Raw genomic sequence first — 230,686 nt, forward strand, 5'->3', positions numbered from 1 at the left:
GCCGAACGGAACCACGACGAATAATCGATGCCGATGCGCGCAAGGCCGTACGGTTCGCCTCCGGCGTCGCGCATATACGCGTACAGCGACAGCAGATAGGGAACGGACGAGATCTCGCGCAGGATATTGTTCTCGTCGCGCGGGTCCCAGCGGTAATAGAGGCCGTCCGGCGCGGAAGGATCGGCGGACAGCGCCGAATCGCCCGCTTCTTCGTCCAACTGCGCCGCGAACAGTTCGCGATACGGTTCGTATTCGAGCTGCTTTCTCGGCGCGTACGAAGTGTAAACGCTATCATGAAAATCCAGCAGCGTGAAATAAACATACGGATTATAGAGGAAAAAGCTGTTGCCCAGCGATTTGAACTTCTCTTCGATCAAAGCCTGATTCTCCAGCGACGTGCGGTTCTCCGGATGTTGAAGCGCGCCGCGTACGGACGAATCCTGCTCCAGAAAAATCAGCGTTTTGTACGCGATGCTCATCTGGTCTTCGAGCGTGCGGTTAAGCTGAACCAATTGGTCGCGGCTCTGGCGGCTGATCTTCTCTTCCACCACCCGCTCGATCTGACGGTAGTTGTACACGTTAAGCAGCGCGAACGGCACCAGAATCAGCAGCACGAACGCGGCGAACAAGCGATGTTTGAGTTTCTGCGGAACCAGCGCCTGCCAAGGCGGCCGGAGGAACCCGCGCATGTCGAATCTTGGACGCATCGGCTTCTCGCTCCTTCGTGACGGGATGTGTGGCTTCATTATACCTCGGGGCGGCGGCGGAGAAAGGCGCGGAGACGGAAATGATTCAAATTGCGTGGATATGTGCCATTCGGTACGGGCAGGCGGCGGAGTGTAGGCAGCGGAGTGCGTAGATTTGTTCTATCGGGAAAAGAAGCCGCCTTGACGAACAAGAGACTCGTCAGTTCCGGCGGCGATACTCGGATAGCGGGAAGGCGGGCCGTACGGCCAATCAACGAAAAGACCGCATGAAGCGATGCGCGGTGACCGGCGGCCTTCCGAAAAAGCGGCGCGACGATTGGTGTTCGCGGCGAACACGCGGGGCGAGCGACCGGCTCGCCGCCTCATACCCGGCGGCGGCGGCGGTACTCCGAAGGCGGAAGCCCCGTCTCCGCCGTGAAGACGCGGCTGAGATAAAAGCCGTTCTCGTAGCCGCAGCGCTCGGCGATCTCGGCCAGCGTCAGCTCCGTATCGCCGAGCAGGCGGCGCGCGCGGGCAAGCCGCAGCGACTTCAGGAAGCGCGAAGGCGTCTCGCCGAACGCCGCCCGGAAGCGGCGGGTGAACTGCACGGGGCTGAGGCCGAGTTCCGCGGCCAGCGCTTCCAGCGGCAGCGGGGCGCCGAAGCGCGCCTCGATCTCGGCGGCGGCGAGGGCCATCAGCGCGTCTTCCGTGAAGCGCGCTTCCGGCCGAAGCTCGCGCCGGCGCTCGGTCTCGTGCAGGCGCAGCAGATCCAGCGCCAGATGCAGCGTCCAAGCCCTGCCCTCCGGGGAGGCGTCGCCTTCCGCCCGGCGGAGATGGGCGTAGTTCGAGCGCAGGCGTCTGACGTCTTCGAACGTCAGCAGGCCCGGCATCCACGGGCAGACGCCGCTTTGCTCTTCGGAACCTTCGAATTGGACGTAATGGAACGTAAGCGGCGTGACGGTCTCCCGGCGCAGCACCCCGCCGGGCGGGCAGAGCACGGCGCCGCCGAAGCCGGCTTCGCCGGCGAGCGGGAGCATAGGCGGCGGCTCAAGCAGCGGCGGCGCAGAATCGGGCAGCACGATCTCGAAGCGAAAACTTCCTTCCTCGACGGCGAACAGCGTCCATGTCTCGTAACGGTCTTCTTTCAGATCGAACCGCGCTTTATTTTGCCAGTAGATATGTTCGTTCAGCTTCATTGTTCGACCCCCTTCGCTTTTCGTTTCTTTGTCTATTTTCCTCGTTTCATCGTTGCGCGCTGCTTTCGACCGTTTTTCTTTTCAAACGGAACCTGCGCACACCCGATGTCGGAAAATGTGTACCGAAAGTCATCATTTCCCCCTCAAACTCCCGATATGCAGGCAAGTGTGTACGAAAGGTCAACATTTTATCCGATTTAGCTCGAAAAAGGCGGAAAACTGCTCGAAATTCGCACGTTTCGTCAACATTCAGCCTGTTCGGCTGCTTATAGCAGGCAAAATGTGAACAAAACGTCAACATTTGTTGCGTGCGAAATAGTCTTGTAGGCGAAAACGCACCGAATTTGGCAGAGTAACGCGTACGCTTGTACACTTCGGCCCATAGAAATCCGCGGACGTCCGCTTTTTGATCCCACGCAGTCACGTTTGCGACGGCCTAACTCCCATGAAATAAAGTATATCCTATTTGCCGTAATTGTGTATTCGAAAGCTTCACTTCTCGTTCTATGCTGAAATCAAAGACAAGCCGGGAACAAGAAGAGGAATCGCGGATCAGCAATCGTTTTCCGAGAGCAGCAGGCGCAAGACGAAGAAGAACAAACGGAACACCGCCCGGCAGAGCGAAAAAGGAGCGTGCGAATATGCGAAACGAAACGGTAAACAGCGATATCACGGTAATCGGGGGCGGACTTGCGGGAGTATGCGCGGCGATCGCGGCGGCAAGGATCGGGCGGACGGTCTCGCTCGTGCAGAACCGTCCCGTGCTCGGCGGCAACTCGAGCAGCGAAGTGCGCGTATGGGTCTGCGGAGCGACGGCTCACGGCCTGAACCGCTATGCACGGGAAACGGGCATCATGGGCGAATTGTTCGTCGAGAACCAATACCGCAATCCGGAAGGCAATCCGTATCTGTGGGATCTGACGGTGCTCGAAGCGGTCAAAGCCGAGCCGAATATCACGCTGTTCCTGAACACGGACGTGCACGAAGTCGAAGCCGACGGTCCCGAAGAAGAACGCCGGATTCGCTCGGTCACGGGCTGGATGATGGGTTCGGAGCGGCGAATCGCGTTCGACAGCGACGTGTATCTGGACTGCACCGGCGACGGGCTGGTCGGTTTTCTGGCGGGGGCGAAATACATGCTGGGGCGCGAAGCGCGGGAGACGTACAACGAAGAATGGGCGCCGGAGGTCGCGGATAACATCACCCTCGGCAGCACGATGCTGTTCTACACGCAGGACGCGGGACGGCCGGTGAAGTTCGTTCCGCCGTCTTTTGCCAAAGACATCTCGCAGACGTCCATTCCGCTCAAGCGCGTGATCAAAAGCGGCGATTCCGGCTGCCATTACTGGTGGATCGAATGGGGCGGCGAGCATGACACCGTGCACGACAACGAGATGATCCGCGACGAGCTGGCTTCGGTCATCTACGGCATCTGGGACTATATCAAAAACTCCGGCAAATTCGACGCGGAAAATTTGACGTTGGAATGGGTAGGATCGCTGCCGGGCAAACGGGAATACCGGCGGTTCGTGGGCGATTACGTGCTCAATCAGAACGACATCGTCGCGCAGCGCGAATTCGACGACGCGGTCGCGTTCGGCGGCTGGTCGATCGACCTGCATCCGCCGCAAGGCATGTACGCCGAAGAAAGCGGCTCCAAGCATTACCACACGGACGGCGTCTACCACGTCCCGTTCCGTTCGCTGTATTCCGCGAACGTGACCAACATGCTGATGGCGGGCCGCAACATCAGCGCTTCGCACGTCGCTTTCGGCACGACGCGCGTCATGGCGACCTGCGCGGCCATCGGCGAAGCCGCGGGCACGGGCGCCGCGCTGTGCTCGGCGCTCGGGGTGACGCCGCGCGAGCTGCGCGCGCGGCATACCGATCTGCTGCGCCGGACGCTGATCCGGCGCGGGGCTTCCGTCGTCGGGCGGCATGCCGACGACCCGGCGGACCTGGCCCGCTCCGTGGCCTTGAGCGCGTCGGGCGCGCTGCGCCGCCTCGCGCTGGAGCAGCCGGGCGAAGCGTACCCGCTGCGTCGGGACGCGGCCCTGCTCTTCCCGGCGGACCCGGAAGTGTCCGGCGTGTCCCTGCTTCTGTCGGCGGACGAAGACGCCGAAGTGACGGCCGAGCTGTGGGACACCGGCCGCGGCGAGAACTACGTTCCGCATACGCTGCGGGCGACGGCGACCGCCCGCGTCGAAGGCGGAGGCGAAGCCCACTGGACGCGCTTCGATCTGCATTGGCGGCCGGAGACGCCGCGCAACGCTTTTCTGATCGTGCGGGGCAGCGAAACCGTGCGGCTCTATCGCTCGGAGCAAGCGCTGAGCGGAGTGCTGGCTTTCGAACGCGGCGGCGAAGCCCGCGTCTCGCAGGATCTGGAAGACCGGCTCGATAACCAGCCGGTCGTCGAATGGCAGATGCGCGGCCTCGCGCGCCGGCCGTTCTGCTTCCGTCTGGAATCGGCGACGGAAGCCTACGCGCCGGAGCGCGCCGTCAACGGCTATCACCGGCCGTTCGCCGGGCCGCAGATGTGGCTGTCGGAACGGATCGACGGCGGCGAAAGCGCGTCGTTCGACGGCTCCGCGCCGGAGAACGCTGCGGCAGCGGACACCGTTCAAGACATTTTCGTGAATCGCGCCGATTCAGGTTCCGCGTCGGCTGTACCAGCGGTTTCCGCCTCTGCGCAGCCAGTCCAACCGTGGCTCCGCCTCGATTGGGACGAGCCGCAAACCGTCGCCGAGATTCATCTGACGTTCAACGACGACGTGAACGAAGATCTCGTGAACCTGCATCATCACCGGACGGACTTCGACGTCATTCCCGAACTGATCCGCGACTATCGGCTGGAAGCCGCCGGAGCGGACGGGGTCCCGGACGCGGACTGGACCGTGATCGCGTCCGGCCGGAACAACCGCCGCCGCCGAATCGTGCACAAGCTGGCGCAGCCGGTCTCGCTAAGCAGCCTGCGTTTGGTCGTCGAAGCGACCAACGGCAGTCCCTATGCGGAACTGATCGAGATTCGCGTGTACGACCGCGATCCGGAAGCGACGGACGAGCTGCGCCTCGCAGCCGATTGACGATCAGCCGAACATTCGCTTAGATTCGTTTCCGTACCGTCGAAACTTGCGCATTCGGTCTCCGGTCGGAATCCGCTCGTTACAAAGCGCGCCTGTTTGCTCTTAAGCAAACAGGCGCGCTTCTACGTATGTTCTCCGAAACCGTACGCCAGCCAATCTTAATCGCGCGTTCCGTTTCCGCCCCTATTCACCGTTCGGCCCTTCCGCGCCTTGCCGTGCGCGCGACCGCTTCCGCCACGGTCGCTTCCAGTCGAGCCGGAAGATCATGCCCCATGCCTTCAAGCAGCAGCCACTCCGCTCCCGGTATCGCGCGGGCCGTGTCTTCGCCGCAGATCGGCGGGAACATCGGATCGTCGCTTCCGTGTACGACCAGCGCCGGAACGCGGATCGTCGCCAGCTTCGGCCGACGGTCTCCCGACAACGCGATCGCGGCGATCTGCCGGCCGGTGCTGCCCGGATCGTAAGCCCTCCGCGCTTCTTCGCGAATCATGGCCCGATAAGTTTCTTCGTCGAACGGATATCCCGTGCCCGCGATTCGTTTGGCGAACGCCGCGCCGTTCGCCAGAAAACCGGCTTCGTCCTCGAACGGATTCGGCGCGGGCCGAGTCATCATCGCCATGACGTCGGGAGCCGCCGGCGGAAGTTCCGGATTGCCGGAGCTGGACATGATCGACACCAGCGAGAGCACCCGATCCGGATAGGATGCCGCCGCGAGCTGCGCGATCATCCCGCCCATCGAACGGCCGACCAGATGCGCCCGCTTAATACCCAATCCGTCCAGCAAACCGATCGCGTCTTCCGCCATATCGCCCAGCGTATACGGAAGGTTCGGCAGTTTGCCCGCGGACAGGGCCGCCGCCAATTCGGCGAAATCCAGCGGCGGGTACTGTTTGAACGAAGTCGAACCGCCGGTATCCCGGTTGTCGAACCGAATGACCCGAAAGCCTTGATCCGCCAGCAGTTCGCAGAACGAATCGGTCCAACGGATTCTCTGCGTTCCCAATCCCGCGATCAGCAAAACGGCCTCGCCGGCCGGACTGCCGAACTCGTCGTAAGCCAGCTCGATCCCGTTAGCGGCGATCCGCTTCATGGGTCTTCTCTCCTCTCTGATCGGATTCGGCGAAAGCTTCCGCGGCCAAGAGGCTCGCGTAACGCGCGACGTCCGTCCCCCAATTTGCGATGCAGCGTTCGAAACGCTCCCGATTCCCGGCGTACAGCTCGCGCAGCGCTTCTTCGTATCCGTCGAAATCTCCGGCGATCGCCGTCATGAACCGATAGGCGGCTTCCTTCGCTTCGCGTTTCTTCGCTTGTTCTTCGCCGGCGCGACGCGCTTCTTCCACCAACTTGCGCAGCGTGACCGAAGCGCCGCCCGGCTGGCTTTTGAGCCATTCCCAATGCCGCGGCAGCAGCGTGACTTCGCCCGATACCACGCCGAGCTTGGGACGTCCGACTTTGGCCGTCGGCTTTGCGTCCTGCTCTTCGCTCGCAGCGTTTTCCGACGGTTCCGCCGATTCGTAAACGGGTTCTTCCGGTTCGTCGCGCGGATCGAGATCGACTTGGCTTCCCGTGCGGTCGTCGAAGATCAGCAGACGGGCAAGACGCCGTTCGTCCAAAGTTTGCCGAATCCGAGCGGATACCTCGCCCAGCGAACCTGCCGCCACGATATGCCGATCCACAAAAGCCGTATATTTCGACTGCGTACTTTTTGTCAGTTCCATTTTTATACTTCTCCTTTCTTACGTTCCTATTTTATCCGGGTAAAAATAAAAAGTCAATATTACCCGGGTAATATTACGGAATAGGCTCGGATATGCGCAAGAACGGTTCATTTCTTCTTTCTTTAATGAAGCATACTGGGAAGCAGACGGGCTGCCCGTCGGAAAGGAGGATTCACCCTTTATGCAATCCCATTCCACGAATTCCGATATTCCCGAGGAGGACTTGATTTCCATGCAACCTACGACTGCTGCTTATTCAATCCGACATTTCCGCGAAAGCGACTTCCCGGCACTCGGTGCCTTTTACAATCAAACGGCCGAAGGACGGCGCGTGACCTTCTGGTGGGTAGGCGAACAAGAGAATTGGCCGAACGTCTACTGCGCGTTCGAAGGCGACAAGATGATCGCCAAAGGCCAAGTCGACGTGTTCAGCGTCATGCCGGCGGCGGCCGATCCGTCGAATAAACACCGGATCTTTTTCAACTTAAAAACGCTGCCCGAACGCGAAAACGACCCCGAACTGATGAACGCGATGTACGAAACGCTGAAAGCTCGCGCTCTGGAGATCCGCTCGAATCTGCCGGATACGCACGGCACGCTGCTCTGTTTCGGCAATTACGTCGAAGAAGCGACCAACACCGAATTCTTCGCTTCGCGTCCCGAATTCTCGCCGCTGAAACGGCAGTACCGGATGTGCCGCGAGTTCGCGGACGCAAGCTCGCCGAACGCTTCCGCGGAAACGTTCCCTCTGCCCGAAGGCTATGCATGGCGCGAGTTCGACTCGTTGAACAACGAGCAGGCGGACGAATATCTGGCGCTCGATATGGAGATCTGGCCGGTAACGCCGATCGGCGCGGAGCGTCTGGCCGAGATCGTCTCGCGTCCCGCTTGGCGGATGCTTCAGGTCTGCGACGCGGACGGCAACCCGGCGGCGAGCCTGATGTACTGGGTCTCCGACGGAGAGACGGGCGAGATCGAAGAAGTGCTGACCCGCGCGAATCATCGCAGACGCGGCTTGGCTTCGGCGCTGCTGAACCGGGCGCTGCACGAGATTCGGAATCTGGGCTGCGACGACGCGGAACTGGACGTCGAAGTCCGCAACGAAGACGCGTTGAAGGTCTATCGCGCCGTCGGTTTCGAAGTCGTGACCGAAGAGCATCGTTACGCGGAGGAATTGTAGTCTTGATTCAAGGTTCTTGGCCGCATGAATCTTCGCCCTTCCTGCTGGAAGGTCCCGAGATCCGGCTGCGCGAATTCGCGCCGGGAGATCTGGACGACTTCTGCGCGATCACCGCCGAGCCGCATATCCGCGAATTTCTGCCCGATTGGCATGTCGACCCGGAAACGCGGCGGATCTGGCTGCGCGATTACGAAATTCCCGGCAGTCGGGAATTTCTCGAAGCGGCGGCGCGGGACGGTCGAGTCGAAGACCGGATGCTGCGGCTTGCGGTGATCGAACGTTCGAGCGGGCGTTTCGTCGGCTGGTGCTGTACCGGCATCAAGGACGAGCTGCCTTCTCCGAACCGCGAGATCGTTTACGGCGTATCATCCGTCTGCCGCGGCCGAGGGTATATGACGCAGGCCGCCTCGCTGCTTGCCGATTGGCTGTTCGCGCATACCGATATTGAAGCGATCAACGGGCTCGCCCGTCCGGCCAATGTCGCTTCGAACCGCGTGCTGCAAAAATGCGGGTTCGAAACGATCGGCGAAATCCGATTGGAAGACGGACTTTTCCTGCACTACGTACTGAAACGTGCGGCATACGAAAACCCTGATCGCTAACGAATGTCGGACACGATCCGGCAGACTCGAATCGAAAACAAAAATAAGTCCGAGCTCCTCCTTCTGGAGGAGCTTTACTTGCAAACGGCGATCGAAGAAGACTCGAAAAATCTTCGCTCGCCGATATCGAGGTCCTATCCATGACAAATTTCGAATCCGGCGCGGCCCGTACTTCTTGGCTGTTAACGGCTTCTATAGACGAACTGCAAAACAAACTCTCCAACAAAGAGTTGACTTCCAGGCAACTCGTTCTGCTCTATCTGGAGCGGATCGCCGAGCTTGACCGAGGGGAACACGGCATCCGTTCGATCATCGAGATCAATCCCGATGCGATCGGGATAGCGGACGCGATGGACGCTTTGCGGCGTCGCGGCGACATTCTCGGACCGCTGCACGGCATCCCCGTTCTGGTCAAAGACATTATCGATACCGGCGACGCCATGCATACCAGCGCGGGATCGCTGGCTCTCGCCGATCATTACGCGAGCGAAGACGCTTTTGCGATTCGCAGGCTGCGCAAAGCGGGCGCTATTCTGCTCGGCAAAACCAATATGACCGAGTGGGCCAATCTGATCTCGTCCGATATGCCGGCCGGATACAGCGGGCGCGGCGGGCAAACCTTGAATCCTTACGGCCGCGAACATTTCGTGGGCGGTTCGAGCTCCGGTTCCGCCGCGGCGATCGCGAGCGGATTCGCGGCCGGATCTCTGGGAACGGAGACCAGCGCCTCGGTGCTCAGTCCCGCCTGCCAGAATTCGCTCGTCGGAATCAAACCGACCGTAGGCTTGATCTCGAGAAGCGGCGTCATTCCGGTATCTTTTACTCAAGACACGATCGGGACCTTAGGCAAAACGGTAACAGACGCCGCTCTGCTGCTCGGCGTTCTGCGCGGCGTAGACCCCCAAGACCCGATTACGATTACCGGCGGCAGTATCGCGCATTGCGAAGAAGATTACTCCGCTTCTCTTCGGAAAACCGGATTGAACGGCCTGCGAATCGGTATCCCTCGCGACGTTTATTTCGACGGATTGGACGAAGAAGAAGCCCGGTTGACCGAAGACGCGATCGCCGTGCTCGCCCGCTGCGGCGCGACGATCGTGGACGACGTCGTTATTCCTTCGGCTCGCGAATCTTGGGATTACGGCGTGGCTTGGCTCGAGCTTAAAGCATCGCTCAACCGTTATCTCGGCAAGCTGCCCGCTCATTCGCCGATTCGTTCGCTCGACGACGTCATCGCTTTCAATACCGAACATGCCGAGCAGTCGCTGCGCTACGGGCAGGATCTGTTCGTGCATGCCAACGCGTTCAGCGGAACGTTGACCGAGCCGCAGTATCTGAACAGCCTGCTGGAGAATTTCGATCGATCGCGTACTCGCGGCATCGACGCCGCCCTGCAAAATCATGAATTGGACGCCCTGTTCTTCCCGGGATACCGGGGAGCCGATATCGCGGCCCGTGCCGGCTACCCTTCGATCGTCGTGCCTGCCGGTTATCGGCGGAACGGACAACCGGTCGGCGTTCAATTCACCGGTTCCGCTTACTCGGAAGCCCTGCTGATCCAAATCGCGCACGTGTTCGAACAAGCGACGAAGCATCGCGTATCGCCCGTTTTCCCCTTTTAATCCCTTAGCCCGAAAGAATCTGAAATGGATATCGAAGTCCGGCCTTGCGAAGCTTCGCATTCTTGGAGCATAGGCTGAACAAATTCAACGCTTACGTGCTGGAAGGCAATACCGCGTCGGCGACGATGATGGAGAAATTGGGCTGCGTCCGCGAAGGCGTGCGTCGGCAGGTCGCTTATATCGACGGGGAATTTATGGACTTTATCTTGTACGGCATGACCAAAGACGAATTCGTCGCCGCGCAAAAAGAACAATGAAAGGGATAGAAGAGCCTATGAATATCGAAATCCGCATTATGCGGCCGGAAGACGCGGATCGGCTCGCCGAGATCGACCGCTCCGAAGTGATCGACGCGATCTGCACGATCGAAAACGGGCAAGAACTCTGGACGGAAGCCGGCCACGAATGCCCGACATGGAACGAACAAGAGCTGACGCGGCTTCAAGACCGTTTCCGCCATGAATTACAGGCAGGCGGAGCCGCGTTCGGCGCTTACGACGGCGAGCGGCTCGCGGGCTTCGGCGTGCTGGGTCATCGGCGTCTCGGAGAGAAACAGGACATGCTGGCGGTAGATCTAATGTACGTCAGCCGTTCTTATCGCAGGCAGGGCATCGGCACGCGGCTGATGAACGCGCTAAGCGAACAAGCCGCCTCGCTCGGCGCGAATTCGATGTATATCTCGTCGACCGAAACGGCTTCCGCCGTCCGTTTCTATCGCAGCCTCGGCAGCATGAACGCGGACGAACCGGACCCCGAATCTCTGGCGGCGGAACCGCTGGACATTCATATGATCCGGCCGCTGAACGACCTGTAACAGGCAATGGATAGTGAAGGAGCACGACATTATGAACGAACACGCTTTGGATTTGGATGCGATTCGTTCGCTTTTTCGACGACATGGAATCGAAGACAAGATTACGAATCTTCGCAGGCTCTCCGGCACGACCGCAGGACAGGTATTGAAGCTGGACACGGAGCGCGGCGAATCATACATCCTCAAATTCGAAACGCAAGGCGAGATCCGAACCGTCGAACGGCTGCTGCGGACATACGATCGCTCTCCCCTGCTGCCCGAAGTATTGTTTACGGCGGAAGACCATTCTTATCTCGCTTATGAATTTATCGAAGGCACGACCCATTTCAATCGCGGAACCAAAAAAGACTGGATGGCGCTGCTGACGAGAGAGCTGCTGAACCGGTACAAGGAATCCGAACAGGACGTTCCGTGGGGACGGATCGGTTACGGTCCGCGGCTTACATGGAAAGACTTCAACGACGCTGGCATTCAAGAAGCCCGGATCAATCTGGGCGAGACGCTGACGGAAGCAGATTACGTCTATGTCCGGTCCGTCGCGGATCGATTGTTCGCGGACGATGACAAACAAGGACGCAAATATCTGCTGCACGGAGACACCGGCGTCCATAACTTCGTGTACCGCGATTCGACGCTGATCGGCGTGATCGACCCGTCGCCGATGATCGGCCCGATTCTGTACGATTTCCTGTACGCGTTCTGCTCTTCGCCGGACGATCTGACGATCGAGACGCTGCTAGACGCTTACGACACGCTGGAAAACGAAACGTTAGATAAGACGCGGCTGATCCAAGAAACGCTCGTTCAGCTGTACTGCCGGACCGGCCTGAGCGTCAAGCATCATCCGCACGACCTGCCGGGTTATCTGGAAGCTTGGGGATATTGGAAAAAGCTTTGCGAAACGCATGCGGAAATAACGCACCAAAGGAGCCGATAGTATGGAACTGAAAGGAGGCAATTCCGATGCATATTGCCGATAACGTGCTGCGCCATGCGCTGCGCGACGTCTATTGGGTGCTCGGCGGCGCATGCGGCGGCAAAACGACGGCCGCCGCGCGATTGAGCGCCAAATACGGCATCCCCCACTACAACGCCGATGAACGAACCTGGCCGCACAAACAGATCGCAAACGAACAGGAGCAGCCTGCTTTGTGCCGCAAGTTCGACGATTGGGAACAATACTTCGCCCGTCCGGTCCCCGAATACGCACGTTGGCTGCACGATACGCAGCGCGAAGCGATCGACATGTGCATCATGGAACTGATCGCGGCGGCGGAAAAAGGACCCGTGATCTTCGAAGGCCATGCGCCGATCGAGGTCGCGAGGCGGCTGGCTCCGCGAGAACGCATCGTCTATCTGCATGCGGACGAAGCCATCGTGCGGCGCGATTATTTCGGCCGTGCGGACAAAGACGACATGCTGAACTTGATCCGAAGTTTGTCCGATCCGGAAGCGATTCTGGAAAATATCTATGCCACCGTCGCTTTCGGCAATCTCGCGGTACTGCGGCAGGCGGAAGAAGCAGGATTGAAGATCTGGCGGCGCGAAACGGACGGATCGGCCGAACAAACGATCGAAGAGATCGAACGGCATTTCGGATGGGATAAAGTGCGAGGAATAAACGATGCATGGTCCGAATAAACGAACGTCGCTTTCGGAGGCCTATCCAGCGCCGAGCCTCGTTTCGCAGTCGCCGCCGGATCAAGCACGCGCTCCTTTTCATACGCAGACCGATCTGCTGAACGATCTGCGGCGGCTCGGCGTAAAGCCGGGCATGACCGTGATCGTGCACGCTTCGCTGCGGGCGATCGGTCGCGTCGTCGGCGGTCCGGTAGCCGTCATTCTCGCGCTGGAAGAAGCGGTCGGTCTTGAAGGAAACGTGGTCATGCCGACGCAGACGGAACAGCTCTGCGCGCCCGAAGAATACGGCGGCGATCTGTCAGCCGACGAGATGCGGATCATCAAAAAGCATATGCCGCTGTACCTCCCCGATCTGACGCCGACTTCTCATATGGGCTTTATCGCCGAGACGTTCCGCAAACAAGACGGCGTGCTTCGCAGCGCCCATCCGCATATGTCGTTCGCCGCGTGGGGAGCCGACGCCGAAACGCTGACTTCCGGCCATGCGCTGGATGATGCGTTAAGCGACACTTCGCCGCTCGGACGCATCTATGACAAAGACGGCCGGATTCTGCTGCTCGGCGCGCCGACCGATTCCAATACTTCGCTGCATCTGGCCGAATACCGGCAGCAAAATGCGTTCGTGCAGCCTAAAATCTGGGACGTGAAGCTGGAGATCGACGGCGAAGCACGCTGGACGACGTACCGGGACATCAACAACGATTCCGACGATTTCGGACAGTTGTTCGACGATTTTCGCCGCGATACGGGATCGATTCGGGAAAGCAAAGTCGGCTCGGCCGTCAGTTTCCTGATCCCGCAGCGCGAGATGGTCGACTATGCCGAACAGTGGATGAACCGAAAGAGGAGGAATTCAGATGACTTCAACGAATCATTCAGATAACCAAGCCGGACCCGAACCTATCGGAAAAACACCGGCATTCCCAAAGATCGTCACCGATTATTGGCTAGCCCAAGCCGGCGGAGATCCGAACGGTCCGTCGGTGCCTGCGGAACCGGGACGTCTGCGGATCGTGCTCGATCCCGATCTGCCGCGTTCGCGCCGCATCATGCGGCTGGACCTGCCGGGGCGCGGCGGCCTGCTCACGCTGACGCCGGAGACAGCGAAACGTGCCGGGTTGGACGCGGGCGGCGAGATCGGACAAGCCGAACTGGACGACGCGCTGCGGCGCGCGGGCGAAGCCTTGAACGGCGCGGACCATCTGTTCTATTACGCGTCGGATGCGCGCGAGACGCTGCGCGAAGAAACGCCGCCGGTACAGGTGCGACGACTGACGGCCGACGATGCCGAAGCGTTTGCCGCGTTCGCGGAAGCAGCTCCGGAAGACGACATGGACGACGCGTTCGTCGAGCTGGACCATTGGCTAGTATTCGGCTGCTTCGCGGACGGCCGCCTCGTCGCGGCGGCCAGCATGTACCCGTGGAGCGGAACGACGTTCGCGGATCTCGGCGTGATCACGCTGCCCGAGTACCGGGGCCGGGGTTACGCCCGGCAGACCGTGCGCGCGATCTGCGCGCATGCGCTCTCGCTCGGTTACGAGCCGCAGTACCGCTGCCAGCTCGATCATGACGCTTCGGCCGCTCTGGCCCGCGCGGCGGGCTTGTCCCGCTTCGCGGCTTGGGACGTCGTCCGAGACGACGACTGACCGACAAACTGAACCATTCACGTATTCGCCGACGAACAGAGCGGCTTCGGGCCGCTCTGTTCGTCCGCCTCATATCTGCTTATACGATCCGAGCGGCCAGATCGTCCGGGTCGCATCACCGACAACAAGGAGAATTCGACTTATGAACCCTACTGATCCTACTCTGCAACCCGAGATTCCGGCTGCTGCAATCGGCGAAGAATCGATCGCCGTCCGGTCCGTTTTGAATCCGGCTTATCTGAAACGCCGGCTGGAAAGCTTGTACGCTCTCGGTCAATGGACCGAATGCCGCTATTGGCTGCGCGGCCTGAACGATACGTACCGCGTCCGTACCTCGGACGGCGGCTCATACATGCTGCGCGTCTACCGCGTCGAAGCGCGCGAAGACGAGATCGCGTTCGAGCTGAATCTGCTCGAACGGCTGCAAAGCGAGCTGGCCGGAACGGCTGCCTGCGCTTCGCCTGCCGTCCGGCTGCCTTCCGGCCGCCTGTACGCGGCGCTGCAAGCGCCGGAAGGCACCCGCTTCGCGGCGCTGTTCCTCGAAGCCGAAGGCGAGGAAGACCCGCTGCAGGACGCCGCGGCGTGCCGCGCTTTCGGCCGATCGGCCGCCGAGCTGCACGCGGCGTTCGACCGGCTGACGCCGGGAATCGCGGCGGCGGATGATGCCGCGATTCCCGGCGCGGACGGGACCTCGGCGGCTGCGCCTGCGCCGCAGGAACGCGCTGCGCGCGAAAATCGCAGCGCGGCCGATGCCGCCGCGCCTCTGCCTTACCGCGCGCCCGTCGGCGCGGAAACGCTGCTGCGCCGGCCGCTGCAAGGCATCCTCGCCTTGATCGGCGAGGATCACGCGGAAGCGGCGTTCCTGCGCCGCTACGCGCGGGAACTGGAAACGGCGATGGAAGCCGCCGCTTCGACCGGGCTTGATTTCGGCATCTGCCACGGCGATATGCACGGCAACAATAACGCGCTGCGGACAGGCGAACGCTTCACGCATTTCGATTTCGAATTCGCGGCTCCCGGCTGGCGGGCTTGGGATCTGGCCCAAGTCAAGAATCGCAAACGGCAGCAGCGCGAACAGATCGAGCCGTTATGGCAGGCTTTTCTGGAAGGCTATCGCTCGGCAAGGCCGTTCGGCCCGGCCGACGAAGCGGCGGTCGAACTGTTCATGCGCGTTCGCCGCTTCTGGACGATGGGCTTGGATGCGCAGTTTGCGCCGCTGCTTGAAGGCGTGCTCGATTTCAGCGACGACTGGGCCGCCGGTTTCGCGGAAGAATTCCGCGGCAACCCGATCGGCGCGGCCGCGCAGCGGGCGCTTGGACGTTAGAAGCGTTTCGCGGTCAGCCGCGGCGCGGCCCGGAGGGGCGCGTCAGGGCGGCGGCTGCGCTCGGAAAAAAGGGACGGAAAACGCGGTTTGCGCCGCGTTCCGTCCCTTTTTTTATCCGATAAGCCCAAAAGTCCGAACTTCTTCATAACCCTCTCGTCTCGTACAGTTCGAGCGCCGTCTGCACCACCGCTTCGTCGATCCCCGAACGCCGCGAAATGCGCTGCGCCCAGGTCTCGTCCGCCAACGGCTCGCTCTCGCTGAACAGCCCGCGATCGCTGCTGATCTGCGAATGGCCGCTTTCGTATTCCCAGTGTACGATCTGTCCGGTGCACATGCGAACCCGGCATTCGACCAGCGGCTTCTTCAAGAGGTTCTGCGCATAAGCGGCCGCGTCTTGAAACTCGGTCTCGTCAGCCGGTTCCAAATCGAATTCCGCCCGGCTTTCCTTCCCGTTGTGACGGATATACCGAATCTGCGCCCGCTTGCCGTCGGACGAGACCGCGATTCGCGCCCCGGGGAAAAAGCCGGCCAGCGGCTCTTCCGTATAATCGTCCGAGCCCGGCTCGATCAGGATCGGCTGAAGCCATTGATCGCCGAGATCGCAGAAATACCGCCTGCCGTCCGAGCCGATCGCCACCACCGCCGCATGCGCGCCGCTCGTGCCCAGTTTCTTGCCTACCGGATAACAATCGATCCCCGCGTTTCGAAATTCGTCCATCAACCAGAACGCCAGATCGAAGCAGTTCCCCGATGTTCCGTACTGTCGACGATGCTCCCGCATCCGTTCCACGCTGCGCGGCGCGCCGGCTTCGCCCGTTGCATGCAGCCACGCTTTGGTGAGCGTCTCCATCGGAAATCCGTCAAATGTTCTCCATACCCGCAGTATTTCTTCGGTCGTCCTCATTCGCGTATCGACTCACCTTTCGTATTCGGGGGCGCTCGGAAGGGACGCTTGCTCCGAAAGTATGACGTAGAATGCCTGTAATCTTCGATTACCCTAAATTCTACGGGATATCCCGTTTCGCGCCAATGAATCGCTGGTCGCAAAAGTGCCGGGCGAACGAACACCCGAAACTCGTCCGACGCGGAAGACCGTCCTTCACTCGCGATGTCCGGTTTGCCGTTCGCGGACGCTTCCCGTATCATAAAAGGAAAGCCGGTGAGTTGACCATCGGTCAGCATGCCGGATTGCAGCCGTACATAAAGAGGAGGCATTAAATCATGAATCAAAAACGCGGATTGACCGCGGAAGACCTGTACCGCTTCGTCTGGGTAGGCGCGCCCGACGTATCCCCGGCCGACGGACGCATCGTCTATACGCAGCGCACCGTTAACGAAGCGCGCGACGGATACGTTACGCGGATTCGCGCGATTTCGGCGGACGGTCGAACCGATAAGTTCTTCACTTCCGGTGAGGAAGACGGTTCGCCGGCTTGGTCGCCGGACGGAAAGACGCTGGCGTTCACCCGCAAACACGAAGGCAAAAGACAGATCTGGCTCCTCCCCGCTTCCGGCGGCGAAGCCGAAGTGCTGACCGATCTGCCCGACGGCGCGGGTTCTTACCGCTGGTCGCCGGACGGTTCCAAGTTGTTGGTCTCTTCGCAGACCGATGCGGAATCCGAGGAATCGGACGCAAAAGACCGCAACGACGACGATCGCAGCGAAAACGATTCCGACAAAGACAAGCCGCTTACAGAAACGGTAATCGACCGCATTCGCTACAAAGGCGACGGTTCCGGCCTGTGGAACGGCAAACGCAGCCATCTGTACGTCGTGGATGCCGCAAGCGGCGAAGCGCAGCCGATCACGTCGGGTGGTTTCGACGTCGGCAGCTTCGCTTGGTCGCCGGACGGTTCGCGAATCGCGTTTACGGCTTATATTCCGGAAGACGGCGACGAGACCGATCCGGATCTGCTGCTGATCAGCGACCTCTACGTCGCGGACGCGGACGGCGGCAATCGCCGCAAGCTGACGGGCTCCGATTGGAGCGTCGGGCAGATGAGCTGGTCGCCGGACGGCAATCGAATCGCGTTCTTCGCCAGCGATCGCTCGTACCATAACGCGACGCTCACCCGCCTGTACCTGATTTCGGCCGAAGGCGGAGAGATCGCCTGCTTGACGGGCGACCGCGATCTCTTGGTCGGTAATCTGGTCGTAGGCGACATGCGCGCGGGGCTCGGTTCGCCCGATCCGATCTTCGCCGAAGACGGCAGCTCGGTGTACGCGCTGTTCACCGGACAGGGAAGCGCCGGAGTCGCCCGCTTCGCGGCGGACGGTTCGGGGCACGAAGTGCTGCTCGGCGGCGACCGCGACGTGTATCAACTGACGCCGGATCATAAAGGCGGCTTCGTGGTCGCGATCTCCGATCCGCTGAATCCCGGCGATCTGTACCGTTTCTCTCCAGGCAGCCGCGAAGAATTCCGTCTGACGGACGCCAACGGCGATTGGCTCGGCGAACATGAATTGAGCGCGCCCGAATCGTTCCGGGTCGAGACCCGGGACGGCTGGAAGGTGCAGGCGTGGATCATGAAACCGGTAGGCTTCGACGCGGAAAAGGCGGGTAAAGTGCCGACGATTCTCGAAATCCACGGCGGACCGCATATGATGTACGGTCATACCTTCATGCACGAATTCCAACTGCTCGCTTCCAAAGGTTATGCGGTCGTCTTCGCCAATCCGCGCGGCGGTCACGGCTACGGCCAAGAATTCGTCAACGCCTGCCGGGGCGACTACGGCGGCGGCGATTACCGCGATCTGATGGATACGGTCGACCATGCGCTGGCGCATTACGACTTTATCGACGAGTCGCGCCTCGGCGTGACCGGCGGCAGCTACGGCGGCTTCATGACCAACTGGATCGTCGGCCATACCGATCGGTTCAAAGCCGCGGTCACGCAGCGGTCGATCTCGAACTGGCTGTCGTTCTACGGCGTCAGCGATATCGGGTTCTTCTTCACCGAAGACCAGATCGGCGGCGATGCTTGGCAGGACACCGAACTGCTGTGGAAACATTCGCCGATCGCTTACGTGCAGCAGGTGCGCACGCCGCTGCTGATTCTGCACGGCGAACAGGATCTGCGCTGTCCGATCGAACAGGCCGAGCAGTTGTTCACGGCGCTCAAGCGTCTCGGCCGCAAAACGCGGTTGGTCCGTTTCCCGGGCGCGAGCCACGACCTGTCGCGCGGCGGCCATCCGTCGCTGCGCGTCGCGCGGCTGTCGCATATCGCGGGCTGGATGGACGATTATCTGTAAGGCCGAACACGCGCGGCGAGTTTGAATCCGACATGCCGACGCCATGACGATGATCGAAGACCTGCCGAATCGGCAGGTCTTTTGCTGTTCGCGCCCTCGCCTGCCTTTGCGCGCTATAGCTTGTCTGTTCGCGCTGTCGCCTTTTGCGTCCTCACCCCCACTCCTCGACCAAATGTTGCAAATATCCATCATATTTACGTGCAGAAGCCTTTTTTCGAGAGAAATGTTGCATATATCCATCATTTTCGATCTCTTGGCATGCAATAAGGACTTTCTGAACCGAAATGATGGATTTCCGCAACACTTCGCTTCATCTGTCACTTTTACCGCGATAAATGATGGATTTTTGCAACATTACTTTTCAATAGCGTTGCATCGTACTCTAATCTAGGACACCCGATTGCTTACCGCTCCAAACGACTTCCCCCGATCGGGTCTGCTGCGAGTGGCCGCGCGCCGTGTCGGCAGCCGCAGCCGATTGCTAGACTCGTTACCCTATCTTTATCCTTCTCTCGCCGACAAGTGTGATAAATGTAACAGTGCGCAAATACTTAAAATTGATAAGATTAAGGATTTCAAATAACACACTTTTACCCAATCGACAATGGCTCGAACGGGTCATTGTGCTCTTTTTCACGAAATTGCCGCAAAGGTTTGATCTTTTCTTGAAAAGGCCTGCTTGCGCCCCGAAATTCGGTTTCCCGCCGCTATACTGAATTCATTCTAATGTGATTGAAGTCATATACAAACACCGGAAAGGGGATTTAAAGCATGGTCATCGATACCGTGTTATGGAGTCGTCTCGTAACGGCCCTGACGTTATCGTTTCACGTGATTTTCGCCACGATCGGCGTCGCGATTCCGCTGATGATCTCGATCGCGGAGTTTGTCGGGATTCGCCGCAAAGATCCGCATTATACGCTGATGGCCCGCAGATGGAGCCGCGGCTTCGTGATCTCCGTCGCCGTCGGCGTCGTGACCGGCACGGCGATCGCGCTGCAATTGTCGCTCGTCTGGCCGAACTTTATGCAGCTCGCGGGCAACGTGATCGCGCTGCCGCTGTTTATGGAAGTCTTCGCCTTTTTCTTCGAAGCGATCTTCCTCGGCATCTACCTCTATACGTGGGAACGATTCCGCAATCCGTATCTGCATTGGCTGCTGACGATTCCCGTCGTGCTCGGCGCTTCGATGTCGGCGTTCTTCATTACGACGGTGAACGGTTTTATGAACCAGCCGGACGGATTCGTCATGGAAGCGGGACATTTCTCGGCCGTCCATCCGCTTCAGGCGATGTTCAACGACGCCACGCCGTCCAAGGTATTCCACGTGCTGACGTCCGCCTACATGACGGGAGCCGCTCTGCTCGCCGCCGTCGCCGCGTTCTCCATGCTGCGTAAAGGCATCACCGATTACAAGAAAAAAGCGCTCAAACTGATGATGGCCGTCCTGCTGCTGTTCAGCTTCCTGACCGCGCTCGCGGGCGATACCTCGGCCAAGTTCCTCGCGGAACATCAGCCGGAGAAACTGGCCGCCGCCGAATGGCATTTCGAGACGGAAAAAGGCGCGGATCTGATCTTCCTCGGTTGGCTGAACGCGGAACGCGATATTATCGGCGCGATCCATATTCCGAAAGCGCTCAGTTTCCTCGCGTTCAGCGATTTCAATGCCGAAGTGACGGGCTTGAACGAATTCCCCGCCGACGAACAGCCGCCGCTGATCGTGCATTACATGTTCGATTTCATGGTCGGGATCGGGTTCGCGCTGCTGGCGGTATCGGCGCTCTACTTCCTGTTCTTGTTCTGGAAAAAACGCAACGAACTCAACAAATGGATGCTGCGCGTGATCGCGCTGGGCGCTCCGCTCGCTTTTCTCGGGGTCGAGATGGGTTGGTTCTATGCGGAGATCGGACGCCAGCCGTGGATGATTCGCGGATATCTGCGGGTCGAAGACGCGGCGACCACGTCGCCGAGCATCATGCCGCTGTTCTTCGTGTTCCTGCTGCTGTACATCCTGCTCGGCACCATGTGCGTGATCGTGCTGCGGCGTCTGTTCCGGGACAATCCGGCGGAAGTCGAGTTCGAGAAGATCGCCAAGACCAAACAAGCCGCGTTGGCCGCTCAAACGTCCTCATCGCCCGACGGGTCTAAGGAAGAAGGTGAACCGAACGCATGAGTTACGAAATCTTAGGCATCTCCGTCTTATGGATCTTCTTGTACGGCTATCTAATCGTGGCTTCCATCGATTTCGGCGCGGGATTCTTCGCTTTCTACGCCCGTTTGACCGGCAAAGACCATCTGATCAACCGCCTGATCTCGCGTTATCTGTCGCCGGTCTGGGAGATCACCAACGTGTTCTTCGTGTTCTTCTTCGTCGGATTGATCGGATTTTTCCCGGATGCCGCGCACTATTACGGATCTTCCCTGCTGGTACCGGGCAGCATCGCGATCGTTCTGCTGGCGATCCGAGGTTCGTTCTATGCATTCGAGAACTACGGTTCCAAAAAAAATATCGTGTTCCTGTTCCTCTACGGCGCGACCGGGCTGCTGATTCCCGCTTCGCTGTCCGTGGCGCTGGTGCTGTCGGAAGGCGGGTTTATCCGCGAAACGAACGGCGTGGTTACGTTGGATTATCTCGAATTGTTCACCAGTCCGCTGGCATGGAGCATCGTGGGCCTCGCGCTGACGTCGGTATTGTTTATCAGCGCGTCGTTCCTCGCTTTCTACGCGTCTCGCGCGGAAGACCGGCCGGCGCTCGAGCTGATGCGCGGCTACGCGCTGTTCTGGAGCACGCCGACGATCATCGCCGCGTTCACCGCGTTTTTGTATCTCAGCCAGCATAACGAACGCCATTTCCAGAACATGATGAACCTCTGGTGGCTGCTGGGGCTGTCGGTCGTCTTTTTCCTGATCGTGCTCTGGCTGCTGTACAAAGGACGCCGTTACGGCTGGATGTTCATCGCCGTCATGCTGCAGTTCCTGTGCGCGTTCTTCGCTTACGGCATCGGGCATTATCCGTATATTCTCGATCCTTACATCACCGTGCAGGGCGGGGCGACGCAGGAAGCGATGGGGATCGCGCTGGTCGTCGTCTTTATTGCCGGACTGCTGCTGCTGATCCCGTCGCTGGCGCTGGTCTTCCGGCTGTTCTTGTTCGATGCGGATTACGTCAAAGGGAAAAAATAAGGAGGAACCCGGCTATGGCCAAGCGGAAAAAGAAAACCACGGAGCGGCGCTCGGGTCGCAAGATCGCTTTGTTGACCGAGCTGATGGCCGTTCATAAACGCCGCACGGGTCTGATGCGCCTAATCGCGCTCGGACTCGGCGCGGCCACCATCGGTCAGGCGGTGCTGATGGCCGAAGCCGTACAGCGCATCTTCGTCGAACGGGCCGCGCTCGCTTCGATGATTGCCGTTTTCGCCGTGCTGCTGTCGGTGATGGCCGTCCGCACGCTGCTCTCTTACGCCAACGGGCGGATCGGGCTGCGGATCGCCGCCGACGCCAAACGCGATCTGCGTTCGAGACTGCTGCGTTCGCTGGCCGCCAATCCGTTGCTGACCGCGCGTCAAGGCCAAACGGGCGGCAAAGTGAGCGTCGCGTTGGACGCGGTCGACGAAGCGGACGGTTATTTCAGCCAATACACGCCGAAAATGATCGAAGCTTCGGTCGTGCCGCTGCTGATCCTCGCCGTCGTCTTTTACCTGCATGCGCCTTCGGGATTGATCCTGCTGTTCACCGCGCCGTTCATTCCGCTGTTCATGGCGCTGGTCGGCATTCAGACTCGCGACAAATCGGAAGAAAAATTCGACGAACTGGCCCGCTTCTCCGGCACGTTCCTCGATTCGCTGCAAGGCTTGGTCACGCTGAAACTGTTCGGCCGCGCCAAGCAGCAGGAGCAGAAGATCGAACGCGGCAGCTTGTCTTACCGCGACGCGACGATGGCAATCTTGAAAGTGGCGTTCGTCAATACGTTCGCGCTGGAGACGATCGTTATGCTGGGGATCGGCATCGTGGCGCTGGAGCTGGCGCTTCAATTGGTCGTGTTCAAAACGATGGCGTTCCATACCGCTTTCTTGATCCTGCTGCTGGTACCCGAATTCTATAATCTGCTCAAAAATGCCGGAACCGCCTTCCACGGCGGTCGCACCAGCATGGGCGCGATCCGCAATATCGAGACGGCGTTGGCGGAGAATGCGGGAAGCGGCGTCGCAGCGTCGGCAGAAGCAGCCGAACCTCGCACGGACGCCGCATCTCCAGCCGCAGCGAAGCCCAAGCTCGGCAGCGTGATTCCTTTCTCCGTCAAAGCGGCTCAGCTCGGTTCGCAGCATCAACCGACGCTCGCTTCCCGCTCGGAAGCTCCGCCCAAGATCGAACTGCTCGACCCGGTCTTCCGCTACGGCCCGGATCGGTTCGAACTGCGCGTCGGTTCGCTGTCGATCGCGCCGGGCGAGCAGATCGCGCTCGTCGGCCGCAGCGGTTCGGGCAAGACCACGCTGCTGCACCTGATCGCCGGACTGCTGCCGCCTTCGTCGGGCGAAGTGCGCGTAGACGGCGAAAGTCTGACGCCGGAACGCGAAGCGGACTGGTTCCGTCAGGTCAGCTATATCACGCAGCATCCGCATATCTTCTCCGGCACGATCGCGGAGAATATCGCGATCGGCATGGTCGGCGTGGTCGACGCAGAGCGCGAAGTGTCGCGCGAAGAGATCGCGCAGGCCGCGCAATCGGCGGGACTCGCCGGATTGATCGGCGAGCTGCCCCGCGGCTACGACACGATCGTCGGCGAAGGCGGACGCGGATTGTCCGGCGGAGAGAAACAGCGGTTGGCCTTGGCCCGCGCTTTTCTCAAACGGCCCAAAGTCCTGCTGTTCGACGAACCGACGACCGGACTCGACCTGCATACCGAGCGGGTGCTGATGCGTTCGATCGACGAACTGTCGCGTACCGCGACCGTGATCACGATCGCGCACCGTCTGCATACGATCCGCCACGCGGACCGCATTTGGTTTATGGAACAAGGCCGGCTGATCGGCAGCGGCAGCCACGAAGAACTGCTTAACAATCTTCCGCAATATGCGGAAATGATCGATATCGGACGTCAGGGGGTCGTATCATGAGCGAATTGTCCATCTTCACCAAAGCCATGCTCCGAGAACGCAAAGACATTCTGCTCTCGATTCTGGGCGGCTTCTTCGCCGGAATCGCCGGCGTCGTCTTGTTCTCGACCAGCGGATATCTGATCGCCAAAACGGTGTTCGCCCCGCCGCTCTACACCTTGATCATCTTGACCTCGCTGGTCAAGATTCTGGGACTTGCGCGCGCGGGCAGCCGCTACGGAGAACGGCTGTTTTCGCACCGGGCGACCTTCTCGCTGCTCAGTCGGCTGCGGACCTCCTTTTTCGCGAAGTTGGTTCCGATGCCGCCTGGCGCGCTGAACCGTCAGCGCAGCGGCGATCTGCTGGCGCGGATCGTCGGCGATATCGAAGGGCTGCAGTTTTATTTTCTGCGCGTCGCGTATCCGCCGATCATCGTCGTGTCCGTTTTTCTGGCTACGGTGCTGTTCGCTTCGTTCTTCTCGGTCTGGATCGCGCTGCTGCTGGTCGTAGGCATGCTGATCACGGCTTTCGTCGTGCCGGCGATCGCCATGATCGGGCAGCGCAAAACGGACGGACTCGTTCGGCGGCAGCGCGCGGCGTTCTCCGCCGACGCGACCGAGATGCTGCAAGGATTTATCGATCTCAAAGTCTACGGCAAGCTCGACGGCCACCGGGAAAATCTCCTGACGCTGTCGGACGAGCTGACCGCCGCGCAGCAGCAGGACGCGAAACGGCTGCTGCGCGGACAATCGCTGCATGCTTTCGTGACGTTCTTCGTCTCGTGGGGCGTGCTGGTGCTCGGCGCTTATCTGATCGTCAGCGGTTCGCTGGCCGGCGTATTCCTCGCGATGCTGATCATGGCTTCGATGACCGTATTCGACGAATCCGCCGCGATGGCGACGCTGCCGACGTACAAAAAAGACAGTCGGTTCGCCGCCCGGCGGCTCGCGGAGACGTTCGAAGACGAACAACCGACGGACGAACCGGACGGAATGCTGGACGTGTCCGCTCCGGTCTCCGTCGAACTGAAGAACGTGTCGCTGCGCTACGAAGAAGCTTGGCGTCCGGTGCTGAGCGACGTCTCGCTGCGGATTCCAGCAGGCGCCAAGACCGCGATCGTGGGCGCGAGCGGTTCGGGCAAGACGAGCATCCTGGAACTGCTGCTCAAGCTGCAAACGCCGACGCTCGGACAGCTTCGCCTGAACGGCATTCCGGTCGACGAATTGAATGCGGAAGACCTTTGGCGGAAAAGCCGGGTCGTGCTTCAGCAAGGACATTTTTTCAAAGGAACCCTTCGCGACAATCTGCTGCTCGAAGACGATTCGCGCAGCGACGAGGAACTGCTGAACGTGCTGCATCAAGTCGATCTGCCGGGGCGTAAGCTCGAAGATCCCGTGCTGGAAAAAGGCGAAAACTTGTCGGACGGCGAAAAACAGCGGCTCGCGATCGCGCGAACGCTGCTGAAAAGCGGCCGGCTGTGGCTGCTTGACGAACCGACTTCCTCGCTCGATTACGTGACCGAACGCCGGGTGATGCAGCTGCTGCTGGAACGCGCCGAAGGCGATACGCTGATCTGGGTCAGCCACCGTCTGGCGGGCTTGGAACAAATGGATCTGATCGTCGTCATGGACCACGGCGAGATCGTCGAAGCCGGCAGCTACGACCACCTGATGGCGCGCAAAGGCTACTTCTACGAGATGAAAGAGCTGGAGCGGCAGACGGTCGGGGAAGAAGATCGGGGAGAAGCGAAGCGGCGGTTGGGGTGAAAGATTGTGTTGAAGGTTCGTTACCTGTGAGAGGTGGCGAGCCTTTTTTGTGCGTAGAGTGATGGGTTGAACCTTAAAAGTTTTCCTTTTAAATATAGGAAATTGACCAAATAAATAGTATAATGATGCTTGCTAGGTAGGCGGAAATTCGAGGGTATTAGTATTAAAATAATATCCTAATAACTATGAATTATTTGGAGGTTTTTTTGTGGAGAGTTTAACCGAGAATTTCCTTTTTAACACAATTATGAATCATTCCAAAGATAGCTTCTTGACTACATTTGATGAAAACTGGAAAAGAACATTAAGTCAATTCGATCAGAAGTTTGCTTCATCACACCAAATGAGAGCAGGTCATCGTTTGCGACCTATACTAGTTGCTTGGGGTCATAGCATTAATTTTAAAAGTGGACAATTAGATTTTTCGAAAGTTTTACCGGTAGCAATTAGTGTTGAACTTTTGCATAAAGCTTCAATTCTTATTGATGATTTAATTGACGGCGATATAGCAAGACACTCTCTGCCAACTTTTCATATTGAACATACAGATAACGAAGCTATACTCTTGGCTCTGCAAATGATTAGTGCGTCATTTAAGAATCTTGGGAACAATTTAGAGCAAAATGAAAATGTTAACCTTATAAAATGTTTATCAGACACTTTATTTAATATGGCGGAAGGCGTATTAAAAGAATTAGATTCCTCTAGTAAAAATCTCTTTAACTTAGGTGATGTAAATGAAATTATTAATTTACAAACTGTTGGATTAATTAGAAATAGCTTTTTTTTAGGCTACTCTAAAGGAGATGTTTTTGATATCAAAACAAGCGAAAATGTTGAAAGCATAGGAAATTATTTAGGCTATGTTTTTCAATTATTAAACGATCTAGAACCTTTTTCTCATACTTCAAAAAGTTTGGAATATAAAGGCAATCTCAACTTTGATTTTAATAAATCCAGAAAAAACTTAGCAATTAGCTACTTGCTTAGTTTATCCAGCGGTAGAGAACAAAAAAAAATTATTAATGAACGAAACTATCAATTCATTTTGGAACTTTACCAGAAATATCAGGTGCAAGAAATTTGCCTACAAGAAGTTTCAAGAATTAAAAAAGAGATATGCATAAAAATTGAGAATATAAATGCAGGCAACACTAAATGGAGTAGTCAATTTCATAAATTTATTGACTATATATTTGACTTTTGTATTCAGAGACTTTGATTTTAAATCCCAATATTCTTCCAATCGAAATTAGAAATAATTTTTGAAAGATGAACTGAAATCGTAAGCAGCGGAATTAAACTTGAGATACGAAAATTTGAAGCCGACCATGGATATGAAGGAGAAGAATTTACTCTATTAATCAAATTAACATAGGATAACACGTCAGTTCCTGAATTGTTCTTCTCAGCAATGATCAATAATTTATCCAACTCTAAAATTGTTTTTTGTTTAAAGCTTGCGATAATTTCTTTAATATACTTTTTCGAAAGAAAAGAGATTATCGGGAAGGCTAGAACAATAAATAAAAGAATGCCTGTCCAAGTCATGATGAATGCTGCATTATTTTTTGTGTTTATTTGGAAATTCGGAGAAAATTCTATTGCATTTTGAGGAATCAGAATAGCATATTCTAAGGTAAACAAAAATCCTAGAATAAAAAAGTTTCGTTTAAGGTAATTGAAAAATTCGCTTGTCTTAATAAGCCAATCTGTATTAGCAGGAGAAAAACGCTCATATTCAACTAGTTCGAGCGCATCTTTGCGAATAGTACGTAGGTAGCGAATAAGTATAACAAGAAGGCAATAACCTATTATAGAAACATATAAAGCACACGCACCGAGCATAAGAGCATATATTCCAACTAGATTGATTTTAATGTATTCGAGACAAAATATACTTATGAAATATATCAATGTTACTGAAGTTGAAATGATTAAAATTATACAAGAATACATTTTTGAATTAAAATTTTTATTAAAACCATCAAGTCTTGCATCTTTCAAAGGCGAAGGGAATGACTGGTCAAAAAAAACGAATATTTTTTTTACTACAGTCATAGATAAAAATAAAATAAGAAGGAGGATTATTTGATGAACATAAAACAAAGGGTAGGGATTTAAAAAATTAACGACTGCCCCAATCAAGAAAATTCCTAAACAAACAAAAAGCAAATTTTTCTTCTCTAAGTTGATAATATTTTTCATTATTTTCATAAAAACCTCCAAATAATTCATAGTTATTAGGAGGTTTTTTGCTACATTTTCAGCTTATTTCTCGGGTTGAATTTCGACAATACGTTCTTCTTTCGTTGGATAGAAACTTCGGTATAGATCTCTGTCGTACTCACGCTTGAGTGGCCTAAGATCTCCTGAACCGAACGCAAATCCGCTCCGTTATCCAGCAGGTTCGTAGCAAATGTATGCCTTAAAGCATGAGGTGTAGCGCCCGGAGTAATCCTCGCGGCATCGCGGTATTTATAGAAAATATCTTCGATCGAATAGATCGTCAGTCGGTGCCCGTACTTGTTGATGAACAAAGCCTGATCTTGGGGAGCGAGGCGCTCTCTAAGCTTGATCCAATTCTTCAAAGAAGCTACGACTTCTTTGCTGGATAAATATAAGATTCGTTCTTTGCGACCTTTGCCGAAGATCAGCAGCGTACGTTCTCCGATATTCAAATCCTGCAAATCAATACGAACCAACTCTCCGATCCGAATGCCTGTAGAGAATAGCAGTTCAATAATCGCCAGATTCCGGGCCGCAATCAATCTCCGATAGTCCGACTTAAGATGTTCCAGATCGTGCTCGATGCTAGCTAACAATTTTTGTACTTCGTCAATGGGTAATGTTTTCGGAATCCTCTTCGCTTTCTTGAACTTTGCTCCTAAAGTGAACCCTGAACGGTCGTCGATCAGCTGCTTCTCGATCAGAAATTTGTAAAAGTTTTTGACCGAGATATATTTTCTTTTTACCGTGGTATCTTTTGCATGTCCTTGAGCGATCAATTCCATAAAGTACATTTGCAGCACAGCCTGATTAATATGCGATTGCGAATTGCGTACGCACCATTCGATGATCAGATTCAGATCGTAACGGTAAGCACGTACAGTAGGTTGAGACAGATTTCGCCCGACAATCAAACTCTCCAGATAGCTCCCCATGTACCTTTTGAAGACCTCTAATTCCAACGCTTCTGACGTATGTATCATGCTCTCCCCCATGCTTCTTCCATCGATTTTTGCTTATATCCAAGTTACTCTCTTACTTTAAAGGAAAGCGGCCTGCTCACTCAATAACGAATGAACAGGCCGCTGGTTATACTTTTCTCCTTAAAATCAATGCCCGAAATTCTCTTCCTCCGGCACGTCGTTCTCCAAGTAGCGGATAAACTGCCGCAGGCGGCTGGCGAGTTCGCGGGAGATCTCGCCTTTCTCGAACAGGCGCTGTACATGGTCGCGCTGCTCTTGAATAGCGGCGAGGCGCTCTTGCATGCGGTGCTCGCGCTCTTCGCGTTCTTCCGGCGTTTCTTCGCCGAGCAGACCGTAGCTCACTTGGGCGAGGCGGCTGATCATCTGGTTGTAGCCGTCGATCAGACGCTTCGCTTCGACGCGGTTCTCGTCGGTAGTCCGCTTCTCGATCGCTTCGATCGCGGCCTGCGCCATGCGGGTCTTCGCCGTCTGCATGGTGCAGAGCGCTTTCTTATCGGCCAGATCGCCGCGCCGACCGCGGGCGAACAAAGCGGCGGCGAAGCGGCCGATATCGGCGGCCGGCGTCACGACCCGCGCTTCCAGACGGCCCGGGATGCTTTCTTCGATCCGCGTCAGATGCTCGAAGATCGGGGTCGCTTTCTCTTGATCCAGCTCTCCGTCCTGCACCAAGCGGCCCAATTCGCGGCGCTGCGCCCGAATGCCCGCGTACATCAGATCCGCTTCGCGGCTGGCCGCTTCCGGATCGGCCGCGTAAGAGTTCGTGGCTTCTTCCACGCGCTGCAAATACTTGGTGAAATCTTGAATATCGGCGGCAGCCACGCCGGAGCGCCCCTCGGCCAGATCGTCTTGGCCGATCCGCTGCGCGATCGCGCTCAATATGCGGCGCTTAAGCGGCTGTTCGGCCTGCGGCGCTTCGGCCGGTTCTTTCTCGGTAAGCAGAGGCAGCACGATGCTTGCCATAAGCAGCGTGAACAAGATGACCCCGGCTGCCAAGAACAGGATCAGGTTCCGCTCGGGGAACGCCGTTCCGCCTTCCAAGACGAGCGGAATCGAGAAAGCGCCGGCAAGCGTAACGGCTCCGCGTACGCCGGACAACGCTGTCTGCACGGAAGCTTTGAACAGCGGACGGCCGGTCCGTCCGCTGCCGCTTTTGCGGCTGGCGAAGAACCAATAGACATAGATCCAAGCGAAACGCAGCAGGATCAGGCCCAGCGAGATCCAAGTTACGTGCCAGAGCGCCATCCAACTGCTGACGGCCGGATCTTCGAAGATCGCCCCCAATACTTCCGGCAGCTGCAGGCCGAGCAGCACGAATACCAGACCGTTCAAAACGTACAAGAAGACGGCCCAAGTGCTGCTGGAGACGACCTGCAGTTTGACGCGGGTCGATTCGGCCCGGTCGCGTTCGATCGCATGCACGACGCCGCCGGATACGGCGGCCAAGATGCCCGACAATCCCAGATGCTCGGCGACCAGATAGACGATGAACGGCGTGACCAATTGAATCAAGACGTGCAGCGTCTCGTCTTCCATTCCGAAGCGGCGCAGGAACACGCGAATCCGGATAATGACGAACGCGAGCACGGCTCCGATCATCAGACCGCCGATCGCGATCAGCAGGAAACTGAACGAGGCTTGGTAGATCGAGAACGCGCCGGTGACGGCCGCGGCGATCGCGAATTTGAACGCGACCAGACCGGAAGCGTCGTTCATCAGCGCTTCGCCTTCAAGCAGGCGCATGATGTCTTTCGGCAGCTTGATCCGTCCGGCCAGCGAGCCGACCGCGACGGCATCCGTCGGCGACAGAATCGCGGCCAACGCGAACGCGGCGGCCAGCGGAATCGTCGGAATGACCCAGTGGATCAGGTAGCCGAAGATGACGACGGTCACGAAGACCAATCCCAGCGCCAGCAGCAGAATCGGCGCTCTCAGATTCCACAGCTCGTTGCGCGGCGTGATCCGTCCGTCGTTGAACAGAAGCGGAGCGATGAACAGCACGAGGAACAGTTCAGGTTCCAGCGGCACATGGATATGCGGCGGAAGCAGTTCGGCGGCGACGCCGAGGCCGATCTGAATAAGCGGCACGGGGACAAACGGGAGAAAGCGATTGATCACGTTCGAGATGCCGATGATCCCGAGCATGACCAAGATGCTGATAAAAAGCTCCATAGGCTGTTCGCTCCTTTGATCGGATTGATGGAATTGAAACGTCGCTTGATCCGGCAGCCGGTGCGAGCGACGTCGGAAAATATTTCGTCGAGGCGTGCAAAAAAAGCATACGCGGGTCGTCTCCGTTAGCGGCAAACGATCTATAGTCCGAAGCTCGGCCGTCATCGTCCATCGCGTCGAGCTCCTTCCTGCTCTAACGGAACGAGATGACGCTTAGACGAGAAAAAGCCGATTTCTCCGGCTTTCGGCTCTCTTTTGTACGGCTAACGGATCTGTATTCCGTTAGCCGCAAAAAAGGAGGCGAAACCGGTCGCTAACGGAATGACATTCCGTTAGCGACCCGACAAGACGCAAAACGAAGCCGAAACGCCTTTTTGCTGTGTTAGATTGCGTCAGGCGAGCGACTCTACGGCTGCGCTCGGCTTCCTTTGCGTTTCATTCAGTCGGGCTCGGACAGGATCACGCTTCCCGTTCAGGTTAGATCCGCACAGGCTGGTTCCGTCGGAAGCGACTGCTTTCTGATCAGATCCGTTCAGATCGGTTGCCCTTCAAGTTCCCTATTTCGGCAGCCTCCCCGCCGCTCTCGCCAATTCTTCGGCCACGGCCGCGACGCCGACCGGAATCTCGTCTTCGCGCGCGCCCGACACGTTCAGCTTGAGCATCGGTTCGACGCGGAAACCGTTCAGATAATGGCTTTTGGCATTCTCCACGTGGACGCCTCGGCGGCGCAGCCGTTCGATTACCGAAGGCAGCGCGGAAGCGGCAGCCGGCAGCAGATGGGTATGGATGCCCCCGGCCGCCGGCGGCGGACCGTCGAAAGCGCCCGGATACGCATCGCGAGCCGCGCGAAGCGATTCGACCAGCAGTTCCGAACGTCTCAGATAGCACCCGCGGATCTTCTCGCGATGCCGATCGAACATGCCGCTTTTCAGATACAGTTCGAGAGCGGCCTGCGACAGCATCGAACTGTCTATGTCCAGCAGTTTCTTGTAGCGACCGAACGATTCGGACAGCTCCCGAGGCAGCACCGCTACGCCGACCCGAAGACCGGGGAACAGAATTTTCGAGTAGCTCTTCAAATAGATCGTGCGGCCTTCGCGATCGTACGCATGCAGAGGATCGGACTTGGAGTCGCGTTCCAGATCGGCCATATAGTCGTCTTCGACCAAGTAGACGCCGTAACGGGAAGCCAGCTTCACGATGTCTTCTTTCTGCCGTCTCGTATACGATCCGCCCAGCGGATTATGGAAACGCGGCGTCGTATAGAACAACTTGATCCCGCCGCCGCGAAAAATCCGTTCCAGCTCGTCCAGATCGATGCCGTCCGCGCCCCGCCGGATGCCGACCGTCGGAATCTGGTGCGCTTCCAGATAGGCCAGAAACAGAGGATAAGTCGGCTGCTCGACGAGCACCGTGCGGCTGCCGCTCGGAAAAGGCATCCCCGCCAGCAGCGTCAACGCCTGCTGAACGCCGGAAGTGATAAAAATATTCTCCGGCTCGGCAAACACCTGATAACCCGCCAGATGGCGCTGCATCTCCCGGATCAGCGAAGGCAGGCCCTGCGGCGTGCCGTAGATGAACAGATCGTTGCGGTACGTGTCGATCGCTTTATTGAGGCACTGCTGAAAATCGCGGTACGGAAAAATATCCGGGTCCGGCGCGGAATGCACGAAATCGATCATCCGGCGCGGTTTCGGTTCTTCTTCGGCGCGGCCGAGCACGTAATAGCCGCTTTTGGCCGAAGCGTAAATCAGATGCGACCGTTCCAGTTCGGCCAGCGCGCGGATGACGGTGCTTTTGCTGCACGTATACTGCTCGGACAACGTGCGGATGGAAGGAATCTTGTCCCCTTCCTTGAACGAGTCCGAGATCTGCTGTTCCAGCTCGTTCAGCAGCTCCATATATTTGTACATCCGCGTTCTCTCCTCTCCAATCTGTACCGGTACAGATCATCATTATGTCTATTGTAACATGAGGTTCCCGACTTTAGAATAAAAAATGCAGATGCGGCCGCATCCCTTATCAAGACTCGGTTGTCGAGTTCTTAATCATTCCGTTCGACCGGAGGTCATACCCTATGATGAACACCCGCCATTCGGGCCGGGCTTATACGGCCGCGCTTACCAATGCGCTAATTATCGGTTTCTCGTTCTTATTCGTCAAAATCGCGCTGAATACGGCCGATCCGCTCGATATTCTCGCTTACCGTTTCCTGTTCGCTTTCGTCGCCGCGACGCTGTTTGCTTTTCCGGGTCGCGAAGGTCTGCGAAATATTCGCGCCGGCGCAGCTCGAATGCTGCCGGTGACCGCTTTGTATCCGATCTCGTTCTTCGTGTTCCAGACGTTCGGCCTGCTCTACGCGTCTTCGGCCGAAGCCGGCATGATTCAAGGCGCGGTGCCGGTATTCACGCTGATTCTGGCGATTCTGCTGCTCGGCGAACGGGCTGGCCGGGCGCAGAAAGCTTTTACGCTGCTGTCGGTCGCCGGAGTCGTCTGCCTGTTCGCGGGACGCCAAGGAGCGGTGTTCTCCGCCAGCTTCGTCGGCATTCTGCTCGTGCTGTGCTCGGCGTTCTCGCAAGCGGGTTATAACGTGCTGGCCCGCAAGTTAAGCCGCAGCTACTCGCCGAAAGAATTGACTTATTATATGAATCTGCTCGGTTTTCTCTGCTTCGGGCTGATCGCCGTGATTCGCCATGCCGCAGCAGGAACGTTGGCGCAGCTTGCCGCTCCGCTGTCTTCGCCGTCGTTCTTGATCGCCGTTCTCTATCTGGGCGTGCTGTCTTCGCTGGTCACGTCGTATCTGTCCAACTACGCGCTGTCGCGGCTCGAAGCTTCGCGCGTCAGCATCTTCGGCAGTCTGTCCGCCGTCGTCGCCCTGTTCGCGGGCGCGCTGCTGCTCGGCGAACAGATTCCCGCCGCCGCGCTGCTGGGAGCCGCCGCGATTCTGGCCGGCGTGATCGGCGTCGCGTTGTCCGGACGCCGACGGCCGAATCCGGAAAAAACGGATCGAAGCGCTTCGGAGGAAGACGCCCTCCCTGTGCCCGCCGAACGCTCCGCTCCTGCTCTTTCTTCTTCGCCGCGCGGCGATTGAAGAACTCCGGCAGACCGTCCGAGCGATGCGCGGATTCGAAATCGACAAAAAACCGTACGCGCGCCGCAAAACGGCGTCGTACGGTTTTCTTTTTTTGTCCGTAAATCAGGCCGGATCCCCGACAAGCCTTCCGTTCTTCCGGATCGGCTTGCCTGCTGAGGACTCGGCGCGTGAAGCTCCTTACTCCGGCAGATCGGTTCCGCCCGAGCCGCCGATGCTGACGGCAGCTTCGTTCTTGTCCGCTTCCGGCGCGCCCGGATACCACGGGTTCAAATGGATCATGACTTCGCTGACGTTCGGATGCAGCGCCAGAATCGCTTTCTTGATCTTGCGGATGACGTCATGCCCCTGCTGGATCGTCATCTGCGCGTCCACGCCGACCCGCAGGTCGATGATGATGTATTGACCGTGCTCGCGCGCCCGAATCCGGTCGATCCGTTTGACTTCGCCGACGCCGCGCACGATATTTTCGAGCGCCGCCAGTTCTTCCGTGCCGATCGCTTTTTCCATCAGGATATCGATCGATTCGCGCGCCATATCGGCCGCCAGCTTCAAGACCAATACCGCGACGATAATGCCGGCGACCGGATCGGCGTAACCGAGAATCGGCAGACCGGCCCAATCGCCGAACAAGCCCAATCCGATCCCGATGACCGCCGCGCCCGACGCGTACACGTCCGCCAGATGATCCTGCGCCGTGGCGATCAGCCCCTTGCTGTTCGCCAGTCTTCCGATCCGGATCGTGTAGAGATAGAGCAGCAGTTTCCAGATCAGCGAGACGGCCGCCGCCACCCAAGCGATGATATGCGCGGCCGGGATCGGCTCGAACAACGCCACGACGGAATGATAACCGACATACAGCGCGGCCAACAGCAGAATCGTCGCCACCACGCTCGCGCCGATAACCTCCGCTTTGCCGTGCCCGTACGGATGGTCTTCGTCCGGCGGCCGGCTGGAGATGCGCATCGAACCGAGCGCCGCCGCGGACGCGATAACGTCCCCCGCGTTATGGACGCCGTCGGCGATCAGGACCGGACTTTTAAACAGCAGCCCTACGACGACCTTCAGAATAGTGAGCAGCACGTTGCTGATCAGACTGATCCAAGCCGCGACGATCGATTGGCTTTTCGCTTGTTCCATCATTTCTTCCCTCCGTCATTTTTCTTGCCCCCAGGAAACAAAAAAAGCCCGATCGGCCCTCACCGCTCGAACTTCCGCAAAAAAACGCGATATTCGGTTGTTCCGTTTACGCTGGTCATAAGCCCGCTCCGAACCGAATGGATTTTTACGGCCCGCTTTCCCGCGAACCGCCAAGATTGTTCATTATACCCGACCTCGAGCGATTTGGGAACTCTTTTCTTGCTCTTTTCGATCCTTTACAAGATCGGGCGAAGCTTTTATACTGGGACAAGCGAAAGAACCAATCATCCTACCTTTAGAAAGGAGCGCCCATGTTCGAAAAGTTGGAAAAACAAACGCTGTCCGGCCGCGTCTACACGCAGCTTCAACGTCTGATCACCGGCGGCGAATGGAAGATCGGCAGCCGGATTCCGCGCGAAGCCGATCTGATGGAACAGCTCGGCGTCAGCCGCAATACGCTGCGCGAAGCGATCCGCGGGCTGGTTCAAGTCGGTCTGCTGGAGACGCGGCAGGGCGACGGCACGTTCGTGACCGCCAGCAGCGAACTCAGCGCCATCTTGAATAAACGCATGAGCCGCTCTTCCGTCATCGAAGCGCTCGAACTTCAGCACGCGCTCGATCGGGAAGCCGCCGCTCTGGCCTGCCTTAGGCGCACGGACGAAGAGTTGGAGCGGATGGAACATTATTCGAAGCTCTGCCGGGAAACGCTGGACGGTCCCGATCACGACGCCTACAAAGACGCGGACTGGAATCTGCACGTGACCATCATGAAAGCTTCGCGCAATCGACTGCTGCTCGATCTGTACGAGAGCCTGTTCGAGAAATTGCAGATCTCGATCTTGTTCAACCGCTTTATCCCGGGCACCCGTTACGATGTCGGGCATCCCGCGCTGATCTCGGCGATCCGCGACCGGGACCCCGAACGCGCCATGCAGGCGGTCGACGATTACATCATGCATTTCAAAGCGCCGCATTTAGAAGCGGACGATCCCGCGAATTCACCCAGAAACGGAGAGTAACCCGATCATGAAAAGAACCGAAATCCCGCGTACGGAAGAAGCTTCGAACGCGGTCTACTATACGCTGCTCGCCGGCATCCTGCTGGTTGCGGCCAATCTGCGTACCCATATCACCTCGCTCAGTCCGATCATCGACGCCATTCGGGATGCGCTGTCGCTGTCGAATACGACGGCTGGCTTCCTGACCACGCTGCCGCTGCTCGCCTTCGCCCTGCTGTCGCCGTTCATCTCGAAATGGGCCCGGCAGTACGGCGCGGAACGCCTGATCTTCGTCTCGCTTCTCTTGATCGTTATCGGCAGCTTGTTCCGCCCGTTCGGCGGCATCGCCTCGCTGATGGCCGGAACGTTCTTGATCGGCTTGGCCGTCGCCGTATTCAACGTGCTGCTGCCGAGCATCATCAAGAAGGAATTCCCGCATCGCATCGGCGTCATGACCGGCCTGTATTCGATCATGATGGGGATCTTCGCTTCGATCGCCGCCGCGATCAGCGTCCCGGTCTCGAATACGGGGCTCGGCTGGCGCGGCGCGCTGCTGATCTGGACGATCCTGTCGGCGATCGGCCTGCTCGTCTGGCTGCCGCAGCTTCGCCGCAACACGCGCGCCGCCGCTTCGAACGCGCCGGACGTGCCGAAGCGCAGCATCTGGCGCTCGCCGCTGGCTTGGCTGATCACGGTCAATATGGGCATGCAATCTTCGCTGTATTACATCATGGTCGCTTGGCTGCCGAACATGATGCAGGCGCAGCATCTCGATCCCGCGGTCGCCGGTTACATGCTGTCGCTGTTCCAGATGTTGATGATCCCGATCAACTTCATCGCGCCGATCGTCGCGGCCAAGATGAAAGACCAACGTTCGCTCATTATCATGACCACGGTCAGCTACGTGCTCGGCATCTTCGGCTTCCTGCTGGCGAACGGCTCGCTGCCGATCATCATTCTGGCGATCGTGTTCTTCAGCCTCTCCGGCGGATTCTCGTTCAGCTTGATCATGATGTTCTTCTCGCTGCGCACGCAGAGCGCGGCCGAAGCCGCGGACATCTCGGGCATGGCCCAATCGGTCGGTTATCTGCTCGCCGGCTGCGGCCCGCTCGCGTACGGCGCGCTGCATGACGCGACCGGCGGTTGGAACGTGCCGTATTACGTCATGTTGGGCATCGTCGCCGTCTATCTCCTGACCGGTCTCGGCGCGGGACGCGGCGGACGGTTCGTGCACGACTAAACGGCGATAGCCGGGAATCTCCCGATACGCACGGAAAAGGCTCTCCGCGAAGGAGAGCCTTTTTGCCGTGTTATAAGTTCGGATCAGCCACGGCGCCGACGCTCCGATCCCGGCCGTTATTCGAACGGGCGGGCGTACAGCTTCGCATAAACGCCGACGCGGGCCGGCGGCTCGGCTGCAACGATCATAGCATGCCGGACTGATTCCGATAATTCCTAAGAATCATTCCGCCGGCCGGACGCATGCCGATCTTGTTGTAGAATCCTTCCAGCTCCGCGTCGCACAGCAGATCGACCATATAATGACCGTCCAAAATTTCCAACATGCGGCGGATCAATTCCTGTCCGACGCCGTTGCCTTGATACATCGAGACGACTTCCAGCAGCGGAATATAAGCGCTCAAGACGCCGTCGGACAGCGCGTTGATGAAGCCGACGACTTCGCCGCTGTCTTCGTCGACGGCCAGAACCACATGCGCGGAACCGCGCAGCATGCGCAGGAAAGTCGCGTAGCTCGGAGGATTCGGCCAGCCTTCGAAAAATCCTTCGGCAAAATCGGACTCTTGAATTCCGTTCAGGTCGGTGCGATAGCTGATATTCATCATAAAAAGCCTCCGTATTCAATCTTGCCGGACATGGAATTCGCCATACCGACCGAATCGCGTTCTTGCGGCAGATTCTGCCGAAACTGCGCGAGATGAACATTGACGCCGCCCTCAAGCCTTGCGACAATGAAAGGAATCTACAACACCGGCCGAAGCGAATCGTCGTTCGCGGCTCGGCGGGCGATATTTTTCGATAAGGATGGTTAGCGATGAATTATTCCAAAGGCACGAATTACGCGCTGCACACGATGCTCGATCTGGCGATGCGCCCTGCGGGACTTAAAGTAGGCGTGCAGGATCTGGCGGCCCGGCAGCATGTCTCTCCGACTTACCTGTCCAAGATCCTGACCAAACTCGCCAAAGCCGGTTTGATCGATTCTTACTCCGGCGCGCAGGGCGGCTATTGTCTGCGTCTCGATAAGTACGACATCTCGTTTCTCGACATCATTCAGGCGATCGAAGGCACCACCCCGCTGTTCAAAGGCTGCGAGTCCAACGGTCCCGGCTGCCTGATCGACGCGGTCATGCGCGAATCGGAGCGCAAGATGGACGAGCATCTGCGTTCGACCACGATCGGACAGGTCGCCGACGATATGGCTGCCGCCGGACATTCGGTCGGGCACGCGTAACATGCGGCCTATCGCTCTCGTTTAAAAGGATACCCGAAAAACAAGCGCCGGAATCGATCCGCCATGCCCGGCGGCTCTACAAACTCCCCGGGCAATCGGAGACGCCGCATCTTCTGATGCGGCGTCTTTTTGCGTGCTCCGTATATCCGGCAAAACCGCCCGCGAACCTATCTGGCGGACCGCCAAGCTTCGAGCATGGCGTCGACCGACTCCCAACGCTGCGCGCGTTCGGGCGAGACGGCGCGCAGCGCGATCTCGTACCGTTCGTTGCCGGCTTCCCATAAGTCGCGCGAACGATCCCGTTCGCCGCCGAGCAGATGGAACGCCATCGCGCCCATCGCGTACACGTTCGTGCGCGAATCGATCGTCGCGCCGAATTCGTGTTCTTCCGGCGACATGAACCGCGAAGACCCCCACATCCGTCCCATATCGTTCGCGTACGGCTTCGGACGATAGAAGTCGATATCGCAGATCGTCATCCGTTTGGCTTCGAAGTCGTAGATCAGGCTGCCGTCGTAAAAGTCGATCGCCACGTAATTCAACGCTTCGACGTAGGCGTGGAAATCGAGGATCGTGTCCATCGCTTCCAGGCGCTCCTCGACCGGCAGCCGCCGGAAACGCGAGATGACCGCGTCGGCCGCGCCCGACTCCGCGCCGGGACGCAGCAGCTTGCCTTCGGCCCATTCGTACAAGACCGCGTAGCCGTCCGTCGTCTCGAAATGATCGAGCACCCGCACAAGCGCGGGATGGCGCAGCACTTCGTAGACGCCAGCGGCTTCGCGCAGCCTGCGAACGGCGTCGACCGGATGGCCGTCGTAGTCGGCCGTGAACGCTCCCGCATATTTGATGAAGACCTTCTGGTCTTCGATCGTCAGACCGAAAGCCAGATTGCCGGAATCCTGCCGGTCCCATACGCGGAAGACCTGTCCGAACGGCGCCAGCCAGTTGAAATCGTGCGGACGGCGCAGCACGAACGGCACGCCGTCGATGCGCTGCTCGATCAGATCGCCCGGCAGCTCCGGTTCGGCCGAAGCCGAAATCTCTTCGCTTCGCGGCGCGGACGGCGAGAGCGACAGCGGCAGGATCGGCGCGAACGGCCGTCCTCCGCCCGCTTCGCCCAGCGCGAGCGTGACCTGCGGAATATCCGGGTCCGCCGGCAGCACGACCGGAGCGGCGATGTCCGCTTCCGGAAGATCCGCCGGTTCGACGGCTTCGACGAACGGCGGCAGGTCGGCACCGGCCGTTTCGCCGATCTCGGCATTCGCGAACGCTTCGGCGGCTTCTTCGGTTTCGGCGAACGCGGCGGCGGCTTCGGCCGCTCGAATCTCTTCGGTCTCTTCGCTTGTTTCGGCTTCTCGGACTTCTTCAAGCTCTTCGATCTCTTCGGACTTTTCGGCCGACGTGTCGATCTGATCCTCGTCTTGCCTTTCCGAAGCGGCTTGCTCCGCAAGATCGTTCGGCATTCCGAAGTCCGGCGTCGTTACGCCTGCCGAAGCTGTCGTCTCGGCGGTGTCCGCAAGCGCCGCTCCCGCGATCGCCAGAGCCGCGATATCGTCGAGCGCGTCCCGATCCGTCCCCTCGGCCGCTTCTTCGGCCTGCGTCACTTCTTCGGACTGCGCGGTTTCCGCGCGTCCGCCGTCCGCGTATCCCGGCGCTTGCGATTCGTCCGCGGGTTCCGGTTCCGCAGTATCCGGGAATTCGCTTGCGACGAAGCCTTCTTCTTCCGGCTCGGCATGCGCAGACCCGGCAAGCCGATCGGGAAGGTCTTCGCCCGAATCGGCGGTCGATCCTTGAAGCGCGGCCTCTTCGGCGATAACGTCTTCGTCCGGCGCGGCTTGATCCGCCTCGCCGGAACCGATCGCCGCTTCGATCCCCGAAACGTTTGCAGCGCTCGATTCGCGCAGTTCCAACAGGCTCTCCTGCACGCGCCATTCGTCCGCCAACAGCGCATAGACGCATTCGTCGCGCCATTCGCCGTCGATCGTGAGCACGCTGCGGCGGAAGAACGCTTCCATCCTCATGCCCAACTTTTCCAGCAGCGCGCGCAGCGCCAAGTTCTCCGGCGGGCAGGAGACCGTCACCCGATGGAGCATAAGTCCGGCGAAAGCATGGCGCAGCAGCGCGCGAGCCGCTTCTTCGCCGTAACCGAGCCGTCGGCCGGAAGAAACGACGCCCAACGAGAACGCCGCGCCGGCCGGATGCGCGCCTGGATTCAGAGCGGCATGTCCGATCAGCCGGCCGTCTTCCGCGGCAATCAAAGCGTAGAGATCGCGGTCGGCCGCCATCTCGCGCAGACGCTGCTCCGTATAGATCCCTTCGGGAAACGCATCCGCTACGCCGTCGTCCTGCAAATAAGCCAACAACAAGGGCCATTCGTCCTGTTCGAAATGCCGGATCGTCAGACGCTCCGTCGAGATCTCCGGCGTTGTTTCCCGCATCGCGGTCTTTTGCTCTCTCTCCATCGTTGTCCCTCCCCTTGTCAACCCTTGTCTTCGCGCGGCGCGTTCGGCCGCTTATCCGGTAAGGCTCGTACCTTGAAAGTAAGCTTCGCCGCTTCGAGCGGCATTTCCTGCCGCCGCGCGGCGTTCCGCCGTCCGGACGTTAGGAGTCCGGCGACGTTCGCCGGGTTCAGGAACGTTCGCCGGCGTCGGTCGGCGAGAGCCGTCCGAACGTTTCCGGAGACTTCCGCGCGCGATGCGCCCGCTCGAAACGGTAAGCGATCTCGATCAGCAGCGCGTCGGACATGGCCGCGCCGGACAGCAGCAGACCGACCGGACGGCCGGATTCCGTATAGCCGGCCGGCACCGAGAGCAGCGGATAACCGACGCGCGCGGCCAGATCCGCGCCGGAAGATCCCGGGAAGACCAGCGCATGCACGTCGTACTCGGTCAATGCCCGATCGGTGCCTTCCGCGCCCATTCGCCGGACGCCGCGCTCGCGGCTCGTCAAATATTCTTCGTCTTCCAGACTTCCGCCGCTCTGCTCCGCTTCTTCGAGCAGCTGTTGGCCGTAACGCAGATTGGACGCTTCATTCTCGCGATTGACCGCGATCAGTTCGCCGAGGTCGGCGGGTGCCGTTCCTTCGGGCTGCGCGGCGAAAAAAGCGTCGATCGCCGTCTTGAACTCGCGCCGCAGCACCGTGCCGTCCCATTCGTCCGCATAAGGCGGCAGTTCAAGGCCTCGCCGCACTCGGATGCCTGCGGCTTCCAGCCCGCCCAGCGCTTGCTCGAACACGGCGGACGTCTCGGCGTCCAATTCTTCCGCCGCGGCCTTGACGACGCCGACCTTCAGCGGAACCGGCAGATCGTCGCGGCCCGGCAGGAACGAGACGGGCCGCTGCGGCTGCGAACAGTCGGCCGCCTCGTCGCCGAACGCCATCGCTTCCAAGATCAGCGCGGCGTCGAGCACCGTGCGCGCGATCGGACCCAGCGTGTCCTGCGTCAGCGACAGCGGGATGACGCCGCTGCGGCTGATCAGGCCGACCGTCGGCTTGATGCCGACGACGGAACAGGCCGCGGCCGGATCGACGATCGAACCCGACGTCTCCGAGCCGATCGCGCCGAGCGCGAAGTTCGCCGCCACGGCGGCGGCGCTCCCGCTGCTGGACCCGCCGACCGGATAATCGCCGTACGGATTCAAGGTCTGCCCGCCGCGCGAACTGTAGCCCGACGGCATGTCCCAAGACATGTAATTGGCCCATTCCGTCATATTGACCTTGCCGAGCAGAATGGCGCCGGCCTCGCGCAGCTTCGCGACCGCGAAAGCGTCTTCCGAGGCCCGGCGTTCCCGAAGCGCCAGCGAACCGGCCGCCGTAACCATCCGGTCGCCCGTATCGATATTGTCTTTGAGCAGAATCGGCACGCCGTAGAGCGGCAGTCCGCCCAATTCATCGAAGTTGTCGTCGAGCTGCTTCGCCAGCGCTTCCGCGTCCGGATTAAGCTCCAACACGGCGTTTACCCGGCCGTCCAACTGCTTGATGCGGCGGATATAAGCTTGCGTCAACTGCAAGCACGTCCAGCGCCCGCTTTGCAGCTTCTCTTTGAACCGCGCGATCGTCAATTCCGACAGATCTTCTTCGCGGATCTCTTCCCGGTCATGCGCCGCGTTGCGGCTGATGATCTTCCGGTCGGGATGCTCCGACGCTTCGGGCACTTCGGCTGCCGCCTCCGGTACGGGAGCCCCGCGCTCTTCCGCCGGCTGCGACTTCTTCGTTGGCTTCGTCCGATCTTTCTCCGAAGCCGCATCGGCAGTCTCCGTTTCCTGCCCGCGAACGCCCGAGCGGCTTGCGCCTGTTCGCGCGCCGTCCGCCTCTTCGCTCCGCTCGGTTCGCCGGGATTCGGGAACCGGATCGTTCCACCCCGAAGCCGAAGCCAGAATTTCCGCCAACGCTTGTCCTTTCGAAAGCTCGGGATTCGGCGGCGGGCTGACGATCTCGTTTTCTACCGGAACGCCTCTCGGATCGGGCCGCGCGGCCGATATCGGGAGCTGCTGCCGTTCCGGCGCGGATTGCTCGGTCTTATGCGGTTTTTTTCGCGTAGCCATCGGCCTCACCTCATCCTTTTCCGCTTGTCCTGTCATTTCCAGACTTCGTCCAGCCGATCCGCGTAGAAACGAATCGCCCTTTGATAACTCTGTACCCCTTCATGGGCGGAATGATCCGCGATTTCTTCGAGCAGCAGTTTCATCGCTTCCGCATGCCGCCCCCGGTTGTGAAGCGCCATCGCCAGAAAGACCCGCAGTTCCGCGTGTTCCGGGTATTCGGCGACCGCTTCGCGAAGCACGCGCTCCGCCTGTTCGTATTCGCCGAGCACGCGGTACGTGCTGCCGAGTCCGAGCAGCGCTTCCGGACGATCCGGCTCGCTCAGTCCGAGTTCCAGGCTCCGCTCGTAATAAGGCACCGCTTCGCGCTCCAAGCCGAGCCGATCATGGGCCGAAGCCAATTCGTACATCAGTTTCGCCGACTCGCCCGATTCCGCCAGCAGTTCTACCAGAGCGGCTCGGGCTTCTTCGCCGCGTCCTTCTTGCCCTAAGCGGATCGCCGCTTCCAGCCGTTCTTCCCGAAGCTCGTTCATCGTATCCTCTCCGTCCTCCGTATTCTTCGAGCCGCCCCGATTGAACTTGCGTTCGCTTCTTGGCGGCTTCTCTTTACCATGTTAACACGGGCGGACGACCGATAGTTTGAATTTGAACGACAAAAACCCCCGTCAGCGCGAGAGCCCTTTTTCGAATCGGGCATCCCGCGCTGACGAGGGTTCATTTTCGGCAGCTTTTTCGCGCAAACCTGAACGTTTTGCCGCAGCGGCTCAGTTTGCTTCGTTGATCTTGCGAATGATCTCCAGCGGAATCTTCGGCACGCGGTCGTACGTGAGCAGGCCGTTGATCTCTTGTTCGACGTCGGTCAACTGCGTATAGCAGTAACCTTGTACCAGATCGGCTCGCAGCAGCGGATCGATCACGTCCCGCAATCGGCGCTCGAAATCGTCGTCGTCGGACGCGCCGGAGTAACCCCAGCCTTCCCAGTCGCTTTTTTTGTAGGCGATGCCGCCGAACTCGGTCACCAGAATCGGCTCGCCGTGATACGAATAGCCGTAAGCGAGGATCGGATGGCCGCCGGGGATCAGGCTGAGCGCTTTGTCCGGATCGTCGTACCGTTCTTCGAGCACTTCTCGCTGCCATTCGTAGTCGTGGATCGTGATCAGGTCGCTTACCGTGTGCTCCCAACCGTCGTTCGAGATCACCGGGCGCATGGGATCCAGCGATTTGGTGAGATGGACCAGCGCTTCGGCGTGATGCTGCTGAGTCCGGTCCCGAGCCAGATCCGGCACGCCCCAACTTTCGTTCAGCGGCACCCACACGACGATCGACGGGTGGTTATAATCGCGGTCGATCGATTCGATCCATTCCCGGTTGAAACGTTCGACGTATTCGTCCGAGTACATATAAGCGTTGGCGGCTTCGCTCCATACGAGCAGTCCCAATCGGTCGCACCAATAGAGATAGCGCGGATCTTCGAGCTTCTGGTGTTTGCGCGCGCCGTTGAAGCCCATTTCCTTCGTCAGCTCGACGTCTCGGCGGATATCTTCGTCGCTCGGCGGAGTCAGGTTGCCGTCCGGAAAATAGCCTTGGTCCAGCACCAGTTTCATCTTGTACGGGGCGTTGTTGAGACACAGTTTGCCGCCGTCGATCGAGATCTTGCGCATGCCGAAATAGCTGTCCGCGCGATCGGTCTCTTCGCCGTCTTGGATCAGGGCGAACGAAATCTCGTACAAACTCGGATTCTCCGGCGACCACCAAGTCTCGCGTTCGTGGAAATTGAAATTATGCAGCCCGATCGTATGGCGCGTCGCGCGGCTCGCCACCGTATAGGTCTGCTCCGTCACCGGCTCTCCCCGGAACGAGACGGACACGCGCAGCTTAAGATCGGTACCGCTTCGCAGATTCGCGACGTACGGCACGATCTCCACGCATTTGTTGTCCATGTCCGGCGTGATCTTGACCTTCTCCAGATAAGTCGGCGCTACGGCTTCCATCCAGACCGTCTGCCAGATGCCCGTGGTGCGCGTATAGAAAATGCTGGCCGAATCCTTTTTCCAATACTGTTTGCCGCGCGGAAGTTCCAGATTGCGGCTCTCGTCGATCGCCTGCACGACCAGCGCGTTCGGCGTGCCGTCCGTGTTCAGCGCATGCGTAACGTCCGCTTTGAACGGGGTATGTCCGCCTTCGTGGCGCGCGACGAACACGCCGTTTACCCAGACTTTGGCTTCGTAATCGACCGCGCCGAAATGCAGCAGCACTCTTTTGCCCGCGAACGATTCCGGCACTTCGAACATCCGGCGGTACCAGACGTTATCGTGGAAATCCGGGTCTCCGATGCCGCTGAGTTTGCTCTGGTAAGCGAACGGAACCTGAATCTTCTGCGCGAAAGACCGTTTCCCCTGCGACCAGCTTTCTGCCTCCCCGGCGTGCTCGTCGTCGAACGCAAACTCCCATTCTCCGTTCAGATTGACCCAAGCCTCGCGGTAAAATTGCGGTCTCGGATGTTCGACTCTGTACATGTCCGCGCTGCCCATCGTTTCCTGCGCGCTGCTCTTTCGGTTTTCCGTTTGCTGCGTTTCCTGCGTTGTGCCCATGCTCATCGCTCCCTTTTCGTTAACTTTTCAGTTACAAAAATAACGCTTACAACCTTCGAGCCCAGTATGCCGGATGATCTTATTCAAGTCAACTATAAGTTGATTAATTAACTTATGGGTTATATAATTGAATTAACTTGATCACGGGGAGAAAACGATGAATATACCGGTTACGCTGAAAAACATGCCGCTGCTCGAATGTTTCGCTTCCGAAACGAGGGTGCGGATCGTCGAGCTGCTCGGCGAAAAACCAATGAGCGTGGGCGAGCTGGCCGAAGAGCTGGCGCTGTCGTCCGCGATCGTCACCAAACACGTGCAGAAAATGGAAAGCGCGGGACTGCTGGAATCCGAAAGCGTCACGGGCACGCGCGGACGCCGCAAAGTCTGCCGCCTCGCCGTGGACAATCTCGTGCTGAATTTCCGTCCGAGTCCGTCCGAAGAAGAACGCAGCGCCTACTCCGTCTCGCTTCCGGTCGGGCAGTACGCCGCCCATGACGTCAAGCCGACCTGCGGTCTGACGTCGGAAAAACGGCTGATCGGCATGATGGACGATCCGCGGTATTTCGCCGATCCCGACCATGTGGGAGCGCGTCATCTGTGGTTCGGCTCCGGTTACGTCGAGTACCGGATTCCGAATTATCTGGTCGGCGCGCAGACCGCGCGCGAGATCTCGGTCACGCTGGAGCTGGGCTCGGAAGCGCCCGGCTACAACCCGAATTGGCCGTCGGACATCTCGTTCCGGATCGGCGGGATTAGCGTGGGCACTTGGACGTGCCCGGGCAATTTCGGCGGCACGCGCGGGCTGCATACGCCCGAATGGTGGAGCGAACAGAGCAGCCAATACGGGCTGCTGAAGACGCTGTCGGTGCGCGAGGACGGCACGTTCATGGACGGCCTCAAGCTGTCGGACGTGACGGCGTCGGATCTTGCGATCTCGGCGGGACGCGAGATCCCGCTGCGGATCGAAAGCCTGCCGGACGCGGACCATCCGGGCGGCGTCAGCCTGTTCGGCCGGGGCTTCGGCAATTACGACCGGGATATCGAAGTGTCGGTGAAGTTCGGGGAGAAGCGGGAGTAGGCGGCGAGGCAGCGAAAGAGCCGCGGAAGCGGATCAGTATCGGCGCGGCTGTTGCGGAAGAAGCGCGAAGCGATCGCGTCGACTGCTGGCGATTCACTTAAGAGAGCGGCGCGAGACCTCCGCGCCAATTATTGGAAACTGCGAGAACGGTTCGAGATCGCCGGGCTGATTTTCGGCTGCCGAAAGAGCGGATCGAGAACGCTAATTCGACTGGCCGTGGCCGAAAAAACAGATTGTGATCCCAGCGCTGACCGGCGATGGCGTCGCCGGATCGAGAACGCTGCATCCATCGGCAGCAGAACCGGCGGTCCGAGAACGCCGCACCCGATCGGACTGCCCAGGGCCGATCGAAATAAAGCCGAAAATCCGCTTAATCTTCTGCTTCTGACGTGATTTTTCCGGATAAGAGCAAAAATCCGCTTAATTCTCCTGCGTCTGCGCAAAAGTCGCGTTTTCGGAGAAATTAAGCGGATTTTTGTATTTAACTCGATTAATCGCGTTTGTTACGGCGAAATAAAGGGATAATTGCTCTTATTCAGCATGCGGCATGCCGCATCGGAACAAGACGGCGTCTTTTCGGCCTTTACCGAAGCGCGTTCATCACGTCGCGCACTTTGCGTCCGTGCGCCAGTACCCCATAATTCATCCAAGCGAAAAAATCGGTCTCGTACACCCGTCCGGCCCGAACGGCGGGCAGAGCCAGCCACCCGGGATGCTCCAGCAGGCGGCGTTCTTCGCCGGGAAGCCGATTCTCGCATTTGTCGAACACGACAAACAGATGGTCCGCTTCCAGCATCGGCAGGTCTTCGGGCCGCAGCAGCCGCTGCCGCTGCCCTTCGGGGATGCGCCGCAGCAGCGGCGGCGCCTGCAAGCCGAGCTCGCCGTACAGCACCGGACCTGTGTAGCCGGACCGCTCCGCGTAGAGCATGATCCGGCGGGCCGTGATCCGCAGGCACGCCACGCGGCCGCGCGCAGCAGAGCCGCCGGGAACCGCGGCCAGAGACGCGCGGGCTTCGCGCGTCTCTTCGCCGTAGCGGCGAAGCGCTTCTTCGGCTGCCGCTTCGCGGCCGAACAGCGCGGCCGTGCCGCGCAGCTTGTCCGCCCAGGCTTCGCCCGGCTGCTCCAGCAGCAGGCGGGGCGCGATGCCGGACAGGCGGTCAAGGCTCCAGCGTTCGAAGCCGTCGTCGAACAGCATCAGTTCGGGCTTAAGGCGCGAGAGATCTTCGCGCGAACCGTCCGCGATATCGAACGCGGGCACCTCGCCGAGCGGCAGGTACCCCTGCACGCCCCAGGCGCGGTGGCTGTATTGGGCGATCGGCACGATGCCGATCGCGAGCAGGGCGTCTTCGAGGTACGGCGCGAAGACGCGCACTTCCGGGCGGCGCAGCCGCCGGTATTGACCGGGCGACAGCCCGGTCTCGCGCTTGAAGCGGCGGCCGAAGTAATATTCGCTGCTGAAGCCGGCGCGCTGGGCGATCTCGCCCAGCCGGTCTTCGGTATTCAGCAGCAGGGCTTTGGCCTGCCCGATCCGCACTTCGTTCAGGAAGTCCAGAGGCAGACGGCCCGTCAATTCTTTGAACAAGCGGGTATAGGCCCAGCGGCCGATCCCCGCCGAAGCGGCCAACGCCTCCACGGTCAGCGGCTCGCGGTACTCGCGCCGGATGCGCTCGATCGAGCGCCGTACGGCGTCGCGTCCGTTCTCCCGCAGGTTCGCGGCGCTTCGCGCCTGCTCTTCCCGCCGGCGCAGAGCCGCCAGCAGCAGTTCCTGGAACGCGATCTGCCGTTCCAGCGAAGCCGCCGCGCCCGTCTCCGCGCGGCTCTCGTACAGCTTCTGCGCCCGCTCCGCGCAGAAAGAGAAGGGCGCGCAGTCCGCCACGCCGACGAACGGCAGCGCCGCTTCCCCGCCGAGCGGCGCGCCCAGAGCGTCCGCCGCGCGGAAGCCGAGCCGATAGAGCGCCAGCGGCTCGGCGGCTTCCGGCGGCCCCGCCTCGCCGCCGACACAGGGCCGCTTCCCGCCGAGCGGCCCTACGAGCAGGCGGCCGCGTTCCAGCCGCCAAGAATCTCCGGCGAACTCGATCGTGCCGCTTCCGCCGGTCACGATCCAAAGTTCCGGCGCGCCTTGCTCCGGCCTATCCGCTCGGCTCTGTTCTTGAATCGACGGCGCCGTACCGGCTTCGTCTTCGACATCCGCTAAAGCAGGAATCCGCTGTTCGGCCTTCCGTGCTTCAATCGATGACGTCGCGCCAGCTTCGTCTTCGGCATCCGCTATAGCAGAAACCTGCCGTCCCTCCTTCTGCCCTTCAACCTCGATCGGCGTTTCTTTTTCCTGCCTTGTCTCGCCGCTGTCAGCATTCGCTTCGGACCGAATCTCTTCATAACGGATATCGGTCAATATATAAGTATGAGGCTTGAATTCCACTGATCGGACCGCCTTTCTATTGATAACCATTCTCAATATAATCTGGCGTTAGTATACGCTCTTGCTTCGGTTTAGGCAATCGAGACTTGCTGCGGTTTGATTCGAATCCCTGAACTAAGGATAGGACCTCGACCGCTTTTCATCGACCTCTCCGCTCTAACGGAACGAGGCGACGCTTAGAATGGATAATCCGCCTTATCAAGATTCTAACGGAACGAGCGGACGCTTAGACGGATAAAAAGCTGTTTTTTGCAAGCTTTCAGCCTTGTTTGGTGCGGCTAAAGAGTCTGTGTTCCGTTAGCGGCACGACAGCGAACAAAAGGAGCTTTTAACAGAATGACGTTCCGTTAGCGATCGAACCAAAGAAAAAGCAGGCAAAAACACGCCTCCTCGAAAACCCGCTTAACCCGTTGATGTTTACGATGAACGTAAAAAAGACCTCGCCTTCCGCTTCCCGCGGAGGTCGAGGTCGTTCGCGAATCGTTCTTTTCAAGACGCGTCCGCTTGCGGAGCAAGCCGGATCATTTCCCGGTTCCGTCTTTTCCTGCTCGAGCCGAATCGAGCCTGACCGGAGTCGTACCCGAACCGGCTCCGAACCCAGCCGGCCCGAATCGCGTGCGGTCGCGTTCGGCGCTGCGGCGGATTCGCGTCCGGTCATAGTCTGATCCTATTCTTCGTCATCGCGGCGGATTCGCCTTACGGAGCCAAGTGCTTCATGATGTCCGCGAATTTCAGCAGATTGGCTTGAATCCCGCCCGACTGCCAATACGAACGCTCGACTACGTAGACATGACCGCTTTTGACCGCTTTGAGCGATTTCCAGATCGGACGATCCAGCAGTTTCTCGGCTTCTTTGTTTTCGGCCGAATCCCAATCGCCTCGGGCAGGGAAGATGAAGATATGGTCCGCATCCAGATCGGCCAATCCTTCTTCGGAGATGATCTCTTGATAATCGTTCATCCCGCTCACCAACGGATGAGGCGTCAACCCGAGTTGGCTGTAGATCATGCCGGTATAATTGTTTTTTTCGCCGAACAGCGCCATCGTTTTGTCTCCGCCGTTCAACCGCAGCACGGCAACCGTCTCGCCTCCGACGGCTTTTTCGAGTTTGGCTTTATCTTCGGCAATGGTCCGATCGTAATTCGCCAGCACTTCTTGGCCTTTGTCCGGAATGCCCAGCGCGTCGGCGACCGCAAGCAGAACTTTTCTCGGATCTTCCAGCACGGACTGCGGCAAACGGTAAGTCGGCGCGATCTTCGAATACGTCTCGTACGCCGCTTGATCCATGCCGCCGTCCAGCATGATCAGATCCGGCTGCTGCGCCAGCATCGCTTCCGGACTGCCGGAAATATCGAACTGCGGCACGTCCAACTTGAGATAATCCTGAATGCCCCAATTCGGATGGTACCACTGCACGATCGGCGTGACGCCGAGCGCGACCATATAATCTTCCAGATAAATACCGGCCGGACGCTCGGGATGAGCCGGAATCGTCACGTCGCCGAATTCGCCTTTGACCACCCGAGTCTCGCCGCCGTTGTCCGGTCCCTGCTTGCCGGTATCTGCCGCAGATTGCGCACTCGAAGCGGAGGCTTCTTGCTGTCCTGTCGAAGCCGTCGCGGAATCCGCGGTCGCGCTCGGGTTATCGCCGTTTGCTCCGCAGCCTGCCAAAGCCGTTCCGGCAGCCAAGACGAGCGCCATCGCGCCGAATTTGAACTTGATCGCATTTCCGTGATTCATTTCGTGTTCCCCCAATTGATTATCATTCTCATTGTATGTTTCTCATTCTAGCTTTCCTCGGGAAGAGAAACAATGCACATTTGGGGGACCTTTCTTGCACAAACGCGTGAAGCCGGTAGGTCGTACGCGGATTCGCGCACGAACGTACCGGCTTCAAAGCAGCGATCGAACGAGACGGACAAACGCCGACATGTTGTGCTGCCCGATCGATAGATTTATGGCTTTCGATCGTTCGATCGCGTCGTTTCATTCAGTCATTTCATCGTTTCATTCGCCGCTTTATTCCGCTTCCGCCAACTCGCTCAGCGTCGTCCGATACAGCTTGCCGCCTTCGAACAGCAGCAGCGTATCGCCTCGGGCATCGCGCAGTCCTGCGCCGAACTCGCCTTCTTCGCGGATCGGCATGATCATCCGGTCTTGCGCCAGACCTCCCCGATCGTCGGTCCGCAGCAGCACGTATCGACCGCGATCCTGATAACCGTTGTCCATCAAGAAGCGGCGGCCGTCGGTGGCGAAGATCGACGAACCGGCGATCTTCGGATCGAGAAACGAGACGGAAGGCAGAGCGGCGGGACCGGACAAACGGCACAGCTTAAAGTCCGTGTAATAATAGAACCAGACTTCCTCGTCCGAAACGACGTTCAAAGCGTAACAGTCGGCAATGTTCGCTTCGCTGTTGGTGAATACGCGGATGCCTTCGGCGTCCCAAGCGATCAGACCGCTCTCGCCGACCGGCCTGCCCCAACCGTTGTTGCCGAATACGCCTTCGTCGAAAAAGCTGGTCCAGATCAGGCCGCCGGCCGTCGTCTGCACGTTCTGAATCCCGTCGCCGACCAGAAAACGCCGCCGAACCGAACCGTCGCGGCCGAATACGGCGGCGTTGAGGTCATAATGATCGCGACCGTAATAACGGCTGCGGCTTCCGACCAGCAGCAGCTCGTCGCCGAGCGGCTGAAGGAAATGGTAATGGAAACTCTCGCCTTCGATCGCGATCTCTTCGATCCGAACCTTTTCGCCCAAAACTTGATCGGACGGATTTTCCGGCTGGTCGTACGGCGTCGGAACGACCGGATCGACGATCAGCGCTTTATAGGCGATGCGGTTCTTAAGTTCGGTCTGCGGGAACATCCCTTGTTCGCGTTCGGGCACCGATTCGATCAGCAGGACATAGGCTTTGCCGTCGTAACCGAGCGCGGCCGATACGGTCTGCCAGCCTGCGAGCGTTTCGGTCAGATCGGCGATCGGCGGCAGCACGATCCTGCTTTCGCCTGCTCCGTTTCGGCTTGTTCCGGTTGTCGCTTTCTTTTTCATGCTTGTTCCTCCGTTCGCGCCTTGCGGTTGATGTTTCTTTATTTTGTACCCGCAAACGCGGAACGAACAGGGCTGAAGTATGGCGAAGCGTCTAAGGTTTCAAACGCGTCGGCGCGGACACCTCGTCGGCGAAGATCAGCCCGTCGTACTGCTCGCGAGGCACGAAACGAATATTCATCGGCGAGACGAACGTCGAAGTCAGTCCGTCTTCGCCCGCGGAGATCGGCTTGTCGATCCACGCTCCGTAAGGCGAAGACGCAGGCGCCGCGTCGAGATCGATAAACGCCCGGCCGTATCCGCCCAAGCTCAGCAAGTTCTCCAAGCTGTCTTCGGGCATCGGTCCGAACGAGAACGGCCGGTCCGAGCCGATCTCCAAGCCGGACCCCCGATTCGCGTACAACCCGACGACGTAGAGATCGTCGCCCAGACGTTCGTGCAGAAGCTCGCCCATGTCTTTAAAGCCGGCGATCCATTTTCCGTTCTCCAGCAGGGACATGGCCGAGCCTTTTTTCGCCAGATGATCGTTGTGCGCCCACAAGATCATCTTTTTGCCGGGATAGACGTCGTTCATCAGCCATTCGGCGTTCTCCGCCATCAGGCGGTCCCGGTACTCGTAACTTTCTTGGACGCCCATCCGCATCATGCGCATAAAAGCGATCCGGTCGCTCAGCGTCCGCTGCGCGATATCGTACAGCTCGGGTTGTCCCGGCACCGACGCCCGAACGGCCGCCTCTTTGCGTTTCAACAACGCCGAAGCCGCTTCGTACAGCGGCGCGTACTTTTTCTCGACGTCAGCCAGAGCCGCTTGGGTCTTGTCGTTCGGCTCGCCTTCTCCGCTGCCCGCCGCCGCATACAGTTCAGTCATGGCTTCCAAGTCGCTTTGCATGAACGTTTGGGCTTTCTCCCGGTCCGCGGCTTGCAGCAGACCCGCGACGAGCTGCGAAGACAAAGCCGAACCGAACTGCATATCGTAACCCGTCAGAATCAGCGGATGATCGGTCTTCGCCTGTTCCCGGATATATTCGAACAGCTCTAACGTCTCTTCCGAATGCCAGACGCCGAAGATCGATCCCTGCATCATCGTTTTCGCGTCCAGATCGTCCCGGAACGCCCAAGCCGCCGCGGCTTCGCCCATCCCGCTCTCGAACGCGATCACGTCGTAGCCGAGCTTTTCGTGCATGAACTTGATCAGCTCGATCTTGATACGGCTGTAATCGCCGATCTGATGAAAGTTTTCGCCCAACGCGACAACGCGCTTATCGCCGAGAATCGGTTTCAAAAATCCGAAGTCCGCCTTTTTCTCTCCGTCTTGATCCAGCGCATGCATGTTGGCCCGCATCCACTCCGCCTGCTGCGGCTTCGCCGCCTTGCGGATCTCCTGCGCCTGCGCGGCGTCTTTCAACATCTTCGCCGCCGCGGCCGCATCGATTCCGGACGTTCCTGCCGATTCCGCGTACGTCGGCGAAACGGCGGCACCCGACAGCAGCGCCGCGGCCAGCGGCAGAACCGCGATGCGGGCGAAGCCGAAAGATTTACGTTCTCCGCCCCGCTTCTCCGTGCTTATTCTTCCGCTGCGCTTTTGGATCGTTACCGTTCTTTTTCCCATTGTCCATACTCTCCCGTCGGCTTGAAATTCTTGCTCGCCTTTCAAGCTTAGAAGAAGAATCTAAAGAAAGCATAAAGCCGCCGCGATCGGGTCGGGACGGCTTCGGCGCTTCACACCGTCATCACACCATCACTCTTTTAAGCCGGCTCACGTACCGTCCGCGCACGAGGAAGAAATAACAGAGCTGCGCGATCAGGAACGCCGCCGTCGTCAGCAGTACCGGCTCGGTGATATCCACGATATGCAGCACCGCCAAGATCGGGCCGAGCACGACGAATGTCTGTATGGCGGATACGGCGATCGGCAGGAAGAACAGCAGCGCGATCTGAAGCGTGGCCGATTTCTTCATCTCGCCGATGCTCAAGCCCGTTTTGGACAAAGACCGGTACATCTGCGAATCGCGGGACAGCTCGGCATGCAGTTTGAAGTACAGGAAACTGGCCGAAGACAGGGAGAACATCAAGCCGACGAACGAACCGATAAAGATCAGCATCGACATGAATTGTTTGTAAGACGCGTAATCGTTCGCTCGGATGCTCAGGTAACCGTACAAGCGTTCTTCGCCTTCGGCTTTTGGATTCAGCTTTGCCAGTTCCGCCCCGACTCTGGCTTCTTCGCTGTCGTATCTCGGCGCGATGCCGTTCCAAGCAGGGACCTGATAGAAAAGGTTCTCTCTCTGCATCCCTCCCGCAGCGCCGCGGCGTACCTGTTCGGCCGCCTCCTCGTAAACGCGATCCGGCACCACCAGCATCGAACCCAACTGCAAAGACGCGAACACGCGGCTTTGCGCAACTTCGCGCACGGTCAGCTTCGCTCCGGTTCCCGCGACGGTCAGCGTTTCTCCGGTCTTCGCAAGCGGACGATCCATTCTTTTGTCATCGTACACAAGCAAAGTCTGTTCCTGTCCGCCCGGTTCCGGACCGGGCGCCGGAAGTTCCCATGCGGCAAAGATGCGGGCGTAGTCGGAAGCCGGCAGCAGATAGGCGCTGGAGCCCTCCTGCTGCGTGCCGACTCCGATCGAGACCATTCGAAGCCGTTCGGATTCGTAACTCACGTCTTCGCGTTTCAATATGGCTTCGACCCGGGCTTGATCGGCCGACAGTCCGGCTTCTTTGTTCGCGGACAGCGTCAGCGCATACGGATTGTCGGTGTACAGCGACCTCGTCTCCCGATCGATCGACAGCACGAAGCCCGCGCTCATCGAAGCGACCGAAGTGACCACGGTAATCAAGAACAGCACGCGCGCGTTGTCTTTGATCTTGTACGCCAACTCCGAGATCCACAGCAGATTGGTTTTTTTCCAGACGAACGAACGGTTCCGCTTGAGCAGCCGCATGAACAATACCGAGAGCTGCGAGTAGAAAAAATACGTGCCCGCGATGCCCGTACCGGCCGCCAAAAACAGCATCGGAGCGTCCAGCGCGCCGACCCGCAAAGCGATATATCCGGTCGCGAGCAGAGCGATGCCGAGCAGGACGAACCCGATCGAAGCTTTGGGTTCCGTCTTCGGCTTGGCGCTGCCTTGCAGCAGTTCCAGCACGTTGCGTTTGCGCACGAACAGCAGCGTCATCGCCGAGATGACCAAGAACAACGCGACGAAAGCGCAGGCGGTCAGCAGCATCGCTTTCCACGGCCAATAGAACGGCAGCTCGGGCGTTTCCGTGATCCGCGCAGCGAGCAGCAGGAACAGCTTGGAGAGCAGCATGCCCAGCCCGATTCCGCTCGCGATCGCTCCGGTGCCGATCAGGATATTTTCCAGAAAGACCAGACGGTTGAGCTGCGAAGGCTTGGCGCCCAGCATCAGCAGCAGGCCGAACTCTTTGTTCCGCGACTTCAGAAAGACGCTGATCGAATAGAGCACGAAGAAGAAGGCGAACACGAAAATCACGTATTCCGCCGCGATCATGCCCGCTTTGGTCATCTGGTGCATCTCCGAAGCGACGATCATCGGATGATAGATGAAGACCGCGAACGAGAAGAAGATCATGACCATGAACGCGCTGCTCAGAAAATAAGCGAAATAAGCCCGCGCGTTGCGTTTGACGTTGTTATACGCGAATCGAGGAAAGTTCATGCGCGTTGCCTCCCCAGAAAGATAGCGTATCGATGATCTTCTGGAAAAAGGCCTGACGGCTTTCTCCCCGATGGATCTCGGCGGCCAAACGGCCGTCTTTGATAAACACGATGCGGTGGCAGTAGCTGGCCGCCTGCGGATCGTGCGTGACCAGCATGATCGTGGTCTTCTCCTGCTCGTTCAGGCTCTCCATCGACTCCATCACGATCCGCGACGCGTTGGAATCGAGCGCGCCCGTCGGTTCGTCGGCCAGCAGGATCGACGGCTCCGCGATGACCGCCCGGGCGATCGCCGTGCGCTGCCGCTGTCCGCCGGAGATCTCGTAGGTACGGCTGCCGAGAATCTCCGAGATGCCGAGCCGGTTCGCGATCCGGTGCAGCCGCTCGTCCATCTCTTTGAGTTTCACGCCGTCCAGCGTCAGCGGCAGCACGATATTTTCCGCCACCGTCAGCGTATCGAGCAGGTTGAAATCTTGAAAGACGAAGCCCAGCTCTTTGCGCCGGAATTTCGCCAATTCGTTGCGGCTCATGGCGTACGGGTCCTGCCCGCCGATCTTCACCGTGCCGGAACTCGGCGTATCGATCGTGGAGACCATGTTGAGCAGCGTCGTTTTGCCGCTGCCGGACGGTCCCATCACGCCGACGAATTCGCCTTCCGCGATCGTCAGATGAATGTCGGTCAGCGCCTGGGTCGACACTTTGCCCGGATAGACCTTGTTGAGGTTGCGAGCTTCCAGAATGTTCATCGTTTTCTCTCCTTCCTTTACGATTCCCAGTCTAACGAACGTCCGGCAGAGCGACCATCGATTCTTCTTAACGCCATCTTACATCTTCGTTAAGGCGGCGTTCGGTTCGCGGCGATCGGTCTCCGTCCCCGATGGTCCCGCTTCGCGGAATACGATGCGGATCGTCGTGCCGACGCCCGGTTCGGATTCCAATTCGACGCCGTGGCCGAGATGCCGGCAGACCTCGCTTACCAGATACAGTCCCATGCCGGTCGATTCTTTGTACTGCCGGCCTCTTTGCCCCGTGAAATACGGATTGAACACGCGGTTCAAATCTTCGCGGGCGATCCCGATGCCTTCGTCGCGGATCTCGAGCGCCAGATGCGGTCCCCGGCGAAACGCGCGAATCAAGACCTGTTTGCCTTCGCCTTCCGTATAATTGACGGAATTGGTCAGAATCTGTCCCAGAATAAAACGCAGCCATTTGGCGTCGGTATACACTTCGTCGTTCTCGCCGATCTCGATACGGGGCGAGACGCGGCGCTTGATGAACAATCGGCGATGTTCGGCCAGCGCTTCGCGCACCGGCAGAACCAATCTCGCGCGTTCGACGGCGAAATCCTGCTCGAACCGTTCCAGCCTCGACGTGTAGATCACCATCTCCAACCCCTGCCGGAGCCGATCCAATTCTTCGTGCAGGCTGTCCGCCAGATCTTCGTCTTCGATCTCGCGCGCGGACAATTGCAGCACCGACAGCGGCGTCTTCATCTGATGCACCCAGCGTCCGATAAAAGTCGACTGCCGCTCCGCCCTGCTGCGGCGCTCCGCCAGTTCTTCTTCGTATTCGCGGTCGTAGACGGCGATCAGCCCCGCGACGGCTTCGGCCAGCGGCGCTTCGCCGAGCGTCTCCAGACGTTCGCTGCGCGGCACGCTCGGACGGGTCAGACGCCGATACATCCGGCGCAGCGAGACGTACCGATAGAGCAGGTAAGCGCCGAGCACCGCCGAGCTCAGCAGAACGCCGTACAGCATGATCGCCGGCGGACGGCCTTCGCCGCTCATCCAATACAGCAGCGGGATCAAGAGCGCCTGCAGGGCGAAGAACAGCAGCAGCGGCAGTTGGTCCCGCCAGAACAGCTTCACGGCCGATCTCCGGCGTCCGCTTCTTCCGCTCCGATCAGCACGTATCCCGCTCCCCGCACGACTTCGATTCCCGCGTCCGCTTCGAGTTCCTTGAGCTTTTTGCGCATCCGGGTCACGTACACGTTCAGCGTATTGTCGTCGATAAAATGATGGTCTTCCCACATGATCCCGAGCAGCCGGTCGCGGCTGACGACCCGGCCTTGCCGGCGCATCAGCGCTTCGATCAGCAGCGCTTCTTTGCGGCTCAATTCGGCGTAACGCTCGCCGCAGACCAGCGCGTAACGCTCCGGATACAGCGTCAAGCCCGCCGCTTCGATCCGTTTCTCTTCCGGTCCCGCGGCATATTCGCCGTAGGCCCGCCGCAGATGGCTGCGGACTTTGGCCAAGACGACTTCGTAATGAAAAGGCTTGGTGATATAATCGTCGGCTCCGTTCTCCAGCGCCATGATCTGATCCATCTGCCCGTCGCGCGCCGAGATGAACAAGATCGGGCATACCGATTCGGCGCGAATCTGCCTGCACCAATAGAATCCGTCGTATTTCGGCAGATTGACGTCCAGCAGAACCATCTGCGCGCCGGATTCCCGGAACTCTTCCGTCACGCGCTCGAAATCCCGGGCCACCCGGGCCCGGTACCCGTATTTCTCGATATCGCCGCGGAGCAGCTCCGCGATCTTGGGATCGTCTTCCACGATCAGAATGGTGTACATGTTCGATTCCCCTCTTGCTTGAATTTGGCCGACATTCGAAAGACACGCGTCCCGCCCGTTCTTCGTCATAGACGACGCTCGGACGTTTTTCCACGCGAAAAGCGGCGAATCCTCCGTTCCTGCCGGAAATTCGCCGCTTGCGCCGCCGATCGCTCGGAGTTCCCGTTCGCGGCCGCGAGCGGAAACGGCGGTTCAGCCTCGCAGCCCGGCCGCGCGGCAAATTTCCGCGAACGCGCCGTAATCGCCGTACCGCTTTTCTCCGGCCCATGCCAGCTCGGCCATCGCGCGCAGCGGCTCGCGAATGCCGGCGGCGACTTCTTCGACGGTCTGCGCTTCCGGCTTGTCGCTCCATACGGAGAACGAACAGCCGATCAGAGCGGGCGGGTAAGGCTGCGTCCATTCCTGCGGCTCGCCTTCCGCGATGCGCGGCAGCAGACCCGGATGCCAACTCTCGTAAATTTTCTCCCCGGTCGGATAGACGTATCCCGCATGTTCGCCGAGCACGTAATAGAAATACGCGTCGTTGAAGTTCACGAGCTTATGCCCTTTGTCCGCGAAAGTCTGCGCCGCCGCCATTTTCCGGTCCCACTTCGTCCAGTAAGCAATCTGCATGGACGTCTTCAGCTCGACTTTCTGTTCCGCTCCGTCGCGGTACAATCCGTCGTTCCAGACTCTCGCGACGAATCCTCGGGCTTCGAGACGCCGCGCGACCTCGTTCAGATAAGCGACGTAAGCGTCGACTTCCGTACCGCCTTCGATGCCCAGTTCTTCGCGCGCGTAACGTCCGAGCTGCGGATAATCGGCAAAACGCGAGAAATCGATAAACTCGTCGCCGCCGATATGGAAGTATTCGCTGTCTTCGAACAGCTCCGCGTATTCGTCGATCAGATCCATCACGAACGCTGCCGCTTCCGGGTTCGTGATATCCAGCGCGCCTCGGGCCGGTTCGCCGTTCGCGTCGGTCAGCAGCCATTCCGGACGATGTCTCAGCGCATAAGCCAGATGTCCCGGCGAATCGAGCGAAGGAATCAGCGCGATATGCAGCCTGTTCGCTTCCGCGACGATCTCGCGAATCTCCGCCTTGGTCAGATAATGCTCGGACATCACTTCGGGATGGCGTTCGCTCTCGAACGTGAAGCCTTCGTTTTCGGAAAAATGCAGCTGCAGCGTATTGAGCTTCAGCTCCGACATCTCGCGCAGCCGATCCAGTATCCACGTTTTCGGATAAAATTTGCGGCCGATATCGAGATGCAGCGCGCGTTCGAAAGTCGCCGGTTCGTCTTCGATCAGGCCGTAAGGCAGTCCTTCGCCCGCAGCGAGCAGTTGGCGCACCGTACGCAGCCCGTGCCGGACCCCCTGCTCGGTATTCGCCGTCAAACGCACGACGGACCCGATCTCCAGCCGATAAGCTTCGGGATGCGTACTTCCGGGAACGGAAGCCAGCCCGACCGCCAGATCGCCTTCGTCCGCTTCGTCGATGCCGCCGACGCGCAGCGGGTTGGGCAGCAGGCCGGCATCTTCGAATTCTTCGCGCATGGCGTCGACGGTCTCGCGCAGCGAAGCAGCCGGCTCGCCGTTTTCGCCAGGCAGCAAGATCAGCGCGGACGCCGGATTCGGGTACCAGACGCCGGCAGAACGTTCGGCATGCCGCACGCTCGGAACGGATCGGCCCCGGTAAGAGGTCTGTTCGATATTCGGATTCATGGAATCACCTCGGAATCGCCTCGAAGGCTGTATAGGTCTTGCATTCCCCGTAAGTATAGCCCCTGCCTGCGCAAATGCCAAAAAAAGCGCGATCCCGAAATGCGGGACGCGCTTTTGCGATGCGGAGCGTAAGATGCGGAGCGTTCGAACGCCGCTCCCGTCATTGGCCGGATAAACGGAACGCGTAATACGCATAGGCATCGAGCTTTGCCGCACCTTCCGTCAATTTCGCCGCGCCGTCTTCGTCCGAGCAGATCGCGCACTCCGCGCCCGGCAGCAGCTTGCGCAGATCGTCCGGCAGTTCGGCTTCGGTCGGCGTCTTGGAGAAGTTCAGCACGATCAGCCAGCGTTCGCTTTCGTATTCGCGCAGATAAGCATAGATATGCTCGTGTTCTTCCAATACGGGCTCGTACGTGCCGAGCGACAAGGCGGGATGTTCGCGGCGCAGCCGGATCATCCGGCGGTACAGATTCAGCACGGAGTCCGGATCGTTCTCCTGCTCCCGCGCGTTGATCTCCGACTTGTTCGGATTGATCCGCTGCCACGGGCTGCCTGTCGTGAATCCGGCTCCCGGTTCGTCCGTCCACTGCATCGGGGTTCGGCTGTGGTCGCGGTTTTTCTCGAGCACGCGGCGCAGAATGACTTCGGGATCTTCGCCTCTCTCCTCGACCTGCTGCTTGTAATAAGCCAGCGCCTGCTGTTCTTTGATATCTTCGATGCTGTTGAAAAAATGCGCGTTCGTCATGCCCAGTTCTTCGCCCTGCAGCAGATTCGGCGTGCCGCGCAGCGTCATCAGAAACACCGCCAGCATCTTGGCCGATTCTTCGCGATGTTCCAGATCGTCGCCGAGGTAAGACACCATCCGCACATGGTCGTGATTGCTCAGATACATGCCGATCCAAGCGTCCGGATGCAGGTCTTTGAGCCATTTGCGCATGATGTCTTTGAGATGGCGCAGTTCCCACGGCTTGGACTGCCACATGTCTTCCGATCGGTCGCAGATCTTGGACGCTTCGATCATCAGGACCAGATCCAGTTCGTGGCGCTCGGGCAGCGTGTATTTCTCCACGTCCTCCGGCTCGACCTGCGACGATTCGCCCAGCGTGAACACGGGATAGCGGCCGAACGTCCGTTCATGCAGCTCGCGCAGATATTCGTGGATATGCGGGCCGTTCTTGTAATATTGTTCGCCGCTGCCTTGAATGCGCCGCGTGTCTTCGGTATCGGGAAACGACGTATCTTTCGAGAGCACGTTCGCGGTATCGACCCGGAAGCCGTCCACCCGGCGCTTGAGCCAGAAATCGATCGCGTCGGCCATCTCCCGGCGCACCTGCGGATTGTCCCAGTTCAGGTCGGGTTGATGAGACGCGTACGTATGAAAATAATATTCGCCGCTGCCCTCGTCCGGCGTCCACACGGAATCGCCGAGGAACGACGACCAATTGTTCGGCGGGCTGCCGTCTTCGCTGCCGGAACGCCAGATATAATAATCGCGGTACGGATTGTCTCGGCCTTCGAGCGCTTCTTTGAACCAAGGATGGTCGCTCGACGTATGGTTCGGCACGATCTCCATGATCAGGCGGATGCCGCGTTCGTGCAGAGCCGCGAGCAGCTCGTCGAAATCGTCCATCGTTCCGTATTCGGGATGGATCGCCCGATAATCGCGGACGTCGTAGCCGTAATCGCGGTTGGGCGAATCGAAGATCGGAGACAGCCAGACGGCGGTGATGCCGAGGGATTCGATATAATCGAGCTTCTCGAGGATGCCTCGCAGATCGCCGATCCCGTCCCCGTTGCTGTCGTTGAAGCTTCGCACGTAGATTTCGTAAACGATATTTTCTTTCCAGTTCATGTTCGATTGCAGCTGTTTCGGCATACGGGCCGCGTCCAATTGTTTCGACATGTTGCGCCTCCTTCTCGAAAACCGCTTCGTGCCGGGAATCGATTGCTGCCCGGACGGTTGTGTACGATCTATTACCCAAAAATCGTAAGCGGCTATAAATAAAGCGGAAACTTGACGAAAAATAACGGCCTCGGACATGACGAAAAAGCCTTTTTCCCGAAAGAAAAAGGCTTGGGATATAGGTTGGCGGATTGGAAGCCGGACGTGCGATTTCGGGCGGCACGGCGGGCGCGCGGCGAAGGTTAACCGAGGTAAGCCGCAGCGCGGCGGGCGCGAAGCGAACGTTAAGGCGGCAAGTCGACGCGCAGCAGGCGCGAAGCGAACGTTAACCGAGGTAAGCCGCAGCGCGGCGCGCGACTTGTTCGGCGTAATCGGCCGCGAACGCCAGTTGTCCGCTTGCCGGCTCTGCGGCGATTTTCCTTTCGCGCAGCCGTTCGTCCAGCCAGTCCGCGACGAATCCCGGCGCATAACCGCCGGTCTTCAACGTACCGGCAGGCCCGAAGACCAGCATGCTTTCGTAAGCTTTCAGATAAGCTTCCCGGTCGACCGGCCCTTCGGCATGGACGTACAGCAGGAATTGCAGATCGTACGCAAGATGCGATTTAGGGTCGGCATGCAGCGCGAAAAAGCCTTTTTCTTCGACGATCTCTCCGATCAGTCGGCGAAAAATCCGTTCGGCGTCCGGCAGAGCCGTTCCCGCTTCGTCGCACAGCTCGCGAAGCCGCGGCGTAAGCGGAGCGCTTCGAGCCTGCTCCAGCGCGTACTGCTTGTCTTCTTCCGACGTGTCGTAGACGTCCCGATGCACCAGCGCGCGTACGAATTCGCCGAAGCTGTCCGCGAGCGGCGTGATCATCGGTTCTTCGTCCGTCTCGACCTCGACATGGACGACCGCCGGTTCGCCTTGCGGGCCGCATTCGCGGTAATCGAGCATCATCGCGTCATGCCCGCCGGAAGGGGATTCCCCGAAAACGATCCCGATCTCGGGATAGCCCCATTCTTCGATCATGAAGCGGCTGCCCAGCTCGTCAGAGTCCAATCCCCATTTTCCGCCGAGACCGCAGATGCCGTCGATCACGTAATATCCTTCTTCCGGATCATCCGGCGTTCCTACAGGGAAGCAGGTATTGATCGGGCTGCCGCCGTTGCGGACTCGCAGCAGCTCGACATACAGCGCGGGCAGCTTATAGCCGAGCAAGGTCTCGACTTCCGCGACCCGTTCGTCGGTCGCTTCTCCGGGGCTGGTGAAATAATCTTCGTCGGACCAGAAGCGGTGCGGGTCGAAAGATTGCGTTCGGCGTTCATTCGGCAAAAGGATTTCCTCCATTCGGTCGGCTCTTCGAAGCCGGAAGTTTCGATCCGAATCCCGAAGATCCGCATCGCAAAAAAGCCCGGTCGGGCACTGTTTCCAGTGTACACCCGACCGGACTCGCTTCGCAAAATCGTCTTGCCGGCGAATATCGCTTCGCCGCCGCAATCTGCCAAGGCGCATCTTCAAACCTCGGATTCGTTTCAGACCCCGTCTCGAATCCAGCCTAAACCCGTCCGAATTCGTATCGGTTCGTAGACTCGTAGGAAATGTTGACGTTTGGTCAGAAAATTCTCTCCTTTTTGGGCGATCTGAACCGAAATGCTGACGTTACGTCAACAATTTAGGTGATTTGAGGTCAAAATAAGAGTAAAGCGCTGAAAATGCTGACTTTTCGTCAACATTTGCGATTTGATCCGTTTTTCAGGCTCGAAATGTTGACGTTTGGTCAGAATTTGACACATCTATCGGTTTTATTCGAAGTTTGCGTATGCGCCCCAGTACGCTGACCGCAAATAAGGTAAGGTTGCATCCAATGCGGTCAACTCATTACGAAGCGTTCTCCGCGCCGCTGCCCGCGCCTCCGCACAGGCCCGCGCATTCGCGGAACGCCGCCATCTTGCAGCCGGCGCAGCCCGCCGCGTCGACATGCCGCGACAGCGCGGCGTCGATCGCTTCGCCGGTATGGGCGAAGCAGGTTCCCTCGCCCATTTCGGCGAGCAGCCCCGTCTTCTCCAGCATCCGCCGGGGCTGCGGCTGAAGGCCGCTCAGCAGCAGCGTGCCGCCCGAAGCGCGCAGCCGCTTCAGCAGTCCGCGCAGGAACGCCTCCCCCGAGGCGTCGACGAGCGGCACGCCGCCCATGCGCAGCAGCAGCGTGCGCGACGGATCATGAGACGCCATGAATTCCGGCGTCTCGAACGGATCGCGCGCGCCGAAGAACAGCGCGCCGCGCACGCTGAAGATGCCCAGTTGAGGACAATCGCGGTCCTCCGTGACGCGGCTCGCCGCGACTTTGCCGTGACGGGCTTCGCGGTCCGGCAGCACTTTGTCGAGCCGCTGATCGCTGGCCATGCGCTTGACGAACAGCAGCACGGCTAGCGCCAGGCCGGCTTCCACCGCGGTGGTCAGCGTCGTGAACACGGTCAGCCCGAAGGTCACGACGAGGACCAGCGAATCGCCGCTGCGCAGCTTGAGCAGCTTGGCGAACGCGCGGCGTTCGCTCATGTTCCAAGCCACGAGCATGAGGATCGGGGACATCGCCGCGAGCGGAATCGCCGAAGCGTACGGCGCGAGCAGCACCAGAATCAGCAGCACGACCACGCCGTGCACGATGCCGGACAGCGGCGAAGCCGCGCCGTTCTTGATATTGGTCGCGGTGCGGGCGATCGCGCCCGTCGCCGGGATGCCGCCGAATAGCGGCGCGGCCATATTGGCGATGCCCTGCCCGATCAATTCGCGGTTGCTGTGATGCCGCGAACCGCTCATGCCGTCGGCCACGACGGCGGACAGCAGCGATTCGATGCCGCCGAGCAGCGCGATAATGATCGCGGGGCGGATCATCAAAGTCATATTCGCCCAAGACAAGTCGGGCATGCGGAACGAAGGCAGCGAAGCCGGAATCTCGCCGTACGCGGAGCCGATCGTGGCGACTTTGCCGTCGAAGAACAGCACGGCGATCAACGTGGACAAGAGCAGGCCGATCAGGGAAGGCGGAACTTTGGGCAGCAGGCGCGGCACCAGCAGCAGCGATGCCAGACAAACGCCCGCGACCGCAATCGCGTAGAGATTGATCGTGCCCATATGCACGATCAATTCCCGCATGTTCAGCACGAAGCTCTCGTGCCGCTTCAGTCCGCTCAGGCCGAGGAAACTGCCGATCTGACCGGCGAAGATCGTCACCGCGATCCCCGCGGTGAATCCGACCGTTACCGGTTTCGGAATGTACTTGATCAGCGCCCCCAACTTCAATACGCCCATCAAGACGAGCAGAATCCCCGCAAGGAATCCCGCGACCAGCAGCTTGTCGTAGCCGTACTGGAGCACGATCGCCAGCAGGATCGGGATAAACGCGCCCGTCGGCCCTCCGATCTGGAACTTCGATCCGCCCAGCAGCGAGATCAAGATGCCCGCGATGATCGTCGTATAGATCCCCGTTTCCGGCTTGACCCCCGACGCGATCGCGAACGCCATGCCGAGCGGAATCGCGATGATCCCGACGATGCAGCCCGCGATCAAATCGCGTTTCAGATCGCCTTTCCCGTATCCTTCGAACCTTCCCCAACCTTTGATCATTCCGCAAACCTTCTTTTCTTTTTTCTGAAAACTGACGTACTATAACGTAACATAGCGCCAGCGGACAGAATGTGAAAAAGATCAATTTTTATGAGGTTTGTGTGAACGATCCGGTTATTCCGGCTCTCGGGCTTCGCGATCGGGTTCGTTGAAGTGCGCGAAAGCGATCTCGGGCGTTGGAACCTGCGAAAAAACTGCGCGGTCGCCCGGCGTATCGGCATCCCGAATCGCCGCTTTCGTATCCGCGAAAACGTCCGCTTCGATCGCGAACAGGTCGATCGCGACCGTTCGCGACTCTCCCGGGAACAGCGAAAAATAAGCGTCGCTCGACAGCAGGCGGTAACCGCCCGTTCGCTCGTACGGATGCACGTGCAGAGCCGCGCTCGTCCCGCGGTTCGTTACGCGGAAGATCCGGCGCAGCGCAGGCAGCGTAAGGCATTCTTCGGCCTCCGCAAACGACGTTTCCCGATCGCTCCATTCTCCTTCCGCTTCCCAGACCAACTCGGCTCCCGCAAAGTCCCGCGCCGGGCGATAAAAGCGATCCGGCCGAGTCGAGAAGACATAGAGATTATCGCTTGCCGCAGCCCGTTCGGGACTGTCTTCTTCCGCGCGCAGCCGCACGAAAAACAATCCGTCGTCGGTACGCGGCGCGGCGAACCGCAGCGGTCCCAATTCGGCGACGTTCCCTTCGCCCGCTCGCGCTTCGTATGTCCAAGAAGCCAATACGACGCCCGCGGCGTTCAGCAGTTCGGCCCGAACGGACGCCGCCGAACGCTTCGGTCCGCGGAAGAAAAACAGTTCGCCCGCGAAAGTTTCGCCTTCCTCGTAATTCAGCTTCCGGTAATCCAAAGCGGCATGCGCTGATGCAAACGCTTTTTGCGTCCAATAATAAGCCATCTTCGGTTCGAGCTCATAATCGATCAGATTGGTGCAGCTCGCGTTCGGCCACGGCTCGTTGAGCTGCCAGACCAGACTGCCGCTGTTCTGGAACTGTCTTCTTCGGTTCGCTTCGAGAATGAACCGCAGTCCTTCCGCCTGCATCCATTGGCTGGCGCGCGAAAATTCGGTCAGATCGCGGAATTCCCCGAACAGCTCGACGTCGCGATCGTACGTGTCCCACCATTCCCCGTGGTGGCGCCAGACCGGATCGTCGCGCATGGAGACCGGCTTCAGATGCGCTTCGCTCAGAAACTTGCGCAGCGTGCGCGGCGAACTGACGCCGTCGACGCCGAACTCGCTGTGGAACAGATGATCCGCTTCCCCGTACAGCGAATAATGCGCCGGATTGCCTTCGTATTTCCAATGCCCGTGCACGTCGTGGCTGACGCCTTTTTCGCGGGTGATGTACTGCACGGGACCGGAAGCGGACGTCGGCAGGAACAGGCGGCCGGGATCGTGTTTCTTCACCAATTCGCGCAGCATCGCCAGATTGGGGTCCGCACAAGTAGACGGACGGTCCGGCTCGCTCATCAGCTCGTTGCCTCCGCTCCATACGGTCAACGAGACGTGGTTCCGCTTCGTGCGCAGTGCATGCTCCGCCGTCTCGGTCAACCGCTTCAGGAACTCCGGCTTCCGGGAAGGTTCGTTGTCGAGGCCCGAACTGGATTGGATAAACTCCTGCCAGATCAGCAGACCCAGACGGTCGCACAGCTCGTACAAGATTTCTTTTTCGATCAAGCCTCCGCCCCAGATCCGCAGCATATTCATGTTGGCGCGCGCGGCGGCTTCCGCCATCCAAGCATACTTATCGTTCTCCACGTTTCCGTACAGATGATCGAGCGGCGTCAGGTTCGCGCCGCGGATGTAGATCGGGACACCGTTCACGACGAACGTGTACAGCAGCGAATCGTCCGGCGCGCCTTCGTTGCGGCGGTATTCCAGACGCCGGATGCCGGTGCGGTGCGTCCGCTCGTCCAGCACCCGTTCTCCTTGCAGCAGACGAAGGCGAACTTTATAAAGCGGCTGTTCGCCGTATCCGTTCGGAAACCACAGCCTCGGCTGCGGGATATCTGCGACAAGCGAGCAGCGCTCTTGTTCGAAAGGCTGCCGCAGCGTTCGGACGACTTCTCCCGACGGCGACAAGATTCGCGCTTCCAGCTCGCATGCTCCGTATTCGTCGTCCGGCACGCTTGCGCCGCCGCATGCCGGATTCCCGGCTTCGCGCGCATCGTCGAGGCGTTTGCGGCGGACGGACGCTCGGATCTCGATACGTCCGCCTTTTTCGTCCGCGTCGGTAAACAGCCCGATCTCGTCGAACGAACAACACTCGTGAACGCGCAGACATACGTCGTCCCAGATCCCGATATTCACGAGCCGCGTCGAGAAATCCCATTTGTAATTGAACCGGCTTTTCTGCGTGAACGTCTCGGACGTCTTGCCGATCTGTCCCATCTCGTCCGGACTATGCTTCAGCACGATCCGCAGTTCCGCCGTCCGCTGCCCGCGCAGCGCTTCCGTGACGTCGAATACGGCGGGCACGAACATATTGGCATGTTCGCCGAGCGTCTGTCCGTTCAGCATGACGATCGCTTCGTAATCCAGTCCTTTGCAGACCAACTCGATTCGGTCGCCCGGCTCTTCCGGCACTTCGAACGTGGTCTTGTACACCCACCAGCGGTTCTCGACCCATTCGCAGTTCAGGCTGTTCAGATCCCGGTACGGATGCTCGATCCAGCCTGCCGCATGCAGGTCCCGATGCACGCCGCCGGGCACGGAAGCGGGCAGCCATTCGGTAACGCCCATCAGCTCGCTGCCGATTTCCATGCTTGTTCCTTTGAGCGGGACCCAAGGCCAGAAGCCTTTGACCTCCCACTCGCCGTTCAGTCTGATTTCATGCATGCAAGATTTCCCTCCGCTTTTTTCTTGTTCGCTTTTACCCTTTGACCGCTCCGCTCGTGACGCCGGCGAAGATGTATTTCTGCAGGAACAGGTACAGCACGACGGTCGGAATCATGATGATCAGAATGGTCGCGCAAATATAGCCCCACTGCGCCTGATTGTTGCCCGCGAAACGCATGATCGCCGTCGAGACCACGACCAGCTTCTGCTTGGGCATGTACAGATACGGGATATACAACTCGTTGTAGATATTGATCGTTTTCAAGATCACGAGCGTCACCGTGGCCGGAGCCAGCAGCGGGAACACGATCGAACGGTAGATGCGGAACAGGCTCGCCCCGTCGATCATCGCGCTTTCGTCCAGCTCGTACGGAATGTTGCGGATGAATTGCAGGTAGATATAGATCTGAAGCACGTCCGCCCCCACGAACAGCACGATCGGCGCATACAGCGAGTTGAACAAGCCGAGCGACTGGATCATGGAGAACAGCACGACCTGCGTCGTGATCGTCGGAATGATCGAAGCGAACAAGAACAGCGCCAACACGATTCCTTTTCCTTTAAAATCCAACCGGCCGAGCGCGTACGACACCATCGTGCCGAACACGATGTTGCCGAGCAGCGAAGCGGCGACGATAATCAGCGTGTTGAGAAACGCATGCCCGATATCCGCCCGTTCGTACACGATCCGGAAATTATCGAAGTTGAAGAAACTTTCCGGCAGCGCGAACGGGCTGGAATTTTCGTTTTCCCGTTTGAACGCGTTGACGACGACCACGTACGGCGGAAACAGCACCACGAGCGACGCGGCGATCAGCAGCAGATATTTGACCGCTTGAATCGGATCTTTTTTCTTGGACGTAACGGCAGTCATCGCTCAATCCCTCCCTTTCCGGCCGAGCGCGGCATTCTGCGCCAGCAGGATCAATACGGTCAACAGCAGCAGTACGACGCTCATCGCGGAAGCCAATCCGTAATTGTTGAATTGGAACGCGGTCTCGGTCGTCTTGAGCAGGAAGGTCTCGCTCGCGCCCGCCGGGCCGCCTTTGGTCAGCACGAACGGCAGGTCGAAGACCGCCAGCGCGCCGCTGAGCGTCAGGAACATATTGAGCTGAATGATGCGCGACAGGCTCGGCAGCGTGAGATGCCAGAGCGATTGGAAACGGTTCGCGCCGTCGATCCGCGCCGCTTCGTACATATCCGACGGCAGCGACTGAAGCGCGCCCAGATAGATGATCATCGTATAGCCGAGATACCGCCATACGCTGACTCCGGCGAGCGCCCAGTTGACGATCGCCGCATTGCCGAGCCAGCTCTGCTGAAGACTGCCCAGACCGATCGCCCCGAGCAGCGCGTTCAGCGATCCGCCCGTCGTGTCGAACACGTACTGGAACATGAAAGCCACGGCGACGCCGTTCATGATATACGGGATAAAAAGCAGCACGCGGAACGCGTTGCGGCCTCTGAGTGTCGAGTTCAAAACGACGGCGAACAGGATCGCGACGATGTTTTGCAAAATGCCGCCGATCGCGTAAGGAATCTGATGCAGAAACACGCCGAACAAATCCGGGTTGGTGAATACTTCTTTGTAATTGCCGAACCCGAGAAAAGACATTCCGGAACCGAGACCGTCCCAATCGGTGAAACTCAAGTACACCAGCCTGGCGGCGGGATAATACGTGAACATGCCCAGCAGCGCCAGCGGAACGAACAGGAAAAACGCCAGCACGATTTTTTTCTGAGCCGGATAAGACAGGCCGCCCATCTTTTTCACTCCTTATCTTTCGCATGCGTCATGCGGCTCGACCGTGTTCGGCCAAGCCGCGTTCCGCTTCTTATTTCGCGACTTCCGCTTTGGCTTTGGCCCACAGCTTGTTGTACTTGTCGAACGTATCCTGCGGATTGTCCGCCAGCACGAAGTCCTGCACGATCGCTTCTTTGACGATCTGCGCTTTGTTTACGATCGCGAGCGCTTCGGCCGTATCGACTTTGCCTTCCAGATACGTCGGTTTGTAGCTGTCGAACTCTTCCATCTGGGCGATCTGCGCTTTGCCGTCTTTGAGGATCGGCAGCATGTCGGAATCCGCGCCGGATTCTTCGATCATCCATTTGACGAACGCTTTGGCGGTCGCGAGATGCTCGCTGTTTTTGTTGACCCCGTAAGCGGCCGAAGCCGGACTGAGCACGACGTTGCGGCTGCCCGCTTCGTTGTCGTACGGGAACGGGAAAAAGCCGATATCGTCCGAAGCCATCCCGCCGCTGATCAGCTGAGGAATGATCCATTCGCCCAGATAGAACATGGCGAATTTGCCCGAAGCGACGTCTTTTTTGGATTGTTCCCAGTTGGTCGAGTTAATGTCCGCTTCCAGATAACCTTTCTGATGCATCGTCCGCAAAATGTTCATCGACTGCCCGTAAGGGCCGTCCAGCGTATACGGCGTGTCGGTCTTCACGCGATCGTTGGCCAGATCGACGTTCCCCGACAACGCGACGGGCGTCTCGGCCGCGAACGGGTAGACCGGCCATTGATCTTTGAAATTGGAAGCGAGCGGCACGATGCCGGCCGCTTTGAGCTTCTCGCTCGCCGCATAGAACTCGTCCAACGTGGTCGGCACTTTGTCGATGCCCGCTTTCTTGAAGGCCTGCTTGTTATAAACGACGCCCACCACGTCGACGCCGGCAGGCATGCCGTACAAGACGCCGCCGTCCGATTTGTAATCGGGGAAGCGGATTTTGTCGGTCAAGCCGAGGTCGTCCAGCGGCGCGTAGTAATTCGGCAGTTCGGTGTTGGCGATCGTCGGAATGTTCATCACGTCGGGAAAATCGCCCGAAGAGAGCCGCATTTTCGCCGTTTTGTCGTAGTCGATCGTCGCTTCGAATTCCACGTGGGCATCCGGGTATTTTTCGTTGAACCGTTTGGCGTAATCGTCGTATACGTTGCCGATCAGGTCCGTGCGGTTGGTCAAATAGGTGATCGTGCCGCTGATCTTCTCTTCGCCGCCGCCCGAAGCCGCCGGCTGATCTTTTTTAGGCTCGCCGCCGCCGCATCCGGCCAAAGAAACGGCCAGCACCCCCGCTATCGCTCCGAGCATCCACTTTCTGTTCATTTCTGTTCCTCCCAAATGTATGAGATCGCTTTCAACAAAACATTAACACACCCTTAAACTTATTTCAACTATTTTAAATAAGTTTAAGAAACGAGATAAGGAAGAAGCGTTCTGCGCAGGAGAGCTTACGGCGGGCGGAATCGAAAAAACATCGCAGCTCCAGCGATCGAGAATATTTCGCCCGGATCGGGTCGGATCGAAGTCCGGTACGGCGGTTCGGTTTCTAACGGAACGAGATGACGCTTAGCGGGTATTTGCGGCGGTTTGGGAATTCTAACGGAACGAGGCGGCGCTTAGAATGAAAAAAGGCGGATTTTCGGCTTAAAAAGAAGCGAATCGGACGGCTAAGGAACCTACGATCCGTTAAAATTTCGAAGGGGGTTATTTTGCGGTTCTAACGGATTCACGATCCGTTAGCGGAGCAAGTTAGCGGAGCGGGGTCGGGCGTGAACTTGCTTGCGAGGCGGGTTTATTCGAACGTCTCGACGTGTCGAGAAAGTTCGGACGCCGCTCGCAGACGGTTTGTCCCTCCCGCGTATACGAATTTCCCGACGCGCCGAAGAAGCTCTCTTAGTCAGAGAGCTTCTTCGGGTCAAGCTATAGAGAAAAGCGAATATCGGCCGAAATCAAATCGGTTTGACCGAAGCCCGTTCGATCAGCGTCGTGGCGAGAAGGACCTGTTCGGCCGCTCCGGAAGGTTGGCGTAGGCGGCGGATCAGCAGTTCGGCCGCCCGGGTGCCGATCCGTTCTTTCGGCACGCGCACGGTCGTCAGAGCGGGCTGCACGTAACCGGACAACGACAGATCGTCGAAGCCGATCACGGACAGATCGTCCGGGCATTCCAGTCCGTATTCCCGAAGCTGGCGAATCGATTCCAGCGCCAGCATATCGTTGGCGCAGAACAGCGCGCCGATTTCGTCGCGTTCGATCGCCTGCTTCAACCGGTCGGTAAATTCCGGCGAAATATAGTTGCCTTTGCCGCTGACGCCGATGCCTCGAATCTTGGCTACCGAAGCATTCTCGCCGGTCCGCGCATTGAAATCGCGCACGCCTTCTTCGAACCCGCGCGCCCGTTCGCGGAAGCTCCATGCCGTTTCCGGATCGCCCACGAACGCCAATTTCCGATGCCCGGCGGCCACCAGCGCTTCCGCCGCGGAATACGCGCCGGCGTAATTGTTCGCCAGCACATGATCGAACGGCGGATTCGGCAGGCTCGAATCGACGAGCACCGTCGGAAACGACCTCGCGGACAGCGCGTCGACGTAGGCTTGAGGCATATGACCCATCAGCAGCGCGCCGTCGGCCTTGGCGTCGAGGATGCTGGAAGGAAGCGAATCTTCGGGCGCAAGTTCGATATCGATGCCCGACAAGATCATGCTGTACCCGTGATCCGCCAACGCTTTGTCGATGCCCCGAATGACTTTGCCCCAATACTCGATATCGCTCAAATAAGCTTGAGGCATCAGAACGGCAATGTTGCCCGTTTTGGAGAACGCCGTCGCCTTTTTCAATTTTTCGATACGGTATCCCATCTCGCCCGCCGTACGCCAGATCGTCTCGCGAGTCTGATCGTTGACGGCCGGATCGTTAGACAATGCTTTAGAGACCAGAGCTTTGGATACGCCGACTTGATCCGCGATCATTTGAAGCGTGATTTTTTTCAAGGTTTCTAACTCCTCGTCACTAGTTATACTTTTATCATACCGAGGATTTCAACTTATTTCAACAAAACAAAAAAACGCTTTCGATCACCGACTTACATGCGAATGCCCAAATGCGCCAGATCTTCCGGTTTCTCGTGCTCCGTGCCGCTGCTGAAATCGTAATGCACGCCGGTCAATTCTTCCGATACGCGCCACAGTTTGTCCATCGTCTCCGTGTTCATCTTGTAATCGACGGAACGATCGAAGCTCGGATAGCCTTTGCGTCCGCCTTTGCCGTCCGGTCCGATATATTCGCCGCCGCGAAGCTTCGGTTCGGTCGCCGCGTACAACGTAGGCAGCGCGCCCATCGCCGCCGGCTGGCTCACCAAGCCCCAGAGCGCCGCCACGACGCGCCCCGCCTGCTTGCCGGAACCGCGCGAGATCAGATTGGTGTTCGAGACGCCCGGATGGCAGGCGATGCTCAACGTATCGGCGCCGACGGCGGACAAGCGTTCTTGAAGTTCGCGCGCGAACAGCAGATTGGCGAGTTTGCTCTGGCCGTAGAACTTCATCGCGCTGTATCCGATCCGGCCGTCCAGATTGTTGAAATAGATATAGCCGCTTCTGGCCGCGATGCTGCTCAACGTCACGACCCGCGAACCCGGCGTTTTCAGCAGCAGCGGCAGCAGGCGGCCCGTCAGAGCGAAGTGTCCCAGATGATTGCTGCCGAACTGAAGCTCGAAACCGTCTTTGGTCCGACTGAACGGCGGGATCATGACGCCCGCGTTATTGACCAAAACATGCAGCGACGCGTATTTGCCCAGCACGCCCGCCGCGAACGCTTCGACGCTTGACAGATCCGCCAGATCCAGACGCATGACTTCCACGTTCGCCTGCGGGAATTTTTTCAGCAGGCCGTCGGCGGCTTTCTGGCCTCTTTCCATATTGCGGACGGCCAGAATCACTTCCGCGCCTTTCGCGGCGAAGCCGTAAGCCGTCTCCAGCCCCAATCCGCCGCTGCCGCCCGTGATGATGACCCGTTTTCCTTTCATGTTCGGCATCGATTCGATCGTCCATTGTCCGCTCATCTTTGTATCCTCCTCGATAGGTTCGCCGGTTCTGTTGATTCGGCTTCCGATAGTTCCAGTTTGCCTCAAACTCGCCTCGTTTTCAAACCGATGTCAACTCTGCGCCGGCCCCATGCCAAAAAGGCTTTTCCCTGCGAGAAAAGCCCCGGAATTCGCTCGCGACAGCACGCGGTCGATAACGTTCAGCCGCCGTACAAAATCAGCATGATTCCGATCGACAGCGACGTAAGCAGCATAAAAAATCCGATTGCCCGATAACCTTCGGACAAGAAGTTCCTCGGTTCGGCCGCGCCCCGTTCGTGCGGGTCGACCGGCGGATGAACCAGACGGTCCGGACGCATCAAAGCCAGCGGGCTCAGCAGCAGAAACACTCCGATCAGCAGCAGCATGCGCATACCTCCCGAATACCGGATACGGACCCGAGGCCGCCTTAAGCCCGGTTAGGCTTAACCAAGCTCGGCTTAAATCGACTCGGCGGGGTCCGTGTGTTTCTTATGTACCCGTTTTTGCGGCGTACGCACCCGCGTTTTTTCGGCTTTTGCGCCGTCGTCTCGCTTGATTCAAAAACGTTCGAGGTCGGCTTTGACCGCCCGTCGGATCGACGAGTCTTCCGAAAAGAGGATGCGGCTTCCGCTTCGCGCATCGAATAATCCGCCGCAAGTTCCGCATGACGTGACCAACGTTTCCGTGCCGCGATCGGACAGCACGTAATAATATAAAGTCCCTTGACAGACTTCGCAGCCCTCCGACCAAGAAAGACTGTATACGAGCAAGTCGTCGAACGCTCGGGCAAGGCCGGAGTAGAAAGCTCCGACTCCTTTTTTATCGTGAAGCCGACTTTTGGCGTACTCCCAAGACCGTCGCGCGCCGTGGTAGGCATCTTCGGAAATCAGGATCTCTTCGTCGCTCTCGATATACGGTTGCAGACGGTCCCAATCCTCGGGATTCATGTTTTTTCCGTATCGCCGAATCTCCGGCATCACGCGGCGCATCGACTGTACCGTGCGGAACGGATCGGGCGGTTCGGCGGACGCGAAGAGCGACGTATCGAGTTCTTCGATCAACAGGCGAATCGAGGTATATACGCTCACCCGGCAAGGCTCCCTTCTTCGTCTTGTTCTGACCTACAACTTCCGCTCGTACCGAAACCCCGCGTTGCCGTTCGTGTCGACCACTTCGCATACCGGGACGAACCCGGCTCCGGTGTACAATCGGCGCGAGCGCTCGTTGTAGGCGTAGATCATGCCGATTTTCAACACTTTCCGATCCTGCTCGCGCGCACGTTCGATCAACCGGTCCAGCACGCAGCGGCCGATGCCGCGCGAGCGGTATTCCGCGTCGCCGACCGTGATCGGCAGATTGTCTTCCAGCAGCGCCGCGTCGCCGATCGGCCGCCAACCGTCTTTTTCGAGCGTTTCGATCATGTACAGCTCGCCCGCGCCGCTCAGGTAACCGTACATCCGCAGAATCGCCGCCGTATCGTAAATGCCCGTTTCCATGCCTTCCGACATCCGCAGCACCTCGCGATCGCTGTACCACGGCCGGGCCGCCAGAATATCGTTCATGCCGCCATACGGGCGCAGCCGCAGTTCTTCGTCGATCTCCAATATGTCGATGTCCGTTTGCTCCGTATCGTTCATTCGCTCCGCTCCGATCTTTTGGCGTTCGTTCCGTAGTCGTCGGAAAAAGCTTCTTCGAGCAGCATCCGGCTGTAAACGTAATAAGCGGCGAAGCTGGCCGGATCATAGCCGCGCATCTCTTCTGCCAACCATTCGCTCTCGTCTTCTTCGTCCGAATCTTCTGCCCAGAGCAGCTCTTCGCGCAGCAGCTCCAGCGGATCGGCCGGATATTCCGGGATCTCCTGTCCGCTTTCTTCCACGTCCCGGATCGCTTCCCATACCGCTTTATAGACCCAACGCTCGTTTTCCGGAAGTTCGTCCAGCCTTTTGCCCGCGGACTCTCTCAACATAAAGAGCAGCGTCCACGGCGTCACCTGCCATAACGTGCCTTGATGTTCGACCAACTGTCCGATCTCGCCGAAGCGGCGTTCGCGGATCAGATCCGGTATTTCCGTCCCTTTGCCGTAAGGGGTGGTCAGGCGGCTCCACGGAATGTCCTCCGTCTTCAGATGGTTCAACGACTGTATCAAGCTCGGCATAAGTCTCCTCCTGCGCATGGAATCAGGACGGTTCGACGCGACCGCTCGGCAGCCGTTTCCGTCCTGCTTAGTGAGCCGGCCGAATTAAATCTGACATTAAGGTCGGCCAACGTATTTCTAAAAAAAGATTCGTGACCCGAGTCTTATTCCCTGCTTGTCTCGTCATTCTCTTCCGCGGAGCAGCGATATCCGGAAAGGCTCGGCCTAATCCTGATTGCTCGCGCGTTCCAGACGGATCAGCAGTTCGTTCTGTTCGCGCGTCAGCTTGTTTTGTTCTTGAAAATAAGCCTCGAGCGCGTTGAAACGTTCGGACTGGCGGCGTTCCAGCTCGTTCAAGTCGCGGCGCAGCCAATAGATCTCGGTCGTCATGTTCGAGTCGTTGACCGCTTTGCGGATAAGGAAGTAGTAGATAACGTACGTGACGATCGCCACGATGATCGGCATTAATAGGCCGAAGGCCCCCCACATATAGAAAAAACTGTTCATCATCGGTTCGGCTCCTCTCGCTTTGGATTTAGCTTTCGGAATCCTTCCTTGTCGATACAAACATCCGTCTGAACCTGCTTCCTTCGAAGGTCGCGTACTCAATCAACGTTCGAAACGACCGATTCGTTGGTCTTTTCGCCGAAAAACGCGGAGCGCATAAGAAAAAGGAACGGTCGGAAGATCCGTTCCTTCGTGCAATAAAGCGTTCGCGCGCAGCCGCGCGGCGAAAAAGCAGGCGGTCCGCAAAGCCGGTCCGCCGCGACGTTCGGGCGGCATGAATGCCGCCGCCCGCAGCTTCGCGATCGGGCTTCGCCGCGCATGAAGCCTGCGGCGAAGCTCAATCGCTTCCGGCGGTCTCCGCCGTCGCAGCCGCCATCGCGGCGGCTGCCGCCGCGTGCCGCGAAGCGGCACGCTCCGCGCCGGACGGAGCTTCCGGCGCGAGAACGCTCGCGGCCGGCCCCGCAGGGCCGCTCGGGCCGCCCGAACCGGAGGAAGCCTCAAGCTCGGCTTCCTCGCGCTTGCGCAGCGTCCGCAGCGCGGTGGACAGCATCAGCTTGATGCGGTTAAGCTGATTGACTTCGGTCGCGCTGGGATCGTAATCCACCGCCGCCAGATTGGCGGAAGGATGCAATTTCTTCACGGCTTTGAACACGCCGCGGCCCGTAATATGGTTCGGCAGGCAGGCGAACGGCTGCAAGCAGATCACGTTGTCCACGCCGCTCTCCAGCAGTTCGATCATCTCGGCGGCCAGCAGCCAGCCTTCGCCGCATTGGCTGCCGAGCGAGACGATCCCGCTCGCTTTCTGCGCCAGTTCGTCGATATGCAGAGGCTGCGCGAAGCGGCGGCTCGCCGCCAGCGCTTCGCGCATCGGACGGCGGTACCATTCGATCACGGCCGTAAAGGCCATGCCCGAAAACCGTTTGCCGAGCGGCGCGCCGAGATGGCGCAGATTGAATCCGCCGTCGTTGAAGCAGTACAAGAAGAAGTCCATCAGGTCCGGCATGACCGCTTCGGCGCCTTCGCTCTCCAGCAGCTTGACCAGATCCCCGTTCGCTCCCGGATGGAACTTCAAAAGAATCTCGCCGACCACGCCGACTCTCGGCTTGTTCAGATTTAGCAGCGGTAGTTCGTCGAAGTCCCGCACGATCGCGGCCGCGTTGGCACGGAACGTCTTCGGCGAACCGCTGCGGATCGACGCTTTGCACGGCGCGATCCAAGCTTCGTACAGACGGTCCGCCGAACCGGTCTCGGCTTCGTAAGGCCGCGTCCGGTAGAGCACGCGCATCAGCAGATCGCCGTAGAGGATCGCCATCAGCGCTTTGTTCAGCAGTCCCGGCGTCAGCTTGAAGCCCGGCTGCTCCGCCGTCGGCGACGTGCCGAGCGCCACGACGGGCACGTTTGGGAAACCCGCGTCGCGCAGCGCTTTGCGGATAAAGCCGATATAATTGGTCGCCCGGCAGCCCCCGCCGGTCTGCGTGATCAGCACCGAAGTATGTTCCGGATCGTATCGGCCCGATTTCATGGCGGCCACCAATTGGCCGGTCACGATGATCGACGGGAAGCAGGCGTCGTTGTTGACGTGGCGCAGTCCCGTGCCGATCTCTTCGCTGCCCGCTTCGCGCAGCACTTCGAGCCGGTAGCCCGAAGCGTTGAATGCTTCTTCCAGCAGATCGAAATGCATCGGCGACATCTGCGGCGCCAGAATCGTATGCGTCTCCCGCATCGCTTTAGTGAAAGCGGGCGGCAGCGAAGCTCGGCGGCTGTCGGAAGCCGACCGGCTTTTTTCTTTCTTCGCGCCCTGCCGAATATTCGCTTCGAATTCCGTTTCCGCTTCTCTCTCTCTGTCTCCGCCCTCGAATTCCCCGCACGCTCCCGAGCAGCCTGCGCCGCTTCCGAACGGCCGTGCCGCGGCCGCGCCGAACGCGCCGCCGACCGTCTCCGTCGCCCACGAGTCCTGCCGTTTGCCGTCCCGTTCGCGCTGCTCCGAAGCGGCGGCTTGAAGCGAACGCAGACGGATTCGCGCCGCGCCGAGGTTCGAGCCTTCGTCGATCTTCAGCTGCGTATACAGTTTGCCGGCCGATTGCAGCAGTTCGGCGACCTGATCGCCGGTGACGGAATCCAGCCCGCAGCCGAACGAATTAAGCTGCACCAATTCCAGACAAGGTTCCTTGGCGACCGCGTCCGCAGCCCGGTACAGACGGGAATGGTACATCCACTGATCGACGAAAGTCAGCGGACGCTCCGGTTCGCCCAGATGCGCGACCGAATCTTCGGTCAGCACGGCCATGCCGAGGCCGGCGATCAGCTCGGGAATGCCGTGATGGATCTCGGGATCGAGATGGTAAGGCCGGCCGGCCAGAACGATGCCGATCCCGCCTTCCGCGCGAAGCCGGGCGATCGCGCGCTCGCCGGCAGCCCGGATATCCGCTTGGGCGCGGCGTTCTTCGAGTCTGGCTTCCGCGACCGCTTCTCGGACCTCTTCGGGCGTTACGCCGAATTCGCGCAGTTCTTCGTAGAGCCGGCGAGCCAACTTTCTCGTATCGCCGAAAGGCAGATACGGAGCCAGATAACGGACGCCGGACAGCGAATCGACGTTGCTTCCGAGCACTTGCGGATAACCCGAAACGACCGGGCAGTTGAAGCAGTCGTCGGCTTTTTCGGTCTCGCCGCGCTCGCGCGGGATCGACGGATAGAAGATCAGGTCCACGCCGCGCCGGATCAGGCTCTCGATATGTCCGTGCGCCAACTTCGCCGGGTAGCAGGCCGTATCGGAAGGAATGGTCTCCAAGCCGCGTTCGTAAATCTTTTTGGACGAACGCGGAGACAGCTCGACCCGGAACTTGAGCCGGGTGAAGAACGTGAACCAGAACGGATAATTCTCGTACATGTTCAGCACGCGCGGAAGACCGACCCGGCCGCGCTCGGCCCGGTCGAGCGGCAGCGGCTTATAGCCGAACAACCGCTCCAGCTTGTATTCGAACAGATTGACCGCGCCGTCCGGATTCTTCTCTCCGCCCACGCCGCGTTCGCAGCGGTTCCCGGTAATGTATTCCCGTCCGTCGCCGAACCGGTTGACGGTCAGCATGCAGTTGTTGCCGCACAATCCGCAGCGGCGCATCGACGAATCCGCCCGGAATCCGTCCAGCTCTTCCGCGCCCGCCAGACCGCCGCGCACGAAAGCCGCTCCGCGTTCGCGGGCGATCAACGCCGCGCCGAACGCGCCCATCAGCCCGGCGATATCCGGCCGGGTCACGTCCTGACCGACTTCGCGTTCGAACGCGCGCAGCACCGCGTCGTTGTGGAACGTGCCGCCCTGCACGACGATCCGGCGTCCCAGATCCTGCGGGCCGCGAACTTTGATCACTTTGTACAACGCGTTCTTGACCACGGAACCGGACAATCCGGCCGAGATCTCGCCGAGCGTCGCGCCTTCTTTCTGCGCCTGCTTCACCCGCGAATTCATGAACACCGTGCAGCGCGAGCCCAGATCGAGCGGCCGGGGCGCGAGCAGCGCCGCTTCGGCGAAATCGCGCACGTTCATCTTGAGCGATTCGGCGAAAGTCTCGATAAACGACCCGCAGCCCGACGAGCAGGCTTCGTTCAGCAGGATGCTGTCGATCGCCCCGTCTTTGACCCGCAGGCATTTCATGTCCTGCCCGCCGATATCGAGGATAAAGTCCGCCCCCGGCAGAAAATGATCCGCCGCTTTATAATGCGCGACCGTCTCGATCTCGCCGAAGTCCGCGCCGAGCGTCGACTTGATCAGCCCTTCGCCGTAACCGGTCGCCGTCGAAGCCGCGACGAACGCGCCGGACGGCATCTTGCCGTACAGCGTGCGCAGCGCTTCGACGACCGAATGCAGCGGACGCCCGCCGTTCGCGCCGTAATGCTGATGCAGCAGCCGGCCTTGCTCGTCGATCAGCGCCAGCTTGGTCGTCGTCGAACCGGCGTCGATGCCGAGATAGCAGCGGCCTCTCGCTTCGGACAATTCGGCGCGCCGAACGCGGTCGAGCGCATGCCGGGCGCGAAACGCCTCCAGCTCCGCCGCATTCGCGAACAGCGGTTCCAGACGATCCGCGTTCGCTTCCGCCGCCGTCGACAGCAAGGGCAGCCGCTCCGCCAGCGCCGTGAACGTCAAAGAAGCCTCGCGCCGTGCGGCTACCGCCGCGCCTTTGGCCACGAACAGTTCGGGCCGTTCGGGCAGCACGATATGCTCCGGCGTCACGCCGAGCGTTTTCACGAAGCGGCTGCGCAGTTCGTCCAGATAATGCAGCGGCCCGCCGAGAAACGCGATATTGCCCGTGATTTTCTTGCCGCAGGCCAGTCCGCCGATCGTCTGGTTGACGACCGCTTGCAGCACCGAAGCCGAGATGTCTTCGAGCGCCGCGCCTTCGTTCAGCAGCGGCTGCACGTCCGTTTTGGCGAATACGCCGCAGCGCGACGCGATCTCGTACATCGTCCGGCTTCCTTTGGCCAATCGGTTGAGTCCCGCCGCGTCGGTCTGCATCAGCGCGGCCATCTGATCGATGAACGCTCCCGTACCGCCCGCGCAGGAACCGTTCATCCGCTGATCGACAGCGCTTTCGAAGAACGTGATCTTGGAATCTTCGCCGCCCAGTTCGATCGCGACGTCCGTATGCGGAATAAACCGTTCGACCGCTTCCGCTCCGGCCGCCACTTCCTGCACGAACGGCAGACCCAGCCATTTCGAGACGGAGATCCCGCCCGATCCGGTCACGCTGATCCGCATTTCTCCGTTGTCTGTTTCCGTTCGTCCGCCGTACTTTTCGCACACCTCTTCGAGAACCCGGCGCACCGTTCCCCGAATATCCGCGTAATGCCGTTCGTAGCAGCCGTGCACCAGTTCGTAACGTTCGTCCAGCACCGCCAATTTTACCGTGGTCGAACCGACATCGAGTCCGATTAACATTGACATGGCTTATCCGCCTTTCCCCTCTGTCCGTATGTGTTGTCCTTATCGCCGTTTCTTTTTCGGTTATACAGCCAATCCGTGAAACAAAATGTCGAGCATGAGTTCCACTTCCTGCGCGTCGTCCCACCGGCCTTCCGGAGCCAGCAGCGAACGGATCATCGCGTAAGCGCTGAGTACGGGCACGACCACCCGCATGACGGTCGCGATCGGCAGGTCCCGGATCTCGCCGGATTGCATGCCCGCTTTGATCGACGTCGAGATGATCGGCGCGAGCTGATCCATCCAGAGTCCGGTCACGGCTTCCCGGTAATCGTCGCGGAGCAGCAGTTCTTGAAGCGTGATCTTGAGCATGTAAGGATTTTCACAAGCGAAGTTAAGCCGTTCCAACGCCACGACGCGCATCCGTTCTTTGAGCGTTCCGGGCAGCTCGGCATCGCTGTCTGCCGCGGCAGGCTCGGCTCTTTCTTCCGCCGTTCTCGCATGCTCGGTCTCGGCAGACGCCGGTTTCTCGATGCTCTGCACGCCTTCGACGCAGCGTTTGACGAGCGGTTCCACGATATCCAGCAGCGTAGGATGCACGGCGAGGGCAAAAAGCTGCTCCTTGCTTTTGAAATGCTGGAACAGCGTTTTCTCGGAGACTCCGGCCGTTCTCGCGATCTCGAGCGTCTTCGCCCCTTGATAACCGTGACGGGCGAACACCTCGAGCGCGGCTTCCAGAATCCGCCGGTCCGTTCCGGTCTGCGGCTTCCGGGTCTCCTGCTGTTCTTCGAGCGGCGCGTTCAACAGTTCTTTCAGCGGATACGTCATGCCGATTCCCCTTTCCTTTCGGTTTGCCTGTAAGCGGTCTGCATGCCCCTATTGTAGTCTTCTTTTTCCAGCCCGGGTAAGTAAGTGATCACTTTACTTTTCGACAATTCGGTGTCCGCGAAGCCGTTTCGACCTATCCTCAGGTCTAGGCGGGCGGGCGGCTCGGGGCGGAGAAACATTTCGGGCGGCTGCCCGATTTGGCCGGCGCGGCGATTGATTACAATAGGAACAGAGCCACGCCACGTGAACAGAGAGGGAGTTATAGAGATGAAATGGAGCCAAAAAACCAAAATCGCGTTGACCGGACTGCTGCTCGGCGCGTCGATCGCCGCCCCCGGCTCGTCGGTCGCTTCGGCCGCGCCGGCCGCTTCCCTGTCCGTGGAGCCGCAAGGAATCGTCAACCCGTCTGCCGGCGCGGCGGCCCCTTACGACGAATCCGCCGAAGAAACGGTGATCGAATCGACGCCGGTCGTCTCCGCCGCTTGGAAGCCGGAACAAATCGACGCTTACGCCGAAGCCGCGATGAAGCGGCTGCATATTCCGGGCCTGGCCGTCGGCATCGTGCAAAACGGAGAGATCGCCTACATGCAGGGCTACGGAACAGCCGGCCCGGGCGCGGGTCCGATGACGCCGCAGACGCCGCTCGCGATCGGTTCCACCAGCAAATCGTTGACCGCGCTCGCCGTCATGCAGTTGGTCGAAGAAGGCAAGATCAAGCTCGACGCCCCGGTAACCGATTATCTGCCGGATTTCCGGTTGGCCGACGCCGCGCAGTCCGCGCGCATCACCGTGAAGCAGCTGCTCAATCAGACCAGCGGGCTGTCCACCTACGACGGCGTCGCGTTTCTGTCCCGAGGAGACGGCACGCTGATGCAGCATATTCGGGATCTTCGCAGCGTCGCGCAGACTGAGCCTGCGGGCGCGGGCTACCAATATTCGAACCTGAATTACAATATTCTCGGCGCGATCGTGCAGCAGGCATCGGGGCAGACGTACGGCGAATATATGGAAGAACAGATCTTCCGGTCGCTCGGCATGAACGGCAGCTTCTCTTCGCCGGAACGGGCGCAAGCGGCGATGGCCGAAACTTCGGATCTGCGTCCCCCTTCCGGTTACCAGTCGCTGTTCGGACTGCCCGTTCCGACGAGACAAGGCGAACATTCCGGCACGGTTCCGTCCGGTTATCTGGTCTCGACGGCGGAAGATATGTCCAAGTATCTGCTGATGCAGATGGACAACGGTTCGTTGAACGGCACGCGTTTGCTGGGCGGCGACGGCATCGCCAAGATGCGCGAGCCGGCTGCCGCGATCGGCGACGGTTCGTTCTACGGCATGGGCTGGCAGACGACCGGCGATTATATCTGGCATAACGGCATGACGGAAAACACGTATTCGGAAATGCGGATTCGCGGCGATCACGGCATCTTTATCTTGGCCAACTCGGCCGATCCGCTGATCATCAGCTACGGAGGCATCCTGCCGGGCATCGACGATATCCTGACGGGTCGCAGTCCTTCGCTGGAAAGCCTGCCGAATTACAACAAGCTGTACGGCATCGCGGACGGCGCGGCGATTATAGCGATCCTCTTATTCCTCGCTTCCGTTCGCAGCTTGTTCCGTTGGAAAAAAGCGTTCCGGCCCGCTCCGTGGAAAACGGTCATGAATCTCGTGCTGCTGGCGGCCTGCAACGTCGCGCTCCCGCTCGCGATCCTGCATTTCGTCTCGGGCATCGCGCCGTGGGAAGTCGTCGCCACTTGGGCGCCCGGCATCGGGTGGGGATTGATCGCCCTGCCGTGGCTGTTATTCTTCACCGGAGCGCTGAAGGCGCTGCTGATGATCGCGGCCGCGATCTCGCATCGATCGGACAAACGGCGCGCGGCCCGAGCGGAGAAACTATCGCCTGCCGCCGACGAGGCTTCGGGTTCTGGCGAGCGGCCGTCGCTTGACGGAATGGAATTCGGCGCCTGATCCTGCATTCTCGGACCGTGTATTTCCGTCGCCTTTCCTCGCCGGCTGCCGATTTTTCGGTAAAAAAGCCGCGGGGAAAGGTTTTTTTGCTGCTTTTTTCGGAATTTAAATTTTTTTGTAAGCGTACGCTTTTGCCTCTTGCCAACCTGTGAAAACGGTGTTATCGTTGTAATTGGGATTGTTACTGCAAAGGCAAAACCCAAAACATGTGCTCAACGTGTTTTGGGTTTTGCCTTTTGTTTTCCATTCTGCAGAATGGCTCGATCCCGTACGAAGCAGCTTCGACGAACAAGAGGTGAACGCAATGCAAATCCTGAGGGTGCTCAACAACAACGTCATCACGTCGCTGGACGACAACGAGACCGAGATCGTCGTGATGGGCCGCGGTTTAGCCTTTCAAAAAAAGCCCGGAGACGAAATCGATACGGACAAGATCGAGAAGGTCTTTCGTCCGGAAAGCAACGATTCGTCCCGCAAATTCAAGGAACTGCTCGAACAGATTCCGATGGAATACGTTCAGCTCACGGAGGAGATCCGCAAGCTGGCCGCCCTCATGCTGGACAAAGAATTCGGCGATTCGATCTATCTGTCGCTGACCGACCATATTCATTTTGCCGTCGAACGCCATAACCGCGGACTCGATATCAAGAACGGTCTGCTGCTCGAGGTCAAGAGTTTGTACAAAGCCGAATATCAGGTCGGACGCTCCGCGCTCGAACTGATCAAAGACCGCCTCGGCGTGCAGCTGCCGGACGACGAAGCCGGATTTATCGCGCTTCACCTCGTCAATGCGCAGCTCGGCGAAGAAATGCCCGTCCTGATGGACATTACGAAGATTATCCAAGATATTCTCGATATCGTGCGCAAGCACTTCGGTCTGGAATACAACGAAGATTCGATCAGCTATTACCGTTTCGTGACGCATCTGAAGTTCTTCGCGCAGCGGTTGATCAGCGGCGACCATTCCGGCAACAACTACGACAGTCTCTACGAGATCGTCAAAGCGAACTGCCCGGAAGCGTACCCGTGCACCGAATCGATCGAGGCGTATATCGCCGAGCATTACGATTACCGCCTCAACAAAGAAGAGATGCTGTACCTGACGATCCATATCGACCGGATCGCCAAATCTTGATCGACAACTGTATAGCGCGTCGGCGGCTTGAACGTTCATTCCGTCGACGCCGACACTCGGGATTGTTACTGCAAAGGCAAAACCCGGGCCGCTACCGAACGACACCCGGCTTCGCCGTACGTGTCTTCGAGCGCCCGGGTTTTTCGTTTTTTTCGAAAACTTGAATATCTCGCGGGAAGCGCTGTCAGCGTCTATCCCGCCCAACTCGCATAGCAGAAAGGAAGGCTGAACATGAGCAAGCAAGCACAAACAGCCCAATCCGTCCTCGACAAAATCGGCGGAGAATCCAATGTCAAAACGATGACCCACTGCATGACGCGGCTGCGTTTCGAACTGCGCGACAACGACAAAGCGGATCGCGCCGCGCTCGAAAATACGCCGGGCGTTATGGGCACCAATATCGCCGGAACCCAGTTCCAAGTCATCATCGGCAACGACGTTCCGAAAGTCTACGAAGAAATCAATAAGATCGCGGCGTTCGGCGGCGGTTCCGCTCAAGCGGACGAAGGTCCGAAAAAGAAAAAGAATCCGTTCTCCGCGCTGCTCGACATCATCTCCGGCATCTTCACGCCGCTGCTTCCGGCGCTTGCCGGCGCGGGTATGATCAAAGCGCTGCTGTCGGTCTCCGACGCGTTCGGATGGATGGCCGCCGACAGCAGTACTTATCAAATTCTGAAAGTCATCGGCGACGGCACCTTCTTCTTCCTGCCGATCCTGATCGCGTTCAGCGCGGCGAAGAAATTCGGCAGCAGCATGTTTCTCGCCGCGGCGATCGCCGGGGCCGTTCTTCACCCCGAGCTGACCGCATTGTTCGGCAAAGGCGGCGCGATCACGTTCCTCGGTCTGCCCGTTACCGTCGTGACGTATTCGTCGTCCGTCATTCCGATCCTGCTCGCGATCTGGGCTTCTTCTTACGTCGAGAAGTTCTTGAACAAATTCATTCCGAGCGCGCTTAAACTGTTGTTCGTTCCGATGCTCACCCTGCTGATCATCGTGCCTGCGACTCTGGTCGCTTTCGGTCCTGTAGGCAGCCTCGTCGGTCAAGGCTTGGCCGGCGGCATCACTTGGCTGATCGATAACACCGGCATCTTCGGCGGTCTGGTACTCGGCGGCACCATGTCGCTGATCATCATGACCGGCATGCACTGGGCGCTCGTTCCGATCGCGATCTTGTCGCTCGCGGAACAGAACTACGACTATATTCTGCCGATCATGTTCGCGGCTAACTTGGGTCAAGCAGGCGCGACCTTCGGCGTGTTCCTGCGCTCGCGCAATCCGCAGTTCAAAGCATTGTCCCTGTCCACCAGCTTCTCGGCCATGATGGGCATCACCGAACCGGCGATGTACGGCGTCAACATGCGTCTCAAAAAGCCGTTCGTCGCCGGCCTGATCGGCGGCGCCGTAGGCGGCGCGATCTACGGACTGTTCCATGTCAAGATCTACGTGATGGCCGGCGGCGCGGGCCTGCCGGGCATTCCGGCCATGATCGGTCCGACCTTCGCGTACGGCATGATCGGGATGGCCGTAGCCTTCGCTGTCAGCGCCGTAGTCACGTTCGTCATGGGCTTCAAAGACATTCCGGTACCGGCTGCGGAAACGAACGCTCCGGCCGATGCGGTCGCTCCGGCAGCGGCCGAGACAGAAACGGTCGCGGCCGCTGCACCGGTTATCGTCGAAATCCGCAATACCGCGCTGAACAGCCCGGCTACCGGCACGGTCAAAGCGCTCGCCGACGTCGACGACGTTACTTTTGCCGGCGAATACATGGGCAAAGGCATCGCGGTCGTGCCGACGGCCGGCATCATCGCCGCTCCGGCGGACGGCATCGTCAACTCGCTGGCCGTCACCAAACACGCGGTCGGCATGCAGACGGCCGACGGCGCGGAACTGCTGATCCATGTCGGACTCAACACGGTACGCCTCAAAGGCAAACACTTCAACGTGCTGGTCGAAGAAGGCCAAGCCGTTACGGCCGGTCAGCCTCTGCTGGCGTTCGATATTCAAGCGATCCGCGCGGCCGGTTATGATCTGACCACGCCGATGATCGTGACCAACACGCCGGAATTCGAGCGTTTCGACGCCCTCGGCAGCGGCTCGATCGAAGCCGGTCAGCCTCTGCTGAAGCTCGAAGTCGCCAAGGCTCCTTTGGCCGCTCTGGGCGACTGATTAAGCGATCCGCCCTTTGTCCGGCTCCCGCCGCCGCGCAAAGGATATGCACTCCCGTTCCGCCTTTTTCCGAGGCGGGGCGGGAGTTTTTTATTAGGATGGGTACGCGAAGAGAATCCGCAAAAAAACAGGCAGCCCCTATCGAAGGAGCTGCCTGTTCGCTATACATGGAATCCTATAGCGGCAAAACCGATTTAATTGATCGAATCGCCGACCCACAGCGTTTTGGTCGTGTTATCCCATTTTACCGTTTCGCCCAAGCCTTTGAGGATCACGGTGACCGGAACGCGCATCACGCCGCGTTTGAACGTCGGCGAACCTTCCAGTTTCATGGCTTTGCCGTTTACCCAAGCCATGTTGCTGTCCGCGGTTACTTTGACCATCTTGTCTCCGAGCATGTACGTATAGCTCTTGGTCTTGGAATCCCAAGTGATCTTCAGCCCGTCGATACCCAGCTGCTTCATCACGTCGGATGTCGCGTACAGCGTGTTCTTGATAAAGAACGGATAAGCGCTCGGCTTAACCAGACCGTCATTGCCGTAGATGGTCGCGGCCGGTGCGGATGCAGGCGTCGTCGCGGCAGGCATAGCGGCCGGAGCAGCCGGAGTCGTAACGGCTGGAGCTGCCTGAGCGGCAGAAGCACCAAGAACAGCGGAACCGAGCAGCGAAGCGATCAAGATTTTTTTCATGGGGAAATGTCCTCCTTCAAGGATACAAGTTGAGATGAGTTTAAAAAACACCCTACTACTCTATATATATAAACCTTCCGATGACCAATTTAGTTGCAGTTCTGATACACTTCGGGAAAAGTTTCGTGATGATTTTTACAAAGCCGCGCCGGGCCTGGCTCGACCGGAGCAAAGTTGGGAAAAAGGCGATCAGCCAAAAAGCGCGACCCACGTTGCCTTTTCTGCAATGTAGACCGCACTATCGGCTGACATTTCGAGGTTACGTTGACGAAAAAGCAACGTAGACGCCGAAATCGAGGATATTTCGAGGAGTTAAGTTTTCTACGCTGCTTTTTAAGCAACGTAAGGCAGATGATCGGCAGAAAAGCGCGCTCTACGTTGCTTAAAAGGCAATGCAGGGTGCAATATCGATTGTAGCGAAGACGTTAGCCTGCCGATCCTTCCTCGGCAGCCAGAGGATCGCTCATCCGAGCGATCCTTTCGGCGTCTGCTCAAACGATCCCGCCGCCGCCCAGCGCACCGCTTCGCGCCGGCTCCCGTATCCGCCGAGCAGCAGCTCGACCGCCGCTTCGCCCATTCCGCGTTTGTCGACGCGGACGGTGGCGGATACGCCGGAACCGGCTTCTGACGCCTGCTCCAAGCCGTCGAAACCGACGACCTCCGCTTGTTCCGCCGCGGAGCCGCCCAGCGCGCGAAGGCGGCGGATCAGCAGCAACGCCAAACGGTCGTTGCCGCAGAAGAACGCGGTCGGCAGCAGTTCCGCCGCCTCGGCCTTCCGCTCTATCGCTTCTGCTTCGCCTTCTGCCGCTCCAGCCTTCCGCTCCGCCGTCTTGGCTTCGTTTGCCGCCGCGTCCTCATCCCGCTCTATCTCTTCCGCTTCGCTTCCCGCCATGCGGCCGCGGCCTTTCCGCTTCACCGCCTCTGCGCCGCTGTCCGCCTTCGCTCCGCTGCTCGCCCCGAAGCCCATCCGCGCCAGAAACTCGCCGATCTCCCGCTCGTTTTCGTCCATATCGAAATCGCTCGCTTCCAGCAGCGTATGCCGCTGGTCGATCGGCAGCCCAGCTTCGCGCATCGCGCGCCAATAGCCGAACCAGCGCTCTTCGTGGCTCGTCGTCAGATTGGCCGGCCCGATAAAGCCGATCTGCCGATGCCCCCGCCCGATCAGCCAACGCACCGCCGCTTCCGCGCCTTCGGTATTCGCCGACACCGCCGCCGCGCAGGGCAGATCGCGATAATACGAATCGAGCATGACGAGCGGCACGCCGCTCTCCCAGACTTTGCGCGCATACGGCTTGGCGACGATGCCGAACAGGATCACGCCGATATGCTCCACGTCTTCGAATACGCCCGGCAGGATCAATCCTTCTTCCATCTCCCGGTCGATCCGCGCGATGACGGCGTTGCAGCCTTTGGCCCGGATGCTTTCTTCCAAGCTCCACAGCATATCGTGGAAAAAGCGGAAGTGTTCGTCGTCCGCGTAGCTGACGACCCGTTCGGGCACCAGCACCAATACGTTCCGGCTTGCGCGGCCCGCCCGGCCGTCGGCGCCGGAAGGGTCGTAGCCCACCTCTTTCGCCGCCGCCAGCACCGATCGCCGCACCTCCTCGCTCACGCCTTTTTTGCCCGACAAAGCCAGAGATACCGCATTCTTCGAGATGCCCAGCCGGTCCGCGACCGTCTGCATCGAGATTTTCTTGGGTCTTGCCATCGCCAACGCCTCCTTGATCTGAAACAAAAACGCTATTCGTCCGCATCGGGATATGATATGCTGATCCCATGTTACTTTACAGAAAAACATTTAGTCAAGTTTTGTAAAGTCAAGGAGGAGCAATCATGATCGCTATCGGAATCGATATCGGAGGCACCAAAATCGCGGTAGGGCTTGTCGACGAGCACGGAAACGTAATCTCGCAGCAGTCGCTCAAGACCGATCCGTCCAAAACGCCCACGGCTTTGATCGCGGAGACGGCGGCTGCCGTTAACGCGCTGCTGGATACGAGCGGCATCGCGCCGGAAGACGTCAAAGGCATCGGAGTCGGGGCGCCGGGACCGCTGGACGCCAAACACGGCCGACTCGATAGCCCGCCCAATCTGCCGGCTTGGCACGGATTCGGCGTCGTCGAAGAGTTGAAGAAACATTTCGGGGCTTGGCCGGTGCATTTCCAGAACGACGCGACGGCGGCGGCATTGGCGGAAAAATGGCTGGGCGCGGCGAAGGAAGCGGACAACTTCGTGTTTATCACGGTGAGCACGGGCATCGGAGCGGGCATCTATATGCACGGACGGCTGATCACGGGCGCTTCCGGCAACGCGGGCGACGTGGGCTTTATCATGGTCGAACCGGGCGCGGCGGGAACCGAAGGGTATTGGGAACAGGTCGCTTCGGGTACGGCCATCGCGCGTCAGGCTTCGGAACTGCTGGGCCGTGCGGTCGGCACGAAGGAAGCGTTCGATCTGGCGGCAGGCGGCGACGCGAAGATGCGCGAGCTGATCGAAGTCACTTATCGGCGTCTCGGCATGGGCTGCGTCTCGCTGATCAACACGCTCGATCCCGAGATGCTGGTGATCGGCGGCGGCGTATCGCAGATCGGCGAACCGCTGTTCGACGCGATCCGCGCTTACGTCTCGCGGCATGCGCTGAGTCCGGCAGGACGCCGCACGGCGATCGTTCCGGCGGCGCTCAGCCAGAATGCCGGGCTGATCGGCGCGGCTTCGCTGGTGCATCAAGCGTACTGATCCAGCGAACGGCGGCGGGCGACGAGCGCATGAAGGAACGTATAAAATCCGGCGTCTGACCGCCCGCTCGCCGGGTAATAAGGAAGCAGGGCTCGGACCTTCCGGCCGGCTTGCAGACAAGAGAATCGAATACCCAAAGGAGCGCGAGAACATGAACCAACCTCTTTTCCTCACCCCCGTTTTCCAAGAACGGATCTGGGGCGGCACCAAACTGAATACGCTGTTCGGCTACGAAATTCCCAACGACAAGACCGGCGAATGCTGGGCGGTGTCGGGACATAAGAACGGGCAAAGCGTCGTACATAACGGCCCTTACGCGGGCACCAAACTGGGCGATCTGTGGAACGAGCATCCCGAGTTGTTCGGCGATTCGGAGTCGGACGTTTTCCCGCTGCTGACCAAGATTCTCGACGCTTCGGACGATCTGTCGGTGCAGGTGCATCCGGACGACGCTTACGCGCGCGAATTCGAGAACGGCGAACTGGGCAAAACGGAATGCTGGTACATCGTCGCCGCCGAGCCTGGCGCTTCCATCGTCTACGGCCATAACGCGCAGTCCCACGAAGAACTGCGTTCGATGATCGAAGCCGGCCAATGGGACGAGCTGCTGACGAAGATCGAAGTGAAAGCGGGCGATTTCTTCTACGTGCCGAGCGGGACCATTCATGCTTTGGGCGCGGGCATCGTCGTGCTGGAGACGCAGCAGAGTTCCGACACCACGTACCGCGTCTACGATTACGATCGCAAAGACGCGAACGGCCAAGGCCGCGAGCTGCATCTGGAAAAAGCGATCGAAGTAACCACCGTTCCTCAGTCTTACAGCGGCGGCGCTTACGAGACGGATCGGCTGGACGGCATTACGATCACCAAATTCGTCTCGAACGAGTTCTTCACCGTGCAGAAATGGGAAGTCGACGGCGAAGCCCGTTTCGACGCGCGCGAACGGTATACGATCGTCAGCATCTTGGACGGCGAAGGCACGCTTCAAGGCGGCGACGGCGAATACCCGCTGCGCAAAGGCGACCATTTCATCCTCCCTGCCGGCTTCGGTCCTTATACGATCGACGGAAAATTGACCACGATCACGTCGTGGGAATAACGAATCGGACGGCTCGCTTCTAAAATGAACGTTTTTTTCTGATAACCGCTTTTCGGCGCCGATGCCGGGAAGCGGTTTTTGCGTTCGAATTTCGGTTATGTGCCTTTTTCGGCGAAACCTTTTATTTCCTGTTTGCGTATTAGCAAGGCAGCGGGCTTATTGCGCTCTGACGATCTCGGTTTCGGTCGATGCCCGATTTATTTTATTTTTCGAGGAGGATCTCCAAGTGAAAAAAGCGACAAAACTGCTTCTTGCTTCATCCCTGCTCCTGTCGGCGCTTCCGGCAGGCTTGACGCAGGCCGAAGAAGCCACGCTCACCCGCGCTCAGGTCGTCGATTATCTGCTGAGCATTACCGACGATTACGCGCCGAACGTGGCCAAGACCGATATTCTCAAAGGCGACGCCAAAGGCAACACCGCCGAAAGCCGTCCGGTCTCTCTCATCGAAGCGCTGATCATGCTCGGCCGCGCGTTCCCGAACCTGCCGACGCCGGTCGGCAACGATCTGCGCCAGGTCGGCACGCCGGCGACGTTCAGCGACGTTCCGAACTGGGCGCAGACGGAACTGGCCAGACTCGCCAAAGCAGGCATCGTCAACGGCACGACCGAAGGCAAACTGGGTTCTTCCGATCCGGTCACGCTGGAGCAGCTTCAGACGTTCGCTCACCGTGCGATGGCGCTGGAAGGCACCAACCCGCGCGACGACTACTACGAATACATAAACAAAGATTGGTTGAACAAGTCCACGATCGACGCGGGCGAAATGAGCAACGGCGTGTTCAACGAGCTGACCGTCGGCAACGACAAACGGATCAGCGCCATGATCGACCAGATCGCTGCCGCTCCGCAAACGAGCGGTTCCGTCGAGCAGAAGATCGCGGACTTCTACGGCAACGCGCTCGATATCGAACACCGCAACAAGCAGGGCATCGAACCGATCAAACCTTACCTCAAAGCGATCGACGAAGCGACCACCGTTCAGCAGTTGTTCGACGCGACGATGAAGACCGAAGACAAGTTGGCCGTCGGTTCGCTGATGTCGTTCGGCATTATGAGCGACGCCAAGAACAGCAGCGTTAATGCGCTGTATTTCGGCGCGCTCGCGACGACGCTGGACAAAAACAGCTACATGTCGGGAGACGCCAAGACCGAAGAAGCCTACAAAGCCTATCTGGCGGGACTGCTCAAACTGGCCGGCAGCGACGAGAAAAGCGCGCAGCAGCAAGCCGACGCGATGTTCGCGTTCGAGAAACAGCTTGCGGAGGCATCGATGGACCCGCAGGATCAAGGCGACGTCGCCAAATATTATAATCCGTATACGCGCGCGCAGTTCAAAGCTTTGTTCCCTACCGTCGACGTGGACAAGATGCTGCAAGAAGTCGGACTCGGCAAAGCGGACAAAGTCATCGTGACGGATGTCGGCTTGGCCAAAAAATCCGCAGAACTGCTGACCGACAAAAATCTCGATACGCTGAAAACGTATGCCAAAGTGATGCTGCTGAACAGCACCGGCGGCGTATTGTCCGAAGACTTCGAGAAATTGTCGCAGGACTTCCAAGCAAAGATGTACGGCATTCAAGGCGAGAAGACCCGTCAGCAAAAAGCGGTCGCTCTGACGCAGAGCGTGATGAGCGATGACCTCGGCCGGATGTTCACGGAACGTTACTTCAGCCCGGAAGCGAAGCAGGACGTCGAGAAAATGGTGCAGCAGTTTATAGGCGTATACAAACAGCGGATTCAGAACTTGGATTGGATGTCCGAGACGACCAAAGCCAAAGCGATCAAAAAGCTGGATACCATGAAGGTCAAAGTCGGTTATCCGGACAAATGGGACGACAGCCTGAAAGACGTGCAGATCGTTTCGGTCAAAAACGGCGGCTCGCTTCTCGACAACTTCGTCGCGATCAACAAAGCGGCCAGAGACAAAATGATCGCTTCGCTCGGACAACCGGTCGACAAAGAAGCTTGGGGGCTCAGCGTCTATACCGTAAACGCTTATTACAGCCCTTTGAATAACGAGATCGTATTCCCGGCCGGGATTCTGCAAGCGCCGTTCTACGATATCGAAGCGAAACACGAAACGAACATGGGCGCGATCGGCATGGTTATCGCCCACGAGATCAGTCACGCTTTCGACAATATGGGCGCGTCTTACGACGAGAACGGCAACGCCGCGGATTGGTGGACGGCAGAAGACTACAAGAAGTTCCAAGAGAAACTTCAGCGCGTGGTCGAATATTACGACGGCGTGGAGATCATGCCGGGCGTGCAGAATAACGGCAAGCTGACCGTCAGCGAGAACGTCGCCGACCTCGGAGGCATGGCCGCGTCGCTTCAAGTGCTGTCGCAGACGCCGAACGCGGACTACAAAGCTTATTTCGAAGGCTATGCCACGATCTGGCGCATGACCATGAACCGCGAAGTCGCCGCTTACTACTCGACGATCGACACCCACTCGGCGAACAAAGTCCGCGTCAACCGTACGATCGGCAACTTCCCGCAGTTCTACGAAGCGTACGGCGTCACCGACAAAGACGCGATGTTCGTCGCGCCGGAAGATCGGGTAAGCATCTGGTAAGACCGAACTTTTTAGCTGTCGTTATTCGGTTATCGATCAAATAAATACCGCCGGACCTTTCCTGTAACCTAATCAGGGGGGCCGGCGGTATTTTTCGGTTTTATTCGGGTTTGGCGAATAGATGCGCGATGACGAGCAGCAGGCCGATCGTCCCCATGAACAAAGTGACGCCTTCCATGCCTAAGGAACAAAAGTGAAAAATGATCGCGAACAGCATCACGCCGATTCCGAGTCGGTAGTATTTCATGAAATGCTCTCCTTTTCCGATCGAGAAATAGATGACGATGCGATGACGGACAAAAAGATCTGGATTCATCTTCGATCGTATTTTTCGTTAGCCAACTTGTACGATAACATAAGATATACATATCCAAAATAGAGATAAGGTTCCAATTTTTCCGATTCAAAAAAGCCCCAAAGTCTCAGTAACGAAATTCGTTTCGAAGCGTTTATGTCTATCTAAATAAACAACATGAATCCATACGAAAGCAACCGGGCTCCATAGAAGAACGGCGGCTATTCATGGTTTAATCTCGGTGGAAAGATATTCGAAACAACCGGAGAGGATGACCGATATGAGCTTTAACGCGCCGCTCGGCCTGAAGCCCGCGATGGGCTGGAATTCGTGGAATACGTTTACGTGGGACATCAACGAACAATTGATTCGGGACGCGGCCGACCGCTTCGTTTCCGACGGTTATCGGGACGCGGGGTACGAATACATCGTCATCGACGACTGTTGGAGCCTTCGGGATCGCGACGAACAAGGAAATCTGGTCGTCGATCCGGAGAAATTCCCGAGCGGAATGAGAGCGCTTGCGGATTATATCCACGGGAAAGGTCTGAAGTTCGGCATGTATTCCTGCGTCGGCACCCACACCTGCGCCGGACATCCGGGCAGCTTCGAACACGAGTTTCAGGATGCGGCGCTGTTTGCGGAATGGGGCGTCGATTTCCTCAAATACGATTACTGCTTCAAGCCGCGCCATATGTCGGGAGAGCTGCTGTACAAACGCATGAGTTTGGCGCTCAAGAACTGCGGCCGCGAGATTCTGTTCTCGGCATGCAACTGGGGCGAAGACGGAGTGTACGAATGGATTCGCGAATCGGGCGCGCATATGTACCGCTCGACCGAAGACATTCGCGACAACTGGGAATCGATCAAGAAGTTGGCCCTTTCCCAGCTCGGCAAACAAAGCTATACCGGCTCTTTTTGCCACAACGATATGGATATGCTCGTCGTCGGCATGTACGGCGGCAGCAACAGCGACTTTATCGGTAGCATCGGAGGATGCAGCGATATCGAATACAAAACGCATTTCTCGCTGTGGAGCCTGATGGGTTCGCCGCTGATGATCGGCTGCGATATTCGCAAAGACCAGCCGGCCGCGCGGGAAATCCTACTGAACCCGGATCTGATCGCGATCAATCAGGATCTCGAAAGCCGGGGCGCTTACCGGATCAAACCGGAACCGCAGTGGTTCCATGACGACGACGTGTTCATGCTGGTCAAAGTGCTGACGGACGGCGATCTCGCGATCGGATTCTTCAACCTGAGCGATAGCGCTCGCGAGATCTCGCTGCAGTTCTGGGATACGGGTCTGCCTTACGCTTCGGGCTTCTCTTTGTCGATGTACGACTGCTGGGAGCATCGGGAGCTGGGCGTGTTCCGCGAGCGTTACGCGCCGACCGTCGGCGCGCACGACTGCCATATAGTTCGGGCCAAGCTGGTGCGCTGACGTGGCTAGCGACCGTTTCTGCTTGACCTGCGGCGTCCCGCTGGAATCCGACGATATCGCGCTCTATATGAAGCTGATCTCCCGGATGGACCGCCGCTTCGTCTGCCTCGACTGTCTCGGCCGCAGACTGAACTGCGAAAGGGATACGCTGGAGAAACTGATCGCGTACTACCGGCAGTCGGGCCGCTGCGTGCTGTTCCGTTAATGCGGACTCGCGTGCAGCGCCCGGTAAGCGGTCGGCGATACGGAAACGGCTTTTTTGAACGTTTTGGAAAAATGCAGCGGATCGCCGTAACCGACCGAATACGCGACCGACTGGACCGACAAATCGCCGCCGCGCAGCAGTTCGCAGGCGCGTTCGATCCGAACGCCGGCGATATAAGCGGACACCGAGCGGCCGGTCGCTTCTTTAAACAGCCGAAACAAATAGCTGCGTTCGATCTTGGCGGCTCCCGCGATCTCCTGAACCGTCAGCGAAGAGTTCCAATAATTCCGCTCCACGTACGTCTTGGCGACCCGAACATAATCGGTCGCCTCTTCTTCGTGCCGAGCGTACCGCTCCGCGTAATGCGACAGCAGCAGCCGGAGTCCCGCATCCGTACGCAGACGCTCGAACGGCTTGACGCCGGGACTCCACGAAGTATGGAACAAACTGCCCAGATCCGGAGCCGCCAGTGTCGCGACGGCCACGGGATGCTCCGGTTCGAACGCCGCCAGCGCAAGCAGCCGCCTCGCCTCCTCGCCCGCGAACTCGTTCCAGACGTATTCCCACGGATCGAGCAGATCCGGATAGTAATACACTTCGCATCCGGGAAAAATCACAAAGCTGTCGCCCGGACCGAGCCGGTACGCCGCTCCGCCCGTCTCGAACGTGCCGAAGCCTTCGACGATGTAATGCAGGGCGTACACGTCGCGCACGCCGGGTCCCCATTGATGCAGATTCGCCGGTTTGTGACCGCCGGCTAAGCAGCTCAGGCCGCCGGATACGTATTCGCCTCGGCCGGGTAACCGATCCATGTGATGGCTCCTTTCTCGTATTCGGGAATTTATGAAAGTACGCGGAGCGCGTCAGATCATGTTTCGAACTCGAACTCATCTTCGCCCGCTAAAAATTCGCACCGGCTGGCAGACTCGCAGGAAATGTTGACGTTACGTCAACATTTTCTCTCTTTTTAAAGGATATGAGAAGGAATGTTGACGTTTCGCCAGCAATTTATGCGTTATAGGCCGGAATTATAGGAAAAACGTTGAAAATGCTGACGTTTCGTCAACAATTGCGCGAATATGCGTTTTTCAGGCTCGAAATGTTGACGTTTCGTCAGTATTTGATAACTGCCGTTATCTCCAGCGCCTGCTCCCCTCCGCCACACGTCATTCTCCTCTCAAGCTCTATGCTTCCATACTATCAGATTCCGGGTTAAAAGCGCGCAGCGCAAAGAAAGCGGGCTTAACGCCGGAAAAGCGCGTTCATGTCTGAACGTCTTTTCCGGCGCAAGCACGCTTTCGGTTCGTCGGTCGTCGGAAAGTCGGTCTATCGAGAGAGGATACGTGCGCTACCAAGGCCATTCCCGGCCTTGGTAGTCGCGCATAACCAGCCGGTCTTCGTCGATCGCATGAGGTTTGTCGTCCCACGGCAGCGCGCTGCCGAGAAAATACTCCAGCGCGGACGCCGCCGATTCCGCCGGTTCCAGTTCGGCTTCCTCGTTGCGGGTGCCGGACATGTACGTCCGCAGCCAACCCGGATGATACAGCCGGAACGTATAGCCTTCCGGCCGCAGGCGGTCGAACAGCATGCGGACGCCGCGGTTCAAAGCCGCTTTGGACATGCAGTAGCCGAACCACGCGGTGCGTTCCGCTTTGCCGATGCTGCCCGCTTCGGAAGAGACGTAGCACAGCCGTTTGAGTTCGCCGCGTTCCAGCAGCGGCAGAAACGCTTCGCTCATGCGAATCGGACCGAGCGCGTTGACCTGATACAGGCGCATCATCTCGTCGTAATCCTGCGGGATGCGGATCGAATCTTCGCTGCGCTCCGTGATCACGCCCGCGTTATTGATCAGCAGATCGAGGCTGCGAGTGCGTTCTTCCACGGCAGCCGCGGCCGCCAGCACGGAAGAGTCGCTCGACACGTCGAGCGGCAGGATCACCAGCAGATCCGGATAGCGGGCTTGCAGTTCTTGAAGCTGCGGCCAGTCCGGCAGATAGCTGCCGGCGAACACGCGCCAGCCGCGCGCCACCAGCCCTTCGGCAAGCGCTAGGCCCAGCCCGCGATCCGCGCCGGTCACGACGGCATTGCCGCCGGTATGAGTAGAAGATTCGTTCATCGGGAATCGACCTCCTTATATCCTTTCGACTCTTAATCAGAGGCTTGCGTTCAGAACGGCCATTCTTCGCCTCGGCTTCCGGTCAGCACCAGCCGTCCTTCGTCGGCATGCGGATTCGCGAAGAATCCGGCGGCAAAACGCGCCGATTCCGCCGTCAAGCTCGGCAGCGAAGCCATCGCGTCGCCGGCGGCCGCCGCGCTTCCGCCCGCTTCGCGGCCGATCGGAGCCGCCGAACGCAGCGGCGAAAGGCCCGGGTCGTACAGCCGGAACGTGTAGCCTTCCCGGCGCAGGTCGTTGAATAGCAGCTTCGCCTGCATATGCAGCGCCGTCCGCGCCATCGCGCGCCCGATCGGCGCGGACGCGTCGCCCGCGGAGACGCTGCCTTCGTGCGACGACACGAAGCAGATGCGTTTGAGCCCGCCTGCCGCTTCCATGAGCGGCAGCAGACGTTCCGCCGCTTGCAGCGGCGTCAGCGCGTACGTCGCGTAATCGCGCAGACGTCCTTCGGTCGTATCCGCCCCGTCGAAAGGCGAAGACCACGGCTCCGCCGGGTTCGCGCCGGCGGAACCGCTCGCCGGAGCGCCTTCAAGCGCGGCGGACTGGGTCCCGCCGAGCCGCCCCGGCGCATGATCGCGCGGCGCGGATTCGGCCGCAGCCGCCGGCAAAGCTTCTCCCCGAGCGGGCCCGGGCTCGCCCGCATTCAACACCAGCAGATCGATGCGGCCCGCCAGCTCGGCCGTCAGACGCGCCGCTTGCTCCAGCGCGCCCGGCCGCGAAGCGTCCAGCGGCACCGCGCGCAGCCGGCCGTGACCCGGCAGCGGAGCGGCGGCAGATGCCGGGCCGCCGCTTGCTCCATCGCTACGCGGTCCGTCAGATCCCGGACCGCCAGCTTCCTCCGCGAAAGCTCCCGCGCCGAGAGGCGCGCCCGCTTCTGCGGCGGCCGTATCCGCCGCGCGTTCGTTCCCCGCGCGGCCTTGTCCGGCTTCGCCCGCGAAGATATCGGCGGCTGCCGAATCCTCGTCCGTCCGCCGTTCGTTCGTCTCCGGTCCGAAAGCGACCGAACCTTCGAAATCGTTCAAACCCGAAGTTCCCGTGCCTGTCGGAACTTGAGAATTTTCTCCGATCTTCGGTCCGTCCGTTTCTCCGCCGCTTCCTTCGATTTCGCCGTAAGCGGCCGGACGATTGTCGCAGGCCGCCCCGGCTTCGTTCGAGGCTTGATCTTGGCGCAGCCAATCCGACAGCGAACGTTTGCCGCCGTCTTCCGCCCGACCGCGATCCGGGGCGTCCGTCGTATCTTCGGTTCGAGCGCTCGCGCCGGGGTCCGATGCCTCCGGATCGCCTCCGATCACGTTCCAGCCCCGGGAGACCAATTCGCGTCCCAACGCCGCGCCGAACGGTTCGCGCAGATTCAGAATCCATGCCACTCTATCCACGGTATGTTCCTCCTTCGCTTCGGGTTCGTTCCGCGAATGTCGACCGTTTCGCTTATGCATTTATACCTTCCGCCGAACCGTTCGACTCGGTTCGGACGGATTCTTCTCTTTTTTGTTTGTCGCCGCTTGCCTGCCTCCGGTAATCGGTCGGCGTGGATCCCGCGTGTTTTTTGAACTGTTTGGAGAAATAGAACGTATCGTTAAAGCCCAACTGCTGCGCCACTTCCGCAACGGAAGACGTCGTCGTGGCCAGCAATCTTTTGGCTTTTTCGATTTTTTTGTGCGTCGCGTATTGGATCGGCGGCATCCCCGCATACTGCTTGAACATGCGGATAAACGAGTTCGGATGCATATACGCGATATCGGCCAATTCTTCGACCGTGACGTTGCGCGCGAGATGCTCGTCGATATAACCCAGCACCTCGGTCAGCTTGTCGATCGGGGAAGCGTTTTTGAACAAAACTTTCTCGGCTTCCACGTTCAGGCTATCGATATAGCAGGCGATCAATTCCATGAGTTTGCTTTTGGCGAGCAGCTTGGCGCAGACCGCGTCGGAATTGGCGTACTCCGCGAGTTCCGCGAAGATCTTCGCCAGCCGATCGGGCTGAGCCGGCATGCAGCGGGGATTCAGATCCAGCAGTTTGAACAGATTGATGCCGCCGACATGCGCCGTGAAATGGCACCAATATTTCTCGAACGGCCGATCGCTGATTACGGAATACGATTGATTGACGCCTTCCGGCATCAGGAACAGTTCCCCCGGCAGCGGATAATATTCGCGGTCCCCGATCTTCAGCCAGCCTTCGCCTTCGCAGATGAAATAAAATTTGCTGTAATCGGGCGTATAATCGATATCGCTCCAATCCGGCGCGCATACGTTATGATGGGCCGTGATCAGCTCGACTTCGAGGTTGGACAGATAATTCGATAACAATGCGCGACGGTCCATCTCACGCCCTCCTTGCTCCTTGCTATTTTTGTACAGGATGCCGCTATTAATCTACATTCTAACGCGCGTCGGCTCCCCGTATACTGATAATCAATCATCCAACATTCCTCGACGGAAAAACAAGGAGGCTGCATTCGAACGATGGACCGACACGCCTATTTGCAACAGATCAAAGACACGATCGCCGCAGGCCGTTTCAAAGAAAGCTGGGATTCGCTCAGTCAATTCGAAGTCCCGCAATGGTATAAACAAGCCAAGTTCGGCATCTTCATTCACTGGGGCCTCTATTCCGTGCCCGCTTACGATAGCGAATGGTATTCGCGCAACATGTACATCCAAGGCGAGAAAGCGTACGAACACCATCTGCAAACGTACGGCAAACATACGGAATTCGGCTACAAAGACTTTATTCCGATGTTCACCGCCGAACGGTTCGACGCCACGGAATGGGCCGAGTTGTTCCGGCAGTCCGGCGCGAAATACGTCATGCCGGTCGCGGAACATCACGACGGCTTCCAGATGTACCGCAGCGAACTGTCCGCTTACAATGCTTACGAGATGGGACCGCGTCGCGATCTGCTCGGCGAGATGAAGCAGGCGTTCGAAGAACGGGATCTGGTGCTGTGCGCTTCGTCTCACCGGGCGGAACATTGGTTCTTCATGTCGCACGGCAAAGAGTTCGAGTCCGATATCCATGAACCGCTCAAGCTCGGCGATTTCTACTGGCCGGCCCAACCGGAACCGGACCATCACGATCTGTTCGGTTCTCCTCCGAGCGAAGAGTATCTGGAAGACTGGCTGCTCCGCACCTGCGAGATCGTCGATCGGTATCAACCGCGAATCGTCTATTTCGATTGGTGGATTCAGAACGCGGTGTTCAAGCCTTATCTGCGCGCCTTCGCGGCGTATTACTACAACAAAGGCGAAGAATGGGGCACGCCGGTCGCGATCAATTACAAGCATGACGCCTATATGTTCGGCACGGCGGTGCCCGACGTGGAACGCGGACAATTCGCCGAACTCAAACCGTACTATTGGCAGACCGATACGGCCGTCGCCAAAAACTCTTGGTGTTATACCGAAAACAACGATTATAAATCGTCCGTCGAGATTATCCGCGACCTCGTGGACATCGTCAGCAAAAACGGCAATCTCCTGCTCAATATCGGACCCAAAGCCGACGGCAGCATTCCGGAGGAAGACCGGCGGATTCTGACGGAAATCGGCGATTGGCTGCGGGTGAACGGCGAAGCGATCTACGAGACGAGTTACTGGCGGACTTCGGGCGAAGGGCCGACCAAAGTCATCGAAGGACAGTTCCAAGACGGAGAAACCAAACCGTATACGTCCGAAGACATTCGTTTTACCGTCAAAGGCGCTTACCTGTACGCCACGGTGCTCGTCTATCCCGAAAACGGCGAAGTGTCCGTCACGTCGCTCAAAAAAGAATCCGTGCATTTCTCGGGCTTGATCCGCAGCATCAGCGTGCTCGGTTTCGACGAAACTCCCGAGTGGGAACGCACGGAAGAAGCGCTGGTTATTCGAACGTCGTCCGTATCCGGCGCCGTTCCGGTCGTGTTCAAGATCGAATTGGATTAAAGTGGTTCCGGCCGAGAGCCGGTTGGTTTAACAACCTTCGATACTTGCTCGGCATCGTTTCTTACAGAGTCGTCACCCTCAACCGCCAAAGGGCCGTACAGCGCGAAAGCGCGTACGGTCCTTTTTGGCGTATCGTCAAGATGCGATCGATATTTCCTGCGTCCGGATTGGGATTAGGGCTTGTCTTCAAACCTGCCGACGTGCATCTTTTACCGCCTTTTCGCGCTTCGCTTTCCTTTGACATGCCCCTGCATGCAGACTCGCAGCAAATGTTGACGTTGGGTCAGGATTTCACAGAGGCATCGGTATCCGTCGAAAAATTTAGATTCAATGCAGTCAACTCGCTAAACCTGAATCTCCGTGCCCGACGGGTCGCGTCTGGCGCACCAGTCCAAAGCGTTCCGCAGCAGAGTCTGGAACATCGGATGCTGCCACACTTCGAGTTCGTGTCCCGGCGTCAGCACGCAGACGCGGCCGCGGCCGTACGTACGCGTCCAGCCGCCCGGCTGCGTTCCGTGCTCCGACACGGTCGTCATGATCAGATCGGCGATCGGATCTTCCCATTCCATAAAATAATGTTCGTCGTGCACGGCGAATTCTTCGACGCCCGCGGCGATCGGATGCTGTTTGTCCGGGTGAATCTCGACTCGGCACGCTTCGGGATGATGCGTGAACGCGCCTCCGGCCAGCCGCCGGAACAACTCGTCTTCTTTGTATCCGGCCGTTCCCGCATGAACCGCCAGCAGCGAACCGCCCCGCTCGACGTAATGCTCGAACGCCTGCTGGACCTGTTCGCTCATCCAGAACCGTTTTTCCTCTTCGGATTGACTGTTCGCGCGCGCGACCAGCACGATCGGATATCTTCCAAGTTCCTCCGGATCGAACTTCTCGACGTGTTCGGTGACGACAAATTCGAATTCGCCGCCCGCCAGCGGTTCCAATCCCTGCCGGACCGTATCCGCCGGATGCCAGCGGTCGCCGCAGATCACTTGTACCTTCATCGTGTATGCCTCCTTCGATTCTCTACTCTCTTTTCTACCCTTTTCCTTGTGATAACGTTACCATTTCGAGCGCGGATATACAAAAAAAGCATCTCCGCCCGGCGTTCGTCGATCCGGCAATCCGGATAAACGCGCGTCGGCGAAGATGCGAAGATCAGCTATGAACGGGCTGTCTGCCCTTTTGATCGGCGGCTGCGTTCGTCCGCGATTCCGAAGCAGCCGGCATCGAAGCCGCAAAGGCCCGATCCCACGGACGATCCAGCCGATACAGATTCCGGTAGCGTTCCGAAGACGCCATCAGCTCGGCATGGGTACCTCGCAGCACGATTCGGCCTTCGTCCATAAACAGGATCTCGTCCATCTGTTCGGCCGCGACCAGATGATGGGTCGCCCAGATCAAAGTCTTGCCTTCCGTCTCGGCGAGCAGCGTACGCAGCAGCGCCGATTCGGTCCGCGGATCGAGTCCGACCGTCGGTTCGTCGAGCAGCAGCACCGGCGTAGCTTGAAGCAGCACGCGTGCGAGCGCGACGCGCTGGCGTTCGCCGCCGGAGAATCGCGCGCCGGCTTCGCGCATCGGCGTGGCACTGCCTTGAGGCAGGCTGTCGATCAGTTCGCCGAGCCGGGCGCGCCGAGCCGCTTCCCGAACTTCTTCGTCCGAAGCGTCTTCTCGTCCCAACCGGATATTGTTCTGAATCGTGGTATCGAACAAATGCGGGCTCTGGTTGAGCACCGAGACGATCTTCGGCATCTGTCCGCCCAGCAGGTGAGCGGACAAACCGTTAAACGTCAGGCTGCCGCTCGACGCCGCATAGACGCCTTGAATCAACTTGAGCAGCGTAGACTTGCCGGAACCGCTGCGCCCGATGATCGCGATGCGTTTGCCCTGCGGAATATCGAGATCGAGATCGCGAACGGCGCGTTCGCCGCTGCCTAGGTAACGAAAATCCATCCCCCGAATCCGGATATGGGCATCCCGCGCCATACGCGCCGCCGCTTCGGCGGGAACGGCGGGAATCGAAGATTCCTCCGTTTCTTCTGCTTGATCCAGCGCGTTCAGACGGTTCAACGATTCCGTATACGACGGAATCCGGTTCACGGCGTCGGCCATCGGAGTGAACGCGTCGGACAGCGGAACGACCACCAAGACGAACGCGGCCAGCAGCGTCGCCGGAATACTGCGGTCCGCCAATTGTCCGGCCGCCCAGACGGCGACGATCAAGACCAGAAGACCGACCGACATCTGCGTGATGAGCGCGCGGCGCCGCGTCCAAGCGCTCAACCGGCGTTCGTAGACGCCCGCTTCGCGTTCCCCTTGTTCGTAAGCGGCGGCGAACTCTCTGCCTCGCCCGCTGATCGTCCAGTCGCCGAGTCCCAGAACGGCATCGGTCAATCTCGCGTACAACGCCGATTGAGCGCGTTTCAATCCGATCTGATTGCGCCGGGTGATCCGCAGCGAAACGAACGGCACGACGGCGACCAGCACCAGCAGATACAGCGCCGTCAGCAGCGCGAAGGCCCAATCGAACCAGCCCAGCGCCAGCACGACCACGGCGTAAGCGAGCAGCGCCGTCACGCCGGGAAAGATGCTGCGAACGTACACGTCCTGCAGTTTCTCCACGTCGTCGGACATCAAACCGAGCAGATCGCCCGTGCGGTAGCGCGAACGCAATTGCAGCGCCTGCGGTTCCAAGCGGCCGTAGAGCCGCACGCGCATCTTCGACAGCACGCGCAGCACCGCGTCGTGCGCGCTTAAGCGTTCGACGTAACGCAGCACCGAACGGGCGATGCCGAAAGTACGCACGCCGACGATCGGCACGTAGACCATAAGGATGTTCTCGGGCCGCAGCGCCGACTTGGAGATCAGGAAGCCCGAAGTGAACGTCAGCATTCCGGCCGCCAGCACGGTCAGCGCGCCGAGCGCGATAATCGCCGCGAAACGCAGAGCATGAGCGCGCAGATAAGGCGCGATCCAGCCTTCCGGTTTCGGGGGGCGGGAGCTGCCGGACAATCCGGCGTTCGCGCTATTCGCCGACTGTTTCGAAGAGGCGATCCGGACCGGAACGGCTGCGCTTCCGGAAGCCCGAACAGAGGTTATCGCAGACTCTTCGCCTGCCGTACGTCTGCTCGGTTCGTTTGCCTGATTGACCGTGCTCATGCCGTTCCCTCCCATTCGGCCGCCAGCAGCGCGGCATACGCGCCGCCTCTCGCCAGCAGTTCTTCGTGCGTGCCTTGCTCAACCACGCGGCCGCCGTCCATGACGACGATCCGATCCATGTCGGCCATCCAATGCAGGCGATGCGTGGCCAGAATCACCAATCGGTCTTCGAACAGCTTCAGCATCGTAGCCTTCAGTTCGTATTCCGTTTCGATGTCCAGATGGGCGGTCGGCTCGTCCAGCAGCATGATCTGCCGCTGTCCGAGCAGCGCGCGGGCCAGCGCCACGCGCTGCTCCTGCCCGCCGCTGAGCGGACGTCCGCCCGCGCCGACCGGCTCGTCGAGGCCGAGCGGCAGCTTGGCCAGCAGTCCGCGAAGCCCGGCGTCTTCGGCCGCCCGCAGAACCTCCTCCCGGCTAGCATCGGGCCGGTAGAAGGCGACGTTGTCCGCCAGCGTGCCGCTGAACAGATAAGGTTGCTGCGGAATATAAGTGATCCGCTCCCGCCAAGCACGGCCCGCAAGCGGACGGCGCTCCCCGGCGAGACGGAAGGAAGCGGAACCTTCGCTCGGCGGCAGGAATCCGCCGAGCACGTCGACCAGCGTCGACTTGCCCGCGCCGCTGAGACCGACGATTCCTACTTTTAGCGGACCGCTCAGCTTAAGGTTGATAGGTTCAAGCGAAGCTTGGCCTTCCGCTTCGTGACGCACGGCTGCGCCGGACAGTTCGATCTCCGGGAAGACTTCCGCCGAGCCGGAAGCTTGCCCGGTCGCGGACGATGCCGAAATCCGGGAAGACGCCGAGGCTTCTCGGCCGGCGCGATCGCTTCCGCCGCGAGCCGCAGCGTTTCCGGCTTCTTCCGCCTCGGCCGGCCGCTCGTCTTCCGCGAACGGAGACGGGGTATCGATGATCGCCTGGATCTGTTCGCCGGCTTCTTTGCCGTCCATCGTCGCATGGTAATCCGCGCCGAGCGAACGGATCGGGACGAAAAATTCCGGAGCCAGAATCAGGATGGTCAGCGCGCCTTCGAGCATGAACGTTCCGTTAACGAGCCGCAGCCCGAGGCTCACCGCCACGCAGGCGACCGACAGCATCGTGAAGAAGTCCAGCGCGAACGAAGACAGAAAAGCTACCCGCATACTGCGGATGGTCGCGATCCGATACCGTTCGCTGGTGCGCTCGATCGACCGCGCATGATCGCGGCTTCGCCCGAGAAACTTCAGCGTTTCCAGCCCGCGCAGCGAATCGACGAAGTGGTTGGACAGCACGCGGTACGTCGCCCACTGCTTGTCCATTTGTTTCTGCGCGGCCATGCCGAGCAGAATCATGAAGACGATCAGGATCGGGAACACGAAGCCGAGCAGCAGCGCCGAGATCCAATCCAACGTCAATACATAGATGCCGACGAACAGCGGCGTGAACACGTTCGTCGTCAACCGCGGGAGGAACAGTTCAAGAAACGTCCGATACTTGCTTACGCCTTCTCGCGTCAGCGTCACCAGATTGCCGGTGCCGAGCCGACCGGCGGCACGCGGACCCAGCTCGAACAGCTTGTCCATCATCTGCCGCCGCAGATTCTCTCCCGTTCGTTCCGCGAACCGGTAAGCGATCTTGGATTGAACGAACGTCATGCCTTGACGCAGAAGCAGGGCCGCCAGAAAGCCGATCAGCCGTCCGATCTGGCTCTGAAGCGATTCGCCCGCGAACAATCCGGAGATCGCCTGCGCCAGCCATACCGCCTGTAGGATGATCGCCGCGCTCTGCACGATCGCGCAGAGCGCAAGCACAGCCATGACCGGCTTGATGCCGTTCAGCTTTCCGAGGCCCCGTCCCATATCAGTACTCCAAGTGCGTCTTCTCGTGAATCCGCTTGTGGAAGACGAAGTAGCTCCAGATCTGGTAACCGAGAACGAACGGCAGCAGCGACAGCGCCACGATCGTCATGACTTTGAGCGAATAATTGCCGGAAGCGGCGTTGTAGACCGTCAGGTCGAACGCGGAACCGAGCGAGCTGACCATCACGCGAGGGAACAAAGCGACGAATACCGCCGCGACCGCCAGCGCGATCACCGTTCCGGTCATGCCGAACGCCCAACCTTCGCGGCCCTGCTTCATGAAGTAGCCGGCCGATACGAACGCGGCGGCCCCGACGACGGCCATGATCGCGAGAATCGCGCCCCGAGTCTGGAAAGCATCCGTGGAAACGAACGTCAGCACCGCAAGGATCACCAGCAGCGCGGCCAGCGGAATCAACCATTTGCGCGCCATTTCGCGGGCCCGCAGACGCAGGTCGCCTTCGGTACGCAGCGAAGCGAACATCAAGCCGTGCACGACGCACAAGCAGACGACCGACAGGCCGGCCACGACGGAATAAGGATTCACGACATCGAAGAATCCGGCATGCATCTGCATGTCGCCGTCGATCGGCATCCCTTTCATCAGTGTCGCGAAGACCACGCCGAGCAGGAACGGCGGCAGGAAGCTGCCGAGGAAGATCGAGATATCCCAAGCTTTGCGCCAGTTGGCATTGCCGACTTTGCCGCGGAATTCGAACGCCACGCCGCGGGCGATCAGCGCCAGCAGCAGCACGACGAGCGGAATATAGAACCCGCTGAACAGCGTCGCGTACCAGTTCGGGAACGCCGCGAACATCGCGCCGCCCGCCGTCAGCAGCCAGACTTCGTTGCCGTCCCAGAACGGGCCGATCGAGTTGATCAGCATCCGTTTTTCCGTATCGTTTTTCGCCAGCAGGCGGGTCGCCATGCCTACGCCGAAATCGAAGCCTTCCAAGAAAAAGAATCCGATGAACAGCACAGCCACCAAGATAAACCAGAGTTCGCTAAGAGACATGAGCTACCTCCTTCTCGAACGGATCATGCGGCTGTTCCAGCCCTTCTTTTTCTCCGCTCGGACCTTTTTTGATTTCTTTGACGAACAGGTAGACCATCACGCCGCCGAGCAGCGTATAGACGGCCGAGAACGTAATGATCGAGAACAGCACCGAACCGGACGAGACGTTGGGCGACACGCTGTCGGCGGTCGTCATCAGTCCGAAGACGGTCCACGGTTGGCGTCCGACTTCGGTCATGATCCACCCTGACGTATTCGCGATAAACGGCAGCGCGATCGCCCATTTCATGCAGTGCCAATACCATCTCGGCGCTTTGTCCAGTCTGCGGCGAAGCGCCAGATATGTGCCGTACAACGAGAACAGGATCAGCAGACCGCCGCTCGCCACCATGAAACGGAAGCTCCAGAAGGTCGTTTTGACCGGAGGAATGTAATCGCCTTGGCCGTACTGCTGATTGTATTGCGCGTTCAATTCTTTCATGCCGGTCACGGCTCCGTTGAACTCGCCGTAAGACAGGTAGCTGAGCAGGCCCGGAATCGGCAGGTTCAGCTCGAACGAATTGCTTTGGCCGTTCACGTCGATGCCGGAGATCAGCGCCCACGGCGCTTTGTCCGCCGTGGTCTCCCAGATCCCTTCGGCCGCCGCCATCTTCATCGGCTGCGTCTGAACGAGGTGCTGCGCCTGCGAGTGGCCGCTGAACGCCACGCCGAGCGAGGAGATCAGGCCGATCACGATCGCGATGCCGAACGAAGTTTTGAACAAATGCGCTTCTTTTTTGCCCAGCATCTTGATCGCGCAGATTCCGGCGACCACGAACGCGCCGGTCAAGTAAGCGCCGAACACCGTATGCGGGAACTCGTAGATCAACTGCGGATTGGTGATGAGCGCAAAGAAATCGTTCATCTCCGCGCGGCCGTTCTGCACGCTGAAGCCGACCGGCTGCTGCATGAACGAGTTGGCCGTCAGAATCCAGAACGCCGACAGCGTGGTGCCGATCACGACCAGCCAGATGCAGGCCAGATGGACTTTCTTGGACAGCTTGTCCCAACCGAAGATCCAGAGGCCGATAAACGTCGATTCCAAGAAGAACGCGAACAGCGCTTCGATCGCCAGCGGCGCGCCGAACACGTCTCCGACGAAGCGCGAATAGTCGGACCAGTTCATGCCGAACTGGAATTCTTGCAGAATCCCCGTTACGACCCCGACCGCGAAGTTAATCAGGAACAGCTTCCCCCAGAACTTGGCCATTTTCTTGTAGTTTTCATCTTTCTTGACGACATACATGGTCTCCATGATCGCGACGAACAGCACCAGACCGATCGATACCGGAACGAAAAAGAAGTGGTAAATCGTCGTCAGCGCATATTGAAGCCGCGCAAGATCGAGCACATCCATGTGATCCCTTCCTCTCTTTGCTTTAGGTAGTGAGTAGTGATATAGCTCACGAGCGTGAACGAAATCTGCAATTAGTTTGTCAGAAATCTCACAGCGATTTAGTGACGTTTATCACAAAAAGAGGTCGGAATTGTGAAAAAAAGTGATCTTGGTCACAAAATGATTAAAATTTGCGGCGAGAGACGGGGCGTGTGCGGGGGCTGCGCGTGCGGAGTCGGGTTACGATCGCGTGTTGTTTTCGGATTCCTTCATCGAAGAGCTTGCAAGGGTGGAATCCGAAAACAAAGGCGACCGCTTCGCTTCTTCACTCCGTCTCCGCCCGCTCCGCGGGCACACGCCTGCTCCCGCCGGGGGCGAGGAGGAAAGCGCAGGTCCAGTACGCGAAGAGCATGCTTCCGCCGAGGGCGAGGAGGAAGTGCAGGTCCAGTACGCGTAGAGCATGCTTCCGCCGGGGGCGAGGAAGAGGTGCAGGTCCAGTACGTGAAGAGCATGCTCCCGCCGGCGAGGAGGAAAGTGCAGGATCGGAACAGAAACGAATAGCGTTTTTGCTGTTTTCCGCTTCTTTCTCGCCTCTGCTCTCTCTATCCGTCAGGCTAACGGAACGAGGTGGCGCTTAAAGCGGGATTCGGGGAGTGCTGCGATCCTAACGGATTCAGATGACGCTTAGACGGGGAAAAGGCGGAAATAAGCGCGTTTTCGGCCTGTTTGGCAGCGCTAACGGATCTCTTATCCGTTAACGGCGGAAAAGCGGTCAAAAAGGGGCTCTAACGAACCTACGATCCGTTAGAGCCCGCGAAGAAGTGTCGGTCGGAGAGGTGCCCGCAAACAGCGAATTTTCGGTCCGCGTTCAAACACGAGTCTCGAAAAGCGCACCGCCGAACAAGCGAGCTGCGGTTCCGCGGCCGGGCCGGCGTTTGAGCGGATCGACTTTTTTGTGCATAATGAGAAAAAAGGCCGCGGGAGGATACGCGATGAAGCAGAACGAGCAGACGATCTACATCGATACGACGTCCGTCAATCTGTGGTTCGGATTTTACGGGCTGGACGAGCCGTCTTCGAACGAACATGTATGGATTTACGCTACTCCCGATGTCGAAGATCCCGGCAATCTGCTGGCTTGGATCGGCGTCGGTTCGAAAAACCGGCTGCGCGAAATTCTGGAGGCCGAAGGCGTACCGACGATACTTGGAGATGAAACGGCGGCTGCCGAAGAAGAACCGTTTCTGCAAGAGATCCGCCGCCTGCTGGCATCGGACAAGACGGAATTCCGCTACTTCTACGACGATCCGCTCAGCGGCAAACTGCGGGAGCTTCCTTATCCGGATCTTCCGAGAGACGAGCGCGGCGCTCTGCCCTGCTTTATAGAAGTCTATCCGCCCGCCGAGTATCTGGAACGGGAGACGTTCGAGTCCGGCATCTCGGCTTTTTGCGAAAAATTTCTGAACATTCGGGCGCAAAAGATCGTCCATCTGCGGCCGATGCGTATTGAAACCGCGACCGAGGAATACGTCGGATTCGCGGCCGAGCTGCTGAGTCTGCCTCCGATCGACGATGAGCAGATCGCCGACATCGCCCGGCGCACTTCCCGAAGCGAAAACGAAATCCGCCGTCTGCTCGCCGAAGCGGAACGATCGAAATCGAACAAATCTAACGAACGCGATTAACCGACTTCGAGCAGCCGAACCGCAAAGCAAAAGCCCGCTTCGCCGCCGAAATCTCAGGCGGAAAAGCGGGCTTTTTCGATTGGAACGAACGGCTGGGTCAAGCTGCAAGCGGAGAGGGAACGGCACGATCGCGAGCAGGCCGACGCTGCCTGTGTCCGGGCTTCGTCGCCAAGCGAATGTTTCGAACGTTCCGCCCTCCCGCTTCGCCTTCGTCCCTGCTCTTTTTTCCTTTTATGCCGAAGGAGCGGCAGGAGGCACCAAGTTCTCGCTTTGTTCCGCTTCATGATGCTGCACGAGCGAATGCTTTTTCCAGACGCGGCTTTTCCAGCGCATGTACATGACCGATACGCGGATCCATTCGTCGGCGGCGATCGCCAGCCAGATTCCCGGCAGCCCCATATTGAGTTGGAACACGAGGACGTAACCGAGCGGCAGGCTGATGCCGACCATCGAGACGAGGCCTACGTAGACCGGGAATTTCGCGTCGCCGGCCGCGCGGAGGGAGCCGATCACGATCATATTGAACGTGCGCGCCGTCTCCAGCACGATGCTCAGCACGAGCACCTGCGTTGCCATGCGGATAATGTCCGCGTCGTCGGTGAAGATGCCGACCAACGGATGACGCAGCATAATCACGACCAGATCGACGATGACCGTAATGACGATCGCCCGTTTGACGCTGTTCCACACTTGGTGGTAGGCGTCTTCTTTGCGGTTCGCTCCGACCAGACGTCCGACGATAATGCCCGTGCCCATCGCGACCGCGACGGCGAACAAATAGATGAACATCGAGATGTTCGTGGCGTACTGACGGGCGGCCAACGCCTGCGCGCCGAGGAACGTCACGTAGAAGAAGAAAATCATCTGGCACGACTGATACGTGATCTGTTCAAGGGCCGAAGGCACGCCGATGCGCAGAATTTTCATCACGTATTCGCGGGTCAGGTTGAAGTAGAACTTGAACTGGATGCGGACTTCCATGACTTGATACAGCATCCACAACAGAACCACGGCAGCGACCGCCCGGCTGGCTACGGTCGAGATCGCGGCACCTTCGACGCCCATAGCCGGCAGGCCCATATGGCCGAAGATGAGCAGATAACCGCCCGTGACGCTCAGCACGTTCATCCCGAGCGCGACGAACATCGTAAGCTTCGTTTGCCCGTAAGTACGAATCGTGGCCGACAGCATATTGATCAAGGCTTGAAGGAAGATCCCGCCGCCGACGATATGCAGATAAGACTTGGCATAGACCAGAATTTCCCCGTGCAGATTCAACGCCACCATAAGATGATGGCCGAAGACGAGGAAGATCGCGCTCATCGTCAGGCCGAGCATCAGGTTGAGGGTCAGCGAGAGGCCGGAGATCTTCGCGGCTTCGTAATGATTGCGCGCCCCCAAATATTGCGCGATAACGATGGCGGCACCGTTACCGACGACTTCAAGGATCAGGATGGCGATCGAGATGACCTGGTTAGCCGCGCCTACCGCCGCTACCGCGTCATCCGACACGCCGCTGAGCATCATCGTATCCGTGATCCCCATCAACATAAACAAAAAGACTTCCAAGAATATCGGCCAGGTTAAACGGAACAGATTGAATTCGCGCTCCAGCGGCACGCCGCTCGAGGCCGACCCGTTCTTCGTTTTCATCTCTTCACCCTCCTTCGATCGTTCGTATAAGATCAGGATTCCGCTTCGGACAAAGCGAAACCGATTCAAAACAAACGTATCTTAGCACGGCGAAGTTGAAAAATCATCCCTTTTTCCGAAATTTCCTGAAAATCATATAAAACACTCTTGAAGCTTCCTTATTTGCATATAAACTTTTCAAAGCCGAACACGAAGACGGCGCTTAGACGCGGGCGCGTTCCAATTCGCGGGCCGGCATCGCAACCGACGATTCCGCGTAATGCGGTTCGGCCCGCTGAATCCGGTTGCGTCCTGCCCGCTTGGCCTCGTACAGAGCCATGTCGCAGCATTTGTAGATGCGCTCCAGATCCGATCCGTGCCGCGGCACGAACGTCAGCGCCCCGATGCTCAGGGTGTAAGCGCCCTGCGCCGACGCACGAATCCGTTCGGCGAGCAGCGTCGATTCGGCTTTGGACGTGTCGGGCAGCAGAATCGCGAATTCGTCTCCTCCGTAACGGCCGAACAGATCGTCCGGGCGGAGCTGACGGGCGACGATCGCGCTCATCTCGCGCAGCACCCGATCGCCGATATCATGACCGTGCGTGTCGTTGATGCCTTTGAACCCGTCGATATCGAACAGCAAGAACGAGACCGGAAGATTGCGTTTGGCATGACGATCGAGAATCGCCGAAGCTTTGTTCAGGAACGTGCGGCGATTCCAGATCTGCGTCAGATCGTCCAGACTGGCCAGACGGACCAATTCTTCGTCGGACTTCTGTTTGGCGAGCAGCACGAAGCCGGTATTCGCCAACACCATCGTCAGATACGAAGAGATCGAGAACAAGTTCTGGCTGACGCCCGCCGTAAGAAGAGCGGTCGTTCCGCCGGAAAAAGAAGCCGCTCCCGCCCGGACGAACAAAGCGGCGGCCACGAAACCGTACAATCCGCCCATCAAGCGGCGCAGCGCCGTGGCGCGCGGCTCGATCAGCAGCTTCAACGCGGGCGGCGCGATCAGTACCGCTGAGAAGACCGAAGCGACCACGATGCGAACGTACTCGTAATTGTAGAAAAAGACGACGCCGTTAAACGTCAATATCGCGAGCAGCGTCACCCCGATACCGATACGGCGGGACCGTACCGACAGGGTTCCGTGCATTCTCAGCAGCGCGGCCGCTTCCAGCGCCGTCCCGATCAGCAGCAGCGTATTGACGAGCGAAATCACGAGCCGATCGTCCAAAAAACTTCCTTTGAGGATCATCAGCGTCCAAGCGGCGGCTTGCAGCAGCTTGGCGACATAGAAAGCGGAAATCAATCCATCCCGGCTCTCGCTGCGACGATAAGCGCTAAGCAGCACGACGGTAAAGATATGACCGCAAATCAGAAAAACGTATACCGTCTGCGGATCAAAGCGAAAAGACATGGCCGTTTCTCACGCTTCCCTTCAGATATTCAACCGAGCTATGTCGTGCCAACGCAGCGCGATCTCCGTAAAGTCTTCTTCGCCGATGCGAATAGATTTGCGTTCCAATTCCTCGCCTCCGAGTTTACCGTAAAAATGAACGGCCGGATTCTGTTCCAGCACCCACACCATCAACGAGCGATATCCTTTTTCGCGCAGCACGTCCAGCATCCGTCGGAACATTTCCCGGCCGATTCCTTTGCGCTGTTCGCTTTGCAGCAGATATACGGCATACAGCTCCGCTTCGTGCGCATGCCCCGAGTCGCGATCGATGCCGTAATCGAGAAATCCGCAGATCTGCCCCCGATCGTTCTCGGCGACGATGACCCCTTCTCCCGGTTCCGGTTCGCTCAAACGTTTCTCCCACCGATTCCAACGTTCCTCCACGGAAAGCTTGTCGAGGTACGCGTCCGCGATGATGCCTTTGTACGTGGTCTTCCAGCTGTCGACATGAACCTGCGCGATGCCTGCGGCATCTTCGAGCCTGGCAAATCTGATCTTCATCGGGTTCGCTCCTCTACTATGAATGAGGCGGAGGATGATATCCGTACCGCCGATACCGCCAAGATTAAGGTACGAGAATATAGGATTCGGCGCGCCTTGCTTAATTCCTGCTGTTTATCCCCCGTCAATATCAAGTTTTTTCCATAAGCAAAAAGAGCCGCTCCTGAAGGAGCGGCTCTCTGGGTCCGGCAGAAAGAAAAAATTCAGAAGCTTAACGCGTTCCGTGCACGCCTTCGCGGCTGAAGATCGGCTTGATGCCCCAGATCTCCGTCGCGTATTCGTTGATCGTGCGGTCGCCGGCAAAACGTCCCGACTTCGCGATGTTGATGATCGACTTTCTCGCCCATTCTTTGGAATTGCGATAGTCCATGCCGATCCGTTCCTGCGTATCCGCGTAGCCGGCAAAATCGCGCAGCACGAAATATTCGTCATTGTGGCTCAGCAGCGAGTGATAGATCGGATCGAACGATTGACCGTACTGGCAGAAAGGTCCCGGATAGATCAGTTGATCCAGAACGCGCTTCACGCGTTCGTCTTCGTGATAGATCGCTTGGGCGGAATAGCCGCCTTCGCGGTAATATTTCTCGACTTCTTCCACGCGCAGCCCGAACAGGTACATCGCTTCGTCGCCGAGCGATTCGTACATCTCGACGTTGGCTCCGTCGAGCGTTCCGACGGTGACGGCTCCGTTCATCATCAACTTCATGTTGCCCGTGCCGGAAGCTTCTTTGCCCGCGGTCGAGATCTGCTCGCTGACGTCGGCTGCCGGAATGATCTTCTCGGCAAGCGACACCGAGTAGTTCTCCAAGAAGAAGACGTTCAACAGATCTTTGGTCTGCGGATCGTTATTGACCGTATTGGCGATATTGTTGATCAGCTTGATGATCTGCTTCGCCATGTAATAGCCCGGAGCGGCTTTGGCGCCGAAGATGAACGTTCGCGGCGTCAAGTCGAGCGTCGGGTTATCTTTGATGCGGTTGTAGAGGTCCATGATATGCAGCGCGTTCAGCAGTTGGCGTTTGTAAGCGTGCAGACGTTTGACTTGAACATCGAAGATCGAATTCGTATCGACCGTCACGCCGTGTTTCTTATAAATGTAAGAAGCCAAACGTTCTTTGTTCGTGTGCTTCACGCTGCGGATCTTGTCTTGGAACACGGCGTCGTCGGCATGAGCCAACAGATCGTTCAAGCGATCCGGCCGCGTTTTCCAATCGGAACCGATCGCGCCTTCGATCACTTCCGCCAGCGACGGATTGGCGTGCATCAGCCAGCGGCGGTGCGTGATCCCGTTCGTTTTGTTGTTAAAACGTTCCGGGTACAGCTCGTAGAAGTCTTTCATCTCGCGTTTCTTCAAAATGTCCGTATGCAGCGCGGCTACGCCGTTGATGCTGTGGCTGCCGTGAATCGCCAAGTGGGCCATCTTGACCTGACCGTCGGCGATGATCGCCATGCGGGACACGCGGTCCTGTTCGCCGGGATATTCTTCGAGCAGCGAGGCGCAGAAACGCCGGTTCATCTCTTCGATGATCATGTACACGCGCGGCAGAAGCTCGCGAACCATTTGCTCCGGCCAAGTCTCCAGCGCTTCGCTCAGGATCGTGTGGTTGGTGTAAGAGACGACGCTCGTTACGATCTCCCACGCTTCGTCCCAACCGAATTCCTTTTCGTCCATCAGGATACGCATCAATTCCGGAATCGCGAGAGTCGGGTGCGTGTCGTTGATATGAATCGCGACTTTTTCGGCCAGACGATCGTAAGGCAAACGAAGCTTATCGAACGTCCGAAGGATACTTTGCACGCCGGCCGAACACAGGAAATATTCCTGCTTCAAGCGCAGCAGCTTGCCCGCATATTCCGAATCGTCCGGGTAGAGGAATTCGGAGACCGTCTCGACCGAACGTTTATAGTCGAGGAAGTTGTAATAGTTGCCGCTCGGGCTTCCGAAACCTCGCGTCGGATCGGCTGCCGATTCCGCGCTCCACAGACGCAGCGTATTGACGGCCGAATTCTCGTATCCTACGACCGGAACGTCATAAGGCACCGCCCAGACATCTTCGCCGTTCTTGGTCTCGAACACTTCTTTGCCGTCCACTTCTCTCATCTCGACGTTGCCCCAGAAGCGGACGTTCACTCTTTTGTCGCTGCGGCGCACTTCCCAGACGTTGCCTTTTTGCAGCCAGTAATCCGGAAGCTCGACTTGGTGGCCGTCGATGATCTTCTGTTCGAACAACCCGTATTTGTAGCGGATGCCGTTGCCGTGACCCGCGTAACCGAGCGAAGCGAGAGAATCGAGGAAACAAGCCGCCAGACGGCCGAGACCTCCGTTGCCGAGTCCCGCGTCGGCTTCTTGCTCTTCGATGTCTTCCAGATCCCAGCCCAGTTCGCCGAGACCTTCGCGTACCGTTTGCAGCACGCCCAGATTCAGCAGGTTGTTGCCGAGCAGGCGGCCGATCAAGAACTCCATCGAGAAATAATAAACCTGACGTTGACCGTGCTCCAGATAAGTCCGGTTCGTCGCGGCCCAGTTCTGGCCGATCTGTTCCCGAACCATGCTGCCGAGCGCGGCATAGATATCGTCTTCCGTCACCTCATGTATTTGGCGTCCGGTCTTGCCGATCAGGCGCTGTTTGAATTCGTTTTTGAAATTCTCTTTATTGGAAAACATGGGTAAGCCCCTTTCCCGTTTCGCCGAATCCGAGCTCCGGCGGCGGACGAATAAAGTAAAGTATGGTTTTGTTGAAACGACTCAACCGTCGGGGTATCGCTAAAGATTATATCAGCTTATAAAAAAGCCTTCCACAACCGGATTCGAAAAGAATCCGGCTCAGAAGACCTGCGGTTTAATTATATATCGACCAATTCGGTACTTTTTTATAGACGAGTCTTACGAATTTTGTCGATTTTTTACAGTTGGCGCACGTTAAGACCGGGCTACAACGTGCTGCGTTTCGCGATCACGAACGGACGGCGAGGATCTCCCACCAACGTGCGGTTCTCGGTCAACTGCACGTCTTTGTCCAGAATGACGTTCTCGACGATCGCTCCCGCTTCGATCACGCATTTCTGCATGATGATCGAATTGATGACTTTTGCTCCTTTTTCGACTTTGACGCCGCGGAACAGAACGCTTCCTTCCACTTCTCCGGCAATGCGGCAGCCGTTCGCCACAAGCGAATTGCTGACTTTCGCGCCTTCGAGGTATTTGGTCGGAGCTTCGTATTTGATCTTGGTGTGCACCGGCATATCGGGCGAGAAGAGCTGTTTGTATTTTTCCGGCTCGAGCAGTTCGAGGCTGTTCTTGTAGTAGCTCTCGATCGAGTTGATGACCGCATGATAGCCTTTGTATTCGTAGGCCGCGATCTTCAAGCCGTTCGGATTCTTCAAGATGGCGTCGCGGAAGAAATAACTGTCGCCGTGCGCGATGCAGTATTCCATCTGCTGCAAGAACAGATTCTTTTCCATGATGAACAGTTCGATGTAGAGGTTATGGTTGCCTTTTTCATGATGAATGCCGCTGACGAAGCCTTCTTCGTCGATATCGACGCGGAAGCAAGGCTCGTGTTCCGGCGAAAATTCGTCCACGCGTTTGTATACGACGGTGACGTCCGCGCCTTTGGCTTTGTGATACTCGCCCAATTCGCAGAAATCGACCTTCGACAAATGCTGGCTGCCGGAATGCACCACGTATTCGCCGCTGCTGCGCGCGAAGAAGTCGCGGTTGTTGTGCATATGCTGAAGATCGCCCGCGGAAATGTCGGTCGGATCGTTCCAGTCCGGCGGAAGGATGAACAGCCCGCCGCGTTTGCGGTTCAGATCCCACGGGCCGCCTTCGCCCAGATGGTCGAGCAGCGAACGGTATTTGCGCCGTACGAACAGCGCGATGTCCTGCACGCCCGCGCTCATCATGTTGGACAGCGCGAAGTCGATCAGCCGGTAACGTCCGGCAAAAGGAACGGCCGCTCCCGCGCGGAAGTAAGTCAGTTCGTTTAACTGGTCCAGCTCGTGATCCAAGTTGATTACACCCATGAGTTTCATGGTTCCACCGTCCCTTTTAGGCTTTCTTTGGGTTTCGGCTTTTTGAGAATCCTATTCGTTAAGGAAGCGTGAGGGCTTCGTCAAGAACGGGAAATTCTCAAAAATCCGCAACATGTATCGTGATTAATTATTTTTGAATTTAGGGCGAATCGCCGTCTTTATCGGCGATTGAGTCATGCCGCTGACTCGGGTCTCGTCAGAACGGCGAATCGCCGTTAATAAGCAGGATCTCGCTGTCGTCTTCGCGGTCGGCGCCGATCACGGTGCCGTCGGGAATCACTTTGCCTTGATCGACGATCGCGCGGTGAATCCGCACGTTCTTGCCGATCTTGACTTCCGGCATGATGACCGATTCGGAGATGACGCTGCCTTCGCCGACTTCGACGCCGTAGAACAATACGGAACGGTCGACTTCGCCGTACACGGTGCAGCCTTCGTTGACCATGCACTGATGCACTTTGGCCTGCGGAGCGACGTATTGAGCCGGCTCGTTCGGGTTGCGCGTATATATTCTCCAGTTCGGATCGTTCAAATCGAGCTCGGGCTCGTCTTTGAGCAGGTCCATGTTCGCTTCCCACAGGCTCGGGATCGTGCCTACGTCGCGCCAGTATCCTTCGAACGGATACGCGTAGAGCGACAGGCCGTCGGCCAGCATCTTCGGCACGATGTCTTTGCCGAAGTCGTGGTCGGACTCGCCGTCCGGTTTGTCGATGTCTTCCACCAAATACTTGCGCAGCAGATCCCATTTGAAGATATAGACGCCCATCGAAGCGAGCGTGCTCTTCGGATGTTTCGGTTTCTCGTCGAACTCGTAGATCTTCAGGTCTTCGTGCGTGTTGATCATGCCGAAGCTGGAAGCTTCTTCGAGCGTGACGTTGATGACCGAGATCGTGCAATCCGCGCCTTTTTCTTTATGGTAATCCAGCAATTTATTGTAATCCATCTTGTATACGTGGTCGCCCGACAGCACCAACAGATGCTCGGGATCGTATTGATCGATAAATTTCAGGTTCCGCGAGATGGCGTCCGCCGTTCCCCGGTACCAGCTGCTTCCGTCTTCCCGTTCGTGCGGCGGCAGTACGAATACGCCTCCGCTCTTGCGGTCCATATCCCAGTCGCTGCCTACGCCTATGTAAGAATGCAATACGAGAGGCTCGTACTGAGTCAGCACGCCGACCGTGTCGATGCCCGAGTTCGTGCAGTTGCTAAGCGGGAAATCGATGATCCGGTAAGTTCCTCCGAAATATACGGCGGGCTTTGCCAACGATTTCGTCAACCCTTTTAATCTCTTCCCCTGTCCGCCGGCCAACAACATGGCGATCATTTCTTTTTTCTTCATTTCAGACGAACCTCCTCGACGATATATACGGGTTGCCCGCAGCGGAACACGTTTTTCCGGAACGCAAGTGACCGAAAACGGGACTGTTGCGACTTGCCAGAAACGTAAAACCGGGAATACGCACAAGCGAGACAGGACAAAACCACATAACATGATTAACCCCGGCAGAAGGTTTGGAATCTTGATTTGCCGGGAAATTCGAAAGAAAAGCGAGAATTTGAAGCGTTGGAAACCGTGCAAACGATTGAACTTGCAAAAGACTGCAAAAACGCCGATCGCTTATTATCCATAATACCATGTGCTGGAAAAAACAAAAGAATTAAGTGCATGCATTTTCAAAAATCTCACAATTTTTCATCGAAAACGATTAAGAGTACGATACTTTAAACAAGCCGCTTTGCAGCTGATCAAAACCAAACGAAAAACGAGCCTCAAAGGCCCGTTCTCATGTCTCCCAGTCCGAAAACGGGCAGCGTGCCCGCCAGCCAAAAAGCGGCAGCAGCCGCAGCGGCGAGCAGGAGCCACGCGGCGGCATCGGCAGCGGTGACCGGCGAAGAATAATAATACGTGCGCCGGCTCCGCGCGTCGAAACGCTTGACCTCCATCGCGGCCGCCGTTCGTTGAGCGCGGCGGATGCTCTGGGCGAGCAGAGGCAGCGCGTAACGCTCCGGCAGGCGCAGCAGCGCGCCGAAAGGCGTAAAGCCGCCGCCTCCGCGCACCGCCAGAGCATCCCGCCGAACGCGCAGTTCTTCCACGGTCATCGGCAGCAGCCGAATCGAGGCCATGAAGCTGTACGCGTATTTGGGACCGAGTTTAAAACGCTGCATCAGGGCATAAAACAAACCGGTCGACGTCGTCGTCAGCACGAACAGCAGTCCTTGACAGCCGAAAGCGATCGAACGGAAACCCAGATGCAGCCCGCGGTAGAAGCTTTCTTTGGAAATCGCGATCGGTCCGAACGTCCACCAGATCTCGCTGCCTTTGCCGAACAGGATCATGGTCAGCGAAGCGGAAGCGAAAGCCAGCGCGAACCCCGAGACGAGCAGCGCCGTTTTCCAGAGCGGGTATCCCGAAGCGGCGAACAGCAGCAGCAAAAATACGCAGGCCAGATAAAACGAAGCGTCGATCGTGTGCGTCAGCATGGTCAGGATAAACAGTCCGACGAACAGCGTAAGCTTCAAAGCCGGATTGGCCCGATGCAGCGCGGTACGCCTTGCGGGCGCGAAAAATCCGTTCATCTTGCCGTCGCCTCCTCTCTGAGCCGTATGCCGTCCGAACGCGAACGCCCGGTCGGACTCGCCGACTTCAATCGGCCGTCTTCGATCTGCCAGACCTGCGTCGCGAGCAGCTCGGCGATCTCCGGCTCGTGCGTGATCATCAAGATCGCATGTCCCGCCGCCCGCAGTTCGTCGCACAGCCGCAGCATCGCGAACGCGTTCCGCGCGTCTTGTCCGAAAGTCGGCTCGTCGAGCAGCAGCAGCGGCTTATTCGTGACTACGGACGAAGCGACGCTCAGACGGCGCTTCTGGCCGAGCGACAGCAGATAAGGATGGCGGTCTTCGTAACCGCCGAGACCGAACCGCGCCAGACAGTCCGCCGCGCGCCGAGCGATCTCCGGCTCGGCCTGCGCGGCAAGGCGGGCACGGCGACGTTTCTCCCGCGGAGACCAGCGGGCCAGCAGGCGGGCGGCTGCTCCCCGCCGCCCGGAGTCTTCGCCGGCCTGCGCAGCGGCGGCCGCTTCGCCGCGAAGCGTAAAAGCGACTTCGTCCAGCACCCGGTCCGTCACGAACTGGAACTCGGGGTTCTGAAACACGAAGGCGGCGTGCTTCGCCGCCGCCTGGCGTTCTTCCCGGCGGCCGGCCGGATCGTCCGTGCCGAACCGGCATTCGCCCTGCCGGGGCAGCAGCCCCATCAGCCCGAGCAGGAGCGAGCTCTTCCCGGCCCCGTTCGGGCCGGTCAGCGCGATCAGGTCGCCGGGCATGACGGCGGCCCGATCCACCGCGCAGACCGCCCTGCCGCCGCGCAGCACGCGGAAGTTCTCGAGCCGCAGCAGCGGCTCGGAGAAGGCGCCGCGAGCGACGGGCGGCTGCTTCGAAGCGCGGTTCGCCGGATGCGGCTTCTCCGAGACCGCCGCGTTTTCTGACGTGCCGTGCGGAGCCGCGCTTGCCGGGCACGAGGCCGCCGAAGCGGCGGCGCCGGCCGGAAGCTCCGGCGCGCCCGCAGCCTCCGGCCGCGCGGCATCGCCGCGGCCGACGGCGAGGGCGTCTTCCCACGCCCCCGGATACCAGATGCCGTATTCGCGCAGCTCCGCGCGATAAAGGCGAAACACCTCGGCCGCCGGGCCGTCGGCAAGCACGCTTCCGTCGCCGCGGAACACGATGACCCGGTCCATCCAATCCAGCACTTCGTCGATCCGATGCTCGACCACGATGACCGTGCGCTGCTCCGAGACGCGGCGCACCGCCGCCCAGATCGCGCGGCGTCCTTCCGGGTCGAGCAGCGCGGACGGCTCGTCGAGCAGCAGCGTGTCCGGTTCGAGCAGCAGCACCGAAGCCAGCGCGAGCCGCTGTTTCATGCCCTGCGACAGCGAACCGATCGGCATATGGATATCCGGCAGATGCAGGCCGACTTCGAGCAGCGCCGCTTCGATGCGCGCACGCATGTCTTCGCGCGGCACGGCCAGATTCTCCAAAACGAAAGCCAGTTCTTCGTCCACGTAAGGCATGCAGAACTGCGTATCCGGATCTTGGAAGACCATGCCCGCCGAATCCGGCACTTTCAAACGATCGGCTTTGAGCGGGACTTCCGTCACGCGCGGAATGACGCCGCCCAATACCTGAAGCAGCGTCGATTTGCCGCAGCCGCTCGGTCCGAGCAGCAGCACTTTCTCGCCCTGCCGGATCGACAGCGACAGATCGCGGAACAGCAGATCGGGGACGCCGGGAAATTTCAGACGCAGCCCGGCGACTTCGGCCGCGGCGTCATGCGTCGTCCGTTCCGCCGGTTCGGCCGTTCGGACGTGCAGCTTCGGCTGCCGACGCTCTCCGGTTTCGGCCGGAACCTCGAGCCGCTTCGCTTCTTCCCCGGCATGCAGCGCGGACTCGGCCGCCGCCGTCGCTTCGATCCGCCGGATCTCCGACGCTTCGCCGACCGCCTCCGCTACGCTCGGGCCCGAAAGCGCGCTCCCTGCCGCTTCCTCCGGCTTCGGCCGCTTCGTCTCAGCGATCCAGCGCATCGTATTCTTTGCGCTCCACCGGACGCAGCGACTGGGCGACGCCCGCCCGCTCCAGCAGCTTCGCGAGTCCGTACATCAAGTAACCGGCGATGACGAACGAACTGATCGCCCGCAGCGAATATTTGAGCACGATCACCCAAGTCGCGTATTCCGCGACATAGCCGTAATAGATATCCGCCAGCAGCGAAGCGGCCGCAGCCGCGACTCCGGCCAATCCGGCGACCCAAGCGCTGCCGTTCTTGTAACGGAATCCCGCGAAGACCAGCTCCGCCGCGAGGCCCTGCACCACGCTGTACAGCAGAAGCTGCACGCCGTAGGCGCTGCCGAACGCGATCTCCAGATGCGCCGCGGCGATCTCGGCGATCAAGGCGACGCCCGGTTTGCGGATCAGCAGGAACGCCAGCGTCGAAGCGGCGAACCACATGCCGTAGACCAATTCGTTGGATTGGACGAACAGCAGTCCGGCCACGTCCGATACCGCCGCCCAGACATGATAGACGACGCCGAGCACCAGCGACAGCACCACCGTCACCAACACGTCCGTCAACGTCAATCCTTTGCGGCGACCCGCCGCTTGCGCAATCTTTGTACCCATTTTCATTTCCCCGCTTTACGAAAGTGTAGCTATGCGGATGCCCGGTTTCGCCGACGGCGATCAGGCAGGCATCCGGTAAGCCCATTTTCTGCGCTAACGACGAAGGTTCGTTCGACATTCGGCGCCGTACATGCAAAAAGGCGGCTTTCCGGCATAAAAATGCGCAGAAAGCCGCCTGATCGAACATTCACGGACGGTTACGAATTCTCTACGCTGGCATGACCCAGATCAGATTAACGGTCAGAAGCGGCAATCGGCTTCAATCTCAGCCCGGCTCTCCCGGACCCCCGTATCGTTATGCAGTTGCTTTTTACCATACCCAATTTTGCGCGGACAAGCAATAACGAATTTGCGATTTCGGTTTACCTCTTCATTCCCCGGTGCAAGATCCGCAGCATGATGTTCTGCACCAAGCGGAACGGCAGCCGTTTCTTCATCGCCACCAGCAGCGCCGCTCCGCGCGGGATCACGTAACGGAATCGGCCCCGGCCTTTGCGGCCGAGCGCCAGCTCGACCGCCAGCTTCGCCACGTCGCGCGGGTCTCCTCCGCCTTCCGCGCTGGCGCGCGACATGTCGAGCATGCGCTCCAACGCCGCTTCGTTCGGCGAATTTTCCGCGCGGCGGATACCGGCGAAGCCTTTTTCCCAGATGTCCGTCTTGTACGAAGCCGGTTCGAGCACGTACGTGCGGATGCCGTACGGAGCCGTCTCCAGCGCCAGCGATTCGCTGAATCCTTCGACCGCGAACTTCGACGAAACGTAAGGACCGTAGCCCGGAAGCCCGATCGCTCCGCTGACGCTGCTCATCTGCAAGATGCAGCCGCTTCGCGCTTCGCGCATATAAGGCAGCACCGCGCCGGTCACGGCGATCAGGCCGAACACGTTCACCGCGAACTGGTCGCGCCAAGCTTCCATCGGAAGGTCGCCGATGAACCCTCCCGTCGCCATCCCCGCGTTATTGACGAGAATATCGATCCGCCCGAACGTCTCGGCAACCTGCCGTACCGCTTCGGCGGCGCGTGCATCGTCCCGGACGTCGAGGGCGATCGGACGGATCAACCCCGAGACCGCGCCCGTGCCGAGAGGAGCAAGCTCCCGCGAGTACGCCGGCCGGCCGCCGTCTTCTTCGCGACCCGCAGCCGACCGGCCTGCCGCTTCGGACGAGATCCGCGCGGCCCGATCCGCTTCTTCCGCCGCCGCAAACAGTTTCTCCGCTTTTTCCGGATTTCTCATGGCCGCCGCGACGATCACGCCCGCTCGCGCCAGCTCCAGGCAAATATGCAGACCGAAACCGCTCGACGTGCCGGTGACGATCGCGACCTGCCTGTTTTCCCGAATCGGCGCCGCCGCCTTTTCCCGCATTCGATCTTCGTTGACTTGCATCCCGTTTCCCTCCCGTATCCGCCGGCAATGCCGGATCGCTGCCTTCATTGTAGCAGGCGGAAGCTCGCCATGCCCGGAGATTCGGCCCGGAACGCCGAAAAGGCCTTCCCGGCGAGAGATTCGCCGGCGGAAGGCCTTCGGGTAAAAACTTCGGGATCGAAACGTTGATGTTGATACCGATTATGTACAATCCCGAGAAGTGCTAAAGACTTTCGCAGAAAGTCACTTCGTAAGCATACGCTAAAGACTTTCGCAGAAAGTCGCTTCGTAAGGAAAAACTATATGGTCGTTCATGGATTGGCGTTAGGTTAGAACCACATTTCGCTCTGCTCGGCGGCTTTGAACCGGCGCAGACGGTTGCGGAAAATGGCACTGCCCCCGGCGCGCCCCGCGCTGCTGCGAACTCGACGTCTGATCAGCATAATCGCTCCTCCTTCCTCATCCCGGCGCTCTGGCGTCTCGCGGATGAAAGCTAAGCGGTTATTACCCCCGAGCATCCGTTCTCAAACAGACGGGCAGGCAGAAAGTTCAAATTTGAACAACCGAGTCAAGCCGCGCGATCGCTCAGGCGCACGACGTCTTCGAACCGCTCAGCGAATCTCCGACGGGCTTTTGCCGGTGTACTGCTTGAATTGGCGGCTGAAAAAGAAGATGTCCCGATATCCGAGCGCTTCGGCGACTTCCGTCACGTTCATCCCCGCATGCCCGAGCAGATGCTGCGCCCGTTCGATCCGCATGCGGATGATGTACGACTGCACGGAAGCCCCGACCAGTTCTTTGAATTTGGCGGAAAAATATCTCGGAGACAGTCCCGCTCGCGCCGCCAGATCTTCGACCCGGTGAGCGAGGCTCGGATGCTGACGGACGTAATTCGCCGCTTCGTGCACGACTTCGTACAGATGATTGCTGCCCCGGCGTTCCGACGGTTCTTCGCGGTCGCCGCGCATGAGATGGATCATCATCTGCTTGAGCAGCAGCTTGGCTTCTTCTTCCGCGCCGTAAGCGTCGCTCAGGAACAGACGCACGTAACGCGAGAGCATGTATTCGAAATCGACCGTCTCCCGCAGCGCGCGGTAAGCTTCCGGAATCTCGTACGTCTGGGCTTCGATATTGAAATGGATATAAGTCAGCACCAGCGGCTTCTGCGGATTATGCGTCGCGCTGGTATGGTCGCCCGGCCGGAACAGGAAACAGCTTCCTTTGCCGATCTCGTGCGGTCGGTCGTTCAGCATCAATTGCCCTTCTCCGCTCCATACGTAAAACAGGTCGTAGTTCTGGAGCGGCTGCTCGCGTTTTTGCCATTTCCAGCCCGGCTCGCAGGCGATCTTGGCGACGTAAGGCGTCAGAATAAATGAGGATGGCGGCACGTTAAGCAACGGCACCCGCTCCTTTCGTTATATGAAATCGTTCGTTCAATCGTTTTCGGGATCGGGGCGAGTCGAGCGCCGCGCGTCTTGTTCCGCCGTCTCTTCGTAGGTCCACAGCGACACTTCTTCGCCTTCCCGAACGTTTCCGTAAAGCGAAGCTTCGCCGGTTGGCGCCGGTCCCGCCGACGGATCTTCCGCCGAAGACGGCTCGGTTTCTGCCAACGTCTCGCGGTCCGCAGCGGCTTCTTCGGCCGAATCCGCCGCGATCAGCCGGTCGTAATACTCGTGGATGTAAGGACGGCGGCCGCCTTTTTGCACGAACCGCCAGTCTTTCTCCACGTTGATCCGTACCCGGTACAACATATCGAGCAGCTGCGCCGTTTCTTCGGGCGACAGTCCGCGCAGGGAAGACTTGTCGGCGTACTCGCCTTCGTTTCGGATAAACAGATAAGCGGATTTGCCTTGCTCGGTCGGGTAGACCCGTTTGTCTTTGCGGAGATCGGGCGCTTCGCGCTGAGCGACCAAGCCGTCGTCTTCCAACTTCTTCAGCGCCCGCGCGGCGGCGGCCCGTTTGACCTTGAGCCGGTCCGGGACGCTGCCCGCCGGTTCGCCGGGGTTCTCGCAAACGAAGGTCAGATACAGATGCAGACCGCGCGACAGTCTCAGATGCTTGAATTCGACGCTGCTGATCTCTTCGGAACAGCGGGCGATCGCTTCGATCTCCCGAAGCACTTCTTTCATGCTCCCGACCTCCTTCCCGCCGCAAAGACGGATGATGTGTTATCGGCCAAACATTCATTCCCATTATATCAGAAAGACGGGGCGGGCATGCAACGGGGGGCGGCAGACGGATCGCTTACCTTTCGAAAAGGGGCCGCTCTTGCGCGGCTGTCGGTTCTTCGAACAAAAAACCGTAATTCCGTTCGAGCAGCTCGATCGTTTCTTCCGCGAAACGAACGGCCGCTTCCGTTCCGTTTGCTTGAATCCCGCTGCGTCCTCTCGCGACCCGATCGAAACGAAAAGGCGCGACGATCCTTAACAGCGTCTCGAGCACCTGCCGTTCTTCCGGATTCAACGGGCGAACGGCCGAATAAGCGCGATAGAACGCGATCATCGCGCCGTCCGCCACTATCCCGTCGGGGCGGTAAGCCGCGTAATAAGCCATCAACGCGGCCAACTCGCCGACCAAAACTTCGTCCCCGGCGATATTCAAATCGAATACGCCCGCAATCTCTCCGTTTGCGCCGCGCGTCAGGTTATACGGACATAAGTCGCCTTGCACGGCGGCCTGCGGCAGCGTCGGCCAGGCCTCTTCGGCCTCGGCGCGCAGCGTCTCGTACGATGTTCGAACGAGAACCCGAAGCGCCTCGGGGCAGCCACCTTGCGCCAATGCGCGTTCCGCCGCATCGAAACTGTCCGCGTTCTCGTCATAATCGCCCAACTCTTGCGTTGCGCGGCTGCCGAACAAACTCCAACTCGTCCCGTGTCCGAACCGAATGCCGCTGCGTAGGCTTGCCGTATGCAGGCGGCCCGCCAACTCGCCGATTCGTGCGATGTCCCGCGCGTCGCGGCAGACGAATTCCGTTCCGGGCGCGAACCGTTCCGCCGTCGTCAACCAGCGCCGCCGTCCGTCGCGGAGAAAAGCGAAATAACGGCCGTCCCGGCCGCGAATCCGCTCCATGACCGGCAGGCCTTCCCGCGCCATCGCGGCCGCCCAGTTTCCTTGACGCTCCAGCTCCTCTTCGTTCAAATGCAGAAATCCTTCTCGGCCGGAAGCTTCCACGCCTTTGAGCACGAAATCGCCTTGCACGGCGGCGACCCGAACGACGGGATCTCCCGTTCCCCTGAGCTGGCGGGCCGGTTCGGTCGGCTCCAATCCGTAACATTCGGCGGCATGCGCCGTCCAAACTGATAGATTCATGTCGATCTCCTTTGTCGGTCCGCAGAATTCGCTTCGATCCGCGACCCCGATCGTTTTTAACCGGATGTTACTCATTATAAAATAAAAAAGGCAGGCCGACGCAAAATCTCGTTTCTCCCGAACCCGGACGTTTGCTCCCGAAAGATCAAGCGGTTACAATTCGAATCATTAGAGCGTATATTCATCCATTTTACGAGGAGGCTATCCATGCTGGAAAAAATCAATGCGGATTCCGTCGTCGCGGGCGTCGATATGGGCGGCACCAACGTGCGGATCATGATCGCCGACCTCGCGGGCGAAGTCAAAGCTTATATCAAGACCGAAACGGATCTGCTTCCCAAACAGCGTACCGACACGACGCCGCTTATCGTCCTGATGCGCGAAGCGCTGCATCAAGCCGGCTGCATGCCGGACCAAGTCGCTTTTCTCGCCGCGGGAATCGCGGGATTGGACAGCAGCGACGATCAAGATTGGGCCGACCGGCTGGCTTCCGGTTTCGGGCTGAACTGCCCGAGCCGGGCCGTCAACGACGCGATCATCGCGCATCGCGGCGCGCTGGCGGGCGCGCCCGGCATTCTGGTCGCTTCCGGCACCGGCTCGATCCTGCTGGCGCATACGGAACGCGGCCAATGGCTGCGGAATTACGATTTCGGCCATTACGCGGCCAGCGGCGCGCGTTTTCTCGGCTATCAGGCGGTCTACGACGTGCTGGCGGGGCGCGAAAGCCCCGGCGACGGCGTGCTGGTGCGCGATATGCTGCGCTTCTTCCGCCAGCCGAACCTGCGCGATCTGGCCGAAGCCGCCAGCCGCAGCTTCGGACTGGACCGCGCGCGGCGGGATCGGCTGTTCGGCCTCTTCGCGTCGATCGTGACGCGCGAAGCGTCGGCGGGTTCTCCGATCGCCGTTCGCGTCTGCGACGATGCGCTGCGCCAGATCGGCGTCGGCGCGGACATGCTCGCCGCGTTCCTCGACGGACCGGATATTCCGCTGTCGAAGACGGGCAGCGTCGCGGGCAGCGAGTATTTCTCGGACGGCCTGGAATCGATGGTCTGCGCGCAGCCGGGACGCCGGTTCGTCTGGACGGAGCCGCGTCTGATTCCGGCCGCCGGAGCGGTATTGATCGCGTTCGAGACGCTGGGGCTGTCTTTCGGCGAGAGCATGGCCGACGCGCTGGCCAACAGTCCGCACGCGCTGATCTGAACGAATTCGCGTCCGAGATGCAACTCTTTCGTTTCGCGCGAGGTCTATTGGGCAGTCGGAAACCGTTATGCGGAAAGCAAGCACGCCGCGAACGGCCGAACTTGATCGACGCGGAGGGAACCAGATGAACCCGAACTTGGCCGGCCCTATTCGCCGGACGATTCTCTATGTTTGCGCCGCCGGGCTGCTGCTTGCGCCCGGCGGATACTACGGCGCGGCGCCGAGCGCGCAGGCCGCGTCCGCCGGCAGCGCGGCGGACGCTTCGGCCGGGAAATATCCGGCGGTCGTCGGCACGGCGAAACTGCGCGCGGAAGCGCCGCTGCTGCGCGCCGAGCCGGGCGCGGACGCGAGTTGGCGGGAGCTGTCCGCCGGCTCTTACCTGCCCGCAGGAGGCGAACTCAAGTTGTTCGCCCGCGAAGGCGACTGGCTGCGCGCCAAAGACCGGACGGGCGCGAGCGGTTGGATTCCGGCTTGGTACGCGAGCGCGGCCGCGTCGGAAGCCCAAGCGACCGAGGCGGTGAAGCTGACGCCCGCAGCGGGAGCGAAGCTCCGTCTCGCGCCAGGCAGCAGGGCGGCATGGGCTTACGACGGCGGACCGCTGGTGTCGAACCTGCGCGTCGGCGAATGGTACGCCGTCTCGCCCGCGACCGGGCGGACGATGACGGGAGAGTACGCGCCGCGTCCTCTGCTTCTGTGGCTCAAGGCCGGCGATGCCGAGAGCAAGCAGCTCGTAAACGGCGGCCTGTTGAAGCCGGAGTCCGGTTATTCGGCGGAACAGATTCGCGAGATGCTGGACGGCCTGCTTCGTTCCGGCGCAAGCGAGCAAGCGGTGCTGGATCTGCTCGGCGAACCTTTGTCCGAAACCGACGCGCGAATGGCTTTCCCGGATCAGCCCGATTCCGAAGGGTTCTATCATTGGACAAGCGGCGGCGTCGATTGGCGTTACGAACGGCCGGACGGGCATCTGATCGTTCGGCTGTCCGACGAAGGCCGGCTGACCGGCGCAAACTGGATTCTGCCGCTCAAGCGGTACGAACAGCAGACCTATTACTCTTGGCTGCAAACGCCGGACTTCGCTTCCGTGTATCGCCCTCTGCCGCTGCTGCCTTCGCTGACGCCGGAAACGGATTGGCGGACGCGGATCGGCACGGATTATGCTTATCTGGAATACGCGAGCGAAGATACCTTGATCGTGCGCGGCGACGACGGAGGATTCAGCGGCATGCACTACAGCTCGATGCTGTACGGATTGGACCGGAAGACGGGCAAGATCCGCTGGATGTTCGACGCCGGTTGGTCGGCGATGTCTTTGATCCCCGATCCGACGGGCGAAAGCTTGACCGTCAGCGGCTATCTGCCGAAAGGAGCTTCGCCAAACGACGCCGGACTCATCGCCCATGTCCGCATGAAAGACGGTTCGCTTTTGTGGACTTATCCGCTGCCGCAGAACGCGCAGACGATTACCCGCGCCGTCGGAAATTCGATCGTCGTGCTGACCGCCGCTGCGGAATCGGACGGCATGGGTACGCTGGTCGCGCTGGAGGAACGTACGGGGAAACCGCGTTGGAAACAGCAAATTCGAGGTCTGCGAAGTTACGATCTGCTGAACGGAGAAGGAACGGGCGATCCTTACGTGCTGCTCGGCCAAGGCAAAAATCTTCGGGCGCTCGATCCCTCCGACGGCCGAACCGCATGGACCGCTTCGTCGGAGAACGGGACGATCGACGGCGGTCAGTCGTTCGCGTTTCCGCCTTCCTCGCCTTCCGCGCTCGCGAAGCCCGACGGCACGCGTTGGATCAAGTTCGACGGCGAAGGCTGGCGCAAGATCGATCTGGCGAACGGCAAGACGCTTGCCCGTTACCCGCTCGACACGGACGGAAGTTTCGAAGATCTCGGCGGCGGCTATCTGCTCGTGCAGGAAAAAGAGCAGATCGCAAGCGGCGGACTCTCCGATTCGCAGACCGATCGCTTGCGGACGAAATTGATCGATGTTTCATCCGGCCGCGAGATCTGGACGCGCGGCGGCGCGGTCGCAAACGGCCTGATCGACGGCGATACGCTGTACGCCGTCGTCGACCGGATTCCTTCGGCGCTGAACCTGAAAACGGGCGGCCTGATCTGGGAAGCGCGCACCAACGGTCTGCATCCGAACCGCGCTTTTACGCACGGCGCCGGTTCGTTCCTGATCGTCGGCGATTATCTGCTGCTTCCTTACGGCGAAGACCTGCTGGCGTTCGAACGCGGCACGGGCCGCCAGCTCGGCCGTCTCGACGGATTCCGCTTCGGCTATCCCGAACTGCGCGATACGTATTCCCGCTCTTCGCTGTTGAACGAAGCCGACGGCAAGATCTATATCGGTTCGGCCAGCCGGTCGTTCGCGGTGCTCGATAAGCCGAAACTGATCGCGCTGCTGGACGAAGCCGCGGCTTCCGGCCGGGGCGTCGACGGCGTGACTCCCGCAAGCCGCGCGGCGGAAGAAGCGGCGTGGTATCCGGCGGAGACCCACTAAGGCGACCGCGCGGACATCGAAAAGCCGACCGGCATCGCTTCGCTCCTCAGGGAACGAATACGGTGCCGGTCGGCTTTTTCCGGTTGCGATCAGATTCTTTTGGCTTGCGCGGTCATACGAAGTACGTGCTCGAACGAAATCCGGTACTTCGCATAAGGCGTTTGCTTCTCGCGAAGCCGCATTTACGTGTTTATTCGAACCGCAGCTCTGCTCTATTTCGCCAGACCGTTCATGAAATAGCCGATCGCTTCTTCCAGATCCTGCGGCAGCGGCTCGGAGTCGCCGATTTCCAACTCCGCGCGCAGGTCGCGTTCGATCGCCGAACGGTCGCGACCATGACGCAGCACTTGACGGGCCAACTGCTCGTAACGGCGCACGTCGTGATAGAAAGCTTCGCGGGTAGCCGGACGGCTGTGGGATTCGACCAGCACGTCCGCGCCGTACGCGAATACGGTGTCGAGCAGCGCGAGGAATTTGCCGGTCGTATAGGCCATCGGTCCGCCGTAAACGGACGGAGCCAGCGCGTCGCCGAGGAACAAGGTTCCTTCTTCTTTGACGAACACGACGCAGGAATCGGAAGCGTGATCGCCGCCCACGTAACGAATCTCGCAGGTCAAGCCGCCCAGATCCACGTCGATGAAGCGTTCGAACACGATGTTCGGCTCCTCCACGCGAATCCGGCTCAGATCGCCTTCGTATTCGGCGAGCATGTCGCTTCGCGTCCGCTCGCTCATTTGCCCTTCCGCGATCAGGCGGTCCAGCGTCGCTTCGTTCCATTCCAAGCCGGCGAAACCGCGCAGAATATCGGCCGTCTTCCGCTGCGCGATCGTCGGCAGGCTCCATTCGGCCAGACCGAAAGAGTGGTCCCAGTGATGATGCGTCAATACCATCATGTCCGGTTTGCGTACGCCTTCGCGTTCCAGATACTCGCGAAAAGCTCGAGCGTGCGCGGACGAATTGCCGCCGTCGATCAGCAGCGTGCGGCTGCGCCCCGCCACGGCAGCCAACAGAGGACGATCGGTCCCGTCCTCGGCGTGCATGACGTAAATATGTTCACGGATACGTTCGAATTCAGACATTGCGTTCAACCTCCAACATGCGATTTGAAAACGGATCGAAAAACAAGCGCGGTTCGTTTCCTCTGCCGGAACCGAATCCGCCGCCCTGTTTTATTTTACCATCGCGAAGGCCTTCCACCAAATGCGTACGGCGCGAAGATTGCGGACGGGCTTATCGGGTAAAACACAGGTATACCGGCACGATTCGCCATCCCCCGGACGGATCGAGGCGGGAAGGAGGCTTTTCATGAACACGTATTCGAACATGTACGACGGATGGCTCCGAGAACGCAAAAAATGGGCCGTTCTGCTGCTGGCGATTCCTCTGGCCGCCTGCGGCGGTCATACCGGCGCTCCGTCCGGTTCCGTGCCGCAAGGACAGTCGCCCGTGCAAACGCCGGAGAACGGGATCTCCCCCGGCGGAGAAACCGACGAACCGACGGAAGCCGGAACTCCGACGGACGAAGAAGCGCCGAAGACCGACGCGGAGACTTCGGACGATACGTCTTCCGCGCCGCCTGCCGAAAGCGAAGACGTGACCGCGAACCTGACCGGCGAAACGGAGACGATCGCGGACCGTCTCGATACGCCTTGGGCGATGCAGTTCGACGGAAGCACGATCTACATGACGCTGCGGGGCGGTTCGATCGTCAAAGTCAAAGACGGCGAACAGATCGAGCAGTCGATCACCATGAACTCGAGCGTGCTTGAAGAAGGCGAATCGGGACTGCTCGGCCTGGCATTGGCTCCCGACTTCGCCGATTCGCGCGAAGCTTACGTCTACCATACGTACGGACAGGGCGACGGCATGCGCAACCGCGTGATTCGGATCAAAGAAAATTCCGACGGCACGCTTTGGAGCGAAACGGCGCTGCTGCTGGACGATATTCCCGGCGCGCGGGTTCACGACGGAGGACGGATCGCGTTCGGTCCGGACGGGATGCTCTATGTGACAACCGGCGACGCGCAGCAGGAGAGCTCGGCGCAGGACACCGCAAGTCCGGCCGGCAAGATTCTGCGGATGACGCCGGACGGCGACGTTCCGGAAGACAATCCGATCGAAGGTTCGTACGCGTATACGTACGGACATCGCAATTCGCAGGGCATCGACTGGCTCGAAGACGGCACGATGTACGCGTCCGAACACGGGCCGAGCGGCAATCCGGGCGGGCACGACGAGATGAACGAGATCGAGGCCGGCGGCAATTACGGTTGGCCGGACGTCATCGGCGACGAGACCGGCGAAGGATTGATCGCGCCGCTCTATCATACGGGCGATGAAGCGATCGCGCCTTCGGGCATCGCGGCGACGCCGGACGGCAAGCTGCTGGTCGCGAATCTCGCCGGGCAGAGCCTGATGCGGTTCGATCCGAAGACCGGCGAGATGACCGAAGTGATCGCCGGTCTCGGCCGGATTCGCGACGTCGCGGTGCAGGGCGGGCAGATCTACATCCTGACCAACAATACGGACGGACGCGGCATGCCTTCCGACGGAGACGATCGTCTGCTGCGTCTGAAATAACAAAAAAAACTCCCTTTGCCGACAAATCCGTTCCGAAAACGATTAACGTTCGAAACACCGGGTAAAAATGGAAAAAGAGTAAAAGAGGAGGCTGATTCACTTGTCCGTGTCCGGAACGAAAACCAAAGCATTGACGGCAGCGCTGCTGCTCGCGGTACCTTTGTCGGTGTACGCGTCCGATCGGGAAGAAACGGCGGAAGCGCAAAAGCAGCAGGTCGCGCAAACGCAGGAAAGCCTTAAACCGGTTCCGCTCGGCACGTCTTCGATCGCGGCGTCCGGCGCGGCTCTGGTCGCGACTTCCGGCGCTTCGGTCGCGGCGGCCAACAAGATCGGCTTGGTCGATTCCCTTCAAGACGGCTTGGAGATCACGATTGCGGCTACCGGGTTGAAAGCGCCGTGGTCGATGCAGTTTGCCGGAAATAAGGTCTATATCACGCAGCGCGGCGGCGGGATCATCGAAGTGAACGACGGCAACGAGAAGCTTCAGGAAGTCCGTACCAAGAAGAAGCTTCGCGTCGAAGGCGAAGCGGGATTGACCGGTTTCGTCCTCGATTCGAATTTTGCCAAAAACAAATACGCCTACATCTACCACGCTTACGAAGACAAAGGCCAACCGCTGAACCGGATCGTCAAGGTCAAACTCGTCAACGGCGTCTGGCGCGAGCAAAAAGAACTGCTGGCCGGCATTCCCGGCGGGCGCATCCATGAAGGCGGACGTCTGGCGATCGGTCCCGACGGCATGCTGTACGCCACCTCGGGCGAGACCAACAAGCGCGAGCTGTCGCAGGATCGTTCCAGTCTGGGCGGCAAAGTGCTGCGCATGACGACGAGCGGCTTGGTGCCCAAAGACAATCCGATCCCGAAATCTTACGTCTACGCTTACGGATTGCGCAATCCGCAAGGTCTGGCTTGGACATCCGACGGCACGCTGTATGCTTCCGATCACGGTCCGAGCGGCGCTCCGATTCCGGGCGGCGGGACCGACAAAACGGGCCGCGACGAGATCAACGTGATCAAAGCGGGCGCGAATTACGGTTGGCCGCTCGTCACGGGTACCGAGACGGCACCGGGAATCACGCCTCCGGCTTACGTGGCCGGCGATCGCTCGATCGCTCCTTCGGGCATCGCGTCCACGCCGGACAACAAGATTCTCGTCGCCACGCTGGCGGGTCAAAGCCTGAAAGTGTTCGATCCGGTCACGAAGCAGATGAGCGACCTGCTGACCGGCGAAGGCCGCATACGCGACGTCGCGGTGCATAACGGCCAAGTTTACGTGCTGACCAACAATACCGCCGGAGGCACGCCGGGGCCGGAAGACGACCGGCTGCTGATCTTGAAATAACGCGGCAGCCGCCTGATCCGAACCGATACCAAGTCGTTCAACGGCGCGGATCTGTTCGCGATCGGCACGAACGAGCCGACAGCCGAGAGGCCGATCCTTCAGAGGATCGGCCTCTTGGCTTTTGCGGCGGTCGGACGTACAATAGAGCTTGCGCGTTATGGCAGGTCTTTCGTTTGCCGCATCGCAAAAAGGCTGCACGAGCTTCAAGCACGCCCGATTCGCGGCCTGCCTGTATCCTATCCATGTCCATCATCTAAGGAGAGTTTCCCTTCATGACATCGAATCCCCCATCGAACTCCCATAAACGCATCGTTCTCACCGGAGGCGGATCGGCCGGACACGTCTCGGTCAATCTGGCTCTTATTCCCGCTCTGCGCGAGCAGGGTTGGTCGATCGACTACATCGGTTCGGAGACCGGCATCGAGAAAGAGCTGATCGAAGGATTGCCCGGCGTCTCTTATCACGCGATCGCGACCGGCAAGCTTCGCCGCTACTTCTCGCTGCGCAATTTCTCGGATCCTTTCCGCGTACTGAAAGGAGTCGACCAGTCGCGCCGCCTGATCCGTCGGCTCAAACCGTCGGTCGTGTTCTCCAAAGGCGGCTTCGTCTCCGTGCCGGTTGTACTCGGCGCTTGGATGAACCGCGTGCCTTCGCTGATCCACGAATCGGACTATTCGCCGGGCCTCGCCAACCGTCTGGCGCTGCCGTTCGCCGAAGCGCTGTGCACGACTTTCCCCGAGACGGCCGCCTCGGTCAAAACGGGCAAAGCCGTGCAGGTCGGCTCGGTCGTTCGTCCCGAACTGAAAAGCGGCGACGCCGCGCTCGGGCTTGAGCTGCTCGGCTTCGACGGCGTCAAGCCGGTGCTGCTCGCCGCCGGGGGCAGCCTCGGCTCGCGGGCGCTGAACGCCAATCTGCGCCGCAACCTCGACGCGCTGCTGAAACGCTTCGACGTCGTGCATCTGTGCGGCCGCGGCGGTCTTGATCCGCAGCTCGAAGGGCTGGCCGGATACCGCCAGTTCGAATACGTCAACGAACGGATGGCCGATGTGCTGGCGGCCGCCAATCTGGTATTCAGCCGCGCCGGTTCCAACGCCATCTTCGAATATCTCGCGCTGGGCAAGCCGATGCTGCTCTGTCCGCTCGGTCGCAATCAGAGCCGGGGCGACCAGATTCTGAACGCGGATTCGTTCGTCCGCGCCGGCTACGCTCTCAGCATCGACGAAGACAATTGGAGCGACGAACGCTTTATCGCCAAGCTCGACGAGCTGCACAGCAAACGGAGCCGCTATATCTCCCGAATGCGTCAAGCGGAGAGCGGCGATCCGCTCGAACGGCTGCTGGAGAAGATCGAAGCTTCGGCGGGATAAACCAGACGGCAGCTCGGCCGTAACGCTTCTTCCCCATCTTTCGTTTAGGTTTAGAGAACCGATTCTCTGAACCTGGCATTTAGGGAGGGAGGAAATGCTTTGCTTGATCCGCAAAAATGGGACGCGTTCACGATGAAGCTTACCGAGAAGTGGATTGCCGTTCCCCGCATCTATCGCGTCTGCCTTATACCCGGCATCCTGCTGGTTATCGCTCTTTTAGGTTGGATCGGCTATTTCCGACGGTTATAGAAAGAAAACATGTTCCGGCCGTCGTCAACGGCGAAAAAGCCTGCTTCTACGCGTGTAGAAGCAGGCTTTTTTTATTCGGCGGCTATGACGACAACCGGCATGAAAGCGTTCCACCGATCGGGAATCGGCCTTGCGGCCCGGCTATGCCCTTTTTTCCAATACCGCTTCCCACTGTTCGCACAGTGTCCGCAGTTCGTCCAGCTTCGCGATCCGCGACAACCATTCCTCCGGAATGCCGGCTTCGCCGTACAGAATCCCCGCCAAGCCGCCGACGACGGCTCCCGTGGTATCGGTATCTTCGCCCAGATTGACGGCTTTGAGCGCGGCTTCGCGATAGCTGCCCGTCGTCAGCAGGCACCAGAGCGCCGCTTCCAGCGTATCGACGACGTAACCGCTCGAACGGATATCTTCGCGGCGAAGATCCGCCAGACCGCCGTTCAGCACCCGTTCGAACGCCCAGCGTTCTTCGTGCTCCGCGTAACGTTCCTCGATAGCGGCGATCCCTAGTCGATACGCTTCCGCCGCCGGCAGCCCGTCCAGCAGCCGAAGCGCGATCTCGACATAGATCAGGCAGGCCAGAATCGATCGCGGATGCCGGTGCGTGATCGACGAGACTTCCGCCGCCAGCCGATCGCGTTCGCCGACTTCCATGCCGCGCGTATAGAAAGCCATCGGCAGAATGCGCATCAACGAACCGTTGCCGTTGGACTGTTCGCGCGTCAGTCCCGCGAATTTCGCCCAGACCGCTTCCGTCCGGTAACGTTCCAGCGCTTCGCGCGTCGCGTTGCCGATATCGAACAGCTCGCCGTGCGGCGTCATATAGCCGCGCGTCATCCAACGCACGAACCGTTCCGCCATGTCTTCGGTATCGCAGGCGGGCCGCAGCGTCAAACTTTCGACCGTACACCAAGTCATCGTGCTGTCGTCCGACCAAGTGCCCGGCGGTTGGTTGTACGTTCCGTACCCTCTCATCTCCGTCACCGGATCCGCATCCAGTGCCGCGCGCGACCGGAACTCGACCGGCACGCCGAGCGCGTCCGCGACCGTCAGTCCCAACAGAGCGCCGCTTAACTTCGAGTCGCGTTTAGGCAACATAGATCAACATCGCTTCGCCGGCTTCGGCGGCCGCCCGGTAATGGTCGCGCATCGGTTGGTAATAGCCCATCAGATAATCGAGTTCGCCTTCGTCGTTCCAATCCGAAGCCGGATAGACCGGCGCGTCGTTCATGTCGTCCGGATCGAAGTTGCCGGTCAAGGTCTGCGGGTCGGTCGCTTCGAGCGCGTCCGAGACTTCCCGCACCTGCTCCGGCGTCAGATAACGCACGATAATATCCTCTTGTTCTTCTTCGTTGATCGGTCTTCCGCCCATCAGCGCTTCGGCCAGCGGAGCTTCTCCGCCCCACGGGTCGCCGCACAGCAGGTAATGCAGGCCGTGCCAAGCTTTGTCGAGATCCAATTCCGCGCCGTCTTCCCCGTGGATATAGTCGTACAAGTCTTCTTTCCCTTCGATCAACGCCGCCAACCGCTGCCGGTCGATGCGTTTCAAATAACCGATCATGCCCATTTCGTCATCCTCCTTTTCGAATCGGAGCTTCTTCCGTTCCCGAAATCTTATCACAGGCAAAAGGGAACTCGTGTTCTTGAAGCCAGTGTAGCGAATTCGCGAGCAAAAATCAAAACCGGTTTCCCGGTATTCGAAAATCGGCAGTCGCCCTCTGCGGAAAACGGTCCACCCGGCTTCCGGCTCGTCTGATCCTTCTGCGGAATCGTTGTCCTTCTTTCGCAGACACCGAACCGGATCGCGGATAAGGCGCCGATTCGAGCGTTACCGGATCGGACCCTTGACTGCCTGTTAAGTCGCTTTCCGCACGAAAAGTTAACACGGAACTCCGAACATTCGGAATACGACTCGTTCTTTCCCCATGGACAAATTCTTAACGAATCGGCAAAAAAGGCGGCGCGGCGGGCGAAAAAAGCCAAAAAATCCGGGCATTTTCCGTGACGCGGTCATGGGAGAATGCTATAATTGACGCAATTCAGTTTGGAAGGATGACGACACGCAATGAACCCAATGGCTGAACAATGGAACCAGAAGATCAAAGCGGGAAACGCGCATGTTTACGACATGCTGTCGGGACTCGGACGGGAAATTTATTTCCCTAAAGAAGGCATTCTGAGCCAGTCCGCGGAAGCGACCGCTCACGCCAAGAAATATAATGCCACGATCGGCATCGCGACCGAAAACGGCGGCCCGATGCACTTGAACGTGATTCAGGATAAACTGTCCGCGTACAATCCGAAAGATCTGTACGGCTACGCGCCTCCTGCGGGCAAACCGGAACTGCGTGCCGCTTGGCGCGAAAAGATGATCCGCGAGAACCCTTCGGTCGAAGGCAAAAGTTTCGGCAACCCGATCGCGACCAACGCGCTGACGCACGGTCTGAGCATCGTGGCCGACCTGTTCGCCGACGCCGGCGACGCGGTCGTCTATCCGGACAAGAACTGGGAGAACTACGAGCTGACTTTCGGCGTCCGCCGCGGCGCGAAGATCGTCAATTACGAACTGTTCACCGCGGATATGAAATTCAACGCCGAAGCGTTCCGCAAAGCGCTGCTGGAGCAGAAGGAAGCGGGCAAAGCCATCGTGCCGCTGAACTTCCCGAATAACCCGACCGGCTACACGCCGAGCGTGCAAGAAGGCGAAGAGATCGTGTCGGCATTGCTGGAAGCGGCCGAAGCCGGCATCAATCTCGTGGTCGTGACCGACGACGCTTACTTCGGTTTGTTCTTCGAAGATTCGCTGCACGAATCGCTGTTCGGCAAGATCGCCGACCTGCACCCGCGCATTCTCGCGGTCAAGATCGACGGCGCGACCAAAGAAGAATTCGTCTGGGGCTTCCGCGTCGGCTTCATCACGTACGCGTCCGATAACGCCGACGTGCTGGCCGGTCTCGAGCAGAAAACGATGGGCATCATCCGCGCGACCATCTCCAGCGGCCCGCATCCGTCGCAGACGTTCGTGCTGGACGCGCTGAAATCGCCGGAATTCGACGCGCAGAAGCAGGAGAAGTTCCTGATCATGAAAGGCCGTGCGAACAAGGTCAAAGCGCTGCTCGACAGCGGCAAATACGAAGGCGTCTGGACGTATTACCCGTTCAACTCCGGCTACTTCATGTGCCTCAAGCTGAACGAGGGCATCGAAGCCGAAGCGCTGCGCCAACGCCTGCTGCACGAATACGGCGTCGGCACGATCGCTCTGGGCGAGACGGACCTGCGCATCGCGTTCTCCTGCATCGCGGAAGAGAATCTGGAAGATCTGTTCGATCTGGTGTATAAAGGCGCGCAAGAACTTCAGGGCGCCAAAAACGTATAGGATCCATCAACGTTTGCCGAATCGGCAAAACGCCGTCGAAGCGGAAAGCTTCGACGGCGTTTTTTGTTGTTTGCTTTTCGTTTGCGGCCGGCTTTGTGCCATGCGCCTAACCTATCGCCTTTTTACTTCGCAAACTCTAATTGATCGGAATTTTTCTTTTTGACAGCCAACGGGATTTCCGTGTCTTTATCATTCTCGTCGAACGATAACATGTCGATCTTGAGTTCGGCATCCCGCAGAAGCGGTCGCCAATCCGGCTGTTGCGCTCTTACCGCGATATCGTTCAGCAGACCTTGTACGACGTTTTCCCGTTCGGCGCGCGTCGGCATGTTTTTCGGGTCGAAACGCACGGCGATATGAAGCACTTTATCTTTGGTTTGGTAAAGTTCATCGGAGAATATGACGGTATCCGGATATTGTTCCATCAGATGCAGCGTGGCTTCGTTCACGGCTTTGCTTCCCTGCCCCGTTTCAAGGAACGGCGTATTCTTGGTGCATGCCGTCAGCAGCGATATCCCTAGAATCAGGGTCGTGAGCAGCGCCGTTTTATTTTTCATGAACCGGCCTCTTCTCCTCCCTATTGCCGCCGGAACGACGGCTTGATCAATCGATCGTTTGAACAACCTCGCCTTCCGCGTCGATCAACCGAATCTGAGTCGGCGCTTGATTCAGATCCGCTCCGCCGATCTGCAATTTCCGTCCCCCTTCGACTTCGTATTCCCACAGATACAAACCGGACCCGATATCCGTATGCTTATACTTTTCGAAGGTATCCCATTTTACCGTTCCTCGCTCGATCACGGCGTTTGCCTCGTTGACCGTTAGCATCACGGCTGGCTGGGCTTGAGCCTCTTTAGAGACCGGATTGCAGGCCGCCAGCGAAAGCAGCATAACGCCTAATCCTATACCGAGAAAAACAACTTTTTTTGCAGGGTTCATCTCCTGATCACGCTCCTTGTTCAGGGGTTTTACGCCAAGCGGTCAAATGTTCAGATCGGCGATTTCTTCGGCAAAACGCTGTTTTGCGCTTTGCTTGAGCCGTTCATGGATTTCTTGCTCTTCTTCGTTTTCCTCGAGCCTTTTTGTTTGGGCACTATCGTTTTCCAAGTCGAATTTCCCGTTATTCATATTGATGACCGCATAATCGCCGTTCGTGTTCGCTTTCAAATAAAGGATATACTTCGAGCCCGGTTCGATTTCGCGATAATTTTCCATCGTAACTTTCTGAATCCCCTGCTCTTGCTTAATTAAGGCAGCAGGCTCCAGAATCTCTAATTCTTCTTGTTCCCGAATCGTATCGGCGGTCGGTTGTTTAAGGATTTTCCGTAGGGTGATCGGCGTCTTGGTGCAGAAACCCGACAGCGCCGGCGGAAGATCGCTCCGGGCCTCGTCTCGCTCCGTGTAGTTTAGTACATGTTCGCGATCCTCGAATCGGGTACGTGTCTCCGCGACGACGATCAAATCCGCCTCTTCGAATAAAGAAGGCTCGTCTTGAAAAATCTCGCTATTCGCACGGATCGAGACGGTCGGAACGCTATCCGCTTCTTGATCGGAATCCGTTATATGTACAGCCGAATTCCCGCATCCCGCGACGAAGACTAAAAGAAATGAAACGAATACCAAAAACGGACTTCTTCTCATATCCGGGTACTCCTTGGTTTGCTTGGATTCTCGATAAGCTCATGCCGACCGTTCTAATGTATTTTACATCCATATTAACTATTATATATCCGATAAGGAATTAAGGCTAATAGAGATCCAAAAAAAGCGGTCGGGCTGTCGGGAAAGTCGCTTAAACAGACAAAACGAGGCGACTCCGAGCGCCATCCGCTTCTGTAGGCTGAGCAAGAGCTGCGCTAACGGAACGTCGATTCCTTAGAAGCGCCGAACAAGCCTTTGCAAAATTCTAACGGAACGTCGATTCCTTAGCCGGTCGATTTGCCTCTTTTTCGGCTGAAAAACCGACTTTTTTCATTCTAAGCGTCGCCTCGTTCCGTTAGATTCTCAAAACGGCTCCGAATGCCCGCTAAGCGTCATCTCGTTCCGTTAGATTCCGAAAAAGGATTCACGCTCGATGAAGACGAGATCGCGGCCGCCGCTCATTGTTCCCGATTCCCCATCTTCGACTCTTCTCCGCTCTAACGGTCTGATTGACCGAATCAAGGAAGGCTTTTCCGGTCCGCTTCAGCATATGCAAAAAACCCGGACAACTTGTTGTCCGGGTTAAAAACCGTTTAAAGAAGAAACGAAGCACGGGCCGACGGCGGGCAAAAGGCTTCCCGGCGGGCGATAAGCCGCGGCCGTTCAAGTCCGCTCGACTCGCGCAGCGCCTGCGCCGCTCGTCAATCGTCTTCGCCTTCGAGCTTGCGCCATTTGCGCGCGGCGGAACCGCGCATCAGCCAAGCCAATACCAGCGCGGCGGCGAGCGAACCGAGCGCAAGCGTCGGATCGGTCGGCAGCGTCAGCAGGAACGGCAGCCACATAAAGGCGGCCGTGAGCAGCAGGACGCGCAGCATCACATGCAGCCCAGCGCGAAGGCGCGAATCTTCGGGGAGCGGATACAGCGACAGCCAGAGCGAATCGGTATGCTGGCGGCGCAGCCCGTTCAGCTGCACGCCGATCATGAACGTGAACAGCAGCAGCAGCGCTCCGCCCAGCCACGAGACGCGGGCGAGCAGCATGAGCACGAAGCCTACGACCGATAGTCTGACCGCCATCCCCAGCAGATCGCCGCGGATAAACGCGCGGGTCAGCAGGAAGCGGTAAGCTTCCTCCGGTTTCCACGGAATCGACTTGCCGACGCCGGACAGCCAGCGGCGGCGATAAACGCGCGGGTCCTGCGTGGGCACGTCGACGAACCAGCCGAGCATGCGCATCGCCCGTCCGGCCTGCGCGCGTTCGACGGCGATCAGTCGCTCCCACGGCACGCGATGTTTGGCCGGGAAGCGCAGCGCCAGCGCGTACAGCGCAGCGCCGATCAGCACGGCCGCCGCCGCAGGCAGCAGCGGCAGGCGGAACCAAGCCACGGCGATGCCGGCGGCCAGCAGCCAGCGCAGCAGCGCGAAAACGGAAGCTTGGCGGGCGGAGACCATTCGGTGCTCCTGCCATGCGCCGTACGCGAACAGCAGCTTCAATCCGAGCGCCAGCAGCAGGCTCGCCCACAGATCGGCATGATCGTCCGGCTGCACGCGGATATAGATCGGCCAAGCGACCAGCATGACGAGCCAAGTCACGAGCAGCTTGCCGATGATGCCGGCGCGCCAAGCCGGCGCGAAATAGGCGTTCATCTTCGTTTCGACCGGCAGCAGGAAGACCGTATCGGCGGGCTTCATGTACGTGCGGAAGCTGCTCCAAGCCGCCAGCGGGAACAGCAGCAGCGCCATGATCCAGCCCATCGGCAGATCTTTCGGCACGTCTTGCAGCACGGACGTGTACCACGCCGCGAACAGAATCAGCAGCAGCATCGTCGTGACGGCGAGGCCGCTCTGGATAATGTACGGCGTATACGGCAGAATCCGGCCGAGGAACAGCGAGCGGCGCTTTCCGCGCAGCGCCGCCATCCCTTCGGCCGTCATCGGCGCGACGGTGCCGGACGGCCAAGGCAGACCGCTAGAAGCCGGCGGACGCTGCTCGGCCGCGAAGCTTGCGCCCGTCGGCGCTTTAATCTCGCCGCTTCCGGAAGCCGCGCCGCGAGCCTCAAGCTCGCGGCGGTCTTCGCCGCCGGAGCCCGGACCGCGCGCGCTCATTGGATGCCTCCGGCGCCTTCGGCCCGAACGAGTCGGTCGAAGATGTCTTCGAGCGGCGCGCCCGGCATGTTCGACGCCGAGCGAATGTCTTCCAGCGTGCCCTGCACGAGAATGCGTCCTTTGTGCAGGATCACGAAACGATTGCAGTAGTTTTCGATCGTCGACAAGATATGCGAACTCAGCAGGATCGAAGCGCCTTCCCGATTGACTTCGACCATGTAATCGAGCAGATCCCGAATCCCGAGCGGATCGAGGCCGAGGAACGGTTCGTCGATGACGTACAAAGGCGGTCGCGCGATAAACGCGCACATGATCATGACCTTCTGCTTCATCCCTTTCGACAGATGCGAAGAAAGGCTGTGCTCTTTGTCTTTCATGTAGAACAGCTTGAGCAGGCGCTCGGCCCGTTCTTCGAACACGGCCGGGTCTACGCCGTAAGCGCGGGCCGTGAACTCCATATGTTCCCGCACGGTCAGTTCTTCGTACAGCACCGGCGATTCCGGCACGAACGCGAGCGACGCGCGGTAGCGGTCGGGATCGTCTTTGAGCAGCGCGCCGCCGATCCGGACTTCGCCTTCTTTGGGAGACATCAGCCCGAGGATATGTTTCATGGTCGTGCTCTTGCCGGCTCCGTTCAGCCCGATCAGCCCGACCATCTCGCCGGTTCCGACTTCGAAATCGACGCCGTGCAGCACGGGCTTGTTGACGCTGTAACCGCCGGTCAAGTTGCCTACTTTCAATGCGGCCTGTTCACTCATTATCCTTCACCTCTTCTATATCTGATGCGATCTGATGCGATCCGGGTGTTCCCGGGCGGCTCGAAGCCCCGCCGGCGTCAAGACGCGGCGGGGCTTCGACGATACCGCCGCCGTTCCGGCAGCAAAGAAGCGGCCGCCCCGTCAAGCCGAAGCCGACGAAGCGGACGGAACCGAATCGGGGTTACGAAGGGTCCTGCGAGGACCGCTTGTCTTTGAGCCATTTCGGCGCGCCTTTGTCTTTGTTCGGCTGTTTCTTGCCGCCTTTCGAGCCGCGGCCGGCCGAAGCTGCCGGCTTGCCCGGGTTCGTCCGGCCCGGAGCGGCCGAACGCTGCGGCGATTCGCCGCGCGCGGAGCTCGCCGCGTCCGAATCCGATGCGCCGCCCTGCGGAGCGGGGCTTGCGCCCGCTTCGCTCCGGCCGGCCGGCGAAGTTCCGGCCGATTTTTTCGGCGTCCGCCGCGCGGCGCCCGAACGGCGCTCTTCCGCCTCCGCCGGCGTCAGCACCGCGCCATCGTACAAGGTGCGCGGCTCGATCTTGGTCTCCAGTTCGCGCGAGAACTTGCGCATGATGAACTCCTGCCGGTCGGTCACGATCGAGACCGACAGACCTTTGCGTCCCATGCGGCCCGTCCGGCCGGCCCGGTGGACGTAATGCTCCGAATCGGTTGCCGGGTCGAGATGCACGACCAGTTCCAATCCCGGAATGTCCAAGCCGCGCGCCGCCACGTCGGTCGCGACCAGCAGACGGAATTTGCCGCTTCTGAACTGCGACAGCACCGTGGCGCGGGTTACTTTGTCGGCATCGCCGTAGAGCGTGCGCGCCGCCAATCCGAGGTGGTTCAGCTTCGCTTCCACCTCGGCGATCGTGTTGGCTTGATTCACGAACACGATCGCGCGCTGCGGATTGTAATGCCGAACCACGCGGCGCAGAATATCGATGCGATCGCGTTCTTCGCAGACGAAATACAGATGCTGCGTGGTCTTCGCCAATTTCTGTTCCGGTTCGATGCCCACGTCGGCCGGGTCGCGCATCTCGCGATCCGCCAGCGCCCGAACGTCGGGGCCGAGCGTCGCGGACAGGAAGATCAGCTGCCGGTCGCGCAGCGAGCCTTTGAGCAGCGCGCGAATATCGTCCGCGCCGCCGAGCTGGAAGATCTGATCCGCTTCGTCGAGCACGACGGTCCGCGCTTCGTGCAGCTTCAATTTGCGCGTGGACAGCAGCTCGCGCAGCCGTCCAGGCGTGCCGACGACCAGATGCGGCCGATGGCGCAGCTTCTCGACCTGCCGCGCCGCCGAAGCGCCGCCGATCAAGCCGATCGTGGAAACGCCGAGCGGCTCGCCGTATTTCTCGCCTTCGCGCACGATCTGCATCGCGAGCTCTTGAGTCGGCGCGATCACCAGCACTTGGCTTTCTTTCTTATCGGGATCGATCCGCTGCAAGAGCGGCAGCAGATAAGCGAGCGTCTTGCCCGTGCCGGTCTGCGATTGAGCCAGCACGTCGCGGCCTTCCAGAATATACGGAATCGCTTCCGCTTGAATCGGACTGGGTTTGCCGATTCCGTATTCAAGCAGCGCGTTCGTCAGCGCCTCGCCGATGCCGAGCTGCGCGAATTGTTCGATATCTCTTGTCATTTCTTTTGTTCCACCTTTGTGTTCAGTCGTGTCCTTCCTCTTATTATAGGTGGAATCGCGGCAAATCCCAAATGCAAAATGAAAGAAGGGATCCAACAAAAAAGCTTTCTTTCGTCGGATTCGACAAAAGAAAGCTTAAAAGTTGAAGCGGCAGGTCCCGATCGCTCGGCTATTCTCCGAATGATCCCGACCGCTTCTTGGTCTTTTCCGCGAAAAGCTGCCGATCGTTCGACGATTGCGCACGATCGGCAGTCCGCTTTTCTTAACGGATCGTCATCACCGGGCAAGGCGCGTGTTGGATCACTTTATGGCTGACGCTGCCGAGCAGCAATTCCGCCGCCAGACTTTGTCCGCGCGTGCCCATCACGATCAGATCGCAGCTCTCGCGGCTCGCGAACTCGCAAATCTCGCGCGCGGGATCGCCTTTGCGAAGCATTGCCGCGTATTCCAATCCCGAAGCCTCGAGCGTCGCTTCGATCGGCTTCAACAGTTCGCGCCCTTCTTCTTCGATCCGTTCGTCCGGATCGACGCCGAACGGCGGCTCGACCATCGCCACGGACGGGTCGACGTGCAGCACCGTAATCTTCGGCGGCTCGGCAAAAGATTTTCCGAGTTTGACCGCTTCTTCCAGCGCATGGCCCGAACCGGCCGAACCGTCTACCGCTACCACGATATGTTTCATCTTCTCCGCTTCCTTTCGCTGATCGTTTTTGTCTTTCTGTTTCTTACCCATTTCGCTTAATGGCTGATCGCTTCGTCGATATGCGACAGATGGCGGCGGCGCGCCAGCAGAGCGACCACGCCGATCACGACCATCGCCGCGCCGAAGTAGAACGGCATTTCCGCGCTGAACCATTCGGCCAGCTTACCGGCCAAGAACGGCGATACCGCGCCGCCCATGAAGCGGACGAAACTGTAAGCCGCCGAAGCCGTGGAACGTTCGACCGGAGCGGACTCCATGACGGCCGTCGTGATCAGCGTATTGTTGATGCCGAGGAACGCGCCGGCCACGATGACGCAGACGATAACGGTCGTCGGGCTGCCCATGACCGTGCCTACGGCCATCACGAGCAGGTCGATCGCGAACAGCGTCAGCATGACGGCCATCGAACGCACGGTGCCGAAACGGCTTTGGATACGCGGCGCGACGAACACGGACGTGATCGCCAACAGCAGGCCCCAACCGAAGAAGACGTAGCCGAGCCCGTGCTCGTCGAGCTCCATCACATACGGCGAATACGCCATCAGGGTGAAGAAGCCGAAGTTGTACAAGAATGCCACGATGCCCAGCGTCATCAGCGACGGGTAACCCAATGCTTTGAACGGATCGGACAACTTGCTGGTCGTTTTCGGTTTCGGAATCTTCGGCAGCAGCACGGTAACCGCTACGAAAGCCAGCGCCATCAATACGCTGACGCCGAAGAACGGGCCTCTCCACGAGATGGAGCCCAGTTCGCCGCCGAGCAGCGGACCGACCGCGATGCCGAGACCCAGCGCCGCTTCGTACAAGATGATCGCTTTGGCCGTGCCCGACGTGGACAGACCGACGATCGCCGACAGCGCCGTCGCGATGAACAGCGCGTTGCCGAGTCCCCAACCGCCGCGGAATCCGACGATCCCCGCGATGGTGCTCGACGAACCGGCCAGCGCCGAGAAGACGACGGTCAGCAGAATGCCGCTGAGCAGCGTCTTTTTGACGCCGATGCGGCTGGATACGAACCCGGTGATCAGCATCGCGACCCCGGTCACGAAGTTATAACTGGTGAACAGCAGCGAGACTTGGCTCGGCGACGCCTGAAGCTGCTTGGCGATCGCCGGCAGAATCGGATCGACCAACCCGATACCCATAAACGAGATGATGCAGGCGAACATGACGGCCCAGACCGCCTTCGGCTGCGATAAAAAACCGCCTTCCTTCAGGGTTTTCCCCTCCGGAGGCAGCGATTTCGTACGAACTTGCGTTTCGCTTTTCATTTTCTTGTTCCCTCCATGTCGTTCTTGGTTGATTGCGGATCATGCTCGGCTTCCAATCTTGCGATGCCGGCCGAGACCCGATCGCGAAATTGTTCGAGTTCCTGCTTCATCGATAGGATCTTATCGATCTTCTCCTGCAGGGCGCGAAGCTGCGCGTCCAGCGCTCCGTCCATTTCCCGCAGCTTGGCGAGTTTGAGTTCGGGCTCTTGAATCTGCGGATACAACTGCCGGTGTCCGGTCAGTTCCTGCGCATAGACGATGTACTCCTGAATTTCCTGAAGCGAAAATCCCAAAACGTCGCGCGCTTCGATCACTCGCCGCAGATGCTCGATATGCTCTTGGGTGTACCGCCGCGTTCCGCCTTCGCTGCGTTCGGGCGCGGGCATCAGTCCGATCTCTTCGTAATAACGGATCGTGCGTTTGGTTAAGCCGGTCTCCCGAGCGACATCATCGATCTTATAAGAAGTCACGTCCTTATAAGAAGTCACGTCTACTCCTCCTTTTCAGAAATGATTCCGTCTGTTTCGTAATATTTCAACATTTACATATGAATATTACTACATATTAACGTTAACGTCAACGTTAGATTTCAATTTTTATGAGGCAAAAGAAAAACCGCCTTTCTCCGAAATCGGAGAACGCGGTCATGAAAAGTCGTCGGCGCGAGCGGCGCGATCTGTTTATTCGGGCGGCATCGATTTGAAACGGGCGATAAAATCGCCGGGGTCCGTGTTGACGGTATACGAAAACACGCCGATGCTCGTATGCAGATACAGCATGCCGATCCCGCCGCCGATCCGGCGGTACGACATGTCGAAGACGTCGCGCAGCGGAAATTCCCGGCGATGCGTCGTGATGCGGTCATGGTACAGATCGAGCCGCCGGTTCGAGACGATCCGTTCCTGCCGGCCTTCCGCCACTTCGCGCTGCACCTGATAATAGGGTTGCGACGCCAGCCATCTCATTCGTCGACACTCCTCCCTTTTATGAAGAACATACCCCGAACAAGCGCAGGCCGCCAAGCATCGCCGCAATTCGGAACCTCTCTCCGATCAAAATCCGCCTCGGGAATGAATGATCTGTCCGGTGATCCAGCAGGCGTCGTCGCTCGCGAGAAAAGCGATCAAACGCGCCGCGTCTTCGGGCAGCCCGATCCGTCCCGTCGGAAAAGCGGGCAGGATCTGCTTTTTGAACGCTTCGTCCATCCAACCCGAATCGGTAGGACCGGGATCGACGGCGTTCACCGTGATATGCAGAGGAGCCAATTCGGCGGCGAGCGATTCGGTGAACACGGAGATCGCGCCTTTGGTAGCGGCGTAGATCAGGTTGCCGGGCATCGGCCCTTTGCCTTGTCCCGACGTCATATTGATGATACGCGCTCCCCGCTCGGCGGAAACGGTCGTATCCCCGTTCTGCTGCCCAGTTTCGATCATGCGCGCGAACTCGGCAGCCAGCATGAACGTCCCGCGCATATTGACCGCGCAATGCGCGTCGATCAAAGCGTCCGTCAATTGGCGAAAATCGGCATCGATGCCGTACGCCGCGTTATTGACGAGCACGTTCGGAACGCCGACCTGCTCGCGCGCTTCGTTGAGCAGCCCGATTTCCGCGCCCGGCTTCGACAAATCCGCGGACGCATGTCCGACGCGCACGCCGAAGGCTTGAAGTTCTTGAGCGAATGTCTCGGGCCAGCTCGCATCGGCGGTCTCCGGGTACAGCTCTTGGTCATAAGGTTTAAAATACGTAAAAAATACGTCCGCGCCTTCCGAAGCCAGCGCGCGGCAGATCGCGGCTCCGATCCCTTCGGACCGTCCCGCTCCGGTGACGATCGCCGTTTTGCCTTGCAGTTTGCCCATTTTCCGATTCCTCCATCCTGCGTACGAACCAAGCCTTTTCGTACGTGTTCGCACGCGCGGTTTGCTCGATTGTAAAAGGCGGACGCTGCCCTGTCAAGAAACGCCGTCCGGAAAAGCAGCCAAAAGAGCGCAGCGAAAAACCCGCCGGAAGCCTCCCCGATCGATCAGGAAACTTCCGGCGGGCTTCTCGTCCGCGTGCGAGCTATTTCAGGTTCAAAAAACGTCCCGCCAAACGGTCCGCGGTTCGCGGCATCAAGCCGTACAAGCGGATCGCGAGACCCAGATAACGCGGCAGGTCGATCTCGTCGCGCCGGGTCTCCATCGAACGCACCATCTCGTTAGCGACTTTCTCCGGCGGCAGCAGGAAACGTCCGACGCTTTTGACGTACGTGCCGTCGGGATCGGCCGTTTCGAAGAACGGCGTGTCGATCGGGCCCGGATTGACCGAAGAAACGGCAATGCCGCTCCCTCTAAGCTCCTGCCGCAGCGAGTTCATGAAGCCCAGAACCGCATGCTTGGACGCCGCGTAACCGGCCGACTTGGCCGTGGCGAACTTGCCCGCCATCGACGCGACGGTCAAGATCTGACCGCTTCCCGCCCGGCGCATATAAGGCAGTACCGCCTTGGTGCAGCGCACGACGCCCATATAATTGACGTTCATGATGCCTTCGTAATCCGAAAGCGCCATCTCTTCGGCCGTCTCGAACAATCCGTAGCCGGCGTTATTGACGAGAATGTCGATGCGGCCGTATTCGTCGACGATGCCGTTTACGATCTGCTCGACGGATTCGGCGCTGCCGACATCGAGCAGGCGAAGGCCGTGCTTCCCGGGCACGGCTTTCGCCGCGGCGCGCAGTTTATCTTCCGAACGGGCCGCCAGAATCGGCACGCCTCCGCGCTCGGATACTTTGCGCGCGGCGAGCGCTCCGATTCCGCTCGAAGCGCCCGTAATCAATACGACTTTTTCCGTTAACATCAAGGCGAAGGCTCCTTCGTCGTTGCGATATCGTTCCGCCTCTTATTTTAAGAGATCAAGACTTGAATATCCAGTTCGCCGATGCCGTCCATGAGCAGCGGAATGGTCAAAGCTTTCTCCGGCATGTCTCCCGTGAACCCGTCTCCGTGCATCACGTTCGGAGGCGTGATATCAACGGTAACCCCTTGATTCGACAACAAGATGCCCGCATTGCCGCTGATCATGTTGCCCAACTCGGAGATCGCGCTGCGTCCCATCTCGTCCAGTTCCGTAATCGTGAAGCCGCCCATCATCGCCGAGACGATCTTCATCGCCACTTGTTCGTGCAGGCCGAAGATGATATTGCCGCTCAACTGCCCCGTCATGCCGATCTGAATCCAGATATGATCGTTGATCGGCTTCACGCTCTTGACCGCCAGCGTTCCCGTCGAAGGAGAAACTTGAATGACCTGCTGAAGCACCAGCTTGGCCGATTCCAAAAACGGGTTGATAACCTCCGCTTTCATAATAAACATTCGCCTCCTGCTAATCTAGGTTTTTGGAATCACGTCTTATGGGTAATTAGGTGGCTTGGTTAACGAACCTTGAGTCCTATTTTTTTGCTATCCCAATTATACGTGAGAATAAAAAATAATACAGCTTCTTTTCAAATGATAATTTCATCACAATCTTCAGAAAAGATTGATCCTTTTCGACATCGGCTTCCGACGAAAAACGGGCGAGAGTCTCGCAAACGCACGGTGGGCTTTCGTCTGACTGCCGCTAAAATCTCCAAAAATTCGACTCTTTCTTTTATCGCCTTTAAAGGGGCGCTTTTTTACAGCAAAAGACCTATTTTAAGGAAAGTCGCGACTTTCGTCGCATTTTTTTATCAACGGTCAATTTTCGGGTTTTCCCGATCGCGCTTTCTTCTTCCGCCTTTTCTCTCCTTTATGGCGGTTTGCATTGCTTTTGCTTTTGTTCTTCACCTATAATTTATGAAAAGAAAAGTAACGTAAAAGTACGCGGTGGGAGGAGAACTTTCATGAATATGAGTCAGTTGGAGACGCTCGTCACGATCTCGAAGACGATGAGCTTCCGCAAAGCCGGTGAACTGCTCAATCTTACACAGCCCGCCGTTTCCGCGCAGATCAAAAGCCTCGAAGACGAATTCAAAGCCGTTCTGGTCGATCGCAGCCAACCGGTAACGTTGACCGACCGGGGGCTGGTATTTCTCGAACATGCCGAGCGCATCTTGGCCGTCGTCGAGGAACTGAAGCAGAAGATTACCGATCTCGAAGAAACGCCGCAGGGCCATATCATGCTCGGCACGACGACCTCGATCGCCATTCAGATTTTGCCGCGCGTCTTGTCTTATTTTCAGAACCAATTCCCGCTGATCCAGACGAGCATCCAATCGATGCCTTCTTCGCAGATCTATAGTTTGGTCGAAAACGGTTCGGTCGATATCGGCATCGGTTACCTGATCGAGCGCAATCCCGATCTGGAGACGTCCGTGCTCTATTACGATACGTTCGAGCTTGTGGTCTCTCCGCAGAACGAATTGGCCCGCAAGAAAAAGATCGGTCTGGAAGACCTCAAAGACGTGCCGATGATCATGCTGTCGCCCGATACGGTCGGAAGACGGTTCGTCGAGCAGGTGTTCAAAGAGCACGGCATCGTTCCTCATGTCGCGATGGAACTCTCCAGCAGCGAAGAAGTCAAACGGATGGTCGAACTGAATCTCGGCGCCGCCGTCATCTCGAAACTGTCGATCTCCAGAGAAGTCCGTCAAGGCTCGCTGATCATGCTGCCGATCACGGAGTTCGAGACCAGCCATCCCGTCGGCGTGATCTATCGCTCGGGCAAATATTTGAATTCGGCCATGCGCCAATTCCTCGCCGATCTCAAAGGCATGCCGGAAACGCAGTTCATCGGCTCGGAATAGAACGGGCGGCAAGCAGAGCGCTGCCTTTTTATTTAAATGAAGAAAAAAGGAGAATCCGTCCATGAAGTTCGACTTACATACCCACCATTACCGCTGCGGACATGCGGACGGCGACATCCGGGACTATATCGAAGCCGGAATCCGCGAAGGATTGTCCGTGATCGGCATCTCCGATCATATGCCGCATTTGTTCAGTCCGCTCGATCATCCGTCGCCGACGCTCGCCATGTCGAGACTGGAACTCGACGCTTACGTCGAAGAAGTGCTTAAGCTGAAGCGCGAATACGAAGGCCGGATCGACGTGCTGCTCGGCATCGAATCGGATTATTTCATCGACCACGAGCAGGTATACCGCGACGCGATCGAGCGTTATCCGTTCGATTACGTGATCGGCTCCGTCCATATCAGCGGCGGACGCAGCATCTTCGACCGCAACCGTTGGGAAGGACTGTCCGCGGCCGCGATGATCGAAGCCAAAAAAGAATATTACCGCCTCATCGAAGCTTCCGCGCGCAGCGGCATGTTCCAGATTCTCGGCCATATCGACGCGATGAAGGGCTATTACCCCGCTTTCGCGGAGATCGAGGCCGAAGACGCGGTAAACGCGGCGCTTAAAACGATCGGAGAGCTGGGGCTGGCGATCGAAGTCAACACGTCGGGAGGCACCAAACTGTGCGGCGGCTGGTATCCGTCGGATGCTGTTCTGGAACGGGCGCTGCATTACGGCGTCTCGATCTCTTTCGGCTCCGACGCTCACAGACCGTCCCGGGTCGGAGAAGATTTCGAAGCGGTCGCCGCCAAGCTGCGGGAGATCGGTTTCACAGAATGGGTGTACGTCAAAGAACGCAAACCGGTAACGGTTCCTTTATAAGGGGCCGTTTCTTTTTTGAACGCAAAAAAAAGGACCCGGACGAGAGTCCGGGTCAAGTCACTTCTATTTCAAAAGGGGGTCATGTCTTATTTATACCCCACCCATGTTAGAGAACAATGTCGCTTATATTTCAATTGTGTAACAAAACCAGTTTTCTGGAAAAATCAAGCTTGATTCTGCATCGCCGCGTGCGAAAGCGTAAACACGACTACGCCCAATTCGTCGTCCCGGCGCTTCACGCCGAAGCCGAACTCCGGCCGATGCTGACGCTCCATGCCGATCTTCTGAAGCACGCGAAGCGAAGCTTCGTTCTTCACGAAACAGCGGGCCTGAATGCGCTCCAGCTCCAGATGTTCGAAGCCGAACCGCGCCAACGCGGACGCGGCTTCCGTCGCATAACCTTTTCCCCAATGCTCGTGCGAGAGCGCGAACCCCAACTCCGCTTTGCCTCCGCGCGGGTCCCAGCGTTGGAAAGAACACAACCCGATGATATCGTCTCCCCCGTGCAAAAAGATCCCCAGATGCAGCGCGCTCAAGCTTCGATAAGATTCCTCGATCTGCCGATACACGCGATCCGGATTGCCTACGCCGAAAGTGCGTCCCGCCGAAGCGAGATAGCGGTTCACTTCGGTATCGGAAGCGCTGCTGCTCCAGTTCCGGATGTCTTCGATCGTCAACATGCGCAGTTCCAAACGCTCCGTGCGAATCGGCAGCCAGTCCGGCAGATTGCCGGCGATCCGTTCTTTGTCCGCCATTTGGCGTTCCCCCTCTTCGGTTCATGATCTGATCTGTCTGAGCCTTATCGGTACAGCTCCAACCAGCGGACGGCGTAATCGACCAGCGTCCGCTGCGGAATCAATCGGCAGTCCGCTTGCCCGATCCTGCCTCGACGAACGTAACGTCCCTGCTCGGATTCGAAATCCGCGCCCATGCGTTCGAAATCCTCCGAATCGAAGTTGATATCCTCGAACTTCACCCATTCCGGTCCTTGTTCGCCCATCACTTTGGCTTTGGGATGCAGCGTGCGCTTGCCCCGATAGTCGGCCCGGTATTCGCTCAGATGGAACGAAGTATTGGTCCCGTAACCGGTCCCGAGCATCAGCACTTGGGCGTCCAGCTCGTACAGCCGTCCCAGCGGCGATTCTTCGCCCAGTCCGAAAGCCAGCGGGTGACGGCCCGTAATCGCTTCGGCCTGCGGCCCTCTGGCCGCGAACGACACATGCGGATGCGCGCTGCGCCGCGTGCCTCGCTGTTTGCGGAACGTCTCGGGGATCGCGCCCATACCGCTCGTAGCGGTCAGGTCCGGATCGTACAGCGGCATCTCCGCGCGTACCAGATCCCACCATTGCGGATCGAGCGGCGGCGCCATCCAGATCGCCGGATCGGTCAGATCGGACGACTGGGTCGGCATCACCAGCGTGCCGTCTTCGCCGAGCGCGTCTTCAAGTCCGAGAACCACGGCTTCCGCTCCGCCCGCGATCCATCCTCCGATCGCTTTGAGCGACGAATGGACAAGCAGCACCGAACCGGGCTGCACGCCGAGCGCGAGCGCTTCGGCCGCGATCGAGCTTCGGGTATGGGGTTTTTCTGTAATCATCGCTTTCACTTCCTTATCGATCTTCTAACGGTTCAAGTCTTTCCAGTTTACCACGAAAAAAGTTCGAGAAACGGAATTCGCGTCGATTCAAAAAGACTCTTTTAGCGGATATCAAAAATCCGAGAAACCCGGCTTGCGGGCTTCTCGGATTCGATGATCATAAAGCTGACGCTGCGTTTCTTACTGCGTGAACCAGCGTTTGAACATCCGTTTCGTCGTCTGTTTGTTCAGCTCGGCGATGGACGTGGTCAGCGGAATGCCTTTCGGGCAGGCGCGCACGCAGTTCTGCGAGTTGCCGCAGCCTTCGATGCCGTCGGTGCCTTCCATCAGCGTGTCCAGACGGTCTTCGGCGTACATCTCGCCGGTCGGGTGCGCGTTGAACAGGCGAACCTGCGACAAAGCGGCCGGACCGATGAAATCGGTCTTGTCGTTGACGTTCGGGCAGGCTTGGAGGCAGACGCCGCAGGTCATGCACTTGGACAATTCGTAAGCCCACTGGCGTTTGTTCTCCGCCATGCGCGGGCCCGGACCGAGATCGTACGTGCCGTCGATCGGAATCCAAGCTTTGACTTTTTTCAACGCGTTAAACATCCGGCTGCGGTCGATGACCAGGTCGCGAACGACCGGGAACGTCGACATCGGCGCGACGCGCACCGGCTGTTCCAACTGGTCGACGAGCGCCGAACAAGCTTGACGCGGCTTGCCGTTGATGACCATCGAGCAGGCGCCGCAGACTTCTTCCAAACAGTTCGACTCCCAACATACCGGAGCCGTGGACGTTCCGCCGGCATTGACCGGATTGCGCTGGATCTCCATCAAGGCGCTGATCACGTTCATGCCCGGACGGTAAGGGAGATCGAATTCTTCGGTGTAAGGCTTGCTCTCCGGCGTATCCTGACGGGTGATGATAAACTTGACTCTTCTGGCCGTATTCTGAGTTGTTTGCGATGCAGTCGTAGTTTCCGCCATGGTCGTATTCTCCCCCATTCTCAATCTTTCGAGTAGTCGCGAACGCGAGGCGGGATCAGGGAAACGTCGACGTCCTCGTAAGAAATGCTCGGGCCGTCCGGCGTCCAAGCCGCCTTCGTCGTTTTCAGGAATTCTTCGTCGTTACGCATCGGGAAGTCCGGTTTGTAATGCGCGCCGCGGCTTTCGTTCCGCATCAGCGCGCCGAGCGTCATCGCTTCGGCCAGCTCCAGCATGTTCCACAGTTGACGGGTAAACGCGACGCTGGAGTTGTTCCAACGGGCCGTATCCATCATGTTGATCTTGCGGTAGCGCTGCTTCAGTTCCTTGATCTTGCCGATCGTCTGCTCCAGCTTGTCGTTGTAGCGCACGACCGTCATATTGTCGGTCATCCACTCGCCGAGTTCGCGGTGCAGCACGTAAGCGTTCTCCGAACCCGCATCCATGCCGAGCAGTTCGTTGTAACGGGCTTCGTGCTTGGCCCGCACGCTGTCGAACAGGCTGCTGGACAGGTCGGCCGCCGATTTCTTGAGACCTTTGATATACTCGACCGCTTTCGGGCCGGCCATCATGCCGCCGTAGATGGCGGAGACCAGCGAGTTCGCGCCGAGACGGTTCGCACCGTGGTATTGATATTCGCATTCGCCGGCCGCGAACAGCCCCGGAATGTTCGTCATTTGGTTATAGTCGACCCACATGCCGCCCATGGAATAGTGAACGGCCGGGAAGATTTTCATCGGAATCTTGCGCGGGTCGTCGCCCATGAACTTCTCGTAGATCTCGATGATGCCGCCGAGTTTGACGTCGAGTTCTTTAGGGTCTTTATGCGACAGATCCAGATAGACCATGTTCTCGCCGTTGATGCCGAGCTTCTGGTCCACGCAGACGTTGAAGATCTCGCGCGTCGCGATATCGCGCGGCACGAGGTTGCCGTAAGACGGGTATTTCTCTTCGAGGAAATACCACGGCTTGCCGTCTTTGTACGTCCAGATCCGGCCGCCTTCGCCGCGCGCCGATTCGGACATCAGGCGCAGCTTGTCGTCGCCCGGGATGGCCGTCGGGTGAATCTGGATAAATTCGCCGTTCGCGTAATGAACGCCCTGCTGGTAGACGGCGCTGGCCGCGGTTCCGGTATTGATGACCGAGTTGGTCGTCTTGCCGAAGATGATGCCGGGTCCTCCGGTCGCGAGAATGACCGCGTCGGAGACGAACGTCTGAACTTCCATCGTGCGAAGGTTCTGCGAAGCGACGCCTCGGCAGACGCCTTCGTCGTCCAATACCGCGCCGAGGAACTCCCAGTTCTCGTATTTGGTCACGAGACCGGCGGCTTCGTAGCGGCGTACCTGCTCGTCGAGCGCGTACAGCAGCTGCTGTCCCGTCGTCGCGCCGGCGAATGCCGTACGGTGGAATTTCGTTCCGCCGAAACGGCGGAAATCGAGCAAACCTTCCGGCGTCCGGTTGAACATGACGCCCATGCGGTCCATCAAGTGGATGATTCCCGGCGCCGCTTCGCACATCGCTTTGACGGGCGGCTGGTTGGCGAGGAAGTCGCCGCCGTATACCGTATCGTCGAAGTGAATCCACGGAGAATCGCCTTCGCCCTTCGTATTGACCGCTCCGTTAATGCCGCCTTGGGCGCAAACGGAGTGGGAACGCTTGACGGGAACCAGGGAGAACAACTGTACAGAAACGCCGGCTTCGGCCGCTTTGACGGTTGCCATAAGGCCCGCAAGCCCGCCGCCGACGATAATAAGTCCGGATTTTGCCATGTCTGATTAAGTCCCCCTTAGCCGATCATTGATTTGAACGTGGTGATGACGCTGGCCGTATCGGCGAATTCTTCGCCGCGGAACGCGAACAGCGACAGCATGAACAGAGTCGTCACGATCACGAACAGCCCCAGGCAGACGTAAGACGAGATGCGCTGCGCGCGCGGTCCCACCGTGATGCCCCAGCTGACGAGGAAAGCCCACACGCCGTTGGCGAAGTGGAACGTCGTGGCGATCACGCCGACCAGGAAGAAGACGAAGAAGCCCGGCTGCGTCACGATATTGTGCATCCAACCGCCCAGCTCGTCGTGCGTGACGTTGCCCAGACTGATCTGGAAGCGTGTCGAATAGACGTGCCAGATAATGAAGACGAACGCGATGACGCCGCTCACGCGCTGAAGCACGAAACGCCAGTTGCGTTCGGTCTTGAAATGTCCCAGGTTCGGCTGCGCCTGATAAGCGATGTACAGCCCGTATACGCCGTGAAAGAGCAGCGGAAGCCAGATCGCGAACAGTTCAAGGAAGAAAATAAGTGGTAGATCGTTGAGCTTTCGCACCGCGTCCCGGAATCCGTCCTGCCCGCCGTCGAATGCCGCATAGTTGGTGATTGCGTGTTCGATAAGGAATAAGCTGAGCGGTACCAGACCCAATAACGAGTGCACCTTTCTGGCGTAGTAACCTTTCATCTGCCGAACCGTCCCCTTTCGTCTTTCGACATTCCGCCGCTCCCGGCAGCCAAGCTTCCCGGCGCCGCAAAATGCCTTTTTAGAACGTTTTCATAAATTCCACAAAGGAATTTGCCGCTCTGCCGGCCTGCTTGCTTACGCGCGCGCGAGACCGGGGGATTGCACCCTTTACAATTGTGTGAACAAAACGGCTTCCCTTTTATGTTACTCCAAAAATACGGAGAATGGAACCAATATGGCGACTTTTTGAAAACAAAAAATTCCTGCATAGTATATGTAAGCGTGCCTAAAGGTTAACGAGGCAACAACCATGCAGAAATCATTAAACCGGCTTGCCGGCTTTGAACCGGCGTCCGGACCTCGAACGAAGAGGCCGTCCCGCCCGCGAACGGCAAGGCTTCGTCTTCGAAAAAAGGCGGACCGGATAAGGTCTCCGTTTCCGCCTGTTCGTCGTTGCCTTTTGGTCCGTTTCCGTTCGCCGGCCCGATCACTCTTCGACGTTCACCACTTCGCGCTCGAACTGTTCGATCCGGTCGTTGGGACCCGCGATGACCATGATATCTCCTTCGCGCATCTGGTCGAGCGCCGTCGGCGCGACCGTCACGCCCGCGTCCGTCCGGAGCGCGACGATCGTGCAGCCGAACCGGGCGCGCGAATTCAGGTCGGAGATGGTCCGCTCGTCGAGACAATGCGGAACCCGCATCTCCACGATCGAATAGTCGTCGGACAGCTTGATGTAATCGAGCAGGTTCGGCGTGACCAACTGATGCGCCACCCGGATGCCCATGTCGCGCTCCGGGAAAATGACCTGATCGACGCCGATTTTCTCGAGCGCCCGGCCGTGCAGCACCGTGATCGCTTTGGCCACGACTTTTTTGACGCCCAGTTCTTTGAGCAGGATCGCGGCCAGAATGCTCGTCTGCATATTCTCGCCGATCGCCACGATGCCGCAGTCGAAGTTGCGGATGCCGAGCGAACGCAGCACTTCTTCGTCCGTCGCGTCGGCTACCGCCGCATACGTGAAGCGTCCGCCCAATTCTTCGACCACTTCTTCGCTGCGGTCCACGCCCATGACCTCGTAACCCAGCTCGATCAGTTCCATGCCCAGACTCATGCCGAAGCGTCCCAGTCCGATGACCACGAATTGTTGTGTACTCACTGTCCATGCACCGCCTTAACCAATGATGATCTTGCCTTCGGGATACCGATACTTCTCGAAATTCTTTTTCGGCTTGAGCGCGTAGACCAGCGTCAGCAGGCCGACCCGGCCGGCGAACATCGTCAGCGCGATCAGGATCTTGCCGAAGGTCGACAGCTCGGGCGTCAACCCGAGCGACAAGCCGACCGTGCCGAACGCGGACATCGTCTCGAACAGCACCAGCATGAAGTCGTGGTCTTCGGTCGCCGACAGAATCATCGCGACGGCGATGACCAGCGCCAGCGACAGCAGAATGATCGTCAGCGCTTTGAGAATCCGGTCGCGTCCGATCCGGGCCCGGAAAAAGACGACGTCTTCCCGGCCTCGCATCATCGTGACCATCGCGCCGATCGTGACGGCGAACGTCGTCGTTTTGATCCCGCCGCCCGTCGAACCCGGCGAAGCGCCGATGAACATCAGGATCAACAGCAGGAACTGCGTCGCTTGATGCAGCGCGGTCAGATCGACCGAATTGATCCCCGCCGTGCGGGGCGTGGTCGATTGAAGCAGCGCGCCCCAGAATTTGCCGCCCCAGCCGAGATTGCCTAGCGTGCCCGGGTTGCTTCCTTCGAAGATCAGAATGACGACCGCGCCCAGCGCCAGCAGCACCGCGGTCGTCGATAACACGATTTTGGAATGAAGCGACAGCTTTTTCTTGCGCGGCAGGTCGGCCAGGTCGGACAATACGATAAAGCCGAGGCCGCCGAGCACGATCAGCGCGATCGAGGTCAGATTCATGATCGGGTCGTCCGTATACTGGGTCAGACTCCGAAAATGCCCGAAAATATCGAAACCGGCATTATTGAAAAAAGAAACCGAATGAAAAACGCCGAAATACAGCGCCCGGCCGAAAGGCATATCGAACGATAAACGCAGCGTGAACAGCAGCGCGCCGGCCGTTTCGATCGCCAGCGAATAATACAAGACGCGGCGGATCAATCGCACGATGCCTTCGACCGAACCCTGATTCATGGCCTCCTGCAGCAGCAGACGGTCGCGCAGCGAGATCCGCCGTTGAAAGACCAGCGCGAACAGCGTCGCCATCGTCATGAATCCCAGACCGCCTACCTGAATCAAAGTCAGGATGACCGTCTGGCCGAACGACGTGAAAAAGGTGCCGGTATCGACGACCACGAGACCGGTCACGCACACGGCCGAAGTAGCCGTAAAAAAAGCATCGATCGCCGGCATCGACTTGCCCGACGCGCTGGAGACCGGCAGCATCAGCAGCAGCGTGCCGAGCAGCACCATGGTCGCGTAACCGATCGCCAGAATCTGCGGCGGGGCGAATCGGAGCTTGGGAAGCGCCATCGCCATTCGTTCGTTCTCCTCTCTGTTTATCCGTTAACATCGTCAGTCGTCCTATTATATCCGCCCCGGTCCCTATCCCACAACTGCGAGTTGCGCGCGCAAAACGAATCGAAAGGCATCGCGCCGGCGATTCGATGGTATTGGGCTCCCCGAATATGGTATTTTAGAGAAAGGCATCCGAATCGGAAGTTCCGATCTCGCGAAAGGCCAAACCCGGCAAGGAGGAAAACCATGATAGACCCGCATCAGCGCATTCTGCACGTAAACTACAAGAAACTCGGCTTGGCCGCCGCCATCGGATTGGTCATTTACGTTCTCTTCAACTTCACCACCCTGTTCCAGAGCGACATGAACCAACAAGAGGCGTACGTGCTGATCGATACCGAGCAGGCGGAAGCCGCAGCTTCCGCATTCGCTTCCGAACAGCTCGGCATCACCGCCCCGCTCGGCGAAGCGACCGTCGCTTACCGCAGCGATTCGAACCTGTACGGCTACCTGTCCCGAGAGAAATTGCTCAGCGAATACGATCGTACATATCTCGACGCTTATCCTTACGAGATGTTCCGCGTCATCTACCGCTACACCGCGGACGGCGTGAAACGCGATCTGCGGATCGACGTCGGATCGAAAGACGGGCGCGTTCTGGCGTTCAACGATCTGCAGGCCGACTTCGCCGAAAAATTGTCGAACACCGCTTTTCCGACTACGCTTGAAGATGCGAGCATGCTTCGAGACGAAAAAGTAAAGATAGCCGAACCGGCGCTCCGCTCGCTCGGCCTCGACCCGGCGAAGTTGGAGCTGACCTCGAGCGAAGGCGCTTCGGGCCTGCGCTACGTCGACCCGTCCGTCAAGATCGGCGACAGCACTCTGGAAGTCAACGTGACTTTCGAAGGCGAAAAGGTCGCTTCGGTGCGGACGAACTTCACCATTCCTTCGTCTTATACCGATTACATCGACAAGCAGACGTTCTGGGCGGGCGTCATGACTTACGGCGGCTATCTGCTGCTGACGTTCGTGCTCAGCATCTTGGCGATCGTCTATGCCTCCATTCTGAGAAAATTCACTTCGTTCAAACGCGGGATCTTCTTGTCTTTGTTCTATTATGTAGTCTCGGTATTTTCCGTCTGGAACATGCGTCCTTATTTCGAGAGCACCAGCTATTCCAGTCTGGAATTCGTGTTCACGCTGGGGATTCAGATCGTCGTCGGATTGATCATGGCGGCGGGCTTGTACTTCACGTTCGTCGGCGGCGACGCCCTCTGGCGCAGCCAAGGCCGCAACATGTGGATGCGGCGCGGCGAACCCGGCTACGGCAAACATGTCTGGGAAGCGGCGAAGACCGGCTATCTCTGGGCGCTGATCCTGCTTGCCGTGCAAGCCGTGATCTTCTTCGTGCTCGAACGTTCGCTCGGCGTGTTCTACACCACGGACGATTCGCAGTCCACGTATAACATGATGTTCCCGTGGCTGTTCCCGATCATGGCTTGGATGGCCGGCATCTCCGAAGAAGCCATCTACCGCCTGTTCGGCATTCCGATGCTCAAAAAGGTCGTCCGCAGCACTTGGGTCGCGGCCGCGATCACCACGCTGATCTGGGCGTTCGGCCATACGCTGTATTCGATCTATCCGGTCGTCACGCGGCCGATCGAGCTGCTGTTCTTAGGTCTGATCTTCAGCTTCATCTTCCTGCGTTACGGCTACATCACGGCCATGTTCGCGCATGTCGTCTTCGACAGCATCCTGATGGGCCTCAGCCTCATCTTCATGGGTTCGGCGACTTACGTCGCGGTGGGCATCGTGTCGATCGTGCTTCCGGCGATCGTCGCGTTCGTCATCTACTGGTTCCATCGCCGAGATCCGGCGCAGCCGCAGGCCGCTCCCGCGGAACCGCCCGCGACCGAGATCCGTCCGCAGAATACGTAATGTTTCGCGGCACGAACCGGCAGCATGAATCGAATGTACGCCAAAAAGGAAGCTTCCGAATCGGAAGCTTCCTTTTCTTTGCATGCCTTTCTAACGTACAGCGTTCGATCCCGCTTATCCGGTAAGCCATGATGAGACCGATACGCCCGACGCCGAACGCTTATGAAGATCGACGCCGAACTAAGGACGCTTAGGCGGTTCCGCCTCATGCGCCGTCTCCGGTCCGGATTTCCCGCCGCTCTCCAATACCGGCTTGAAATCGTCGCGCACGCTCCCTTTCCACAGCTTGACGCCGGAACGGTAAGCGGCGCGGCCGTTCAGATGCCCGGCCACCGGCGAAGTGATAAAGACGAACAGAATCGCGAGCAGCAGCTTGGCGTTGATCTCTCCGTCGACCACCCAGAAAAAAAGAAACGCGCCGACCAATACGAACAGCACGCCGAGCGCGGCGCTTTTGGTGGCCGCGTGCGAGCGCAGATACACGTCCGGCAGGCGGATCAAGCCGAACGCGCTGATCGCGCAGACGATCGCGCCGGCAAGCGCCAACGCGATCGCGATCCATTCAACGATCGTCGCCATCTTCGATCACGCTCCCTCTCTCGATATAACGCGCCAATACCGTCGTTCCGATAAACGTCAGGATGCCGATGACGAGGATGATCTCCGTCAGCGCCTGCGTATCGAGCCGCATGCACAGCACCGCGACCATCGCCAGCAGAACGATCCCGATCGTATCCAGCGCGGCGATCCGGTCGGAGCGGCTGGGCCCGACGATCAAGCGGTAGGCGCAGCCGAGTACGGCAAGCGCCAGAATCGCCAGCGCGAGGTTCAGAAACACGTTAATCATGACCGGGTCACCTCCATAATCGCTTTTTCGAACGTATCGCGGATCTTGCCGGACATCTTTTCGACATCCGAAATATCAAGCGCGTGAATGTATAAGGTACGGTTATCGTCCGACACTTCGAGCGTAAGCGTGCCCGGCGTCAGACAAATCATGCAGGCCAAGATCGTCACTTCCCAATCCGAAGACAGCTCCGTGCGGTATTCGAAAATGCCGGGCCGCATCTTGAGCTTGGGACGAAGGATATGCCCGATCACTTCGAAGCTGGAGATCAGCAGCTCGCGAATCAACAGTACGGCCAGTTTGAGCACCGCCCAAGCCTTCGTCAGATAGAACGGCTCCGGCCGGAATTTGCGTACGAAGTAGAGCACCGCTATGCCGAGCGCATATCCGACGACAAAGCCGGAAGCCGTCCAGTTTCCGTTCAACATCATCCAGATCACGGCGATCATGAGATTCAGCAAAATTTGAAAAGCCATCGGCATCTACTCCTTCAATACGGCTTCGATGTAGAGGCCGGGATTATCTAACGTCGCGCCGGCCTGGCCGGCGAAGCCGTAAACGCCGTTCGCCGCCAGTCCCATACCGACGACGAGCAGCATAAGCAGCACGGCGGAGATGCCGGCGAACGCCGGGCGCTCGCCCGATTCGGACGCTCGGGAGGAACGGCTGCCCGATTCCGCGTATTCCGACTCTTCCTCCGCTTCGTCCGCGTCTTCTTCGTCAAGATCCGGCTCGGTGCCCCAGAACGCTTCGCGGAAAATCTTGATCAGCGAATAGAGCGTCAGCAGACTGGATGCGAGCGCGACCAGCGAGAGCGTCAGCATGCCGTTTTCCAGGCCGCCGCGCACGATAAGCACTTTGCCTACGAATCCGCTGAGCGGAGGAATCCCGGTCAAAGCGAGCGCGAGAACGAAGAACATCCAACCGAGCCCGGGACGGCTGCGGATCAGCCCGCCCATGCGGTCCAGCTTGTCGCTTCCGGCCGCCGAGATCAGCATGCCGCCGAGCACGAACATCAAGCCTTTGGACAAAATATCGTGCAGCATGTAGAACACGACCCCGTCCATCCCGTCGCGCGTGCCGGTCGCCAGACCGAACGCGACGAAGCCGACGCCGATCAGCACGTTGTAATTCAAGATGCGCGGAATATCGCGATACGCCGCCGCGCCGATGCCGCCCAGAATCATCGTGGCCGCGGCCATGCCGACGATCCAAGCGTTCGTGAACGAAGGATCGTTCGGGAAGATCAGCGTAAACGTGCGCACGATCGCGTATAGCCCGACTTTCGTGAGCAGCGCGCCGAACAGAGCCCGCACCGCGAAAGGCGGCGCTCCGTAAGCCCCCGGCAGCCAGAAGAAGAGGAACAGCCCGGCTTTGAGCGCGAACACGATCAAGAACAACACCGCGATCACGTTCAGTACGCCGCCCTGCCCCGCTTCCGCGATCCGCTGCGACAGATGCGCCATATTCAGCGTGCCGACCGCGGCGTAGAGATACGCGACGGCCGCGACGAACAGCGTGGACGACAGGATATTGATGAGCAAATATTTAGGCGCTTCGCGCATCTGCTTCTTCGAACCGCCGAGCGTGATCAGCGCGTAAGACGAGATCAGCATCACTTCGAAGAAAACGAACAGGTTGAAGATATCGCCCGTCATGAACGAACCGTAGACGCCGACCAGCAGAAAATGAAAAGACGCGTAATAATAATGCTCTTCCCGCTCCCTGCCGATGCTGGCGAACGAATACAGCAGCACGGCGAAACCGGTGATCGAAGCGGCGAGCACCAGCAGCGCCGCGAACATATCCGCCACGAACACGATGCCGTAAGGAGGCGCCCAGCCGCCCAGTTCGAGCGTCTGGATTCCTCCCGAACGCACGCGCAGCACGATCGCGGCCGCAATCGCGATATTCGCGATTCCGCCGATGAAACCGACCGTGCGCTGAAGCGCGATCTTCCGGCGGAAAAACATCAAGAATACGGCAATGGCCATAGGCAGCAGGACCGGCAGCACCAGCAAATTGTTCAAGAGTCCGCCTCCTTGCCTTCGGCATCGCTGCCGTCGATCTCGTCCGTGCCGCGCGTCTGATATGCCCGGTAAGCCAGTACGAAATACAGCGCCGTTACCCCGAAGCTGATGACGATGGACGTCAGAATCAGCGCTTGAGGCAGCGGGTCGGCATAAGCGCCGCTTCCGCCGCCGAGCACCGGCGCGTCTCCGCGCTTCAACCCCGCCATAGTGAGCAGCAGCAGATGGACGCCGTGCGTCAGCAGGGAAGTGCCCAGAATGACCCGCAGTAGGCTTTTGGTCAAGATCAGATAGATGCCGATCATAAACAGCGTGCCGACGGCGATCGCCATGATCCATTCCATGTCAGTCTTCCCCCTTTATCGTAAAGATGATATTCATGACGACGCCGACGACCGCCAGATAGACGCCGAGATCGAACAAGACGGCCGTCGCCAGTTCCGTATCGCCGAGAATCGGCAGATGGAAATGGCCGAAAGCGTGGCTGAGAAACGGAACGCCGAATACGAATGATCCGGTCCCGGTCAAGATCGCGATGCTCAATCCGATCGCGGTCAGAATACGGTAATTCACCCGGATGACGCGGCGGACCGTATCCATGCCGAACGATACTGCCAGCAGGATCAGCGCGGCCGCCGTCATCAGAGCCGCGATGAAGCCGCCGCCCGGATCGTTATGCCCTGCGAAGAACAGATACAGCGAGAAGGCGATGATGATCAGCACGATCACGCGGGACATGGTGCGCAGGATCACGTCGTTCGAGACGAGCGGGAATCCCGATCGGCCCGAAGAAGAACCTGCTGCCTGTCCGCCGTTCGGATTCGTTTTGACGCCAAGCTTGATCAATCCGTAAATGCCCAGCGAAGCGATGCCGAGCACCATAATTTCGAACAACGTATCGAAGCCCCGGAAATCGACGAGAATGACGTTGACGACGTTCTTGCCGCCGGCCGATTCGTAGCTCTCGCGCAGGAAATATTCCGAGATCGGTTCGAACGGACTGCTGCCCATCGCCGCCAGCGCGACCAGCGTCATCGTGACGCCGACGCCTCCGGCGACGATCAGATTCGTCCATTTGAAAACGGGCTTCTCTTTTTCCCGCTTCAGCTTCGGCAGGAATTTGAAGCAGAGCAGGAACAAGATGACGGACACCGTCTCCACGATCATCTGCGTCAGCGCCAGATCCGGCGCGCGGAAGACGAGGAACAACCCCGTGACCATATAGCCGACCGCGCCCGTGAACAAGATCGCGTTGACCCGCGAACGGGCGAACGGCACGGCCGCCGCTGCGGCCAGCATCACGATCACCATCGCGACTTCGTAGAACGTGATCGGCGCGTAATCGTCCATGCCGAGCCGGATATTCGGCGACAGCAGCAGCGTTCCGCACAGCGAAACCGCCAAGAACAGCAGAATATAGATCAGATAACGGCGCACCGAACCCGTCATGTAGAGATCGGTCGCTCGCCGGCCGCCGTTTTCGAGCAGCGACAATCCGCCGTTGTACGCGCGGTTCAACGTATCCCGTCCGCTCCATTCGCGGTCGAGCAGGCTGAAGCGGGTATAGGTCCGGTACAGCAGGATGCCGAGCAGTACGACGCCGAGCGTCATGAACAGTTCCGGCGTCCAGCCGTGCCAGAAATGGATCGAGACATGGGCCGTTTCCGCCGTCAAGCCGTTTCCGCGGATCGCGGCAGTCGCCGGGTCGATCAAAGCGGACGCCAAAGCATTCGGGATGAGCGCGAACACGACGGCCAGCGAGACGAGCAGGATCGGAGCGGCGAGCAGCCCCGCCGACGCTTCGTGCGGCAGTTTGTCCAGCTTATCCGCTTTGACTCGGCCGCCGAACGTCTTGAATACCAGAATCATGCTGTAGACGAACGTGAACACGCTGGCAACCCAAGCGACGATCGGAAGCAGCAGCATCCAAGACTGCGCGCCGGCGGCATCGAATTCCCAAATATTGACCATCGCGGTAAAGAACATTTCTTTGCTCAGAAATCCGCTAAGCGGCGGCAGGCCGGCCATCGAGAACGAACCGATCAGCGCGATGGCGAACGTAACCGGCATGAGTTTCATCAGACCGCCCAGTTTGCGCAGATCGCGCGTGTTGGCTTCATGATCGACGATGCCGACGACCATGAACAGCGAACCTTTGAACACGGCATGGTTGATCAGATGGAACACCGCCGCCGTCGTCGCCAAGCCGAAGAACGCGGCCCGCGCCGGATCGTCGTAGAAAGCGGCCGCCGAACCGACGCCGAGCAGACTCATGATCAAGCCCAATTGGCTGATCGTCGAATAAGCGAGCAGCGCTTTGAGATCCGTTTGGCGAATCGCTTTGAACGAACCGTACAGCAGCGTAATCAAGCCGGTCAGCGAGACGATCCAGAACCATTCGGAGCCGCCGGCGAAGATCGGACTCATGCGGGCGACCAGATACAGCCCCGCTTTCACCATCGTCGCCGAATGGAGATAGGCGCTGACCGGCGTCGGCGCTTCCATCGCGTCCGGCAGCCAGATATGGAACGGAAACTGCGCCGATTTGGTGAACGCGCCGAGCAGTACGAGAATCATCGCGGGCAGGAATAAAGACTGTCCGGACAGGTCGGCGGCCTGCGCGGCGATCTCGCGAATGCTGTAGGTGCCGGTCATGCCGTAGAGCAGATTGAAGCCCGCGAACATGGCGAGGCCGCCGAACACCGTGATCAGCATCGACTTCAGCGCGCCGTACCGCGAACGCTCGCGCCGGTACCAGAACGCGATCAACAGGAACGAAGCGATGCTCGTCAATTCCCAGAACGCGTACAAGACCATCAGATTGTCCGACAAGACCACGCCCAGCATAGCCCCCATGAACATCAGCAGATACACGTAGAAATGACGGATCGACTCCGAACTCTTGCCCATGTAGAACATGGAATACCAGACGACGAGCGAACCGATGCCCGTAATCAACAGAGCGAAAAGCAGGCTCCAACCGTCGAGAGTCAGCGACAGGTCGATCCCCAGATCCGGCATCCACGGCAGCGAGACGAATTCGGACTCGCCGCCGCTAACTGCCGGAATCCGGCTAAGCAGGTACGCGAACAGCAATGCCGGGACAGGCAGCACCGCCCAACCGGGATGAATGCGGGGCAGCGCGCGCATCAGCGGAATCAAGGCCGCCCACAGAAACGGAATCAAAATCAAGACATGCAGCACGTTTGAGCGTTCCTCCTTCCTTCAAACGAATGGCCGGCTTATTTTTCGAACCATTCGCCTTGCACGATTTTCAGATATTCGGCTTGACCGTTCTTCACGACTTTGAATAATCCGCTGTCGAAATCGGTATCCAATTCGCGGAAAAACAAGCCTTCCAACGATTTTTCCGGAAGTTTTTTATCCGCGATGCTTTTGCCTTCGGACAGCAGGACATAACGGCCGCCTCGCGGAACGAGCAGCGCGGGAAATCCTTTTTCATGCGTCTCTTCGAGCATCTCCGGATACCGCTGCACGGCGACGATATGCAGATCGATCGCGCCGATCCGGTCGAGCAGGTCGTCCACGAAATCGCCGTGCGTGATCTCGTGCCAGAACGATTGGCTGGCCCGTCCGACGATGATCTGGGTCACGCCCGTTTCTTTCGCCGCTTCGGCGATCACGTCGGCCGTTTTCTGATTGCCGCCGCATTTGCGCTGCATGAATTCGCCGCCGGCTTCCTCCGTCTGCTTCCGCCATGCCGACAGATATAACTCTTTCTCCGGACTGTAAGTCTCCTGCCTCGCCGGATCGACCGTCAGCACCCGAAGCGGCGCGCCGAGCAGGTTCGCGAGCCGGCTGCCGCGCTGGATCAACCGCTGTCCGTGCGGCCCGTAGTGTACGCAGACCAGAATGCTTTCGTTATGCGTTTTGCTCTCCATCATCCGACCTCCAATTTTGCATTTTCTCTCTATTACCCTTGCTTTACCTCTTAAAAAAACGCAAAAAGAGCCCGCTGTTGGCAGGCTCCTCCGGGTAAATCCTATACAATTACTGACCATTATATCGGGGCGGATCGAAAAAGTAAAGGCAGGCCGAGGCAAAGCGCTGCACGCCCGGTTCCGCCGCGATCGGCGGTCTGGCGTCGATCGCGGCGGAAAAGCCGCACGTAACGGCGATTCCGCTCTGACGCGCGGCTTAACGCGGCTTAAAGCTTGCCGCGTTTACGCTTCGTCTTTGAGCGCGTCGAGAATCTGCCGAGCCAGCTTGTCGCCGATCGACAGCGGCCGGAAATCTTCGACCGACGCTTCGCGGATCTTCTTGAGCGAACCGAAATGCTTAAGCAGCGTCTGACGGCGTTTCTCCCCGATCCCGGGGATGGAATCGAGCCGGGAAACGACCATCGATTTGGCCCGCTGTTCGCGGTGGAACGAGATCGCGAAGCGGTGCACTTCGTCTTGGATGCGCTGAAGCAGATAGAATTCTTCGCTGTCGCGCGGCAGAGGCACCACTTCGGGCGGATCGCCGCTCATGAGCTGAGCGGTCCGGTGCTTGGCGTCTTTGACCAGCCCGGCGACCGGAACGCTCAGACCCAGTTCGTTCTCCAGCACGTCGATCGCGACGGAGATCTGGCCTTTGCCGCCGTCGACCAAGACCAGATCGGGCAGCGGCAGATTTTCTTTGAGCACGCGCTCGTAGCGGCGGCGGATCACTTCGCGCATCGTCGCGTAATCGTCCGCGCCTTTGACCGTGCGGACTTTGTATTTGCGATACTCCTGTTTCGCCGGCTTGCCGTCGAGGAAGACGACCATCGCCGACACGGGATTCGTGCCCTGAATGTTCGAGTTGTCGAACGCTTCGACCCGGTGCAGGCCGTCGAAGCCCAGCGCTTGGCCCAGCCGGTCGGCCGCGCCGCTGGTGCGTTCTTCGTTCCGCTCGATCAAGCGGAACTTCTCTTCCAGCGAGACGCGCGCGTTCTCGCACGCCATCTCCACCATCTTGCGTTTGGACCCGCGCTTCGGCACGAGCGCTTTGACGTTCAGCCACTGCTCAAGCGCAGCGGCTCCGTTCAGGTCGCCCAGCCCCGACGCGCCGCGCGCGTCTTCCGGCTGCCCGTCTTCGGCCTGCGGCCCTTCCGGCGCGGCTGCGCCCGCTTCTTCCGCGGACGCGGCGGCTAGATACTCCGCCTTCGCTTCCGCCGCGAGCGGCAGCGCTTCGTCCGCGCCACCGTTATACCCGGCCGCTTCGCCGGCCTCTGCGGCGCCCGCGAGCGCGCCGCCGCGATCCGCGGCCAAGCCCGCCTGCGCCGCTTCCGCGGCTTCGCCCGACGAATCCTCGTCGCCGTCGTCTCCGTCCGCGTCGGCGGCCTCGTTCGCCGCCATGATGTCCGCGCGCGAAGCTCCCGCGAGCGGGAGATCCGAACCTTCGATCGGGCTGTTGCCTTTCTCGTCGTAAGGCAGCAGAATCTCCTGCGGCAGCGCGGGGTTGTCGCTGTAATACTGCGCGACGTAAGACAAGAAATCGGCGTACGCTTCGCCGTAGAACGGGAAACTCGACGCGTGCCGTTCGATCATTTTGCCTTGGCGGATATAGAGAATCTGCACGCACATCCAGCCTTTATCGACCGAATAGCCGAACACGTCCCGGTCTTTTTTGTCCGTGGCGTTGATCTTCTGCTTCTCCATGACCGCTTCGATGTTCAGAATCTGATCGCGCAGTTCTTTGGCCCGCTCGAAATACAGGTCTTCGGCGGCTTCTTCCATCTTGCGGCGCAGTTCTTTTTTGATCTCTTCGTGGCTGCCGCCGAGGAAACGCGCGATCTCGTCGCGAATGCCGTCATACTGCTCTTTGTCGATGTCTTTGACGCACGGCGCGAGACATTGTCCCATATGGTAGTACAAGCAGACTTCTTTGGGCATGACGCCGCATTTGCGCAGCGGATACATCCGGTCGAGCAGCTTCTTGGTCTGCTGCGCCGCGTACGCGTTCGGATAAGGTCCGAAATATTTGGCTTTGTCTTTCAGCACGCGGCGCGTGACTTCCAGCTTCGGATGGCGTTCGTTCGTGATCTTGATATACGGAAACGTCTTGTCGTCTTTGAGCAGCACGTTGTAGCGCGGCTGATGCAGCTTGATCAGATTGCACTCCAGAATGAGCGCTTCCATATTGCTGGCCGTGACGATATATTCGAAGTCGCGGATATCCGCCACCAACCGCTGCGTTTTGCCTTCGTGGCTGCCGGTAAAATACGAGCGGACGCGGTTTTTGAGAATCTTGGCTTTGCCGACGTAGATGATGGTGCCTTCTCTATTTTTCATCAGGTAACAACCGGGAAGTTCCGGCAGCAGCGCCAGTTTGTCCCGAATGTGTACCATCGCTTTTTCCTGCTCCTGAATGGTTTCGAGGTGCGTATCCAATCCGTATTCGACCTCCCTGTATGCGTACGGCTTCTCGATCTGCGATACCTTGTTTGGGTTGAATTACCCTTTTTATTATACGTCAAAAACGCGCGCGGCACACGGAAACCCGAACATTCGCTCTCCTGCCGCGCCGCCGCGTCTTTTCGGACGGACGCAAAAACCCCCGGCATGTGCCGGGGGCTTGACCGCTTCGTCTTCCGATGCCGGAGACGATCGACGGGCGTAAGAGATTACTCGTGTTTAGCCAGTACGCCTTTCAGCGCTTCTTTGGAGTTCACGCCGATCAGTTTGTCGACCGGTTGTCCGTCCTTGAAGAAAATCATCGTCGGAATGCTCATGACGCCGAAACGGGAAGCCGTTTCCGGGTTGTCGTCGACATTCACTTTCGCGATTTTTACTTTCTCGCCGACTTCGCCGTCCAATTCGTCCAGAATCGGAGCCAGCATCTTACAAGGTCCGCACCACGGTGCCCAGAAGTCCACCAGTACGGTACCTTCGCCGGTTTCTACTTCCGTTCCGAAATTTTGGTCCGTTACATTTACGATAGCCACGGAAAATTCCTCCTTATATTGCATCAAATTTATCATAAATCGCATAACTAAACATAACTTGCGATGATCTACCTGTCAATTATAACACGAAAATCCGGTTACCGAAACATCTTATTGTATTCTTTTATAAATAAATTACATTTTGTAAGTGAAGATTTGATGAAGAAGTCAACCTCGCTTATTCTCGCCCAGCACGCGGACGACTTCCACGAACGGCGAGATCCGGTTCATCAACCGCTGGCCTTTGTACGCTTCTTCGCCGTCTTTGTTCGTGAAGCTGAGATGCTTCTCCAGATCGGACAACGAATAATTGGACGTGTAAAAAGTCGGCTTGCGGTTCATGCGGTAGTTGAGGATCGAACCGAGTACGTGATCGCGTACCCACGGTCCCATATTTTCCGCGCCGATATCGTCGAAGATCAACAGATCCGTCTCTTTCATCAGCTCGATCGTATCGCGCAGCTTCTCGCCGTCTTGGATCATCGATTTGACGTCTTCGACGAAATCGGGCATATAGACGATCGCGCCGGAATGGCCCTGCTTCGCCAGTTCATGCAGCAGGTAGCACATTAAGTACGTTTTGCCCGTTCCGAACGGGCCTTCCAGGTACAAGCCTTTTTTGGGCAGTCCGACGGTCTTCGTCTCGTTGATATACCGGAAGACGGTACCGACGGCCGGCGAACGCGCCGGGTCTTTCAGCATGATCTCGACTTCGTCGTAGCCTTCCTGAAGCGCGCGTTCGTCCACGTAGAAGCTGCGAATCCGGCTGCTGATCTGCTGGTCGCGTTCATGGGCAAGCTGAAGATTGCACGGCGATTTGGAATCGCGAATCCGAAGCTGGCCGTTCACGTCGTCAACGTTCAACTTCGTATAATGGCCTTGAAAATCGTTCGGACAATTCTCCAGCCCCGGGCAATTCGCGCAGTTTTGTTTTTCCTTCATATATTCGTACAGCCGGCTCAGGTTGCGCGTGAGTTCTTGTTCCGTCAATTCCGGATAACGCAGCCTGAGTTGGCGCACGTCGGGCTCGTTCAGAATTCGGCTCTTCAAATCTTCCGTCTGCTGACGGATGCGCGAACCGCCGAACTGCTTCAGCACGTCGCCGATCGAATCCATTCCCACGGGTGGGTTCCTCCTCCTTTCTGGGGGCGCTCCGTGATTGCGGAGAACGCTCCGGCTTGGTTTCCGGGGCGCTCCGTGATTGCGGAGAACGCTCCGGCTTGGTTTCTGCCTTCGGACTAAGCGTCCTCAGGGAAAGGAAATCCAAAAGTCGCTTTTCTCCGCAATCACTCCGCTTGGGCGAAGGATTTTTTACTTCTTTAAAAATCCTGTTCGCAGGAGCTTCAACTTCTAGTGTTTTCATAGCTCCGTTTAAGGCTGAGGTTTGTTCTTGCTCGCCTTCATCTCTTCGGCCAGGCGCACGTATTCGGCGAATTCGGCGTCGCTCACGGCGGTCTGGACCGGGGTGTTCTGTACGATCGGCAGTTCCGGTTTGCCTCGGGAAGCTTTGCTCTGCGTACGCGCGCGGCCGCCGCTCGTAGCGGAGGCTTTGCGGGCCGGGTTGTCCTGATCGCGGATATAGCGGACGGCTTTCTCGTAGGTGTCGATCTGGCGAAGCAGCATATTGGAGGCGATCGAATCGACGAAGTTGCGGCTGATCCGTTGTTCGCCGTCTTTGCCGAGCAGCGTGACGAGATAATGGATCAGCACGTTGATGACTTCGCCCGGCAGTTTGTAGCTGAGGTCGATCTTGCCGAACATGTCGAGCCACGGCCCCGGTACCGCGCCGGGGAAAAAGTTGCGCAGCAGGCCGGTGTAAGGCTCGTTGCGAAGCAGCATATTGTATTGATGAATATCGCATTTCGACCGGAACTGCGACGGCACTTCCAGATAATATTCCATCTCCACCGCATGTTCGACCGGCGTATCCGGCGCGGCCGGCTCTTCGGGGCGAACGGCGCGGGCCGCGCGAAGTTGGCGTTCTTCGGTCCGTTTGGCCGTCTGGCGGAAGGTCAGATTGGCCCGATTCTGAAGATTGTCGAGCAGCAGCTCGCCTTCGCTGCTGAAGATGCCTTCTTCGTCCAACAGTCTGACGATATCTTCGACGTTCAGGTCGAACTTGCGGGCCACGTGATTGATCATCGACATCTGCTCCCGATTATGCCGCAGTCCTTCGACGAACGTCCGGTTGCGCGAACCGCGCGGGAAATGCAGGATCACGTCGGAATAATCGAACAAAGGCTCCTCGGCGGGCATATTGCGGCTCGGCCGGCGGGCAGGCGAAGCTTCGGTCAGCGCCTGTTCCAGCTCGTAGTCGATGACATGCGTGTTGAGTTCGAAGATCTCGTAGAACGGCTGCGAAATGTTTTCTTTGGCCGAACGGCCGATCTCGCCCAATTCTTCCGGTTCTCCGCTCCAAAAACGCTCTTGCAGCGCCAACACGGCAAATTTGCCGATTCGGTCGCGGAGCAGCAGCGTCAAATGCTGCGTGGCGAAAAAATCCGACGGCGGCAGCGGCTGCTGCAATTCGTATTCGTACATATAATTATCCTGCTCCGGCAGGTACAGACGATGGGTCTGAAGCAGCCCCACCGCTTCCAGCTTCGAAGCACTCTCGATCATCAGCGTGCGGCCGCGATCGTTCGGCTCGATTCCGAGCGTCAGGAACAGGCTCCGCTGCTGTTCCGGCTTGGAGTATCCCGTCTGTTCGGCCGGAAGATGCTGAGCGAACAGGCGATACAACGCGACGGCGGACGCGCCCACCATCGGCTGATAAACGAGGGTCAGCATGCGCTCATCCAAGCTGCTTAAGCTAAAGTCTCGGTAGGTATAATAACGGTGATGTTCCGTGTAGTGCAGCAGGCTTTTCATGCGCATCGGCGGATGTCCCCCTTGTCCTTGCAAATTGCTTCTGAAAATAGACGTGCTCCGCGGAACGCGCCCTTGCTGTGGACAGGTTCGTTGGAGCTTCTCTATTTTACCACAATTCCTCCGACAGAAAAGCGCGGAAAGAAACCAAAATTCCGCGAATAGCCGACGGCCTCGTGTCCGCAAGCTTCAGCGCTTCGAAATTCGCAGCTTTTTGCGAACGCGAGTTCCGCTTGGCGAGTACCTTGACCGCATTGAATTTAAGGTTTTCGAGGGACGCAACCTAACCGCTTAAGCGATCAAGGTACGATTCGTTCGCGGCCTCGCTCCGAAGATATCGTTCTTTTTTTTTCCGCAAGCTTGAATTGCCCTGCCCTTCTCCCCTGCGTTACAATGGAAGATGGGAGTTCCCGGAAACGCCGATTCGGCGATAGACGGGACTTGATTTCGAAGGATCGATTTTTGCGGGAAAGCTTGTGAAAATCTCCACCATACAATCCGATTGAGGAGTGAACGAATAAGATGAACGAAGCTACGCTGACGCTCGAAGGCTGGTACTGTCTGCACGATTTCCGTTCGATCGACTGGACGCGTTGGAAAGCGGCCGATCAGGAAGAACGCGCGGGCGCGATGGAAGACCTCGAAGAATTCATGCGGGAATTCGCCGTAACGGCGCAAGACGGACAAGGCAGCACGGCGGTCTATACCGTCGTCGGCCAGAAAGCGGATTTCGTGTTCATGTATCTGCGCGAGACGTTGGAAGACTTGAACCGGATCGAAACGGCGTTTAACAAGACCGATTTCGCCAAGTTTACCAAAAAAGAATATTCCTACGTAAGCGTCGTGGAACTGAGCAACTATCTGGGCAAAGAAGACGAAGATCCGATGCAGAACCCGCACGTCGTGGCGCGTCTCAAACCGGAACTGCCGAAATCGGCTTACATCTGCTTCTATCCGATGAACAAAAAACGCGATCTGAACGACAACTGGTACATGCTGTCGATGGACGAACGCAAATCGATGATGCGCAGCCACGGCCTGATCGGACGCAGCTATGCGGGCAAAGTGAAACAGATCATCACCGGTTCCGTCGGCTTCGACGATTGGGAATGGGGCGTGACGCTGTTCTCGGACGACGCGCTCCAGTTCAAGAAACTGATCTACGAGATGCGTTTCGACGAAGTCAGCGCGCGCTACGGCGAGTTCGGTTCGTTCTTCGTAGGGAATCTGCTCGACTGGGAAAAAGCTCAAGAGATGCTGAAGGTGTAATGTTCGGCGGAAAAACGAGGGAATTGAGCGCTTTGGACGACTGTTTCGGTCGTCTAGGGCGCTCTTTTTTGCGAGTAGGCACGGGCGCGCATGTTTGTGCGGGACGTCCGCCTCAATTTAGGGCGGGGAAAGGGAAAGGCTGAGCGAAGCTGAGCTCTCGCTCGGGAGGCGGCTGCGCTGCCGGGCGATTCGAGGCGCCGGGAATTTTACGACACCTCGAATCGGGGCGCATGCTTGGCGCAGCCCGCGCTTTCAAATGCGGCAAGAAACGCGAAAAAGACCGCCTCGCGTTCCGCTTGCGCGGGGCGAGGACGGCCTTGTTCGATCAAATTGCGATAAGGTTCAAAAAGCTCGGCTTACAGGAAACGCCCTTTTTTCAACACGAGACCCATGCCGCCGATGATGAACAGGTAGCGGGCATCGACCACTTTTTTCAGTTGGGCTGCCGGCCAGCCTTTGATCTTCTTGCCGGCTACGACGGCAACGGCTTCGCCTTTGCCCAGGGAAGCGACGGTACCTTTGTTGCTGAACACGAATTTCTCCGGCTGTTGGCCGCGGATCGTCGCGATCAGGTTCTTCGCCAGACGTTCGCCCTGCTGCATCGCGATTTGCGCGGTAGGCGGGTAAGGACGGCCTTCAGGTCCGATCATGAGCGAGCCGTCGCCGATGACGAATACATTGTCGTGACCCGGAGCTTTGAGGTACTCGTCGACTTTGACGCGTCCGCGCATCGCTTCGAATCCGGCATCTTCGATCAGGTGGTTGCCGCGGATACCGCCGGTCCATACGACCGTCTTGGATTCGATGCGTTCGCCTTCGCCGATCGTTACGCCGTTTTCGTCGCAGGCTTTGACCGGTACGCCGATACGGAACGTTACGCCTTTTTTGGTCAGGGTGTCCATCGCGTACTTCACCAGCTCCGGATCGAAGCCCGGCAGCGCGGAAGGAGCCGCTTCGACGTTGTACAGACCGATCTTCGAAGGGTCTACGCCGTATTGTTTAGCCAATTCCGGCAGACGGTTCGCCATTTCGCCGACGAACTCGATACCCGTGAAGCCGGCACCGCCGACTACGAAGTTCAAGCGGGTTTCGTCGCCGTCTTTTTTGAATTCTTTGAATTGCGTTTCGATATGCTCGCGGATGGCGCGAACCGAGTTGATGCTGCGGATCGAGAACGCGTGCTCTTTCATGCCCGGGATGCCGAACGTTTCCGGGTCTCCGCCCAGCGCGATCACGAGGTAATCGTACGACAGCGTGCCGTCTTCCAGCACGACTTGACGTTCTTCCGGCTTGATCGCCGTTACGTTCGACTTCACCAGATCGATCTTGAATTCGTCGATCAGGTTCGAGATTTTCTCGTAAGTCTTGCTGTCCGGCTGCGTGCCTGCTGCCGGCATGTGCAGTTCCGTCGTGAAGTAATGATAGTCGTGACGGTTAACCAGCGTAACGTCGGCCTCGTTGTTTTTAAGCTTTTTTTGCAGGTTTTGAGCCGCCAGGATACCGCCGTAGCCCGCGCCCAAGATAACGATTTTCGGAATGCTGTTCATGATTCGCTTACCCCTTTTCGATTCGATAGTCTGTTCAATGGTCTTTTATTGGGATAACCCTCAGAGGGTCGAAAACTCATGTGAAAACTTACACAAAATCGACGAGACTTCTCCCATCCGTCATTTATCCCGTCCGCACTTGACTGCGACTTTTATCACATACATTGTACGCTTTTCACGACAATATTTCAAAACAAAATTTGCATTTCTGTCGCATAACGGACAAAAAAAATTCAAAGTTGTCGAAGAGCAGGAGCTGACAAGGCGTTAACACGGGCTTTTCGCTCGATCTGTCGCTTCGCGATTTCGTACACCGGTAAACAAACACCCGCATGCCAAAAAAAGCCGGGAATTCGCTTTGCAATCCGGTGAAAAACGAGTTTATAATGAATAAGATCACGAAATAAATTCATTGCGATAGATTCAGAACGATTCATAGCCTAATGCTTCATACCTTATCGGAGGTGCTTATCAAGTGACAGAAATCCATAACGGCGAAAACATGGCCGATATTCTCATCATCGGAGGCGGTCCCGCAGGACTGTTCGCCGCTTTTTACGGGGGCATGCGTCAAGCGTCCGTGAAAATTATCGAAAGCATGCCGCAGCTCGGCGGGCAGTTGGCCGCGCTTTATCCCGAAAAATATATCTACGACGTAGCCGGATTCCCGAAAATCACCGCACAGGAATTGGTTAACCAGCTCGTGGAACAAATGAATCATTTCGAGCAGGAAATCTGCTTGGAAGAAAAAGTCGTCGGCGTGGAAAAAGAAGACGAACGCCGCTTCAAAGTCACCACCGACAAAAGCGTGCATTACGCGAAATCCGTCATCATCACGGCCGGCGTAGGCGCGTTCGAACCCCGCCGTCTGGGATTGGAAGGTTCGGAACGCTTCGAAGGCGCCAACCTGCATTACTTCGTCAGCGACCTCAGCAAGTTCGCGGGCCGCAAAGTGCTGCTGAGCGGCGGCGGCGATTCCGCGGTCGACTGGGCGCTGATGCTGGAGCCGATCGCCGAGAAGGTCACGCTGGTCCACCGCCGCGACAAGTTCCGCGCGCACGAACACAGCGTGGAGAACCTGATGGCGTCGAAAGTCGATATCGTGACGCCGACCGAGATCACCGAACTGATCGGCGAAGAACGGATCGAACGCGTGGTGCTGTCTCACGTAAAATCCGGCGAAACGCAGGAGATCGAAGTGGACGACGTGATCGTGAACTTCGGCTTCGTGTCTTCGCTCGGCCCGATCGCCGAATGGGGCATCGAGATTCAGAACAATTCGATCGTGGTCGATACGCGTATGGAGACGAGCGTTCCGGGGATCTTCGCGGCCGGCGATATCACCACGTATCCGGGCAAGCTGAAGCTGATCGCGGTCGGATTCGGCGAAGCGCCGACGGCCGTCAACAACGCCAAAGTCTACTTCGATCCGGAAGCGAAACTGTCTCCGGGACACAGCAGCAACATGAAACGCTAATTATCCACAAAATCGACACAAAGTGCCCGTATGTTGCCCGTTATGCCTTCCAGCGCCGCGGCGCCCGGTATAACGGGCTTTTTGTTTGTTCATAACCTTGCGCTTATCCCCTGTTTTCTGTGGGCAAGCTGTGTATAATGTGGGTACAAAACGCTTATGCGCTTGAACTGCCGCTGTGGATTTGGGGATAACGTTATGCACAACCCTTCCTGTTGCCCGAAGTCGCGTTCGTCATGGTATGATGAGAGCGAAACGTGACAAATCTCCTTTTATCTATAGACTTTCATGCGCTTTTCGCGGACTCTGATCCGTTTCTATCTTCTGTATAAGGAGGAACCTCTGCGTGGAAAATTTCGCACAAGGCCTGTATTGGGTCATTTCGATCGCCGAAGTCGTCATTCTGCTGATGATTGCCGTCTTCATGGTCATGCTGGGCATCAAATTTTCGAAAGAAAAGCGTTTCGGTCCCGTGATCGCTTTCGCCGTTTTCCTGATCGTCTGCTTAACGTTGACTTGGTGGAGCGTGCAGGACAAATTCCTATAGCAGACGGAGGAGGAAGCCCGTATGCAATTGATTGCCATGCTTACGATGCTGATCGACCATCTGGGCTACGTCTTCTTCCCGGATGAACGCTGGATGCGCATCGTAGGGCGAATCGCGTTCCCGATCTACTGCTATCTGCTGGTAGCCGGCTACCGCCGCACCCGCAGCAAAAAGCGTTACGCGATTCGTTTGTTCGTACTGGCGCTGCTGTCGCAGATTCCGTTCATGTTCGCCTTCGTCACCGACGGCGTCAACGTCATCGGCACGCTGTTCGTCGCGCTGATCGTGATGATGATCATCGATCGTTTCGAAGGCCGTATCGGGCTTCAAGTGCTGATAGGCGCTCTGCTCGTCCTCGCCGTTCAGGTTCCTCTGGAGGCGCTGAACTTCGATTATGCGGTATACGGCGTGCTGACGGTACTCGTTTATCGGTATCTGCCGAGCGCTTTGGGTATGCTCGCCGGGCAGTTCGTGCTGAATATCCTGTTTATTTTCGTGTTCCATTTCAGCAATCCCATCCAGCTCTACAGTTTGATCACGACGGTCTTTATCGCCGGGCTGCGATTGGCTTCTCCGGAGACCCGAACCGAGATTCGCTTGCCCCGTTGGTTATGGCGAGCGTTCTACCCGGTTCATCTGGCGATGATCGCGCTGGCGGAATGGTGGTATTACGGCGATGCGTACGCGGGATACATCGAATGGTTGTTTTGATGTTTCGCTCTCCCGAATTTCGGGTACTAGACCCTGACGTTTCTTTTTAAACACATAAGGAATCTGGGGGAGTATCATATGGTGCTCGCGCGCACGTTCAAAGGAGTCGGCGGTCTGTTCGAGTTGATGCTTGGCCTACCGCTGCTCGGCGGCATGGCGGTCATGGACAGCGGTTGGGGAATCGCCTCGATCATGTTCATGCTTCATGCCGTCACGCTCGTGATGTCGCTGCAGCATCGGCAATCGTTCTACGGGTCGGCGGCAGGCATCGTGACCTGCCTGCTGTCGGCCGTTCCGATCGCAGGGATGTTCGGTCACTGGATTACGGCCGTGCTGCTGCTGCTGAGCATGGTCGATCGGTACGGAACGGGCACGGTCGGCCGCGTTCGCCGGCCGTAATGCCGCATTTCGCGAACGACCCGCGCTTCGAAATCGCTTCGATTTCGGACGCGGGTCGTTTTTTATTATTCCGAGATATCATTTTCGGATTGACTAGCGGTAAATAATCAACGTAATATAGGAGAAACGTTGGCAGGCCGCTTCTTTTTCGCCTTTTTTTGCTTTCGCACTTTATCAAACGAAAGCGACAATGCGGTTTCGCGGTTTTTCGCTAAAAGACGAGGTTTTTTTACTAGAGAGGGGTTTACGATTTATGTTGAAAAAGAAATGGCTTCCGCTCGCTTTGACCCTGTCGCTCGCCGCTCTTGCCGGCTGCAGCCAGAACGGATCGTCTACCGCTACGACGGGAGGCGACTCGGCCGGTACGGACAAAGACGCCAAAACGTACAAAATCGCCATCACGCAGATCGTGGAACACCCGTCTCTTGACGCGACTCGGGAAGGATTCGTCGCCGCGCTCAAAGATGCCGGCATCGTCGAAGGACAGAACCTGACGCTCGACTACAACAACGCGCAGGGCGATTCGACCAACAACCTGTCGATCGCGCAGAAACTGTCCAGCGCCAAAAACGATCTGGTCTTCGCGATCGCGACGCCTTCCGCGCAAGCGGTAGCGGCGCAAGTCAAAGAAACGCCGGTCGTCTTCGCGGCCGTTACCGATCCGGTCGGCGCCAAGATCGTCGCCAGCATGGACAAACCGGGAGCCAACATCACCGGCGCTTCCGATACGAATCCGGAAGCGATCAAGCAGCTTGCCGATTTCGTGGCCGAACAGCTCCCGGATATCAAAACGATCGGTTTGGTCCTGAACGAAGGCGAACCGAACGCGGTCGTGATGGCCGATCGCGCGGAACAGGAATTCGGCGCGCACGGCATCAAGCTGGTCAAAGCGGCCGTGACCAACACGTCCGAAGTGCAGCAGGCGGCGCAGTCGCTGGTCGGCAAAGTCGACGCGCTGTATATCACGCTCGATAACACCGTCGTCAGCGCGGTCGACACGATCATCAAGATCGCCAACGACAACAAGCTGCCGTTCTTCTCCAGCGACCGCGATACCGTCGAGAAAGGCGCGTTCGCGACCGTCGGCTTCAAATACTACGATCACGGCTACCAAGCCGGCGAGATCGCGGTGCAGATTCTCAAAGACGGCAAGAAACCGGCCGATATTCCGGTCGCGATGCAGGAGAAGCTGGATCTGATCCTCAACCTCAAAGCGGCCGAAGCTCAAGGCGTCGAAGTGACCGACGACATGAAGAGCAAGGTTCAAGATCAGGCCAACAATATCATTCAATAAGAGTCGTCCAATAACGGTCATTCGGTAAACGAAACGCGGCAGGCTTGCTGCCGGGCGCGGTTACCTATCGAAACGGGAGAAGCACTCGCTTCATCCCGTTTTGTCTTCCCGGCCCGTATTCGTGCGCCGCGCGGATTCGGGACCTATCCTTTCAGGCACAGGAGGCGTCACTTATGTTCGAAAACTTCGTCGGCTCGCTTCCCGGCGCCGTTTATCTGGGGCTGTTATACGCTCTGATGGCGCTCGGCGTCTATATCACGTTCCGCATTCTCGACTTCCCCGACCTTACGGTCGACGGGAGCTTCACGACCGGCGCGGCCACGGCCGCCGTCATGATCTCGCACGGCATCTCGCCGTGGATCGCTTCGCTGACCGCTATTCTGGCGGGCATGGCCGCCGGCGCGTGCACGGGGCTTCTGCATACCAAAGGAAGGATCAACGGGCTGCTGTCCGGGATTCTGATGATGATCGCGCTCTACTCGATCAATCTGCGGATTCTGGGCATGCCGAACGTCTCCATCATGGGCGAAGACACGGTACTCGGCGCTTTCCCGCCGATTCCGTTCATGATCGTGCTCGTCTTGATCTTCAAGTTCGCGCTCGACGCGTTTCTCAAGACCGATCTCGGCTTGTCGCTGCGCGCGACCGGCGACAATAAACGCATGATCCGCAGCTTCGGCGCGAATACCGACAACACGACCATTCTCGGCATCAGCTTGTCGAACGGCCTGGTCGCCTTGTCCGGCGCGCTGATCGCGCAGCAATCGTCGTTCGCCGACGCCACGTCGGGGATCGGGATGATCGTTATCGGCCTCGCTTCCGTCATTATCGGCGAAGCGCTGTTCGGCGCCAAGACCGTGTTCCGCGCGACGCTGGCCGTCGTGCTCGGTTCGATCGTGTATCGCATCGTCATCTCGCTGGCGCTTCAGATCAAAGGCTTCGAGACGTCCGACCTCAAGCTGATCACGGCGATCATCGTCATCGTGGCGCTGGTCTTCCCGACCGTGCGCGGCGCGATCAAGCAGCGCGGAGCCGCCAAGAAACGTTCGGCCGAACTGCTGCAATCCATCAAGACGGCGGGAGGCGATCGCTGATGCTGCATATCTCCAATGTCTCCAAGCTGTTCAATTCCGGCACCATCGACGAGAAGATCGCTCTGATCGGTATCGAGCTTCGGCTGAATCCCGGCGATTTCGTCACCGTCATCGGCAGCAACGGCGCCGGCAAATCGACCCTCATGAATATGATCTCCGGCGTCATGAAGCCGGATACCGGCGAGATCGTCATCGGCGAACGCGCCGTGACCTCGCTGCCGGAACACAAACGCAGCCGCTGGATCGGCCGCGTGTTCCAAGACCCGATGGCCGGTACAGCTCCGCATATGACCATCGAAGAGAATCTGGCGATGGCCTACCTGCGCGGCAAGCGGCGCGGCTTCTCTTTCGGCGTCACGCAGGCCCGCCGCAAGATCTTCCAAGCGGAACTCAGCCGCCTCGGCATCGGCCTCGAGAATCGGCTGAGCGCCAAAGTCGGCCTGCTGTCCGGCGGCGAACGCCAAGCGCTGAGCCTGCTGATGGCGACGTTCACCCGTCCGCAGATCCTGCTGCTCGACGAGCATACCGCGGCGCTCGATCCGTCCCGCGCCGAACTCGTCACGTCGCTGACCGAAGAGATCGTGCGAGACATGAACCTGACTACCTTGATGGTCACGCACAATATGGAGCAGGCGATCCGCCTCGGCAACCGCCTCGTGATGATGGACAAAGGCCGGATCATTCTCGACATCGGCGAAGCCGACAAGAAGAACCTGACCGTCGAACGACTGATGACCGAATTCGAACGGATCAGCGGCCATAAGATGGCGGACGACCGGACTTTGTTGGGGTAAGACTTCGATCTTGAATGTGGTTTCGTAACAAAAGCTGCCCGAATCGCGGATCGCGACGGGCAGTTTTTTATTGCTTTTAGCTTGCCGCCTTTCCTATCGCTGTTGCGTTTCGCGTTTGCTTTTTCTTTTGACCTGACTCTCCTGCCGGCCAGATTCTCCTATCATTTCTCCCCGTCCGGGTATTCCACCACCAGCAGCCCTCTTTCTTCCGACCATTCCGCGCAGAAGATTCGCCGCACGTTATGAAATCCTTGCTGACGAAGCTGCTCTCGCACCCAGTTTTCGTCCGTTTCCCGATCGATATCGGCCTCTACGATTTCCCCCGTATTCACCAACAGATAAGAAGGCTTTTTCACCGAATCGCCCTCCTGCGGAATCAGACTGATGCTGCCTGCCGTTTCCAGAATGGCGTAAGAAACGTCGGTCAACGAGAAGATGCCCTGCTGCCGCAGAAGCGAACGGAACTGCTCGAGCTCCATCTTGTTTTTGAGAAAAGCGTCCACATTCAGCTTTCCGTCCGCGATCAGCATAGCGGAACGCCCTTTGATCGCCAACCTTGCTTTTTCCTTTTTCCGAACGAAAATTTCGATCCCGAACACCATGACGCTCCACAGCACGATCCCGGCCAGCAGATGCCCGACCCCCACCTTATCGTCATACAGCGATTCTTCCAGAATCCCGCCCAGCACCAGCAAATAAACCAGATCGAACGGCGTAGCCTGCGACAGCTCCTTTTTTCCCAGCAGCCGGACCACGATAATCAACGCCGCCAACCCGATCATCAATTTCAGGATCAGCGTGAACATTAACATGTCCGAACCTCCTCTATTCCATATTTTCCATCCTCTTGCTATCCTTATAACCTTTATCCCGGAAACGAAGCTGCCTTTGCCCGGTTCTTTATCCTATCTCTTCACGCTTTCTTTCTCTCTTCTCCATAGCAAAAAAGCCTTCCCGCTGCGCGGAAAAGCTCTTGATCTTGTCTCTTCTCCCATCCCTTAAACAAAAGAGACGCAGTTCTTGAATGCCGCCTACAGGCGAGCCGAGTCTGCATGGGAACGACTTTCGGCTTTCCTCCCCTTCCTTCTATCCCTTTTTTCAATCAGAGGGGAGGAAAACGAGCTCGAGTGACCAGGCAGAATCGGCGAGCTCCCCCGCGGGCATTCCGATTAAAGAGCTTCGTCCTCCAACCGACTCATAAACTCTTCCGCCGCGCTGTATCCGAGCTGCTTCAGATACCAGTTGTTCGCCGCCGCTTCGATCAAGCCCGACGTATCGCGGCCCGGTTGAAGCTGAAGCTCGATATGCGGGATCTTTACGCCCAGATATTCCGTGAACTGCTCCGCGACTTCCAGATCGTTGTTGAGCGCTTTGTCTTCCCACGGCGTCAGCTCAATATCCAGCACGATCCGCGTCTCGTCTTGGAACGCCGTTCTTCCGTATTGGCGCACCACGTTGATCAATCCGACGCTGCGCAGCGCCAGAAACTCGCGGGTGATCGTGTTATGCGTGCCGAGCAGCGTGGACGGTCCGAGTTTTTTCAAAACGACGATATCGTCCGCCACGAAGCGGTGTCCGCGTCCGATCAGCGTATGCGCGGTTTCGCTCTTGCCGATGCCGGAACGCCCGCGCAGCAGCACCCCGATCCCCGAGACGTTGACGCACACGCCGTGGATGGACATTTCGGGCGCCAACGCTTTGAGCAGATAGCCGTCCAGCTTCGTCAAAAACTCGGTCGTCTTGTCCGGCGTCCGCAGCAGCGGAATGCCTTCCTGGTCGCAGTACATCTCGAGGAACGGAATCTCCTGCAGCCCCGTCGTCACGACGAAGCACGGCGGATGGTATTTGACGATATTGCCGATATGCAGCCTGCGCTCCTCGACCGTCTGCTGGAGCAGATAAGTAATCTCTTTGCGACCCAGTACCTGTACCCGGTTCATCGGAAAATAATCGAAATAACCGACGAACTCCAGGCCGGGACGGTGGGCTTTGGAACGGGTGATCTCGCGGTCCAGCCGGTCTCCTCCCGCCAACACTTCCAATTTGAACGCCTTAACGATATTTTCTACCGTGACGGACTTCATGCGATCTTCCTCCTTGAATCCTAAAATAAACGCTTTGCGCCGTAATTCACAACTCGGAACGCACGGCAACGAAGGGAATGCTCCCTCGGCGTATGCGGATAAAAAAAGCTCCCAGCCCGGAAATGGCATCCAAGCTGAAAGCTTCTTGCAAACGTTCCTGAATCCTCAGTCGCAAGGCTGCGCCAGAACTTCGTCTTCCTCGCGCGTGCGGAACGAAGAACCGCATCCGCATGTCGCCACCGCGTTCGGATTGAAGATCGTGAAGCCTCCGCTCATGCCGGATTCTTCGAAGTCGACTTGCAGGCCGTTCAGGTACTTCAGATCGTCTTTGGCTACGACCACCTTCAGATTCTGTACGTTCATATATACGTCGTCCGTGTCGGACTCTTCATTGTCAAAGCCCATCGCGTACGAAAAACCGCTGCAGCCGCCGCTGGCTACGCCCAGTCGAAGAAACATGCCCGGCGTCTCTTGCTGCTCCAGCATCTCTCTGATGCGCGAAGCCGCCGCTTCCGTGATTTCGATCATGGTTTTTCCTCCTTTACGCTTTCTCTCTGCATTATACGCCTCCGCGCTTCGCGACTCAAGCATTTCGGTAAGCCGGACGAAGTCCTTGTCTGCCGTACGCTGCGTACTTCTTCGGGACCGTATAAACGCCCACCGTATTGCCCCGTTCCGCGAGTAGGTTTATAATGGGGTGGAATGATGCTTTAAATTTTCGGAATTTCGACAAAAAGAGCGAGCAGGCTTCGTCCGGCCGCTCGATGTAACTTTTTTCACACTTTCAGAAACGGATTATCCGTTTCAGCAAGATAGCTGCCGCAGCCTGCGGCTTTGTTTTTGTCGGTCGTTCACTTTTTCCGGTCCGCTCTCGGACCTGCCCGCTCCGGCGTTCGCGCGCCGCCCCGGGATCTACAAGGAGGTTTCACATCTATGTCCACAATCATCAATCCGACAGCGGATAAACGTATGGCTGAGATCGCAGAAAAGGTCCATAACGGGCAGCGTTTGAGCTTGGAAGACGGCGTTTATTTATATCAGAGCGACGATATTCTGACGATCGGACAGCTGGCTAACGAAGCCAATCTGCGTAAGAACGGGAAGAAAGTCTACTTCATCGAGAACATGAGCCTCTACTTCACCAACGTCTGCGAAGCGCACTGCGCGTTCTGCAACTTCCGCAAAGACCAAGGCGAAGAAGGTTCGTACACGCTGAGCGGCGACGAAATGGTGCGCTACGTCGAAGAGCATATCACGCCGGGCGTGCGCGAGTTCCATATCGTCGGCGGCCACAACAACCATGTGCCGTTCCAATATTATGTCGATTCGCTCGCCGCGCTGAACAAACACTTCCCGGACGTGACGATCAAAGCGTATACGGCCGCGGAAATCGATTTCTTCACGCGCATCAGCGGCTTGTCGATCGAAGAGGTGCTCAAAGCGCTTCAAGCCGCGGGCTTGAAATCGCTGACGGGCGGCGGCGCGGAGATTCTGTCCGACGAATACCGCAAAAAGATGCGCGTCGACAAAGCCAACGTGGACCGTTACCTCGAAGTGCACCGTACCGCGCACAAGCTCGGCATGCGTACGCACACTACGATGCTGTACGGTTCGATCGAGAGCCACGAAGACCGCGTCAACCATATGATCCAGATTCGCGAACTTCAAGACGAGACGAACGGATTCATGGTATTCATCCCGCTGTCCATGCAGCCGAAGAGCCGCAACGCCAGCATCATGCGCCGCAACTCGGCTTACGAAGACCTGAAGACGATCGCGATCAGCCGCTTGATGATCGACAACATCGACCATATCAAAGCTTACTTCATTAATATCGGAACGCAGCTCACGCAGATGGCGCTGACGTTCGGCGCTTCGGACGCGCACGGCACGATCATCAAAGAACGCATCAGCCACGCGGCGGGCGCCGTGACTCCGGAAGGACTGACGCGCAAAGAGCTGATCTGGCTGATCAAAGGCGCCGGTCGCATCCCGGTCGAACGCGACACGTTCTACAACGAGATCGAAGTGTACGAGTAATCGCCGAGCTTTTGCACGGCAGGCCTGCGTTCGTACGCAACTCACGCGGTTGAGGCGCGATTGCGCTTAGACTTCGCATCCGATCGGGACGAGCCCGCAATCGCGCAGCCCGGTTGTTTGCCCGAGCCCGACGATCCGATGCCGGTGCGGGCAGGCGATCGGCTCCGGCCGATCCATCATTCCACTCACAAGGAGAACTGCTTATGAAAAATCTCGTTATTCTCGGCGGGGGCTACGGCGGCCTGACCATACTGGACGAACTTCTCGACCATCTACCATCCGATGTGAATGTGACTTTGATCGACCGGCTTCCTTTTATGGGCCTCAAGACGGAATATTACGCGCTCGCGGCCGGAACGGTCTCCGACCATAAGCTGCGGATTTCTTTCCCGGATCATCCGCGGATGACCAAGCATTTCGGTACCGTGGAACAGATCGATATCGAAGGCAAAAAAGTGCTGCTGCAAAACGACGAGCCGGTGCCGTACGACCAGCTCGTGGTCGCCTTGGGCTGCACGGATAACTATCACGGCGTGCCGGGCGCGGACGAATTCACGTACAGCATCCAATCGCTGCACGCTTCGCGCCGCACCAACGACAAGCTCAGCAGCATGAAGCCGTCCGCGCACGTGCATATCGTCGGCGGCGGCCTGAGCGGCATCGAATTGGCGGCCGAACTGCGCGAGAGCCGGCACGATCTTCAGATCACGCTGCTCGACCGCGGCGACCGCTTGCTCTCTTCGTACCAACCGCGGATCTCGCGTTACGTGCAGGAATGGTTCAAGAAGCACGACGTAGAGATCTGCCACAAAGTCTCGATCAGCCGCGTCGAAGAAGGCGCGCTCTATAACGGCGACGAACTGATGCATACCGACGCCGTCGTCTGGACCGCCGGCATCCAGCCGGTCGAAGTCGTGCAGAAGATGAACGTGACCAAAGACCGCTCGGGGCGCGTCGTGGTCAACGAATATTCGCAGATTCCGGATCATCCGGAGATCTTCGTCTGCGGCGACTGCGCCAGCTTGCAGTTCGCTCCGAGTGCCCAAGCCGCCGAAGCGCAGGGCGAACAGATCGCCCATGTACTGCTGGCGTTCTGGAAAGACGAGAAGCCGAAGCTTAAGCCGATCAAGCTCAAAGGCATGCTCGGTTCCCTCGGCCAGAAAGCCGGTTTCGGCTTGAACGTGATCGGCGATACGTCGATCACCGGCCGCGTGCCTCGTCTGCTGAAGAGCGGCGTCCTGTGGATGTCGAAGCATAACTTGGGTTAGAGGGGCCGGCTTCTCGCAGCCGGTAAAATCCGATTTGTTTAACCGGGCCGTAAGGCTCCGGAGAACTTGATTCCGATCGCTTGTTGTATTCGGGAAATTGGATTGACTCTATATTTGAGATTTCCCGAATACAAAGGCGACCGCTGACGCTTCTTCATTCAAGTTCCCCTACGCCTTCAAGCCCTATCACAAATTTAATTTTCCCGCCCCAAGAAGCCGAACTTTAACCCAGTTCGGCTTCTTTTTTGTTTCTAAGATAACAAGCCTTTCACTTTGTAGAAAAGCAAAGAAAAACACTCCCCAAAAAGAGGAGTGCGAATACCGCGCAGCGGAAAGTCTTGTTCGTAGATAGGCGCAGCCGGCGGAGGGGAAAGTTCAGTGTAGAAACGAAGTGTTCGCCTTTGAAATCGGAAAAGTACAACTTAAAATATAATCAACTTTTCCGATTGAAACAGCGACCTCAAGCCTTTCGGAGAAAGGCACATCGGAAGCATACGCTAACGCAACTTTCCCCGGAGCCGGCCCCCCGCCAGTCAACGAACAGGATCTCCGCTTCTTCGAGTTATTCAAGCTCGTTATAAGACATTAACCGATGAATATGCACGGCCAGATAAGTCAGTTCGTCGTTGGTGATCACTTTGCCGTGCACCTGCTTCATATAATCTTTGATCTTGAACGCCCCGTCCATCGCCTGCGGATAGAGCGTCGCGATCTGCTCGAACAACAGATCGTCTTTGGCCGTCAGCATCCGATCGGCGTAGAAACGCTCGACGAAGAACTTCACATGCGTGATAAAACGCGTGTAATGGATATTCTCGGCGTCCAGATCGATATGCAGCGAGTACCGGACCAGATTGACGATCGCGCCGATCAGCTTCGCGTAGCGCATGCCGTCTTTGGATTCCGCTTGCCCGCCCTGCGCGTTGATCAGATGGAACGCGATATTGGCCGCTTCTTCTTTGGGCAGTTCGACTTCCAGCCGCTCGTTCATCAAACGAAGCGCGAACAAACCGATCTCGAATTCTTCCGGGTAGAAATTTTTGATCTCCCAGAAGACTTTGTTGGTGATATTGATCCCTTTCTTGAACCGCTCCACCGCGAAGCTCAGATGGTCCATCAGCATGAAATACGTGCCGGGATTCAGCTTCGTTTGCAATTTGGTTTCGGCATAAGCCATAATATCGCGGGTCAGTTCGACATAGACAGGCGCGATCGCGTCGAGCATCCCGAGATATTCTTTGACCTTAACGTCGTCTACCGGAATAAACGTTTGATCGACCTGATGTTCTTCGATCCGATTGCCCGTTTTTTGCCCGTAGCCGATGCCTTTGCCGAACACGATGTATTCTTTGCGCTGCCCGTCTTCGACCAGCACGACGCTGGAGTTGAGCACCTTCTTGATCTTGATCACGATGATCACCTTCCTGCCGGAAAGATAGGCTTTGTTTTATTCCAGTTCTTCCCCGTTGCTCTCGATGACTTTCTTATACCAGTAGAACGAATCTTTGCGGCTGCGCGCCAGCGTCCCGTTGCCCAGATCGTCTTGATCGACGTAGACGAATCCGTACCGTTTGGACATCTGCGACGTCGATGCGCTGATCAGATCGATCGGCGCCCAGCTCGTATAGCCGAACAAATCGACGCCGGCATCTACCGCTTCTTTCATCTGCTTGAAATGATCCCGGAAATACTTGATGCGGTAATCGTCATGGATCGAACCGTCTTCGGCGACTTGGTCGACCGCGCCCATGCCGTTCTCCACGATGATCAGCGGTTTGCGGTAACGGTCGTACAGCTCGATCAGCGAGATCTTGAGACCGACCGGATCGATCTGCCAACCCCAATCCGTCGACGGCAGATACGGGTTTTTGACGCCCATGATCGTGTTGCCCGCCGTACGTTCTTTGCCCGCTTCCGCCGATTCGGTGAGCGACATGTAGTAACTGAACGAGACGAAATCGACGGTATGCGCTTTGAGCGTTTCGAGGTCGCCGGGTTCCATACGGATCGACACGCCTTTTTGCTCCAGCATCCGCAGAGTCAGAACCGGATATTCGCCGAAGACCTGCACGTCGGCATAGAAATAGTTGTTCAGATTGCGCTGAAGCGTAATCTCCACGTCCGCCGGATTGCACGTGTTCGGATACGTGGTCAGCTTGGTCAGCATGCAGCCCATTCGGCTTCCCGGAATGATCTCGCGGCAGTCTTTGGTGACCATCGCCGAAGCGACGAGCTGATGATGCAGCGCTTGATAGATCACCTGATCTTCCTGCCCTTCGGGGCAGCGGTCCGGAATGATGCCGGCCGTCGTAAACGGGTGGCGGTTGATGCTGTCCACCTCGTTGAAGGTCAGCCAGTATTTGACGAGATTCTTGTAACGGTCGAAACAGACCCGGCTGAACTTCACGAAATGATGGACCACTTTGCGTTCGAACCAACCGTTGTATTTGACGCTGAGCGCAAGCGGCATCTCGTAATGCGACAACGTGACGATCGGTTCGATGTTCAGACGCCGCATTTCGGTAAACAGGTTTTCGTAGAATTGCAGCCCTTTCTCGTTCGGCGTCTCTTCTTCTCCGGTCGGAAAAATTCGGCTCCACGCGATCGACACCCGCAGCGTTTTGAAGCCCATCTCGGCGAACAGCGCCAGATCTTCTTTGTACCGATGGTAAAAGTCGATGCCGCGGCGTTTCGGATAATCTTTATCGCTCGGATCGGCCATCGCTTCTTCGATCATCCGGGTCGAAATGCCGACATGTCCGGCATAATCTTCCACGCTCAGATGCGGTTTGTAGCTGGCGACGTCGGCGACCGACGGACCTTTGCCGTCAACGTTCCATGCGCCTTCGACCTGATTGGCGGCGATAGCGCCGCCCCACATGAAGTTCTCCGGAAATCCTTTGTGCGTCGTCATCAGTTCGTTTCCTCCCGAAAGTAAGTTAGTGGGTCAGCGCGGTCACGGTCATCAGCGTATCGTGACGGCCGACCTTTTTCAAGTTTGCCACGTCGACCGCGTATTTATCTTTGCTGGTCACGATCGTCAGCACGACCGGATCGTAACCTTCCGCGGCGATTTGTTCGAAGTCGAATTTCATCAGCAGGTCGCCCGCTTTGACGATATCGCCGGCTTGGACCTGCGGATCGAAATGTTTGCCTTTCAGCCGTACCGTATCGATGCCGACATGGAACAGCAGCTCGGCTCCTCCTGCGGTACTCATGGCGATCGCGTGCTTTTTGCCGAATACCATCTCGATCTTGCCGTCTACCGGAGCATACAGTTCGCCGACGGACGGAAGAATCGCGATTCCTTCCCCCATCGCTTTGGTAGAAAAGACTTCGTCGTTCACTTGAGACAGCGGAATTTGCTCGCCGATCGCCGGGCTTTTGAACGTTTCCGACGCTTGCAGCGTGCCGGCCAATTTGCGCTGCTCGCGTTCGGCGCGGACCGGAGCGGGAGACGTTTCGTTTTCGGATTCTTTTTTGTTTTCGACTTTGACGGCGTTGTCTCTGAACAGCATCAGCGCGACGACGAACGATACGGCAAACGAGATCAGCAGGCCGATCACGGCGTTCACGATATTGCGCGGAAGCTCGGCCGAGATGAACATCGACAAGCTCGCAAGGCCCGGGCCGACCGCGACGAACGCTTGCAGCCCGACGATGCCGACGAACGCGCCGCCGACCAAGGCGCCGGCCATGACGCTCCAGAGCACTTTTTTATGCTGAAGCGTGACCCCGTACAATGCCGGTTCGGTAATCCCGAACAGCGCGGAGATGCCGGCGGAGATCGAAGTGGCGCGAAGCCTTCTGTCTCGGGTGCGGATGGCGACCGCGAAGCAGGCTCCGCTCTCCGCGATATTGTGCGCCAGCGAAGCCGGCATGTAGAGCAGTTCCCGTCCGCCCGTGCTAAAAGCATTGATGGCGTAAGGCAGCAGCGCTTTGTGCATGCCGACCGAGACGAGGAACGGAAGCACCGCGGCGAGCAGCGCGACGGCGACCCAACCGACCGAGCCGAAGACCGCCAGAATGACTTTGGTAAATCCTTCGCCCAGCGTGTATCCGATCGGGCCGAGCAGCAGCAGCGAGATCGGCACCGTAATGACCAGCGACATCATCGGCACGAAGAAGACTCGGATCACTTTCGGCGAGATCTTCGTGAACAGCTTCTCGACCTGCGCGTACAGCAGAACGGTCAGAATCGCCGGAAACACTTGATACGCGTAAGCGATGCTGCGAACGGAGAAGCCGAACAATTCCGCGCCTTCCGTCAGCATCGTGCTCATGTTCGGCAGCAGCAGCGCGCCTACCGCGGATAAAGCGACCAACGTGTTGACTTTCAGCTTGTTGGCCGTAGTGATCGCGACCAGCAGCGGCAGGAAGTACAGCGGCGCGTCTCCGACCAAGAAGAGAATCTTGTACGTCTGGCCGCTCGAATCCATCCATCCCAGCACGCTGAGCAGCAGCAGCACGGATTTCAGTACCCCTCCGCCGGCGATCGCCGGAACGAGCGGGCCGAACACGCCGGTCAAGAAATCGAGGAAAACGGCGCCCCATTTTTTCTTTTCGGCCGACTTGTTCGTATCCGGTGCCGCTTCTTCGTCACCCGCGAAGCGGGGACCCAACAGCTTGACCGCTTCGTCGTACACTTCGATGACGTCGTTGCCGATGACCACCTGGCATTGGCTGCCCATTTTGACCGCCATGACTCCTTCGATGTTTTCCAGCGTAGGCACGTCCGCTTTCTTGTCGTCTTTGAGCGAGAAACGCAGGCGGGTGGAACAATGTTCGAAATGCGTGACGTTTTCTCGGCCGCCGACATGCTTGAGGACTTCGGATGCGGTGCGTTTGTAGTCCATATCTATGCTCCTTTGTTTAGGCTTTATGAAAGGTTTCAGCGATTTTTCAAACAAAAAAGGACCTAAAACGACAAATCGCGAGATTCGTCATTTTAGGTCCTGCCTGCTTTACCAGTCACATGCCTAACGGTTTTATTGGATTGGTGCCATTGTAGCGCATAATTTTGTAAGCGTCAACATTCATTTTTATCCGCTTCGACTTATTTACTTTGCCTCTTTCACGACATATCCCATTTCTTCAAAATAAGATTGAAGCTGCTTATTGAGTTCCGTTAAACGCGCCAAATTCTCGGAATCCTGCGCAGGCGACATTTCTTGATCCTTTTCGTACTTCTCAACGATCACGATTGATTCTTCTACTAAGCGTGAAAAGGTCGTATATTTTTCGGGACTCAAGGACTTCTTGCCTTCTTCCAGCAAGTTTTTCAAAAAAGTCTTATAATCGGTCGGCTGCGGAATGTCGGACTTATCCGGCGCATTTATTCCTGCACTGGCTTTCCGGAGTTCCTGTTCTAATTCTGTAAGGCGATTTAGTTCTTCTTTATTCATAGAAGCTGTATCGAGTTGTCCGCTTGCATCCATATTTGTCGTGTAGATTTCGGCAGCTTCGCTAAGCAGTTTCGAGAGATGATCGTATTCCGCTTCGGACAGCTGCGCTTTTGCCGCCTGCAGCTTGGCTTCCATATGTTCATACTGCTCCAAATGATCTTTTTTCAGATTCATTACCGTCGAACTTGATCCGTAAATCGAATCCGCCAAGTAATGATAACCCGCAAACGCGCCGGTCGGAACAATAAGAGCGGCCGCGATGCAGATCGGAATCAGCTTCGTTCGAGTTCTTCTGCTTTTAAGCCGATCTCTGTCGATCCGCTGCATAAGTTCATGTCTAGCCGAGATCGGAAGCTCCCATCCCTGTACCTTCTTTTGCAGCGAATATCGAATCTCATTTTCAAGTTTCATGAACGTTTTCCTCCCATCTCGAATTCTCGCTTCACGGAAGATTTTGCAGAAGCTCCATCCGCTTCTTGACGCAGCCTCTCCAGCGCGGTATGGATCCGGGATTTCACCGTTCCTAACGGAATATTCAGCGTCTCCGCCATTTCTTCTTGCGAATAGTCGTTCAGATACCGCAATACAATGATTTGTTTGAGCTTGTACGGCAAACGCTCGATCTGTTCGGCCAGTCCGTTATAATCCAATCGATCCGCGATCTGTCCTGAAAAGTCTTCTTCTTGCGCTCGGCCGTACTGTGCGGCTTTTCCGATTTTGCGCAGTTGAAGCCATCTCCGCTTGCGGCAGGCTTTCGTTTGGCGCAGCGCAATCCCCATCAACCATGGCCGAAACGGTCGGCTGCGATCAAAACGATGCAGATATCGATGTGCCTCCAAGTAAGTTTCCTGAACGATGTCTTGGGCATCTTCGGCGTTCCCTACCAGAAAACGAATCGTTTGATATAAGCTGTCCGACGTTTGTTCGTACACTTCCGCATAGGCCATGGTTTCTCCGTTAAGCGTTCTTGCAATCAAACCGTCCAAATCCGTATTCCTCTTCATATTCCGCTCTCCTTTCTGCACGTTCTCTATGTATTGGCTTTTATTTTCGATTTCGTTCATTTTTTCATAAAAAAAGCTCGATCGGCGAGTTTTTCACCGATCAAGCGTACGCCTTCCATGCAATTGTCGTTTCTGCTCAACCCAGATCCAGCGAAGCCCACGGATCTTCTTCGTTCATCTTGGCGTCGATCGCTTTCTCCAGCGCTTCCGGCGTGTCGGCTTCGACGACTTCGCCGTTGACCATCGCGTACGGGCCGAAGTCGCATTGGCCGCAGTTGCCGAGGCAGCCGTATTCGATCACGTCGTATTCGGGGTTGGCTTCGAGCTTGTCGAACAGTTCGTGCGTGCCGTGGTGCATGTTGCTCGCGCAGAACTCGATTATCGGTCTAATCATGATTTTCTCACCTATTCTTAATTATTCTCACCCGGAGGGCCAAGAACGCGGAATGCTTCTTTAAATTTTGGTCCATTTATATTATAATACAAAAGAGAGTTTTGCAAATTGAAGATTTTCCTTTCAATCCTTTGCAAAAAAATCTCCGAAGTGGTTAAGCCGTTCCGACTGTACGCTTCAAACATTTGAGAGGAGCTGACTATAATGAGTGAAAATACACAACTCGACATGTACGATGAAGTCTCCGATATTCTGGACAAATTGCGTCCTTTCCTGCAGCGTGACGGCGGCGACGTTGAGCTGGTCGACGTCGAAGACGGCATCGTTAAGCTGAAACTGGTCGGCGCTTGCGGCAGCTGCCCGAGCTCCACGATCACGCTTAAAGCCGGTATCGAACGCGCGATCTTCGAAGAAGTCGAAGGCATCAACGAAGTTATCCAAGTGTTCTAAGACCGATTTTGCAAAAGACGTTCGCTGCGGCGGACGTCTTTTTTGTGTCCGTTCGATGCGGCTTGCTCACTTTAGGCGGGTGCCCGAAAAAACGAAAAAAGCCTTTTCCTGTGGAAAAGGCTCTTTGCTCTTCATCTTGTACGTTTGGCATTATACGCGGTTCGGACCGCATTCGATCAAGCTTAGAAAGCCGGGATGATCTCGCCTTTGTATTTCTCTTCGATGAACTTCTTCGTATCGTCGGAGTTCAGTGCCGCGATCAGTTTCTTGATGGCGTCGGAATCTTTGTTATCTTGACGCGTAACCAGCAGGTTCGCGTAAGGCACGTCGCTGGCTTCTTTGAACAGCGCGTCTTTGCCCGGCGACAGGCCGGCTTCCAGCGCATAGTTGGCATTGATCATGCCCAGATCGACTTCTTCCAACTGACGCGGAATCGCAGCGGCTTCGATCGGCAGGAATTTCAGGTTTTTCTTGTTTTCCGTAACGTCTCTTTCGGTTGCCGTGATGTCGGCGCCGTCTTTGAGCTTGATCAGGCCTTCTTTTTGCAGCAGCAGCAGAGCGCGCGCCGTGTTGGTCGGGTCGTTCGGGATCGCGACGGTCGCGCCGTCGGCCAATTCGTCGATCGACTTGATCTTTTTGGAGTATCCGGCGAACGGCTCGATATGAACGGAAGCTACGCTGACCAGATCCGTACCGTTTTTCTCGTTCTGTACGTCCAAGTACGATTGCGTTTGGAAGAAGTTCGCGTCCAATGCTTTTTCGGCCAGCTGCGTATTCGGCAGGATGTAGTCCGAGAACTGAACGATTTCGAGGTTTACGCCTTCTTTAGCCAATTCCGGCTTAATGTGCTCCAGAATTTCGGCGTGAGGAACCGGCGAAGCGCCGACTTTCAACGTGACGGTCTCGGCGGCTTTGTCTCCGTCGCCAGAAGCGGCGTTATCGGTCGAGGTCTTCGTGTCGTTGCTGTTGCCGCAAGCTGCGAGCAGCGCGACGAGCGAAAGCGTGAGTACTGCGAGAATCCATTTTTTCATTGTGTTTCTCCCCTTTTGCAGTGATTTTATATGTGTTATTTCCGGGTAAAATGAATCACCAAGCGATCTCCGATCACCTGAATCAGCTGGACCATCACCACGATCAGCACGATGGCGACGAGCATGACGGCCGTTTCGTAACGATAGTATCCGTAGTTGACGGCAAGGGTGCCCAAGCCGCCGCCTCCGACCAAGCCCGACATGGCGGTATAAGAGATCAGAGCGATTACGGTAACCGTAAAGCCCGCGATCAAGCCCGGCAAAGACTCGCGCAGAATGACCTTATACACGATCTGCCAAGTCGAAGCGCCCATCGCCTGCGCCGCTTCGATAATGCCGCGATCCACTTCGCGCAGCGAAGTCTCGACGAGCCGGGCGAAGAAAGGCGCGGCGCCGATCACAAGCGGCGGGATCATGCCCCGCACGCCGATCGACGTCTGGACGATCTCTTTCGTGACCGGAATAAGCGCGATGATCAAGATGATAAACGGAACCGACCGAAGAATATTGACGATCACCGACAAGATGCTGTAGAGGATGCGCAGACCCGCCGAAGAAGATCGCGCCCACAGAAACAGAATAACGCCGAGCGGAAGACCTAAGATTAAGGTGAAAAGACTGGAGTAACCCAACATCTGAAGCGTCTCGGCAGTTGCTTTCCCGAATTCGTCCCAGTTGACTTGCGAAAAATCGAGATCATAATTCATTGCAGTTCCTCCACTTCGAGCCTTTGTTCGACGAGTCGCTTCAAGGTTCGTTCGATCGATTCGGCCGGTCCCTCGAACCGAACGACCAACTGTCCGTACGGCGTATCCTTGATTCTGGAGATCGTACCCTGCAAGATCGCGAATTCCACGCCTGTTTCCTTGACGGTCTGCGACATGATCGATTGATACGTCAAGTCGCCGATAAACGTCACTTTGACCGTGCGCGACGATTCCGGATGCGGCGCGCGAATCGCTTCGTTAAGCGCTTCTCCCGTGTCCGATTCGCGGTTGATGAAGTCTCGCGTGATCGCTTCCTTCGGCTTCAGGAATACGTCGATTACCGGTCCTTGCTCGGCGATGATGCCGCCGTGAATCACGGCCACTTTATCGCAGATACTCTGAATGACATGCATCTCATGGGTAATCAGCACGATCGTCAATCCCAACTTGCGATTAATATCGAGCAGCAGCCGAAGGATCGAATCCGTAGTCTGCGGATCGAGTGCCGAAGTCGCTTCGTCGCACAGCAGCACGTTGGGATCAGTCGCCAGCGCCCGAGCGATGCCGACTCTTTGCTTCTGCCCGCCCGACAGTTGCGCCGGATACTTCTTGGCATGTTCGGTCAAGCCGACCAATTCCAGCATTTCTTTGACTTTCCGATCGATCTCCGTACGCGGCATGCGTTCCAGTCGAAGCGGAAACGCGATATTGTCGTATACGGTGGCCGAAGAAAGCAGATTGAAATGTTGAAAAATCATTCCGATGCGGCGGCGTTGACGCTGAAGCTGGCTTTTGCCGAGACGCGTCATATCGGTTTCTCCGATCCAAACCGAACCGCTCGTCGGCTGCTCCAGCATATTGATACATCGGATCAAAGTACTCTTGCCGGCTCCCGAGTGGCCGATAATGCCGAAGATTTCTCCTTTTCCGATATCCAGATTGATTCCGTTTAACGCGGTCGTCGTTTTCGACCCTGAGGTATAGGTCTTGACCAGATTTTTGATGGTTATCACTCGGTTTGTTCCTCCTAGTCGGCTCGCGCCGCTGCTTTGCTTGTTCTTCGCCTACTTCATGCTCCGCGCTGACGCCTTAAAGCCCTCGTCTAAATAACGACCGAATTTCGTCTTTCTGCGCCGTGGCAAGAAGTTTCCTTATAAATCAAAGAGCCCTTTTTGGGTTAGACAAAAAGGGCTCGCATCGTATGCGTACAGTCACCTTCTCATCTGCCAGAACCCGCTATCGGTTCTGTAGGAATTAGCACCATGACACCCTGACCGCGCCGTTCGTCAACGAACATTCGCATTCAGGATCGGTTGCCGGGCTTCGTCGGGCCTGTCCCTCCGCCTCTCTCGATAAGAAAAAACAAATATATTCATAATTCGGATTGGAAAGCTAGGAATTCCGAAAATTCAAAATATCCGAACCGAAATTCTTAACTTAGTATATTCAGTTTAACACGGTTTGTAAAGTGTCCTCTTGAAAATTTTCATACCGTTTTTCTCGATTCCGTCAAGTCGTGCCTTCGCAAAGAGCTGCCGCGCAGGGCGGACAAGGCCGATTGGCGCAGCCGACGTCTTCGTCTTTGCGGCACGGACAGCGCAAAACGACGAAGCGGGAGCCTCCGAAGAAGCGCCCGCCGCCGTTTGAACGAAGCCGTGAACCTATTCATCCGCCGTGCGCAGACGTCCGCGAAACGGCTTAAGCTTGCGCCGTCTTCTTCACGCGCACGCCGCCCGGTTCGCCGGCCGGGATGCGGCTCAGCTCCCAAGTACGGATGCTGAGGAAGCACAAGAAAGCGAACAAGAAGTCCGTAATCAACGTGTGCAGCATCGGCGCGAACATGTAATATTCGCTGCCGAGCACGACCAAGTTCAGCACGCCGCTGAGCGGAAGCGCCAGAACCAGCACGATCACGACGACGCCCAATCGGCGAATATCGCGAATATGGCCGTATCCGCGGATCGCCATATTGCCGACCATGATGACCATAAGCAGCAGGATCGCCGACGCGATATGCAGCGCGATCGAAGCTTTGGCCAACTGGGTATGGCTGACGAGCGCGCCCGTATAGACGACGGCATAGGTCAACGCGGCCGAGAAAATCGTCAGGTTGCGCGTGCGTTTGCTTACCCGATGATCGGCCGGAGGAGCTTGGCGAGGTCCCAAATTGCCGGCCCTTCGCACGGACAAAGCCAATACCAGCGCGCTCGCGAACGCGATCAACGCGAAACCGAAGTGCAGCGCCATGATCGGGGGCGACTGCGAGAATACGACCGCCAGCGCGCCCATGATCGCCTGCACGATCACGAACAAAGCCATGATGGCCGCGTAGATCTGGAAGTCGCGGCGTTTGCGCGACCAGATCAGGAACGCGACCAGAGTCGCGAGCGCGAGCAGACCCGCGATCCCCGCCGTCAGCCGGTGCGTGTATTCGATCAGCGAGCCGATCGTGGAGCCCGGTACGAATTTGCCGTGACAAAGCGGGAATTCGCGGCCGCATTCCAGACCGGAACCCGTTCGGGTCACGACGACGCCGTTGAACGAGACGAGCAGCATGATGACGCACGATGCGTAACTCAGCCATTTCAACACTTTATATTGCAAAAGTCTCACCGCCGATTCGAATTTGTGGTAACGGCAGCCGCGCGGTCGCAATCCGGCAGCCCCGCAGCGCCTTTTGTTTTATTATACCGGAAATGTATCGGCGTTAAGAATCGCGATTGTGACAATAAATGTTCAAATTAAAATCATATTCGCTTCGTCATTTCGGGATTCAGTATGATTTTATTCACAGAACCTTCCTGTTTCGGCATGGATTCCGTTTCCCGAAAGCGAAAGCGATCGATCTCTAGATTCGGCGCGCGCGAAAAAACGCCCGCTCGGCGCGATGTCCGGCGGGCGCTTGGAGAAGCTCTATGTTCGGAAGGCGAGAGCGGCGATGTCAGTCGCGGCCGGCCAATTGGCCTTGCACTTCGACCGCGCGATCGAGGAAATTCTCGATCTCGGCGCGCGTTTTGCGCGCTTTGTTCACGAAACGCACCAGTTCTTTGCCGTTCGAGAACGCGACGAAGCTCGGAATGCCCAGAATGTTCAGCTGTTGGCTGACTTCTTCGACTTCTTCCACGTCGAGCTGAATCAGTTTCAGTTGGTCTTTGCGCTGTTCTTCGACTTCCGGCATAAACGGATCGATGAAGTGGCAGTCGCCGCACCAATCGGCGCGGAACACGGCTACCGTCAGGCCGGGGCCCGCGATCTCGCGTTCGAAATCGGCTTTCGTACGAATTTGTTCCATGATCGATCTCTCCTTCGGATTTGGGTTCGGACTTCTGTGCCGACCCCTTTATTTTACCTCAATCGGCCGGGATAAGCATCCTTCTTGCGGCAGAATTCGTCCCGGTCTGCCGCTCTTGGCGATCATCCGCGCTGAAGCCGCATCAGCGGACGGAGCACCCGCTGCAGCGGACGCGGATACGACCCCAATTCGTCGCGGCGAATGACTCGCAGTACGACGAGCAGCACCAGATAGATCGACGGCACGATCAAGCCGATCATGCAGCAGGCGAGGAAGAACGCGACGCGCGGATGCATGAACGCCGTCATCCAGCTGCCCAGCTCGCTGAGGCCGAAAGTCGCGGCCGCGATCAGCAGGCAGGTAACGATAAAGGCCGGCCAACGTTTGCCGAGCACCGCGAACGAGACGATGCCGCGCAGCGTGCGCATGTTAAGCGCCGTGATGACGAGGAAACACACGCCCGTCATGCCGACGATCGCGTAGATGCCGTATTCGCCGAACAGCGGAGCCAAGATCAAGCTGCCCAGCAGCTTGATCGCCAAACCGATCATGACGTGCACCATCGAGCGGCGTGCCAGATTCATGCCGAGCAGCATCGAGTTGCTGGTCATCATCGTGATCTGGAAGATCGTGCCGAGCGTCAGCACGGCGATGATGCCCGCGCCGTCGAGCGTACTGAACAGCAGGCCGTTGATCGAATAAGCCGCGCAACCGAGCGCGATGACCATCGGCATGCCGGTCAGCACGGCGACCCGCATGGCGAGCGTCACCTGCTGCTGCAGGTGATTTTCGTCTTTGCGGGCGAACGCCGCGGAGATGATCGGAATCAGCGACGTGCTGAGCGCGATCGCCAGAATCGGCGGAATGCCGGCCACGCTCTGCGCGCGGCTGCCCAAGATCCCGAGCTGCATCGTCGCCAGATCGTTGCCGATCTGCCCGATCAGCAGCGGCTTGACGATCGAAGCATCGATGAAGTTGATCGCCGGCACGGCGAGCGAAGTCAGCACGATCGGGATCGACAGCTTGAAGATGTCCGCATAGATCTGTCCGAGCGGAATCGTTTGATCGTGGCGGTTGATCAGCGTTCGCCCTTTCTTATGCTCGTTCTTCGCCAGCTTCAGCGAAGCCATGAGCATGATGCCGAACGCGCCCAAGCTGCCGAGCACGCCGCCGAACGAAGCGCCGGCCGCGATCGTTTCTTGCGATTTGCCGAGATTGAGCAGGATGTAGGCCAACAGAATCGCCGTAAATACGCGGGCGACCTGCTCGATGATCTGCGAGACCCCGCCGACCGCCATCATGTTGCGGCCTTGGAAATAGCCGCGCATCATGGCGATCGTCGGGAACAGAATCAGCGCCGGCGCCAGCGCGCGAATAGCCGGCACCGACTCCGGCGTCTCCGTCAATGCCGCGTACCACGGCGCGAAGACGTACAGCAGCACCGTAATAACCACGCCCATCATGCCGGAGAACAGCAGCGCCGCATAATAGATGCGTCCCGCTTCTTCCGGCCGATTGAGCGCGTAACGTTCGGAGATCATTTTGCTGAGCGTGCTCGGAATGCCGGCGGTCGCGACCGTCAGCAGCATCAGATAGACGTTGTTGGCGACCGTGAACGACGCGTTGCCGACCGATCCCAACATATGCTCCAGCGGGACCCGCTGCACGAGCCCCAGCACGCGGGCGACGAGCGCCGCCGCGGCCAGAATCAGCGTTCCTTTGACAAACGATTCCTTCTTGGACAAAACCTGTTCCCTTCTTTCCCCCGTAAAAAGCCGCCTGTTCGGCGGCTCGCTATACGATCCAGATGATGAAGACGACAATCATAACCACTTGCAAAATGCCTTTGACGAGCGTGCTGCTGAGCAGACCCACCAGCGCGCCCCAGCCGGCTTTGAGCGCCTGCTTGAAGTCGGACCCGTGAATCAGTTCCCCGATCACCGCGCCGATGAACGGACCGAGAATCAGACCGAATGCCGGAATGGCGAACGGCCCGATGATCAAGCCGACCGTACTGAGCTGAATCGACAGCTTGGAACCGCCGAACTTCTTGGTCCCCCAAGCGCTGACGACATAATCGGCCACGATCAGCGCGACGAAGATTACCGTCTGAATGATCCAGAACCAGACCGTCAACTTGCCGAACGAGAAGAACCAACCGTAGACGAAAAAGGCGAAATAAATCGCGACCGCGCCCGGAAGAATCGGGAAGATCAATCCGGCCATGCCGACCGCGAACAACGCGATCACCAGTACCCAACCCAGTATATCCAATGCTACCATGTCAGGTCCTCCTCTGTTTTACGCTTAATTTCGAACATTCTGCGTCGAAGGATCGTCCTCCGGCCGCATCTTGGCGGACGTCTTGGGCGCTGCCGCGCCGGCATCGGCGTTCCCGGACTCTTCCCCGAACGCCGCTCCGTCCAGCATGTATTCGCGAATGACCTGCACGATGCCGTCTTCGTTGTTGCCCGCGACGACCAGATCGGCGGCTTCTTTCACGGCATCCTGCGCGTTGCCCATGGCTACGCCGAGTCCGACGGCCTGAATCGCCGCGATGTCGTTCAGGCTGTCGCCGACCGCGATGACCTGCTCCATCGTGATTCCGAGCAGCTTGCACACTTTTTCGATGCCGCTTGCTTTGGAGATGCCCGCCGGGTTGATCTCCAGATTGTCCAACGAAGAGTTGGTGATCTGAAGCCCGCCCATATCTTGAAGACGCATCAGAATCCGGTGCAGCACTTCTCGGTCGGACGTGTTATAACCGAACTTGAGCCATTCTTTCTCGTCCAGATTCTCGGCCCAATGGTCGCGGTTGTAGAGCCGTTCCGTCGTGTAAGCCCAGAACCAGACGCCGAATTCTTCGGCTAGCGCGTGCATCTTGCGAACCAGATCCACGTCGAGCAGCGCGCGAAAATGCAGCTCGTGCGGCGCTTTCCACACCTCGCTGCCGTTGACCGTCACCATCGGAGTCTCCAGTCCGAGTTCGACGGCGTAAGGCAAAGCGTGCATCGCCGCCCGGCCGGTAGACAAGCAGACGTGGAAGCCTTCTTTCACCGCGCGGCGAATCCATTTGGCCGTTTCCTCGGATACCTCGTGATTATCGTTCAGCAGCGTTCCGTCCATGTCGAGCGCAAGCATTTTGTAATCGTAACGCGTCATTTGTATTTACCCCTTTCGGCCCCTACTTCGAAACCTGTTTGCTCTCGCCATTCTATCATATTCCCCGGCCCGCTCCAACGCGGCGCGCGGACGTTCGCAACCTCGGTCGAGCGAACGGCAAAAAGCCCTCTCGGCGGCCGAAGCCGCAAGAAGGCTCAAAGATTCGTCGGAGGCCCGCCGCATAACCGAAACAGTCGGTACCGCCGATGCTAGAGACGCACGCTGCGGCCGGACAGCGCCGATTGCAGCGCGGCGAAAGTCACCGCCTGCGTCTTGCAAGCGTCCGCGTAGTCGGACAAGATGCGCGAACGGTCGCCGGTACGCAGCGCATGCAGGAACGCCGACGTCTGCCGGACGTAAGGATCGCTTTCTTCCGCATAGACGTTTTCCGCATGGACGAGCGTTTCTTTCAGATGGCCCGGCGTCCATTCCCACAGCCCTTCCCGCGCGTAGAACGACAAACCGACTTTGCCGACGCCCGGAGGCAGCACGCAGGTATTCGAGATATTCGCTACCGCGCCGGATTTCATCTTCAGCGTCACCGTTCCGATATCGTGCACGTTCGTCCGCTCCCACTCTTCTTCCGGAAAACGGCTGGCGTACGTCGCGCCGACCTCTTCGACTTCGCCGGCGAGATACCGAAGCAGATCGACGATATGCGTGGTCTGTTCGATGAACTGGCCGCCCGACTTCTCCTGCCGGCGCCACCATTCGGCCTGCGGCATATCGCCCATCCACATGCCCGTCGCGATGCCGATCCGCCCCGGATGCAGCGCTTCGCGCAGACGCTGGACATTGTTCTGATAACGGAAATGGTAGCCGACGGACGTGATCAGCTCCGGCGATTTGAGGCGCATGAATCCGAGAATGTCCTGCGGAACTTCCGCGTCCGTCCCGAGCGGTTTTTCGACCAGAAAAGGAATGCCCCGTCCGATCAATTCGCGTTCGATCTCTCCGTGCGCCATCGGCGGCACGCAGATATACACGGCATCCAATTCCTGCGCGTCCGCCATCTGGGTTACGCTTTCATAACCGGGCGCGTCGCCGTACCGAATCCCGAAGACGTCCCCTTTGTTTTTGCTGCTGCCGACGATTCCGACGATCTCCACATCTTCCGCGGCCGCGAGAATATCCGCGTGTTTGCCCGCAAACCATCCCGTACCCACGATTCCGATCTTCAGCGCCATGCGCGTCATCCCCTCTTCCATCGCCGGCCTGCCGTGCTCCGGCGCTTCTCCTACTCGTATTCTGTACCACATAAAGGTAAGGTTACGCTCGTCCGAAACGCGCTAGACCCGTGCGCGTTTCGGCCAAACGTAAATCTACTGTCGAACCTGATACACAGTATTAGATTACCATGATTTTTCCGTAAAAATCCACCTGGTCCGCTTCCCGATTCGCCCGATTCGTTCGCTTTCTTCGCTGACGGGTCGCCGACGAAAAACGCGCCCGAAAGATCGGACGCGCATCAGCCGGACATAAGTTCACGCGGTGCGCGTTCGCCGGATCGGCAAGCCGGATCACGCCGAGCGGGCCGCCGATTGCCTGCGCGCGAATTTCGCGATCAGGCCGCCCGACGGCGAGAACAGCAGGGCCAGAACGAACAGAATGCCGGCGACCGACACGATGCAGCCCGCGATCGACGCGTCCAGCAGATAAGAAACGAGGTAGCCCGAGACCGCCGATACGATGCCGACCGCCACGCTGAGCCCGATCATCATGCCGAGCCGATGCGTGAGCAGATACGCCGTCGCCGCCGGGATGATCAGCATGCCGACGACCAGAATCGCGCCGACGCTCTCGAACGACGAGACCGCCGTCATCGAGACCATCCCCATGAGCAGATAATGGAACAGCAGCACCGGAATGCCGCAGGCCGCGGCCATCGCCGGATCGAACGCGCAGATCTTGAACTGTTTGTAAAAAAGGCCGAGCAGCAGCAGGATGACGGTCAGCGTGATGCCGAGCATCGAGACCGCTCTCGGTCCCATCTCGGCGCCTCCGAGCGTCCACGTATCCCACGGCACGTAAGCGATCTCGCCGAACAGCACGCAGTCCAGATCCAGATCGATATGCTGCGCGTTCAAGCTGATCAGCAGCACGCCGACCGCGAACAGCGCGGTGAACACGATGCCGATCGACGCGTCCGATTGCAGGCCCGACGTTTGCAGCGTCTGGATAAGGAATACCGTAAGCAGGCCGAACACGGTGGCTCCCAGCAGCATCCACATCGAATCCCGCGTGCCGCTCATCAGGAACGCGATCGCGATTCCCGGCAGCACGGCATGGCTGATCGCGTCGCCGACCAGCGCCATCCGGCGCAGAATCAAGAAGCAGCCGAGAATCGAGCAGGCGCTCGCGACCAATACGGCGGTCAGGATGATCCAGAAATCCATCATCGGCGTTCCCCTCCTTCCGCGGCTTCCAGCGCGCCGCTTCTCTGCACGGCCGAGCGGGCATATTCCGCCCGAAGGCCCCGGCGGCGCAGGGCTCGCGACAACAGTCCGCGTCTCGGCGCCAGCAGGAGCGAGACCGCGAACAGCAGCGTCGCGGCCAAGACCGTCACGGGTCCGGTCGGAATGCCTTCGCCGAGCGTGCTGATCGCCGCGCCCGAAGCGCCGCTAAGCGCGCCGAACACCCCCGCGAACGCCAGCATCGCGGGCAGGCGATCCGTCCAATAACGCGCCGCGGCCGCCGGCGTGATCAGCAGGGCGGCGACCAGCACCACGCCGACCGCTTGAATGCCCGCTGCCACCGCGACGGTGGTCAAGATCAGCAGGCCGTGTTCCAGCAGCGCGACAGGCAGCCCGATGCCGCGGGCGAAGCCCGGATCGAAGCTGATCAGCTTGAATTCTTTGAACAGCAGCATCGCGGCCGCGATCAACAGCACGGACACGCCCATCAGCGTATAGACGTCGCTCGTCACCATCGCGGCCGCCTGTCCGAACAGATACTTGTCCAAGCCGCTCTGGCTGCCGCTTCCGCTGTGCTGGATATGGGTCAGCATCACGGTGCCGATGCCGAAGAAGAACGTCAGCACGATCCCCATCGCGGCGTCGGGCTTGATCTTCGACCAGCGCGAGATCGCGCTGACGCAGAAGACGGCGGCGACGCCCGCCAACAGCGCGCCGGCCAGAAACAGCCCGGCCGACTTCACTTCGTGCAGCATGAAGGCGACGCATACGCCGGGAAGAGCGGCATGCGCCAGCGTATCGCCGAGCAGGCTTTCCCGGCGCAGAAACGTAAAGCTGCCGATGACCCCGCTGCCCAGACCGAGCAGCGTGCAGCCCATCAGAATCCAGCGCGTATTCGGATCGCTCCACAACGAGATCAGCCAATCGAGCATGTCTTTCTCCTCCTTCTCCGCGAAAGCCGGGCGGCCGCCGCGGATTCGATTCGTTTTTTCGACCTGCTGCGCTTGTTCATTGGCGCACCACCGTTTCCCGGCCGTCGGCGCTGACGATCGCCAGTTTCCCGCCGTAAGTCTCGTGCAGCCGTTCCGGCGTGAACGTCGTTTCGACCGGGCCTTCGGCGATCAGCTTTTTGTTCAGCAGAAGCACATGATCGAAATACTCTTCGACGGTGGACAGATCATGATGCACGACCAGCACCGTTTTGCCCGCCCGCTTCAATTCGCCGAGCAGAGCGATGATCGCTTTCTCCGTCGCCGCGTCCACGCCCGCGAACGGCTCGTCCATGAAATACAGGTCCGCTTCCTGCGCCAACGCGCGGGCCAGAAACACCCGCTGCTGTTGGCCGCCGGACAATTGGCTGATCTGCCGCCGGGCGAATTCGGCCATGCCGACTTTATCGAGCGTCGTCATCGCGAGCTCCTTCTCCCGGCGTCCCGGCCGTTTGATCCAGCCCAAGCGGCCGTAACGTCCCATCATGACGACGTCGAGCGCGTCCGTCGGGAAATCCCAATCGACGGACTCGCGCTGCGGCACGTAGCCGACGCGATCGCGCATCTTTTTGTACGAATCGCCGTAGATCGACACCTCGCCGGCGACCGACGGCACCAATCCCAATACCGCTTTGAGCAGCGTCGATTTGCCTGCCCCGTTCGGTCCGATCAGCGCGACCAGCTTGCCTTCCGGCAGCGTAAAACTCACGTCTTCGACGACCGCTTTCCGCTGATAAGCCACCGTGATGCCGGATACGGCGAGCGGCGGCGCCTGCTTCGCTTGCATGTTCATGTTCGTGCCTCCTCTGTCCGAATTTATCGTAACGCTTCCGCGATCGTATCCGCGTTGTGCTTGACCATGCCGATATACGTGCCTTCGTCCGTTCCCGGCTCGCCCATCGCGTCCGAGAACAGCTCGCCGCCGATCGCGACTTCGTGCCCCCGCTGCGCCGCGCCCGCGACGATCGCCTGCATCGAACGGGCCGGCAGGCTGGATTCCACGAACACCGCCCGGATCCCGCGCTCCACCAGATAATCGCGCAGCGTGCTGACGTCTCTCGCCCCGAACTCCGCGGCCGTGCTGATCCCTTGCAGCCCGACGACTTCGACGCCGTACGCCCGTCCGAAATAACCGAACGCGTCATGCGCGGTCACCAGTACCCGGCCTTCTTGCGGAATCTCGTCCATGCGGTTCTGCACGTACCGATGCAGCTCTTCGAGTTCGTTCAGATAACGTTCGCCCTGCTCCCGGTAGCGCTCGGCGTTCGCCGGGTCTTCGCGCATCAAGGTCTCTTGTACCGTCTTCGCCGCGCTCGTCCAGAGCTGCACGTCGAACCAGACATGCGGATCGTATTCGCCGCTTTCGCCTTCACCGGTGCCGATCAGCCGATCTCTCGGCATCTGCTCCGTGACGGCGACCACCGGTTTTTGCGCCGCCATCTTTTCGAGAATCCGCGTCATGTTGCCTTCCAGATGCAGACCGCCGTAGAAGATGATCGCGGCCCGGTCCAACTTGCGGATGTCGCCCTGCGAAGCTTTGAACAAATGGGGATCGACCCCCGGTCCCATCAAGGTCGTCACTTCGACATGCTCGCCGCCGATCTCGCGCGCCGCGTCCGCTACCATACCGGTGGTCGCGGTAATCCTCAGCCTGCCGTCTTCGCTCATGCCTTGAGCGATACCGTTTGCGGAGCAGCCGGCCAGCAGCAGCGCGAGCAGCAGCAGCGGCATCCAGACGATCCGGCTGACGTTTCGCCTTCCGCGCTCGGCAGCGAATGCCGGTATGCGAGTTTCGTCGGTCGTTGTTGCGCTTGTGTTCATTCGTTCCTCCTTCCCGGCTTTCGCCGATCACCCTCTGTAAACTTTTCCATACGCTAATTTTTTTTCTTCAAGACTTTTTATTTCTTTAAACTAAAAATGTTTCCTTGAGGCAAATTTTAAAATAAATCGGGCTTTTTCGCAAGTCCTCTTCTCGGCCGACAGACAAAAAAAAGCCCTGCTTTCTCGAAAGAAAGCAAGGCTTGGGGTTGTTGGTCCGGTTTGAATATCGTTATTCGCCGTCCGAAGCGGCATCGGCATTCGTATCCTGCTGATTTTTCTTCGGCACGCCGTCGAGTCCGTATTCTTCGTCGTAAGCGTCGAAGATCGCGCGCGCGATCGGCGCGGCGCTCTCGGAACCGAAGCCGCCTTCCGGCACCATGACGGCGACGGCCAGTTTGGGGTTCTCGCGCGGCGCATAAGCGATAAAGACGCCGTTATCGACTTGTTTGCCGTTTACGTCTTGCGTAGACGTACCTGTCTTACGCGCAAAGTTGTCTTTGTACGCAAAATCTCCGAAAGAATCATCGACCTTTGTACGCATACCGTCCTGAATAATGTCCCAATATTTATCCGGGAATGACACTTGGTCCAGCACTTTCGGCGGAATCGGCTTCACGACGTTGCCTTCGGAATCCAAGATGGCGCTGACCAGATGCGGCTCCATACGCTTGCCGCGATTGGCGAGCATCGTCGTATACTGCGCCAACTGCATCGTCGTATATTTGCCTTTTTGCCCGAACGACGCGAAGACCATACGCGATAACGCGCTGCCGCTGCCTTCGTTCGTTTTGAGGTAATCGGCAGATCCCGCCCATTCGCCCGGCAGATCGACGCCCGTTTTGACGCCGAGACCGAATTCATGCATATGTTTGTCCCAGATGTTCAAGGATTCGGCGCCGTCGCGCAGGAAGAAACGTTCGCCGATCATCTTGACCATGAACGTATTGGAAGATTTCTCGATCGCGCGGCTCGGCCCCATGCCTCCGTAAGCATGACTTCCGGCATTGCGGATCTTATCGTCTCCTTTGCCGTATGCGGCGATGCCGGTATCGACATAGTACGTCGACGGCGTAATCAGGCCTTCTTCCAACCCGATCAGTACCGACAAAGGCTTGATCGTCGAACCGAGATAGACGACGGATTCGGCTTTTTTACCGGTATCGTTCGTCGGCTTGGCACGAATCGCGCCGTTGAGATACGCATATTCGACCGCTTTGGCGTTAGCGTTGCTGATCGAACCGGTGCGGTACACGTTCGGATCGAGATCCGGCAGATTCGCCATCGCGACCACGTTGCCGGTATCGACTTCCATCGCGACGGCCGTCGCGGAGATCGCTTTGGGAAGTTTGGCTAACTGCTGCCTCATCGCGTCTTCCGTTTTCATCTGAATGCTTTTGTTGATCGTGCTTTTGATATCGTAACCTTTGACCGGCGGCACGATCTCTTCGACGCCCGACGCCGTGTTTTTCGCGTTGACGCCGATCTTGCGATACCCGTTTTTGCCGCGAAGTTCTTTTTGATACTGCTGTTCGAGACCGAAATAACCGACGTTCTCGGTACGGCTGTACATCAGGCCTTCGTCCGTCTGTTTTTTCAAACCGGCGGCGATGTTTTTGTACATGTCGATCTTGCTGTCTTTGCCGCTGACCGACCCGAATTTTTTGACGTAGCCGATCGTTTGAACGGCCACGGTTTCCGGGTCGTAACGGCGCAGCGTTTCTTCGACGACGTCGAAGGTCAGGATGCCTTTGTATTTATTTTTGTTTTCTTTGAAATACGCCACTTCTTCATTGCTTAACCCGACTTTCGCCAGCCTCGCGGTATATCCGTAGCTGTAAATGTTGTCGAAATCGAGCAGATCTGGTTTGCCCCATTCTTCGAAGGTCGGATTCGCGATCTGCGAATCGCCTTTCTCCGCGAACACTTGCAGCACTTCGCGCAGCGCGGCATCCAGCTTAGGGCGATCCTTCAATCCTTCCCCTTCGGTAAAATCTTTTTCGAACGTGATATAGAGCGATTGCGTCGGTTCGGAATAAGCCAGTTTAGCCCCGTCCGCCGAAAAGATCGTCCCGCGCACCGGCTTCAAAGGAATATCTTGAGTCGCGCGTTCTTTGGCTTCTTGTTGGAGTTTCGGCGCCTCCACGAATTGAAGCGACGCGGTTCGAATAATGATCGCCGAAAACACGACAAACACCACAAAAAAGAGCAGGCTCATCCGCACGCTGAAATTCCGGCGGCTGCGGTGATCGTCCCGTTCTTCTTTTGACCAAATCTTCATTTCATCCTCCTTGATCGGCAGAAAAAGGCGCTCTTTCGACAGAGCGCCTTTTCCGCCGTTTCCGAATTTATCAGCATTCGAAGCGGTGCTGCTTCCGTACTATTCGATTAAACGCGCGCGGTTTCCGTTTCGTTACGGATTTTGCGTCTGCGCGTTCGGATCGGCCGTGCCGTCGGTATTGGTCTGCGGCAGCGACTTCTTCGGTACGCCGTCCAGTCCGTATTCGTAATCGTACGCATCGAAGATCTTCCGCGCGATCGGCGCGGCGCTCTGCGAACCGAATCCGCCTTCCGGCACGACGACCGCGACGGCGAGTTTCGGATTTTCGCGCGGGGCAAAGGCGACGAATACGCCGTTATCGATATCCGTTCCGCGAATATGCTGCGTAGACGTACCGGTTTTGCGCGCGAAGTCGTAAGGGAAGCCGTCGAAGGTACCGTCCAGTTTGGTGTTCATGCCTTTCTGGATCAGGTCCCAATACTCGCTCGAGTATTCGGCTTTGTTCAATACTTCGCGCTTCGCTTGATACACGACGGTTCCTTTGGAATCGGTGATCTTATCCACGATATGCGGCTTCAGACGCTCCCCGCGGTTCGCCAACATGGTGACGTATTGGGCAAGCTGCATGGTCGTGTATTTGCCCTGCTGTCCGAAAGACGCATACGCCATCCGTGTCAGCAAGCTTTCTTTGGTATTCGTGTAGTCCGTGGTACCGGATTGTTCGCCGGGCAGATCGACTTCGGTCGGCACGCCGAGTCCGAACTCGTTCATATGCTTGGTCCATACGTCGATGACGCCCGATCCGTATTTGTCCAACAGAGGCTTGCCGACCATGTCGATCATGAACGTATTGGAAGACTCTTGAATCGCCGTTCGCGGGTTGATATAGCCCAGATAGTGTCCCCCGGCGTTCTTGATCCCTTTCTTGTCGGCTTTGTTGAGATAAGTGATCCCGTCGTCGAAGTAAGTCGATCCGGGATTGAACAAGCCTTCTTTGAGACCGATCAATACCGACAGCGGCTTGATCGTCGACCCCATGTATACGACGGATTCGGCTTTGTTCCGCTTATCGTCCGGCGCTTTGGCGCGGATCGTACCGTTTACGTACAAATTTTCGATCTCGTTGTAATGGTCCGCCGAGATGCTGCCCGCGTTGTAATAGTTGGCATCGAAATCCGGCATGCTCGCCATCGCGACGACTTTGCCGGTATCGACTTCCATCGCTACGGCGAAACCGGTCGACACGTAAGGCTTGGTGCTTCGCAGCACGCGGATTTGATCCGAAATCGCTTTTTCCGTCTGCGTTTGCACGTTTTTATTGATGCTCAGCCAGACGTCGTCGCCTTTTTGCGGAGCGACGATCTGTTCCGTACCGCCTTCTTTGGCCATGCTCTGCGGCGTGATTTCGATCCGCTTGTAGCCGTTCTTGCCCCGAAGATATTTTTGGTACTCTTGTTCCACCCCGTAATAACCGACAATTTCGTCTTCGAGATATTGAACGCTCGGATCGGGATTGGTCTTCTGCTCCTGGTAGATGTCCTGATAGAACTGGAAGTTCTTGTTCTCGCGCACCGATTTGAACTTCGAGAGATAACCGACCGTCTGTACGGCCACCGAATCGGGATCGTACGCGCGCGTGGTCTCTTCGACGACGTCGAGCGTCAGCACGCCTTTGAACATATTTTTGTTTTCTTTGAAATAAGCGACTTCTTGCTCGTTCAAGTTCGTGAGAATCTTGCGCGGCATATAGCCGTAATGCTTGATGTTCTCCAGATCGAGCCGATCTTTGCCCAACATTTCTTCCAAAGTCGGCTGTTCGCCGGACGGATTCAGTTCTTTGTGCTTGGCGAGCAGTCGGTTGACCGCTTCTTTGACTTCCGGACGGTTCTTGACTCCCGCTTCGTCGTTCGAGAAATTTTTCAACGGCGTAGCGTACAACGTCTGCGTCGGCATCGAATACGCGATCGGTACCTTATCCGCCGAGTAGATCGTGCCGCGCACCGGCTGCATCGGAATATCGCGCGTGGCCTGACTCACGGCTTCTTCTTTCAATTGCGGCCCTTCGACGAATTGCAGCATGGCCGTCCGGACGATAATCACGGAGAAAATGACGAACACGCTGAAAAAAAACAAATTAAGCCGCAGCCCGAAGCTGCGTTGACGACGCACTTCCTGCTCCCGGTCTTTATCCTGCACTTTCATGGGCGCCTCCTCTTGATGTTTCCTTTAAGCTGCGTAAGGCGATGCCGCGGCTACCATACGCTCTGCCGGATATGCGTCTTCGCAAAGTCTTTTCGATCGAACCAGTCTCCGCCCGAAGCCCAAGTGGAGTCAAGCTCGATCCAACGCTTCTCTTCTCGCGAATAGACTTCGTTCCACGCATGCGGACCGTATCCGCCCTGCCCGTCTCCTCCGAGTCCGGTCACGACGCGGACTTGCAGTCCGACGGAGCGCGCCATTACGGCATATAAGCGGGCGTAGTCGATGCAGACGCCGAGACGCGTATCGTACGTTTCGCGCGGCGTCTGTTCATGCCAGATTCCTTTGGTTTCATAAGCGTCGACTTTGCCGTAATCGTAGCGAATTCTCGTACCGACCCAGCGGTACAGCTTTTTCGCCCTTTCCGCGTCGTTTCCGCTTCCCGCGATCTTCGCCGCCGCCTGTTCGATGTCCGCCGGGATCTCCCGGTCGATGACATTGTATTTCTGGCGAATCATGCCGTCCAACTCGGCCGCGGCGGCTCCTTTGAGCACCGGCAGTTTGCCGCTGATCCATTCGCCGACCGCCGGTTCGAACACGTGCTGCTGGGCGTAACGGTAAGCCGGCGAAGACTCCGCGTAGCGGCTGAGCGGACTGCCCGGCCAGACGGACGTCAGCAGGAACAACAGCGCGAGCAGCAGCGCGCCGCGCCAAGCTCCGGCCGCAAGGCCGAGTACCGCGCCGCCTAAACGGTCGAGAAAAGCGTTACCCGCGCGGCGCTTGCTTTTCTTTTTCTTCGGCCGCTCTTCTTCCGACGGAGAACGCCATCTGCCGAGCAGCGTCAGCGCGGTCAGACAGACCGGGTAGATCAGCAGGAACAACAATGCAAGACGCAGCAGCGAGAAATCGGAAACGAAACCGAGCAGCGCGTAACCGGCCGTTTTCCACTGCGGCAGCTCGCCGGCCGGTCTGGCCAAGATCAGGCGATCCGCCCAATCGCGCGCGTAAGGCGAAGCCCAACCCGCGAGCAGCAGCGCGGCCAGAATCCCCAGTACCCGAAGCAGCAGCCGGCCGAACATCGAACCCAATCCGGCGGCCGTTCTGCGCGTTCCCAGATAAGCGCCGCGCAGCATCGAGAGGATCAGTACCGCCAGCAGCAGCAGGGTCACAAGATCCGTATTCGGCACTTCCGCCACCTCCCGTCCTTTGGACGCGTGCTCCGCGCGATTCCCCTGCGCAGATCGGTCATTTCCGGCTCTGCGCCGCGCGAATCAGCGCGTTCACCTGTTCGCCGCGTTCCCACTCGCCCAGCGAGACGCCCCGATAAGTCACTTCGACGGTCTTCGCGTTCGGCTTGCCTTCCAATTTGAGGCTCGGCGTCTGGACCGTGAAGGAACCGTCGGCCGCTTTCTTGAACGTCGCTTGCGCGGATTCGTCTTTGAGCATCTTAAGCGCTTCGCTCTGAAGCTTCGCTACCGCTTCGTCTTTCACGCCCGTTACGGTATTCTGAATTTGATCGATCGACACGCCGCTGTATACGACCAGCGCAACGACGATGACGATCGCGATCGCCCATTTGAGCATCGTCTTCACTACATTTATGACCAGCAGCACCGCTACCAGCGCGATCAGAAGAATCAGCCAGTTCTGCCTGACGAATTCGAGCCACACTTCGGTATTCAACAGGCTTGCCCCCGTTCTTCTCGTTATTTTCGCGGCGCCCGCGCCCCTCGTTTCCCGGCGGGCTGCGCGCTTTTCAATTATACAGGAACCCGAGGCCCTCTGTCAGCTTTCGCGCCAAGCTCTTTTCCTCTTTTGCAATCGTTGCCCGGCGCGGTACGCCGACCGAAAATAACGTTAGGTTTCGCCTTTGATTGAATTCGGTCGACTCACTGGGTAAACTTATTAAAAATCAAGTTTTCGAACGTCAGGAGGCGAACGGCTCATGACCGTTACCATCATCGTGGAAGGCAAAAACGACCGCAGCAAGCTTCGTCGTCTGCTGAACGACGATATCCGCATTCTGTGCACCTTCGGCACGCCGAACTCGTCCAAGCTCGAATCGCTGTATACGGAAGCGAAACAGGACGAAGTCTATCTGTTTCTCGATAACGATTCGTCGGGCCGCAAGATTCGCGCCCTGCTGTCCGACTTGTTCCCCGACGCGGATCATCTGTATACCCGGCGCGGTTATGCGGGAGTCGAAGGCACTCCGGACGAATACGCGGTGCAGCAGCTCGAAAAGGCCGGACTGGACGAATTTATCGTCTATCCGGAGTCGATGCTGCGTCCGCAGCCGGAAGCGGAGCATGAACGCCGGCGATCCCGCGAATAACGAACAAAACCGCCTTCCGCTTCCCGAAGGAGGCGAAAGGCGGCCGCTTTTCGCGCCGCTCTTAATGAACGGTGTCGATGATCATCAGCAGGAACGTGACCATCATATAATAGATGGAATACATGAATACCTTTTTGCCCCAAGCGTCCGGATCTTGGCCTTTGGCCAGTCCTTTGACCGCGAAGTACAACCACAGCGCCGTGATGGCGACCGACGCGATCGTGAAGATCAGTCCGACGTAACCGTAAGCGTACATCAGGATCGGCACCGGCAGCAGCAGCACGATGTAAGGCAGCATCTGCCATTGCGTACGGCGGATGCCTTTGACGACCGGCAGGATCGGGAATCCGGCCGCGCGGTATTCTTCGACGCGCCGGATGCCGAGCGCCCAGAAGTGCGGCGGCTGCCACAAGAACATCCACAGGAACAGCAGGACCGCTCCCATGTCGATCCGATTGGTCACGGCCACGTAGCCGATGACCGGAGGCATCGCGCCGGAGATGCCGCCGAGCGACGTGCTCCAAGTCGAGGTGCGTTTCAGCCACATCGTGTACAGCACGACGTAGGCGAACATGCCGATCGCGCCGCAGACGCCGGTCAAGACGCCGCAGAATCCGAACAGAATAGCCAATCCGAGCACGCCGAGCACGATTCCGTAGGTCAGCACGATTCCGGGCGCGATCTTGCCGGTCGGCAGCGCCCGATTCTTGGTCCGTTCCATCTTGGTGTCCATCTCGCGGTCGAGATAGTTATTGAATACGCCGGAAGCGCCCACGATCAACATCGTGCCGGCCAGCGTGGCGATCAGGTTCGCCCAGTTGATATTCCATTGCGAAGCGAGCCAGAAACCGGCCAGCGTCACGAACAGATTCGAGCGCAGGATGCCGGGCTTCGCCAGCGTTACGAAGTCTCTCCAAGTCGCCCGCGCATCCGCGCCGTCCGACACGGGAGAAGCCTCCGAAGCTGCATAATTCAACGATTTGCTCACGCGTTTGTTCCTCCTTTTGCGTTCCGATTCGCATTTTCCAATCATGCGAGAGTACGATAAATAACTAGAATCGGCTTCATAATGAAGCCGAGAACAGGTATCGCTATGAAATTTATCATATCAAAGGCCTTTCTAATTGCCAATGATTCCCGAAACAAGTTCGATAATTTGACAATTTCATGAGATTTTCATGGCATTCTTCAAAAAAGATGTGGAAATTTCTTCGTCGATGGGTACAAATAAAATGGAAATTTTGGATTTACGGCCGCCAAGTGAGGTATACTGAAAATAAAAACGGAGGTTATCCGATGAATAAAGGTCTGGCTCTGTGGTTTGCCGTATCTTCGATGGCTCTTGTGACGCTCTCCGCCATCTTGATCAACGAAAGTCCGCTGCTCGCCGTCGGCGTGTTCGCCGTCGCGACGTTGAATATCGGTTGGGGATTCGTGACCAAAGCGCGGATCCAGCGCAAAACGAACAGCGGGAACGTTTAAGCGCCGCTTCGCTCCCCGGATGTATGTAACGCATAAATCCGCGAATCGAAACGTCGATTCGGCCGAAAATGAAAGCGTTAGCGCGGGCGATCGCGCTTCGTCCATGATCATGGGATCAAAAAAGCTGCTTTGCCCTCTTTCGAGGGACGAAGCAGCTTTTTTGCGAGGATCGCGCGCGGCAGGCGGATCTGTGCGACAGGCGCGTTCGGCAGCCGAGCGTCGCGCAACTTTAACCCTCCGCCGGAACGCGGCTCAATATTTCGGCAGGAAGCCCATGCGTTCGCGAACGCCTTTCATCGTTTCTTCGGCGACGGCTTCCGCGCGCTGCGCGCCTTTGGCCAGAATGCGTTTGATCTCGCCGGATTCGCGAATCTCGCGGTAACGCTGCTGAAGCGGCTCCAATACGGAGACGACGGCTTCGCCCAGTTCTTTTTTGAACGCGCCGTACAGTTTGCCGTCGAAATGCGCTTGAACCTGCTCGAGCGTCATGCCCGTACATTCGGCATAGATGCCCATCAGGTTGCTGATTTCCGGTTTGTTGACCGGATCGTACAGCACCGCGCCGCCGGAATCGGTCGTCGCGCGGTTCATCTTCTTGCGAATCACGTCCGGCGGATCGAGCAGAGCGATATAGCTGCCCGCGTTGGCGTTGCTCTTGCTCATCTTTTTCGAAGCGTCGTCGAGTCCCATGACGCGCGCGCCGACTTTCGGGATATACGGTTCCGGCACGGTGAAGAACTTGCCGAAACGGCTGTTGAAGCGGCCCGCCAAGTCGCGAGTCAATTCCAAATGCTGCTTCTGGTCTTCGCCGACCGGCACCAGATCCGCTTGATACAGCAGGATATCCGCGGCCATCAACGAAGGATAGACGAACAATCCCGCGCCTACGGAATCTTTGCCGCCCGATTTGTCTTTGAACTGCGTCATGCGTTCCAGCTCGCCCATCGCGGTGAGCGTCGTCATCAACCAGCCCAACTCGGCGTGCTGCGGCACGTGGGACTGCATGAAGATGTTGGATTTCTCCGGATCGATGCCCGCCGCCGCGTACAGCGTCGCTACCGATTCGGACTGCTCGCGCAGCGCGGCCGGGTCCTGAGGAACCGTGATCGCGTGCAGATCGACGACCGAAAAGAAACATTCGTAATCATGCTGCAAAGCGACGAAATTTTTAATGGCCCCGATGTAGTTCCCGATCGTGAGCTGACCGCTCGGTTGGATGCCCGACAAGACTTTTTTCATGATTTTCATTCCTCCGTGTTGTGAATTGAAAAGCCGATCCCCGGCAGACGACCGAACGCAAAAAAGGCCCCGCGTCCGCAAGGGACGTGAGACCGTGGTGCCACCCTTATTCATCGTTTGGCTGTTGTGCGCCAATGCACAGCTTTCTCCGACGCAAGCAGGATAAGCTGAACAAGCAAGCGCCGGAACGCAAACGATCTTGACCGTTCCGATAACGGAGAACGGAAACCGGCCGGTCTACTGCGGGCCGCGATTCGCGGAGGAATCGCCCCGGTTCGACGCGGCGCTCAGGGGTCCATTCGGACGGATGGTCTTCGCCGGCTCGCATCGGCCGCCGGCTTTCTGCAGAAAACGATATCCGCTTACTTCTCCCCGTCATCGCGTTGCGCTGTACGAATTGCTTCTCATCTTACAAGCCGCGAACGCGCTTTGTCAATCGGTTCCGCTTCGATCGCGTTTTCTATCGCTTCGATGCCGCGTGCTTCGGCTCCCCTTCCGAAAGCATCGCCTTGCGCCGGGCAAGCCCGGATCAATAAAGCTCGGAACGAGCTTCCTTATGCAGCTGTTTCGGATACCGAATCATGCTGCTGGCCATGTTATAGTTCGATTCGAACTGAGCGTCGACGACCAGATCGGAACGGCGCAGCGCGAATTCGTAGCTGATCTCGCCGTGCGTCCAGTTCTTTTTGTAATTCAGCGATTCGATCGCCATATTACGAAAAGTATGGATCTGTCCTTCGTTCAGTCCTTGTTCAGGACCTTCGACATGGCCGTCCCGACCCGCAAGCGGAGTATGGCGAATCCCGAATTTCCCGACCACATTGTTGCGAATCTGCACGAAAACCGTGCCGGATTCCAGTCCCGACAATTCCTCGCTCAATTCTCTGAACACGATGTCAAGCTGCCTGGGAAGCGAATATTCGTTGACTACAAACATGATAGTCCCCCTCATCATTATGTTCCATCCAAAGCTGATACCGGTATGTAGCTCTTGAGGCCTATTATAATTTGGTAAATTGGTAACTTCAATATAAACCCAGAAAATTGGGCAAATATGACCATTAAAATATAAAAAGAACTCTTTTTTTCAGTCATTATTATATAAAAAGCGATCAGATTCGAGTCTGATCGCTTTTTTTCGACTTTTCGATTAGGCTATCTTATTTTACTTTTGCTGCCGTCAGCTCAAGGAAAGTCCGAACGTCGGAGGCGCTGACGTCGACCGCGGCCTGCCAGAAGTCCCGCTGCGTCAGATCGACGTTCAAGTGTTTCGAAGCCAGTTCTTCGACGGTCATCCGGCCGGTATCGAGCAGCAGCGCGTCGTATTTTTCCGCGAAGCCCGTCCCTTCCTGCTGCGCGCGCGCATAGATGCCCGTGCTGAACAGGTACCCGAACGTATACGGGAAGTTATAGAACGGCACGCCCGTATTGTAGAAATGCAGCTTGGACGCCCAGAAATGCGGATGATAATCGCCGAGCGCTCCGCAGAACGCTTCTTCCTGCGCTTCGACCATCAGTTTGCTCAGATCCTGCGGCGTCAGCAGACCCCCGCGGCGTTTCTCGTAGAAGCGGGTCTCGAACAGGAAGCGCGCATGGATGTTCATGAAGAACGCGATGGAACGCTGAATTTTATCGTCAAGCAGCACCAGTTGTTCTTCTTCGGTCGCGGCCTTGCGCACCAGCGAATCGGCCACGATCATCTCCGCGAACGTCGAAGCCGTCTCGGCCACGTTCATCGCGTAACGTTGGCTGAACGTCGGCAGCTCGTCCATGACGTGCTGATGGTAACCGTGTCCCAGTTCGTGCGCCAGCGTGGATACGTTCGAAGCGGTCCCGCTGTACGTCATGAAGATCCGCGTCTGCTTGGTCAGCGGCAGCGACGTGCAGAATCCGCCCGGACGTTTGCCTGCGCGGTCTTCCGCTTCGATCCAGTGGTTATCGAACGCGCGCTGCGCGAAGTCCGCCATGCGCGGGCTGAAGCTGCGGAACTGCTCGACGATCAGCTCGGCCGCGTCGTCGTAAGCAATCTTCGATTCGGATGCCCCGATCGGCGCGTCCACGTCGTGCCAGCCGAGCTTCTCTTGGCCGAGCAGCCGCGCTTTGCGGTTCAGGTATTCGACGAACAAAGGCTTGTTGTCGGTAATGACCTGCCACATCGTCTCAAGCGTTTTCGAAGACATGCGGTTGATCTCCAGCGGTTCACGCAGCGCGTCGTTCCAGCCTCTTTTTTCGTACAAAGCCAGACGGAAGCCCGCGAGATGATTCAGCGTATCCGCGCAGTAATCTTCGACGTCGGTCCAAGCCTGCTCCCAATTCCGGCCCATCTCTTCGCGCTGCTTCGGATCGGCGGAACCGAGTTTGTTCGCCGCTTGGGCCGCCGACAGCAGCTTCGTTTCGCCGTTCTCTTCGCAGCGCACGCGCACATGACGCACGATCGTGTTATAGAAGCTGCTCCAGCCTTGATACCCGTCGACCGACAGCGAGAGCGCAAGGCTTTCCAGCTCCGGCGACATTTTCTCGCGGGCTTGGGAACGGCTTTCGCTCAGGTTAAACGAAATCGGGGCGACGCTTGCGCGCTGCATCCAGCTTGTCCATACCGCGTCTTCCGTATTTTGCAGCACGCTGTCGAACGTCGCCACCACGCTCTGCCAGCGGGCGCGGATCGAACCGACGCGGGCGGACAACTGTCCCGCTTTCTGGTCGTTCTGATCCTGCGCGCTCAGACAGCCGACGAATGCTCCCGCTTGACGGAAACGAGCCGATACATGCTGCACTTCTTCGAACAGCGGATCGAAAGCGTCGGTCTCTTCGCCGGAAGTCGGCGGACGCAGCCCGTCGATCTTGGCTCTCAGCGAGTCGACGTCGGCCGATAATTGATTCAAGAACCCGTCGAATTCGTCCGAAGACGAACCTCCCGGGAAGATCGTCTCCAGATCCCAAGTCTGTCTCAAACGTTTGCTCATGTGGTCTCTCACCTTTCGTCTTTGTAAATATGTAAGCTTTATCCTATAGTGTTGACAAGGTACCAGCCGGCACCGTCCGTTCGCGAAGCCTTATAGCGTTCGTTCAGGCTCCGTGTTACAGTATAACTATAGCGAAAACCCCTGATGAAGCCAAATCTGACACTGGAGGGAAGACACCATGAGACCTCTTCAAATCTCGCCGGACACGGCGATCAAACTTTCCAAAGAATTGAATGTTCCGATCGAACAGTTGATGCATATGCCGCAGCACATCCTGATGCAGCGCCTCGCGCAGATGGCTCAGAAAGAAGCCGCCGAAGCGCAGCCCGAAACGCCTAAGGAGAACGAATAAGCTGATGATTCCTTTTGAAAAAGCATTGCCGTACGACCTCGTGATGGGCGACCTCACGGTTCCGAACTGCCCGTTCTGCGGCGCGGAAAACGTCCTGCTGCCGATCAAACCGTCGGAGATCCAAGATATTCGGACCGGCAAAAAACGGCTGACCGTTTTTCCGTGCTGCCACGGAAGGTTGACGGTGCTGGACTGCGACGACGATTATCTGATGACGGATACGGTGGTCAAGTAAGGTGGGGGGCGGCGGAACGTAGATGCGGAGTGGAACGTCCGAGCGGCGTCCGGCGAAAAGTTCGGTTCCGTCGCTTCCTGTAATCGGGAAATTTGATTGGACTGGAACCTTGTCAACCTTACTTTGACTTTGACAAGGTGTTGGGAGAAGCAAGTGGAAATTTCCCGATTACAGAGGCGAACGCTTAAAAGTTTTCGCAAGAAAACTCGCATCGGAAGCCTAAGCAGGCTCTTCACTCGAACTTTTCGCCTTCCGCAGTTACGTTCGCGGAGGGAGAGGAATAAAATCAAGAGCAAAAAGACCTTAGATGCCGAATCGGCTTCTAAGGTCTTTTTACTTTGTACGTTACTTTGTGCTTTATACGTTCCTTTGTGCGTTCGTTTATGCGTTGCCCGTCTGTTAATGTTCTTCGTGATTATCCGGTCTTTATAAGCGTTTAATCCCTAAAGAGATTTCTTAAGCCTCTTCAAATCGTAAAGAAAATCGTAAAGACTTAGAATCGGAAGGATCAAGATCGCAACTCTCCGGAAAGGAGCATCTCATGAACCTCTTAAAAAACTCGCGTTTTTACCTGACTCTGCTGCTGATCGCCGCGCTGGTATTGGCGTATGCCAACTACCGTTCCGCGCAGCAAAATTCGCAAGCGGCACATTCGGTGCAGCAGAAGATCGATTCCGACTTTTTGGCGAACACGGAGCTGATCCGAGAATCAATAGACACATGGAAAGCGTCGCCCGACTCGAAAGATCTTCAAGTCCTGCAAAGGTCCGTCTCGAAAGCGGCTGCTCTTGTGTCTTACACCTCTTATGCCGAGCATCAGCCATATCTGCTATCGGTATTTGGACAGATGGACAATTGGGTCGTGAATCTGCAGTTCCGTCCCGTTTCTTGGTCTGCGGAAGACCGCAAAGCATGGATTGAACTGTTGGATAAGCTGTCGGAGAATCCTACGGACTTCGACACGCTGAACGCGTTGGTCCTCCGGCTGGCCGAAGCCCGGGCTTCTTAACGTACCGCGGCCTGCGCCGCTTCGCTCGGGAAAAAGTTATCCAGATACGCCCGGTTCCGCTCCAGCATCTCGCTCAGCATCGCTTCGGCGTCGTTCACCGACGGTACCAGCGGATGATGGGCCAGCGCCGCCAGCGCCAGCTCGCGGCTGCCGGTCACGGCCGCTTCGATCGCGAGCCGTTCGTAGGTCTTCACGGCATGGATCAAGCCTTCGGTGGCTTCCGGAACGATCTGTACCGGTACCGGAACGGGGCCGGTCTTCAGCACTTTGCAGTTCACCTCGATGCAGGCGTCGTCCGGCAGGAAATCGAGGATGCCGTTATTGGCGACGTTCAGCGTCTGGATGTCGCCTTTGTCGTTATGCAGCGAGTTCATCAGCTTCACGGCCGCTTCGGAATAATAAGCGCCGCCGCGCTGTTCGAGCTGCTTCGGTTTCTCGGCCAAGTTGATGTCCTGATACAGCTCGAACAATTCGTCTTCGAGCCGCTGCACGGTCTCGGCGCGGGTCTCGCCGCGCGCGGCCGCTTCCTGCTGCTCGGCCAGCAATTCGCGGTGCAGATAGAAATATTTGAGATAATACGACGGGATCGCATGCAGCGCGCGCAGCAGATCGCCGTTCCATTCGTACTGCGGCACGTTGCGCGCCGAATACCCGTCGCGGTTGCCGAGCAGTTCGTCCATCTTCGATTCGCCGTCGATCTCGATCCGGCTGATATAATGCAGATGGTTCAGTCCGGCGAACTCGCAGTAGATCCGCTCCGCCGGCACGTCGTACAGCTTGGACAGCCATTTGTAAGCGGCGATCGGCGAATTGCAGAGCCCGATCGTCTTGATCGACGAATGTTTGTTGATCGCTTCCGTGACCATGCCGGCCGGATTGGTAAAGTTCAGCAGCCAAGCATCCGGGCATAGTTCTTCCATGTCCCGGGCGACTTCCAGCAGCACGGGAATGGTGCGCAGCGCTTTCATCATGCCGCCGGGACCGGTCGTTTCTTGGCCGATCATGCCGTATTTGAGCGGGATCGTCTCGTCCCAACCGCGCGCTTCGAGCAGGCCCACCCGCATCTGCGTCGAAACGAAATCCGCGCCTTCCAGCGCCGAACGCCGATCCAGCGTCAGCTTGACCTCGATCGGCAGCCCGGACTTCGCGACCATGCGCTGCGCCAACTGCCCGACGATCGACAATTTGCGCTGCCCGCGTTCGATATCGACCAGCACGATTTCCGTTACGGGAAACGTTTCGTAATTCAGGATAAATCCTTCGATCAATTCGGGCGTATACGAAGATCCTCCGCCGATGACCGCTACTTTCAACTTTTTACGCATTATAGACTCGCCGCCTTTACGCTTAATTGCTGCTGAATCCGTTCGTAGACTTCTTCTTCGATCGCGCCGTCTCCGCCGATCGCCATCAGCAGCGAACCGGCAACGGGTTCCGACGCCAATACGGTCAAGGTGCATCCCGGCGCTTCGGCGCGCAGCTCCGCGTCCAGATAAGGCGCGATATACCGGCTGTCGCCTCGGGTCAAGATGCTGCCGGCCATCACCAGATCGAAGACTTCGCTCTCCATGTTCAGCTTGCGAACGACGGCGCTTGCCGCCCGTCCGAGTTCCCGCCCCTGACGGGCCAGAATCTCGCGAGCCGTTCCGTCATGTTCGGCCACTTCGAACAGCAGCTTCGCCAGATCGCTCGGAATCCGCCGCCCCGTATCGAGATAATGATGGAACATCTCTTCTTCGGAATTCATCTCCAGCACGCGAAGCGTCGCCCCCGACAGTTCGGTCGCTTCGTCGCGGCCTTCCCAAGCTCGAATCACGGAACGAAACACTTCCACGGCCAGATCCGAACCCCCGCCGAAATCGCCGAACGCGTACCCGAACCCGCCGACTTGAAGTTCCTGTCCGTCGCGGTTGATGCCGTAACAGTTGGTCCCCGTGCCGCAGATCACGACCACGCCGTGCGCATGCCGCGTTCCGGCGCGAAGCCCGATCACGGTATCGCAGACGATCTCGTGCGCTCCCGTTTCCAGTCCCGCGATCATCGGCCGCAGGATGCGGAAATCCGCTTCCCGGTCGGCTCCCGCCAGGCCGAATACGGAACGTTTAAGCTGCCCTTTGCGAATGCCTGCCTGCTCCAGCGCTTGATCGACGGCCGAGCGGATATTGCGCTCCGCGATCTCCGCCCCCAATTGATGATTGCCGCAGCCGCTCGCCGCCCGGCCTACGATGCGGCCCGCTTCATCGCAGATCACGGCCAGCGTCTTGCTGCCTCCTCCGTCCACGCCCAAATAATAATCCAAGCCCTTCCCTCCCATGTGCAGCGGTGAAGCGAAGAAGTACGCGAGCCAAGCCGGACCTTCGGGAACGGCTTTTCCGCTCGTTCCCGCTTGGCTTCCGGCTGCGTTCTTCTTGCGGCAGCCCGCGCTCTTCTGTTAAACGGCGGCCGCTTTTCTTTCACGTGCCGCCGCTTTTTTTATCGACCGAGCTTTTTCAGATTCTCCTGCCATTTCTGCGTTTTGTAATCCAGCAGTTTGGCGTAACCGACCTGCTGCGCGTCCTGCTCGGCTTTGTCCAGAATCGCCAGCACTTCGTCTTCGCTGCCCGCGTTCAAGATCGCCTGCGCTCTCGCTTTTTCGTAGATTTCGCCGACGCTCTGTTCCACGATCCCTTCGTCCGTATCGCCGGCCGGGGTGAGATTGACGAACTCCGTCGTGTCGTACTGCGTTTTCCACGTGATCTCCGACTGCCATTTGGTCTCCCAACTCTTCTTGTCTTCCGGCAGCGTCGATTCGAATTTCATCTTGGAATTGTCCACGTACACGGTATTGCCGACCCATTGCAGATTGACGGTGGAGTTCATGAGTTCGTCGCGGCCTTTGGTATCGGTCGTGAACGCTTCGGTGAACTTCGGCGCGTCGTCTTCGTCCACGCCGTCCCAGTAGATCCCTTCCGGTCCCCACATGCTGATGCGCTGACCTTCCGGTCCGGTGAGCCAGTCGAGGAACGCGAAGATCGCTTCCGGGTCTTTGGCCGATTTGGTGATGACGCTGACGTTCCAACCGAGTTGATTGT

General features: G+C 58.2%; 191 protein-coding genes, 1 pseudogene and 2 riboswitches (2 of these 194 running past the window's edge). Of the genes and pseudogenes, 58 read left to right on the forward strand and 134 right to left on the reverse strand.

Features of this window, described 5'->3' with window-relative positions; translation table 11 throughout:
- Both CDO73_RS10680 and CDO73_RS10685 read right to left on the reverse strand, forming a co-directional pair.
- Positions 1-707: the beginning of a cache domain-containing sensor histidine kinase gene (locus tag CDO73_RS10680; protein WP_256972650.1), read on the reverse strand. Its footprint begins 1,201 nt before the window's first position; only the first 707 of its 1,908 coding nucleotides appear in the window; its start codon is at positions 705-707; its stop codon lies beyond the left edge, outside the window.
- 362 nt (positions 708-1,069) lie between these two features.
- The gene (locus CDO73_RS10685; RefSeq protein WP_088488528.1) at positions 1,070-1,882 is read right to left on the reverse strand and encodes a helix-turn-helix domain-containing protein; all 813 of its coding nucleotides are present in this window, start codon (positions 1,880-1,882) and stop codon (positions 1,070-1,072) included.
- Between the two features lie 641 nt (positions 1,883-2,523).
- Here CDO73_RS10685 and CDO73_RS10690 point away from each other — a divergent pair.
- Positions 2,524-4,965, forward strand: a complete 2,442-nt coding sequence (locus tag CDO73_RS10690; RefSeq protein ID WP_088488529.1) for an FAD-dependent oxidoreductase — start codon at positions 2,524-2,526, stop codon at positions 4,963-4,965.
- Between the two features lie 187 nt (positions 4,966-5,152).
- Here CDO73_RS10690 and CDO73_RS10695 read toward each other — a convergent pair whose 3' ends face one another.
- Both CDO73_RS10695 and CDO73_RS10700 read right to left on the reverse strand, forming a co-directional pair.
- Positions 5,153-6,055: an alpha/beta fold hydrolase gene (locus tag CDO73_RS10695; protein ID WP_088488530.1), complete on the reverse strand. Its 903-nt coding sequence runs from the start codon at positions 6,053-6,055 to the stop codon at positions 5,153-5,155.
- Positions 6,036-6,683, reverse strand: coding sequence for a DUF2239 family protein (locus CDO73_RS10700; RefSeq protein ID WP_088488531.1), 648 nt, complete (start codon positions 6,681-6,683; stop codon positions 6,036-6,038). The genes CDO73_RS10695 and CDO73_RS10700 overlap by 20 nt, the downstream gene beginning before the upstream one ends.
- A gap of 232 nt (positions 6,684-6,915) precedes the next feature.
- Between CDO73_RS10700 and CDO73_RS10705 the strand changes: the two genes are divergently transcribed.
- The 10 genes from CDO73_RS10705 (at position 6,916) to CDO73_RS10750 (ending at position 15,512) form a co-directional block, all read left to right on the forward strand.
- The gene (locus CDO73_RS10705) at positions 6,916-7,863 is read left to right on the forward strand and encodes a GNAT family N-acetyltransferase (RefSeq protein WP_179218664.1); all 948 of its coding nucleotides are present in this window, start codon (positions 6,916-6,918) and stop codon (positions 7,861-7,863) included.
- 2 nt (positions 7,864-7,865) lie between these two features.
- On the forward strand, positions 7,866-8,465 hold the full coding sequence (locus CDO73_RS26735) for a GNAT family N-acetyltransferase (RefSeq protein WP_179218665.1): 600 nt from the start codon (positions 7,866-7,868) through the stop codon (positions 8,463-8,465).
- Between the two features lie 140 nt (positions 8,466-8,605).
- On the forward strand, positions 8,606-10,087 hold the full coding sequence (locus CDO73_RS10715) for an amidase family protein (protein WP_088488534.1): 1,482 nt from the start codon (positions 8,606-8,608) through the stop codon (positions 10,085-10,087).
- Positions 10,088-10,149: 62 nt separating this feature from the next.
- Positions 10,150-10,344 (forward strand): GNAT family N-acetyltransferase, encoded by a 195-nt coding sequence (locus tag CDO73_RS10720; protein WP_088488535.1) that lies wholly within the window; start codon positions 10,150-10,152, stop codon positions 10,342-10,344.
- A gap of 17 nt (positions 10,345-10,361) precedes the next feature.
- Entirely contained in the window at positions 10,362-10,901 is a 540-nt protein-coding gene (locus CDO73_RS10725) for a GNAT family N-acetyltransferase (RefSeq protein ID WP_088488536.1), read from the forward strand.
- 31 nt (positions 10,902-10,932) lie between these two features.
- Positions 10,933-11,838: a phosphotransferase gene (locus tag CDO73_RS10730; protein WP_088488537.1), complete on the forward strand. Its 906-nt coding sequence runs from the start codon at positions 10,933-10,935 to the stop codon at positions 11,836-11,838.
- Between the two features lie 26 nt (positions 11,839-11,864).
- Positions 11,865-12,542, forward strand: coding sequence for a P-loop NTPase family protein (locus CDO73_RS10735; RefSeq protein WP_088488538.1), 678 nt, complete (start codon positions 11,865-11,867; stop codon positions 12,540-12,542).
- Positions 12,526-13,425 (forward strand): AAC(3) family N-acetyltransferase, encoded by a 900-nt coding sequence (locus CDO73_RS10740; protein ID WP_088488539.1) that lies wholly within the window; start codon positions 12,526-12,528, stop codon positions 13,423-13,425. The genes CDO73_RS10735 and CDO73_RS10740 overlap by 17 nt, the downstream gene beginning before the upstream one ends.
- Positions 13,400-14,188 (forward strand): GNAT family N-acetyltransferase, encoded by a 789-nt coding sequence (locus CDO73_RS10745; protein ID WP_218821622.1) that lies wholly within the window; start codon positions 13,400-13,402, stop codon positions 14,186-14,188. Before CDO73_RS10740 ends, CDO73_RS10745 begins: the two co-directional genes overlap by 26 nt.
- A gap of 142 nt (positions 14,189-14,330) precedes the next feature.
- Entirely contained in the window at positions 14,331-15,512 is a 1,182-nt protein-coding gene (locus tag CDO73_RS10750; RefSeq protein ID WP_179218666.1) for a phosphotransferase enzyme family protein, read from the forward strand.
- 142 nt (positions 15,513-15,654) lie between these two features.
- On the opposite strand, the gene CDO73_RS10755 is transcribed toward CDO73_RS10750, so the two are convergent.
- Entirely contained in the window at positions 15,655-16,416 is a 762-nt protein-coding gene (locus CDO73_RS10755; RefSeq protein ID WP_143536117.1) for a hypothetical protein, read from the reverse strand.
- A 317-nt stretch (positions 16,417-16,733) separates the two neighbouring features.
- Between CDO73_RS10755 and CDO73_RS10760 the strand changes: the two genes are divergently transcribed.
- The 6 genes from CDO73_RS10760 to CDO73_RS10785 all read left to right on the forward strand — a co-directional run bounded on the left by CDO73_RS10760 (position 16,734) and on the right by CDO73_RS10785 (position 26,844).
- A complete protein-coding gene (locus CDO73_RS10760; protein ID WP_088488542.1) occupies positions 16,734-18,764 on the forward strand; it encodes a S9 family peptidase in 2,031 nt (676 codons plus the stop codon).
- 771 nt (positions 18,765-19,535) lie between these two features.
- Positions 19,536-20,936: a cytochrome ubiquinol oxidase subunit I gene (locus tag CDO73_RS10765; RefSeq protein WP_088488543.1), complete on the forward strand. Its 1,401-nt coding sequence runs from the start codon at positions 19,536-19,538 to the stop codon at positions 20,934-20,936.
- The gene (locus CDO73_RS10770; RefSeq protein ID WP_088488544.1) at positions 20,933-21,946 is read left to right on the forward strand and encodes a cytochrome d ubiquinol oxidase subunit II; all 1,014 of its coding nucleotides are present in this window, start codon (positions 20,933-20,935) and stop codon (positions 21,944-21,946) included. The genes CDO73_RS10765 and CDO73_RS10770 overlap by 4 nt, the downstream gene beginning before the upstream one ends.
- Before the next feature lie 14 nt (positions 21,947-21,960).
- Positions 21,961-23,877, forward strand: coding sequence for a thiol reductant ABC exporter subunit CydD (cydD, locus tag CDO73_RS10775; protein WP_088488545.1), 1,917 nt, complete (start codon positions 21,961-21,963; stop codon positions 23,875-23,877).
- Positions 23,874-25,622, forward strand: coding sequence for a thiol reductant ABC exporter subunit CydC (cydC, locus tag CDO73_RS10780; protein WP_088488546.1), 1,749 nt, complete (start codon positions 23,874-23,876; stop codon positions 25,620-25,622). Before cydD (CDO73_RS10775) ends, cydC (CDO73_RS10780) begins: the two co-directional genes overlap by 4 nt.
- A gap of 208 nt (positions 25,623-25,830) precedes the next feature.
- Positions 25,831-26,844, forward strand: coding sequence for a polyprenyl synthetase family protein (locus tag CDO73_RS10785; RefSeq protein ID WP_088488547.1), 1,014 nt, complete (start codon positions 25,831-25,833; stop codon positions 26,842-26,844).
- A gap of 2 nt (positions 26,845-26,846) precedes the next feature.
- On the opposite strand, the gene CDO73_RS10790 is transcribed toward CDO73_RS10785, so the two are convergent.
- The 4 genes from CDO73_RS10790 to CDO73_RS10805 form a co-directional block, all read right to left on the reverse strand.
- Complete coding sequence (locus tag CDO73_RS10790) at positions 26,847-27,839, reverse strand: hypothetical protein (protein WP_088488548.1); 993 nt, start codon at positions 27,837-27,839, stop codon at positions 26,847-26,849.
- A gap of 41 nt (positions 27,840-27,880) precedes the next feature.
- A complete protein-coding gene (locus CDO73_RS10795; protein ID WP_088488736.1) occupies positions 27,881-28,786 on the reverse strand; it encodes a tyrosine-type recombinase/integrase in 906 nt (301 codons plus the stop codon).
- A gap of 174 nt (positions 28,787-28,960) precedes the next feature.
- Entirely contained in the window at positions 28,961-31,003 is a 2,043-nt protein-coding gene (locus tag CDO73_RS10800) for a Na+/H+ antiporter (RefSeq protein WP_088488549.1), read from the reverse strand.
- Positions 31,004-31,560: 557 nt separating this feature from the next.
- On the reverse strand, positions 31,561-32,916 hold the full coding sequence (locus tag CDO73_RS10805) for an aminotransferase-like domain-containing protein (protein ID WP_088488550.1): 1,356 nt from the start codon (positions 32,914-32,916) through the stop codon (positions 31,561-31,563).
- A gap of 164 nt (positions 32,917-33,080) precedes the next feature.
- Here CDO73_RS10805 and CDO73_RS10810 point away from each other — a divergent pair, with 164 nt between their 5' ends.
- Positions 33,081-34,094 carry a DMT family transporter gene (locus CDO73_RS10810; RefSeq protein WP_256972651.1) on the forward strand — a complete coding sequence of 338 codons (1,014 nt, stop codon included), beginning with the start codon at positions 33,081-33,083 and terminating at the stop codon, positions 34,092-34,094.
- A gap of 180 nt (positions 34,095-34,274) precedes the next feature.
- Here the strand turns inward: CDO73_RS10810 and CDO73_RS10815 are convergent, their stop codons facing one another.
- A complete protein-coding gene (locus CDO73_RS10815; protein ID WP_088488551.1) occupies positions 34,275-35,237 on the reverse strand; it encodes a cation diffusion facilitator family transporter in 963 nt (320 codons plus the stop codon).
- Positions 35,238-35,545: 308 nt separating this feature from the next.
- On the opposite strand from CDO73_RS10815, the gene CDO73_RS10820 reads away from it, so the two are divergent.
- Together CDO73_RS10820 and CDO73_RS10825 are read left to right on the forward strand one after the other, a co-directional pair.
- Positions 35,546-36,253: a FadR/GntR family transcriptional regulator gene (locus CDO73_RS10820; protein WP_088488552.1), complete on the forward strand. Its 708-nt coding sequence runs from the start codon at positions 35,546-35,548 to the stop codon at positions 36,251-36,253.
- A 7-nt stretch (positions 36,254-36,260) separates the two neighbouring features.
- Positions 36,261-37,472: a CynX/NimT family MFS transporter gene (locus tag CDO73_RS10825; RefSeq protein ID WP_088488553.1), complete on the forward strand. Its 1,212-nt coding sequence runs from the start codon at positions 36,261-36,263 to the stop codon at positions 37,470-37,472.
- A gap of 184 nt (positions 37,473-37,656) precedes the next feature.
- On the opposite strand, the gene CDO73_RS10830 is transcribed toward CDO73_RS10825, so the two are convergent.
- The gene (locus CDO73_RS10830; protein ID WP_088488738.1) at positions 37,657-38,073 is read right to left on the reverse strand and encodes a GNAT family N-acetyltransferase; all 417 of its coding nucleotides are present in this window, start codon (positions 38,071-38,073) and stop codon (positions 37,657-37,659) included.
- Between the two features lie 212 nt (positions 38,074-38,285).
- Between CDO73_RS10830 and CDO73_RS10835 the strand changes: the two genes are divergently transcribed.
- Positions 38,286-38,705 carry an RrF2 family transcriptional regulator gene (locus CDO73_RS10835; RefSeq protein WP_088488554.1) on the forward strand — a complete coding sequence of 140 codons (420 nt, stop codon included), beginning with the start codon at positions 38,286-38,288 and terminating at the stop codon, positions 38,703-38,705.
- A gap of 167 nt (positions 38,706-38,872) precedes the next feature.
- Here CDO73_RS10835 and CDO73_RS27195 read toward each other — a convergent pair whose 3' ends face one another.
- From CDO73_RS27195 to CDO73_RS10855, 5 genes and pseudogenes are all read right to left on the reverse strand, one after another.
- Positions 38,873-39,721 (reverse strand): protein kinase family protein, encoded by an 849-nt coding sequence (locus CDO73_RS27195; RefSeq protein WP_256972666.1) that lies wholly within the window; start codon positions 39,719-39,721, stop codon positions 38,873-38,875.
- 1,011 nt (positions 39,722-40,732) lie between these two features.
- Positions 40,733-41,167 (reverse strand): annotated as a pseudogene (locus tag CDO73_RS27200) (GNAT family N-acetyltransferase); the annotation flags it as partial.
- A gap of 166 nt (positions 41,168-41,333) precedes the next feature.
- Complete coding sequence (locus CDO73_RS10845) at positions 41,334-43,247, reverse strand: amidase family protein (RefSeq protein WP_088488556.1); 1,914 nt, start codon at positions 43,245-43,247, stop codon at positions 41,334-41,336.
- Positions 43,248-43,279: 32 nt separating this feature from the next.
- The gene (locus tag CDO73_RS10850) at positions 43,280-43,777 is read right to left on the reverse strand and encodes a tetratricopeptide repeat protein (RefSeq protein WP_088488557.1); all 498 of its coding nucleotides are present in this window, start codon (positions 43,775-43,777) and stop codon (positions 43,280-43,282) included.
- Positions 43,778-44,008: 231 nt separating this feature from the next.
- Positions 44,009-45,775 carry a glycoside hydrolase family 2 protein gene (locus tag CDO73_RS10855; RefSeq protein WP_088488739.1) on the reverse strand — a complete coding sequence of 589 codons (1,767 nt, stop codon included), beginning with the start codon at positions 45,773-45,775 and terminating at the stop codon, positions 44,009-44,011.
- A 217-nt stretch (positions 45,776-45,992) separates the two neighbouring features.
- Between CDO73_RS10855 and CDO73_RS10860 the strand changes: the two genes are divergently transcribed.
- Complete coding sequence (locus tag CDO73_RS10860; protein WP_088488558.1) at positions 45,993-46,913, forward strand: ArsR/SmtB family transcription factor; 921 nt, start codon at positions 45,993-45,995, stop codon at positions 46,911-46,913.
- A 583-nt stretch (positions 46,914-47,496) separates the two neighbouring features.
- Here CDO73_RS10860 and CDO73_RS10870 read toward each other — a convergent pair.
- The 25 genes from CDO73_RS10870 to CDO73_RS10990 all read right to left on the reverse strand — a co-directional run bounded on the left by CDO73_RS10870 (position 47,497) and on the right by CDO73_RS10990 (position 82,905).
- Positions 47,497-49,332 carry a helix-turn-helix domain-containing protein gene (locus tag CDO73_RS10870; protein WP_179218667.1) on the reverse strand — a complete coding sequence of 612 codons (1,836 nt, stop codon included), beginning with the start codon at positions 49,330-49,332 and terminating at the stop codon, positions 47,497-47,499.
- A 696-nt stretch (positions 49,333-50,028) separates the two neighbouring features.
- Positions 50,029-51,072 carry an ABC transporter substrate-binding protein gene (locus CDO73_RS10875; protein ID WP_088488561.1) on the reverse strand — a complete coding sequence of 348 codons (1,044 nt, stop codon included), beginning with the start codon at positions 51,070-51,072 and terminating at the stop codon, positions 50,029-50,031.
- A gap of 279 nt (positions 51,073-51,351) precedes the next feature.
- The gene (locus CDO73_RS10880; protein ID WP_256972652.1) at positions 51,352-52,383 is read right to left on the reverse strand and encodes a hypothetical protein; all 1,032 of its coding nucleotides are present in this window, start codon (positions 52,381-52,383) and stop codon (positions 51,352-51,354) included.
- Positions 52,384-52,474: 91 nt separating this feature from the next.
- Positions 52,475-53,989 (reverse strand): erythromycin esterase family protein, encoded by a 1,515-nt coding sequence (locus CDO73_RS10885; RefSeq protein ID WP_088488562.1) that lies wholly within the window; start codon positions 53,987-53,989, stop codon positions 52,475-52,477.
- Between the two features lie 121 nt (positions 53,990-54,110).
- Positions 54,111-56,063: an FtsX-like permease family protein gene (locus CDO73_RS10890; RefSeq protein WP_088488563.1), complete on the reverse strand. Its 1,953-nt coding sequence runs from the start codon at positions 56,061-56,063 to the stop codon at positions 54,111-54,113.
- Positions 56,038-56,808: an ABC transporter ATP-binding protein gene (locus CDO73_RS10895; protein WP_088488564.1), complete on the reverse strand. Its 771-nt coding sequence runs from the start codon at positions 56,806-56,808 to the stop codon at positions 56,038-56,040. Before CDO73_RS10895 ends, CDO73_RS10890 begins: the two co-directional genes overlap by 26 nt.
- 78 nt (positions 56,809-56,886) lie before the next feature.
- Positions 56,887-57,930, reverse strand: coding sequence for a sensor histidine kinase (locus CDO73_RS10900; protein WP_088488565.1), 1,044 nt, complete (start codon positions 57,928-57,930; stop codon positions 56,887-56,889).
- Complete coding sequence (locus tag CDO73_RS10905) at positions 57,927-58,640, reverse strand: response regulator transcription factor (RefSeq protein WP_088488566.1); 714 nt, start codon at positions 58,638-58,640, stop codon at positions 57,927-57,929. The genes CDO73_RS10900 and CDO73_RS10905 overlap by 4 nt, the downstream gene beginning before the upstream one ends.
- A gap of 192 nt (positions 58,641-58,832) precedes the next feature.
- Positions 58,833-60,344, reverse strand: coding sequence for a beta-N-acetylhexosaminidase (locus tag CDO73_RS10910; protein WP_088488567.1), 1,512 nt, complete (start codon positions 60,342-60,344; stop codon positions 58,833-58,835).
- Positions 60,345-60,504: 160 nt separating this feature from the next.
- Positions 60,505-62,247: a glycoside hydrolase family 13 protein gene (locus CDO73_RS10915; RefSeq protein WP_088488568.1), complete on the reverse strand. Its 1,743-nt coding sequence runs from the start codon at positions 62,245-62,247 to the stop codon at positions 60,505-60,507.
- 325 nt (positions 62,248-62,572) lie between these two features.
- Entirely contained in the window at positions 62,573-63,556 is a 984-nt protein-coding gene (locus CDO73_RS10920; RefSeq protein ID WP_179218668.1) for an SMI1/KNR4 family protein, read from the reverse strand.
- 546 nt (positions 63,557-64,102) lie between these two features.
- A complete protein-coding gene (locus CDO73_RS10925) occupies positions 64,103-65,842 on the reverse strand; it encodes a SulP family inorganic anion transporter (protein WP_088488741.1) in 1,740 nt (579 codons plus the stop codon).
- 117 nt (positions 65,843-65,959) lie between these two features.
- Entirely contained in the window at positions 65,960-68,683 is a 2,724-nt protein-coding gene (locus tag CDO73_RS10930) for a glycoside hydrolase family 2 protein (RefSeq protein WP_088488570.1), read from the reverse strand.
- A gap of 34 nt (positions 68,684-68,717) precedes the next feature.
- The gene (locus CDO73_RS10935) at positions 68,718-69,557 is read right to left on the reverse strand and encodes a carbohydrate ABC transporter permease (protein ID WP_088488571.1); all 840 of its coding nucleotides are present in this window, start codon (positions 69,555-69,557) and stop codon (positions 68,718-68,720) included.
- 3 nt (positions 69,558-69,560) lie between these two features.
- On the reverse strand, positions 69,561-70,448 hold the full coding sequence (locus CDO73_RS10940; RefSeq protein ID WP_088488572.1) for a carbohydrate ABC transporter permease: 888 nt from the start codon (positions 70,446-70,448) through the stop codon (positions 69,561-69,563).
- Positions 70,449-70,518: 70 nt separating this feature from the next.
- Positions 70,519-71,790 (reverse strand): ABC transporter substrate-binding protein, encoded by a 1,272-nt coding sequence (locus tag CDO73_RS10945; protein ID WP_088488573.1) that lies wholly within the window; start codon positions 71,788-71,790, stop codon positions 70,519-70,521.
- Positions 71,791-72,416: 626 nt separating this feature from the next.
- Positions 72,417-73,454 carry a LacI family DNA-binding transcriptional regulator gene (locus CDO73_RS10950; RefSeq protein WP_088488574.1) on the reverse strand — a complete coding sequence of 346 codons (1,038 nt, stop codon included), beginning with the start codon at positions 73,452-73,454 and terminating at the stop codon, positions 72,417-72,419.
- Positions 73,455-73,546: 92 nt separating this feature from the next.
- Positions 73,547-74,521 (reverse strand): oxidoreductase, encoded by a 975-nt coding sequence (locus CDO73_RS10955; protein ID WP_088488575.1) that lies wholly within the window; start codon positions 74,519-74,521, stop codon positions 73,547-73,549.
- Between the two features lie 182 nt (positions 74,522-74,703).
- Positions 74,704-74,910: a hypothetical protein gene (locus CDO73_RS10960; protein ID WP_088488576.1), complete on the reverse strand. Its 207-nt coding sequence runs from the start codon at positions 74,908-74,910 to the stop codon at positions 74,704-74,706.
- 171 nt (positions 74,911-75,081) lie between these two features.
- Positions 75,082-75,612, reverse strand: a complete 531-nt coding sequence (locus CDO73_RS10965; protein WP_088488577.1) for a hypothetical protein — start codon at positions 75,610-75,612, stop codon at positions 75,082-75,084.
- A gap of 33 nt (positions 75,613-75,645) precedes the next feature.
- On the reverse strand, positions 75,646-76,161 hold the full coding sequence (locus tag CDO73_RS10970) for a GNAT family N-acetyltransferase (protein WP_088488578.1): 516 nt from the start codon (positions 76,159-76,161) through the stop codon (positions 75,646-75,648).
- A complete protein-coding gene (locus tag CDO73_RS10975; protein WP_088488579.1) occupies positions 76,158-76,679 on the reverse strand; it encodes a hypothetical protein in 522 nt (173 codons plus the stop codon). Before CDO73_RS10975 ends, CDO73_RS10970 begins: the two co-directional genes overlap by 4 nt.
- Positions 76,680-76,883: 204 nt before the next feature.
- Entirely contained in the window at positions 76,884-77,168 is a 285-nt protein-coding gene (locus CDO73_RS10980) for a hypothetical protein (RefSeq protein WP_088488580.1), read from the reverse strand.
- 334 nt (positions 77,169-77,502) lie between these two features.
- Positions 77,503-82,101 (reverse strand): 2-hydroxyacyl-CoA dehydratase, encoded by a 4,599-nt coding sequence (locus CDO73_RS10985; RefSeq protein WP_088488581.1) that lies wholly within the window; start codon positions 82,099-82,101, stop codon positions 77,503-77,505.
- Between the two features lie 60 nt (positions 82,102-82,161).
- The gene (locus CDO73_RS10990; protein WP_088488582.1) at positions 82,162-82,905 is read right to left on the reverse strand and encodes a TetR/AcrR family transcriptional regulator; all 744 of its coding nucleotides are present in this window, start codon (positions 82,903-82,905) and stop codon (positions 82,162-82,164) included.
- 267 nt (positions 82,906-83,172) lie between these two features.
- Between CDO73_RS10990 and CDO73_RS11000 the strand changes: the two genes are divergently transcribed.
- The 3 genes from CDO73_RS11000 (at position 83,173) to CDO73_RS11010 (ending at position 88,174) form a co-directional block, all read left to right on the forward strand.
- Positions 83,173-84,873 (forward strand): serine hydrolase domain-containing protein, encoded by a 1,701-nt coding sequence (locus tag CDO73_RS11000; protein WP_088488584.1) that lies wholly within the window; start codon positions 83,173-83,175, stop codon positions 84,871-84,873.
- Between the two features lie 304 nt (positions 84,874-85,177).
- Positions 85,178-86,008 carry a BglG family transcription antiterminator LicT gene (licT, locus tag CDO73_RS11005; protein WP_088488585.1) on the forward strand — a complete coding sequence of 277 codons (831 nt, stop codon included), beginning with the start codon at positions 85,178-85,180 and terminating at the stop codon, positions 86,006-86,008.
- A gap of 231 nt (positions 86,009-86,239) precedes the next feature.
- Positions 86,240-88,174 (forward strand): beta-glucoside-specific PTS transporter subunit IIABC, encoded by a 1,935-nt coding sequence (locus CDO73_RS11010; protein WP_088488586.1) that lies wholly within the window; start codon positions 86,240-86,242, stop codon positions 88,172-88,174.
- Between the two features lie 194 nt (positions 88,175-88,368).
- Here the strand turns inward: CDO73_RS11010 and CDO73_RS11015 are convergent, their stop codons facing one another.
- Together CDO73_RS11015 and CDO73_RS27205 are read right to left on the reverse strand one after the other, a co-directional pair.
- The gene (locus tag CDO73_RS11015; RefSeq protein WP_088488587.1) at positions 88,369-88,863 is read right to left on the reverse strand and encodes a copper amine oxidase N-terminal domain-containing protein; all 495 of its coding nucleotides are present in this window, start codon (positions 88,861-88,863) and stop codon (positions 88,369-88,371) included.
- Between the two features lie 463 nt (positions 88,864-89,326).
- On the reverse strand, positions 89,327-90,571 hold the full coding sequence (locus CDO73_RS27205) for a substrate-binding domain-containing protein (RefSeq protein ID WP_256972653.1): 1,245 nt from the start codon (positions 90,569-90,571) through the stop codon (positions 89,327-89,329).
- Between the two features lie 125 nt (positions 90,572-90,696).
- Here CDO73_RS27205 and CDO73_RS11025 point away from each other — a divergent pair, with 125 nt between their 5' ends.
- The 3 genes from CDO73_RS11025 (at position 90,697) to CDO73_RS11035 (ending at position 95,276) form a co-directional block, all read left to right on the forward strand.
- Positions 90,697-91,599, forward strand: coding sequence for an ROK family protein (locus tag CDO73_RS11025; RefSeq protein WP_088488588.1), 903 nt, complete (start codon positions 90,697-90,699; stop codon positions 91,597-91,599).
- Positions 91,600-91,750: 151 nt separating this feature from the next.
- Positions 91,751-92,698 carry a mannose-6-phosphate isomerase, class I gene (gene manA, locus CDO73_RS11030; RefSeq protein ID WP_088488589.1) on the forward strand — a complete coding sequence of 316 codons (948 nt, stop codon included), beginning with the start codon at positions 91,751-91,753 and terminating at the stop codon, positions 92,696-92,698.
- A 226-nt stretch (positions 92,699-92,924) separates the two neighbouring features.
- Positions 92,925-95,276: a M13 family metallopeptidase gene (locus CDO73_RS11035; protein WP_088488590.1), complete on the forward strand. Its 2,352-nt coding sequence runs from the start codon at positions 92,925-92,927 to the stop codon at positions 95,274-95,276.
- A 100-nt stretch (positions 95,277-95,376) separates the two neighbouring features.
- Here CDO73_RS11035 and CDO73_RS26740 read toward each other — a convergent pair whose 3' ends face one another.
- Positions 95,377-95,523, reverse strand: a complete 147-nt coding sequence (locus tag CDO73_RS26740; RefSeq protein WP_179218669.1) for a hypothetical protein — start codon at positions 95,521-95,523, stop codon at positions 95,377-95,379.
- A gap of 328 nt (positions 95,524-95,851) precedes the next feature.
- Here CDO73_RS26740 and CDO73_RS11040 point away from each other — a divergent pair, with 328 nt between their 5' ends.
- Both CDO73_RS11040 and CDO73_RS11045 read left to right on the forward strand, forming a co-directional pair.
- Positions 95,852-97,015, forward strand: a complete 1,164-nt coding sequence (locus CDO73_RS11040; RefSeq protein WP_088488591.1) for a glycoside hydrolase family 27 protein — start codon at positions 95,852-95,854, stop codon at positions 97,013-97,015.
- A 1-nt stretch (position 97,016) separates the two neighbouring features.
- On the forward strand, positions 97,017-97,220 hold the full coding sequence (locus CDO73_RS11045; protein WP_088488592.1) for a hypothetical protein: 204 nt from the start codon (positions 97,017-97,019) through the stop codon (positions 97,218-97,220).
- Here the strand turns inward: CDO73_RS11045 and CDO73_RS11050 are convergent.
- The 4 genes from CDO73_RS11050 to CDO73_RS11065 form a co-directional block, all read right to left on the reverse strand.
- Complete coding sequence (locus tag CDO73_RS11050; protein WP_088488593.1) at positions 97,217-98,032, reverse strand: helix-turn-helix domain-containing protein; 816 nt, start codon at positions 98,030-98,032, stop codon at positions 97,217-97,219. The two genes, CDO73_RS11045 and CDO73_RS11050, sit on opposite strands and share 4 nt — an antisense overlap.
- 536 nt (positions 98,033-98,568) lie before the next feature.
- Positions 98,569-99,336: an SDR family NAD(P)-dependent oxidoreductase gene (locus CDO73_RS11055; RefSeq protein ID WP_088488594.1), complete on the reverse strand. Its 768-nt coding sequence runs from the start codon at positions 99,334-99,336 to the stop codon at positions 98,569-98,571.
- Positions 99,337-99,386: 50 nt separating this feature from the next.
- Entirely contained in the window at positions 99,387-100,769 is a 1,383-nt protein-coding gene (locus CDO73_RS11060) for a Rossmann-fold NAD(P)-binding domain-containing protein (RefSeq protein WP_143536120.1), read from the reverse strand.
- Between the two features lie 52 nt (positions 100,770-100,821).
- The gene (locus CDO73_RS11065; RefSeq protein WP_088488596.1) at positions 100,822-101,718 is read right to left on the reverse strand and encodes an AraC family transcriptional regulator; all 897 of its coding nucleotides are present in this window, start codon (positions 101,716-101,718) and stop codon (positions 100,822-100,824) included.
- A gap of 141 nt (positions 101,719-101,859) precedes the next feature.
- Here CDO73_RS11065 and CDO73_RS11070 point away from each other — a divergent pair, with 141 nt between their 5' ends.
- Entirely contained in the window at positions 101,860-103,317 is a 1,458-nt protein-coding gene (locus CDO73_RS11070) for an alpha-L-fucosidase (protein WP_088488597.1), read from the forward strand.
- A gap of 344 nt (positions 103,318-103,661) precedes the next feature.
- Here the strand turns inward: CDO73_RS11070 and CDO73_RS11075 are convergent, their stop codons facing one another.
- The 5 genes from CDO73_RS11075 to CDO73_RS11095 form a co-directional block, all read right to left on the reverse strand.
- Entirely contained in the window at positions 103,662-104,318 is a 657-nt protein-coding gene (locus CDO73_RS11075; protein WP_088488598.1) for a ThuA domain-containing protein, read from the reverse strand.
- 154 nt (positions 104,319-104,472) lie between these two features.
- Positions 104,473-106,473 carry a thiol reductant ABC exporter subunit CydC gene (gene cydC, locus CDO73_RS11080; RefSeq protein ID WP_088488599.1) on the reverse strand — a complete coding sequence of 667 codons (2,001 nt, stop codon included), beginning with the start codon at positions 106,471-106,473 and terminating at the stop codon, positions 104,473-104,475.
- Positions 106,470-108,305: a thiol reductant ABC exporter subunit CydD gene (gene cydD, locus CDO73_RS11085; RefSeq protein WP_088488600.1), complete on the reverse strand. Its 1,836-nt coding sequence runs from the start codon at positions 108,303-108,305 to the stop codon at positions 106,470-106,472. The genes cydC (CDO73_RS11080) and cydD (CDO73_RS11085) overlap by 4 nt, the downstream gene beginning before the upstream one ends.
- A 1-nt stretch (position 108,306) precedes the next feature.
- Entirely contained in the window at positions 108,307-109,320 is a 1,014-nt protein-coding gene (cydB, locus tag CDO73_RS11090; RefSeq protein WP_088488601.1) for a cytochrome d ubiquinol oxidase subunit II, read from the reverse strand.
- Positions 109,310-110,716: a cytochrome ubiquinol oxidase subunit I gene (locus CDO73_RS11095; protein WP_088488602.1), complete on the reverse strand. Its 1,407-nt coding sequence runs from the start codon at positions 110,714-110,716 to the stop codon at positions 109,310-109,312. Before CDO73_RS11095 ends, cydB begins: the two co-directional genes overlap by 11 nt.
- A gap of 971 nt (positions 110,717-111,687) precedes the next feature.
- Between CDO73_RS11095 and CDO73_RS11105 the strand changes: the two genes are divergently transcribed.
- On the forward strand, positions 111,688-112,380 hold the full coding sequence (locus tag CDO73_RS11105; RefSeq protein WP_088488604.1) for a hypothetical protein: 693 nt from the start codon (positions 111,688-111,690) through the stop codon (positions 112,378-112,380).
- 231 nt (positions 112,381-112,611) lie between these two features.
- Here CDO73_RS11105 and CDO73_RS11110 read toward each other — a convergent pair whose 3' ends face one another.
- The 13 genes from CDO73_RS11110 to CDO73_RS11170 form a co-directional block, all read right to left on the reverse strand.
- Positions 112,612-114,033 (reverse strand): MATE family efflux transporter, encoded by a 1,422-nt coding sequence (locus CDO73_RS11110; RefSeq protein WP_088488605.1) that lies wholly within the window; start codon positions 114,031-114,033, stop codon positions 112,612-112,614.
- A gap of 202 nt (positions 114,034-114,235) precedes the next feature.
- Complete coding sequence (locus CDO73_RS11115) at positions 114,236-115,432, reverse strand: GGDEF domain-containing protein (protein WP_088488606.1); 1,197 nt, start codon at positions 115,430-115,432, stop codon at positions 114,236-114,238.
- A gap of 21 nt (positions 115,433-115,453) precedes the next feature.
- Complete coding sequence (locus tag CDO73_RS11120) at positions 115,454-115,975, reverse strand: GNAT family N-acetyltransferase (protein WP_088488607.1); 522 nt, start codon at positions 115,973-115,975, stop codon at positions 115,454-115,456.
- A gap of 211 nt (positions 115,976-116,186) precedes the next feature.
- Complete coding sequence (locus tag CDO73_RS11125) at positions 116,187-118,640, reverse strand: glycogen/starch/alpha-glucan phosphorylase (RefSeq protein ID WP_088488608.1); 2,454 nt, start codon at positions 118,638-118,640, stop codon at positions 116,187-116,189.
- A 266-nt stretch (positions 118,641-118,906) separates the two neighbouring features.
- Positions 118,907-120,010, reverse strand: a complete 1,104-nt coding sequence (gene glgD, locus CDO73_RS11130; RefSeq protein WP_088488609.1) for a glucose-1-phosphate adenylyltransferase subunit GlgD — start codon at positions 120,008-120,010, stop codon at positions 118,907-118,909.
- Positions 120,011-120,206: 196 nt separating this feature from the next.
- Positions 120,207-121,349, reverse strand: a complete 1,143-nt coding sequence (locus CDO73_RS11135) for a glucose-1-phosphate adenylyltransferase (protein WP_088488610.1) — start codon at positions 121,347-121,349, stop codon at positions 120,207-120,209.
- A gap of 431 nt (positions 121,350-121,780) precedes the next feature.
- Positions 121,781-122,587, reverse strand: coding sequence for an energy-coupling factor transporter transmembrane component T family protein (locus CDO73_RS11140; protein WP_088488611.1), 807 nt, complete (start codon positions 122,585-122,587; stop codon positions 121,781-121,783).
- Positions 122,584-124,584 carry an ABC transporter ATP-binding protein gene (locus tag CDO73_RS11145; RefSeq protein ID WP_088488612.1) on the reverse strand — a complete coding sequence of 667 codons (2,001 nt, stop codon included), beginning with the start codon at positions 124,582-124,584 and terminating at the stop codon, positions 122,584-122,586. Before CDO73_RS11145 ends, CDO73_RS11140 begins: the two co-directional genes overlap by 4 nt.
- Positions 124,568-125,179 (reverse strand): ECF transporter S component, encoded by a 612-nt coding sequence (locus tag CDO73_RS11150; protein WP_088488613.1) that lies wholly within the window; start codon positions 125,177-125,179, stop codon positions 124,568-124,570. The genes CDO73_RS11145 and CDO73_RS11150 overlap by 17 nt, the downstream gene beginning before the upstream one ends.
- Before the next feature lie 187 nt (positions 125,180-125,366).
- Positions 125,367-125,480: riboswitch (TPP riboswitch) on the reverse strand.
- 61 nt (positions 125,481-125,541) lie between these two features.
- Positions 125,542-126,561, reverse strand: a complete 1,020-nt coding sequence (locus CDO73_RS11155; RefSeq protein ID WP_256972654.1) for an SDR family NAD(P)-dependent oxidoreductase — start codon at positions 126,559-126,561, stop codon at positions 125,542-125,544.
- A 590-nt stretch (positions 126,562-127,151) separates the two neighbouring features.
- Positions 127,152-127,937 carry a helix-turn-helix domain-containing protein gene (locus tag CDO73_RS11160; protein WP_088488615.1) on the reverse strand — a complete coding sequence of 262 codons (786 nt, stop codon included), beginning with the start codon at positions 127,935-127,937 and terminating at the stop codon, positions 127,152-127,154.
- Positions 127,938-127,973: 36 nt separating this feature from the next.
- Positions 127,974-128,669 carry a MarR family winged helix-turn-helix transcriptional regulator gene (locus CDO73_RS26745; protein ID WP_179218670.1) on the reverse strand — a complete coding sequence of 232 codons (696 nt, stop codon included), beginning with the start codon at positions 128,667-128,669 and terminating at the stop codon, positions 127,974-127,976.
- 115 nt (positions 128,670-128,784) lie between these two features.
- Positions 128,785-129,849 carry a phosphotransferase enzyme family protein gene (locus tag CDO73_RS11170; protein WP_179218671.1) on the reverse strand — a complete coding sequence of 355 codons (1,065 nt, stop codon included), beginning with the start codon at positions 129,847-129,849 and terminating at the stop codon, positions 128,785-128,787.
- A 207-nt stretch (positions 129,850-130,056) separates the two neighbouring features.
- Between CDO73_RS11170 and CDO73_RS11175 the strand changes: the two genes are divergently transcribed.
- Both CDO73_RS11175 and CDO73_RS11180 read left to right on the forward strand, forming a co-directional pair.
- Complete coding sequence (locus CDO73_RS11175; protein ID WP_088488617.1) at positions 130,057-131,049, forward strand: BadF/BadG/BcrA/BcrD ATPase family protein; 993 nt, start codon at positions 130,057-130,059, stop codon at positions 131,047-131,049.
- A 124-nt stretch (positions 131,050-131,173) separates the two neighbouring features.
- Positions 131,174-133,558, forward strand: a complete 2,385-nt coding sequence (locus tag CDO73_RS11180) for an outer membrane protein assembly factor BamB family protein (RefSeq protein ID WP_143536121.1) — start codon at positions 131,174-131,176, stop codon at positions 133,556-133,558.
- A 212-nt stretch (positions 133,559-133,770) separates the two neighbouring features.
- On the opposite strand, the gene CDO73_RS11185 is transcribed toward CDO73_RS11180, so the two are convergent.
- A complete protein-coding gene (locus tag CDO73_RS11185) occupies positions 133,771-134,637 on the reverse strand; it encodes an MBL fold metallo-hydrolase (RefSeq protein WP_088488619.1) in 867 nt (288 codons plus the stop codon).
- Between the two features lie 226 nt (positions 134,638-134,863).
- On the opposite strand from CDO73_RS11185, the gene CDO73_RS11190 reads away from it, so the two are divergent.
- The 4 genes from CDO73_RS11190 to CDO73_RS26750 all read left to right on the forward strand — a co-directional run bounded on the left by CDO73_RS11190 (position 134,864) and on the right by CDO73_RS26750 (position 139,096).
- Positions 134,864-136,138, forward strand: coding sequence for a PQQ-dependent sugar dehydrogenase (locus tag CDO73_RS11190; protein WP_256972655.1), 1,275 nt, complete (start codon positions 134,864-134,866; stop codon positions 136,136-136,138).
- A 106-nt stretch (positions 136,139-136,244) separates the two neighbouring features.
- A complete protein-coding gene (locus CDO73_RS11195) occupies positions 136,245-137,480 on the forward strand; it encodes a PQQ-dependent sugar dehydrogenase (RefSeq protein ID WP_256972667.1) in 1,236 nt (411 codons plus the stop codon).
- Positions 137,481-137,752: 272 nt separating this feature from the next.
- Positions 137,753-138,847, forward strand: coding sequence for an undecaprenyldiphospho-muramoylpentapeptide beta-N-acetylglucosaminyltransferase (locus CDO73_RS11200; protein WP_088488621.1), 1,095 nt, complete (start codon positions 137,753-137,755; stop codon positions 138,845-138,847).
- A gap of 99 nt (positions 138,848-138,946) precedes the next feature.
- The gene (locus tag CDO73_RS26750; protein WP_179218672.1) at positions 138,947-139,096 is read left to right on the forward strand and encodes a hypothetical protein; all 150 of its coding nucleotides are present in this window, start codon (positions 138,947-138,949) and stop codon (positions 139,094-139,096) included.
- Positions 139,097-139,237: 141 nt separating this feature from the next.
- Here CDO73_RS26750 and CDO73_RS11205 read toward each other — a convergent pair whose 3' ends face one another.
- Both CDO73_RS11205 and CDO73_RS11210 read right to left on the reverse strand, forming a co-directional pair.
- The gene (locus CDO73_RS11205; RefSeq protein ID WP_088488622.1) at positions 139,238-140,191 is read right to left on the reverse strand and encodes an ADP-ribosylglycohydrolase family protein; all 954 of its coding nucleotides are present in this window, start codon (positions 140,189-140,191) and stop codon (positions 139,238-139,240) included.
- Positions 140,181-140,660, reverse strand: coding sequence for a YfbM family protein (locus CDO73_RS11210; RefSeq protein ID WP_088488623.1), 480 nt, complete (start codon positions 140,658-140,660; stop codon positions 140,181-140,183). The genes CDO73_RS11205 and CDO73_RS11210 overlap by 11 nt, the downstream gene beginning before the upstream one ends.
- A gap of 498 nt (positions 140,661-141,158) precedes the next feature.
- On the opposite strand from CDO73_RS11210, the gene CDO73_RS11215 reads away from it, so the two are divergent.
- On the forward strand, positions 141,159-142,469 hold the full coding sequence (locus CDO73_RS11215; RefSeq protein ID WP_088488624.1) for an aminotransferase class I/II-fold pyridoxal phosphate-dependent enzyme: 1,311 nt from the start codon (positions 141,159-141,161) through the stop codon (positions 142,467-142,469).
- Between the two features lie 122 nt (positions 142,470-142,591).
- On the opposite strand, the gene CDO73_RS11220 is transcribed toward CDO73_RS11215, so the two are convergent.
- The 13 genes from CDO73_RS11220 to CDO73_RS11280 all read right to left on the reverse strand — a co-directional run bounded on the left by CDO73_RS11220 (position 142,592) and on the right by CDO73_RS11280 (position 153,915).
- Positions 142,592-143,026: a hypothetical protein gene (locus tag CDO73_RS11220; protein WP_088488625.1), complete on the reverse strand. Its 435-nt coding sequence runs from the start codon at positions 143,024-143,026 to the stop codon at positions 142,592-142,594.
- A 46-nt stretch (positions 143,027-143,072) separates the two neighbouring features.
- Positions 143,073-143,408: a hypothetical protein gene (locus CDO73_RS11225; protein WP_143536122.1), complete on the reverse strand. Its 336-nt coding sequence runs from the start codon at positions 143,406-143,408 to the stop codon at positions 143,073-143,075.
- Positions 143,409-143,450: 42 nt separating this feature from the next.
- Positions 143,451-143,930 (reverse strand): hypothetical protein, encoded by a 480-nt coding sequence (locus CDO73_RS11230; protein ID WP_143536123.1) that lies wholly within the window; start codon positions 143,928-143,930, stop codon positions 143,451-143,453.
- Positions 143,931-144,811: 881 nt separating this feature from the next.
- Entirely contained in the window at positions 144,812-146,215 is a 1,404-nt protein-coding gene (locus CDO73_RS11235) for an ABC transporter permease (protein WP_088488628.1), read from the reverse strand.
- On the reverse strand, positions 146,212-146,973 hold the full coding sequence (locus CDO73_RS11240) for an ABC transporter ATP-binding protein (protein ID WP_088488629.1): 762 nt from the start codon (positions 146,971-146,973) through the stop codon (positions 146,212-146,214). The genes CDO73_RS11235 and CDO73_RS11240 overlap by 4 nt, the downstream gene beginning before the upstream one ends.
- A 181-nt stretch (positions 146,974-147,154) precedes the next feature.
- Positions 147,155-148,603 (reverse strand): DEAD/DEAH box helicase, encoded by a 1,449-nt coding sequence (locus CDO73_RS11245; protein WP_088488630.1) that lies wholly within the window; start codon positions 148,601-148,603, stop codon positions 147,155-147,157.
- A 262-nt stretch (positions 148,604-148,865) separates the two neighbouring features.
- Positions 148,866-149,285, reverse strand: coding sequence for a universal stress protein (locus CDO73_RS11250; protein ID WP_256972658.1), 420 nt, complete (start codon positions 149,283-149,285; stop codon positions 148,866-148,868).
- 56 nt (positions 149,286-149,341) lie between these two features.
- Entirely contained in the window at positions 149,342-150,577 is a 1,236-nt protein-coding gene (locus tag CDO73_RS11255; RefSeq protein ID WP_088488632.1) for an MFS transporter, read from the reverse strand.
- On the reverse strand, positions 150,574-151,065 hold the full coding sequence (locus tag CDO73_RS11260) for a helix-turn-helix domain-containing protein (protein WP_256972659.1): 492 nt from the start codon (positions 151,063-151,065) through the stop codon (positions 150,574-150,576). Before CDO73_RS11260 ends, CDO73_RS11255 begins: the two co-directional genes overlap by 4 nt.
- A gap of 192 nt (positions 151,066-151,257) precedes the next feature.
- The gene (locus CDO73_RS11265; RefSeq protein WP_088488633.1) at positions 151,258-151,542 is read right to left on the reverse strand and encodes a hypothetical protein; all 285 of its coding nucleotides are present in this window, start codon (positions 151,540-151,542) and stop codon (positions 151,258-151,260) included.
- An 87-nt stretch (positions 151,543-151,629) separates the two neighbouring features.
- Positions 151,630-152,433: an SDR family oxidoreductase gene (locus CDO73_RS11270; RefSeq protein WP_088488634.1), complete on the reverse strand. Its 804-nt coding sequence runs from the start codon at positions 152,431-152,433 to the stop codon at positions 151,630-151,632.
- A gap of 202 nt (positions 152,434-152,635) precedes the next feature.
- Complete coding sequence (locus tag CDO73_RS11275; RefSeq protein WP_179218673.1) at positions 152,636-153,409, reverse strand: SDR family NAD(P)-dependent oxidoreductase; 774 nt, start codon at positions 153,407-153,409, stop codon at positions 152,636-152,638.
- A gap of 47 nt (positions 153,410-153,456) precedes the next feature.
- Positions 153,457-153,915: a chemotaxis protein CheX gene (locus CDO73_RS11280; protein ID WP_088488636.1), complete on the reverse strand. Its 459-nt coding sequence runs from the start codon at positions 153,913-153,915 to the stop codon at positions 153,457-153,459.
- Between the two features lie 518 nt (positions 153,916-154,433).
- Here CDO73_RS11280 and CDO73_RS11285 point away from each other — a divergent pair.
- Both CDO73_RS11285 and CDO73_RS11290 read left to right on the forward strand, forming a co-directional pair.
- Entirely contained in the window at positions 154,434-155,336 is a 903-nt protein-coding gene (locus tag CDO73_RS11285; protein ID WP_088488637.1) for a LysR family transcriptional regulator, read from the forward strand.
- A 61-nt stretch (positions 155,337-155,397) separates the two neighbouring features.
- Entirely contained in the window at positions 155,398-156,207 is an 810-nt protein-coding gene (locus tag CDO73_RS11290; protein ID WP_088488638.1) for a histidinol-phosphatase, read from the forward strand.
- A 164-nt stretch (positions 156,208-156,371) separates the two neighbouring features.
- On the opposite strand, the gene CDO73_RS11295 is transcribed toward CDO73_RS11290, so the two are convergent.
- The 7 genes from CDO73_RS11295 to CDO73_RS11330 all read right to left on the reverse strand — a co-directional run bounded on the left by CDO73_RS11295 (position 156,372) and on the right by CDO73_RS11330 (position 163,740).
- Positions 156,372-156,962 (reverse strand): GNAT family N-acetyltransferase, encoded by a 591-nt coding sequence (locus CDO73_RS11295; RefSeq protein WP_088488639.1) that lies wholly within the window; start codon positions 156,960-156,962, stop codon positions 156,372-156,374.
- A 44-nt stretch (positions 156,963-157,006) separates the two neighbouring features.
- Entirely contained in the window at positions 157,007-157,804 is a 798-nt protein-coding gene (locus tag CDO73_RS11300; RefSeq protein ID WP_088488640.1) for an AAC(3) family N-acetyltransferase, read from the reverse strand.
- A 180-nt stretch (positions 157,805-157,984) separates the two neighbouring features.
- Positions 157,985-158,773 carry a succinate dehydrogenase iron-sulfur subunit gene (gene sdhB, locus CDO73_RS11305; protein ID WP_088488641.1) on the reverse strand — a complete coding sequence of 263 codons (789 nt, stop codon included), beginning with the start codon at positions 158,771-158,773 and terminating at the stop codon, positions 157,985-157,987.
- A 20-nt stretch (positions 158,774-158,793) separates the two neighbouring features.
- Positions 158,794-160,539 (reverse strand): succinate dehydrogenase flavoprotein subunit, encoded by a 1,746-nt coding sequence (gene sdhA / locus CDO73_RS11310; protein WP_088488642.1) that lies wholly within the window; start codon positions 160,537-160,539, stop codon positions 158,794-158,796.
- Positions 160,540-160,556: 17 nt separating this feature from the next.
- Positions 160,557-161,225 carry a succinate dehydrogenase cytochrome b558 subunit gene (locus CDO73_RS11315; protein WP_088488643.1) on the reverse strand — a complete coding sequence of 223 codons (669 nt, stop codon included), beginning with the start codon at positions 161,223-161,225 and terminating at the stop codon, positions 160,557-160,559.
- Positions 161,226-161,712: 487 nt separating this feature from the next.
- Positions 161,713-162,384, reverse strand: coding sequence for a potassium channel family protein (locus CDO73_RS11325; RefSeq protein WP_088488645.1), 672 nt, complete (start codon positions 162,382-162,384; stop codon positions 161,713-161,715).
- Positions 162,385-162,399: 15 nt separating this feature from the next.
- Entirely contained in the window at positions 162,400-163,740 is a 1,341-nt protein-coding gene (locus CDO73_RS11330) for a TrkH family potassium uptake protein (RefSeq protein WP_088488646.1), read from the reverse strand.
- Positions 163,741-163,965: 225 nt separating this feature from the next.
- Here CDO73_RS11330 and CDO73_RS11335 point away from each other — a divergent pair, with 225 nt between their 5' ends.
- Positions 163,966-165,657, forward strand: a complete 1,692-nt coding sequence (locus CDO73_RS11335; protein WP_088488647.1) for a CPBP family intramembrane glutamic endopeptidase — start codon at positions 163,966-163,968, stop codon at positions 165,655-165,657.
- A 180-nt stretch (positions 165,658-165,837) separates the two neighbouring features.
- On the opposite strand, the gene mnhG is transcribed toward CDO73_RS11335, so the two are convergent.
- From mnhG to CDO73_RS11390, 11 genes are all read right to left on the reverse strand, one after another.
- Positions 165,838-166,236 (reverse strand): monovalent cation/H(+) antiporter subunit G, encoded by a 399-nt coding sequence (gene mnhG, locus CDO73_RS11340; protein ID WP_088488648.1) that lies wholly within the window; start codon positions 166,234-166,236, stop codon positions 165,838-165,840.
- A complete protein-coding gene (locus tag CDO73_RS11345; protein ID WP_088488649.1) occupies positions 166,220-166,504 on the reverse strand; it encodes a Na(+)/H(+) antiporter subunit F1 in 285 nt (94 codons plus the stop codon). The genes mnhG and CDO73_RS11345 overlap by 17 nt, the downstream gene beginning before the upstream one ends.
- Positions 166,501-166,980 (reverse strand): Na+/H+ antiporter subunit E, encoded by a 480-nt coding sequence (locus tag CDO73_RS11350; protein ID WP_088488650.1) that lies wholly within the window; start codon positions 166,978-166,980, stop codon positions 166,501-166,503. Before CDO73_RS11350 ends, CDO73_RS11345 begins: the two co-directional genes overlap by 4 nt.
- Positions 166,981-166,986: 6 nt before the next feature.
- Positions 166,987-168,534, reverse strand: coding sequence for a Na+/H+ antiporter subunit D (locus CDO73_RS11355; RefSeq protein WP_088488651.1), 1,548 nt, complete (start codon positions 168,532-168,534; stop codon positions 166,987-166,989).
- Entirely contained in the window at positions 168,531-168,878 is a 348-nt protein-coding gene (locus CDO73_RS11360) for a Na(+)/H(+) antiporter subunit C (RefSeq protein WP_088488652.1), read from the reverse strand. The genes CDO73_RS11355 and CDO73_RS11360 overlap by 4 nt, the downstream gene beginning before the upstream one ends.
- A 1-nt stretch (position 168,879) precedes the next feature.
- Positions 168,880-171,738 (reverse strand): Na+/H+ antiporter subunit A, encoded by a 2,859-nt coding sequence (locus tag CDO73_RS11365; protein WP_088488653.1) that lies wholly within the window; start codon positions 171,736-171,738, stop codon positions 168,880-168,882.
- Positions 171,739-171,776: 38 nt separating this feature from the next.
- Positions 171,777-172,436, reverse strand: a complete 660-nt coding sequence (locus CDO73_RS11370; protein WP_088488654.1) for a universal stress protein — start codon at positions 172,434-172,436, stop codon at positions 171,777-171,779.
- Positions 172,437-172,718: 282 nt separating this feature from the next.
- Complete coding sequence (gene uvrC / locus CDO73_RS11375; protein ID WP_306437526.1) at positions 172,719-174,911, reverse strand: excinuclease ABC subunit UvrC; 2,193 nt, start codon at positions 174,909-174,911, stop codon at positions 172,719-172,721.
- A gap of 233 nt (positions 174,912-175,144) precedes the next feature.
- Positions 175,145-175,465, reverse strand: a complete 321-nt coding sequence (gene trxA / locus CDO73_RS11380; protein ID WP_088488655.1) for a thioredoxin — start codon at positions 175,463-175,465, stop codon at positions 175,145-175,147.
- A 168-nt stretch (positions 175,466-175,633) separates the two neighbouring features.
- Entirely contained in the window at positions 175,634-176,581 is a 948-nt protein-coding gene (gene dnaI, locus CDO73_RS11385) for a primosomal protein DnaI (protein ID WP_088488656.1), read from the reverse strand.
- 255 nt (positions 176,582-176,836) lie between these two features.
- Complete coding sequence (locus CDO73_RS11390; protein ID WP_088488657.1) at positions 176,837-178,342, reverse strand: replication initiation and membrane attachment family protein; 1,506 nt, start codon at positions 178,340-178,342, stop codon at positions 176,837-176,839.
- A 513-nt stretch (positions 178,343-178,855) separates the two neighbouring features.
- Between CDO73_RS11390 and hemQ the strand changes: the two genes are divergently transcribed.
- A complete protein-coding gene (gene hemQ / locus CDO73_RS11395) occupies positions 178,856-179,602 on the forward strand; it encodes a hydrogen peroxide-dependent heme synthase (protein ID WP_088488658.1) in 747 nt (248 codons plus the stop codon).
- Between the two features lie 356 nt (positions 179,603-179,958).
- Here hemQ and CDO73_RS11400 read toward each other — a convergent pair whose 3' ends face one another.
- Positions 179,959-181,149: an NAD(P)/FAD-dependent oxidoreductase gene (locus CDO73_RS11400; protein ID WP_088488659.1), complete on the reverse strand. Its 1,191-nt coding sequence runs from the start codon at positions 181,147-181,149 to the stop codon at positions 179,959-179,961.
- A 502-nt stretch (positions 181,150-181,651) separates the two neighbouring features.
- Between CDO73_RS11400 and CDO73_RS11405 the strand changes: the two genes are divergently transcribed.
- From CDO73_RS11405 to CDO73_RS11435, 7 genes are all read left to right on the forward strand, one after another.
- Positions 181,652-182,626, forward strand: coding sequence for an NAD(P)/FAD-dependent oxidoreductase (locus CDO73_RS11405; RefSeq protein WP_088488745.1), 975 nt, complete (start codon positions 181,652-181,654; stop codon positions 182,624-182,626).
- A 343-nt stretch (positions 182,627-182,969) separates the two neighbouring features.
- On the forward strand, positions 182,970-183,170 hold the full coding sequence (locus tag CDO73_RS11410) for a hypothetical protein (protein WP_088488660.1): 201 nt from the start codon (positions 182,970-182,972) through the stop codon (positions 183,168-183,170).
- A gap of 21 nt (positions 183,171-183,191) precedes the next feature.
- A complete protein-coding gene (locus CDO73_RS11415; RefSeq protein WP_088488661.1) occupies positions 183,192-183,881 on the forward strand; it encodes a TraX family protein in 690 nt (229 codons plus the stop codon).
- 78 nt (positions 183,882-183,959) lie between these two features.
- Positions 183,960-184,280, forward strand: coding sequence for a hypothetical protein (locus CDO73_RS11420; protein WP_088488662.1), 321 nt, complete (start codon positions 183,960-183,962; stop codon positions 184,278-184,280).
- 253 nt (positions 184,281-184,533) lie between these two features.
- The gene (locus tag CDO73_RS11425; RefSeq protein WP_088488663.1) at positions 184,534-185,574 is read left to right on the forward strand and encodes an ABC transporter substrate-binding protein; all 1,041 of its coding nucleotides are present in this window, start codon (positions 184,534-184,536) and stop codon (positions 185,572-185,574) included.
- A 173-nt stretch (positions 185,575-185,747) separates the two neighbouring features.
- Positions 185,748-186,668 carry an ABC transporter permease gene (locus tag CDO73_RS11430; protein WP_088488664.1) on the forward strand — a complete coding sequence of 307 codons (921 nt, stop codon included), beginning with the start codon at positions 185,748-185,750 and terminating at the stop codon, positions 186,666-186,668.
- The gene (locus CDO73_RS11435; protein ID WP_088488665.1) at positions 186,668-187,462 is read left to right on the forward strand and encodes an ABC transporter ATP-binding protein; all 795 of its coding nucleotides are present in this window, start codon (positions 186,668-186,670) and stop codon (positions 187,460-187,462) included. Before CDO73_RS11430 ends, CDO73_RS11435 begins: the two co-directional genes overlap by 1 nt.
- 161 nt (positions 187,463-187,623) lie before the next feature.
- Here the strand turns inward: CDO73_RS11435 and CDO73_RS11440 are convergent, their stop codons facing one another.
- The 3 genes from CDO73_RS11440 to CDO73_RS11450 all read right to left on the reverse strand — a co-directional run bounded on the left by CDO73_RS11440 (position 187,624) and on the right by CDO73_RS11450 (position 190,074).
- Complete coding sequence (locus CDO73_RS11440; RefSeq protein ID WP_088488666.1) at positions 187,624-188,274, reverse strand: DUF421 domain-containing protein; 651 nt, start codon at positions 188,272-188,274, stop codon at positions 187,624-187,626.
- Between the two features lie 357 nt (positions 188,275-188,631).
- Complete coding sequence (gene hprK / locus CDO73_RS11445; RefSeq protein ID WP_088488667.1) at positions 188,632-189,546, reverse strand: HPr(Ser) kinase/phosphatase; 915 nt, start codon at positions 189,544-189,546, stop codon at positions 188,632-188,634.
- A gap of 165 nt (positions 189,547-189,711) precedes the next feature.
- Positions 189,712-190,074 (reverse strand): HesB/IscA family protein, encoded by a 363-nt coding sequence (locus CDO73_RS11450; protein ID WP_088488668.1) that lies wholly within the window; start codon positions 190,072-190,074, stop codon positions 189,712-189,714.
- A 405-nt stretch (positions 190,075-190,479) separates the two neighbouring features.
- Here CDO73_RS11450 and mqnE point away from each other — a divergent pair, with 405 nt between their 5' ends.
- Both mqnE and CDO73_RS11460 read left to right on the forward strand, forming a co-directional pair.
- Positions 190,480-191,586 carry an aminofutalosine synthase MqnE gene (gene mqnE / locus CDO73_RS11455; RefSeq protein WP_088488669.1) on the forward strand — a complete coding sequence of 369 codons (1,107 nt, stop codon included), beginning with the start codon at positions 190,480-190,482 and terminating at the stop codon, positions 191,584-191,586.
- Between the two features lie 203 nt (positions 191,587-191,789).
- On the forward strand, positions 191,790-192,854 hold the full coding sequence (locus CDO73_RS11460) for an NAD(P)/FAD-dependent oxidoreductase (RefSeq protein WP_088488670.1): 1,065 nt from the start codon (positions 191,790-191,792) through the stop codon (positions 192,852-192,854).
- Between the two features lie 562 nt (positions 192,855-193,416).
- On the opposite strand, the gene CDO73_RS11465 is transcribed toward CDO73_RS11460, so the two are convergent.
- The 6 genes from CDO73_RS11465 to CDO73_RS11490 all read right to left on the reverse strand — a co-directional run bounded on the left by CDO73_RS11465 (position 193,417) and on the right by CDO73_RS11490 (position 199,657).
- Positions 193,417-194,265 (reverse strand): PRD domain-containing protein, encoded by an 849-nt coding sequence (locus tag CDO73_RS11465; RefSeq protein ID WP_088488746.1) that lies wholly within the window; start codon positions 194,263-194,265, stop codon positions 193,417-193,419.
- 36 nt (positions 194,266-194,301) lie between these two features.
- Complete coding sequence (locus tag CDO73_RS11470; RefSeq protein WP_088488671.1) at positions 194,302-195,768, reverse strand: glycoside hydrolase family 1 protein; 1,467 nt, start codon at positions 195,766-195,768, stop codon at positions 194,302-194,304.
- 25 nt (positions 195,769-195,793) lie between these two features.
- The gene (locus tag CDO73_RS11475) at positions 195,794-197,710 is read right to left on the reverse strand and encodes a beta-glucoside-specific PTS transporter subunit IIABC (RefSeq protein WP_088488672.1); all 1,917 of its coding nucleotides are present in this window, start codon (positions 197,708-197,710) and stop codon (positions 195,794-195,796) included.
- A 204-nt stretch (positions 197,711-197,914) separates the two neighbouring features.
- Positions 197,915-198,670: a DUF3600 domain-containing protein gene (locus CDO73_RS11480; protein ID WP_088488673.1), complete on the reverse strand. Its 756-nt coding sequence runs from the start codon at positions 198,668-198,670 to the stop codon at positions 197,915-197,917.
- On the reverse strand, positions 198,667-199,323 hold the full coding sequence (locus CDO73_RS11485; RefSeq protein WP_306437527.1) for a sigma-70 family RNA polymerase sigma factor: 657 nt from the start codon (positions 199,321-199,323) through the stop codon (positions 198,667-198,669). The genes CDO73_RS11480 and CDO73_RS11485 overlap by 4 nt, the downstream gene beginning before the upstream one ends.
- Before the next feature lie 76 nt (positions 199,324-199,399).
- Entirely contained in the window at positions 199,400-199,657 is a 258-nt protein-coding gene (locus tag CDO73_RS11490; RefSeq protein ID WP_088488675.1) for a YuzB family protein, read from the reverse strand.
- Between the two features lie 204 nt (positions 199,658-199,861).
- Here CDO73_RS11490 and CDO73_RS11495 point away from each other — a divergent pair, with 204 nt between their 5' ends.
- A complete protein-coding gene (locus tag CDO73_RS11495; protein ID WP_087799568.1) occupies positions 199,862-200,107 on the forward strand; it encodes a NifU family protein in 246 nt (81 codons plus the stop codon).
- 182 nt (positions 200,108-200,289) lie between these two features.
- On the opposite strand, the gene CDO73_RS11500 is transcribed toward CDO73_RS11495, so the two are convergent.
- From CDO73_RS11500 to CDO73_RS11580, 17 genes are all read right to left on the reverse strand, one after another.
- A complete protein-coding gene (locus CDO73_RS11500) occupies positions 200,290-201,138 on the reverse strand; it encodes a MetQ/NlpA family ABC transporter substrate-binding protein (RefSeq protein ID WP_088488676.1) in 849 nt (282 codons plus the stop codon).
- A gap of 35 nt (positions 201,139-201,173) precedes the next feature.
- Positions 201,174-201,845: a methionine ABC transporter permease gene (locus tag CDO73_RS11505; RefSeq protein WP_088488677.1), complete on the reverse strand. Its 672-nt coding sequence runs from the start codon at positions 201,843-201,845 to the stop codon at positions 201,174-201,176.
- Positions 201,842-202,858 (reverse strand): methionine ABC transporter ATP-binding protein, encoded by a 1,017-nt coding sequence (locus CDO73_RS11510; protein WP_088488678.1) that lies wholly within the window; start codon positions 202,856-202,858, stop codon positions 201,842-201,844. Before CDO73_RS11510 ends, CDO73_RS11505 begins: the two co-directional genes overlap by 4 nt.
- Positions 202,859-203,061: 203 nt before the next feature.
- Positions 203,062-203,204, reverse strand: a riboswitch (SAM riboswitch).
- 339 nt (positions 203,205-203,543) lie between these two features.
- A complete protein-coding gene (locus CDO73_RS11515; RefSeq protein ID WP_088488747.1) occupies positions 203,544-204,449 on the reverse strand; it encodes a COX15/CtaA family protein in 906 nt (301 codons plus the stop codon).
- A gap of 337 nt (positions 204,450-204,786) precedes the next feature.
- A complete protein-coding gene (locus CDO73_RS11520; protein ID WP_088488679.1) occupies positions 204,787-205,137 on the reverse strand; it encodes a thioredoxin family protein in 351 nt (116 codons plus the stop codon).
- A gap of 122 nt (positions 205,138-205,259) precedes the next feature.
- Entirely contained in the window at positions 205,260-206,882 is a 1,623-nt protein-coding gene (locus CDO73_RS11525; RefSeq protein ID WP_088488680.1) for a putative polysaccharide biosynthesis protein, read from the reverse strand.
- A gap of 49 nt (positions 206,883-206,931) precedes the next feature.
- The gene (locus CDO73_RS11530; RefSeq protein WP_088488748.1) at positions 206,932-207,411 is read right to left on the reverse strand and encodes a DUF456 domain-containing protein; all 480 of its coding nucleotides are present in this window, start codon (positions 207,409-207,411) and stop codon (positions 206,932-206,934) included.
- A 33-nt stretch (positions 207,412-207,444) separates the two neighbouring features.
- On the reverse strand, positions 207,445-208,299 hold the full coding sequence (locus tag CDO73_RS11535; protein WP_179218674.1) for a Cof-type HAD-IIB family hydrolase: 855 nt from the start codon (positions 208,297-208,299) through the stop codon (positions 207,445-207,447).
- A gap of 209 nt (positions 208,300-208,508) precedes the next feature.
- Complete coding sequence (locus CDO73_RS11540) at positions 208,509-209,486, reverse strand: Gfo/Idh/MocA family protein (protein WP_088488682.1); 978 nt, start codon at positions 209,484-209,486, stop codon at positions 208,509-208,511.
- 333 nt (positions 209,487-209,819) lie between these two features.
- Positions 209,820-210,698: a metal ABC transporter permease gene (locus CDO73_RS11545; protein WP_088488683.1), complete on the reverse strand. Its 879-nt coding sequence runs from the start codon at positions 210,696-210,698 to the stop codon at positions 209,820-209,822.
- Positions 210,695-211,645, reverse strand: coding sequence for a metal ABC transporter permease (locus CDO73_RS11550; protein ID WP_088488684.1), 951 nt, complete (start codon positions 211,643-211,645; stop codon positions 210,695-210,697). Before CDO73_RS11550 ends, CDO73_RS11545 begins: the two co-directional genes overlap by 4 nt.
- Positions 211,646-211,721: 76 nt before the next feature.
- A complete protein-coding gene (locus CDO73_RS11555; RefSeq protein ID WP_088488685.1) occupies positions 211,722-212,495 on the reverse strand; it encodes a metal ABC transporter ATP-binding protein in 774 nt (257 codons plus the stop codon).
- Positions 212,496-212,518: 23 nt separating this feature from the next.
- On the reverse strand, positions 212,519-213,523 hold the full coding sequence (locus CDO73_RS11560; protein WP_256972660.1) for a metal ABC transporter solute-binding protein, Zn/Mn family: 1,005 nt from the start codon (positions 213,521-213,523) through the stop codon (positions 212,519-212,521).
- A 229-nt stretch (positions 213,524-213,752) separates the two neighbouring features.
- Positions 213,753-215,801 (reverse strand): peptidoglycan D,D-transpeptidase FtsI family protein, encoded by a 2,049-nt coding sequence (locus CDO73_RS11565; RefSeq protein WP_088488686.1) that lies wholly within the window; start codon positions 215,799-215,801, stop codon positions 213,753-213,755.
- Positions 215,802-215,933: 132 nt separating this feature from the next.
- Complete coding sequence (locus CDO73_RS11570; protein WP_088488687.1) at positions 215,934-218,003, reverse strand: peptidoglycan D,D-transpeptidase FtsI family protein; 2,070 nt, start codon at positions 218,001-218,003, stop codon at positions 215,934-215,936.
- Between the two features lie 50 nt (positions 218,004-218,053).
- Positions 218,054-219,187, reverse strand: a complete 1,134-nt coding sequence (locus tag CDO73_RS11575; RefSeq protein ID WP_256972661.1) for a transglutaminase domain-containing protein — start codon at positions 219,185-219,187, stop codon at positions 218,054-218,056.
- Between the two features lie 58 nt (positions 219,188-219,245).
- Positions 219,246-219,683 carry an ATPase gene (locus CDO73_RS11580; protein ID WP_088488688.1) on the reverse strand — a complete coding sequence of 146 codons (438 nt, stop codon included), beginning with the start codon at positions 219,681-219,683 and terminating at the stop codon, positions 219,246-219,248.
- A 262-nt stretch (positions 219,684-219,945) separates the two neighbouring features.
- Between CDO73_RS11580 and CDO73_RS11585 the strand changes: the two genes are divergently transcribed.
- Positions 219,946-220,335, forward strand: coding sequence for a toprim domain-containing protein (locus CDO73_RS11585; protein ID WP_088488689.1), 390 nt, complete (start codon positions 219,946-219,948; stop codon positions 220,333-220,335).
- A 61-nt stretch (positions 220,336-220,396) separates the two neighbouring features.
- Here the strand turns inward: CDO73_RS11585 and cyoE are convergent, their stop codons facing one another.
- Positions 220,397-221,323, reverse strand: coding sequence for a heme o synthase (cyoE, locus tag CDO73_RS11590; RefSeq protein WP_088488690.1), 927 nt, complete (start codon positions 221,321-221,323; stop codon positions 220,397-220,399).
- Between the two features lie 308 nt (positions 221,324-221,631).
- Between cyoE and CDO73_RS11595 the strand changes: the two genes are divergently transcribed.
- Positions 221,632-221,817, forward strand: a complete 186-nt coding sequence (locus CDO73_RS11595; protein WP_088488691.1) for a hypothetical protein — start codon at positions 221,632-221,634, stop codon at positions 221,815-221,817.
- Between the two features lie 252 nt (positions 221,818-222,069).
- Here CDO73_RS11595 and trpS read toward each other — a convergent pair whose 3' ends face one another.
- From trpS to CDO73_RS11610, 3 genes are all read right to left on the reverse strand, one after another.
- Positions 222,070-223,056 (reverse strand): tryptophan--tRNA ligase, encoded by a 987-nt coding sequence (gene trpS, locus CDO73_RS11600; protein ID WP_088488692.1) that lies wholly within the window; start codon positions 223,054-223,056, stop codon positions 222,070-222,072.
- 529 nt (positions 223,057-223,585) lie between these two features.
- The gene (locus CDO73_RS11605; RefSeq protein ID WP_088488693.1) at positions 223,586-223,993 is read right to left on the reverse strand and encodes an O-methyltransferase; all 408 of its coding nucleotides are present in this window, start codon (positions 223,991-223,993) and stop codon (positions 223,586-223,588) included.
- Positions 223,994-224,216: 223 nt separating this feature from the next.
- Positions 224,217-226,019: a M3 family oligoendopeptidase gene (locus CDO73_RS11610; RefSeq protein WP_088488694.1), complete on the reverse strand. Its 1,803-nt coding sequence runs from the start codon at positions 226,017-226,019 to the stop codon at positions 224,217-224,219.
- Positions 226,020-226,197: 178 nt separating this feature from the next.
- On the opposite strand from CDO73_RS11610, the gene CDO73_RS11615 reads away from it, so the two are divergent.
- From CDO73_RS11615 to CDO73_RS11625, 3 genes are all read left to right on the forward strand, one after another.
- Complete coding sequence (locus CDO73_RS11615) at positions 226,198-226,371, forward strand: YycC family protein (RefSeq protein ID WP_088488695.1); 174 nt, start codon at positions 226,198-226,200, stop codon at positions 226,369-226,371.
- A gap of 4 nt (positions 226,372-226,375) precedes the next feature.
- Positions 226,376-226,606 carry a hypothetical protein gene (locus CDO73_RS11620; RefSeq protein WP_088488696.1) on the forward strand — a complete coding sequence of 77 codons (231 nt, stop codon included), beginning with the start codon at positions 226,376-226,378 and terminating at the stop codon, positions 226,604-226,606.
- A gap of 541 nt (positions 226,607-227,147) precedes the next feature.
- On the forward strand, positions 227,148-227,615 hold the full coding sequence (locus CDO73_RS11625; RefSeq protein ID WP_088488697.1) for a hypothetical protein: 468 nt from the start codon (positions 227,148-227,150) through the stop codon (positions 227,613-227,615).
- Here the strand turns inward: CDO73_RS11625 and CDO73_RS11630 are convergent.
- The 3 genes from CDO73_RS11630 to CDO73_RS11640 all read right to left on the reverse strand — a co-directional run.
- A complete protein-coding gene (locus tag CDO73_RS11630; RefSeq protein WP_088488698.1) occupies positions 227,612-228,940 on the reverse strand; it encodes a 6-phospho-beta-glucosidase in 1,329 nt (442 codons plus the stop codon). The two genes, CDO73_RS11625 and CDO73_RS11630, sit on opposite strands and share 4 nt — an antisense overlap.
- Complete coding sequence (locus CDO73_RS11635; RefSeq protein ID WP_088488699.1) at positions 228,940-229,914, reverse strand: N-acetylglucosamine kinase; 975 nt, start codon at positions 229,912-229,914, stop codon at positions 228,940-228,942. The genes CDO73_RS11630 and CDO73_RS11635 overlap by 1 nt, the downstream gene beginning before the upstream one ends.
- 173 nt (positions 229,915-230,087) lie before the next feature.
- Positions 230,088-230,686, reverse strand: the final stretch of a protein-coding gene (locus CDO73_RS11640) for an extracellular solute-binding protein (protein WP_256972662.1). It continues 1,051 nt past the right edge of the window; only the last 599 of its 1,650 coding nucleotides appear in the window; the start codon falls outside the window, past its right edge — the gene reads right to left on this strand; its stop codon occupies positions 230,088-230,090.

It is taken from the genome of Saccharibacillus sp. O23, from assembly GCF_002205895.1.
In the GTDB taxonomy this organism is placed as follows: domain Bacteria; phylum Bacillota; class Bacilli; order Paenibacillales; family Paenibacillaceae; genus Saccharibacillus.

What these genes read in the sequence shown, in the direction of transcription:
- CDO73_RS11095 (WP_088488602.1), bottom strand. Translation starts at nt 110,716, where the DNA reads ATGGATGTGCTCGATCTTGCGCGGCTTCAATATGCGCTGACGACGATT.
- CDO73_RS11025 (WP_088488588.1), top strand. Translation starts at nt 90,697, where the DNA reads ATGATCGCTATCGGAATCGATATCGGAGGCACCAAAATCGCGGTAGGG.
- CDO73_RS11155 (WP_256972654.1), bottom strand. Translation starts at nt 126,561, where the DNA reads ATGCAAGTCAACGAAGATCGAATGCGGGAAAAGGCGGCGGCGCCGATT.
- CDO73_RS10905 (WP_088488566.1), bottom strand. Translation starts at nt 58,640, where the DNA reads ATGTACACCATTCTGATCGTGGAAGACGATCCCAAGATCGCGGAGCTG.
- CDO73_RS11360 (WP_088488652.1), bottom strand. Translation starts at nt 168,878, where the DNA reads ATGGAATGGATCATGGCGATCGCCGTCGGCACGCTGTTTATGATCGGC.
- CDO73_RS11280 (WP_088488636.1), bottom strand. Translation starts at nt 153,915, where the DNA reads ATGAAAGCGGAGGTTATCAACCCGTTTTTGGAATCGGCCAAGCTGGTG.
- CDO73_RS11565 (WP_088488686.1), bottom strand. Translation starts at nt 215,801, where the DNA reads ATGAAGATTTGGTCAAAAGAAGAACGGGACGATCACCGCAGCCGCCGG.
- sdhB (WP_088488641.1), bottom strand. Translation starts at nt 158,773, where the DNA reads ATGGCGGAAACTACGACTGCATCGCAAACAACTCAGAATACGGCCAGA.
- CDO73_RS10815 (WP_088488551.1), bottom strand. Translation starts at nt 35,237, where the DNA reads ATGATGGAACAAGCGAAAAGCCAATCGATCGTCGCGGCTTGGATCAGT.
- CDO73_RS11300 (WP_088488640.1), bottom strand. Translation starts at nt 157,804, where the DNA reads ATGATTACAGAAAAACCCCATACCCGAAGCTCGATCGCGGCCGAAGCG.
- CDO73_RS10735 (WP_088488538.1), top strand. Translation starts at nt 11,865, where the DNA reads ATGCATATTGCCGATAACGTGCTGCGCCATGCGCTGCGCGACGTCTAT.
- CDO73_RS11415 (WP_088488661.1), top strand. Translation starts at nt 183,192, where the DNA reads ATGCAATTGATTGCCATGCTTACGATGCTGATCGACCATCTGGGCTAC.
- CDO73_RS10725 (WP_088488536.1), top strand. Translation starts at nt 10,362, where the DNA reads ATGAATATCGAAATCCGCATTATGCGGCCGGAAGACGCGGATCGGCTC.
- CDO73_RS11615 (WP_088488695.1), top strand. Translation starts at nt 226,198, where the DNA reads ATGAGACCTCTTCAAATCTCGCCGGACACGGCGATCAAACTTTCCAAA.
- CDO73_RS11145 (WP_088488612.1), bottom strand. Translation starts at nt 124,584, where the DNA reads ATGCGCTGGATCGCTGAGACGAAGCGGCCGAAGCCGGAGGAAGCGGCA.
- CDO73_RS10820 (WP_088488552.1), top strand. Translation starts at nt 35,546, where the DNA reads ATGTTCGAAAAGTTGGAAAAACAAACGCTGTCCGGCCGCGTCTACACG.
- CDO73_RS10895 (WP_088488564.1), bottom strand. Translation starts at nt 56,808, where the DNA reads ATGAACATTCTGGAAGCTCGCAACCTCAACAAGGTCTATCCGGGCAAA.
- CDO73_RS11490 (WP_088488675.1), bottom strand. Translation starts at nt 199,657, where the DNA reads ATGATTAGACCGATAATCGAGTTCTGCGCGAGCAACATGCACCACGGC.
- CDO73_RS11185 (WP_088488619.1), bottom strand. Translation starts at nt 134,637, where the DNA reads ATGTCTGAATTCGAACGTATCCGTGAACATATTTACGTCATGCACGCC.
- CDO73_RS11625 (WP_088488697.1), top strand. Translation starts at nt 227,148, where the DNA reads ATGAACCTCTTAAAAAACTCGCGTTTTTACCTGACTCTGCTGCTGATC.
- CDO73_RS11290 (WP_088488638.1), top strand. Translation starts at nt 155,398, where the DNA reads ATGAAGTTCGACTTACATACCCACCATTACCGCTGCGGACATGCGGAC.
- CDO73_RS10845 (WP_088488556.1), bottom strand. Translation starts at nt 43,247, where the DNA reads ATGGCTACGCGAAAAAAACCGCATAAGACCGAGCAATCCGCGCCGGAA.
- cydD (WP_088488600.1), bottom strand. Translation starts at nt 108,305, where the DNA reads ATGGGACGGGGCCTCGGAAAGCTGAACGGCATCAAGCCGGTCATGGCT.
- CDO73_RS11475 (WP_088488672.1), bottom strand. Translation starts at nt 197,710, where the DNA reads ATGGACTACAAACGCACCGCATCCGAAGTCCTCAAGCATGTCGGCGGC.
- CDO73_RS11555 (WP_088488685.1), bottom strand. Translation starts at nt 212,495, where the DNA reads ATGAACATGCAAGCGAAGCAGGCGCCGCCGCTCGCCGTATCCGGCATC.
- CDO73_RS11000 (WP_088488584.1), top strand. Translation starts at nt 83,173, where the DNA reads ATGAAATGGAGCCAAAAAACCAAAATCGCGTTGACCGGACTGCTGCTC.
- CDO73_RS11350 (WP_088488650.1), bottom strand. Translation starts at nt 166,980, where the DNA reads ATGGCTTTTCAAATTTTGCTGAATCTCATGATCGCCGTGATCTGGATG.
- CDO73_RS10810 (WP_256972651.1), top strand. Translation starts at nt 33,081, where the DNA reads ATGATGAACACCCGCCATTCGGGCCGGGCTTATACGGCCGCGCTTACC.
- CDO73_RS11480 (WP_088488673.1), bottom strand. Translation starts at nt 198,670, where the DNA reads ATGAAACTTGAAAATGAGATTCGATATTCGCTGCAAAAGAAGGTACAG.
- CDO73_RS11010 (WP_088488586.1), top strand. Translation starts at nt 86,240, where the DNA reads ATGAGCAAGCAAGCACAAACAGCCCAATCCGTCCTCGACAAAATCGGC.
- CDO73_RS11630 (WP_088488698.1), bottom strand. Translation starts at nt 228,940, where the DNA reads ATGCGTAAAAAGTTGAAAGTAGCGGTCATCGGCGGAGGATCTTCGTAT.
- CDO73_RS10700 (WP_088488531.1), bottom strand. Translation starts at nt 6,683, where the DNA reads ATGGAACTGACAAAAAGTACGCAGTCGAAATATACGGCTTTTGTGGAT.
- CDO73_RS11330 (WP_088488646.1), bottom strand. Translation starts at nt 163,740, where the DNA reads ATGGCGATGGCGCTTCCCAAGCTCCGATTCGCCCCGCCGCAGATTCTG.
- CDO73_RS11440 (WP_088488666.1), bottom strand. Translation starts at nt 188,274, where the DNA reads ATGTTAATGTTCACGCTGATCCTGAAATTGATGATCGGGTTGGCGGCG.
- CDO73_RS10970 (WP_088488578.1), bottom strand. Translation starts at nt 76,161, where the DNA reads ATGAACGATACGGAGCAAACGGACATCGACATATTGGAGATCGACGAA.
- CDO73_RS11370 (WP_088488654.1), bottom strand. Translation starts at nt 172,436, where the DNA reads ATGGAGAGCAAAACGCATAACGAAAGCATTCTGGTCTGCGTACACTAC.
- CDO73_RS11140 (WP_088488611.1), bottom strand. Translation starts at nt 122,587, where the DNA reads ATGAACGGATTTTTCGCGCCCGCAAGGCGTACCGCGCTGCATCGGGCC.
- CDO73_RS11605 (WP_088488693.1), bottom strand. Translation starts at nt 223,993, where the DNA reads ATGTTTGTAGTCAACGAATATTCGCTTCCCAGGCAGCTTGACATCGTG.
- CDO73_RS11120 (WP_088488607.1), bottom strand. Translation starts at nt 115,975, where the DNA reads ATGAAGATCAGATTTGCCAGGCTCGAAGATGCCGCAGGCATCGCGCAG.
- CDO73_RS11255 (WP_088488632.1), bottom strand. Translation starts at nt 150,577, where the DNA reads ATGAAAAGCGAAACGCAAGTTCGTACGAAATCGCTGCCTCCGGAGGGG.
- mqnE (WP_088488669.1), top strand. Translation starts at nt 190,480, where the DNA reads ATGTCCACAATCATCAATCCGACAGCGGATAAACGTATGGCTGAGATC.
- CDO73_RS11240 (WP_088488629.1), bottom strand. Translation starts at nt 146,973, where the DNA reads ATGAGTGAACAGGCCGCATTGAAAGTAGGCAACTTGACCGGCGGTTAC.
- CDO73_RS11180 (WP_143536121.1), top strand. Translation starts at nt 131,174, where the DNA reads ATGAACCCGAACTTGGCCGGCCCTATTCGCCGGACGATTCTCTATGTT.
- hprK (WP_088488667.1), bottom strand. Translation starts at nt 189,546, where the DNA reads ATGAAGTCCGTCACGGTAGAAAATATCGTTAAGGCGTTCAAATTGGAA.
- CDO73_RS11460 (WP_088488670.1), top strand. Translation starts at nt 191,790, where the DNA reads ATGAAAAATCTCGTTATTCTCGGCGGGGGCTACGGCGGCCTGACCATA.
- CDO73_RS11125 (WP_088488608.1), bottom strand. Translation starts at nt 118,640, where the DNA reads ATGTTTTCCAATAAAGAGAATTTCAAAAACGAATTCAAACAGCGCCTG.
- CDO73_RS10695 (WP_088488530.1), bottom strand. Translation starts at nt 6,055, where the DNA reads ATGAAGCGGATCGCCGCTAACGGGATCGAGCTGGCTTACGACGAGTTC.
- CDO73_RS10980 (WP_088488580.1), bottom strand. Translation starts at nt 77,168, where the DNA reads ATGATGAACAGTTTTTTCTATATGTGGGGGGCCTTCGGCCTATTAATG.
- CDO73_RS11295 (WP_088488639.1), bottom strand. Translation starts at nt 156,962, where the DNA reads ATGGCGGACAAAGAACGGATCGCCGGCAATCTGCCGGACTGGCTGCCG.
- mnhG (WP_088488648.1), bottom strand. Translation starts at nt 166,236, where the DNA reads ATGGCGACGATCGTTGAATGGATCGCGATCGCGTTGGCGCTTGCCGGC.
- CDO73_RS11315 (WP_088488643.1), bottom strand. Translation starts at nt 161,225, where the DNA reads ATGAAAGGTTACTACGCCAGAAAGGTGCACTCGTTATTGGGTCTGGTA.
- glgD (WP_088488609.1), bottom strand. Translation starts at nt 120,010, where the DNA reads ATGAAACTCATGGGTGTAATCAACTTGGATCACGAGCTGGACCAGTTA.
- CDO73_RS11070 (WP_088488597.1), top strand. Translation starts at nt 101,860, where the DNA reads ATGGACCGACACGCCTATTTGCAACAGATCAAAGACACGATCGCCGCA.
- CDO73_RS11285 (WP_088488637.1), top strand. Translation starts at nt 154,434, where the DNA reads ATGAATATGAGTCAGTTGGAGACGCTCGTCACGATCTCGAAGACGATG.
- CDO73_RS10855 (WP_088488739.1), bottom strand. Translation starts at nt 45,775, where the DNA reads ATGGGCAGCGCGGACATGTACAGAGTCGAACATCCGAGACCGCAATTT.
- CDO73_RS11200 (WP_088488621.1), top strand. Translation starts at nt 137,753, where the DNA reads ATGACATCGAATCCCCCATCGAACTCCCATAAACGCATCGTTCTCACC.
- CDO73_RS10945 (WP_088488573.1), bottom strand. Translation starts at nt 71,790, where the DNA reads ATGAACAGAAAGTGGATGCTCGGAGCGATAGCGGGGGTGCTGGCCGTT.
- CDO73_RS10890 (WP_088488563.1), bottom strand. Translation starts at nt 56,063, where the DNA reads ATGAACTTTCCTCGATTCGCGTATAACAACGTCAAACGCAACGCGCGG.
- CDO73_RS10705 (WP_179218664.1), top strand. Translation starts at nt 6,916, where the DNA reads ATGCAACCTACGACTGCTGCTTATTCAATCCGACATTTCCGCGAAAGC.
- CDO73_RS11400 (WP_088488659.1), bottom strand. Translation starts at nt 181,149, where the DNA reads ATGAACAGCATTCCGAAAATCGTTATCTTGGGCGCGGGCTACGGCGGT.
- CDO73_RS11190 (WP_256972655.1), top strand. Translation starts at nt 134,864, where the DNA reads ATGAACACGTATTCGAACATGTACGACGGATGGCTCCGAGAACGCAAA.
- CDO73_RS10740 (WP_088488539.1), top strand. Translation starts at nt 12,526, where the DNA reads ATGCATGGTCCGAATAAACGAACGTCGCTTTCGGAGGCCTATCCAGCG.
- CDO73_RS11075 (WP_088488598.1), bottom strand. Translation starts at nt 104,318, where the DNA reads ATGAAGGTACAAGTGATCTGCGGCGACCGCTGGCATCCGGCGGATACG.
- sdhA (WP_088488642.1), bottom strand. Translation starts at nt 160,539, where the DNA reads ATGGCAAAATCCGGACTTATTATCGTCGGCGGCGGGCTTGCGGGCCTT.
- CDO73_RS11210 (WP_088488623.1), bottom strand. Translation starts at nt 140,660, where the DNA reads ATGGGCATGATCGGTTATTTGAAACGCATCGACCGGCAGCGGTTGGCG.
- CDO73_RS10860 (WP_088488558.1), top strand. Translation starts at nt 45,993, where the DNA reads ATGAATATACCGGTTACGCTGAAAAACATGCCGCTGCTCGAATGTTTC.
- CDO73_RS11390 (WP_088488657.1), bottom strand. Translation starts at nt 178,342, where the DNA reads ATGCGCATGAAAAGCCTGCTGCACTACACGGAACATCACCGTTATTAT.
- licT (WP_088488585.1), top strand. Translation starts at nt 85,178, where the DNA reads ATGCAAATCCTGAGGGTGCTCAACAACAACGTCATCACGTCGCTGGAC.
- CDO73_RS11435 (WP_088488665.1), top strand. Translation starts at nt 186,668, where the DNA reads ATGCTGCATATCTCCAATGTCTCCAAGCTGTTCAATTCCGGCACCATC.
- CDO73_RS11065 (WP_088488596.1), bottom strand. Translation starts at nt 101,718, where the DNA reads ATGGACCGTCGCGCATTGTTATCGAATTATCTGTCCAACCTCGAAGTC.
- CDO73_RS10760 (WP_088488542.1), top strand. Translation starts at nt 16,734, where the DNA reads ATGAATCAAAAACGCGGATTGACCGCGGAAGACCTGTACCGCTTCGTC.
- CDO73_RS10885 (WP_088488562.1), bottom strand. Translation starts at nt 53,989, where the DNA reads ATGGGAAAAAGAACGGTAACGATCCAAAAGCGCAGCGGAAGAATAAGC.
- CDO73_RS11560 (WP_256972660.1), bottom strand. Translation starts at nt 213,523, where the DNA reads ATGAACACAAGCGCAACAACGACCGACGAAACTCGCATACCGGCATTC.
- CDO73_RS11500 (WP_088488676.1), bottom strand. Translation starts at nt 201,138, where the DNA reads ATGAAAAAATGGATTCTCGCAGTACTCACGCTTTCGCTCGTCGCGCTG.
- CDO73_RS11485 (WP_306437527.1), bottom strand. Translation starts at nt 199,323, where the DNA reads ATGAACGAAATCGAAAATAAAAGCCAATACATAGAGAACGTGCAGAAA.
- CDO73_RS11040 (WP_088488591.1), top strand. Translation starts at nt 95,852, where the DNA reads ATGAGCTTTAACGCGCCGCTCGGCCTGAAGCCCGCGATGGGCTGGAAT.
- CDO73_RS10800 (WP_088488549.1), bottom strand. Translation starts at nt 31,003, where the DNA reads ATGGAGCTTTTTATCAGCATCTTGGTCATGCTCGGGATCATCGGCATC.
- cydB (WP_088488601.1), bottom strand. Translation starts at nt 109,320, where the DNA reads ATGTCTCTTAGCGAACTCTGGTTTATCTTGGTGGCTGTGCTGTTCATC.
- CDO73_RS10975 (WP_088488579.1), bottom strand. Translation starts at nt 76,679, where the DNA reads ATGCCGAGCTTGATACAGTCGTTGAACCATCTGAAGACGGAGGACATT.
- CDO73_RS11270 (WP_088488634.1), bottom strand. Translation starts at nt 152,433, where the DNA reads ATGGGCAAACTGCAAGGCAAAACGGCGATCGTCACCGGAGCGGGACGG.
- CDO73_RS11570 (WP_088488687.1), bottom strand. Translation starts at nt 218,003, where the DNA reads ATGAAAGTGCAGGATAAAGACCGGGAGCAGGAAGTGCGTCGTCAACGC.
- CDO73_RS11115 (WP_088488606.1), bottom strand. Translation starts at nt 115,432, where the DNA reads ATGTCTTTTCGCTTTGATCCGCAGACGGTATACGTTTTTCTGATTTGC.
- CDO73_RS11220 (WP_088488625.1), bottom strand. Translation starts at nt 143,026, where the DNA reads ATGAAAAATAAAACGGCGCTGCTCACGACCCTGATTCTAGGGATATCG.
- cydC (WP_088488599.1), bottom strand. Translation starts at nt 106,473, where the DNA reads ATGAGCACGGTCAATCAGGCAAACGAACCGAGCAGACGTACGGCAGGC.
- CDO73_RS11430 (WP_088488664.1), top strand. Translation starts at nt 185,748, where the DNA reads ATGTTCGAAAACTTCGTCGGCTCGCTTCCCGGCGCCGTTTATCTGGGG.
- CDO73_RS11495 (WP_087799568.1), top strand. Translation starts at nt 199,862, where the DNA reads ATGAGTGAAAATACACAACTCGACATGTACGATGAAGTCTCCGATATT.
- CDO73_RS10875 (WP_088488561.1), bottom strand. Translation starts at nt 51,072, where the DNA reads ATGAATCACGGAAATGCGATCAAGTTCAAATTCGGCGCGATGGCGCTC.
- CDO73_RS11175 (WP_088488617.1), top strand. Translation starts at nt 130,057, where the DNA reads ATGCTGGAAAAAATCAATGCGGATTCCGTCGTCGCGGGCGTCGATATG.
- CDO73_RS11470 (WP_088488671.1), bottom strand. Translation starts at nt 195,768, where the DNA reads ATGACGACGCACAAAGGATTTCCGGAGAACTTCATGTGGGGCGGCGCT.
- CDO73_RS10685 (WP_088488528.1), bottom strand. Translation starts at nt 1,882, where the DNA reads ATGAAGCTGAACGAACATATCTACTGGCAAAATAAAGCGCGGTTCGAT.
- cydD (WP_088488545.1), top strand. Translation starts at nt 21,961, where the DNA reads ATGGCCAAGCGGAAAAAGAAAACCACGGAGCGGCGCTCGGGTCGCAAG.
- CDO73_RS10765 (WP_088488543.1), top strand. Translation starts at nt 19,536, where the DNA reads ATGGTCATCGATACCGTGTTATGGAGTCGTCTCGTAACGGCCCTGACG.
- CDO73_RS11420 (WP_088488662.1), top strand. Translation starts at nt 183,960, where the DNA reads ATGGTGCTCGCGCGCACGTTCAAAGGAGTCGGCGGTCTGTTCGAGTTG.
- CDO73_RS11245 (WP_088488630.1), bottom strand. Translation starts at nt 148,603, where the DNA reads ATGACAAGAGATATCGAACAATTCGCGCAGCTCGGCATCGGCGAGGCG.
- CDO73_RS10825 (WP_088488553.1), top strand. Translation starts at nt 36,261, where the DNA reads ATGAAAAGAACCGAAATCCCGCGTACGGAAGAAGCTTCGAACGCGGTC.
- CDO73_RS11105 (WP_088488604.1), top strand. Translation starts at nt 111,688, where the DNA reads ATGAAGCAGAACGAGCAGACGATCTACATCGATACGACGTCCGTCAAT.
- CDO73_RS11425 (WP_088488663.1), top strand. Translation starts at nt 184,534, where the DNA reads ATGTTGAAAAAGAAATGGCTTCCGCTCGCTTTGACCCTGTCGCTCGCC.
- CDO73_RS11150 (WP_088488613.1), bottom strand. Translation starts at nt 125,179, where the DNA reads ATGGGTACAAAGATTGCGCAAGCGGCGGGTCGCCGCAAAGGATTGACG.
- CDO73_RS11335 (WP_088488647.1), top strand. Translation starts at nt 163,966, where the DNA reads ATGATAGACCCGCATCAGCGCATTCTGCACGTAAACTACAAGAAACTC.
- CDO73_RS11015 (WP_088488587.1), bottom strand. Translation starts at nt 88,863, where the DNA reads ATGAAAAAAATCTTGATCGCTTCGCTGCTCGGTTCCGCTGTTCTTGGT.
- trpS (WP_088488692.1), bottom strand. Translation starts at nt 223,056, where the DNA reads ATGAAAAAAGTCTTGTCGGGCATCCAACCGAGCGGTCAGCTCACGATC.
- CDO73_RS11235 (WP_088488628.1), bottom strand. Translation starts at nt 146,215, where the DNA reads ATGAGCGCGCGCGGTCCGGGCTCCGGCGGCGAAGACCGCCGCGAGCTT.
- CDO73_RS11620 (WP_088488696.1), top strand. Translation starts at nt 226,376, where the DNA reads ATGATTCCTTTTGAAAAAGCATTGCCGTACGACCTCGTGATGGGCGAC.
- CDO73_RS11215 (WP_088488624.1), top strand. Translation starts at nt 141,159, where the DNA reads ATGAACCCAATGGCTGAACAATGGAACCAGAAGATCAAAGCGGGAAAC.
- CDO73_RS11450 (WP_088488668.1), bottom strand. Translation starts at nt 190,074, where the DNA reads ATGATCGAAATCACGGAAGCGGCGGCTTCGCGCATCAGAGAGATGCTG.
- CDO73_RS10850 (WP_088488557.1), bottom strand. Translation starts at nt 43,777, where the DNA reads ATGAACGAGCTTCGGGAAGAACGGCTGGAAGCGGCGATCCGCTTAGGG.
- CDO73_RS10985 (WP_088488581.1), bottom strand. Translation starts at nt 82,101, where the DNA reads ATGTCAATGTTAATCGGACTCGATGTCGGTTCGACCACGGTAAAATTG.
- CDO73_RS10830 (WP_088488738.1), bottom strand. Translation starts at nt 38,073, where the DNA reads ATGAATATCAGCTATCGCACCGACCTGAACGGAATTCAAGAGTCCGAT.
- CDO73_RS11345 (WP_088488649.1), bottom strand. Translation starts at nt 166,504, where the DNA reads ATGATTAACGTGTTTCTGAACCTCGCGCTGGCGATTCTGGCGCTTGCC.
- CDO73_RS11520 (WP_088488679.1), bottom strand. Translation starts at nt 205,137, where the DNA reads ATGGAACAAATTCGTACGAAAGCCGATTTCGAACGCGAGATCGCGGGC.
- CDO73_RS11110 (WP_088488605.1), bottom strand. Translation starts at nt 114,033, where the DNA reads ATGAAAACGAAGAACGGGTCGGCCTCGAGCGGCGTGCCGCTGGAGCGC.
- CDO73_RS11610 (WP_088488694.1), bottom strand. Translation starts at nt 226,019, where the DNA reads ATGAGCAAACGTTTGAGACAGACTTGGGATCTGGAGACGATCTTCCCG.
- CDO73_RS10770 (WP_088488544.1), top strand. Translation starts at nt 20,933, where the DNA reads ATGAGTTACGAAATCTTAGGCATCTCCGTCTTATGGATCTTCTTGTAC.
- CDO73_RS11265 (WP_088488633.1), bottom strand. Translation starts at nt 151,542, where the DNA reads ATGAGATGGCTGGCGTCGCAACCCTATTATCAGGTGCAGCGCGAAGTG.
- CDO73_RS10960 (WP_088488576.1), bottom strand. Translation starts at nt 74,910, where the DNA reads ATGCTGCTGCTGATCGGAGTGTTTCTGCTGCTGAGCCCGCTGGCTTTG.
- CDO73_RS11505 (WP_088488677.1), bottom strand. Translation starts at nt 201,845, where the DNA reads ATGAATTATGATCTCGATTTTTCGCAAGTCAACTGGGACGAATTCGGG.
- CDO73_RS11550 (WP_088488684.1), bottom strand. Translation starts at nt 211,645, where the DNA reads ATGCTCGATTGGCTGATCTCGTTGTGGAGCGATCCGAATACGCGCTGG.
- CDO73_RS10835 (WP_088488554.1), top strand. Translation starts at nt 38,286, where the DNA reads ATGAATTATTCCAAAGGCACGAATTACGCGCTGCACACGATGCTCGAT.
- cydC (WP_088488546.1), top strand. Translation starts at nt 23,874, where the DNA reads ATGAGCGAATTGTCCATCTTCACCAAAGCCATGCTCCGAGAACGCAAA.
- CDO73_RS11250 (WP_256972658.1), bottom strand. Translation starts at nt 149,285, where the DNA reads ATGAAACATATCGTGGTAGCGGTAGACGGTTCGGCCGGTTCGGGCCAT.
- CDO73_RS10930 (WP_088488570.1), bottom strand. Translation starts at nt 68,683, where the DNA reads ATGCATGAAATCAGACTGAACGGCGAGTGGGAGGTCAAAGGCTTCTGG.
- CDO73_RS10745 (WP_218821622.1), top strand. Translation starts at nt 13,400, where the DNA reads ATGACTTCAACGAATCATTCAGATAACCAAGCCGGACCCGAACCTATC.
- CDO73_RS11275 (WP_179218673.1), bottom strand. Translation starts at nt 153,409, where the DNA reads ATGTTAACGGAAAAAGTCGTATTGATTACGGGCGCTTCGAGCGGAATC.
- CDO73_RS11225 (WP_143536122.1), bottom strand. Translation starts at nt 143,408, where the DNA reads ATGAACCCTGCAAAAAAAGTTGTTTTTCTCGGTATAGGATTAGGCGTT.
- CDO73_RS11135 (WP_088488610.1), bottom strand. Translation starts at nt 121,349, where the DNA reads ATGAAGAAAAAAGAAATGATCGCCATGTTGTTGGCCGGCGGACAGGGG.
- CDO73_RS11535 (WP_179218674.1), bottom strand. Translation starts at nt 208,299, where the DNA reads ATGACGCGTTACGATTACAAAATGCTTGCGCTCGACATGGACGGAACG.
- CDO73_RS10880 (WP_256972652.1), bottom strand. Translation starts at nt 52,383, where the DNA reads ATGAAAAAGAAAGCGACAACCGGAACAAGCCGAAACGGAGCAGGCGAA.
- CDO73_RS10790 (WP_088488548.1), bottom strand. Translation starts at nt 27,839, where the DNA reads ATGAAAATAATGAAAAATATTATCAACTTAGAGAAGAAAAATTTGCTT.
- CDO73_RS26740 (WP_179218669.1), bottom strand. Translation starts at nt 95,523, where the DNA reads ATGAAATACTACCGACTCGGAATCGGCGTGATGCTGTTCGCGATCATT.
- CDO73_RS10715 (WP_088488534.1), top strand. Translation starts at nt 8,606, where the DNA reads ATGACAAATTTCGAATCCGGCGCGGCCCGTACTTCTTGGCTGTTAACG.
- CDO73_RS10805 (WP_088488550.1), bottom strand. Translation starts at nt 32,916, where the DNA reads ATGTACAAATATATGGAGCTGCTGAACGAGCTGGAACAGCAGATCTCG.
- CDO73_RS11055 (WP_088488594.1), bottom strand. Translation starts at nt 99,336, where the DNA reads ATGAACGAATCTTCTACTCATACCGGCGGCAATGCCGTCGTGACCGGC.
- CDO73_RS11405 (WP_088488745.1), top strand. Translation starts at nt 181,652, where the DNA reads ATGGCCGATATTCTCATCATCGGAGGCGGTCCCGCAGGACTGTTCGCC.
- CDO73_RS11545 (WP_088488683.1), bottom strand. Translation starts at nt 210,698, where the DNA reads ATGATGGATTTCTGGATCATCCTGACCGCCGTATTGGTCGCGAGCGCC.
- CDO73_RS11205 (WP_088488622.1), bottom strand. Translation starts at nt 140,191, where the DNA reads ATGTTGCCTAAACGCGACTCGAAGTTAAGCGGCGCTCTGTTGGGACTG.
- CDO73_RS10755 (WP_143536117.1), bottom strand. Translation starts at nt 16,416, where the DNA reads ATGAGGACGACCGAAGAAATACTGCGGGTATGGAGAACATTTGACGGA.
- CDO73_RS10915 (WP_088488568.1), bottom strand. Translation starts at nt 62,247, where the DNA reads ATGTCGAAACAATTGGACGCGGCCCGTATGCCGAAACAGCTGCAATCG.
- CDO73_RS10730 (WP_088488537.1), top strand. Translation starts at nt 10,933, where the DNA reads ATGAACGAACACGCTTTGGATTTGGATGCGATTCGTTCGCTTTTTCGA.
- CDO73_RS10940 (WP_088488572.1), bottom strand. Translation starts at nt 70,448, where the DNA reads ATGGGCGGCCTGTCTTATCCGGCTCAGAAAAAAATCGTGCTGGCGTTT.
- CDO73_RS10910 (WP_088488567.1), bottom strand. Translation starts at nt 60,344, where the DNA reads ATGAATCCGAATATCGAACAGACCTCTTACCGGGGCCGATCCGTTCCG.
- CDO73_RS26745 (WP_179218670.1), bottom strand. Translation starts at nt 128,669, where the DNA reads ATGAAAGAAGTGCTTCGGGAGATCGAAGCGATCGCCCGCTGTTCCGAA.
- CDO73_RS10750 (WP_179218666.1), top strand. Translation starts at nt 14,331, where the DNA reads ATGAACCCTACTGATCCTACTCTGCAACCCGAGATTCCGGCTGCTGCA.
- CDO73_RS11595 (WP_088488691.1), top strand. Translation starts at nt 221,632, where the DNA reads ATGAATAAAGGTCTGGCTCTGTGGTTTGCCGTATCTTCGATGGCTCTT.
- CDO73_RS10990 (WP_088488582.1), bottom strand. Translation starts at nt 82,905, where the DNA reads ATGACGTATCCGCTGAAAGAACTGTTGAACGCGCCGCTCGAAGAACAG.
- CDO73_RS27205 (WP_256972653.1), bottom strand. Translation starts at nt 90,571, where the DNA reads ATGGCAAGACCCAAGAAAATCTCGATGCAGACGGTCGCGGACCGGCTG.
- hemQ (WP_088488658.1), top strand. Translation starts at nt 178,856, where the DNA reads ATGAACGAAGCTACGCTGACGCTCGAAGGCTGGTACTGTCTGCACGAT.
- CDO73_RS11170 (WP_179218671.1), bottom strand. Translation starts at nt 129,849, where the DNA reads ATGAATCTATCAGTTTGGACGGCGCATGCCGCCGAATGTTACGGATTG.
- CDO73_RS11050 (WP_088488593.1), bottom strand. Translation starts at nt 98,032, where the DNA reads ATGGATCGGTTACCCGGCCGAGGCGAATACGTATCCGGCGGCCTGAGC.
- CDO73_RS11585 (WP_088488689.1), top strand. Translation starts at nt 219,946, where the DNA reads ATGACCGTTACCATCATCGTGGAAGGCAAAAACGACCGCAGCAAGCTT.
- manA (WP_088488589.1), top strand. Translation starts at nt 91,751, where the DNA reads ATGAACCAACCTCTTTTCCTCACCCCCGTTTTCCAAGAACGGATCTGG.
- CDO73_RS10955 (WP_088488575.1), bottom strand. Translation starts at nt 74,521, where the DNA reads ATGAGCGGACAATGGACGATCGAATCGATGCCGAACATGAAAGGAAAA.
- dnaI (WP_088488656.1), bottom strand. Translation starts at nt 176,581, where the DNA reads ATGGATTCGATCGGCGACGTGCTGAAGCAGTTCGGCGGTTCGCGCATC.
- CDO73_RS11540 (WP_088488682.1), bottom strand. Translation starts at nt 209,486, where the DNA reads ATGGCGCTGAAGATCGGAATCGTGGGTACGGGATGGTTTGCGGGCAAA.
- CDO73_RS10795 (WP_088488736.1), bottom strand. Translation starts at nt 28,786, where the DNA reads ATGGGGAGCTATCTGGAGAGTTTGATTGTCGGGCGAAATCTGTCTCAA.
- CDO73_RS10690 (WP_088488529.1), top strand. Translation starts at nt 2,524, where the DNA reads ATGCGAAACGAAACGGTAAACAGCGATATCACGGTAATCGGGGGCGGA.
- CDO73_RS10935 (WP_088488571.1), bottom strand. Translation starts at nt 69,557, where the DNA reads ATGACTGCCGTTACGTCCAAGAAAAAAGATCCGATTCAAGCGGTCAAA.